The sequence below is a fragment of the Nocardioides sp. NPDC047086 genome (assembly GCF_040643685.1).
In the GTDB taxonomy this organism is placed as follows: domain Bacteria; phylum Actinomycetota; class Actinomycetes; order Propionibacteriales; family Nocardioidaceae; genus Nocardioides.
The window spans coordinates 1-225,017 of sequence record NZ_JBEYUV010000004.1 but is presented as its reverse complement, the minus strand read 5'-3'; the positions used below and the strand labels follow the sequence as shown (position 1 = coordinate 225,017).

At 69.8% G+C, this 225,017-nt stretch carries 218 protein-coding genes, 2 pseudogenes and 1 riboswitch; of the genes and pseudogenes, 108 read left to right on the top strand and 112 right to left on the bottom strand.

Features of this window, described 5'->3' with window-relative positions:
- Positions 1-124: 124 nt before the first annotated feature.
- The 3 genes from ABZ796_RS05430 to ABZ796_RS05420 all read right to left on the bottom strand — a co-directional run bounded on the left by ABZ796_RS05430 (position 125) and on the right by ABZ796_RS05420 (position 3,334).
- Positions 125-1,393: an ABC transporter permease gene (locus ABZ796_RS05430; protein ID WP_357335222.1), complete on the bottom strand. Its 1,269-nt coding sequence runs from the start codon at positions 1,391-1,393 to the stop codon at positions 125-127.
- Positions 1,394-1,469: 76 nt separating this feature from the next.
- Positions 1,470-2,219, bottom strand: coding sequence for an ATP-binding cassette domain-containing protein (locus ABZ796_RS05425; RefSeq protein WP_357335221.1), 750 nt, complete (start codon positions 2,217-2,219; stop codon positions 1,470-1,472).
- Positions 2,216-3,334 carry a substrate-binding domain-containing protein gene (locus tag ABZ796_RS05420; RefSeq protein ID WP_357335219.1) on the bottom strand — a complete coding sequence of 373 codons (1,119 nt, stop codon included), beginning with the start codon at positions 3,332-3,334 and terminating at the stop codon, positions 2,216-2,218. Before ABZ796_RS05420 ends, ABZ796_RS05425 begins: the two co-directional genes overlap by 4 nt.
- 191 nt (positions 3,335-3,525) lie before the next feature.
- Here ABZ796_RS05420 and ABZ796_RS05415 point away from each other — a divergent pair, with 191 nt between their 5' ends.
- Entirely contained in the window at positions 3,526-5,700 is a 2,175-nt protein-coding gene (locus ABZ796_RS05415) for an acyltransferase family protein (RefSeq protein WP_357335218.1), read from the top strand.
- On the opposite strand, the gene ABZ796_RS05410 is transcribed toward ABZ796_RS05415, so the two are convergent.
- Genes ABZ796_RS05410 through ABZ796_RS05400 form a run of 3 tightly spaced genes read right to left on the bottom strand, consistent with a single transcriptional unit; the run spans position 5,697 to position 7,905 of the window.
- On the bottom strand, positions 5,697-6,101 hold the full coding sequence (locus tag ABZ796_RS05410) for a RidA family protein (RefSeq protein WP_357335216.1): 405 nt from the start codon (positions 6,099-6,101) through the stop codon (positions 5,697-5,699). The genes ABZ796_RS05415 and ABZ796_RS05410 overlap by 4 nt on opposite strands.
- Positions 6,102-6,130: 29 nt before the next feature.
- The gene (locus ABZ796_RS05405) at positions 6,131-6,880 is read right to left on the bottom strand and encodes an IclR family transcriptional regulator (RefSeq protein ID WP_357335214.1); all 750 of its coding nucleotides are present in this window, start codon (positions 6,878-6,880) and stop codon (positions 6,131-6,133) included.
- Complete coding sequence (locus ABZ796_RS05400) at positions 6,877-7,905, bottom strand: sugar kinase (protein ID WP_357335212.1); 1,029 nt, start codon at positions 7,903-7,905, stop codon at positions 6,877-6,879. The genes ABZ796_RS05405 and ABZ796_RS05400 overlap by 4 nt, the downstream gene beginning before the upstream one ends.
- 125 nt (positions 7,906-8,030) lie before the next feature.
- Here ABZ796_RS05400 and ABZ796_RS05395 point away from each other — a divergent pair, with 125 nt between their 5' ends.
- The 4 genes from ABZ796_RS05395 to ABZ796_RS05380 are packed head-to-tail and all read left to right on the top strand — an operon-like array spanning position 8,031 to position 13,056.
- Entirely contained in the window at positions 8,031-9,362 is a 1,332-nt protein-coding gene (locus tag ABZ796_RS05395) for an amino acid deaminase (protein ID WP_357335210.1), read from the top strand.
- An 11-nt stretch (positions 9,363-9,373) separates the two neighbouring features.
- Positions 9,374-10,987, top strand: coding sequence for a D-aminoacylase (locus ABZ796_RS05390; RefSeq protein ID WP_357335208.1), 1,614 nt, complete (start codon positions 9,374-9,376; stop codon positions 10,985-10,987).
- On the top strand, positions 10,984-11,634 hold the full coding sequence (locus ABZ796_RS05385) for a bifunctional 4-hydroxy-2-oxoglutarate aldolase/2-dehydro-3-deoxy-phosphogluconate aldolase (RefSeq protein ID WP_357335206.1): 651 nt from the start codon (positions 10,984-10,986) through the stop codon (positions 11,632-11,634). The genes ABZ796_RS05390 and ABZ796_RS05385 overlap by 4 nt, the downstream gene beginning before the upstream one ends.
- A gap of 33 nt (positions 11,635-11,667) precedes the next feature.
- Positions 11,668-13,056, top strand: coding sequence for a gluconate:H+ symporter (locus tag ABZ796_RS05380; RefSeq protein WP_357335204.1), 1,389 nt, complete (start codon positions 11,668-11,670; stop codon positions 13,054-13,056).
- Positions 13,057-13,068: 12 nt separating this feature from the next.
- Here ABZ796_RS05380 and ABZ796_RS05375 read toward each other — a convergent pair whose 3' ends face one another.
- Genes ABZ796_RS05375 through ABZ796_RS05360 form a run of 4 tightly spaced genes read right to left on the bottom strand, consistent with a single transcriptional unit; the run spans position 13,069 to position 16,724 of the window.
- On the bottom strand, positions 13,069-13,611 hold the full coding sequence (locus ABZ796_RS05375) for an HIT domain-containing protein (RefSeq protein ID WP_357335235.1): 543 nt from the start codon (positions 13,609-13,611) through the stop codon (positions 13,069-13,071).
- 40 nt (positions 13,612-13,651) lie between these two features.
- Entirely contained in the window at positions 13,652-14,971 is a 1,320-nt protein-coding gene (locus tag ABZ796_RS05370; protein WP_357335203.1) for an MFS transporter, read from the bottom strand.
- Positions 14,968-15,615 carry a polysaccharide deacetylase family protein gene (locus tag ABZ796_RS05365; RefSeq protein WP_357335201.1) on the bottom strand — a complete coding sequence of 216 codons (648 nt, stop codon included), beginning with the start codon at positions 15,613-15,615 and terminating at the stop codon, positions 14,968-14,970. Before ABZ796_RS05365 ends, ABZ796_RS05370 begins: the two co-directional genes overlap by 4 nt.
- A complete protein-coding gene (locus ABZ796_RS05360) occupies positions 15,612-16,724 on the bottom strand; it encodes a glycosyltransferase (protein WP_357335197.1) in 1,113 nt (370 codons plus the stop codon). Before ABZ796_RS05360 ends, ABZ796_RS05365 begins: the two co-directional genes overlap by 4 nt.
- Before the next feature lie 91 nt (positions 16,725-16,815).
- Between ABZ796_RS05360 and ABZ796_RS05355 the strand changes: the two genes are divergently transcribed.
- The 4 genes from ABZ796_RS05355 to ABZ796_RS05340 are packed head-to-tail and all read left to right on the top strand — an operon-like array spanning position 16,816 to position 21,261.
- Entirely contained in the window at positions 16,816-18,339 is a 1,524-nt protein-coding gene (locus ABZ796_RS05355; RefSeq protein WP_357335195.1) for a hypothetical protein, read from the top strand.
- Complete coding sequence (locus tag ABZ796_RS05350; RefSeq protein WP_357335194.1) at positions 18,336-19,022, top strand: response regulator transcription factor; 687 nt, start codon at positions 18,336-18,338, stop codon at positions 19,020-19,022. The genes ABZ796_RS05355 and ABZ796_RS05350 overlap by 4 nt, the downstream gene beginning before the upstream one ends.
- Entirely contained in the window at positions 19,019-20,458 is a 1,440-nt protein-coding gene (locus ABZ796_RS05345) for an ATP-binding protein (RefSeq protein ID WP_357335192.1), read from the top strand. Before ABZ796_RS05350 ends, ABZ796_RS05345 begins: the two co-directional genes overlap by 4 nt.
- Before the next feature lie 35 nt (positions 20,459-20,493).
- Positions 20,494-21,261: a polyprenol monophosphomannose synthase gene (locus tag ABZ796_RS05340; RefSeq protein ID WP_357335190.1), complete on the top strand. Its 768-nt coding sequence runs from the start codon at positions 20,494-20,496 to the stop codon at positions 21,259-21,261.
- Here ABZ796_RS05340 and ABZ796_RS05335 read toward each other — a convergent pair.
- From ABZ796_RS05335 to ABZ796_RS05315, 5 genes are all read right to left on the bottom strand, one after another.
- A complete protein-coding gene (locus ABZ796_RS05335) occupies positions 21,251-22,312 on the bottom strand; it encodes a M36 family metallopeptidase (RefSeq protein WP_357335189.1) in 1,062 nt (353 codons plus the stop codon). The genes ABZ796_RS05340 and ABZ796_RS05335 overlap by 11 nt on opposite strands.
- Before the next feature lie 48 nt (positions 22,313-22,360).
- Positions 22,361-23,068 (bottom strand): TetR/AcrR family transcriptional regulator, encoded by a 708-nt coding sequence (locus ABZ796_RS05330; RefSeq protein WP_357335188.1) that lies wholly within the window; start codon positions 23,066-23,068, stop codon positions 22,361-22,363.
- 55 nt (positions 23,069-23,123) lie between these two features.
- Complete coding sequence (locus ABZ796_RS05325; protein WP_357335186.1) at positions 23,124-24,806, bottom strand: FAD-dependent oxidoreductase; 1,683 nt, start codon at positions 24,804-24,806, stop codon at positions 23,124-23,126.
- Between the two features lie 36 nt (positions 24,807-24,842).
- Positions 24,843-25,838, bottom strand: a complete 996-nt coding sequence (locus tag ABZ796_RS05320) for a diiron oxygenase (protein WP_357335185.1) — start codon at positions 25,836-25,838, stop codon at positions 24,843-24,845.
- A 126-nt stretch (positions 25,839-25,964) separates the two neighbouring features.
- Positions 25,965-26,711, bottom strand: coding sequence for an IclR family transcriptional regulator C-terminal domain-containing protein (locus ABZ796_RS05315; protein ID WP_357335183.1), 747 nt, complete (start codon positions 26,709-26,711; stop codon positions 25,965-25,967).
- Between the two features lie 113 nt (positions 26,712-26,824).
- Between ABZ796_RS05315 and ABZ796_RS05310 the strand changes: the two genes are divergently transcribed.
- The 5 genes from ABZ796_RS05310 to ABZ796_RS05290 are packed head-to-tail and all read left to right on the top strand — an operon-like array spanning position 26,825 to position 31,921.
- Positions 26,825-28,087 carry an aromatic ring-hydroxylating dioxygenase subunit alpha gene (locus ABZ796_RS05310; RefSeq protein ID WP_357335181.1) on the top strand — a complete coding sequence of 421 codons (1,263 nt, stop codon included), beginning with the start codon at positions 26,825-26,827 and terminating at the stop codon, positions 28,085-28,087.
- Complete coding sequence (locus tag ABZ796_RS05305; RefSeq protein ID WP_357335180.1) at positions 28,087-28,551, top strand: nuclear transport factor 2 family protein; 465 nt, start codon at positions 28,087-28,089, stop codon at positions 28,549-28,551. The genes ABZ796_RS05310 and ABZ796_RS05305 overlap by 1 nt, the downstream gene beginning before the upstream one ends.
- Before the next feature lie 2 nt (positions 28,552-28,553).
- Positions 28,554-29,513, top strand: coding sequence for a 4-hydroxythreonine-4-phosphate dehydrogenase PdxA (locus ABZ796_RS05300; RefSeq protein ID WP_357335178.1), 960 nt, complete (start codon positions 28,554-28,556; stop codon positions 29,511-29,513).
- The gene (locus ABZ796_RS05295; protein ID WP_357335177.1) at positions 29,513-30,517 is read left to right on the top strand and encodes a 2Fe-2S iron-sulfur cluster-binding protein; all 1,005 of its coding nucleotides are present in this window, start codon (positions 29,513-29,515) and stop codon (positions 30,515-30,517) included. Before ABZ796_RS05300 ends, ABZ796_RS05295 begins: the two co-directional genes overlap by 1 nt.
- A 27-nt stretch (positions 30,518-30,544) precedes the next feature.
- Entirely contained in the window at positions 30,545-31,921 is a 1,377-nt protein-coding gene (locus ABZ796_RS05290) for an MFS transporter (RefSeq protein ID WP_357335175.1), read from the top strand.
- A gap of 71 nt (positions 31,922-31,992) precedes the next feature.
- On the opposite strand, the gene thrS is transcribed toward ABZ796_RS05290, so the two are convergent.
- The gene (gene thrS / locus ABZ796_RS05285; RefSeq protein WP_357335174.1) at positions 31,993-33,981 is read right to left on the bottom strand and encodes a threonine--tRNA ligase; all 1,989 of its coding nucleotides are present in this window, start codon (positions 33,979-33,981) and stop codon (positions 31,993-31,995) included.
- A 214-nt stretch (positions 33,982-34,195) separates the two neighbouring features.
- Here thrS and ABZ796_RS05280 point away from each other — a divergent pair, with 214 nt between their 5' ends.
- The 8 genes from ABZ796_RS05280 (at position 34,196) to ABZ796_RS05245 (ending at position 43,123) form a co-directional block, all read left to right on the top strand.
- Positions 34,196-35,194: a hypothetical protein gene (locus ABZ796_RS05280; protein ID WP_357335172.1), complete on the top strand. Its 999-nt coding sequence runs from the start codon at positions 34,196-34,198 to the stop codon at positions 35,192-35,194.
- A 26-nt stretch (positions 35,195-35,220) separates the two neighbouring features.
- Positions 35,221-36,375 carry a zinc-binding dehydrogenase gene (locus ABZ796_RS05275; RefSeq protein WP_357335170.1) on the top strand — a complete coding sequence of 385 codons (1,155 nt, stop codon included), beginning with the start codon at positions 35,221-35,223 and terminating at the stop codon, positions 36,373-36,375.
- Between the two features lie 157 nt (positions 36,376-36,532).
- Entirely contained in the window at positions 36,533-37,831 is a 1,299-nt protein-coding gene (locus ABZ796_RS05270; protein WP_357335169.1) for a DEAD/DEAH box helicase, read from the top strand.
- An 86-nt stretch (positions 37,832-37,917) separates the two neighbouring features.
- A complete protein-coding gene (locus tag ABZ796_RS05265; protein WP_357335167.1) occupies positions 37,918-39,285 on the top strand; it encodes a sensor histidine kinase in 1,368 nt (455 codons plus the stop codon).
- Positions 39,282-39,953, top strand: coding sequence for a response regulator transcription factor (locus ABZ796_RS05260; RefSeq protein WP_357335166.1), 672 nt, complete (start codon positions 39,282-39,284; stop codon positions 39,951-39,953). Before ABZ796_RS05265 ends, ABZ796_RS05260 begins: the two co-directional genes overlap by 4 nt.
- Positions 39,954-40,039: 86 nt before the next feature.
- Entirely contained in the window at positions 40,040-40,921 is an 882-nt protein-coding gene (locus ABZ796_RS05255) for an ATP-binding cassette domain-containing protein (RefSeq protein ID WP_357335164.1), read from the top strand.
- Positions 40,918-42,093 (top strand): ABC transporter permease, encoded by a 1,176-nt coding sequence (locus ABZ796_RS05250; protein ID WP_357335163.1) that lies wholly within the window; start codon positions 40,918-40,920, stop codon positions 42,091-42,093. Before ABZ796_RS05255 ends, ABZ796_RS05250 begins: the two co-directional genes overlap by 4 nt.
- Positions 42,094-42,229: 136 nt before the next feature.
- Positions 42,230-43,123: an SMP-30/gluconolactonase/LRE family protein gene (locus tag ABZ796_RS05245; RefSeq protein WP_357335161.1), complete on the top strand. Its 894-nt coding sequence runs from the start codon at positions 42,230-42,232 to the stop codon at positions 43,121-43,123.
- Positions 43,124-43,141: 18 nt separating this feature from the next.
- Here ABZ796_RS05245 and ABZ796_RS05240 read toward each other — a convergent pair whose 3' ends face one another.
- The 3 genes from ABZ796_RS05240 to ABZ796_RS05230 form a co-directional block, all read right to left on the bottom strand.
- On the bottom strand, positions 43,142-44,101 hold the full coding sequence (locus ABZ796_RS05240) for a lipid kinase (RefSeq protein WP_357335234.1): 960 nt from the start codon (positions 44,099-44,101) through the stop codon (positions 43,142-43,144).
- 72 nt (positions 44,102-44,173) lie between these two features.
- The gene (locus ABZ796_RS05235) at positions 44,174-44,935 is read right to left on the bottom strand and encodes an MOSC domain-containing protein (protein ID WP_357335159.1); all 762 of its coding nucleotides are present in this window, start codon (positions 44,933-44,935) and stop codon (positions 44,174-44,176) included.
- Between the two features lie 8 nt (positions 44,936-44,943).
- Positions 44,944-45,735, bottom strand: a complete 792-nt coding sequence (locus tag ABZ796_RS05230) for an isocitrate lyase/phosphoenolpyruvate mutase family protein (protein ID WP_357335157.1) — start codon at positions 45,733-45,735, stop codon at positions 44,944-44,946.
- A gap of 58 nt (positions 45,736-45,793) precedes the next feature.
- On the opposite strand from ABZ796_RS05230, the gene ABZ796_RS05225 reads away from it, so the two are divergent.
- Positions 45,794-46,705 (top strand): cation diffusion facilitator family transporter, encoded by a 912-nt coding sequence (locus ABZ796_RS05225; RefSeq protein ID WP_357335232.1) that lies wholly within the window; start codon positions 45,794-45,796, stop codon positions 46,703-46,705.
- Positions 46,706-46,721: 16 nt separating this feature from the next.
- Here ABZ796_RS05225 and ABZ796_RS05220 read toward each other — a convergent pair whose 3' ends face one another.
- Together ABZ796_RS05220 and ABZ796_RS05215 are read right to left on the bottom strand one after the other, a co-directional pair.
- Positions 46,722-47,405 carry a helix-turn-helix domain-containing protein gene (locus tag ABZ796_RS05220; RefSeq protein WP_357335156.1) on the bottom strand — a complete coding sequence of 228 codons (684 nt, stop codon included), beginning with the start codon at positions 47,403-47,405 and terminating at the stop codon, positions 46,722-46,724.
- Positions 47,406-47,530: 125 nt separating this feature from the next.
- Entirely contained in the window at positions 47,531-47,845 is a 315-nt protein-coding gene (locus ABZ796_RS05215) for a multidrug efflux SMR transporter (protein ID WP_357335154.1), read from the bottom strand.
- 11 nt (positions 47,846-47,856) lie between these two features.
- Positions 47,857-47,920, bottom strand: a riboswitch (guanidine-III (ykkC-III) riboswitch).
- A gap of 104 nt (positions 47,921-48,024) precedes the next feature.
- Here ABZ796_RS05215 and ABZ796_RS05210 point away from each other — a divergent pair.
- Both ABZ796_RS05210 and galK read left to right on the top strand, forming a co-directional pair.
- On the top strand, positions 48,025-48,615 hold the full coding sequence (locus ABZ796_RS05210; protein WP_357335152.1) for a LysR family substrate-binding domain-containing protein: 591 nt from the start codon (positions 48,025-48,027) through the stop codon (positions 48,613-48,615).
- 35 nt (positions 48,616-48,650) lie between these two features.
- Positions 48,651-49,820 carry a galactokinase gene (gene galK, locus ABZ796_RS05205; protein WP_357335151.1) on the top strand — a complete coding sequence of 390 codons (1,170 nt, stop codon included), beginning with the start codon at positions 48,651-48,653 and terminating at the stop codon, positions 49,818-49,820.
- A 1-nt stretch (position 49,821) separates the two neighbouring features.
- On the opposite strand, the gene ABZ796_RS05200 is transcribed toward galK, so the two are convergent.
- The 4 genes from ABZ796_RS05200 to ABZ796_RS05185 form a co-directional block, all read right to left on the bottom strand.
- Positions 49,822-50,760 (bottom strand): patatin-like phospholipase family protein, encoded by a 939-nt coding sequence (locus ABZ796_RS05200; protein ID WP_357335149.1) that lies wholly within the window; start codon positions 50,758-50,760, stop codon positions 49,822-49,824.
- Positions 50,761-50,834: 74 nt separating this feature from the next.
- Positions 50,835-51,356: a nucleosidase gene (locus ABZ796_RS05195; protein WP_357335148.1), complete on the bottom strand. Its 522-nt coding sequence runs from the start codon at positions 51,354-51,356 to the stop codon at positions 50,835-50,837.
- Positions 51,357-51,478: 122 nt separating this feature from the next.
- The gene (locus ABZ796_RS05190; protein WP_160022764.1) at positions 51,479-52,693 is read right to left on the bottom strand and encodes an acyl-CoA dehydrogenase family protein; all 1,215 of its coding nucleotides are present in this window, start codon (positions 52,691-52,693) and stop codon (positions 51,479-51,481) included.
- Complete coding sequence (locus tag ABZ796_RS05185) at positions 52,693-54,072, bottom strand: acyl-CoA dehydrogenase family protein (RefSeq protein WP_357335146.1); 1,380 nt, start codon at positions 54,070-54,072, stop codon at positions 52,693-52,695. The genes ABZ796_RS05190 and ABZ796_RS05185 overlap by 1 nt, the downstream gene beginning before the upstream one ends.
- Positions 54,073-54,167: 95 nt before the next feature.
- On the opposite strand from ABZ796_RS05185, the gene def reads away from it, so the two are divergent.
- Entirely contained in the window at positions 54,168-54,785 is a 618-nt protein-coding gene (gene def / locus ABZ796_RS05180) for a peptide deformylase (RefSeq protein ID WP_357335145.1), read from the top strand.
- On the opposite strand, the gene lhgO is transcribed toward def, so the two are convergent.
- The 3 genes from lhgO to ABZ796_RS05165 form a co-directional block, all read right to left on the bottom strand.
- Positions 54,782-55,966: an L-2-hydroxyglutarate oxidase gene (gene lhgO, locus ABZ796_RS05175; RefSeq protein ID WP_357335143.1), complete on the bottom strand. Its 1,185-nt coding sequence runs from the start codon at positions 55,964-55,966 to the stop codon at positions 54,782-54,784. The genes def and lhgO overlap by 4 nt on opposite strands.
- Positions 55,963-56,310: a YciI family protein gene (locus ABZ796_RS05170; protein WP_357335142.1), complete on the bottom strand. Its 348-nt coding sequence runs from the start codon at positions 56,308-56,310 to the stop codon at positions 55,963-55,965. Before ABZ796_RS05170 ends, lhgO begins: the two co-directional genes overlap by 4 nt.
- A 122-nt stretch (positions 56,311-56,432) precedes the next feature.
- The gene (locus ABZ796_RS05165) at positions 56,433-57,332 is read right to left on the bottom strand and encodes a patatin-like phospholipase family protein (protein ID WP_357335140.1); all 900 of its coding nucleotides are present in this window, start codon (positions 57,330-57,332) and stop codon (positions 56,433-56,435) included.
- 228 nt (positions 57,333-57,560) lie between these two features.
- Here ABZ796_RS05165 and ABZ796_RS05160 point away from each other — a divergent pair, with 228 nt between their 5' ends.
- Positions 57,561-58,247 (top strand): Pr6Pr family membrane protein, encoded by a 687-nt coding sequence (locus tag ABZ796_RS05160; RefSeq protein ID WP_357335139.1) that lies wholly within the window; start codon positions 57,561-57,563, stop codon positions 58,245-58,247.
- Here ABZ796_RS05160 and ABZ796_RS05155 read toward each other — a convergent pair.
- Positions 58,244-59,215 (bottom strand): GNAT family N-acetyltransferase, encoded by a 972-nt coding sequence (locus ABZ796_RS05155; protein WP_357335137.1) that lies wholly within the window; start codon positions 59,213-59,215, stop codon positions 58,244-58,246. The two genes, ABZ796_RS05160 and ABZ796_RS05155, sit on opposite strands and share 4 nt — an antisense overlap.
- A gap of 41 nt (positions 59,216-59,256) precedes the next feature.
- Complete coding sequence (locus tag ABZ796_RS05150) at positions 59,257-60,300, bottom strand: LacI family DNA-binding transcriptional regulator (RefSeq protein ID WP_357335136.1); 1,044 nt, start codon at positions 60,298-60,300, stop codon at positions 59,257-59,259.
- A gap of 154 nt (positions 60,301-60,454) precedes the next feature.
- Between ABZ796_RS05150 and ABZ796_RS05145 the strand changes: the two genes are divergently transcribed.
- The 5 genes from ABZ796_RS05145 (at position 60,455) to ABZ796_RS05125 (ending at position 65,826) form a co-directional block, all read left to right on the top strand.
- Complete coding sequence (locus tag ABZ796_RS05145; RefSeq protein WP_357335134.1) at positions 60,455-61,723, top strand: extracellular solute-binding protein; 1,269 nt, start codon at positions 60,455-60,457, stop codon at positions 61,721-61,723.
- A 33-nt stretch (positions 61,724-61,756) separates the two neighbouring features.
- A complete protein-coding gene (locus ABZ796_RS05140; protein ID WP_357335133.1) occupies positions 61,757-62,755 on the top strand; it encodes a sugar ABC transporter permease in 999 nt (332 codons plus the stop codon).
- The gene (locus tag ABZ796_RS05135) at positions 62,739-63,602 is read left to right on the top strand and encodes an ABC transporter permease subunit (RefSeq protein WP_357335132.1); all 864 of its coding nucleotides are present in this window, start codon (positions 62,739-62,741) and stop codon (positions 63,600-63,602) included. Before ABZ796_RS05140 ends, ABZ796_RS05135 begins: the two co-directional genes overlap by 17 nt.
- Before the next feature lie 28 nt (positions 63,603-63,630).
- On the top strand, positions 63,631-65,241 hold the full coding sequence (locus ABZ796_RS05130) for a glycoside hydrolase family 13 protein (RefSeq protein WP_357335130.1): 1,611 nt from the start codon (positions 63,631-63,633) through the stop codon (positions 65,239-65,241).
- A 204-nt stretch (positions 65,242-65,445) separates the two neighbouring features.
- Entirely contained in the window at positions 65,446-65,826 is a 381-nt protein-coding gene (locus ABZ796_RS05125; RefSeq protein ID WP_357335129.1) for a hypothetical protein, read from the top strand.
- A gap of 16 nt (positions 65,827-65,842) precedes the next feature.
- Here the strand turns inward: ABZ796_RS05125 and ABZ796_RS05120 are convergent, their stop codons facing one another.
- Positions 65,843-66,646 (bottom strand): RNA methyltransferase, encoded by an 804-nt coding sequence (locus ABZ796_RS05120; RefSeq protein ID WP_357335127.1) that lies wholly within the window; start codon positions 66,644-66,646, stop codon positions 65,843-65,845.
- A 75-nt stretch (positions 66,647-66,721) separates the two neighbouring features.
- Positions 66,722-67,948, bottom strand: a complete 1,227-nt coding sequence (gene cobA, locus ABZ796_RS05115) for a uroporphyrinogen-III C-methyltransferase (RefSeq protein ID WP_357335125.1) — start codon at positions 67,946-67,948, stop codon at positions 66,722-66,724.
- Between the two features lie 82 nt (positions 67,949-68,030).
- Here cobA and ABZ796_RS05110 point away from each other — a divergent pair, with 82 nt between their 5' ends.
- The gene (locus tag ABZ796_RS05110) at positions 68,031-68,558 is read left to right on the top strand and encodes a YbhB/YbcL family Raf kinase inhibitor-like protein (RefSeq protein ID WP_357335123.1); all 528 of its coding nucleotides are present in this window, start codon (positions 68,031-68,033) and stop codon (positions 68,556-68,558) included.
- Between the two features lie 35 nt (positions 68,559-68,593).
- On the opposite strand, the gene ABZ796_RS05105 is transcribed toward ABZ796_RS05110, so the two are convergent.
- The 3 genes from ABZ796_RS05105 to ABZ796_RS05095 all read right to left on the bottom strand — a co-directional run bounded on the left by ABZ796_RS05105 (position 68,594) and on the right by ABZ796_RS05095 (position 71,155).
- Positions 68,594-69,256 (bottom strand): response regulator transcription factor, encoded by a 663-nt coding sequence (locus ABZ796_RS05105; RefSeq protein ID WP_357335122.1) that lies wholly within the window; start codon positions 69,254-69,256, stop codon positions 68,594-68,596.
- A gap of 82 nt (positions 69,257-69,338) precedes the next feature.
- Positions 69,339-69,983, bottom strand: a complete 645-nt coding sequence (locus ABZ796_RS05100; protein ID WP_357335120.1) for an FMN reductase — start codon at positions 69,981-69,983, stop codon at positions 69,339-69,341.
- The gene (locus ABZ796_RS05095; RefSeq protein WP_357335230.1) at positions 69,980-71,155 is read right to left on the bottom strand and encodes an LLM class flavin-dependent oxidoreductase; all 1,176 of its coding nucleotides are present in this window, start codon (positions 71,153-71,155) and stop codon (positions 69,980-69,982) included. Before ABZ796_RS05095 ends, ABZ796_RS05100 begins: the two co-directional genes overlap by 4 nt.
- A 163-nt stretch (positions 71,156-71,318) precedes the next feature.
- Between ABZ796_RS05095 and ABZ796_RS05090 the strand changes: the two genes are divergently transcribed.
- From ABZ796_RS05090 to ABZ796_RS05080, 3 genes are read left to right on the top strand one after another with little or no spacing between them, the layout of a single operon-like run.
- The gene (locus ABZ796_RS05090) at positions 71,319-72,116 is read left to right on the top strand and encodes an ABC-2 family transporter protein (protein ID WP_357335118.1); all 798 of its coding nucleotides are present in this window, start codon (positions 71,319-71,321) and stop codon (positions 72,114-72,116) included.
- Complete coding sequence (locus ABZ796_RS05085) at positions 72,109-72,936, top strand: ABC-2 family transporter protein (RefSeq protein WP_357335116.1); 828 nt, start codon at positions 72,109-72,111, stop codon at positions 72,934-72,936. Before ABZ796_RS05090 ends, ABZ796_RS05085 begins: the two co-directional genes overlap by 8 nt.
- 1 nt (position 72,937) lies before the next feature.
- Complete coding sequence (locus ABZ796_RS05080; RefSeq protein ID WP_357335114.1) at positions 72,938-73,885, top strand: ATP-binding cassette domain-containing protein; 948 nt, start codon at positions 72,938-72,940, stop codon at positions 73,883-73,885.
- 102 nt (positions 73,886-73,987) lie between these two features.
- On the opposite strand, the gene ABZ796_RS05075 is transcribed toward ABZ796_RS05080, so the two are convergent.
- The 3 genes from ABZ796_RS05075 to ABZ796_RS05065 are packed head-to-tail and all read right to left on the bottom strand — an operon-like array spanning position 73,988 to position 78,193.
- Positions 73,988-75,367, bottom strand: a complete 1,380-nt coding sequence (locus ABZ796_RS05075) for a condensation domain-containing protein (RefSeq protein WP_357335113.1) — start codon at positions 75,365-75,367, stop codon at positions 73,988-73,990.
- Positions 75,348-76,808, bottom strand: coding sequence for a condensation domain-containing protein (locus tag ABZ796_RS05070; RefSeq protein ID WP_357335112.1), 1,461 nt, complete (start codon positions 76,806-76,808; stop codon positions 75,348-75,350). The genes ABZ796_RS05075 and ABZ796_RS05070 overlap by 20 nt, the downstream gene beginning before the upstream one ends.
- Positions 76,805-78,193 (bottom strand): condensation domain-containing protein, encoded by a 1,389-nt coding sequence (locus ABZ796_RS05065; RefSeq protein WP_357335110.1) that lies wholly within the window; start codon positions 78,191-78,193, stop codon positions 76,805-76,807. The genes ABZ796_RS05070 and ABZ796_RS05065 overlap by 4 nt, the downstream gene beginning before the upstream one ends.
- A gap of 306 nt (positions 78,194-78,499) precedes the next feature.
- Here ABZ796_RS05065 and ABZ796_RS05060 point away from each other — a divergent pair, with 306 nt between their 5' ends.
- Genes ABZ796_RS05060 through ABZ796_RS05050 form a run of 3 tightly spaced genes read left to right on the top strand, consistent with a single transcriptional unit; the run spans position 78,500 to position 82,223 of the window.
- The gene (locus tag ABZ796_RS05060; RefSeq protein WP_357335109.1) at positions 78,500-79,852 is read left to right on the top strand and encodes a hypothetical protein; all 1,353 of its coding nucleotides are present in this window, start codon (positions 78,500-78,502) and stop codon (positions 79,850-79,852) included.
- Position 79,853: 1 nt separating this feature from the next.
- Entirely contained in the window at positions 79,854-81,269 is a 1,416-nt protein-coding gene (locus ABZ796_RS05055) for a hypothetical protein (protein WP_357335107.1), read from the top strand.
- Between the two features lie 12 nt (positions 81,270-81,281).
- Complete coding sequence (locus ABZ796_RS05050; RefSeq protein WP_357335106.1) at positions 81,282-82,223, top strand: alpha/beta hydrolase; 942 nt, start codon at positions 81,282-81,284, stop codon at positions 82,221-82,223.
- A 7-nt stretch (positions 82,224-82,230) separates the two neighbouring features.
- On the opposite strand, the gene ABZ796_RS05045 is transcribed toward ABZ796_RS05050, so the two are convergent.
- The 3 genes and pseudogenes from ABZ796_RS05045 to eutB (ABZ796_RS05035) form a co-directional block, all read right to left on the bottom strand.
- Positions 82,231-83,058, bottom strand: coding sequence for an amino acid permease (locus tag ABZ796_RS05045; RefSeq protein ID WP_357335229.1), 828 nt, complete (start codon positions 83,056-83,058; stop codon positions 82,231-82,233).
- Between the two features lie 7 nt (positions 83,059-83,065).
- A pseudogene (gene eutB, locus ABZ796_RS05040) lies at positions 83,066-83,191 on the bottom strand (ethanolamine ammonia-lyase subunit EutB); the annotation flags it as partial.
- Positions 83,192-83,220: 29 nt separating this feature from the next.
- On the bottom strand, positions 83,221-83,556 hold the full coding sequence (gene eutB / locus ABZ796_RS05035) for an ethanolamine ammonia-lyase subunit EutB (RefSeq protein WP_357335104.1): 336 nt from the start codon (positions 83,554-83,556) through the stop codon (positions 83,221-83,223).
- Positions 83,557-83,671: 115 nt separating this feature from the next.
- Between eutB (ABZ796_RS05035) and ABZ796_RS05030 the strand changes: the two genes are divergently transcribed.
- The 3 genes from ABZ796_RS05030 (at position 83,672) to ABZ796_RS05020 (ending at position 87,360) form a co-directional block, all read left to right on the top strand.
- Positions 83,672-84,229 carry a type 1 glutamine amidotransferase domain-containing protein gene (locus tag ABZ796_RS05030; RefSeq protein ID WP_357335102.1) on the top strand — a complete coding sequence of 186 codons (558 nt, stop codon included), beginning with the start codon at positions 83,672-83,674 and terminating at the stop codon, positions 84,227-84,229.
- A complete protein-coding gene (locus tag ABZ796_RS05025; RefSeq protein ID WP_357335100.1) occupies positions 84,226-85,329 on the top strand; it encodes an FAD-dependent oxidoreductase in 1,104 nt (367 codons plus the stop codon). Before ABZ796_RS05030 ends, ABZ796_RS05025 begins: the two co-directional genes overlap by 4 nt.
- A 240-nt stretch (positions 85,330-85,569) precedes the next feature.
- Positions 85,570-87,360: a BCCT family transporter gene (locus ABZ796_RS05020; RefSeq protein ID WP_357335098.1), complete on the top strand. Its 1,791-nt coding sequence runs from the start codon at positions 85,570-85,572 to the stop codon at positions 87,358-87,360.
- Positions 87,361-87,406: 46 nt separating this feature from the next.
- Here the strand turns inward: ABZ796_RS05020 and ABZ796_RS05015 are convergent, their stop codons facing one another.
- From ABZ796_RS05015 to ABZ796_RS04995, 5 genes are all read right to left on the bottom strand, one after another.
- Positions 87,407-88,075, bottom strand: a complete 669-nt coding sequence (locus tag ABZ796_RS05015) for a nitroreductase family protein (protein WP_357335096.1) — start codon at positions 88,073-88,075, stop codon at positions 87,407-87,409.
- 18 nt (positions 88,076-88,093) lie between these two features.
- Entirely contained in the window at positions 88,094-88,855 is a 762-nt protein-coding gene (locus tag ABZ796_RS05010; protein ID WP_357335094.1) for a sulfite exporter TauE/SafE family protein, read from the bottom strand.
- On the bottom strand, positions 88,856-89,935 hold the full coding sequence (locus ABZ796_RS05005) for an SPFH domain-containing protein (protein WP_355021366.1): 1,080 nt from the start codon (positions 89,933-89,935) through the stop codon (positions 88,856-88,858).
- Positions 89,936-89,973: 38 nt separating this feature from the next.
- On the bottom strand, positions 89,974-90,435 hold the full coding sequence (locus tag ABZ796_RS05000) for an NfeD family protein (RefSeq protein WP_357335092.1): 462 nt from the start codon (positions 90,433-90,435) through the stop codon (positions 89,974-89,976).
- Positions 90,436-90,503: 68 nt separating this feature from the next.
- On the bottom strand, positions 90,504-91,301 hold the full coding sequence (locus ABZ796_RS04995; protein WP_357335090.1) for an ABC transporter ATP-binding protein: 798 nt from the start codon (positions 91,299-91,301) through the stop codon (positions 90,504-90,506).
- A gap of 53 nt (positions 91,302-91,354) precedes the next feature.
- Here ABZ796_RS04995 and ABZ796_RS04990 point away from each other — a divergent pair, with 53 nt between their 5' ends.
- Both ABZ796_RS04990 and serB read left to right on the top strand, forming a co-directional pair.
- Positions 91,355-92,143 carry a hypothetical protein gene (locus ABZ796_RS04990; RefSeq protein WP_357335088.1) on the top strand — a complete coding sequence of 263 codons (789 nt, stop codon included), beginning with the start codon at positions 91,355-91,357 and terminating at the stop codon, positions 92,141-92,143.
- 34 nt (positions 92,144-92,177) lie between these two features.
- Positions 92,178-93,422 (top strand): phosphoserine phosphatase SerB, encoded by a 1,245-nt coding sequence (gene serB, locus ABZ796_RS04985; protein ID WP_357335086.1) that lies wholly within the window; start codon positions 92,178-92,180, stop codon positions 93,420-93,422.
- Between the two features lie 202 nt (positions 93,423-93,624).
- Here serB and ABZ796_RS04980 read toward each other — a convergent pair whose 3' ends face one another.
- From ABZ796_RS04980 to fabG, 3 genes are read right to left on the bottom strand one after another with little or no spacing between them, the layout of a single operon-like run.
- Positions 93,625-94,131, bottom strand: a complete 507-nt coding sequence (locus ABZ796_RS04980; RefSeq protein WP_357335084.1) for a histidine phosphatase family protein — start codon at positions 94,129-94,131, stop codon at positions 93,625-93,627.
- Positions 94,132-94,148: 17 nt separating this feature from the next.
- Positions 94,149-94,922, bottom strand: a complete 774-nt coding sequence (fabI, locus tag ABZ796_RS04975; protein WP_357335083.1) for an enoyl-ACP reductase FabI — start codon at positions 94,920-94,922, stop codon at positions 94,149-94,151.
- 2 nt (positions 94,923-94,924) lie between these two features.
- Entirely contained in the window at positions 94,925-95,665 is a 741-nt protein-coding gene (fabG, locus tag ABZ796_RS04970; protein ID WP_357335081.1) for a 3-oxoacyl-ACP reductase FabG, read from the bottom strand.
- A 140-nt stretch (positions 95,666-95,805) separates the two neighbouring features.
- On the opposite strand from fabG, the gene ABZ796_RS04965 reads away from it, so the two are divergent.
- The 3 genes from ABZ796_RS04965 to ABZ796_RS04955 are packed head-to-tail and all read left to right on the top strand — an operon-like array spanning position 95,806 to position 97,287.
- Complete coding sequence (locus ABZ796_RS04965) at positions 95,806-96,129, top strand: DUF3099 domain-containing protein (RefSeq protein ID WP_357335079.1); 324 nt, start codon at positions 95,806-95,808, stop codon at positions 96,127-96,129.
- Entirely contained in the window at positions 96,129-96,323 is a 195-nt protein-coding gene (locus ABZ796_RS04960) for an acetone carboxylase (protein ID WP_336737371.1), read from the top strand. The genes ABZ796_RS04965 and ABZ796_RS04960 overlap by 1 nt, the downstream gene beginning before the upstream one ends.
- A 25-nt stretch (positions 96,324-96,348) precedes the next feature.
- Complete coding sequence (locus ABZ796_RS04955) at positions 96,349-97,287, top strand: nucleoside hydrolase (RefSeq protein WP_357335077.1); 939 nt, start codon at positions 96,349-96,351, stop codon at positions 97,285-97,287.
- Between the two features lie 103 nt (positions 97,288-97,390).
- Here the strand turns inward: ABZ796_RS04955 and moaA are convergent, their stop codons facing one another.
- Entirely contained in the window at positions 97,391-98,410 is a 1,020-nt protein-coding gene (gene moaA / locus ABZ796_RS04950) for a GTP 3',8-cyclase MoaA (protein ID WP_357335076.1), read from the bottom strand.
- Between the two features lie 66 nt (positions 98,411-98,476).
- Between moaA and ABZ796_RS04945 the strand changes: the two genes are divergently transcribed.
- On the top strand, positions 98,477-99,364 hold the full coding sequence (locus ABZ796_RS04945; protein WP_357335074.1) for an SURF1 family protein: 888 nt from the start codon (positions 98,477-98,479) through the stop codon (positions 99,362-99,364).
- 4 nt (positions 99,365-99,368) lie between these two features.
- Here the strand turns inward: ABZ796_RS04945 and ABZ796_RS04940 are convergent, their stop codons facing one another.
- A complete protein-coding gene (locus ABZ796_RS04940; RefSeq protein WP_357335072.1) occupies positions 99,369-101,201 on the bottom strand; it encodes an ABC transporter ATP-binding protein in 1,833 nt (610 codons plus the stop codon).
- A gap of 679 nt (positions 101,202-101,880) precedes the next feature.
- Between ABZ796_RS04940 and ABZ796_RS04935 the strand changes: the two genes are divergently transcribed.
- From ABZ796_RS04935 to ABZ796_RS04915, 5 genes are read left to right on the top strand one after another with little or no spacing between them, the layout of a single operon-like run.
- A complete protein-coding gene (locus ABZ796_RS04935; RefSeq protein ID WP_357335071.1) occupies positions 101,881-102,975 on the top strand; it encodes an ATP-binding protein in 1,095 nt (364 codons plus the stop codon).
- A complete protein-coding gene (locus ABZ796_RS04930) occupies positions 102,965-103,351 on the top strand; it encodes a roadblock/LC7 domain-containing protein (protein WP_357335069.1) in 387 nt (128 codons plus the stop codon). Before ABZ796_RS04935 ends, ABZ796_RS04930 begins: the two co-directional genes overlap by 11 nt.
- Before the next feature lie 14 nt (positions 103,352-103,365).
- A complete protein-coding gene (locus ABZ796_RS04925) occupies positions 103,366-103,728 on the top strand; it encodes a DUF742 domain-containing protein (RefSeq protein ID WP_357335068.1) in 363 nt (120 codons plus the stop codon).
- Complete coding sequence (locus ABZ796_RS04920) at positions 103,709-104,323, top strand: ATP/GTP-binding protein (RefSeq protein ID WP_357335066.1); 615 nt, start codon at positions 103,709-103,711, stop codon at positions 104,321-104,323. Before ABZ796_RS04925 ends, ABZ796_RS04920 begins: the two co-directional genes overlap by 20 nt.
- A 33-nt stretch (positions 104,324-104,356) precedes the next feature.
- The gene (locus ABZ796_RS04915; protein WP_357335065.1) at positions 104,357-105,589 is read left to right on the top strand and encodes a hypothetical protein; all 1,233 of its coding nucleotides are present in this window, start codon (positions 104,357-104,359) and stop codon (positions 105,587-105,589) included.
- A gap of 121 nt (positions 105,590-105,710) precedes the next feature.
- Here ABZ796_RS04915 and ABZ796_RS04910 read toward each other — a convergent pair whose 3' ends face one another.
- On the bottom strand, positions 105,711-107,309 hold the full coding sequence (locus ABZ796_RS04910) for an ABC-F family ATP-binding cassette domain-containing protein (protein WP_091042352.1): 1,599 nt from the start codon (positions 107,307-107,309) through the stop codon (positions 105,711-105,713).
- Between the two features lie 63 nt (positions 107,310-107,372).
- On the opposite strand from ABZ796_RS04910, the gene ABZ796_RS04905 reads away from it, so the two are divergent.
- On the top strand, positions 107,373-108,329 hold the full coding sequence (locus ABZ796_RS04905) for a neutral zinc metallopeptidase (RefSeq protein WP_357335064.1): 957 nt from the start codon (positions 107,373-107,375) through the stop codon (positions 108,327-108,329).
- 17 nt (positions 108,330-108,346) lie between these two features.
- Here ABZ796_RS04905 and ABZ796_RS04900 read toward each other — a convergent pair whose 3' ends face one another.
- Complete coding sequence (locus tag ABZ796_RS04900) at positions 108,347-109,264, bottom strand: phosphotransferase (RefSeq protein ID WP_357335062.1); 918 nt, start codon at positions 109,262-109,264, stop codon at positions 108,347-108,349.
- Between the two features lie 102 nt (positions 109,265-109,366).
- Between ABZ796_RS04900 and ABZ796_RS04895 the strand changes: the two genes are divergently transcribed.
- Positions 109,367-109,795, top strand: coding sequence for a hypothetical protein (locus tag ABZ796_RS04895; protein ID WP_357335060.1), 429 nt, complete (start codon positions 109,367-109,369; stop codon positions 109,793-109,795).
- A gap of 10 nt (positions 109,796-109,805) precedes the next feature.
- On the opposite strand, the gene ABZ796_RS04890 is transcribed toward ABZ796_RS04895, so the two are convergent.
- Genes ABZ796_RS04890 through ABZ796_RS04870 form a run of 5 tightly spaced genes read right to left on the bottom strand, consistent with a single transcriptional unit; the run spans position 109,806 to position 112,567 of the window.
- Entirely contained in the window at positions 109,806-110,420 is a 615-nt protein-coding gene (locus tag ABZ796_RS04890; protein ID WP_357335058.1) for an acVLRF1 family peptidyl-tRNA hydrolase, read from the bottom strand.
- 9 nt (positions 110,421-110,429) lie between these two features.
- A complete protein-coding gene (locus ABZ796_RS04885) occupies positions 110,430-110,792 on the bottom strand; it encodes an MmcQ/YjbR family DNA-binding protein (protein WP_357335057.1) in 363 nt (120 codons plus the stop codon).
- Between the two features lie 23 nt (positions 110,793-110,815).
- The gene (locus tag ABZ796_RS04880; protein ID WP_357335055.1) at positions 110,816-111,349 is read right to left on the bottom strand and encodes an ASCH domain-containing protein; all 534 of its coding nucleotides are present in this window, start codon (positions 111,347-111,349) and stop codon (positions 110,816-110,818) included.
- 25 nt (positions 111,350-111,374) lie between these two features.
- Entirely contained in the window at positions 111,375-112,220 is an 846-nt protein-coding gene (locus ABZ796_RS04875) for a GNAT family N-acetyltransferase (RefSeq protein WP_357335053.1), read from the bottom strand.
- 20 nt (positions 112,221-112,240) lie between these two features.
- Positions 112,241-112,567 carry a hypothetical protein gene (locus tag ABZ796_RS04870; RefSeq protein WP_357335052.1) on the bottom strand — a complete coding sequence of 109 codons (327 nt, stop codon included), beginning with the start codon at positions 112,565-112,567 and terminating at the stop codon, positions 112,241-112,243.
- 356 nt (positions 112,568-112,923) lie between these two features.
- Between ABZ796_RS04870 and ABZ796_RS04865 the strand changes: the two genes are divergently transcribed.
- Positions 112,924-113,265 (top strand): WhiB family transcriptional regulator, encoded by a 342-nt coding sequence (locus ABZ796_RS04865; protein ID WP_357335050.1) that lies wholly within the window; start codon positions 112,924-112,926, stop codon positions 113,263-113,265.
- Positions 113,266-113,325: 60 nt separating this feature from the next.
- Here ABZ796_RS04865 and ABZ796_RS04860 read toward each other — a convergent pair whose 3' ends face one another.
- From ABZ796_RS04860 to ABZ796_RS04825, 8 genes are all read right to left on the bottom strand, one after another.
- The gene (locus ABZ796_RS04860) at positions 113,326-113,661 is read right to left on the bottom strand and encodes a metal-sulfur cluster assembly factor (RefSeq protein WP_160028798.1); all 336 of its coding nucleotides are present in this window, start codon (positions 113,659-113,661) and stop codon (positions 113,326-113,328) included.
- A 131-nt stretch (positions 113,662-113,792) separates the two neighbouring features.
- Positions 113,793-114,257, bottom strand: a complete 465-nt coding sequence (gene sufU, locus ABZ796_RS04855; protein WP_357335048.1) for a Fe-S cluster assembly sulfur transfer protein SufU — start codon at positions 114,255-114,257, stop codon at positions 113,793-113,795.
- Entirely contained in the window at positions 114,257-115,510 is a 1,254-nt protein-coding gene (locus ABZ796_RS04850; RefSeq protein ID WP_357335046.1) for a cysteine desulfurase, read from the bottom strand. The genes sufU and ABZ796_RS04850 overlap by 1 nt, the downstream gene beginning before the upstream one ends.
- Position 115,511: 1 nt before the next feature.
- The gene (gene sufC, locus ABZ796_RS04845) at positions 115,512-116,270 is read right to left on the bottom strand and encodes a Fe-S cluster assembly ATPase SufC (protein ID WP_357335044.1); all 759 of its coding nucleotides are present in this window, start codon (positions 116,268-116,270) and stop codon (positions 115,512-115,514) included.
- Positions 116,267-117,448, bottom strand: coding sequence for a Fe-S cluster assembly protein SufD (sufD, locus tag ABZ796_RS04840; RefSeq protein ID WP_357335042.1), 1,182 nt, complete (start codon positions 117,446-117,448; stop codon positions 116,267-116,269). Before sufD ends, sufC begins: the two co-directional genes overlap by 4 nt.
- On the bottom strand, positions 117,448-118,866 hold the full coding sequence (gene sufB / locus ABZ796_RS04835; protein WP_091041037.1) for a Fe-S cluster assembly protein SufB: 1,419 nt from the start codon (positions 118,864-118,866) through the stop codon (positions 117,448-117,450). Before sufB ends, sufD begins: the two co-directional genes overlap by 1 nt.
- A complete protein-coding gene (locus tag ABZ796_RS04830) occupies positions 118,863-119,606 on the bottom strand; it encodes a metalloregulator ArsR/SmtB family transcription factor (RefSeq protein ID WP_357335040.1) in 744 nt (247 codons plus the stop codon). The genes sufB and ABZ796_RS04830 overlap by 4 nt, the downstream gene beginning before the upstream one ends.
- Positions 119,607-119,724: 118 nt before the next feature.
- The gene (locus ABZ796_RS04825; protein WP_357335038.1) at positions 119,725-120,108 is read right to left on the bottom strand and encodes a hypothetical protein; all 384 of its coding nucleotides are present in this window, start codon (positions 120,106-120,108) and stop codon (positions 119,725-119,727) included.
- Positions 120,109-120,177: 69 nt separating this feature from the next.
- On the opposite strand from ABZ796_RS04825, the gene ABZ796_RS04820 reads away from it, so the two are divergent.
- Positions 120,178-120,774 (top strand): methyltransferase domain-containing protein, encoded by a 597-nt coding sequence (locus tag ABZ796_RS04820; protein WP_357335037.1) that lies wholly within the window; start codon positions 120,178-120,180, stop codon positions 120,772-120,774.
- Positions 120,775-120,823: 49 nt separating this feature from the next.
- Here ABZ796_RS04820 and ABZ796_RS04815 read toward each other — a convergent pair whose 3' ends face one another.
- Entirely contained in the window at positions 120,824-121,294 is a 471-nt protein-coding gene (locus tag ABZ796_RS04815; RefSeq protein WP_357335035.1) for a PPOX class F420-dependent oxidoreductase, read from the bottom strand.
- The gene (locus ABZ796_RS04810; protein ID WP_357335033.1) at positions 121,260-121,901 is read right to left on the bottom strand and encodes a glyoxalase; all 642 of its coding nucleotides are present in this window, start codon (positions 121,899-121,901) and stop codon (positions 121,260-121,262) included. Before ABZ796_RS04810 ends, ABZ796_RS04815 begins: the two co-directional genes overlap by 35 nt.
- Positions 121,902-122,196: 295 nt before the next feature.
- Between ABZ796_RS04810 and ABZ796_RS04805 the strand changes: the two genes are divergently transcribed.
- The 3 genes from ABZ796_RS04805 to ABZ796_RS04795 are packed head-to-tail and all read left to right on the top strand — an operon-like array spanning position 122,197 to position 124,791.
- Positions 122,197-123,111, top strand: a complete 915-nt coding sequence (locus ABZ796_RS04805; protein ID WP_357335227.1) for an ABC transporter ATP-binding protein — start codon at positions 122,197-122,199, stop codon at positions 123,109-123,111.
- Positions 123,104-123,895 (top strand): ABC transporter permease, encoded by a 792-nt coding sequence (locus tag ABZ796_RS04800; protein WP_357335031.1) that lies wholly within the window; start codon positions 123,104-123,106, stop codon positions 123,893-123,895. The genes ABZ796_RS04805 and ABZ796_RS04800 overlap by 8 nt, the downstream gene beginning before the upstream one ends.
- A complete protein-coding gene (locus tag ABZ796_RS04795; RefSeq protein ID WP_357335029.1) occupies positions 123,892-124,791 on the top strand; it encodes a COX15/CtaA family protein in 900 nt (299 codons plus the stop codon). The genes ABZ796_RS04800 and ABZ796_RS04795 overlap by 4 nt, the downstream gene beginning before the upstream one ends.
- A gap of 5 nt (positions 124,792-124,796) precedes the next feature.
- On the opposite strand, the gene ABZ796_RS04790 is transcribed toward ABZ796_RS04795, so the two are convergent.
- Positions 124,797-125,843, bottom strand: a complete 1,047-nt coding sequence (locus tag ABZ796_RS04790) for a helix-turn-helix domain-containing protein (protein ID WP_357335028.1) — start codon at positions 125,841-125,843, stop codon at positions 124,797-124,799.
- Between the two features lie 20 nt (positions 125,844-125,863).
- Positions 125,864-126,835, bottom strand: a complete 972-nt coding sequence (locus tag ABZ796_RS04785) for an alpha/beta hydrolase fold domain-containing protein (protein ID WP_357335026.1) — start codon at positions 126,833-126,835, stop codon at positions 125,864-125,866.
- Between the two features lie 175 nt (positions 126,836-127,010).
- On the opposite strand from ABZ796_RS04785, the gene ABZ796_RS04780 reads away from it, so the two are divergent.
- Positions 127,011-128,192 carry a serine hydrolase domain-containing protein gene (locus ABZ796_RS04780; RefSeq protein WP_357335024.1) on the top strand — a complete coding sequence of 394 codons (1,182 nt, stop codon included), beginning with the start codon at positions 127,011-127,013 and terminating at the stop codon, positions 128,190-128,192.
- 62 nt (positions 128,193-128,254) lie between these two features.
- On the opposite strand, the gene ABZ796_RS04775 is transcribed toward ABZ796_RS04780, so the two are convergent.
- Positions 128,255-129,193, bottom strand: coding sequence for a heme o synthase (locus ABZ796_RS04775; protein WP_357335023.1), 939 nt, complete (start codon positions 129,191-129,193; stop codon positions 128,255-128,257).
- Between the two features lie 170 nt (positions 129,194-129,363).
- Between ABZ796_RS04775 and tkt the strand changes: the two genes are divergently transcribed.
- From tkt to ABZ796_RS04745, 6 genes are all read left to right on the top strand, one after another.
- On the top strand, positions 129,364-131,475 hold the full coding sequence (tkt, locus tag ABZ796_RS04770; protein WP_357335021.1) for a transketolase: 2,112 nt from the start codon (positions 129,364-129,366) through the stop codon (positions 131,473-131,475).
- Between the two features lie 3 nt (positions 131,476-131,478).
- On the top strand, positions 131,479-132,585 hold the full coding sequence (tal, locus tag ABZ796_RS04765; protein ID WP_357335019.1) for a transaldolase: 1,107 nt from the start codon (positions 131,479-131,481) through the stop codon (positions 132,583-132,585).
- Positions 132,582-134,249 (top strand): glucose-6-phosphate isomerase, encoded by a 1,668-nt coding sequence (gene pgi, locus ABZ796_RS04760; RefSeq protein WP_357335018.1) that lies wholly within the window; start codon positions 132,582-132,584, stop codon positions 134,247-134,249. Before tal ends, pgi begins: the two co-directional genes overlap by 4 nt.
- The gene (pgl, locus tag ABZ796_RS04755; RefSeq protein ID WP_357335017.1) at positions 134,246-134,986 is read left to right on the top strand and encodes a 6-phosphogluconolactonase; all 741 of its coding nucleotides are present in this window, start codon (positions 134,246-134,248) and stop codon (positions 134,984-134,986) included. The genes pgi and pgl overlap by 4 nt, the downstream gene beginning before the upstream one ends.
- Before the next feature lie 148 nt (positions 134,987-135,134).
- Positions 135,135-136,325: an endonuclease gene (locus ABZ796_RS04750; protein ID WP_357335016.1), complete on the top strand. Its 1,191-nt coding sequence runs from the start codon at positions 135,135-135,137 to the stop codon at positions 136,323-136,325.
- Positions 136,326-136,460: 135 nt separating this feature from the next.
- On the top strand, positions 136,461-137,429 hold the full coding sequence (locus ABZ796_RS04745) for a type IV toxin-antitoxin system AbiEi family antitoxin domain-containing protein (RefSeq protein ID WP_357335015.1): 969 nt from the start codon (positions 136,461-136,463) through the stop codon (positions 137,427-137,429).
- A 106-nt stretch (positions 137,430-137,535) separates the two neighbouring features.
- Here ABZ796_RS04745 and ABZ796_RS04740 read toward each other — a convergent pair whose 3' ends face one another.
- From ABZ796_RS04740 to ABZ796_RS04685, 12 genes are all read right to left on the bottom strand, one after another.
- A complete protein-coding gene (locus ABZ796_RS04740) occupies positions 137,536-137,895 on the bottom strand; it encodes an RNA polymerase-binding protein RbpA (RefSeq protein WP_008357153.1) in 360 nt (119 codons plus the stop codon).
- Between the two features lie 132 nt (positions 137,896-138,027).
- Positions 138,028-138,258 carry a preprotein translocase subunit SecG gene (gene secG / locus ABZ796_RS04735; protein WP_008357155.1) on the bottom strand — a complete coding sequence of 77 codons (231 nt, stop codon included), beginning with the start codon at positions 138,256-138,258 and terminating at the stop codon, positions 138,028-138,030.
- Between the two features lie 30 nt (positions 138,259-138,288).
- Positions 138,289-139,098 carry a triose-phosphate isomerase gene (gene tpiA / locus ABZ796_RS04730; RefSeq protein ID WP_357335013.1) on the bottom strand — a complete coding sequence of 270 codons (810 nt, stop codon included), beginning with the start codon at positions 139,096-139,098 and terminating at the stop codon, positions 138,289-138,291.
- Positions 139,098-140,321, bottom strand: coding sequence for a phosphoglycerate kinase (locus tag ABZ796_RS04725; protein ID WP_357335011.1), 1,224 nt, complete (start codon positions 140,319-140,321; stop codon positions 139,098-139,100). Before ABZ796_RS04725 ends, tpiA begins: the two co-directional genes overlap by 1 nt.
- Positions 140,322-140,359: 38 nt before the next feature.
- Positions 140,360-141,358: a type I glyceraldehyde-3-phosphate dehydrogenase gene (gap, locus tag ABZ796_RS04720; protein ID WP_357335009.1), complete on the bottom strand. Its 999-nt coding sequence runs from the start codon at positions 141,356-141,358 to the stop codon at positions 140,360-140,362.
- Between the two features lie 185 nt (positions 141,359-141,543).
- The gene (whiA, locus tag ABZ796_RS04715; protein WP_045547796.1) at positions 141,544-142,530 is read right to left on the bottom strand and encodes a DNA-binding protein WhiA; all 987 of its coding nucleotides are present in this window, start codon (positions 142,528-142,530) and stop codon (positions 141,544-141,546) included.
- 129 nt (positions 142,531-142,659) lie between these two features.
- Positions 142,660-143,640, bottom strand: coding sequence for a uridine diphosphate-N-acetylglucosamine-binding protein YvcK (gene yvcK, locus ABZ796_RS04710; RefSeq protein WP_357335007.1), 981 nt, complete (start codon positions 143,638-143,640; stop codon positions 142,660-142,662).
- Between the two features lie 2 nt (positions 143,641-143,642).
- Positions 143,643-144,509: an RNase adapter RapZ gene (gene rapZ, locus ABZ796_RS04705; RefSeq protein WP_008357169.1), complete on the bottom strand. Its 867-nt coding sequence runs from the start codon at positions 144,507-144,509 to the stop codon at positions 143,643-143,645.
- A 3-nt stretch (positions 144,510-144,512) separates the two neighbouring features.
- Entirely contained in the window at positions 144,513-146,489 is a 1,977-nt protein-coding gene (gene uvrC / locus ABZ796_RS04700; protein WP_357335005.1) for an excinuclease ABC subunit UvrC, read from the bottom strand.
- Between the two features lie 57 nt (positions 146,490-146,546).
- A complete protein-coding gene (locus tag ABZ796_RS04695; protein ID WP_357335003.1) occupies positions 146,547-147,857 on the bottom strand; it encodes a reverse transcriptase family protein in 1,311 nt (436 codons plus the stop codon).
- Positions 147,854-148,060 carry a hypothetical protein gene (locus ABZ796_RS04690; RefSeq protein ID WP_357335002.1) on the bottom strand — a complete coding sequence of 69 codons (207 nt, stop codon included), beginning with the start codon at positions 148,058-148,060 and terminating at the stop codon, positions 147,854-147,856. Before ABZ796_RS04690 ends, ABZ796_RS04695 begins: the two co-directional genes overlap by 4 nt.
- A gap of 74 nt (positions 148,061-148,134) precedes the next feature.
- A complete protein-coding gene (locus ABZ796_RS04685; protein WP_357335000.1) occupies positions 148,135-152,061 on the bottom strand; it encodes a GH92 family glycosyl hydrolase in 3,927 nt (1,308 codons plus the stop codon).
- 232 nt (positions 152,062-152,293) lie between these two features.
- Here ABZ796_RS04685 and ABZ796_RS04680 point away from each other — a divergent pair, with 232 nt between their 5' ends.
- Positions 152,294-153,328 carry a LacI family DNA-binding transcriptional regulator gene (locus ABZ796_RS04680; RefSeq protein ID WP_357334999.1) on the top strand — a complete coding sequence of 345 codons (1,035 nt, stop codon included), beginning with the start codon at positions 152,294-152,296 and terminating at the stop codon, positions 153,326-153,328.
- A gap of 61 nt (positions 153,329-153,389) precedes the next feature.
- Positions 153,390-154,673 (top strand): pyridine nucleotide-disulfide oxidoreductase, encoded by a 1,284-nt coding sequence (locus ABZ796_RS04675; protein WP_357334997.1) that lies wholly within the window; start codon positions 153,390-153,392, stop codon positions 154,671-154,673.
- Between the two features lie 32 nt (positions 154,674-154,705).
- Here ABZ796_RS04675 and ABZ796_RS04670 read toward each other — a convergent pair whose 3' ends face one another.
- Positions 154,706-155,128, bottom strand: coding sequence for a Rieske (2Fe-2S) protein (locus tag ABZ796_RS04670; protein ID WP_357334996.1), 423 nt, complete (start codon positions 155,126-155,128; stop codon positions 154,706-154,708).
- A gap of 75 nt (positions 155,129-155,203) precedes the next feature.
- Positions 155,204-158,167, bottom strand: coding sequence for an excinuclease ABC subunit UvrA (uvrA, locus tag ABZ796_RS04665; protein ID WP_357334994.1), 2,964 nt, complete (start codon positions 158,165-158,167; stop codon positions 155,204-155,206).
- Between the two features lie 149 nt (positions 158,168-158,316).
- On the opposite strand from uvrA, the gene ABZ796_RS04660 reads away from it, so the two are divergent.
- Positions 158,317-159,000: an MBL fold metallo-hydrolase gene (locus ABZ796_RS04660; protein ID WP_357334993.1), complete on the top strand. Its 684-nt coding sequence runs from the start codon at positions 158,317-158,319 to the stop codon at positions 158,998-159,000.
- Here the strand turns inward: ABZ796_RS04660 and ABZ796_RS04655 are convergent, their stop codons facing one another.
- The gene (locus tag ABZ796_RS04655) at positions 159,001-159,480 is read right to left on the bottom strand and encodes a hypothetical protein (protein ID WP_357334991.1); all 480 of its coding nucleotides are present in this window, start codon (positions 159,478-159,480) and stop codon (positions 159,001-159,003) included.
- Positions 159,481-159,590: 110 nt separating this feature from the next.
- Positions 159,591-160,058: a hypothetical protein gene (locus tag ABZ796_RS04650; RefSeq protein ID WP_357334990.1), complete on the bottom strand. Its 468-nt coding sequence runs from the start codon at positions 160,056-160,058 to the stop codon at positions 159,591-159,593.
- A 263-nt stretch (positions 160,059-160,321) separates the two neighbouring features.
- On the opposite strand from ABZ796_RS04650, the gene ABZ796_RS04645 reads away from it, so the two are divergent.
- Positions 160,322-160,642 carry a helix-turn-helix transcriptional regulator gene (locus tag ABZ796_RS04645; protein ID WP_357334989.1) on the top strand — a complete coding sequence of 107 codons (321 nt, stop codon included), beginning with the start codon at positions 160,322-160,324 and terminating at the stop codon, positions 160,640-160,642.
- Positions 160,643-160,645: 3 nt separating this feature from the next.
- Here the strand turns inward: ABZ796_RS04645 and ABZ796_RS04640 are convergent, their stop codons facing one another.
- Positions 160,646-161,251, bottom strand: a complete 606-nt coding sequence (locus ABZ796_RS04640) for an ATP-dependent Clp protease proteolytic subunit (protein WP_357334988.1) — start codon at positions 161,249-161,251, stop codon at positions 160,646-160,648.
- Entirely contained in the window at positions 161,248-161,880 is a 633-nt protein-coding gene (locus ABZ796_RS04635) for an ATP-dependent Clp protease proteolytic subunit (protein WP_357334987.1), read from the bottom strand. Before ABZ796_RS04635 ends, ABZ796_RS04640 begins: the two co-directional genes overlap by 4 nt.
- Before the next feature lie 98 nt (positions 161,881-161,978).
- Between ABZ796_RS04635 and ABZ796_RS04630 the strand changes: the two genes are divergently transcribed.
- Entirely contained in the window at positions 161,979-162,923 is a 945-nt protein-coding gene (locus tag ABZ796_RS04630) for a D-2-hydroxyacid dehydrogenase family protein (protein ID WP_357334985.1), read from the top strand.
- Here ABZ796_RS04630 and ABZ796_RS04625 read toward each other — a convergent pair whose 3' ends face one another.
- Positions 162,924-163,694: a GNAT family N-acetyltransferase gene (locus tag ABZ796_RS04625; protein WP_357334983.1), complete on the bottom strand. Its 771-nt coding sequence runs from the start codon at positions 163,692-163,694 to the stop codon at positions 162,924-162,926.
- An 84-nt stretch (positions 163,695-163,778) separates the two neighbouring features.
- Here ABZ796_RS04625 and ABZ796_RS04620 point away from each other — a divergent pair, with 84 nt between their 5' ends.
- Genes ABZ796_RS04620 through map form a run of 3 tightly spaced genes read left to right on the top strand, consistent with a single transcriptional unit; the run spans position 163,779 to position 166,322 of the window.
- Entirely contained in the window at positions 163,779-164,252 is a 474-nt protein-coding gene (locus ABZ796_RS04620; protein ID WP_357334982.1) for a YciI family protein, read from the top strand.
- A complete protein-coding gene (locus ABZ796_RS04615) occupies positions 164,249-165,517 on the top strand; it encodes a sigma-70 family RNA polymerase sigma factor (RefSeq protein WP_357334981.1) in 1,269 nt (422 codons plus the stop codon). The genes ABZ796_RS04620 and ABZ796_RS04615 overlap by 4 nt, the downstream gene beginning before the upstream one ends.
- A gap of 37 nt (positions 165,518-165,554) precedes the next feature.
- Complete coding sequence (gene map / locus ABZ796_RS04610) at positions 165,555-166,322, top strand: type I methionyl aminopeptidase (RefSeq protein ID WP_350659017.1); 768 nt, start codon at positions 165,555-165,557, stop codon at positions 166,320-166,322.
- 66 nt (positions 166,323-166,388) lie between these two features.
- On the opposite strand, the gene ABZ796_RS04605 is transcribed toward map, so the two are convergent.
- The 6 genes from ABZ796_RS04605 to ABZ796_RS04580 form a co-directional block, all read right to left on the bottom strand.
- Positions 166,389-168,725 (bottom strand): M4 family metallopeptidase, encoded by a 2,337-nt coding sequence (locus ABZ796_RS04605; RefSeq protein WP_357334979.1) that lies wholly within the window; start codon positions 168,723-168,725, stop codon positions 166,389-166,391.
- Positions 168,726-169,099: 374 nt separating this feature from the next.
- Entirely contained in the window at positions 169,100-169,384 is a 285-nt protein-coding gene (locus ABZ796_RS04600; RefSeq protein WP_357334978.1) for a DUF3263 domain-containing protein, read from the bottom strand.
- Positions 169,385-169,596: 212 nt separating this feature from the next.
- On the bottom strand, positions 169,597-170,691 hold the full coding sequence (locus tag ABZ796_RS04595) for a potassium channel family protein (protein ID WP_357334976.1): 1,095 nt from the start codon (positions 170,689-170,691) through the stop codon (positions 169,597-169,599).
- Positions 170,692-170,832: 141 nt separating this feature from the next.
- Complete coding sequence (locus ABZ796_RS04590; RefSeq protein ID WP_357334975.1) at positions 170,833-171,672, bottom strand: carbohydrate ABC transporter permease; 840 nt, start codon at positions 171,670-171,672, stop codon at positions 170,833-170,835.
- Positions 171,672-172,667: a sugar ABC transporter permease gene (locus ABZ796_RS04585; RefSeq protein WP_357334973.1), complete on the bottom strand. Its 996-nt coding sequence runs from the start codon at positions 172,665-172,667 to the stop codon at positions 171,672-171,674. Before ABZ796_RS04585 ends, ABZ796_RS04590 begins: the two co-directional genes overlap by 1 nt.
- Positions 172,664-173,965: an extracellular solute-binding protein gene (locus ABZ796_RS04580; RefSeq protein ID WP_357334971.1), complete on the bottom strand. Its 1,302-nt coding sequence runs from the start codon at positions 173,963-173,965 to the stop codon at positions 172,664-172,666. The genes ABZ796_RS04585 and ABZ796_RS04580 overlap by 4 nt, the downstream gene beginning before the upstream one ends.
- A gap of 256 nt (positions 173,966-174,221) precedes the next feature.
- Here ABZ796_RS04580 and ABZ796_RS04575 point away from each other — a divergent pair, with 256 nt between their 5' ends.
- The gene (locus tag ABZ796_RS04575) at positions 174,222-174,566 is read left to right on the top strand and encodes a hypothetical protein (protein ID WP_357334970.1); all 345 of its coding nucleotides are present in this window, start codon (positions 174,222-174,224) and stop codon (positions 174,564-174,566) included.
- A 67-nt stretch (positions 174,567-174,633) separates the two neighbouring features.
- Here the strand turns inward: ABZ796_RS04575 and ABZ796_RS04570 are convergent, their stop codons facing one another.
- The gene (locus tag ABZ796_RS04570; RefSeq protein ID WP_357334968.1) at positions 174,634-175,983 is read right to left on the bottom strand and encodes a cation:dicarboxylase symporter family transporter; all 1,350 of its coding nucleotides are present in this window, start codon (positions 175,981-175,983) and stop codon (positions 174,634-174,636) included.
- Positions 175,984-176,106: 123 nt separating this feature from the next.
- On the opposite strand from ABZ796_RS04570, the gene ABZ796_RS04565 reads away from it, so the two are divergent.
- Genes ABZ796_RS04565 through ABZ796_RS04555 form a run of 3 tightly spaced genes read left to right on the top strand, consistent with a single transcriptional unit; the run spans position 176,107 to position 179,223 of the window.
- Positions 176,107-177,729: a sensor histidine kinase gene (locus ABZ796_RS04565; RefSeq protein WP_357334967.1), complete on the top strand. Its 1,623-nt coding sequence runs from the start codon at positions 176,107-176,109 to the stop codon at positions 177,727-177,729.
- The gene (locus tag ABZ796_RS04560; RefSeq protein ID WP_357334965.1) at positions 177,726-178,436 is read left to right on the top strand and encodes a response regulator; all 711 of its coding nucleotides are present in this window, start codon (positions 177,726-177,728) and stop codon (positions 178,434-178,436) included. The genes ABZ796_RS04565 and ABZ796_RS04560 overlap by 4 nt, the downstream gene beginning before the upstream one ends.
- 43 nt (positions 178,437-178,479) lie before the next feature.
- On the top strand, positions 178,480-179,223 hold the full coding sequence (locus ABZ796_RS04555) for a class I SAM-dependent methyltransferase (protein ID WP_357334964.1): 744 nt from the start codon (positions 178,480-178,482) through the stop codon (positions 179,221-179,223).
- Here ABZ796_RS04555 and ABZ796_RS04550 read toward each other — a convergent pair.
- Genes ABZ796_RS04550 through ABZ796_RS04530 form a run of 5 tightly spaced genes read right to left on the bottom strand, consistent with a single transcriptional unit; the run spans position 179,193 to position 182,201 of the window.
- Complete coding sequence (locus ABZ796_RS04550; RefSeq protein ID WP_357334962.1) at positions 179,193-179,507, bottom strand: hypothetical protein; 315 nt, start codon at positions 179,505-179,507, stop codon at positions 179,193-179,195. The two genes, ABZ796_RS04555 and ABZ796_RS04550, sit on opposite strands and share 31 nt — an antisense overlap.
- Positions 179,504-179,797, bottom strand: a complete 294-nt coding sequence (locus ABZ796_RS04545; protein WP_357334961.1) for a hypothetical protein — start codon at positions 179,795-179,797, stop codon at positions 179,504-179,506. Before ABZ796_RS04545 ends, ABZ796_RS04550 begins: the two co-directional genes overlap by 4 nt.
- Before the next feature lie 10 nt (positions 179,798-179,807).
- The gene (locus ABZ796_RS04540) at positions 179,808-180,197 is read right to left on the bottom strand and encodes a hypothetical protein (RefSeq protein WP_357334959.1); all 390 of its coding nucleotides are present in this window, start codon (positions 180,195-180,197) and stop codon (positions 179,808-179,810) included.
- 5 nt (positions 180,198-180,202) lie between these two features.
- On the bottom strand, positions 180,203-180,739 hold the full coding sequence (locus ABZ796_RS04535) for a GNAT family N-acetyltransferase (RefSeq protein ID WP_357334957.1): 537 nt from the start codon (positions 180,737-180,739) through the stop codon (positions 180,203-180,205).
- 4 nt (positions 180,740-180,743) lie between these two features.
- Positions 180,744-182,201: a glycine hydroxymethyltransferase gene (locus tag ABZ796_RS04530; protein WP_357334956.1), complete on the bottom strand. Its 1,458-nt coding sequence runs from the start codon at positions 182,199-182,201 to the stop codon at positions 180,744-180,746.
- 464 nt (positions 182,202-182,665) lie between these two features.
- Between ABZ796_RS04530 and ABZ796_RS04525 the strand changes: the two genes are divergently transcribed.
- The 12 genes from ABZ796_RS04525 (at position 182,666) to ABZ796_RS04470 (ending at position 195,706) form a co-directional block, all read left to right on the top strand.
- Positions 182,666-184,390 carry a nitrite/sulfite reductase gene (locus ABZ796_RS04525; protein ID WP_357334955.1) on the top strand — a complete coding sequence of 575 codons (1,725 nt, stop codon included), beginning with the start codon at positions 182,666-182,668 and terminating at the stop codon, positions 184,388-184,390.
- Positions 184,387-184,587 (top strand): hypothetical protein, encoded by a 201-nt coding sequence (locus ABZ796_RS04520; protein WP_357334953.1) that lies wholly within the window; start codon positions 184,387-184,389, stop codon positions 184,585-184,587. The genes ABZ796_RS04525 and ABZ796_RS04520 overlap by 4 nt, the downstream gene beginning before the upstream one ends.
- Positions 184,584-185,327 (top strand): phosphoadenylyl-sulfate reductase, encoded by a 744-nt coding sequence (locus tag ABZ796_RS04515; protein WP_357334952.1) that lies wholly within the window; start codon positions 184,584-184,586, stop codon positions 185,325-185,327. Before ABZ796_RS04520 ends, ABZ796_RS04515 begins: the two co-directional genes overlap by 4 nt.
- 62 nt (positions 185,328-185,389) lie before the next feature.
- Positions 185,390-186,133, top strand: a complete 744-nt coding sequence (locus ABZ796_RS04510; RefSeq protein WP_357334950.1) for a CbiX/SirB N-terminal domain-containing protein — start codon at positions 185,390-185,392, stop codon at positions 186,131-186,133.
- Between the two features lie 277 nt (positions 186,134-186,410).
- On the top strand, positions 186,411-188,270 hold the full coding sequence (gene dnaK / locus ABZ796_RS04505; protein ID WP_357334949.1) for a molecular chaperone DnaK: 1,860 nt from the start codon (positions 186,411-186,413) through the stop codon (positions 188,268-188,270).
- Positions 188,267-188,998, top strand: a complete 732-nt coding sequence (gene grpE, locus ABZ796_RS04500; protein WP_357334947.1) for a nucleotide exchange factor GrpE — start codon at positions 188,267-188,269, stop codon at positions 188,996-188,998. Before dnaK ends, grpE begins: the two co-directional genes overlap by 4 nt.
- A gap of 81 nt (positions 188,999-189,079) precedes the next feature.
- A complete protein-coding gene (locus ABZ796_RS04495) occupies positions 189,080-190,273 on the top strand; it encodes a DnaJ C-terminal domain-containing protein (protein ID WP_357334945.1) in 1,194 nt (397 codons plus the stop codon).
- On the top strand, positions 190,273-190,707 hold the full coding sequence (locus ABZ796_RS04490; protein ID WP_357334944.1) for a MerR family transcriptional regulator: 435 nt from the start codon (positions 190,273-190,275) through the stop codon (positions 190,705-190,707). The genes ABZ796_RS04495 and ABZ796_RS04490 overlap by 1 nt, the downstream gene beginning before the upstream one ends.
- Positions 190,708-191,088: 381 nt before the next feature.
- Positions 191,089-192,402: a hypothetical protein gene (locus tag ABZ796_RS04485; RefSeq protein WP_357334942.1), complete on the top strand. Its 1,314-nt coding sequence runs from the start codon at positions 191,089-191,091 to the stop codon at positions 192,400-192,402.
- On the top strand, positions 192,399-193,412 hold the full coding sequence (locus ABZ796_RS04480) for an Abi-alpha family protein (RefSeq protein WP_357334940.1): 1,014 nt from the start codon (positions 192,399-192,401) through the stop codon (positions 193,410-193,412). The genes ABZ796_RS04485 and ABZ796_RS04480 overlap by 4 nt, the downstream gene beginning before the upstream one ends.
- An 81-nt stretch (positions 193,413-193,493) precedes the next feature.
- A complete protein-coding gene (locus tag ABZ796_RS04475; RefSeq protein ID WP_357334939.1) occupies positions 193,494-194,816 on the top strand; it encodes a hypothetical protein in 1,323 nt (440 codons plus the stop codon).
- A complete protein-coding gene (locus tag ABZ796_RS04470) occupies positions 194,813-195,706 on the top strand; it encodes an Abi-alpha family protein (protein ID WP_357334937.1) in 894 nt (297 codons plus the stop codon). The genes ABZ796_RS04475 and ABZ796_RS04470 overlap by 4 nt, the downstream gene beginning before the upstream one ends.
- Here the strand turns inward: ABZ796_RS04470 and ABZ796_RS04465 are convergent.
- The gene (locus ABZ796_RS04465; protein ID WP_357334935.1) at positions 195,664-196,545 is read right to left on the bottom strand and encodes a DUF692 family multinuclear iron-containing protein; all 882 of its coding nucleotides are present in this window, start codon (positions 196,543-196,545) and stop codon (positions 195,664-195,666) included. The two genes, ABZ796_RS04470 and ABZ796_RS04465, sit on opposite strands and share 43 nt — an antisense overlap.
- 168 nt (positions 196,546-196,713) lie before the next feature.
- Here ABZ796_RS04465 and ABZ796_RS04460 point away from each other — a divergent pair, with 168 nt between their 5' ends.
- The gene (locus tag ABZ796_RS04460; protein WP_357334934.1) at positions 196,714-198,942 is read left to right on the top strand and encodes a transglycosylase domain-containing protein; all 2,229 of its coding nucleotides are present in this window, start codon (positions 196,714-196,716) and stop codon (positions 198,940-198,942) included.
- 194 nt (positions 198,943-199,136) lie between these two features.
- Here the strand turns inward: ABZ796_RS04460 and ABZ796_RS04455 are convergent, their stop codons facing one another.
- From ABZ796_RS04455 to ABZ796_RS04430, 6 genes are all read right to left on the bottom strand, one after another.
- Complete coding sequence (locus ABZ796_RS04455) at positions 199,137-199,988, bottom strand: GTP-binding protein LepA (RefSeq protein ID WP_357334933.1); 852 nt, start codon at positions 199,986-199,988, stop codon at positions 199,137-199,139.
- A 101-nt stretch (positions 199,989-200,089) separates the two neighbouring features.
- On the bottom strand, positions 200,090-201,280 hold the full coding sequence (locus ABZ796_RS04450; protein WP_357334931.1) for a lytic transglycosylase domain-containing protein: 1,191 nt from the start codon (positions 201,278-201,280) through the stop codon (positions 200,090-200,092).
- 114 nt (positions 201,281-201,394) lie between these two features.
- Positions 201,395-202,399 (bottom strand): HAD family hydrolase, encoded by a 1,005-nt coding sequence (locus tag ABZ796_RS04445; protein ID WP_357334930.1) that lies wholly within the window; start codon positions 202,397-202,399, stop codon positions 201,395-201,397.
- 25 nt (positions 202,400-202,424) lie between these two features.
- A complete protein-coding gene (locus ABZ796_RS04440; protein WP_357334929.1) occupies positions 202,425-203,642 on the bottom strand; it encodes a helix-turn-helix domain-containing protein in 1,218 nt (405 codons plus the stop codon).
- A gap of 181 nt (positions 203,643-203,823) precedes the next feature.
- The gene (locus ABZ796_RS04435) at positions 203,824-204,465 is read right to left on the bottom strand and encodes a hypothetical protein (protein WP_357334927.1); all 642 of its coding nucleotides are present in this window, start codon (positions 204,463-204,465) and stop codon (positions 203,824-203,826) included.
- Between the two features lie 80 nt (positions 204,466-204,545).
- Positions 204,546-205,190 (bottom strand): hypothetical protein, encoded by a 645-nt coding sequence (locus ABZ796_RS04430; RefSeq protein WP_357334926.1) that lies wholly within the window; start codon positions 205,188-205,190, stop codon positions 204,546-204,548.
- Between the two features lie 250 nt (positions 205,191-205,440).
- Between ABZ796_RS04430 and ABZ796_RS04425 the strand changes: the two genes are divergently transcribed.
- The 3 genes from ABZ796_RS04425 (at position 205,441) to ABZ796_RS04415 (ending at position 208,877) form a co-directional block, all read left to right on the top strand.
- A complete protein-coding gene (locus tag ABZ796_RS04425) occupies positions 205,441-206,442 on the top strand; it encodes a hypothetical protein (protein WP_357334924.1) in 1,002 nt (333 codons plus the stop codon).
- A 199-nt stretch (positions 206,443-206,641) separates the two neighbouring features.
- Positions 206,642-207,931 (top strand): helix-turn-helix domain-containing protein, encoded by a 1,290-nt coding sequence (locus ABZ796_RS04420; protein WP_357334923.1) that lies wholly within the window; start codon positions 206,642-206,644, stop codon positions 207,929-207,931.
- A gap of 43 nt (positions 207,932-207,974) precedes the next feature.
- Positions 207,975-208,877, top strand: a complete 903-nt coding sequence (locus tag ABZ796_RS04415; RefSeq protein WP_357334921.1) for a pyridoxal-phosphate dependent enzyme — start codon at positions 207,975-207,977, stop codon at positions 208,875-208,877.
- Positions 208,878-208,880: 3 nt separating this feature from the next.
- Here the strand turns inward: ABZ796_RS04415 and ABZ796_RS04410 are convergent, their stop codons facing one another.
- Positions 208,881-209,633, bottom strand: coding sequence for a hypothetical protein (locus ABZ796_RS04410; protein ID WP_357334920.1), 753 nt, complete (start codon positions 209,631-209,633; stop codon positions 208,881-208,883).
- A gap of 213 nt (positions 209,634-209,846) precedes the next feature.
- On the opposite strand from ABZ796_RS04410, the gene ABZ796_RS04405 reads away from it, so the two are divergent.
- The 12 genes and pseudogenes from ABZ796_RS04405 (at position 209,847) to ABZ796_RS04350 (ending at position 221,380) form a co-directional block, all read left to right on the top strand.
- Positions 209,847-210,560: a helix-turn-helix domain-containing protein gene (locus tag ABZ796_RS04405; protein ID WP_357335225.1), complete on the top strand. Its 714-nt coding sequence runs from the start codon at positions 209,847-209,849 to the stop codon at positions 210,558-210,560.
- A 195-nt stretch (positions 210,561-210,755) separates the two neighbouring features.
- Positions 210,756-211,244: pseudogene (locus ABZ796_RS04400) on the top strand (ATP-binding cassette domain-containing protein); the annotation flags it as partial.
- A 519-nt stretch (positions 211,245-211,763) separates the two neighbouring features.
- Positions 211,764-212,525 (top strand): ABC transporter permease, encoded by a 762-nt coding sequence (locus tag ABZ796_RS04395; protein WP_357335224.1) that lies wholly within the window; start codon positions 211,764-211,766, stop codon positions 212,523-212,525.
- Between the two features lies 1 nt (position 212,526).
- A complete protein-coding gene (locus tag ABZ796_RS04390; RefSeq protein ID WP_357334918.1) occupies positions 212,527-213,393 on the top strand; it encodes an ABC transporter permease in 867 nt (288 codons plus the stop codon).
- Complete coding sequence (locus ABZ796_RS04385; protein ID WP_357334916.1) at positions 213,390-214,670, top strand: MCE family protein; 1,281 nt, start codon at positions 213,390-213,392, stop codon at positions 214,668-214,670. The genes ABZ796_RS04390 and ABZ796_RS04385 overlap by 4 nt, the downstream gene beginning before the upstream one ends.
- Complete coding sequence (locus ABZ796_RS04380; RefSeq protein ID WP_357334914.1) at positions 214,667-215,698, top strand: MlaD family protein; 1,032 nt, start codon at positions 214,667-214,669, stop codon at positions 215,696-215,698. Before ABZ796_RS04385 ends, ABZ796_RS04380 begins: the two co-directional genes overlap by 4 nt.
- Entirely contained in the window at positions 215,698-216,711 is a 1,014-nt protein-coding gene (locus ABZ796_RS04375; protein ID WP_357334912.1) for an MCE family protein, read from the top strand. Before ABZ796_RS04380 ends, ABZ796_RS04375 begins: the two co-directional genes overlap by 1 nt.
- Entirely contained in the window at positions 216,708-217,754 is a 1,047-nt protein-coding gene (locus ABZ796_RS04370; RefSeq protein ID WP_357334910.1) for an MCE family protein, read from the top strand. Before ABZ796_RS04375 ends, ABZ796_RS04370 begins: the two co-directional genes overlap by 4 nt.
- Positions 217,754-219,130 carry an MCE family protein gene (locus ABZ796_RS04365; protein ID WP_357334908.1) on the top strand — a complete coding sequence of 459 codons (1,377 nt, stop codon included), beginning with the start codon at positions 217,754-217,756 and terminating at the stop codon, positions 219,128-219,130. Before ABZ796_RS04370 ends, ABZ796_RS04365 begins: the two co-directional genes overlap by 1 nt.
- The gene (locus ABZ796_RS04360; protein ID WP_357334906.1) at positions 219,130-220,275 is read left to right on the top strand and encodes an MlaD family protein; all 1,146 of its coding nucleotides are present in this window, start codon (positions 219,130-219,132) and stop codon (positions 220,273-220,275) included. Before ABZ796_RS04365 ends, ABZ796_RS04360 begins: the two co-directional genes overlap by 1 nt.
- A 56-nt stretch (positions 220,276-220,331) precedes the next feature.
- Positions 220,332-220,880, top strand: coding sequence for a hypothetical protein (locus ABZ796_RS04355; RefSeq protein WP_357334905.1), 549 nt, complete (start codon positions 220,332-220,334; stop codon positions 220,878-220,880).
- A complete protein-coding gene (locus tag ABZ796_RS04350) occupies positions 220,877-221,380 on the top strand; it encodes a hypothetical protein (protein ID WP_357334903.1) in 504 nt (167 codons plus the stop codon). Before ABZ796_RS04355 ends, ABZ796_RS04350 begins: the two co-directional genes overlap by 4 nt.
- A gap of 77 nt (positions 221,381-221,457) precedes the next feature.
- On the opposite strand, the gene ABZ796_RS04345 is transcribed toward ABZ796_RS04350, so the two are convergent.
- Positions 221,458-221,703, bottom strand: a complete 246-nt coding sequence (locus tag ABZ796_RS04345; RefSeq protein ID WP_357334902.1) for a hypothetical protein — start codon at positions 221,701-221,703, stop codon at positions 221,458-221,460.
- Positions 221,700-222,125 (bottom strand): hypothetical protein, encoded by a 426-nt coding sequence (locus tag ABZ796_RS04340; protein ID WP_357334900.1) that lies wholly within the window; start codon positions 222,123-222,125, stop codon positions 221,700-221,702. Before ABZ796_RS04340 ends, ABZ796_RS04345 begins: the two co-directional genes overlap by 4 nt.
- Before the next feature lie 254 nt (positions 222,126-222,379).
- Here ABZ796_RS04340 and clpB point away from each other — a divergent pair, with 254 nt between their 5' ends.
- Complete coding sequence (gene clpB / locus ABZ796_RS04335; protein ID WP_357334898.1) at positions 222,380-224,971, top strand: ATP-dependent chaperone ClpB; 2,592 nt, start codon at positions 222,380-222,382, stop codon at positions 224,969-224,971.
- The last annotated feature ends 46 nt before the right edge of the window (positions 224,972-225,017 follow it).

The following is a 225,017-nucleotide window of genomic DNA, read 5'->3' as shown; positions in this document are numbered from 1 at the left end:
TATGGGGTCGGGCCCCCCAGCTGGGCGGCGGCGCCTTTACTTTTTTGGGGGGGGGGCGAGTCCGCTGTGGGGGGGGTCTTCGGTGTGTTTCCGCCCCCCACTTCTGCAGTCTCGGCGAGGCGCTCTACACGTGCCCCGTGGCCGAGGCCCGGCGCCGGGAGAGCGCGTCGACGCTGGCCGCGACCAGGAGGACCAGGCCGGTGACCATCCAGACGGTGCCCTGGGGCTGGTCGAGCAGACCCATCCCGTTGTCGATGACCGCCACCACGGTGCCACCGATGACCGCGTCGATGACCCGGCCCTTGCCGCCGAAGAGCGAGGTGCCGCCGATGACGGCGGCCCCCACGGCGTACAGCAGGGTCGTCTCGCCGCCGGTGTTCGGGTTCACCGAATTGGTGCGGCTGGCGATCATGATGCCGGCCATGGCCGCCATCGTGGAGCAGAGGATGAAGCACGACAGGCGCACCCGGAACACGTTGATCCCGGCCCTGCGTGCGGCCTCGGCGTTGCCACCGACCGCGTAGACGTGCCGGCCCCACGCGGAGCGGGTCAGCAAGAAAGTGAGCACGATCAGCAGCCCGACGATCACGACCAGCGAGACCGGGACCCCCTTGAGCGAGGTCAGTGCCGGGTTGCGGCTGCGCTCGACGGAGAGATATCCGACCACGGCGAGCACCACGACCGCCAGCAGCCCGGACTTGAGCCCCCACAGCAGGATCGGCTGCACGGTGAGGTTCTTGGCGCGGCGACGCGCGTCGGTGATGTACGTCGAGCCCGCATAGCCCACGATGCAGACGACGCCGAGCACCCAGCCGAGCCAGACCGGCAGGTTGGAGTTGTTGAGGCCGTTGATGAAGTCGTTGCGGATGGGGATCGTCCCACCCTCGCCGATCATCGTCAGGAGCACACCCTGCAGCCCGAGGAACGCGGCCAGCGTGACCACGAACGACGGGATCCCGAGCCTGGCCACCAGCAGCCCGATGAGCAGGCCGATCAGTGCTCCGGTGAGGAGAGCCGCCAGCAGCGCCGGGACCAGTGGCCACTCCTGCCGGGTCAGGCACACCCCGAGCACCCCGGCGCAGGTCCCGCCCGCGAACCCGGCCGACAGGTCGATCTCGCCCAGCAGCAACACGAAGACCAGACCCATCGCGAGCACGGTCACGCCTGCTGACTGGCCGATCAGGTTGGCGAAGTTGAACGAGTTGGTGAACTGCTCCGGACGCAGAGCGGAGAAGACCACGACCAGCGCGATCAGACCCAGCACCGCCGGCAGCGAACCGACCTCGCCTCCCCTGAGCTTGGCCATGTAGGCCCGGAAGATCCCGGCAAGCGAGTTGTCGGGCTCCGGATCCGGTGCCGCGGCGATCGTCGGGTCATCGGTGTCGATACTCATGCCGCCACCTCCGTAGCGCAAGCGCCAGAATACGGACGCGGCGGCCTGAGGCCTACTGTCGCTCGCTGGCGCTCGCTCATGCCGCACCTCCCTCGGGAATGACGCCCGTGGTGATCGCCTGCACCACCCGCTCGCGCGTCGTGGAGGCGACATCGATCTGCCCGACCATGGCGCCCAGGTACAGGACGGCGATGTCGTCGGCGACCTCGAAGACGTCGTTGAGGTTGTGGCTGATCAGCAGGACGCCGAGACCCCGGTCGGCCAGGCGCCGCACGAGCCGGAGCACCTGCTCGGTCTGCGCCACGCCCAGAGCCGCGGTCGGCTCGTCGAGGATGACCAGCTTCGAGTTCCACAGCACGGCGCGGGCGATCGCCACGGTCTGGCGCTGGCCACCGGAGAGGGAGGCCACCGGCGTACGCACCGATTTCAGCGTACGCACCGAGAGACCGTCGAGGGTCTCGCGAGCACGCTGCTCCATGCTGTCCTCGTAGACCAGCCGGAGGCGTTTCATCTCGCGGCCGAGGAACATGTTGTGGACGACGTCGAGGTTGTCGCACAGCGCGAGGTCCTGGTAGACGACCTCGATCCCGAGCGCGGCGGCGTCCTTGGGGTTGGTCACCTTCACCGGCTCCCCCTCGAAGAGGTAGTCACCGGCGTCGAAGAGATGGATCCCGGCCATTCCCTTGACCAGGGTGCTCTTGCCGGCACCGTTGTCGCCGACGAGCGCGGTGACCCGGCCCGCCTGCACCGAGAGGTCCACTCCGCGCAGGACCTGCACGGCGCCGAAGGACTTCTCGACGCCGTGCAGCTCCAGCAGCGAACTCACTGAGGCACGCCGTTCTCGGTGCACAGGTCGGCGATCGCGCCGGCGCACACCTCCGCGGCGTCGGCCTGACCGTCCTCGATGACCGTCTTGACGCTCTCCTTGGTGACCCAGACGGGCTCGGCGAGCACCGAGGGCACGTCCTTGCCGGCCTCGGTGTCCTCCACGGTTCCGGTGGCCAGCGCCGAGGCGGCGTCCTCGTCGCCCTCGATCAGCGCGATCGCCAGGTCGGAGGCGGCCTTGGCCTCGAGCTCGGTGTTCTTGTAGACGGTGCCGCACTGGAAGCCCTGCAGGATGTTCTGCAGACCCTCGACCGAGGCGTCCTGGCCGGTCACCGGGATCTTGCCCTGCGCGTTGTTGGCCTTCAGCCGGGCGATGATGCCGCCGGCCATGGTGTCGTTGGCCGAGACCACGCCGTCGATCTTGCCGTTGTTGGCGGTGTACATCTGGTCGAAGACCTCTCCGGCCTTGGTGGCGTCCCACTCCCCCGACTGGTCGCCGACGAGCTTGTAGGTGCCGTCGGCGATCTTCGGCTCGAGCGCCTTCTCGTAGCCCGACTTGAACAGGGCCGCGTTGTTGTCGGTGGCCGCGCCGTTGACGTAGACGATGTTGCCGCCCTTCTTGCCCATCGCGGTGATGCACTCGTCCAGCCCGGTGCCCATCAGCTCGCCGACCTTCACGTTGTCGAAGGAGACGTAGTAGGAGGCGCCGCCGTTGAGCGTCAGCCGGTCGTAGTCGATGCTCGTCACGCCCGCGTCCGCGGCCTTCTTCAGGCAGGCCGCGCCCGACTCGGAGTCGAGGTTGGTGATGATGATGACCTTGACGTTCTCGTTGATCATGCTGTCGCAGAGCTGACCGAACTTGGCGGTGTCGCCCTGGGCGTTCTGGATCGTGGCCTCGAGGCCGGCATCGGCGAACGCCTTCTCGAGGTTGGGCCGGTCCTGGGACTCCCATCGGGGAGACGTGGTCGCGTCGGGCAGGATCACTCCGACGTCGGTGCCGCCCGAGTCTCCCGAGTCGCCACCGTCATCCGAGCCTCCACATGCCACGAGCGATGCGGTCGACAGGGTCGCCACCGCTGCGACCGCCATCAGGCGGCCGATCTTGTGCGTGTTCATCGTCGAACTCCTCAGTCCTGAGTGTGATCTATGTCACGTCGGGGTGCAACCTATCTCCTTCAGCGGCGATATGAAGCGGTTCTGAGGAGATCTCGACGGCGGATTGATAACGCCCGTACGCCTGCACGTCACCACTGCTCGTTACGGTGCGACGGCTCCCGCCCGTCAACGTCCACTAGAACAGCGATCACGTGACCGCCACCTCGGATTTCCGCACGCCCACGACCAGCCGGGCCGACAGCGAGCCCAACAGCCCCAAATCTGGGCACACCTCCGGACACATCAGCGAGATCCACGGCCTGCGCGGTATCGCCCTCGCGCTCGTCGTCGCCTTCCATCTCTTCGGCAACGGCCGGGTCTCCGGCGGGATCGACGTCTTCCTGGTGATCTCCGGCTTCCTCGCCACCCGGTCACTGGTCGGCAGAGCCGAACGCCACCAGGTCAGGCTCGGCGAGCACTACGGACGTACGTTCGCGCGGCTCGCCGCGCCGGCGCTGATCGTGCTGGCCGCGACGGCCGCGCTGATGGTGGTCCTCATCCCGCAGACCCTGTGGACCCAGACCACCCGCGAGATCGTCGCGGCCGCGACCTACACGCTCAACTGGGAGCTCATCGCCAGCCAGCTCTCCTACGGCGCCGCGGGGCCCTCCTCGACTCCGGTGCAGCACTTCTGGTCGCTCGCGGTGCAGGGACAGTTCTTCCTGGTGTGGCCGCTGGTCGTCGTCGGGCTCGCCCTCGTGCTCCGCATCGCGGCCCGCGGCCCGCTACGGGGGCGACTCACGCTCGCGCGGGTGCTGTTCGTGCTGACCGCGGCGGCGTTCGCAGTCTCCTTCGTCTATGCGATCAAGGTCTCCGGCTCCGACCAGGCGGCCGCGTACTTCAACTCCATCACCCGCTTCTGGGAGATCGCCGCCGGCGCCCTGGCCGCGCTCGCCCTGCGCCGCCTGAGCCTGCCCGAGAGGATCCGGCCGTACGCCGCATGGACCGGTCTCGCTCTCGTCGTGACCTGCGGTTTCGTGATGGACGGCGCGGACCACTTCCCCGGCCCCCTGGCCCTGTGGCCGGTCGCCGGGGCGCTGCTGGTGATGGTCGGCTCCACCCCGTCGCCACGCGGGCCGCGCCGCCTGCTGGAGACCCGGCCGCTGCGGTTCGTCGCCGACATCTCCTACGAGCTCTACCTGTGGCACTGGCCGCTGCTGATCGCCTGGCTCTACTACACCGGCGGGGACCGGCTCACCGTCGCCTCGCCCGCGGGCGTCCTGGTCGTCTCGACCCTGCTCGCCTGGGCGACCAACCGGCTCGTCACCCGCCAGGTCCAGACGTACGTCATCAGGCCCGGCGGCCCACGAGCCCTGGTCGCCACCCTGGCCGCTCTCGTGGTCGCCGTGGGCGCGGGCTGGAGCGGCCTGGTCGCGATCGACCATTCCGAGAACCGGGCGATTGCGACGGCGGCCCGGCTCGCCACCGCCGACCCCTTCACGACCGAGTGCCTCGGTGCGGCCTCGCTGGCGGCGAGCACCGCGGGAGGCTCGTGTCTCAACCCCGACCTGCACGGGGAGCTGATCCCGGCGGTGGCCGCGATCGGCGAGGACGACGACAACCGCGGACAGTGCTGGTCCTTCGAGGAGCGTCCGGTGCGCTTCAGCGCCTGCCCGAACGGTGTGACCGAGGGCTATGAGAAGCGGCTGCTGATGGTCGGCGACTCCCATGCCGTCGCCCCGGTCGGCGCCCTCGACCTGATCGGAGACCAGCGCAACTGGCGCATCGACGTCGCCGCCCGCGCCGCCTGCCACTGGAACACCCGGCCCCTCGGCCAGGACATCGCCGACAACCGCCCCGCGTGCGCGGAGTGGAACCGGCAGCTCGAGGCCTATCTGCGCGCTCCGGAGCAGAAGGACCTCGACGCGATCATCGTGACCCACTCGGCCCGCAAGACGACCCAGCCGCTGGGCGGCGAGACGCCGTACGAGTCCACGGTCGAGGGTCTGGTCGAGGCCTGGAGCCACCGGCCCTCGAAGAGCGTCCCGGTGATCGCGCTCGTCGACAACCCGATGTTCGAGCCCGACAACGCCGCCTATCTCCGCACCACGCTGGGCTGCATCCAACGACACTCCCCCGAGACCGCCGGTGAGGCGTGCGGGCGGCCGCGCACCGACGTACTCGTCAAGGATCCGCACCGCGACGCGGTCCCTCGCGATCCCAACGCGCACCTGATCGACCTGACCCGCCTGTTCTGCGGGGACGAGGTCTGCCCGGCGGTGATCGGCAACGTCATCGTCTACCGCGACGGCAACCACATCACCTCGCGCTACGCCCGCACCCTGGCGCCCTACCTCAGCCGGGAGCTCGCCCGGGTCATCGACTAACGGGCCACGGCGAGCGCGTCGATCTCGACGAGCATCTCCTCACGCGGCAAGCCGGTCATCACCGTGGTGCGGCACGGGAGGATGCCGCCCTCGGCGACCCGCGAGCCGATGAACTCGCCGTAGGCCTCGTTCATCGCAGCGAAGTCGTCCCGCGTCGTCAGGTAGACCCGGAGCATCAGTACGTCCTCGAAGCCCGCACCGGCAGCGGCGAGGATCGCCTCCACGTTCTGCAGGGTGCGTACGGTCTGCGCCTTCACGTCGCCGGGGAACAGGTACTCGTTCGTGGCGGGGTCGACCGGGCCCTGACCGGAGACCTGGATCAGGCCGCCACGGACCACGCCCTGGGAGAAGGTGTGCGCGGGCGCCGGCGCCTGGTCGGTGGAGATGCGGATGTCGGTCATGGGGTGGGTTTCCTCTCGGGGTGTTCTTCTCATGAGCTCCGGCCGGCCCAGTCGGCGGAGATCGCTTCGGTGGCGGCGAGGAGCTGCGGCACCAGGGCACGCACCCCCTCGCGGGGCAGGATGACGTCGGGTACGGAGACGGAGACCGCGGCGACGACGCGCCCGGTCTCGTCGCGTACGGGCGCCCCGACACAGTTGATGAAGTCCTCGTGCTCGGCGGCGTCCTCGGCCCAGCCCTGCTCGCGGGTGCGGGCGAGCACCTCGCGGTAGCCCGCCGCGTCGGCGATGGTGCGGCTCGTGAAGGGCCGGAAGTCGATGCCCGAGATCACGGCCTCGCGCTCCCCCGGTGGCAGGTCGGCGACGAGCACCTTGCCGACGGCGGTCGCGTGCAGCGCGGCGGGCAGGCCCACGCGGGAGTACATCCGCACCGCGTGGGTGCTCTCCACCTTGGCGAGGTAGATGGCCGCGCCGTTCTCGTAGCCGGCGAGGTGGACGGCCTGACCGCCCGTCTCGGCCGCGAGCCGAGTCAGATGCGGTTGGGCGACGTCGCGGATCGCGTGCTGGGCGAGCGCGGCGCCTCCGAGGGCGAACAGCCGGGAGCCGAGGTGGTAGCGCTGGCGGTCGTCGCGGCGTACGAACCGGTCGGCCTCCAAGGTGTGCAGCAGCCGCATCGCGGTGGTCTTGTGGACCTCCAGACTCGCGGCCACCTGGTCGAGGGATCGCTCGCCCTCGCCGAGCTCGATGAGGATCTGCAGCGCGCGGGAGAGACTCTGGCTCATCGAGCCACCTCCGTACGGGTCCAGAGCGCCGGGGAGTCGATGCCGGCGGCGCTCACTCGGGTCGCCGCCCAGGCGTCCTCGGCGCACTCGAGCAGCCGGACGCGTACGTCGGCGGCCGGCGGGGCCGCGTGGTCGCCCGTCGCTGCCAGCACGCCCGCGGCGACCAGATGGCCCTGGCGCAGCCGGCCGACCGGGCCGACCCCGTCGACAAGGGCGGCGAGATAGCCCGCCGCGAACCCGTCGCCCGCCCCCACCGGCTCCACGACGTCGACCCGGAGCGCGGGGACCTGCGTGGCGCTCCCGTCCGCGTCGTACTCACCGGCGGCGTGGGAGTCGGTCTTGATCACCAGCCGCGGACGCTCACCCAGCAGCTCACGGAGACCCTCCGCGGTGTCCGCGCCGAGCGCGGCGCGTGCTTCGTCGGCCCCGAGCAGGACGATGTCGGCCGCGCGGAGCAGATCGAGCAGCGGCGCGGTGCTGCGCCCGGCCCACAGGGCAGGTCGCCAGTTGAGGTCGACGCTGAGCCGGAAGCCGAGCTCGTCGCGCAGCGCCAGCAGGCGGGCGACGAGCGCCGATCCCTCCTCGAGGATGCCCGCGGTGATGCCGGAGGTGTGCACGACCTCGGCCGAGGCCAGCGCCTCGGCCACCCCGGGCCCGTCGAGAAGATCGGCGTCCATCGCGGCCGCCGCGGAACCGGCGCGGTAGTAGTGCATCCGGCTGCCGTCGGGGGCGGGCTCCTTGATGTAGAGCCCCGTCGGCCGCTCGGGGTCGCGCTCGGCCTCGACGTCCACGCCGCGGCCGATCAGGTCCGCGGTCACGACGTCGCCGAACGGGTCCTGGCCGAGCCGGGACACCCAGGCGGTCCGCAGGCCGAGGGCCGCCAGGGCTCCTGCCACGTTGGCTTCGGCACCGCCGACCGAACGACGCAGGGTCGTCGCCGCGGCCAGCGACTCCTCGCCCTCAGGACGCAGCACGATCATCGCCTCCCCGAGACAGACCGCTCGCACGTCTCCGCTAACCCCCACGAATGGAGCTCCTCCCCTGTTGGTCCCCCGCCGGGCCGTTGACGCCCGGTGTGGCCGATGCTACAACTAGCGAATCGAAATACGCAATCGCCGTTGCACAGTACGCAACGAAGGAAGGACGGGACATGGATCACCCCGCAGCCCACATCGACGCGGCCGCCGTCACGGCACTGCGCGAGGAGCGGGTCGACTGGCGCCACAAGGCGATCCCGCCCGCGCTGTGGGGACGTACGGTCGCCGAGGTGCTCGAGGCGGCACCCCGGCTCTCGCAGCTGCCCACGCCCGTGCTCTCCCTCTCCCGGGTCGCGATGACCCACAACCGTGACGTGCTCGCCGCCTGGTGCGCGGAGCGTGGCATCGCGCTGGCCCCGCACGGCAAGACCACGATGGCTCCGCAGCTGTGGGCCGAGCAGCTCGCCGCCGGCGCCTGGGCGATCACGGTGGCCAACCTTCCCCAGCTCGCCGTCGCCCGCGCCTTCGGTGTCTCCCGGGTGATCGTGGCCAACGCGATCGTCTCCCCGCTGACGCTGCGTTGGATCTCCGACCAGCTCACCGAGGACCCGGGTCTGGAGGTGCTGGTGTGGGCCGACTCGCCACGCACGGTGGCCCTGATGCACGACGCTCTCGCGGCCCACGCCGCCGAGGCCGGGCCGCGGCGTCCGCTCGGTGTCCTCGTCGAGCGGGGCGCCGCCGGCGGTCGCACCGGCGCGCGGGACGAGGAGACGGCCGTCGCGGTCGCCGAGGCGATCGCCGCCTCGCCCCATCTGGAGCTCGCCGGCGTCACCGGCTACGAGGGCGCCCTGGCGCACACGACCGACGAGGCCGCGCTCGGCGTCGTCCATGCGTACGTCGACAGCCTGGTCTCCCTGCACCGGCGGATCTCCGGTCTGCTACCCGCCGGCCGGATCCCGGTGGTGAGCGCCGGCGGTAGCGCCTACTTCGAGCAGGTGGCCGACGCGCTCGCGCCGCTCGTGGCCACCGACGAGGCCCGCGTGGTGCTGCGCAGCGGCGCGTACATCACCCACGACGACGGCTTCTACCGCGGCATCTCGCCCATGGGGAGCGCGCCCCGCACCACCAGCCCGGGACTGCGCAGCGCCCTCCACGGCTGGGTGCGGATCTCCTCCCAGCCCGAGCCGGGGCTGGCGCTGTTCGACGCGGGCAAGCGCGACCTGCCCTTCGACGAGGGTCTTCCCGAGGCCCAGCTGCTGCGGGCACGGACGACCGGTTCGCCCGCGACTCCGCTCACCGGTGTCGCCGTGACCGCGCTCAACGACCAGCACGGCTTCCTCCGCTGGGACCCCGCTACCGAGGCGCCTGTGCTGATCGGCGACGAGCTCCGCCTCGGGCTCTCGCACCCGTGCACCGCCTTCGACAAATGGGGCCTCATCCCGGTCCTCGACGACGCCGACGCCGACGACCCCGTCGTCGTCGACCTCGTGCGGACCTGGTTCTGAGAGGAATCGCCATGACCGATCTACTCATCCGCGACGCGACCGTCATCGACGGCACCGGCGCCCCGGCCTTCCACGCCCACGTCAGCATCGAGGCGGGCCGGATCTCGGGCATCCACACCGACGGCGCGACACCCGCCGCGCGGCGCACCGTCGACGCCGCCGGACGGGCGCTGACCCCCGGTTTCATCGACATGCACGCCCACTCGGACCTGCAGATCCTGGTCAACCCCGGCGGCCACACCGCCAAGGTCAGCCAGGGCGTCACGCTCGAGGTCGTCGGGCAGGACGGTCTCTCGTTCGCGCCCGCCGACCCGCCGACGCGGGCCCAGCTGCGCCGCCAGATCGCGGGGTGGAACGGCGAGCCGGACGACTTCGACTTCGACTGGGACACCGTCGCCGGCTATCTGGACCGGCTCGACCGCGGGATCGCGTGCAACGCGGCGTACCTCGTCCCGCAGGGGACCCTGCGGCTGATGGTCGTCGGCCCGGACAACCGGCCCGCGACCCCGACCGAGATCGCCGAGATGGCCCGGCTGCTACGGGTCGGTCTCGAGGAGGGCGCGGTGGGGATGAGCAGCGGCCTGACCTATCCGCCGAGCATGTTCGCCGACGACGAGGAGCTGGCCACGCTGTGCCGGGTCGTCGCCGAGGCCGGCGGCTACTACAGCCCGCACCACCGCTCCTACGGCGCCGGTGCGCTGGGGGCGTACGCCGAGATGATCGAGGTCGCCCGGGCCTCCGGGTGCGCCCTCCACCTCACCCACGCGACCATGAACTTCGAGCCCAACCGCGGGCGCGCCGGCGAGCTCGTCGACCTGATCGAGACCGGCCTCGCCGACGGCGTCGACATCACGCTCGACACCTACCCCTACCTCCCCGGCGCCACCACGCTCAGCGCCGTGCTGCCCAGCTGGTCGACCTCCGGCGGCCCGGACGCTCTGCTCGCGCGGATCGCCGACCCGGCCGACCGGGCCCGGATCGCGCACGAGCTCGACCACGTCGGCACCGACGGCTGCCACGGCTGCGTGACCGAGTGGGACACGATCCAGATCAGCGGCGTACGCAACCCCGAGCTGTCCGGCCACGTCGGCCGCACCGTGGCCGAGATCGCCGAGGAGTCCGGCCAGGTGCCCACGGAGGTCTTCTTCGACCTGCTCGTCCACGACCGGATGGCCACGACGATCCTCCAGCACGTCGGCCACGAGGAGAACGTGCAGACGATCATGCGGCACCGCACCCACTGCGGCGGCAGCGACGCGATCCTCGTCGGCGAGCGCCCGCACCCGCGCGCGTGGGGCACCTTCCCGCGCTACCTCGCCCGCTACGTACGCGAGCTCGGCGTGCTCGACCTGGTCGACTGCGTCCACCACCTCACCGGCCGCCCGGCGTCCCGGCTGCGGCTCGCCGATCGCGGCCTCGTCCGGGAGGGGTACGCCGCCGACCTCGTGCTCCTCGACCCCGACACCGTCGCGGACACCGCCACCTTCGAGCAGCCGCGGCAGCAGGCGCGCGGCATCGACTGGGTGCTGGTCAACGGCACCGCCGTCATCGAGGACGGTCACCGCACCGACGCTCTGCCCGGGCGGGCGCTGCGCCGCACCGACGAAGGAACCCGAGCCCGATGAACAGCCCCCTGATCGACACGCTCCGCGCCGACAAGGCGCTGGTCGTCGTACGCGCCTCCCGGCTCGACGACCCCGTCGCGCTCTGCCACGCGCTGGCCGCCGGCGGCATCCGGGCCGTCGAGCTGACCTTCACGACGCCGGGCCTCACCGACCTCCTCGCCCAGGTCAGCGGCCAGGTCAGTGCTCGGGCGGAGGACGACATCGTCGTCGGCGCCGGGACGGTGCTGAGCGCCGACCAGGCCCGCGCCGCGCTCGCGGCGGGTGCCCGGTTCCTGGTGACGCCGGGCCTGCCGCCGGAGGCGGCGGAGATCGTGGCCGAGGGTCACGCCGCGGGTGCGGCCGTCGTGCTCGGCGCGCTCACCCCGACCGAGGTCCTCACCGCGAACGCGCTGGGCGCCGACGCGGTCAAGATCTTCCCGGCGCGGGCCATGGGCCCGCGCTACTTCTCCGACCTGCGGGGGCCGTACCCCGAGGTCGCCCTGATCCCTTCCGGCGGAGTCGATGAAGACAACGCCGCGGAGTTCCTGCGGGCCGGCGCCATCGCCGTGACCGCCGGGACGTCGGTGGTCCAGCCCGCCGACGTCGACGAGGCCCGGTGGGAGCAGATCACCACCAACGCCGCCCGGTTCCGCGCAGCTCTGCGCTGAGACCGTCCCCCACCCGACACGGGAGAACCAACCATGCATTGGCTCCAGACAAGCACCACCGGCCTGCTGCTGCTCTGCGGCATAGCGATCGCCGTGCTCCTCTTCCTGATCATCAAGGTGAAGCTCGAACCCTTCATCGCGCTCTTCATCAGCGGCATCGGCCTGGCCGTCGCGGCCGGTCTGTCGGTCGAGCAGATGGTGGGCACCGCCCTGTCCTCGAAGGAGTCGCTCATCGAGACCGGCTTCGGCGGCGTACTGGGCCACATCGCGCTCATCATCGGTCTCGGCACCGTCCTCGGGTCGCTCCTGGAGCGGTCCGGCGGCGCCGATGTCCTCGCCGCGAGGCTGATCGGCATCTTCGGGGAGCGCGGCACCCCGGTCGCGATGGGCCTGGTCGGCCTGATCTTCGGCATCCCGGTCTTCTTCGACATCGGCATCTTCGTGCTCGCGCCGCTGGTCTACGTCGCCGCGCACCGCGGCGGTCGCTCGCTGGTCCTCTACGCCCTTCCCGTCCTCGCCGGGCTGTCGATGACGCACGCCTTCCTGCCTCCCCACCCCGGCCCGACCGCGCTGGGCGGTCTTCTCGGCGTCGACCTCGGCTGGCTGATCATTCTGGGCCTGCTGTGCGGCCTGCCCGCGTTCGCCGCGGCCGGCATCCTCTTCCCCGTGTGGATCGCCCCGCGCGTCCAGGTCTCGGTGCCCGAGGAGTTCCTGGCTGCGGAGACCGAGGCGGAGCAGGACACGACGCCCACCGCCCCCGTCTCGCTCGCCCTCGTCCTCGGGGTCATCGCGGTGCCGCTGATCCTGATCCTCGGCGCGACCTTCGGCACGATGCTGCTCGATCCGGGCCGGCTGCTCAGCGTGCTCACCTTCCTGGGCAACCCGGCGGTCGCGCTCACCATCGCCGTGCTCCTCGCCTTCTGGCTGCTCGGCATCCGGCGCGGGATGAGCATCGAGGAGATCTCGGAGTTCACCGGCGCCTCGCTGCGACCAGTCGGGATGATCCTGCTCGTCGTCGGCGCCGGTGCGTTCTTCGGCGCGGTGATCTCCGCGACCGGCGTGGGCGCCGCGCTCGCCGAGGTGCTCTCCGACGCGGGCCTGCCGATCCTGCTGCTGGCCTACGTCATCTCCTGCGCGCTCCGGATCGCCCAGGGCTCGGCGACCGTGGCGATCGTGACCACCGGCGGCATCATGGCCCCGACCCTCGGCACCGGCTACTCCCAGCCCGAGCTCGCCGTGATCGCCGTCGCGATCGCCGCCGGCTCGATCATCCTCAGCCATGTCAACGACGGCGGCTTCTGGATCGTGTCGCGCTACTTCAACATGAGCGTGAAGCAGACGCTGGCGACCTGGACGGTGCTCGAGACGGTGCTCTCGATCGTCGGCTTCGCGGCCGCCGCGGTCGCCTGGGCGATCGTCTGAGGCAGCTAGATGCTAGGCCGACGCCCACGCTTGCGCGAGCAGGTCGCGGGTGTCGGTCAGGAGCTGGGGCAGGGTCTTGGTGCGGCCGATGATCGGCATGAAGTTCTGGTCGCCGACCCAGCGGGGCACGATGTGCTGGTGCAGGTGGGCGGCGATGCCGGCGCCGCCCGCGGTGCCCTGGTTCATCCCGATGTTGAAGCCCTCGGCGCGCGAGACGCCGGCGAGGGTGCGTACGGCCTGCTTGGTCAGCACCGCCATCTCGGCGGCCTCCTCGTCGGTGGTCTCGACGTAGCCGGCGACGTGACGGTAGGGGCAGACCATCATGTGGCCCGGGGCGTACGGGTAGAGGTTGAGCACCACGAAGCACGTCTCGCCTCGGTGGACGACCAGGCCCTCGGCGTCATCGAGCGTCGGCACCCGGCAGAACGGGCACTTCGTCTCCGAGGGGTCGGTGGGCTTGTTCTCCCCGCGGATGTACGCCATCCGGTAAGGCGTCCACAGCCGCTCCAGACCGTCGCCCTCGCCGATGCCGTCCTGGGTGAGCACCCCGTCCATCTCTGTCACGCGGCAAACACTACTTAACCCCCTCACCGAGTCATTCGGCCGCTTCCCCGCCCGGTACCGCGCCCCGGCGACGGGTGACGTGAAGGAGCAGCGCGAAGGCGGCGACCTGCAGCCCGCCGATCACCCCGGCCAGGACCGGGACGTGACCGGTGACCAGGGCACCGGCGAGGCCACCGCCGACGAGCGCGCCGAGGCCCTGGACGGCGGCGAAGACCCCGTAGGCCGTGGCCCGGCGAGGCGCGGGGACGAGGTCGGCGACGTACGCCTTGACCGTCGAGTCCTGGATGCCGTAGGCCACGCCCCACACCACGACCCCGGCCAGCACCAGCCAGAGCTGGGAGGCGAAGACGCACAACGGCACCAGAGCGACGAGCACCGGGACGACCAGGAGCACCCGGCTGCCCCGGCGGTCGAAGAGATGGCCGGTGCCGAGCGCGGCGACGGCCTCGACCGCCATCGCCAGGGCGTAGACGAGGGGGACGGCGGCCGCGAGGAGAAGACCGTCCTCGACCATCCGGAAGGAGATGACGCCGAACGTCATCAGGCCGGCGGTCATCAGCGCGGCGGCCAGGGAGAAGAGGTGGAACGTACGCGGCAGGTCACTGCCCGTCACGGCCCGGCCGATCGCCGCGAGCGCGCTCGGCGAACGCCCTGCCGGGTCGGCACCTGTCGCGGTCTTGAGCTCGGTCTCGGTCTCGGGCTCGGGCTCGGGCTCGGTCACGATCGGCGCCCGGCGGCGCAGCTGGGCCAGCAGCAGGAGCGAGATCGCACCAGGGATGGCCAGCAGGGCGAAGCCCGGCCAGATCAGCCCGGTCGCGGCGGCGACCCCGGCGAGCAGGAGCGGGCCGGAGAAGGCCCCGACCTGGTCCAAGGCCTTGTGGACGGCGAACCCCTTGCCCCGGCCGGTGGAGGTGGCCATCCGCGCCAGCAGGGCCGACTTGGCCGGGCTCCGGACCGCCTTCCCGGTGCGCTCCAGCAGGATCAGGGTCGTGGCGACCGCGAGCCCGGCGCCGCCGAGGAACGGCGCGACCGCGAGCAGCGGGACGCAGACCGCCGTCATGGCGTAGCCGAGCACGGTCAGCCGCCAGTGGTTGTGGCTCCGGTCGGCCCATACGCCGGTCACCAGCCGCAGCACGAGCGCGATGCCCTCGCCGGCACCGGTGATCAGGCCGACGGTCAGCGCGGACGCGCCCAGGCTGCCGAGGAACGGCCCGGCCATCGCCCGCATGCCCTCGTAGACCATGTCGGCGCAGAGACTGACGAGGCCGAAGGCGAAGACCGTACGCCACGGGGTCCAGGTCCTGGGCCCGACGGCGGGTGCGGTGTCGTGGCCGGGCGATGTCTGCGTCACGTGGATCCATTCTCGCAGGGAACCTCGCGCCAGTGCTCACCCAGGGTGCCGACGTTCGCGGAGGCCAGCGGACCGGCCAGCAGCTGCTCGGTCGCGGCCAGCGTACGCCGCCAGTCACCGTGCGGCGCGTGGAGGTCGGTGTCGTGCAGCAGGATCGTTCCGCCGGGCCGCAGCGTACGCAGGACGGTCGCGACCACGGTGTCGGGTGAGGCCGCTCGCTCCCACTCGCGTCCCCAGGCCGTCCACAGCACGGGGGTCAGGCCGAGGGCCCGGCAGGCCAGGACGGCCTCGCCGCTGGGCACCCCGTACGGCGGCCGGTACCAGGTGACCTGCTCGCCGCTGATGTCCTCGACGACGTCGCGCGCCCGGCGGATCCCGCGGGTCAGCCTGGTGGGCGGCAGCGCCAGGGTGCAGCGGTGCGTCCAGCCGTGGATCGCCAGCTCGTGCCCTTCCCTGGTGATCCGCCGGATCAGCTCGGGGTGGTCGGCGGCCTGGGAGCCCAGGACGAAGAAGGTCGCCCTCCGGCCGTAGGCGGCGAGGAGGTCGAGGAACGCTGGTGTGCTGGCCGGGTCGGGCCCGTCGTCGAAGGTGAGCGCGATGTGGGATCCACCGCCGGCTCCCCGGGCGGCCGCGATCCGGCTCATGCCGCCACCTCCGTGGGGACGTGTCCGGTGAGCAGATCGAGGAGCTCGGGTGCGTCCACGGGCAGGAAGCTGCGCCGCGGAGCGAGCCCGGCGCCGGTGAGGAACCGCGCGAGATCCGCGGAGGTGCGGGCCCACGGGATCAGGCCGGCGGCCTCCAGGTTGGCCGAGTTGGCGACTCCGTGGCCCGGCAGGGGCCGGTAGGTGACCACCGGCGTACCGGAGGCCAGCGCCTCCAGCGAGGTGAACCCGCCGGCATTCTGCACGACGCAGTCGCAGGCGCTCATCAGCGCCGGGATGTCATCACGCCAGCCGAGCGCGACGACGCCCGGCATCCGGGACAGACGGCGACGCAGCCTGGTGTCGGTGCCGCACAGCACGACCGGCGTCATCCGACCGTCGGCGAGGAGGTCGCGCGCGGTGGCCTCCAGCCGTCCCATGCCCAGCGAGCCACCGGTGACCAGGGCCCAGGGTCCGGCGATGTCACCGGGCCTCGGCTCCTGGCGGGGAGCGCCCAGCACCGCCGGCAGCTCCGGGATGAGCGGCCGCACGACCTCCGTACGCCCGCCCCACCGTCGTGCCTCGGCCGCCGCGACCTCGTGGATCGCGAGGTTGAGATCGACGCCGGCGTGGATCCACAGCGGGTGGACGGAGGTGTCGGTGAGGTAGGTGACCACGGGAGCGGCGAGCGCGCCGGTCACGCGGGCGTGCCCGAGCGCCTGGGCACCGAACGGATGCGTGGTGAGGACCAGGTCGCAGCCACGCGTGGCCTCGACGATCCGGGCGGCGGTCGCGGCGAGGAGCCGGGTCACGATCCGGTACGCAGCGTGGTCCGGTTCGAGCAGCCGCAGGGTGGCCCCCCAGGAGCCGGGCCGGCGCCGGAGCTGGGCGTAGTAGACGCGCCGCAGGAGCGGGCCGAGCCGGAACGGTAGCAGGGTCACGACGTCGTGGATCTCGACGTCGCAGCCCGCGGCCGTCAGGACACGCGCGATCTCGCGAGCAGCGGAGTTGTGACCGGCGCCGTAGCTGCCGGTGATCACCGCGACCCGGGGCGTCCCCGGGGCGAGGGCGAGCAGCGGCACCGCCGCGATGGGCATGGTCTGAGTCGTCATGGCGGTGAGGATGGCTCCGTGCGGATGAAGGCTCGATGAAGCCCGATCCGCCTTCATCGAGCCTTCATGCAGGTCTTCCTAGCGTGCGAGTGTGACTCTTCCCGTCAGCTGGCCGACGGCACCCGCGACCCCGGCGACCGTCCCACCCGTACGCGCCCGGCGGTGGGCGACGGCCGGCGTCGTCCTCGCGATGCTGGTCGCGACGGCGGCGTGGCTGCCGTTCCTCGACCGGCCGTTGACGGCGGACGAGAGCGGGTTCCTGATGGTCGCGCAGCAGTGGCGGCCGGGGCACTCGTTGTACGGCGATCTCTGGGTCGACCGGCCGCCGCTGCTGCTCTGGCTGTTCACCGTGGCGGGGCACCTCGGCCCGAACGCTGCGACGACGACCGGGTTCGTCGCGCCGGGGGTCAAGGTCCTCGGCGCCCTGGCCGGCGGGCTCTCGGTGGGTCTGGCCGGTGTCCTGGCCGGCCAGGTCGCGCCCTCCGGCCGAGGCCGGCGTACGGCTGTCGTACTGGCCGTGGCGCTGTTGTGCAGTCCCCTGCTCGGGATGCCGGAGGTCGACGGCGAGCTGCTCGCGGTCCCGTTCGTCCTGGCCGGGCTGGTGTGCCTGATCGCGAGCCTGCGCGGAGGGTGGGGATGGCGCACGGGCGGCCTCGCGGCCACCGCCGGAGCGGCCGGGATGGCCGCGGCGCTGGTCAAGCAGAACGTCGTCGACGTCTTCGTGTTCGCCGCCGTCCTCGTGGTGGTCTCGTACGGGCGGGTCCCTTGGCTCGGGAGCCGCGTCGCCGCGGTCGCCGGCGGCGCGCTCACGGTGCTCGGCGCGGTGCTCGCCGGAGCCTGGAGGCAGGGCACCTCGGTCACCGGAGTGTGGGAGGCCGTCGTGCTCTTCCGCGGCCGGGCCGCCCAGGTGATCGACGCCTCGGCCTCCACCGCGACCCCGGTACGCGGGGCCGAGCTCGCCGCCGCAGCGGTCGCGTCCGGCGCGGCCGTGGTGCTCGTGGTAGCGGCAGCGGCGCTCGTGCAGAACCACAGCCGTCTCGCCTGGCCCGCGCTCGCCCTGGTTGCCTGGGAGGCGTTCGGGATCGTCGTCGGCGGCAGCTACTGGCTGCACTACCTGACCGGCATCGTCCCCGGTCTGGTGCTGCTGGTGGCCCTCGCCCGGCCATGGTCCGAGCGGGCACTGTCCCGGGCCGTGGCCTTCACCGTCGCGGCCACCGTCACCGTGTGGACCTACTGGGCGGTCGCCGCGGACCCGCCCTCGCCCGAGGCACAGGTCTCGACCTATCTGCGCGAGCACACGCACAGCCCCTCCGACGGCGTGGTGGTCGGGTTCGGGCATGCCGAGATCGTCGCGGCAAGCGGCCTGCACAGCCCCTATGAGAACCTGTGGAGCCTTCCGGTCCGGGTCCGCGACCCGCACCTGGCCCGGCTGCGCAGCGCGCTGGCCGGACCGTCGGCTCCCCGGTGGGTCGTCGTCGACGGCGGCAGCCTCGACACGTGGGGCCTGGACGCCGACAACGCGCAGCAGTACCTCATGCGGCACTACGTTGAACGGGTGGGCTACGACAACTGGCACATCTGGGAGCGCCGGAGCGGCGAGGTGACGAGGCGATGAGGATCCTGGTCGCCGAGGACGACGTCCGCCTGGCCGGCCTGCTCGAGCAGTCGCTGGCCGAGGCCGGCTGGCAGGTCGACGTCGCCCACAACGGGCGGGTCGCCTACGAGCGCCTGCTGAGCGACGCCGGCTACGACGTCGCCCTCCTGGACTGGATGCTGCCCGGCCTCGACGGCGTCACCGTCGCCCGGCGGCTGCGCGACCTCGGGCTGGCGACGCCGATCCTCATGCTCACCGCCCGCGGCGACGTACGCGACCGGATCAACGGCCTCGACGCCGGGGCCGACGACTACCTGCCCAAGCCCTTCGACCTCGACGAGCTCCTGGCCCGGCTGCGCGCGCTCTACCGGCGAGGCGGTTTCAGCGGCGAGGCACCCGCCCAGATCGGTGACCTGGTGGTCGATCCCGGCGCGCGCCGGGTCACCCGTGGCGGCGTCGAGATCACCCTGTCCACCCGGGAGTTCGACATCCTCTATCTGCTCGCCTCGCACGCCGGGCAGGTGGTCACCCGGCTGCGGATCCTCGATGAGGTCTGGGACGGCGAGACCGACCTGCGCAGCAACGTCATCGACGTCCACGTCGCCGCCATCCGCGGCAAGATCGACAAGCCGTTCGGCACCAACACGATCACCACCCTGCGCGGAGCCGGCTACCGCCTCGAGACCGCGCCGCCGAACCGATGAGCACGCTGACCGTACGCCTCTCCCGGCTGCCGCTGCGGGTACGCCTCGTCGCCGGCTTCTCCGCCGCGAGCCTCGTCGTCCTGGTCGCCGCCGGGATCTTCGTCTACTGGCGCGTCGACTACGCGCTGGACCGTGGCCTCGACACCGAGCTCACCCAGGCCCGCCACGCGCTCGAGCCGCTGGTCGGCGCCGACGGCCGGGTCCGCAGCCGGTCCGCGGCCGACGCCACCGGTGTTCCCTGGCAGGTGCTGGGCGCGGACGGCACCGTCATCGACCGCGGGGGCGCCGCGGGGACCACTCCCCTGGTGGCCGCATCCCGGCTGGACCGGGTGACCACGACGCCGCGCACCTTCAACGTCGGTGACTTCCTGCCCGTCTCGGCCGAGCCCTACCGGCTGCAGGTGGTCCGGCTCTCGACCTCGCCGCGGCGCTACCTGCTGGTCGGGGTGCGGCGCGACCACCGCGACGAGGCGCTGCGCGAGCTCCTCGTGCAGCTCACGCTCGCCGGGCTCGGCGCCCTGTGCATCACCGCGCTGGTCGGCGACCGGCTGGCCCGCGCCGCCCTGCGCCCGGTCGAGCGCTACCGGCGTCAGGCCGCCGCGATCACCGCCGGCAACACGAGTCTTCGGCTCGACGTGCCGCCCCAGCGCGACGACGAGATCACCCGCCTGGGCGACACCTTCAACGACATGCTCACCAGCCTCGAGGCCGCGCTGGACCGGGAGCGACAGTTCGTCACCGAGGCCAGCCACGAGCTGCGTACGCCGATCACGCTGCTGACCAGCCGGATCCAGCTGGCGCTGCGCCGTCCCCGCAGCGCGGTCGAGCACGAGCGCATCCTGACCGAGCTCATGGTGGACCTGGACCGGCTCGCCACGCTCTCGGAGCAGCTGCTCCAGATCGGTCGTGCCGAGGGCAGCCACGCGGCTGGGCACGCCGACCTGGTGACCGTCACGGTGCGTACGATCAACCAGCGCCGTCTCGCCGATCCCGACCACGCCGGCAGCCTCGCCGTGACGCTCCCCGAAGGACCCGTGCCCGTGCCCGTGCCGATGGCGGACTTCGAGCTGGAGCGGGTGCTCAGCAACCTGCTCGACAACGCCTCGACGCACGGCGCCCCACCCGTGCAGGTGAGCGTGGACGAGCCGGCCACGGGATGGGCGCGGCTGACGGTTGCGGACGCCGGCCACGGGATGCCACCCGCGCTGCTGACCACGGCGACGCAGCGTTTCGCCCGCGCCGAGGAGGCGCGCGCACGGCCCGGCTCGGGACTGGGCCTGTCCCTGGTCGGCACGCTCGTCGCTCGCGCCGGCGGTGAGCTGAGGCTGTGCCACGACGGGCGCCACGCCACGTACGGCTCCCCCGCTCCGCTCGCGTGCACCCACGGACCGGAGATGACGGTCACCGTGCTCCTGCCGACCGATCGCACCGGTTAATCCGTCCTTCACGTCCGGATCCGTACGGTCCACTCATGCGCTGCGTCATCATCGTGCCGACCTTCAACGAGGCGGCCACCCTCCCCACGCTGCTCTCGAGCCTCGAGACCGTCCGGGCCACCACCGGCCGGGCGAGTATCGACGTCCTGGTCGTCGACGACGACAGCCCGGACGGCACCGCGGCCCTGGTCGAGGCGCACGAGGGGTTCGGCGACTGGCTCGCCCTGCTCGGCCGTACGTCCAAGGACGGTCTGGGGGCGGCGTACCGGGCCGGTTTCGCCGCGGCCGTGGCCGGTGGCTACGACGCGATCGTCCAGATGGACGCCGACGGCTCCCACCCCGCGACGGAGATCCCGGCCATGCTCGCGCTGCTGCGCACCCACGACGTCGTCCTCGGGTCCCGGTACGTCCCGGGCGGCGCCACCGAGAACTGGCCGCTGCGCCGCCGGGCGCTGTCCTGGTGCGCCAACGCCTACGCCCGCCGCGTGCTGGGGCTGTCGACGCGCGACACGACCGCCGGGTTCCGCGCGTGGCGTATCGACGCGCTGGTCCGGGCCGGCGTCCTGCGGACGACGTCGACCGGCTACGGCTTCCAGGTGGAGAACACCTGGCGCTGCGAACGACTCGGGCTGCGGGTCGCCGAGCATCCGATCACGTTCACCGAGCGCACCGCCGGGGCGTCCAAGATGAGCGCCGAGGTGGCCCGCGAGGCCGCCGTCATGGTGGTGCGGTGGCGGCTCGCGGAGCTCACCTCGGCCCGGCCGCTCCCGGTGGGTGCGACCGGTGCGATGCTCAGAAGGTGATCCCCCGGGCGGCGAACCGGTCGCGGACCAGGTCTGCGGCGGCCTGGCCGTCGCGAGCTGCTGCGGCGGCGTACGTCTCGGCGGCCGCGGCCTGGAAGCTGGTGTCCGGCGCGTAGGAGAACTGCGAGTAGATCAGGGTGGTGTCCCAGTCGCGGGTGGAGAGACCGAGGGCCTGGTAGCCCTCGCGGATCTCCCACAGCGCCTGGCTCCAGATCTGGCCGTCGTAGTGCACCTGGTTGCGGCGGTCCTCGAGGGTCAGGTCGAGGTGGAAGCTGCGGATGCAGTGCGGGGCGTCGGTGTAGGAGGTCGAGTCCCAGTCCATCGGGCAGGACGGGTCGGCGGCGACCGGCCAGCCGTACTCCGAGGCGGCGTCGAGGCCGACCGTGACCGCGAGGTAGTCGCCGAACGACTCCCCGATCGCGCCGGCGTCCAGGCTGCTGCCGTAGCCGGGCACCTGGCTGGCGTGGACGGCGTGGCCGTACTCGTGGACGATCACCTCGGCGTCCTCGGCGTCGTCGACACCACCCTTGCCCAGCCGGATCCGGTAGGGCTTGTCGGTCTGGTAGGAGTTGTCGCCGCCGTACTGGTTGATCTTGACCGAGAACGGCTCGTTCAGGACGCCCGGGAGCTTCTCCCCGAAGCCGAGGGTGTGCAGGTAGGTCTGCGCGCGGGTGACCCAGAAGTAGCCCATGACCTGCTCGAACTGGTCCTGGTGGCGGTCGTAGGAGAAGCTGTTGGTGGTCGAGCGCGCGGGTGTGCCGGTGCTGGACTCGACGACCGCGTAGTCGCCGCGGAGGTAGCCCGAGCCGTCCAGGTGGGTCAGCGGCACCTCGGCGTAGGCGCTGTCCGGCACGGCGCTCGCGGCGTCCTTCTGGTCGGTCAGGTCCTGGTCGTTGCTGGACTGGACCGGGTTGACCATGAAGACGCGGGCGGTGCCCGCCGACGAGCCGCTGCCCGGGGCGGCGGTGGCCGGGATCAGCGGGACGGCGAGCCCGGCGGTGGCCGCCAGGCCGGCGGTGACGGCGATCGAGAGTCTGCGCAGGTGGGGCATGGTCTTCTCCTGGACTGAACGGCCGTACGGCCGGGTGATACCGGGAGGTTATACCGCGAGGATGTCCTTGGACAGGAGTTCTTCCAGAGGAAGGTCGGGGTCGAGCTCGATCCCGAACCCGCGCGCGTGGCCGTCGATGACGAACCAGATCGACTGGGCGGTGAGCCGCTCCAGCGTCTCGGCGGGCAGGCGCTCACCGGTGCGGGTCAGCCACCGGCGTACGGCACCGAAGACCGCGCCGACGAGACCGTAGATCAGCGGGTCCAGCGCCTCGGCCTCCTCCTCGGTGGGTTGACCCCCGAGGGCGATCACGGCGGTGCCGACGATCGCCGCGATCCGGCCGGCGAGCTGCTCCATCCCCTGCTGGAACGGGCCGTCGTCGCCGCCGTCGATGTCATGGTCGGCGGCGAGGTGGAGCGCCGGATGGGCCCGGGCCCAGCGGACGTAGGTGCCGATGATCCGCTCGATGATCTGCGGCACGGTGCCGTCGAGGGTGATCCCGGGCATGAGGCCGGACCAGAGCCCGTCGAGGATCGCCTGCTGCACGGCACGGTCGAGATCGGCGCGGTCCTCGAAGTGGCGGTAGATGACCGTGCGCGACAGCCCGGCGCGCGCCGCGATCTGCTGCACCTGGACGTCGGCGCCGGGCTCACCGGCCTCGATCACCGCGATGGCGGCATCGATGATCTGCTGGCGGCGCTGCTCGTTGTGCTTGCTCCACCGATCCTGCCGACCATCGCGCTTCTCTCCGGCCACCCGCGTCTCCCCCTGCTCCCGTGCTCCCCGAACTCAACCCGGTGTCGAGAGCGTCTCAGCGCTCCTTGCGACGCCCCAGAGCGTATCGGGGTTTCCGCGACTTCGCGGCGATGCCCCGCATCTCCTCGACATCGGTGATCTTCACCCGCGGGCGGCCGGACTCGGCGCCGCGCCGCTTCTCCTCACGGTCGATCGCCTGCCAGCCGGCCAGGTCGACCATGCCGGGCTGGCGGCTGCGTACGATCGCGGAGATCTCGCGGGCGTCGCCGACCGGGGCCGGGACCCGGTCCGCGTCGAGGTCGTCGAGCACCTGCTCGACCGTCTCCTCGGCGTCGGACTTGTTGGTGCCGATGAAACCGTTGGGACCGCGCTTGACCCAGCCTGCGACGTAGACGCCCGGGAGCACCCGGCCGCGCTCGTTGGGGACGGTGCCGGTGGCGGCGTCGTAGGGAAGGTCGGCCACGGGCAGGCCCCTGTAGCCGACCGCACGAAGCATCATCCCGGTCTCGAGGACCTCGGTCTCGCCGGTGGCGATCGCCCGGACGACACCGTTCTCGTCACGCTCGAGACGGTTGCGACCCACCTCGACCCCGGTCACCCGGTCCTCGCCCAGCACGCGCACCGGCGAGCTGAGGAAGCGGAGCACGATGGTACGCAGCTCCGGACGCACCTCACGGCCGGCGAGCTCGCGCAGCAGGCGGACGGTCGTCTCGCCCCCGGTCAGCGCCTCCTCGAGCGGGACGTCCCCGGTGTCCACCACGACGTTGACGCCGGTGTGACCCATCAGCCCGACCAGCTCGGGCACGGTGAAGGCCGCCTCCCCGGGCCCCCTGCGCCCGAGGACGACGACCTCCCGCACCGCGCTGTCACGCAGGACCGCCAGCGGCCCCTCGGCGATGTCGGTGCCGGCCAGCCGCTCGGGGTCCTCGGCGAGGATCCGGGCGCAGTCGAGCGCCACGTTGCCGTTGCCGACCAGGACGACCCGACCCGAGGGGATCGACTCGGCGTCGAGGTGGATGGGCAGGTCCTGCTTGTCCGGGTGGCCGTTGTACCAGCCGACGAAGTCGGTCGCGCTGAGCGAGCCGGGCAGGTCGTCGCCCTCGATCCCGAGCGGCCGGTCGCTGGCCGCACCGACGGTGTAGACCACCGCGTGGTAGCGCGCGGTCAGCTCGGCGTGGGAGACGTCCTTGCCGACCTCGACGCCCAGGAAGTAGCGGAACCCGGGCTGCGACTCGATCTGCGCGAAGAGCCGCTCGACCTGCTTGGTGTTCTGGTGGTCGGGCGCGACACCGGCCCGGACCAGGCCGTACGGCGTCGGCAGCCGGTCGAAGACGTCGACGCTGATCTCGGGGTGCTTGAGCAACTCGTCGGCGGCGTACATCCCGGCCGGCCCGGCGCCGACGACCGCGACCCGGAACGGTCCGGTGCGGGTCAGGCGGCGCTGGGGGTGGACCAGGGCGAGCGGGGTGCGATCGGAGTGCGGAAAGACCTCGAAGTACTCCGCGTTGATCGCCAGGAACGGCGTCTGAGCGGCGCTCAGGGTCGTGTGCGGGACGATCGCGTCGGCCGGGCAGGCCGTGACGCAGGCTCCGCAGTCGACGCAGCTCTTGGCATCGACGTAGAGCATCTCGGCCTCACCGAAGCCGGGCTCGCCCGGGGCGGGGTGGATGCAGTTGACCGGGCAGGCGACGACGCACGAGGCGTCGGCACAGCACGACTGGGTGACGACGTGAGGCACTGGTGACTACCGTTCTAGGGCAACGGGCTGAGGGGATCAGTAGGACGCCGCGCGCGGCTCGGCGCGGAAGCGCGAGGCGCGCCCGTCGATGCCGGTCAGCTTCCACAGCAGCTTGGCCGGTCCCTTGCGGATGCCGAGGTTGTCGGCCAGGAGGCGTACGTCACCGAAGAGGTCACGCAGCAGCTTCTCGGACTCCTCCGAGTTCCACCAGATCTCCTTGGCGACCTCGTCCGGGATGCCCATGTCGTAGCGGGCCTGCTTGCTCGGGACCATGATCACGTCGCAGAGCAGGCGCATGATGACCGGGAACAGATAGGCCAGCAGGGTCTTCTTCACCCGACCGAGCTCGGGCACGTGCTGCTCGAGGTACTGGTGGGCGAAGCCGATGTGGCGCGCCTCCTCGGCGATGTGGATCTGCATCACGCGGTTGGCCACCGGGTGGCTGCCGCCGGCGCGCATCGCGCCCTTCTGCAGGTGGTCGATCGGCTCCTCACCGGCGAGGATGCCGGTGAAGAACGCCTCCGGGAAGAACGCACCCGCTGAGGCCATGAAGGGCACCAGGACCTTGAAGTAGGTAGGCGCGCCCGCCACGTCGGGGTTCACCCGGTTGACGAGCTCCTGGAACATCTGGGTGTGGTGGGTCTCCTCGGTCACCTCGTGAGTCGCGTAGCGGAACTCCGGGTTGTTGTTCTTCGACCAGACCAGGTGGTTCATGACGCCGCCGATGAGCAGCTGCTCGAACTGCAGACCGACCTTGGCGACCTGCGCCCAGCGGTACATCCCGATCTCGATCTGGCGCTCCTTGGACAGCGCCTTGTACCAAGGGTGGGCACCGATCTCGTCGGCGTCGTTGAGGATCCAGCGCTCGTCGTCAGGCAGCACCGCGAGGTCGTCGGAGTCCCAGTCGATGTCCTTGAACGGGTCGAAGCGCACCTCTACCGAGGCCTCGGACAGCGTGCGAAGCGTGTCGAGGTAGTCCTGCTTGCCCTGGCGGACGTACCCAGTGGACTTCTCATCCTGAACGGCGGTCATGACGATCGCTCCTTCACCGTTGAGTTCTACGTTGAGCTACTGACGACGTGACCCACGTTACCCGGACACGCGTCCCGATAACAAGAGTACGCGCGACGGAGTGTCACATCTAAATGTGCGCCGGCGTCAGAGCTGCCGACCCAGCTGCTCGGCATGCCGGAGCAGGGCCTCGCCGCACCGGCTCCGGAACTCCACCACGTCCAGGCGCGCCACCGCCGCACTGACCGAGATCGACGCCACCGTGACCCCGCGCGCATCCTTGACCGGCACCGCCAGCGCGAACAGCCCGATCTCGAGCTCCTCGTCGCTGACCGCGACCCCCTCGCGCCGGACGTCCTCGATCCGCTCGCGCAACCGCGCGTGATCGAGGACCGTCCGAGACGTACGCGCCACCAGCTCGACCCGCTCGAGATAGGCGTCGAGGCCCTGATCGTCGAGACCGGCCAGCAGGGCATGTCCGGTCGCCGAGGCATACAGCGGCAGCCGCGCCCCGACCCGTACCCCGGCGTCGAAGACACGCGCCACCTCGCTACGAGCCACGAAGAGGGACTCGTCGCCCTCCATCACAGCGAGCGAGACCGACTCGTCCAACGCCTCTCGCAGGGCCGTGAGATGGGGTCGTGCCAACTGCGGGAGGGGCACCGCATCCGCGTAGATCGCTCCGAGCCGGAGCACCCGCGGGGTCGGGCTGAAGAACTTCTCGTCAAAGGTCAGATAGCCCGCCTCGACCAAGGTCATCAAGCAACGCCGAGCCGCCGCACGGCTGAGCCCTGTCGCCCGCGCGGCATCGCTGATCGTCAGCCTCGGCGACTCCCGGCCGAACGCCTCCAGCACCGCCAGGCCCTTGGCCAGCCCGGCCATTCCCTCGCTCATGACGTCGTCCCTTCTTGACACCTGTGACAAAAACCACTTTGGTATGTCATGTTCGGAAAACATACATGTGTTCGCTATCCGAACGCAAGCGAAATGTCTTAACAGGAGGACGGATGTCAGAGGCGACCACCACCATGGCCGCACGCGAGTGGCCCCAGGCGCTCAGCAAGGTTCCCTACTGGGTGTTCCAGGACGCGGATGTCTACCGCGCCGAGCAGCAGAACATCTTCCACGGCCCGTTCTGGAGCTACCTCTGCCTCGAGGCCGAGCTAGGTGAGCCCGGCGACTACTGCGCAACCTTCATCGGCGAACAGCCGGTGCTGGTGACCCGCGACTTCGACGGCGAGATCTACGCCTTCGAGAACCGCTGCGCACACCGTGGCTCCCTCATCGCGATGGACCACTACGGCCACGCCAAGGACTTCACCTGCGTTTACCACGCCTGGACCTACAACCTCCAGGGCGACCTGACCGGCGTCGCCTTCGAGGAGGGCATCAACGGCAAGGGCGGGATGGGCTCGGACTTCTGCAAGAAGGCGCACAGCCCCCGCAGGCTCCGGCTCGCCAACGTCCACGGCCTGATCTTCGGCAGCCTCGACAACGACGTCCCCGACATCGAGGACTACCTCGGCCAGGAGATCCTGGACCGCATCGAGCGTGTCCTCGGCGGCCGCAAGCCGGTGGTGCTGGGTCGCTTCACCCAGAACCTGCCGAACAACTGGAAGCTCTACATCGAGAACGTCAAGGACTCCTACCACGCGAGCATCCTGCACCTGTTCTTCACCACCTTCGGGCTCAACAAGCTGAACCAGAAGGGCGGCATCGTCGTCTCGGAGAGCGGCGCCCACCACGTCAGCTGGTCCGCGATCAACCGTGAGGCCGAGTCCGGCGAGCACTACAAGGACCAGAAGATCCGCTCCGACTCCGAGTACCAGCTCGAGGACCCCTCGCTGGTCGACAGCTTCAGCGAGGTCGGCGACGACATCACCCTGCAGATCCTCTCGGTCTACCCCGGCTTCGTGCTGCAGCAGATCCAGAACTCGATCGCTGTACGCCAGGTGCTGCCGACCGGCGTCGACACGACCGACCTCCACTGGACCTACCTCGGCTTCGAGGAGGACACCGAGGAGCAGCAGCTGGTCCGGATGAAGCAGTCCAACCTGGTCGGCCCGGCCGGGTACGTCTCGATGGAGGACGGCGCCATCGGCGGTTTCGTCCAGCGCGGCATCGCCGGCGCCAGCGGCGAGTTCGCCACCGTCCAGATGGGCGGCCAGGAAGCGGTCTCCAGCGAGAGCCGGGTCACCGAGGCCTCCATCCGGGGCTTCTGGAAGGTCTACCGCGAGGCCATGGGATTCAGCATCGAGGAGAGCAAGTGATGGACGCCTTCACCCTGATCAGTCGCGCCCAGGGCAGCTATGTCCGCTCGATCGACGACGGCCCCATCGAGGACTGGCCCGAGCACTTCACCGACGACACCTTCTACAAGGTGACCACCGCCGACAACCACCGTCGCGGCCTGCCGGCCGGTGTCATCTGGGCGAACAACAAGGCGATGCTCAAGGACCGCATCTCCGCGCTCAAGGAAGCCAACATCTACGAGCCGCACTCCTACCGCCACCTGCTCGGGCAGCCGGCGATCCTCGAAGAGAGCGAGGACGGGGCCACCAGCGAGACCTCCTTCCTGGTCGTCCGGATCACCGGCAGCGGCCCGACCGACGTCTTCGCCAGCGGCCGCTACCTCGACGAGCACGTCTTCGTCGACGGCAAGGCCCTGCTGAAGAAGCGCGTCGTGGTCTGCGACAGCACCCGCACCGACACTCTCCTGGTGCTGCCGCTGTGAGCGTGTCCCCCAGGCTCCTGCTCACCACCGGCGACCCGTTCGGGATCGGCCCGGAGATCGCGATGAAGGCGGTCGCCGAGCTCGGCTCCGCCGCACCGGTCGTCGTCGGCGACCGGTGCGCGCTCGAAGGGCCGGCCGCCGCGTACGGGATCGAGCTGCGTACGGCCGACCCCGGGCGCCTCCCCGAGGCCGGAGTGTGCGACCTAATCGACGTCGGCGCGCTGACCTCCGACCAGCTCAGGGTGGGCGAGGTACGTCCCGAGGCGGGTGCCGCCACGATCGCGTACGCGCACACCGCCGTGGGGCTGGCCACGGCGGGCGGCTACCGCGGGATCGTCGCCGGCCCGCACTCGGAGTCCGCGGTGCACGCGGCGGGGATCGGCTTCGCCGGCTACCCGCCGCTCGTCGCCGAGCTGACCGGCACCCCCGAGGACCAGGTCTTCCTGATGCTCGTCGGAGGCGGTCTGCGGATGGCCCATGTCACCTTGCACCTGTCCATGGCCGAGTCGCTCGAGCGGCTCAGCGTCGACCTGGTGGCCTCCGCCGGCCGGGCGCTCCACCGGGCACTGGAGTCGATGGGCACCCCCGCCCCTCGGCTGGGCATGTTCGGCATCAACTGTCATGCCGGCGAGGGCGGGCTCTTCGGTGAGAACGACCTGACGGTCTCCGGACCGGCGGCCGAGAAGCTGCGCGGCGAGGGCATCGACATCACCGACCCGACCGGGGCCGACGTACTTCTCGGCGACCCTCAGTGCGACGGCTACCTGGCGATGTACCACGACCAGGGACACATCCCGGTCAAGCTGCTCGCCGGCCGCACCGCCGCGGCGGTCACCATCGGCGCCGGTGTGCCGTTCTCCAGCGTCGGGCACGGCCCGGCATTCGACATCGCCGGACAGGGCGTCGCCGACCCCTCGGCCCTGCTGTCCGCGCTCAGCCTGTTCACCCCGAAGGAGGCGTGATGACGCACACGATCAGCGTCGCCGACACCGACATCTCGTTCACTGCCGAGGAGGGCCAGTCCATCCTCGACGCGGCAGAGACCGCCGGCTGGGCGATCCCCTACTCCTGCCGCAAAGGCGTCTGCGCGACCTGCGAGGGCACCCTCAACGCCGGCGCGCTGGACACCCCGAACCAGGGAGTGGTCTGCGGCCCGGCCGACAAGGTGCAGTTCTGCCGTGCCAAGCCGACCGGCGACGTCGAGATCACGCCCAGGCGGATCCAGGAGAGCACGCCACCGGTTCGCAAGAAGCTCACCACCGCCGTCTTCAAGATCAAGCCGGCAACCGACGGGATCACGATCCTGGACCTGCGCTACCCGATCGGACGGCGTACGCCGTTCAAGGCCGGCCAGTTCGTCAACATCATCCTGCCCGACGGAGACACCCGGCCCTACTCGATGGCCAACAGCCCGCAGCACAACGATGCGCTGCAGCTGCACATCCGGCACGAGCCGGGTGGTGCCTTCTCCGACAAGATCCTCTCCTACCTCGAGTTCCACGACGAGGTGGAGATCGAGGCCCCGTTCGGCGAGTTCCATGTCGCCGACGGGGACTCCCCCATCATCCTGCTCGCCACCGGCACCGGCTTCGCACCGATGCGGTCGATCATCCTCGACCACATCGCCCGACGCCTGAACCGCCCCATTCACCTCTACTGGGGTGGTCGCACCGCTGCTGACCTCTACGACGCCGACACGGTCCGCACGTTGACGCAGCGCTACGAGTGGCTCACCTTCACCCCCGTCGTCTCGCGCCCCGACTCCAGCTGGACGGGCGCGACGGGGTGGGTGCAGGACGCCCTGCTGGCCGACTACCCGGACCTGGACCAGCACGACGTGTACGCCTGCGGCAGCGAGGCCATGACCATCGCCGCCGTCAACGCACTGATCACGGAGCGCAGCTTCGATCCCGAGCGCTTCCACGCAGACGCATTCGTGTCCTCGGGCGCCGCGAACGCGTCCTGAACTCCTCCGAGCTTCCGAAGGGTCCACATGTCAGCAACAACAACCACGGGCGGGGGCGCCGTACGTCTCCCCGACTTCGTCGACTCCCGACGTACCGGCCGCTTTCAGGGAGGCACCGTCCTGCTCTGCGGTCTGGTGATGTTCCTCGACGGGTTCGACACCCAGGCGATCAACTACATGGCCCCGGCCATCAGCGCCGACTGGGGTCTGGAGAAGGCCGATCTCGGCCCGATCTTCTCGGCCGCCCTCGTCGGGCTGATGATCGGCTACCTGCTGGTCGCACCGCTCTCGGACAGGTTCGGCCACAAGCGGCTGGTGCTCGGCGGGGTCCTCCTCTTCGCGCTCACCACCCTCGGCTCGGTGTGGGTGCAGAACGAGGCCCAACTGCTGGTGATGCGCCTGATCACCGGCATCGGCCTCGGCGCGGCGACACCCAGCACGATCGCGCTCACCGCCGAGTTCAGCCCGAAGAAGGTGCGCGCCAGCTTCGTGCTCGCCATCTACTGCGGGTTCTCCCTCGGCTTCGTCGCGGCCAACTACGTCGCGGACTGGCTGATCCCGGCCCACGGCTGGCGCTCGGTCTTTCTCGTCGGCGCGCTCGCCCCGCTCCTGCTCACGGTCATCCTGGCCTGGCGGCTGCCCGAGTCGCTGACCTTCCTGGCCCGGCGTGAGCGCCACGCGGCGGCGTACGCGCTGTGCCGCAAGATCGACCGCGACCTTCCCGTGGTCAGCGCGCCGCGGGTGGAGAGCGAGTCGGAGGCGCAGGGCAAGCAGGTCAGGCTCCGTGAGGTCGTCGGCGGCGGACAGCTGCTCGGAACCGTCCTGCTCTGGCTGGTCTTCGCCCTGAACCTGGCCATGTTCTACGGCCTGCAGAGCTGGATGCCCACCATCTTGACCGAGCAGGGCTACTCCAGCTCGACCCTGGCCACCGCGGCCTCGATGACCACCATCGGCGGCATCGCGATCGCCTTCGTGGTCGGCCCGGCCATGGACCGGCTGGGGGCGTTCGGTGCGCTCAGCACGCTCTACTTCGTCGGCTGCGGGTTCCTGACGATCATGAGCCTCGCTCTCGGCGCCCCCGTGTGGGTGCTGCTGATCGCTATCTTCCTCACCGGCTGCTCGGTCAGCGGCGGGCAGAAGAGCGTGATCGCGCTCGCGGCAGTGTTCTACCCCGCCGAGGTCCGTTCCACCGGCGTCGGCTGGGCGCTCGGGATCGGTCGGGTCGGCGGCATCGTCGGCCCGATGATCGTCGGCGCCATGCTCGCCGGCGGCTGGAGCGCCGAGCAGTTCTTCCTCGCCATGGCGGTCCCCTCCGCGGTGTGCGGGGCCCTGGTCCTCTATCTGGGCGTACGCGCCAAGGCGAGGGCCAAGGCGCAGGTCTCTGCGGAGACAGCGGCGGCGTAGGCCTCCCCCGATGACGATCGGCCCCTGGTGCGGAGCACCAGGGGCCGATCGTCATCGAAGCGTCGCGCTGATCAGACCTGCTCGTGGGACTCCACGGCAGCGACGATCCGCTCGATGGCCTCCTCGACCGGGATGCCGTTCTCCTGGTGGCCGTCGCGGTAGCGGAAGCTGACCGCGCCCTTCTCGACGTCCTCGCCACCGGCGATCAGCATGAACGGGATCTTCTGGAGCTGGGCGTTGCGGATCTTCTTCTGGAAGCGGTCGTCGGACTCGTCGACCTCGACCCGGATGCCCTTGGCCTTCAGCTTGGCGGCGACCTCGTAGAGGTAGTCGTCGAACGCGTCGGCGACCGGGATGCCGACGACCTGGACCGGGGCGAGCCACGGCGGCATCGCACCGGCGTAGTGCTCGACCAGCACACCCAGGAACCGCTCGATCGAGCCGAACTTCGCCGAGTGGATCATCACCGGCTGCTGGCGGGTGCCGTCGGCGGCCTGGTACTCCAGGTTGAACCGGTCGGCGGCCGGCTGGTTGAAGTCGTACTGGACCGTGCCCATCTGCCAGGTCCGGCCGATCGCGTCCTTGGCCTGGACGGAGATCTTGGGTCCGTAGAACGCCGCGCCGCCCGGGTCGGGGACGAGGTCGAGACCGGTCTCGGACGCGACGTCCTCGAGGATCTTGGTGGCCTCGGCCCAGTCTTCGTCGCTGCCGACGAACTTGTCCTTGTTGGAGTCGTCGCGGGTCGACATCTCCAGGTAGAAGTCGTCGAGACCGAAGTCCTTGAGAACGGTCAGCATGAAGTCGAGCAGGTGCTTGACCTCGGCCGGTGCCTGCTCCTTGGTGCAGTAGGAGTGGGAGTCGTCCTGGGCGAAGCCGCGCACACGGGTGAGCCCGTGGATGACGCCCGACTTCTCGTTGCGGTAGACCGACCCGAACTCGAACAGGCGCAGCGGCAGCTCGCGGTAGGAGCGCCCGCGCGAACGGAAGATCAGGTTGTGCATCGGGCAGTTCATCGCCTTCAGGCGGTAGTCCTGGCCGTCCACGTCCAGCGCCGGGAACATGCCGTCGCCGTAGTAGGGCAGGTGACCCGAGGTGTGGAAGAGCTGCTCGCGCGCGATGTGCGGGGTGCCGACGTACTCGAAGCCGTGCTCGATGTGCTTGGCGCGTACGTAGTCCTCCATCTCCCGCTTGATGATCCCGCCCTTGGGGTGGAAGACCGGGAGGCCGGAGCCGATCTCGTCGGGGAAGGAGAACAGGTCGAGCTCGCGGCCGAGCTTGCGGTGGTCGCGGCGCTCGGCCTCCTCGATCCGGGCCAGGTGGGCGTCGAGCGCCTCCTTGGACTCCCAGGCGGTGCCGTAGATGCGCTGGAGCTGCTTGTTCTTCTCGTCGCCACGCCAGTACGCCGCGGCGCTGCGCATCAGCTTGAAGGCCGGGATCCGCTTGGTGGTGGGCAAATGCGGGCCGCGGCAGAGGTCCTTCCACGCGATCTCGCCGTTGCGGTCGAGGTTGTCGTAGATGGTCAGCTCGCCACCGCCGACCTCCGCGCTGGCCCCTTCGGCAGCGTCGGCAGCCGAGCCCTTGAGGCCGATCAGCTCGAGCTTGTAGGGCTCGTCGGCCAGCTCGACGCGGGCGTCGTCGTCGGTGGTGACCCGGCGGGAGAACTTCTGGTTGGCCTTGATGATCTTCTTCATCCGGGACTCGATCTTGGCGAGGTCCTCGGGCACGAACGGGGTCTCGACGTCGAAGTCGTAGTAGAACCCGTCGGTGACCGGCGGGCCGATGCCGAGCTTGGCCTCCGGGAAGAGCTCCTGCACCGCCTGCGCCATCACGTGCGCCGTCGAGTGGCGCAGGATGTCGTGGCCGTCCTTGGAGTCGATCAGGACACCCTCGACCTCGTCGCCGTCGACCAGCTCGTAGGAGAGGTCCTTGAGGTCCTCCCCGACCCGCGCGGCGATCACATCGGGGATGTCCGCGAAGAGCTCCCATGCCTTCGTGCCCGTAGTGACCGCCCGCTCCTCGCGCCCGTCGGGGGTGAGTACGGCGATCTTGATCTCGGACACGGATGCTCCTGTGGGTTCCAGTGATGTGTGGACCGCGGTGCTCGCGCGGCGTTCCGATCGTATCCGTCGCCGACGGCGTACTGCGAATGGGTGAACCCGTGTCAGATACGGTCGGCGAGCAGCCTCTTTCGTACGCCTCAGGGGTTCGCGGGAACCCGTGGGGGCATGCGACTAGACTTCCGGCACCCTCCCAGACTCTGATGTGAAAGGCCTCGTGCTCCCCACCACCGGCCCCAAGTCCCGTCTCATCGACCCGTCCCGCCGGGTCCTCAGGCTGAAGCGACGTACGTTCGTCGCGACCGTCCTGATCACCCTGGGCCTCGGCGCGCTGGCGATGCCGTTCCCGGCCACCGTCGTGGCGCAGCAGGCCGCCGACCGGTGGAACAGCGGGCAGTGGGCGGAGGTGAGCGTGGTGGAGCGGTGCGACTTCGACAGCGCCACCGGCGAGATCCTCTCCTGCCGGGGCCGATGGAGCGTCGACGGCGAGCGGGTCACCGGAAGCATCCACGGCACCCTGCGCGACATCGGCCGCGACCCCGACCCGTCGAAGGCGACCTTCCGGATGTGGGTGGTCGACTCCGACGCCTACGGAGAGCATGCGATCAACCCGTGGCCGGCCCGCATCCTCGGGATGGGTCGTGACCCGGTGCTCTGGGGCGGGATCGCGCTCATCGTGCTCGGGCTGGTCGTGCTGCCGCGGCGGCGGGCGTGGCTGCGTACGCCCGGCGAGGAGACGCTCACCGAGGACCTCGGGATCCGGCTGAGCACCCACCCCGCGCACGGACGGGCGTGGCTGGTGCCAGTCGGGCTGGTCCTCGGCCCGGCGCTCATCGCGCTCGGCGCCTGGATGGCCACCCGACCACACTGGCCGACGGTGCTCGTGGTGGCCGGGTGCCTGGTCGCGCTCACCGGGCTGATCCTCGGGTTCCGGCTGGCCTGGCTCGGACTGCAGCGCCCGGTCGCGGTGGACCTCGGGCTCTACGAGGGCGGTCTCGTCCTGGAGCATGCCCGACACACCGATGTCATCCTCTGGGAGGACGTGACCGGCATCGACACCGGTGTGGTCGACGAGCGCAGGGCCAACCCGCGCATCGACGTCACCCTGCACCTGATCACCGGCACCGCGCTGCGGCTGCCGCGCGTCGACCACGTGCACTCGCTCACCGCGCACCTGCACCGGATCACCTCCGCCGGATCGCTCCCGCCGGGGTGAGCCGGAGTGAGGTAGCGTCGGCGCCGATGACACAGATGCGCGCAACCGTGGTCCACAAGGGCGAGCTCTCGGTGCAGTCGGTGCCACGCCCGGAGCCCGGGCCGGGACAGCTGCTGATCAAGGTGCTGCGCGCCGGGATCTGCGGCTCCGACCTGCACGTGCGCGAGCACGCCGAGGAGCTCAACGAGGTCGTCACCGAGATCGGCTACACCACGGCGATGACGCCCGAGCAGGAGATCGTGCTGGGGCACGAGATCCTCGGCTCGGTGGTCGCCTACGGCCCCGAGACCCGCGGTCGCTGGGAGCCGGGCACCTCGGTGGCGGCGCTGCCGGTGCTGCGTACCGACGGCGCGATCCACATGGTCGGCTTCGACGTCGACTCCCCCGGCGGCTTCGCGGAGTACACCGTGGTCCAGGAGGCGTTCACCTTCCCCGTCCCCGACGACGTGGACCCCGACCGGGCGGTCTTCACCGAGCCCCTGGCGGTCGCCTTCCACGCCGTACGCCGCGGCGCGGTCTCCGCACGGCGCCCGGCCGTGGTGATCGGCTGCGGTCCGATCGGGCTCGCCGTCATCCTCATGCTCAAGGCGCAGGGGGTGAAGACGGTGGTCGCCTCCGACCTCTCCCCCGCGCGTCGCGCGCTCGCGGTGCAGTGCGGCGCCGACGTGGTCGTCGACCCGCGCGAGTCCTCGCCCTGGGACGCCTACAGGCAGCGCGGTCCGGTGGGCTCGCTGACCGACTACCTGGGCTTCGGGATCGACGCGATGCAGGTCGTGCGCCGCATCCCGCTGCTCCCCTGGGAGACGGTGCTGCTCAACGCCGACCGCCTCGGGCAGTCGCCGACCGGTCCGGTCGTCTTCGAGTGCGTCGGGGTGCCCGGGATGCTCGAGCAGATCATGACCGCGGCGCCGCTGCACACGCGCGTCGTGGTGGTCGGGGTGTGCATGGAGCCGGACACGATCCGGCCGGCGATCGCGATCCACAAGGAGATCGACCTGCGGTTCGTCTTCGGCTACGACCCGGCGGAGTTCGCGCGCACGCTGGAGCTGATCGCCGGCGGGAAGGTCGACCCCTCGCCACTGCACACCGGCACCGTCGGGCTCGACGGCGTCGCCCAGGCCTTCTCGGATCTGGCCGACCCGGAGACGCACGCAAAGATCCTCGTCGACCCCTGGGCGTGACGCGAGCCACAGTATCGAGGATGCTGGTGGACGGGTCACCTACCGGTAGTATCTGATCCATCAGCGGCCCGTTCCGGTCTTGCCCCCGGCCGCTCTCGCGGACCTATTGGCCCGGCAACTCAATATGGCGAGACACCTCGCTTGAAAAGTTGACTCCTTGTCTCAGCAGAGCTTCAGCGCGCTCGGCGTGCCCGCAGACCTCACCGCCGTTCTCGACCACCACGGCATCACCTCCCCCACCCCGATCCAGGCCGCGACCCTGCCGGACTCCCTCGCCGGGCGCGACGTGCTCGGCCGCGGGCGGACCGGGTCGGGCAAGACGTACGCCTTCCTGATCCCGCTCGTCGCCCGCCTCGCGGGTGGCGCCAGGGCGAAGTCGGGCAAGCCGCGGGCGCTCGTACTCGCCCCGACCCGTGAGCTGGTCCGCCAGATCGAGGAGTCGCTGCGTCCGCTCGCCGCGGAGGCCGGCCTGAGCGTGCAGACCGTCTTCGGTGGTGTCGGACAGAACCCCCAGGTCATCGGCCTGCGCAAGGGTGCCGACGTCGTGCTCGCCTGCCCCGGCCGGCTCGAGGACCTGATCGCGCAGCGTCACGCCGACCTGTCCTCGATCGAGGTCACCGTGCTGGACGAGGCCGACCACATGGCCGACCTCGGCTTCCTGCCCGCCGTGCGGCGCCTGCTCACGACGACGCCGAAGGGCAGCCAGCGCCTCCTGTTCAGCGCCACGCTCGACAAGGGCGTCAACGTGCTGGTCAAGCAGTTCCTCCAGGAGCCGGTCGTCCACGAGGCCGACTCCGCGCAGTCGCCGGTGGCCGAGATGGAGCACCACGTGCTCCACCTCTCCGCCCGCGAGCACCGCATCCCTGTGCTCGCCGACCTGGCCGCCGCTCCGGGCCGCACCGTCGTCTTCACCCGCACCAAGCACGGCGCCAAGGGCGTCGCCCGTCAGCTCGGCCGCGCCGGCATCCCGGCCGTCGAGCTCCACGGCGACCTCTCCCAGAACGCCCGCGTGCGCAACCTGGAGGCCTTCCACTCCGGCCGGGCGACCACCCTGGTGGCCACCGACATCGCGGCCCGCGGGATCCACGTCGACGACGTCACCCTCGTCGTCCACGCCGACCCGCCCGCCGAGCACAAGGCCTACCTGCACCGCTCCGGGCGGACGGCCCGCGCCGGTGCCTCCGGCACCGTGGTCACCCTGATGCTGCCCGACCAGGTCAAGGACGTCCGTACGCTGACCCGGGCCGCCGGGATCAAGCCGACCACCACCCGTCTCGACGGGCCCTCGCACCCGATCCTGGTCGAGCTGGCGCCCGGCGAGCGCAGCCGCCCGGGCCCGTTCGTGCCGGTCGTCACCCAGCCGCCGCGCCGCCCCGCCGGCGAGGGCACCGGCAACCGGAAGAGCCGCCCCGGCTCGCGCGCCCGCAAGCGCCAGCGCGCCGCCGGCTCCCGCTGAGTCTCCACCGCGGCTCGACCAGCGGTGGGTCGACCTCCGACTCGAGACTGAGGACCTGGTCCGTCGGCGGAACTAGGGTTGGGCGGGTGACTGTGCATGACACCGGCTCGCCCGGCCGGCTGGCGACCTTCTTCGCGACCGACGACGACTGGGAGCGGGAAGGCTCGATCACGCTCGGCGACTGGCTCGTCGGCGCCGTCGTGCTGGTCGCGAGCCTGGTCACCCTGGAGCTGATCCGGGGAGTCGGGACGCTCGACTCCAGCGACGCACCGACCTGGGTCGAGTGGACGGCAGTGCTCATCGGCGCGGCGCTGCTCGTCTTCAGGCGGCGCTTCCCGCTCACGGTCGCGCTCCTGGCCGGGCTCCACATGTTCGTCACCGGGGTGTGGCTCCCGATCGTGATGGGGCTGCTGCCCATGCAGATCATTTACTTCGTCGCCTTCTTCGCCGGGGCCGCGTGGGCGCGCCGGCGGCGGGACATGGTGGTCGTCATGGGGCTGATCACCCTGTTCATGTTCGCCTGGCTCTCCTGGCAGTTCGCGGTCGGCAGCGGGATCGACGAGATCCGCGAGTCGACCGCCGACGCGGAGGGCTCCTGGCTCATCGGCCCGGTGACCGCCTACGTGCTGCTCACCACGTTGATGAACCTGCTCTACTTCGCCGGCGCGATCGTGGGCGGCCAGGTCGCCTGGCGTGGCGCCCGGCAGAAGGCCGAGCTGGCCGAGCAGGCCGTGACCATCGCGGCCCAGTCCGGGCAGCTCCAGCGCCGTGCCGTGATCGACGAGCGGCTGCGGATCGCCCGCGAGCTGCACGACGTCGTCGCCCACCACGTCGCGGGCGTCGGGGTCCAGGCCGCCGCCGGCCGCAAGCTGCTCGAGCGCGGGCGTCCCGATGACATCGAGGGCGCCGCCGAGGCGCTCGGCAACGTCGAGGCCTCGGCCCGCGAGGGGGTCACCCAGATGCGCTCGTTGCTCGGCACGCTGCGCGACCCGGCCGGTGATGGCGACACGGAGGCCGAAGGCGTACGCCGCCCCGAGCCGCGGCTCGAGGACCTGCCCGCGCTCCTGGGCGAGGTGCGCGAGAGCGGCTTGCGGGTCGACTACGAGGCCGTCGGTCCGGTCTCGGACCTCCCTCTCCCCCTGGCCCACTCGGTCTACCGGATCGTCCAGGAGGCGCTGGCCAACGTACGCCGCCACTCCACCGCCGACCGCGCCCAGGTCGTCCTCCGCGTCGACCGGACGGCGGCCGCGCCGTACGCCGAGGTCGAGATCACCGACAACGGGCGGCCCCGCCACGGCACCTCCGGCAGCGGCCTGGGCCTGCTGGGCGTACGCGAACGGGCGGCCGTCCGGAAGGCGGAGGTCGACATCGGCCCGCGGGCCGTGCAGGGCTACCGGGTGCGGGTCCGGTTCCCCCTCGAGTCGCCTGTCGCGTCGATGGGAGCGGCGCGATGATCCGGGTGCTGCTCGCCGACGACCAGCAGCTGGTGCGCTCGGGTTTCCGTCTCATCCTCTCGATGGAGGACGACATCTCGGTGGTCGGTGAGGCCTCCGACGGCGCCGAGGCGATCGCCAAGGCTCGCGAGCTCCGGCCCGACGTGGTGCTGATGGACGTGCAGATGCCCGGCACCGACGGCATCGAGGCGACGCGTACGGTGGTCGCCGAGGGGCACGCCAAGGTGATCATCCTGACCACCTTCGACCGTGACGACTACCTCTTCGACGCGCTCGCCGCCGGCGCGAGCGGCTTCCTGCTCAAGAACGCCGACCCCGACTCGCTGGCCGAGGCGGTGCGCGCCGCCGCCGACGGGCACGCGCTGCTCGCTCCGGAGGTCACGATGCGCGTGATCGGCCGGGTGACCGGCGACAACGCTCCCTCGGCGGCGAGGCCGCAGCCACCCAAGGAGCTCGACCTGCTCACCGCCCGCGAGGGCGAGGTGCTCCTGCTCATCGGCGAGGGGCTGAGCAACAACGAGATCGCCCGCCGGCTGTTCCTGACCGAGGCGACCGTGAAGACCCACGTGTCGGCCTGCCTGGCCAAGCTCCAGCTGCGCGACCGGGTCCAGGCCGTGGTCTTCATCCACCGCCACGGCCTTCTCCCTGCCGGCCCGCCCAACGGGTGAGGCCGGGTTCATCCTCGCGACGGATCCGCCGGGCGCGGCGCTGAAATAGCGTGGGTCCCGTTCGTTTACGACGTAGAGGAGTTTCGATGCTCGAGGTCAGCGGGTTGACCCGTCGCTTCGGCGACATGGTCGCCGTCGACGAGGTGTCTTTCCCGGTCCCGTCCGGTGGGCTCACCGGGTTCGTGGGTGGCAACGGTGCCGGGAAGACCACCACCATGAGGATGATCATGGGGGTGCTGGCGGCACACGCCGGGACGGTGTCCTGGCAGGGGCACGAGGTCACCCGCGAGGACCGGCGCCGGTTCGGGTACATGCCCGAGGAGCGCGGCCTCTATCCGAAGCAGCCGATCCTGGACCAGCTGGTCTACCTGGCGCGGCTGCGCGGCATGGCCACCGCCGACGCGCGCCGGGAGATCACCGAGCTGCTGGAGCGCTTCGGGCTGGGTGGGCGCACCAAGGACCCGCTGGAGAAGCTGTCCCTGGGCAACCAGCAGCGGGTCCAGATCATCGCCGCCCTCGTCCCCGCGCCGATGGCGCTGATCCTCGACGAGCCCTTCTCCGGGCTCGATCCCGACGCCATCGACGCCATGGCGGACCTGCTGCGCGAGCATGCTCGCGACGGCGTACCCGTCGTCTTCTCCTCCCACCAGCTCGATCTCGTCGACCGGTTGTGCGACCGGCTCGTGGTGATGGCCCGCGGCCGCGTGGTCACCCAGGGCACGGGCGATGACCTGCGCGCCGACGCCGCGCTGCGCTACCGGCTCGTCCTCGACGGCGACGCCGGTTGGGTACGCGACCTGCCGGGGCTCCACGTCCGCGACGTCTCCGGCCCCGAGGCCGAGATCGAGGTCGTCTCCGCAGGTGCCGAGCAGAAGCTGCTCACCGAGGCCACCAGCCGCGGGAGCGTGCTCGACTTCCACCGCGTCGTACCCCGTCTGTCCGAGATCTACCGGGAGGTCACCGCATGAGCCGCCAGCAGCCGGTGTGGCAGATCGTCGCCCGCCGCGAGATCGCGGTCCGCGCCACCGACAAGTCGACGCTGATCGGCACCGCGGTGATGCTCGCGGTGATCGTGGGCGTGCTCGGCTTCACCGCGTGGAGCGAGAGCCGGGAGAAGACCTACGACCTCGCCTACTCCTCCACGGCCTCGCAGGCGATGGTCGAGGGCATCGCCGAGCGCGCCTCCGAGATCGACGAGAAGGTACGCATCGAGCCGGTCGCCGTCGATGACGCGGACGCCGCTCGGCACGCGCTCGAGGAGGAGCAGATCGACGCCTACCTGCGGCCGGCAGCGGAAGGCTGGACCCTGGTGACGCTCGACGATGCCGACTCTGAGCTGCGCGACGTGGTCAGCCAGACGGTCGAGGCGATCGTCCTGGCCGGCAACGCCGACGCGGCCGGCACCACCGCGGCCGAGCTGACCAAGGGCTCTGCGATCACGCTGGACCAGCTCGAGGGCGACAGCGAGCTGACCGCGATCCGCTACGTCGTCGGGTACGCGCTCGCGATCGTCTTCTACTTCGCCTCGATCATGTTCGGGATGACCCTCGCAAACAGCGTCGTGGAGGAGAAGCAGTCGCGGATCGTGGAGATGATCGCCGCCGCCGTACCGCTGCGGCAGCTCCTCGCCGGCAAGATCATCGGCAACGCCGTCATCGCCGTCGGCCAGATGCTCATCTATGTGGCCGTCGGACTGGTGGGGCTGAGCCTGACCGACTTCAGCTTCGCGCTACCGGCCCTGTCCGGCGCGATCGGCTGGTTCGTGGTCTTCTTCCTGATCGGCTTCGTGGTGCTCTCCACCCTGTGGGCGGTCGCGGGCGCGCTCGCCTCCCGCACCGAGGACCTGCAGTCCTCCTCCACCCCGATCACGATGCTGCTCATGGTGATGTTCTTCGGCGCCCTCTACCTCGACGGCGTCGGCGAGCAGATCGGATCGTACGTCCCTCCGCTCTCGGCCGTGCTGATGCCGATGCGTCTGGTCGAGGGCACCGCCGCCTGGTGGGAACCGATCATCGCCGTGGTCCTGCTCCTCGCCTTCGGCATCGCCCTCGTCCGCCTCGCCGAGCGCCTCTACAGCCGCGCCCTGCTCCAGACCGGCGGCCAGCTCTCCCTCAAGGTCGCCTGGCGACTCGAGGAATAGCCGAGGCGTCACCCCCGTCGGCCGAGGCGTCACCGCGGTGCCATCTCGGTTCGCGTAGGTGACTTCTCGCCCGACGGGGCCGACTTCTCGGCATGATGGGGCCAGCCGATCAGAGTCGATCAGAGGAGCATGTGGCGTGGCCCGAGAGATCAGCACCGTCGTGAAGGACCTGCACTTCCTGGAGTGCCCGCGCTGGCACGAGGACCGGATCTGGTTCGTGGACTTCTACTCCTACAAGGTCTACTCGGCCCGGGAGGACGGGTCGGACCTGAAGGTAGAGGCCGAGGTGCCGGGACAGCCCTCGGGGCTGGGCTGGCTGCCCGACGGCCATCTGCTGGTGGTATCGATGAACGACCGGCGGATCCTGCGCCGCGAGTCCGACGGGTCGCTGGTGACCCATGCCGACCTCAGCGGCCACGTCAGCCACCACCTCAACGACATGGTGGTCGACGAGCAGGGCCGGGCGTACGTCGGGAACTTCGGTTTCGACATCATGGCCGGCGCCGACGTGGCGCCGACGGTGCTGCTGCGGGTCGACCCGGACGGGAGGGTGACCGAGGTCGCCGACGACCTGTGGTTCCCCAACGGAAGCGTGATCACCGAGGACGGCACGCTCATCGTGGACGAGACCTGCGGGAACCGGATCAGCGCCTTCGACATCGCGGAGGACGGGTCGCTGACCAACCGGCGTACGTGGGCGAAGTTCGGCGAGCTCACCACCCACACCGCGTTCGCGGAGGCGATGGGCGATGCCGTGCTCGCGCCCGACGGCTGCTGCCTGGACGCCGAGGGCGCCGTGTGGACCGCCGACGCGGTCTTCGGCCGACTGGTCAGGGTCGCCGAGGGCGGCGAGATCCTGGAGCAGATCGAGCCGGGCGGCGGGGTCTTCGCGTGCATGCTGGGTGGCAGCGACGGGAAGACGCTGTACGCCTGCGCCGCGCCCGACTTCTTCGAGGAGCCGCGCAAGGCGAACGCCGAGGCCCGGCTGCTGGCGATCCGGGTCGACGTGCCGCGGGCGGGTCGCCCCTAGCCCCCGCTCAGCCCCCGCTCAGCTCTGGACGTCCGGCGGCGGGCCGTCGAGGCGGCCGGCGCGACTGCGGATCGGCACCGCGACGTGGAGCGCGTTGCTCTCGAGGGTGAAGTCGGTCGGCGTCTCGGTGACGATCTCGCCGTCGAGGTTGACCGGCATCGCCTCGTCGGTCGTGATCCGCACCGCCCGGGTGGTCACGTGGTGGACCTGCTCGTGCTCGATGAAGTGGCCGCTCCTGAGCAGCCGCGCGATGGAGACGTGGTCGCGCATACGACCACGGACGATGGCGTAGACGTCGAGGAGGTCGTCGTCCACCGAGGCGGTCGGCGAGACGGTGTTGCCACCGCCGTAGTGGCGGCCGTTGCCGACCGCGACCTGGAGCAGGTCGTCGAGCTCGAGCGTGTCGTGGTCGCCCTCGGGGAACTCCAGCCGCGCGGTGAAGGGCTTGTGGTGGCGGTAGGCCTGCAGGGTCGCCACCGGATAGGCCGCCGGCCCGATCAGCTTCTTCAGGCGAGGATTCAACGCCTCGGTCACCGCGACGGAGAGGCCGAAGGAGGCGACGTTGAGGTAGGTGTGGCCATTGGCCCGCCCGATGTCGACGTTGATGATCTTTCCCTCGAGCATCTGCCGGACCGCGGTCTGCGGGTCCAGATCCAGCTCGAGCGTGCGGGCGAAGTCGTTGGCGGTGCCGAGCGGCAGCACACCCAGCACGACGTCGCTGCCGGCGATCCGGGCCGCGGCGGCACCCACCGTGCCGTCGCCGCCGCCGATGACGAGCAGGTCAGGCTGGTCGGCAGCCACCTCGTCGAGCGTGGCCTCCAACTCCTCGCCCGAATGGACCGCGTAGGCGTGCAGGTCCACGATCCCGGCGGACCGCAGCATCTCGCCCGACGAGGCCAGCGCATCCTGTCCCCGGCGTGAGCCGGCGTTGACGACGAGGGCGACTTTCACGGAGTCGCGCGACAACAGCGATTGCATTTCCACATCAGGAGCGTACGCAGCCCACCTGAATCCGCGACGGCGCGTCCGGCTTCGCTGCCGGCGTTCCGGCTATCCGCCGACGGCCCCGGGCGTCACGACCTCGGCGAAGACCCCGAAGGCCGGCTCGCCGGCGCGGTTCAAAGGCCGGTGCGCGGCGAGCGTCTTCAGCAGCCGTACGTCCCGCTCCCCCGTCTCCGGCCGGATGTCGATCACGGCGCAGCGCGGGATGGGCACCCCGATGCGGAGCGTCGCCCCGCCCACCCGGATCTCCCGGCCCAGCCAGGAGTCCTCGGCGTAGGGCTCGTCGGTCTCGACCACCAGGCTCGGCCGGAACCGCGCCGCATCCAGGGCGTCCTGACCGACCTGGCGCGCGAGGTCGCGCAGCGACGCCGTGGTCACCATCGACACGGCCCCGGCGAAGACGACGTCACCGCGACGGGCACGGGCCAGCCGCACCGGCCGGTCGAGCCATCTCGAGAACAGTGCCGCGTGCGGGCCGTCGAGCAGCTCCAGCTCGACGTCGCGGCCCCAGTAGTCACAGGTTAGCCGCTCGCCCGTCGCGACCGGCTCCGCCGAGACGGCCTCCCCCTCGGGCAGGTCGACCTCCAGCCGGTCACCGGCCACCTCTGCCCGCACCGCGACCAGAGAGGGGTGCTGCACGGTCCGCAGCACCCGCCCGCGGGCCGGATCGGTCTCCTCGACCGAGACCAGCGCGAACCCACGGTCACCCACGACGCCCTGGCCGTCGAGCACCACGCGGTCCTGGGGCAGGTGCCTGGTCCCCTTGATCGGCGCGAACCCCGCCCGCACGACCTTCAGCTCATCGATCACGCCCCCAGTCAACCAGCGCTGCGAAAAGCCTTGGCACCCTCCGCCGCCAGCTCCGCGTATCCGGTCGTGCCGGCGCCGAGCAGCTCCTCCGCGGCCCGCTTGACGGCACCGAGAGCCGCGAAGGCGAAAGCGCCGCCGACCGAGATGCGCGCCGCGCCGGCCTCAGCCAGCTCCGCGACCGTCGGGCCACCCGGCAGCAGCAGGACGTTGACCGGGCGGTCGACGGCCTCGACCAGGCGGCGTACGTCCTCCACGGCGATCACGCCGGGCGCGAAGAGAACGTCGGCGCCGGCCTCCTGATAGGCCTGGAGACGGGCGATGGTGTCGTCCAGATCGTCGCGGCCGCGGATGTGGTTCTCGGCCCGGGCGGTGAGGATGAATCCGTCACCGGCGGCCCCGGCCGCGGCGGCGACCCGCTCGACCGCCTCCTCGAGGGAGTAGATGGTGTCCTTCTCGGTCCCGGTGTAGTCCTCGATGGACCCGCCCGCCAGACCGGTGGCCGCGGCGAGCCGGAACGTCTCCTCCACCTCGGTCGTGGTGTCCGCGAAGCCCGCCTCCAGGTCGGCCGAGACGGGCACCTCGACCGCCTCGACCAGCGCCGTGGCGTGGGCGATCACCTCGTCGCGGGTGACCTGGCCGTCGAGACGGCCCAGGGTCGCGGCGTACCCGCTGCTGGTCGTGGCCAGCGCCGAGAACCCCAGCGAGGCCAGGACCTTGGCCGAGCCCGCGTCCCAGGCGTTGGGCATGAGCAGCGGGCTTCCGGGCAGGTGCAGCGACAGGAAGTTCTCGACGAGCGACATGCCGATCACCCTGCCACGGGACGGCGCGGTCGAGAACCGGATCTCCGACCTAGGATCGATGATCATGGGCCACGATCACGAACACATCTCACCCTCGGCAGACCGGCGCTACCTGATCGCCGCGATGTCGCTCCTGGGTGTGTTCCTGATCGGTGAGGTGACGGTCGCGATCCTTGCCGACTCGCTCGCGCTGCTGGCCGACGCCGGCCACATGCTCACCGACATCGGGGCGATCGCGGCGGCGCTGTGGGCGATGCGGCTGGCCGCGCGCCCGGCGCACGGCCAGTGGACCTACGGCTGGAAGCGCGCCGAGATCCTCTCCGCGGCGCTCAACGGGATCACCCTGCTCGTCTTCGCCGCCGTCGTCGGCGTGGAAGCGATCCGGCGCCTGATCGATCCGCCCGACGCCGAGGGCTGGCCGATGTTCGTGGTCGCGCTCGTCGGGTGCGCCGTCAACATCCTCGCGGCCGCCCTGATGGCGCGCGCCAACCGCACCTCGCTCAACGTCGAGGGCGCCTACCAGCATGTCCTCTCCGACCTCTACGGCTTCATCGGCACCCTCGTCGCCGCGATCGTCATCCTGCTCACCGGCTGGACCCGCGCCGACCCGGTGGCCTCGCTCGTGGTCGTCGCCCTGATGACGTACGCCGGTGTCTGTCTGCTCCGTGACAGCGGCCGGATCCTGCTCGAAGGTGCGCCGACCGAGGTCGACGTCGAAGACCTGCGCCGGCACCTGCTCGAGGTCCACCATGTGGTCGAGGTGCACGACCTGCACGCCTGGACGGTCACCTCGGGCCTGCCTGCGGTCTCCGCCCACCTGACCCTGCTCCCGGAGTGCTTCCTCGACGGCAGCGCGCCGAGGGTCCTCGACCGGGTCCAGGCGTGTCTCGCCGGTCATTTCGACGTCGAGCACTCCACCTTTCAGCTGGAGCCGGAGACGCACCTGGCCCACGAGCCGGGGATGCACTGACCCTGACGGGTGAGGGTCAGGCTCGTGCGAGCGCGGTGAGTGCCGCCTCGCGCGCCTGCTCGATCGCGTCCTCGGCGACCCCGCACAGTCGCAGGCAGGCCGACGCGATCGTGGCGACGGTGGTGCTGCCGACCCGGTCCTCGCGGCGGAGGCTGACCACGCTCTCGACCATCTGCACGACGAGCTCGCCGAGCCCGGGCTCGGCGCTGCTGGCCGAGACCCGCTCCCCCGCGGCGCGCTGCGCGACCCGGCCGTAGCCGGCGACGAGGTCACCGCGGAGATGGCCGTAGCGGTCGTAGACGGGTGAGGCGATGACGTCTGGCAGGCGGTAGAGCATGCCGATGTTGTACGGCATGGCGACCAGCGCGCTCATGTCGCTGATGGCGAGGGCGTAGAGGCCCACGTCGGGCGTGACCGACCCCATCTCGGCCTCGATCTTCCCGGCCTGCTCGACCCGGTCCTGGACCGAGCGCTCGAGCAGCACCGCGAGGATCTCCTCCTTGCTGCCGAAGTGGTAGTAGATGGAGGCCTGCCTCAGCCCGGCGCCATCCGCGATCTCGCGGGTGGTGGTGCCGGCGTACCCGCGGCTCACGAAGAGCTCGGCGGCGGCAGCGAGGATCTGATCTCGGGGGTTCGCCGCGATCTTTCCGGGGAGCAGCCGTGGACGGCCGCGACCCGGGCGCGGCGAGATCTGTGACACCGTGGCATCGCCTTTTTCTGTCATGCGATAGATAACATCGGAGAGAGCAAGTTTCGCATTCATATCGAAAGAGTCAAGCGTCAGCGGACGTGTCCGCCGACGCAGGTTTGTCCGGCGCCTCGGCCTCAGTGCGTGAGCTTGAGCCCGACGACACAGCCGACGAGCGCGACGATCAGCACGACGCGTACGGGGCTGATCGCCTCGTCTCCCGCCATCATCGAGTAGCCGACGGTGAGCGCGGCGCCGATCCCGACCCAGACCGCGTAGGCGGTGCCGATCGGCAGGGTGCGCATGGCCATCGCCAGACCCACCAGGCTGCCGATCAGCGCAACACCGAAGACGATCGAGGGAACCAGCCGCGAGAACCCCTCGGTACGGCCGAGCGCGAGCGCCCACACGGCCTCGAGGACACCTGATACAACAAGAAAAAGCCAGGACATGACCCACTCCAGACGGCCGTCTTGTCGCGCTTCCGGGTACGGCTCCCTCGTCCGGCAGCCGGTCTCGGCTGACGTCGTCCACGTTAGCAAACCTGTCACACGATAGAAACTTCTCGGCAACATGGAACGCCATGTTCTTCAGCGCGGGATTCAGCGCCGAATGATGGGAGGATGCGCAGGTGACCTTCACCGTCGGCTTCGTCACCGGAGCCACCCCTGACAAGTGGGCCCGGACCTGGCGAGACCGCAGCCGCGAGCGGCTCGAGCTGGTCCCGGTCACCGAGGACGACCAGGAGCGGCTGCTTCGCGAGGGCGATCTCGACATGTGCCTCGTACGCCTCCCCGTGAACCGCGACGGCCTCCACTGCATCCCGCTCTACGAGGAGCAGCCGGTCGCGGTGATGGGCCACGAGCACCTGCTCTCCCTGCTCGAGGAGGTCACCCTCGACGAGCTGGCCGAGGAGCAGCTGGTCATCCCCGAGCGCGGGGGCTGGACGCCGAGCGCCGAGCAGTTGTCGTGGCCGGCGATGAGCGAGAAGGACGCCGTCGAGACGGTCGCGGCCGGCACCGGGATCGCGATCCTGCCGATGTCGATCGCCCGGCTCTATCACCGCAAGGACGCCGTCTTCCGGCCGGTGACCGGCATCGAGCCCTCCACCGTCGGCCTGGCCTGGCTGATCGACAACGACGACGAGCGGGTGCAGACCTTCATCGGCATCGTCCGCGGCCGCTCGCGGAACTCCTCTCGAGGCAGAGACACACCCGGATGAGCCCTACCGCGGAGCGACCGGGCAGACTTTGCACCATGCTCGAACCGACCGATCTCACCGCCCGCGCCGTCGAGGCGCTGCGCACCACCTTCGGCGCCGAGGCCACGGTGGTCGGGAGGGCGCCGGGACGGGTCAACCTGATCGGCGAGCACACCGACTACAACGCCGGGCTGGTGCTGCCGGTCGCACTCCCCCACGCCACCTACGCAGCGGCCGCGCCGCGCACCGACGGCGTGATCCGGATCGCCTCGGCCCAGGAGCCGGAGCCGTTCATCGGCCACGTCGACGAGCTCGGGCCACAGATCGAGGGGTGGGCCGCGTACGTCGCCGGGGTGCTCTGGACGCTGCGGGAGGCCGGCCTCGTGAGCGGTGGCGTGGACATGCACCTGGAGTCGTCGGTCCCGCTCGGTGCCGGGCTGTCCTCCTCGGCGTCGGTCGAGTGTGCCACCGCGGTGGCGGCCCTCGGCATCGCCGGCCGGGCTCTCGACGCGGACCTGCAGCGGGCGGTCGTCGCGGCCGGGATCCGTGCCGAGACCGAGGTCGCCAACGCGCCGACCGGCGGGATGGACCAGTCGGTCGCCGTCTTCGCCGAGGCCGGTGGCGCGTTGCTGATCGACTTCGACTCCGGCGAGCACCGCAACGTGCCGCTGGCGCTGGGTGAGCGCACGATCCTGGTCACCGACACCCGGGTCAAGCACCAGCTGACCGATGGCGGCTACGCCTCGCGGCGCGCCCAGTGCGAGAAGGCCGCCGCCGACCTCGGGCTGCGCTCGCTGCGCCGGGCCACCGCGGACCAGGTCGAGTCGCTCGGCGACGAGGTCGTACGCCGCCGGGCGCGCCACATCGTCACCGAGATCGCTCGCGTCGAGCCGACCGTGACCGCGCTGGGCGGCGGTGACTGGGCGGCGATCGGCGAGCTCTTCGCCGCCTCGCACGCCTCGATGCGCGACGACTTCGAGATCTCCGTCCCCGAGCTCGACCTGGCCGTCGCGACCGCGGTCGACGCCGGTGCCGACGGCGCCCGCATGACCGGTGGCGGCTTCGGGGGCTCGATCGTCTCGATCCTGCCCGCCGCCGCCGTCGAGTCGGTCAGCACGGGCATCGACAAGGCCCTCGCCGAGGCCGGCTACGGCGCCCCCGGGCACCTGATCGCCAGCCCGTCGGCGGGTGCGATGTTCACCGAGGCATCCCGCCCCGCCCGGTGACTCAGGCCAGACCCGCCGCCTCGAGCATGCGGGTCGCGGTGGCGGTCGCCGCCTCGCGGGCCACCCGCAGCAGGTGGATGTCGGTCTCGGTGCGCCCCGGGATCGGGTCGTCCACGGCGGGCGCGAACGTCAGCGTGCGCACGCCGGCGTAGCCGCCGGCCCTCATCTCGGCGACCGTGCTGCGGTAGCGCTCCGGTCGGCCCCGGTAAAGATCGCCGAGCTCGGGGTTGACCCGGCGCAGGTAGCGCTCGATGACCCGGTCCGCCGGGCCATAGGCAGGCGCCGTCCCGAACGGGCGGGTCACCAGCACGATCGCGTGCGTCGCCCCGAGCGCCGCCGCCGAGGCGACCGGCACCGCCTCGACCAGCCCGCCGTCGAGCCAGCGGCGACCGCGTACGGTCACCGGGAGGCCGCCGGCCAGAGGCAGCTGGCTCGAGGCGATCACCGAGTCGGCGAGGTCGGTGGCGTCGGTGAAGTCAGTGAGCGGGACAGCCTTCGCGGTGACCACGTCGGTGGCCACCGCCGCCAGCCTCGGCGCCCCTTCGCGCAGCGCGAGCGACCACTCGAACAGCTCCGCCGAACGTGCGGTGATCCCGCGCGTGTCCACCATCGACTTGCGTCGCAGCATCCGCCCGGCGCCGATGTACTCGGGCGAGGCGAACACCGAGGCGTACGACTCGCTGAAGGCGCCGATCGTCCCGGCCGCCACCGCGGTCGCGTTGGCGGCACCGGCAGAGGTGCCGACGACCAGGTCGACCGCGTCCACGAGGCCCCGGTCGGCGAGCACCGCGGCCATCGTCGCCGACAGCATCCCGCGCATCCCGCCACCCTCGATCACGAGGGCCAGGGTCGCCCCGTCATCTCTGTTCCCGCTGTTACCACTGCGCCCGCCGAGACGGGACCGGAGCAGCTCGGCCACTCCCGATTGCGATGCGTCCACACCTGCATTGTGTTGCTACCGATGAGTAGGACCCGGCATCGGGTCACGACGTCACGCCCGGACAGGGGCGCACGTCACACGTTCGCGGCGAGCCAGGCCCCCAGATCGCGCGCGGACCGGTCGACGACGGCGGTCCACTCGAGGGCGCTCTCGTCGGCGTTGTCGGAGACGTGCTTGACGATCCGCGCCGGGACGCCGGCTTCCCGGGAGGCCCAGGCGACGGCGAAGGCCTCCATGTCGACCAGGTGGGCGCGCCGGGCGAGCTCGGCGCGGACGACCGTGTCAGTGACGAAGAGGTCGCCGGTGGCGCACACGATGTCCGACTCCCCGACCTCCAGCGCGTCTTCGACCTGGTGACCCAGCGCCCGGATGGCCGCGCTCGAGAAGTCGTGGTTGAGCACGGTCCCGACCTCGTACACCCCGGTGTGGCCGTCGCGCAGCGCACCGCAGGAGCCGATGTTGACGACCTGCCGGATGGTCTTGTCCGCCGCCAGCACCCGCGAGACGGCCGAGGCGGACGCCACCTTCCCCATCCCGGTGATCACCACCTTGAGACCGGAAGGAACATGGGCCGCCTCGGCCCTGGTCGCAGACACCACGAGAACGCTCACGGCCGGTGACCCTATCGGCACCCGAGAACCAGACGCCGAGTCGGCGCGTTTTAACACGCCGACTCGGCATGGATTCCGGTCAGGATAGGCCGACTCGGCCCGGGGTTCTACTTGAGCTCTGCCGAGGAGAGCCCCAGGACCCGGCGGGCGACGATCAGCTGCTGGATCTGCTGGGTGCCCTCGAAGATGTCGAGGATCTTCGAGTCGCGGGCCCACTTCTCCAGCAGCTCACCCTCGGAGTAGCCGATGGTGCCGGCCAGCTCGACGCAGGACAGCGTCACGTCCGAGCCCATCCGGCCGGCCTTGGCCTTGGCCATCGAGGCCTCCTTGGAGTTGGGCTGACGGTTGTCGGCCATCCAGGCGGCCTGGAGCATGAGGAGATAGGCGCCCTCGTAGTCGGACTCGAGCTGGATGAACTTCGCCGCGGCCGCCGACTGCAGGTGGGCCGGCCGGTCGTAGTCGATCTCGACGCCGGCCTTCTCGAGCAGGTCGCGGGTGTAGTCGAGCGCCGCCCGGGCGCAGCCGACCGCCATCGAAGCCACCAGAGGACGGGTGTTGTCGAAGGTGGCCATCGCGCCGGCGAAGCCCTCCTTGACATTGATCTCGGGGCTGCCGAGGAGGTTCTCCGCGGGCACCCGGCAGTCGGTGAAGGTGATCGTGGCCGTGTCCGAGGCCTTGATACCGAGCTTGTGCTCCAGGCGCTCGACCTTCATCCCGGGCGTGCCCTTCTCGACCACGAACGACTTGATCGCGGCCTTGCCGAGCTCCTTGTCGAGGGTCGCCCACACCACGACCGCGTCGGAGCGGTCACCAGAGGTGACGAAGATCTTCTCGCCGTTGAGCACGTAGTGGTCACCGTCGAGCGTCGCGGTGGTCTTGATGTTGGCCGAGTCGGAGCCGGTGCCGGGCTCGGTGATCGCCATCGAGGCCCAGATGCCGTCGAAGCGCTCGTGCTGCTCGTCGTTGGCCACCGACGCGATGGCCGAGTTGCCCAGGCCCTGGCGCGGCATGGCCAGCGTGAGCCCGACGTCGCCCCAGCACATCTCCGAGACGGAGAGGACCGAGGACATGTTGGCGCCGTTCTTGACCTTGCCGTCGTCGGGCTTGGAGTCACGGCGTACGCCGGTGGCGCCCGCGCCCTCACCCTGACCGGACTCGGCCAGGCCGTCGGCCATGGCGGCGAGCATGTCGAGCTCGGTGGGGTACTCGTGCTCGGCCTTGTCGTACTTGCGCGAGATCGGTCGCAGCATGTTCATCGCGACCTGGTGGACCTGCTCGCGCAGCGGCTTGAGCTTCTTGGGGTCTTCCAGATTGATGGCCATCAGACCAGCACCGTGCCTTCCATGATCCCGATCGCACGCAGGTCGCGGTACCACCGCTCCACCGGGTGCTCCTTGACGAAGCCGTGACCACCGAGCAGCTGGACGCCGTCGAGGCCGATCTGCATGCCCTTGTCGGCACACAGCTTGCGAGCCAGCGCGATCTCGCGGGTCGCGTCGATGCCCTGGGCCACGCGGCTGGCGGCCTTGTAGGTCACCAGGCGCATCGCCTGCAGCTCGATCGCGATGTTGGCGACCATGAACGCCACCGACTGACGGTGGGCGATCGGCTCACCGAAGGCCTCGCGCTCCTTGACGTAGGGCGTCACGTAGTCGAGGACGGCCTGGCCGACGCCGATGGACAGCGCGCACCAGGCGAGGCGGGAGAGGCGTACTGCCTCGGTGTAGGTCGAGCCGTCGGTCTCGCCCAGGACGGCGGTCGCGGGGACCTTCACGTCACTCAGGGTGAGCTTGGTCAGCGAGGCGGCGCGGACGCCCATCGCGGGCTCGGACTCGATGCTCAGACCGTCGGTCGAGGACTCGATGAGGAACAGGACCGGCTTGCCCTCGAGGGCGGCGCCGACCACGAAGAGCTCGGCCTCGGCACCGCGGGCGACCAGCGACTTGGCACCGTTGATGGCGTAGCCGTCGGCGGTCTTCGTGGCCGTGGTCGACGGGGAGAGCACGTCGAAGAGAACCTTGTCCTCGTTGAGCGCGAACGCGGCGGCCGGCACGCTGGGCGCGCTTCCCTGGCCGTCGGTGAACGCCGGCAGGTAGGTCTGCTGCTGCTCGTCGGTGCCCCACAGGCCCAGCGCGGTCGCGACCGAGCCGGGCGCGAGGGCGGCGACGGCAAGGCCGAGGTCACCCTTGGCGAGCGCCTCGGCGACCAGCGTGCCGGCGACCGCGGAGCGGGTCTCGGAGATGCCACCGAGCGCCTCGGGGACACCCAGGATCGGCAGCCCGATCTCCAGGCTCGACTTGAGCAGCTCATCGGGGGCGGCGCAGGCCTCGTCGGCCTCGGCCGCCGCCGGACGTACGACCTCCGCGGCGAACTCGGTGACCACGTCGACGAGCATCTGCTCGTCCTCGGACGGGGTCAGGTCGAAGACACCCTTCGGGATGGCGTTGGGCACGCGTACGCCCGGGGCACCCCGCTTGCCCTTCTTCTTGAACGCACGACTGGTCGCCGCCATCGTCTTGAACCCGCCGCGGGTCACCGTGAAGACGACCTGCTCGGTCTGCTTGCGGACACCGAGCCGGTCGAGCGCAGGGCTCTGCGAGAGCTTGCGCAGACCGGCCACGGCGAACCCGATCGGATCGCGCGACTCGCCGGACGGGACGCCGTTCGCGATCCCGCCACGTAGGCCTTGGAGGATACTCATGAATAGAACTGTAACTGGGAGTTACAACGCGGTCTACAGCGGAGGGTGGTGATGGCGGTAACAAACGACGTACAGCTTCTTTATAGGGTTGGCGCATGGCCGACTCCTCGCTCGAATCCGCTGCCCCCCTCGCGCCGCACGGCGCCTTGCCCGAGGGCGGGAAGGTGCGGCCGATGACGCGCTGGGGCACGCCGATCATGCACCGGCCGAAGAAGCAGGTCGAGGTCTTCGACGACGCGCTGGCCGAGCTGGCCGCCGACATGGTCGCGACGATGTACGCCGCCGAGGGCGTGGGCCTGGCCGCCGACCAGATCGGCGAGGACGTCGCCATCTTCGTCTTCGACTGCCCCGACGCCACCGGGCAGCGCACCGTCGGCATCGTCTGCAACCCGGTCCTGACCCTGCCCGAGGGCGAGGATCGCCACCTCGACGTCGATCTGGAGGGCTGCCTCTCCTTCCCCGGCGCCTTCGTGGACTGCGCCCGCCCCGACTGGGCCGCGGTCGACGGTCTCGGCCTCGACGGGGAGCCCGTCCACTTCGAGGGGAACGGCCTGCTGGCCCGCTGCCTGCAGCACGAGACCGACCACACCAACGGCACCGTCTTCGGCGACCGCATCTCTGCCAAGGCCCGCAAGAAGCTCACCAAGGAGCACGACCGCCTGGCCAAGGACTACCCGGCCGAGTGGCCCGCCGGAGGCGACCCGGTCGACTAGCCCATCCGGTCGACGACGTACTCGGCGATGGCCAGGCTCGAGGTCGCCGCCGGGCTCGGCGCGTTGCGCACCGAGGTGATTCCGTCGGCATGGTGGATGACGAAGTCGTCGACCAGCGACCCGTCTCGCTCGACGGCTTGGGCCCGCAACCCGAGACCCGCGCGGGCGACGTCCTTCGCGCCGATCTCGGGCACGTAGCGTTGGGCCTCACGCATGTACGCCTCCTTGGACAGTACGCCGCGCAGCTCGGTGAAGCCGGTGCGCCAGTGCTCGGCGGCGAACCGCCAGAAACCTGGCCAGGCGAGCGTGTCGACGAGGTCACGCGGCGTCAGCGACGTCCGGCCGTAGCGGCGGCGACTGAGCGCCAGGAAGGCGTTCGGCCCGACCTCGAGACCACCGCTCACCCGGCGGGTGAAGTGCACGCCGAGGAACGGGTAGCGCGGGTCGGGAACCGGATAGACCATGCCCCGGACGAGATCCTGCTTCGCCTCGCTGACCTGCATGTACTCACCACGGAACGGGACGATCCGGGGCGCCTTCGGGCCGCCGGTCAGCTCACCGAGCCGGTCGGACTCCAGGCCACCGCAGACGACCAGGTGGTCGACCCGGGTCCGGCCGGCGAGCGTCTCCACCTCGATCCCGCCGGGGACTCGATGTATGCCGGTGACCTCCTGGCCGAGGCGTACCTCTCCCCCTGCCTCGGTGACGCTGCGGCCGAACGCCTCGGTCACGGCGACGTAGTCGGTGATCGCCGTCCGCGGCGAGTGCAGCGCGGCCAATCCGGCAGCGTACGGCTCGATCTCCTTCATCTCCTCGGGGCCGACCCGTCGCAGCCCCGGGACACCGTTGTCGGTGGCCGTCTTCTCCAGCGCGTCGAAACGGCCCAGCTCGGACTCCGCCACGGCGACGACGAGCTTGCCGCACTCCTCGAAGGGGATCCGGTGCTCGGCCGCGAAGTCCTTGAGCAGATCGCGGCCGCGCGTGCAGAGCCGGGCCTTGAGGCTGCCCGGCCGGTAGTAGATGCCGGCGTGGACCACACCGGAGTTGTGGCCGGTCTGATGAGCGCCGAGCCTGCTCTCCTTCTCGAAGACGATCATCGTCTCGGCACGACGGCGGCGCAGGATCTCCCGCGCCACCGCCAGTCCGAGGATCCCGCCGCCGACGACTCCGGTCGTGGTCAACGCGACTCGGCCCCGGGGAGGAGCTCACGCACCTGCATGGTGGCGCGGCACGCCGCGGCGCACTTCCGCGCCCACATCAGGGCCTCGTCGAGGGTGTCGACGTCGACGACGATGAAGCCGCCGAGGTGCTCCTTGCTCTCCGGGTAGGGGCCGTCGGTGACCACGCCGGCCTCGTCGACCGTCCAGGCGTCCTCGTGACCGCCCTTGATCCCGCCGCCGAAGACGAACGCGCCGGCGTCGATGGCCTCACGGGTCATCTCGGCGGCGGCCGCGGCGATGTCCGCCACGTCCTCCTCGCGGTAGTCCATCGCCTCGTCGCGGAACGAGATCAGATACCTGCTCATCTGCAACCTCCTGATTTCGGGCAGCGCTCATCGCCACCTCCACTCGCTCCACGAACGGGTCCGGCCGGTTTCGACCGCCCTCGTCGGTTTCCGGTGACAGGAAACGTACGCCGCGGCGGCCCTCATCGGGTCCAGAACCCAGCGATCTCCCCAGCAAGGCGTAGGCCCTGGCGATGGCCCGCCAGGGCCGCGGGCGGCCGGGTCGAGGGGTTCATCATGTTGTCGCCGAACGCCTCCAGCGAGGCTTCGTCGGGGAGAACGGTCTCGACAGTGCTCCCGCTCGCACGCAGCTCCTTGACCTGAGCGGCGAGGTCGCTGCGCCATCCGGCCGGGTGCCGGGTCCGGCCGCCCAGCGGCGAGAGCACGAGCACCCGTTCGTACCCAGCGGCCAGGTCGGCGTTCTCGCTCGAGCGCCGGTAGCCGCCGTCGATGTAATGGCGAGCACCGATCGCGTACGCCGGGCCGCCCGCGCAGCTGGCGGCGACCGCGTCGACCAGGTCGACGCCGCTGTCGCGGTCGAGCTCGACGGGTTCGCCGGTGTCGGCGTAGACCGCGGTGAGGAGGACCGCACGCTCCGGCCAGTGCGGGCTCGGCAGCCGCGCGGCGACGGTCCTCCGCCACCGCTCCTGGCCGGCCGGGCCCGACTCGGCGGCGAGCTCGATCGCGTCCACTCCGACCCGGCGCCGCATGTCGGCCAGGTCCGCCGAGGCCGCGATGATGGCGTTGGTCCGTTCGAGGTGGGTCGAGCTGATGGGGCTGAAACCGCGCTGGCTCACCGAGGGCTGGGGTGTCGGCGCCGAGAGGATGGCGACCAGCAGGTCGGCCGGGCTCGCGCCGCCGAGCTGAGCCGCGGCCGTCGCGCCGGCTGAGGTGCCGATGACCAGATCGGCCCCGGTCACGTCCAGCCCGCCTTCGTACAGGCCGGCGACGAGGCCGATCAGCCAGGCGTTGCCGGCCGATCCGCCGCCGCCGAGGACCAGTGCGCGCTCGCGGCCGGTGGGGATTCGTGAAGTCGTGTTCATGGGAGTCGCCTTTCGGAAGGTTTCCGCAGGCGCTCCCGGTGGCTCGGCCTGGGGGTCGGGCTCAGCCGCGCGATCGTGGAGGGCGGGGAGCACCCGCTGATGACGTTGCGTACACGGGTCTCACCTCCTGCCCTCGGATCACGATCGGGACGAAGCTAGCACGAGGACACGACGCGGCTCATCCCGATTACGACGCCGATCGACCCGTCTCGGCCTTGCCGTGAGTCCGTGACGAAGACCTGGTCCATCCTGCGCCTGGCCATGGCCGCGCTCATCCTCGCGGCCATCCTGACCGAGTTCCGCAACGCCATGCGTACGGTGCCCGCCGAGGGCTCCAGCACCGCGACGGTCCTGGTGAACTTCTTCAGCTACTTCACCATCGAGTCGAACCTCTTCGCCCTGGCCGCGCTCGTGGCCGGCGCGGGCTGGGCCCTGACCCGGAAAGGTCCGGAGCCGGTCTGGATCGCGGTGCTGCTCGCCGCGGCCACGACGTTCATGACCATCACCGGCCTCGTCTACAACCTGCTGCTGCGGGGGATCGCGCTCGCCACGACGCCGTGGGCGAACGAGGTGCTGCATCTGATCGGTCCGATCTTCTTGATCGTCGACCTGTTCTTCGCTCCCCCGCGCCGCCTGCCGTGGCGTACGGTCGCCGTGGTCATCTCGTGGCCGATCCTGTGGGTGGTCTACACCCTGTTGCGCGGCGAGCACGCCGTCTCCCCGCTGACCGGGGAGGGCTGGTGGTATCCCTACCCGTTCCTGAACCCGCACGTCCAGGACGGCTTTCTGGTCGTCGCGTTCTACGTCGCCGGCATCGCCGCGGCCTTCACCCTGGTCGCGTGGGGAGTCGTCAGCGTCGGCCGCCGCCGCGACATCGCCCCGGTCGAACCCTCCACCACGGAGGTCGCACCCTAGCGGGTGCGGATCATCCAGCGCTCGGGTGCGGGCAGCGGCTCCCAGCCGTACTTCGCGTAGAGCTCGTGGGCGTCCTCGGTGGCGAGCAGGGTCCGGCTGATGCGGTAGGGCTCAAGGTCGGCGACGACGCCCTCGATCAGCAGCTTGCCGGTTCCTTGGCCGCGTACGCCCGGGTCGACGATCACGTCGCACAGCCAGGCGAAGGTGGCGAGGTCGCTGACCACGCGGGCGAAGGCGACCTGGTTCCCGGCCGTGTCGTAGACGCCGTAGCAGCGCGAGGCCTTGTTGGCCGCGTCCTGCACCTCCCGCGTCCGGTCGCCGGCCCAGTAGGACTGCGCGAGCATCCGGTGCACCCAGTCGGCGTCGATCCGGCTCTGGTCGGCCGAGAAGGAGTACGCCGGGCCCTTCTCGCTCGCGGCCGGCTCCGCGCTCAGCAGGCCGAGCAGGTCGTCCGGCTCGGGCTCGGGTCGCGCGAGCTGCGGGGCGACGGCGGGCGCCTCGACGGCCCCCGCGTACCCCGGACCGGGGTCCGGCGTACGACCCTGCTGGTAGGCCAGGGCGGCGCCGTTCGCGAGCTTGTCGGCGGCCTCGTTGAGCGGGTGCCCGGAGTGGCCCTTGATCCACTCGAACCGGACGTCGCGGCCCTGCATCGCGGCGTCGAGATCCTTCATGATCTCGACGTTCAGGACGGGCTTGCCGTCGGCCTTCTTCCAGCCCTTGCGCTTCCAGCCGGCCATCCACTTGGTGACCGAGTTGATGACGTACTTGGAGTCGCAGTAGACCAGCAGCGGCTCGCCGGTGTGCGCCGTCTGGCGCAGCAGGTCCAGGACCGCGGTCAGCTCGCCCTGGTTGTTGGTCCCGTGCGGCCACCCGCCGCAGGCCCAGGCGGACTCGTCCACATACCAACCCCACCCCGCGGGCCCCGGGTTCCCGAGCGCCGAACCATCAGCAGCAGCCACAATCGTCACGCGCCCATCCTGCCAGCCGTACCCCGGCTCTCCTCGGGCGGTCAGGGGTTGACGCGCGGGCCGGACGCGGTGGAGCCGCGGACGACCAGCTCGGGGTGGAAGACGAACTCCGAGTGAGGCGTGCCGGTGCCGGCGATCTCGTCGAGGATCGCCCGGACCGCGGCCTGGCCCATCGCCTGGACGGGCTTGCGGACGGTGGTCAGCGGCGGGTCGGTGAAGGCGATGAGCTGGGAGTCGTCGTAGCCGACCACGGAGACGTCCTCGGGAACGCGCAGGCCGCGCGAGCGGGCGGCGCGGATGGCGCCCAGCGCCATCATGTCGCTCGCGCACACGATCGCGGTGAAGCCGTCGTCGAGGAGCTCGGAGGCCGCGGCCTGGCCGCCCTCGAGGGTGAACAGCGAGTCGCGGATGTGGCCCTTCTCGACCTCCTCGGCGCTGAGGCCGAAGCGGTCGGACATGGTCGCGACGAAGCCCTCGATCTTGCGCTGGACGGGGACGAAGCGGCGCGGGCCGACGGCGAGGCCGATCTTGGTGTGGCCGAGCGTGGCGAGGTGGGTGACCGCCAGCTGCATCGCCTCGCGGTCGTCGGGCGAGATGAACGGCGCCTTGATGTCGGGGGTGAAGCCGTCGAGGAGGACGTACGGCACGCCTTGGGCGCGCAGCTTCTCGTAGCGTGTCATGTCGGCGGTGGTGTCCGCGTGCAGACCGGAGACGAAGATGATCCCGGTGACGCCGCGGTCCACGAGCATCTCGGTGAGCTCGTCCTCGGTCGAGCCGCCGGGGGTCTGCGTGGCGAGCACCGGGGTGTAGCCCTGCCGGGTCAGTCCCTGCGCGATGACCTGCGCGAGCGCGGGGAAGATCGGGTTGTCGAGCTCGGGTGTGATCAGGCCGACCAGCCCCTCGCTGCGCTGGCGCAGCTTCACCGGGCGCTCGTACCCGTGGACGTCGATCGCCGCCAGCACCGCTTCCCGCGTGGCCGCGGCGACCCCGGGCTTGCCGTTGAGGACGCGACTGACCGTCGCCTCGCTCACGCCCGCATGGGCCGCGATATCAGCAAGGCGGGCGGAGGCTGGTGTTATGGGCACGGTCACATCATGCCCCCTCCCCACACGGCCTGCAAGAACTTTCTGCAAGTTTGCAACTTTTGCTGAAAGGCTCTTACATTCTCCCCGACGCGGGGTTACCTTCGTCACACCACCGGGCGGCTTCCTCGCCCGGCCCCATATCGAAGGAGAACTCATGCGACGTGGCATCGTGGCCACCGCAGTGGCGGCATCGCTCGCCCTCGCGGCAACGGCATGTGGCGGTAGCAGCGGCGACAGCAGCGACGGCCCGGTCACCATCACCTGGTGGGACACCTCGAACGCGACCAACGAGGCGCCGACGTACCAGGCCCTCGTCAAGGACTTCGAGAAGGCCAACCCGGACATCAAGGTCAAGTACGTCAACGTGCCCTTCGACCAGGCACAGAACAAGTTCGACACCGCCGCCGGCGCCAGCGGGGCTCCCGACGTGCTGCGCGCCGAGGTCGGCTGGACCCCTGCGTTCGCGCAGAAGGGCTATCTCGCTCCCCTCGACGAGACCGAGGCGCTCGAGGAGAAGGACGCCTTCCAGCCCAACCTGATCAAGCAGGCCGAGTTCGACGGCAAGACCTACGGCGTCCCGTTCGTCACCGACACCCTCGCGCTGGTCTACAACAAGGCGCTCTTCGAGAAGGCCGGGATCACCGAGGCCCCCGCCACCTGGGACGACCTCAAGAAGGACGCCGCGACGATCAAGTCCAAGACGGGTGTCGACGGCTACTGGGGCTCCACCTCGGCCTACTACGCGCAGCCGTTCCTCTACGGCGAGGGCACCGACACCGTCGACGCGGAGGCCAAGAAGATCACCATCACCTCCCCGGAGGCCAAGAAGGGCCTGACCACCTGGCAGGGTCTCTTCGACGGCGCGGGCCTGCACAAGGCGGACACCACCGCCGACGCGTACGCCCACATCCAGGACGCCTTCGTCAACGGCAAGGTCGCCGCGATCATCCAGGGCCCCTGGGAGATCACGAACTTCTACAAGGGCTCGGCGTTCCAGGACAAGAACAACCTCGGCATCGCCACCGTCCCGGCCGGCTCGACCGGCGAGGCCGGCGCCCCGACCGGCGGTCACAACCTGTCGATCTACGCCGGCTCGGACGAGGCGCACCAAGAGGCCTCGGCGGCGTTCGTGAAGTTCATGACCTCGGCCGGCACCCAGGCCCAGATCGCGCTGAAGAACTCCACGCTCCCGACCCGCGACGACGCCTACACCGACGAGGTCAAGGCCGACCCCGGCATCGCCGGCTTCCAGACCGTGCTCCCGGCCGCCCAGCCGCGACCTGAGCTGCCCGAGTACTCCTCGCTGTGGGGTCCGATGGACCAGGAGCTGCCGAAGGTCGCCTCCGGCGCCGAGACCCTCGACGAGGGCCTGGCCACGCTGGAGACGGCCTTCGCCGACCTGCTGCCCGACTTCTCCAAGTGACACCGTTTCAACTGACACCGTCTAAGTGAGCCGATGACTCTGACAGCACCAGCGCCCGCCGCCGAGACCCCGCGGTCTCGGCGGCGGGCGCCCCGCCCCGTCCAGCGCGTGCGCGACTCCTACCGCCGCTACTGGTACGCCTATGCGATGGTCGCGCCCGTCGTGATCGTCCTCGGCGTGCTGGTCGGTTACCCGCTCCTGCGCGGCTTCTACCTGACCCTGACCGACGCCAACAGCCTCAACTCGGCGCGCACCATCGGCGTCAACACGATCGACGCGACGTACAAGTTCGTCGGTCTGGACAACTACGCCGAGATCCTGTGGGGCCCGGCGGCCTACGACCGGTTCTGGTCCCACTTCGTGTGGACCATCGTCTGGACCGTCACCTGCGTCGTCCTGCACTACGCGATCGGCCTCGGCCTGGCGATGCTGCTCAACCAGCGGCTGCGCGGGCGCGTGGCGTACCGGCTGCTGCTGATCCTGCCCTGGGCGGTGCCGACGTTCGTCACCGTCTTCGCCTGGCGGATCATGCTCGCCGACGCGGGCGTCATCAACACGATGCTGGGCACGATCGGTCTCGCCGAGCCGAGCTGGCTCGAAGACCCGACCTGGCAGCGTACGGCCGCGATCATGGTCAACACCTGGTGCGGCGTGCCGTTCATGATGCTCTCCCTTCTCGGCGGGCTGCAGTCGATCGACGAGAACCTCTACGAGGCCGCCGAGATCGACGGCGCCAGCGCCTGGCAGCGGTTCCGCCACGTCACCCTGCCGGGACTGTCCTCGGTGAGCTCGACCGTCGTCCTGCTCGGTGTGATCTGGACCTTCAACCAGTTCGCGATCATCTTCCTGCTCTTCGGCAACACCGCGCCGGACGCGCAGATCCTGGTCACCTGGGCCTATCGACTCGGCTTCGGGCAGCAGCCTCGCGACTTCGCCATGTCGGCGGCGTACGGCGTGCTCCTGCTCGCGATCCTGATCGTCTTCACGTCCTTCTACTACCGGTGGTTGAAACGCAATGACCAGCTCGCCTAGTACCAAGCAGCGCCGCCGCGGTGAACTCGGCCCGGTCGCGAAGGTGAGCACGCACCTCACCCTCACGGTGGCCTCGCTGATCGCGCTGTTCCCCATCGTCTGGCTCGTCTACCTGTCCCTGGGACCGGACAAGGACGACTACCTCCACCCCGGCGGGATCTTCGCGAAGGCGACGTTGGACAACTACTCGTTCGTGCTGACCAACACCGCCTTCTTCAACTGGCTGTGGTCGACGCTGGTGGTCGCCGGGGGCACGACGCTGTTCGGCGTGATGTCGGCGGCGACGACCGGCTATGCGGTCTCGCGAATGCGGTTCCCGGGCCACCGGCCGCTGATGTGGGTCCTGCTGCTGACGCAGGCGTTCCCGATCGCGGTGCTGATCGTGCCGATGTACGAGATCTTCTCCCAGCTGCGCCTGGTCGACTCGCACCTGGGCCTGATCCTGGTCAACTGCACCACGATCGTCCCCTACTGCTCCTGGCTGCTGAAGGGCTACTTCGACACCATCCCGATCGAGCTCGACGAGGCCGGCATGATCGACGGCCTCACCCCGTTCGGTACGTTCTGGCGACTGATCCTGCCCCTGGCTCGCCCGGGGCTCGCGGTGGCCGCGTTCTACGCCTTCATCACCGCCTTCGCCGAGGTCGCGTTCGCCTCGACGTTCCTGCTCGACGACTCGAAGTACACCTTCGCGGTCGGGCTGCAGAGCTTCGTCAGCGAGCACGACGCCCAGTGGAACCTGATGGCCGCCACCGCGGTCCTCATCGCCATCCCCGTGACCGTCTTCTTCTATCTCGTCCAACGACACGTCGTCACCGGCCTGACCGCCGGCGGCGTCAAGGGCTGAAAGGCTTCCCAGAAATATGAACAGCCTCATGAGCACCGACTGGTGGCGCGACGCCGTCATCTACCAGGTCTACCCACGCAGCTTCGCCGACAGCGACGGCGACGGCACCGGCGATCTTCCCGGGATTCGGTCCCGACTCCCCTACCTCCGCTCGCTGGGGGTCGATGCCGTCTGGCTGAGCCCGTTCTACGCCTCGCCGCAGGCCGACGGGGGCTACGACGTCTCCGACTACCGCGCGGTCGACCCGCGCTACGGGACGCTGGACGACGCTCGCGCGCTGATCTCTGCTGCCCACGACCTGGGGCTCAAGGTCATCGCCGACATCGTCCCCAACCACTCCTCCGACCAGCACGCGTGGTTCCAGCAGGCCCTGGCCGAGGGCCCCGGGTCGCCGATGCGCTCGCGCTACCACTTCCTGCCCGGTCTGGGCGAGAACGGCGAGGAGCCGCCCAACGACTGGGACTCGATCTTCGGCGGTCCCGCCTGGACCCGGGTGCCCGACGGCGAGTGGTATCTCCACCTCTTCGCCCCCGAGCAGCCCGACTTCAACTGGAACTCCCCCGAGGTCGCCGCGGAGTTCCTGGACATCCTGCGATTCTGGCTCGACCTCGGCATCGACGGCTTCCGCATCGACGTCGCCCATGGTTTGGTCAAGGCCGAGGGCCTCCCCTCCATCGGCCACGCGGACCAGCTCCACCTGCTCGGCAACGACGTGATGCCCTTCTTCGACCAGGACGGCGTCCACGAGATCTACCGGTCGTGGCGGAAGGTACTCGAGGACTACCCGGGCCGGATCTTCGTCGCCGAGGCGTGGACCCCGACGGTGGCACGGTCGGCCAACTACGTACGCCCCGACGAGCTGCACCAGGCCTTCAACTTCGAGTACCTCGACACCGCCTGGGACGCCGCCGCGCTGCGGAAGGTCATCGACAGCTCCCTGGACGCGATGCGTCCGGTCGGGGCTCCGGCGACCTGGGTGCTGTCCAACCACGACGTCACCCGGCACGCCACCCGGTTCGCCAACCCTCCGGGGTCGGGGACGCAGATCCGCACGGCCGGGGACCGCCCACTGGGGCTGCGCCGGGCGCGGGCGGCAACCCTGCTGATGCTCGCACTCCCGGGCTCGGCGTACGTCTACCAGGGCGAGGAGCTCGGCCTCCCCGACGTCACCGACCTGCCCGACGAGGTCCGCCAGGACCCGTCCTTCCACCGCGCCAACGGCCAGGACGGCTTCCGCGACGGCTGCCGGGTGCCGCTGCCCTGGACGCGGACCGGTTCGTCCTACGGCTTCGGCGACGGCGGCTCCTGGCTGCCGCAGCCGTCGTCCTGGGGTGAGCTGAGCGTCGAGGCTCAGACGGGTGTCGAGGGCTCGACCCTCGAGCTCTACCGCTCGGCGCTGAAGATCCGTCGCGAGGTCTCCGGCCTCGGCGCCGGCGACGCGGTCACGTGGCACGACGAGGCCCCCGCCGGGGTCCTGTGGTTCGAGCGCTCCGGTTTCGCGTGCACCGTCAACACCACCAAGGACCCCGTACGCATCGCCGCCCCCGGCGACGTACTCCTCTCCTCCACGGGCCCCGTGCCCGTCACCGACGGCTCCGCCGACCTCCCCGGCGACACCACCGTCTGGTGGCAGCTCTAGCCCAGACCACCCGCCGAGGCGTCACCCCCGTGGGCCGAGTTGGCACATTCGTGCCGGCTCGGCCGACGTACGTGACGCCTCGGCCGGCGCGGCTGACGCCTCGAACTGTGCAGTGTCCGTAGCCTGAGGTCTCGTCGAAACCCCTTCGTCGCACAGACCGAGAGCGAACTCGAGGCTAGGCGGCGACCATGAGGAGGAACGGCCGTGGGCCAGGCTGACGAGCAGACACAGACACCTGGGATCAGCTGTCTCACGATGCTGTTCCTGGCGCCGGTCCCGTTCGTACTCGTTGGCCTCGTCGTGGCATTCGTATGGTTCGTCGTGATCCCAAAGAACCGCGACCTCACGGACTACACGGGACGAACCGAGGGCGTCGTGGCCAAGGCGGTGAAGACCGGTGCCAGTAAGAAGCTCATCACCTATACCTACGAGGTCGACGGTCGCACATACAAGGACACCTTGGGTGTCTACGAGCACGCCTACGTCGGCGACCAGCTCGAGATCTGCTACGTACCGCATGATCCCGCGAAGGATCATGTCGTCGACTTCTCCGACCTTGTCTGCGGCCGCGACAATCCACGATGACCGCCCACGTCGCGCTTCAACGGCGGGCGGTGACGTAGCAGGCGACCGCGGTGGCGGCGGCCACGTTGAGGGAGTCGATGCCGGCGGACATCGGGATGATGGCGCGGCGGTCGGCGGCCTGCTGCCAGCGCGAAGAGAGGCCGTGGCCCTCCGAGCCGAGGACGAGAGCGACCTTGTCGACGCCTTCGACGGCCTTCTCGATGTCGACGGCGTCGTCGGCCAGGGTCAGGGCGACGGTGGTGAAGCCGGCAGCGGAGAGGGTCGGGAGGGCTTCGTACCAGTCCGGGAGACGGGTCCACGGCAGCGCGAAGACCGCGCCCATCGCGACCTTGATCGAGCGGCGGTAGAGCGGGTCGGCGCAACGCGGCGCCAGCAGCACGGCATCGAACCCCAGCGCGGCCCCGGACCGGAAGATCGCGCCGACGTTGGTGTGATCGACGATGTCCTCCAGCACCAGGACCGAGCGCGCACCCTCCAGCACCGACTCCACCGACGACAACGGCCGCCGCTTCAAGGAAGCCAACGCGCCGCGGTGCACATGGAACCCGGTCACCTCCTCGGCGGCTTTCTCGCTCATCACGTAGCACGGCGCATCCGTCGTGGCGAGCACGTCGGAGAGCCCGTCAAGCCACTTCGGCGCCATCAGGAACGAGCGCGGCTCGAAGCCGCCGGTCACGGCGCGGCGTACGACCTTCTCGCCCTCGGCCAGGAACAGTCCCTCCGAGGACTCCAACGACTTCCGCAGCTCGACGTCGCGCAGGTCGCGGTAATCAGCGAGCCGGGGATCGGCGGAGTCGGAGATCTCGATGAGTTCAGCCATGAGGGGTCCAGCGTAGGCGCGTACGAGATTGCCCCACACATCCGTACGTTCCCAGCGGTGGGAACCAGCTGGCGCCTAGAAGAAGTCCGGGTGGGCGACGCGGACCACCTCGCCGACGACGATGATCGCCGGGGGCTGGACGTTCTCGTCGGCCAGGGTCTTCTCGAGGGTCTCGAGGGTCGCCAGGACCGTACGCTCTGTAGGCATCGTGCCGTCACAGATGACCGCGACGGGGGTGCCGGGATCGCGGCCGCCATCGAGAAGAGCCGTCGCGATCGCGGGGGCGTTCTGGACGGCCATGAGGAGGACCAGAGTGCCACCGAGCTGAGCGACGGCAGGCCAGTTGGTGAGCGAGGTGGGATCGCCCGGCGGGACGTGGCCGGAGATGACGGTGAACTCGTGCGCGACGCCGCGATGGGTCACCGGGATCCCGGCGACACCGGGCACCGTCACCGGCGAGGTCAGGCCGGGGATGACGTGCACCGGCACGCCGGCCTCACGACAGGCCAGCACCTCCTCGAAGCCACGGCCGAAGATGAAGTTGTCGCCGCCCTTGAAGCGCGCGACCGCCTTGCCCGCCTGAGCCGCCTCGACGATGATCCGGTTGATCTCCTCCTGCTGGGCCGAGCGGCCACGGGGAAGCTTGGCGACATCGACCAGCTCGACGTCGGCGGGCAGCTCGGAGAGCAGCTCGCGCGGTGCCAGCCGGTCGGCGACGACGATGTCGGCCTCCATCAGGGCCTTGCGGCCGGCGACCGAGATCAACCCGGGGTCACCCGGGCCGCCGCCGATCAGGGTCACTCCGGGCACGCGCTGACGCTCGTGCGGCGCGATCAGGTCGCCGGAGCGCAGCCCGTCGAGGATCCGGTCGCGCACGCCCGCGGAGCGCCGCGGGTCACGGTTGGCGAGCACGGCGACGGTCAGGTCGCCGTCGTGCCCGGTCGCCGGGGTCCAGGCGGTGGCCTGCCTGCCGTCGTCGGAGCGTACACAGAAGATCCGGCGCTCCTCGGCGGCGACCGAGACCTCCTCGTTGACCTCGGCGTTCTGGGTGGCGGCGATGACGTACCAGGCGCCGTCGAGCACCTCGGCCGAGAAGCGGGCCTGGTGCCAGGTGATCTCGCCCGAGCCGAGCAGCCCCTCCAGGGCCGGGGTCAGCGAGGGCGAGACGACCTCGACCTGCGCACCTGCCGCGATCAGCGCCGGCACGCGCCGCTGCGCCACGCGGCCACCACCGACGACGACCACCCGACGACCCTCGAGGATGAGGCCGGCGGGATAGGGAACGGCATGCTCAGAACTCATGGGTACATCCTCGCCCAACACCCGGCCGCTGCCGGACAACGGGTCGATTCGCGGACTACGTCGGTGAGCTACGTTGGTAGGCATGGCTCTCGATCGTCCGGTGAAGCCGGATCCCTACTCGCTCATGCCCGCCCTCCCCACCTTCACATTGACCAGCGCGGATGTCACCGACGGACAGCCGCTGAAGCAGGACCAGGTCTACGCCGACGGCAACACGTCCCCGCAGCTCAGCTGGAGCGGTGCACCGGAGGGGACGAAGTCCTACGTCATCACCTGCTTCGACCCCGACGCGCCCACGCCCAGCGGCTTCTGGCACTGGGCCCTGGTCGACGTCCCCGCCGACGTGACCGAGCTCCCGGCCGGTGCCGGGGCCGCGGACGCCGAGCTTCCTGGCAAGGCGTTCCACGTCGCGTCCGACTTCGGCACCAAGGACTTCGGCGGCGCCGCGCCCCCGGCCGGTGACCAGGTCCACCGCTACTACTTCGTCGTCCATGCGGTCGGCGAGGAGACCCTGGGCGTGGACGACGGGGTCACCCCGGCGGTGGTCTCCTTCAACCTGGCCTTCAAGGCCCTGGCCCGCGCCGTGGTGATGGGCACCTACCAGCACTGAGACGTGGGGGTCCCGGGGCGACCCGGGACCCACCCTCAGCCGGAGGCGAGGTGGGTCAGCGGCATCGGCGTACGCCGGTGCTCGACGTCGCGGGACAGACCGAACGCGAGGAACATCTCGCTCAGACACCGCTCGAACTGCCGCCGGCCGCTGAAGAACCTGCTGATGATCGCGCGGTCGGGGAATCCGGCGTGGATCAGGCCCAGCACCTCGCTCTGACGCATCGTCAGCCTCGCGATCGCCTCGGGGTCGGCGTCGGGAGAGGCCTCGACCATCCGAGAGATGACCTCGGGGTCGACGACGACCTCACCCGAGGCCACCCGACCGACGACGTCGAGGAAGTGCGGGATGGTGCGTACGCGGGACTTGCGCAGGTAGCCCAGACCGCCGGTGCCGGTGCTGGCGAAGACCGACGCCGCGTACGCCGTCTCGACCGTGTCCCCGAGCACGACGATGCCCATCTCCGGCACCTTCTCGTGCAGCCGGACCGCAGCCCTGATCCCCTCGTCGACCGGTCCCAGGCGGGCGTCGGTGACCGCCAGCGTGGGCAGCGTGTCGGTGGCAGCCTGGATGAGGGCCTCGGCATCACCCGCGTCCGCGACCACCTGATAGCCGCCGCGCGCGAGCAGGTCCGTGAGCCCAGCACGAAGAAGAGGCGACGCGTCGGCAACGACGACGCTCGGCTCATAGCTGGACACAACGGCTCCGCTCGGTCTTGGGGGTAGCGGTCGAGACGCATTCTGTCGCAGAAGACCGCAAACCCCGGGATCCCGCGCCGGATCAGAACTCCGGCGGCCCCTCGGAGGCTCGCTTGAGCAGCGTCTCGAAGGACGTCGGGTTGGCGAACTCGTCCTCCACCAGCGTCCGATGCGGCGCCGGAGCCGGCGCGCCGCCGCCCAGGGCCAGCAGGGCGGCCAGCTCGGCGGCGGCACGGTCGACCCGCTTGGGCAGCTCCGGGCCACCGGCGAAGTCCTCGGTCGCGGCGAAGACCCCGGTCGGGACGACCACGGCGTGCAGGTAGGCGAAGAGCGGCCGGAGCGCGTGCTCGAGCACCAGCGAGTGCCGGGCAGTGCCGGCAGTGGCAGCGATCAGGACCGGCTTCGCGTCCAGGACACCCTGCTCGAGGACGTCGAAGAACGTCTTGAACAGGCCCGAGTAGGACGCGGAGAAGACCGGGGTCACCGCGATGACGGCGTCGGCGCGACGTACCTGGTCGATGGCCGCCTGGAGCGCCGGCTTGGCGAAACCGGTGAGCAGGTTGTCGGTCAGCTCGTGCGCCAGGCCGCGCAGCTCGATGTGCTCGACCTGGACCTCCGCGCCCCGGGCCTGCACGGCCCGGGTCGTGGCGTCACCGAGCATGTCGGCGAGCAGCTTGGTCGAGGACGGGACCGAGAGCCCCGCGGAGACCACGACGATCCGGGTCACAGCTCCCCCTCCAGAACCTTGGCGACCTCGGGGTCGGCCAGGTCGCGGTCGGACGAGCCGGTGGCGGAGTCGCCCTCGGCGTAGACGGTCGAGTCCTTCGCGCCGCCGGCCTTCTCCACCAGGGAAGCGTGGGTCGGGGCGTCGGGGACACCGGGCTTGCGCAGCTTCTCGAACTCCGCGCGCAGGGTCGGCAGGATCTCGCCGTAGAGGTCGAGCTGCTCCAGCACCGTCTTCAGCGGCAGCCCGGCGTGGTCGAGCAGGAAGAGCTGGCGCTGGTAGTCGCCGACGTACTCGTGGAACGAGAGCGTGCGCTCGATGACCTGCTGCGGCGAGCCGACGGTCAACGGGGTGGCCTCGGTGAAGTCCTCCAGCGACGGACCGTGGCCATAGACCGGGGCGTTGTCGAAGTAGGGCCGGAACTCGTCGATCGCGTCCTGGGAGTTGGGCCGCATGAAGAACTGCCCTCCCAGCCCGACGATCGCCTGGTCGGCGGTGCCGTGGCCGTAGTGCTCGAAGCGCTGCCGGTAGAGCTGCACCATCTGCTTGGTGTGCGAGGCCGGCCAGAAGATGTGGTTGTGGAAGAAGCCGTCGCCGTAGTACGCAGCCTGCTCGGCGATCTCGGGCGAGCGGATCGAGCCGTGCCAGACGAACGGCGCGACGCCGTCCAGCGGCCGCGGCGTCGAGGTGTAGCCCTGCAGCGGCGTACGGAACCGGCCGGACCAGTCGACGACGTCCTCGCTCCACAGCCGGCGCAGCAGGGCGTAGTTCTCGATCGCCAGGTTGATGCCCTGGCGGATGTCCTTGCCGAACCAGGGGTAGACCGGGCCGGTGTTGCCGCGGCCCATCATCAGGTCGACGCGACCGTCGGTGAGGTGCTGGAGCTTGGCGTAGTCCTCCGCGATCAGCACGGGGTCGGTGGTGGTGATCAGGGTGGTCGCGGTGCTCAGGATGATGTTCTCGGTCTTGGCACCGATGTAGGCGAGCGTCGCGGTCGGGTTGGAGGCGATGAACGGCGGGTTGTGGTGCTCACCGGTCGCGAAGACGTCCAGGCCCACCTCCTCGGCGTGCTTGGCGATCTCGACGGTGGCCTTGATCCGCTCGTGCTCCGTCGGGGTCCTACCGGTCGTCGGGTCCATCGTGACGTCACCGACGGTGAAGATGCCGAACTGCATACCCATGGTTCCCTGCCCCTTTCGTGGACTCTCGCCACGATAGTTGAAATCCGAACTACTCGGCAAACAGTTGCTGCATCAACGTTATTCCACGAAACCCCTTGGCGTCGGCAGGCCCTGTTGTGCCAACGTACGTCAGGTGTCCGGGGCGCTGCATTCACAGATGAGCCTCTACGCCGCGATCGCGTCCAGATCCTTCCGCCGCTACTCCACCTACACCGCGGCCACGCTCGCCGGGATCTTCACCAACTCGGTCTTCGGGATCATCCTCAGCTTCGCCTACCTGGCGCTGTGGGAGCAGAACCCGTCGGCCGGTGGCTACCAGGCCGACCAGGCGGTCACCTTCGTCTGGATCGGGCAGGCGCTGCTGATGACGATCGCGCTGTGGAGCGGCGGATCGACCGACGACCTCGCCGAGCGGATCCGCAACGGCGACATCGCCGTCGATCTCTACCGTCCGGTCAGCGTCCTGGGCTGGTATCTCGCCGCCGACCTCGGCCGGGGGCTCTACCACTTCGCGACCCGCGGCGTGGCGCCGACGATCATCGGAGCGCTGCTCTTCGGGCTGGTCGTGCCCTCCCCCGCCGGGGCCGTGGGGTTCCTGGTCAGCGTGTTCCTCGCCGTCGTGGTCAGCTTCGCGGTCCGGTTCCTCTTCGCGGCCAGCGCGTTCTGGCTCCTGGACGGGACCGGGCCGCGCGTGCTGCTGAGCGTGCTCGCCACCTTCTTCAGTGGGCTGACGCTGCCGCTCAACCTCTTCCCCGACGGCCTGCGCCAGCTCGCGCTGGCGCTGCCGTTCGCCTCCTACATCCAGACCCCGGCCGACATCTGGCTGGGCCGCCGCACCGGCCTCGAGATGCTCGCCGCGATCGGGCTGCAGGTGCTGTGGGCGGTCGTCCTCCTGGGGACCTGCGCGCTCGTGCTGCGCGCCGCGACCCGCAAGGTGGTGGTCCAGGGTGGTTGAATCTCGACAGGATCGATCACCCGCGACAGATGCGGTCCGCTCCTACTGGCTCATCGCGCTGCTGTGGATCCGGGCGTCGATGGCCTATCCGGCCTCGTTCTGGACGATGACGGTCGGTGGCGTGCTGATCACCTTCCTCGACTTCGTCGCGATCTGGCTGATGTTCAGTCACCTCGACACCTACGGCGGCTTCACGCTGCGCGAGATCGCCCTGCTCTACGGGGTCACCTCGATCGCGTTCCGGGTCGCCGACATGCTGGTCGGCAGCGTGGAGAAGATCGGACAGAAGGTACGCACCGGGGACCTCGACGCGATGATGACCAAGCCGGTCCCGGTGCTGGTGCAGCTGTGCGCCGACCGGTTCGAACTGCGCCGGCTCGGCCAGATCGCCCAGGGAGTCGCGGTGTTCGCGTGGGCCGCGCCGATCGTGGAGTGGACCCCGCAGCGCCTGCTGGTGCTGGTGGTGGCCCTCGTCTCGGGTGTGGTCATCTACTTCTGCGTGTTCGTGATCTTCTCGACGATCCAGTTCTGGACCACGGACGCCTCCGAGTTCGCCAACGCCTTCACCTACGGCGGCAACACGATCATGCAGTACCCGATGACGATCTTCCCGCGCGAGGTTGTCCGCTCGCTGACCTATCTGCTGCCCCTGGCCTTCGTGAACTGGTATCCGTGCCTGTTCCTGCTCGGCCTCCACGACCCGTTCGGCGCACCGGACTGGTTCCGCTTCGCCTCGCCCCTGGCCGCGCTGGTGCTGGTCGGCCTGACCACCCTCGTGTGGCGTCAGGGGCTTCGTCATTACCGATCCACGGGGAGCTGACATGGCACTGATCGAGGTGCGGGACCTGTCTCGCGAGTTCACCATCCGGAAGCGGGCGGGTGGGTTCCGGCGTACGTCGGTGGTGAAGCAGGCCGTCCACGACCTATCCTTCGAGGTCGACGCGGGCGAGATGGTCGGCTACATCGGGCCCAACGGAGCGGGGAAGTCGACCACGATCAAGATGCTCACCGGCATCCTGGTGCCCTCCGGCGGGTCGGCACGGGTGGCGGGCCTGGAGCCGTCCCGCCAGCGCCGGGAGCTGGCCCGGCGGATCGGGGTGGTCTTCGGGCAGCGTACGTCGCTGTGGTGGGACCTGCCGCTGCGCGACTCCTTCGAGCTGCTGCGACGGATCTACCGGATCGGTGACAAGACCTTCCGCCGCAACCTCGAGGACCATGTCGCGCTGCTCGACCTCGGCGACCTGATGGACACCCCGGTGCGGCAGCTGAGCCTGGGCCAACGGATGCGCGGTGACATCGCCGCGGCGCTGCTCCACGACCCCGAGATCCTCTATCTCGACGAGCCGACCATCGGCCTCGACGTCATCTCCAAGGGGCGGCTGCGGGAGTTCCTGCGAGCCCTCAACCACGAGCGCGGCACGACCCTGATGCTCACCACGCACGACCTGCAGGACATCGAGGCGCTCTGCGACCGTGTCATCGTCATCGACCACGGCACTGCTGTCTTCGACGGCCCGCTGCCCTCCCTGCGAGCCAACGGCGACGCCTCCCGCACCCTCGTCGTCGACCTCGTCGACGAGGCCTCCCCGATCGCCATCGGGGGCGCCCGGGTCGTGAAGGTCGAAGGCCCTCGCCAGTGGCTCGCCTTCCCCGCCGGCGCCTCCGCCGCTCCCCTGGTCGCACAGGTCGCGGCCGCCTATGACGTCGCCGACCTCTCCATCCACGAGCCAGACATCGAGGACGTCATCCGGCAGCTCTACTCCCGCTGAGTCGGCTCATCTTGACCAAGATCCCCGCCGAGTCGGCTCATCTTGACCGAGATCCCCGCCGAGTCGGCTCGTCATGACGAGCCGACTCGGCGATCTGGTTGGTCAGTTCGTGCCGACTCGGTACGGCTGAGCCGGCAGCGAGGCCGATGTCCCGAGGCCGGCGAGATTGTGCTCCAGGCGGTCCAGGAGCAGGCTGACCGACGCCGAGGCGACCGCGGTGTCGGGGTGGCGTACGCGGACGGCGAGGCCGGTGTGGGTGCGAGAGAACCAGATCTGGAGGTCGTCGGCCAGCGTCGAGGCGGAGATGTGCTGGGCGGCGCGGTCGAGGTGGGCCGAGCCGCCGGGGACGTGGCGGTAGTCGACCCAGGAGACGACGAAGACGTCGCTGCGGGTCTGCACCAGCGGCTCGGCGAGGGAGCCGAGGACCTGGTCGAGCGGCACCGACCCGAGGCGTACGCCATGTCGGACCGCGTCGCCGGCCTCGGCCAGACCCAGATCGGTGAGCGAGGCGGGCACGGTGAGCGGGACGGTGGTGGTGTACCAGCCGAGCGAGCGGGTCACCGGTCCCGCGGAGCGGGTGGAGACCGGAGCCATCGTCTCCAGCCGGTCACCGCCGCCGAGGTCGCAGATGGCGGTGGCGAGGGCCGCCAGGACGGCAGCGTACGTCGAGGCTCCACTGTTGCGGGCGCGGGCGCCGATCCGGTCCATCAGGTCGGCGTCGGCCAGCGGAGCCACCGCGGTGGCCTGGGCGGCCCGCTCCCCCGGCTCGAGACCGAGCGGCAGCGGGAAGGTCGGCAGGCGGTGGCCGCGGCCGCCGAGGAACTCGCCCCAGCCGCGGAGCAGCGGGTCGTCGTCGGAGACCCTGGCGGGGCCGTCGGAACCCTGCGAGACGGCCTCGAGGAACGAGGTCACCGGCGGCAGCGACGGCTCCTCGCCGCCCTCGGTGAAGGCGGCGTAGAGGTGGGCGAGCTCCTCGACCGCGACGGCGACCGAGTGGGCGTCGCAGTGCAGGTGGTCCATGCCGAGGACGATCGTGGAGCGGTCGGGGCGGGAGATCGCCGCCGGCAGGAAGGCCGGGTAGGCGAAGGGGCCACACCGCTCGTCGAGGGCGCCGTGCAGCGCAGCCCGGGTCTCCTCGACGGTGCTGGTGTGACCGACGGTGGTCACCGACCAGGTCAGCGTGCCGGGGTGGTGCCGGCGCGCCTGGAGCCCTTCGGGTCCGGCGAGGACCTCGAGCTGCAGGCTGCCGTGGCGGGCGAGGAAGGCCCGCCAGGTGCGCGAGAGCGCGACCGGCTCGATGGGACCGTCGACGTCGAACGCGGCCGCCAGCCAGACGGTCGGCGCTCCGGCCATCGCACCGGCGAGGTGGTTGCGCTGGTTGAGCGAGAGCTCGGCGGGCGCACCGTGGGCCGGGGCGGAGAGGTCCCAGCACAGCAGCGTGCCCGGCCGGGGCTCCCACAGGTCAGCGGTCGTGACCAGCATGTCCGGTCCCGATGATCTGCTCGCCGGTCTGCTCGATCGACACATCCACCGGGCGCACCGGCAGGCCGAGGTCGGCGAGCACGTCATGGAGCGCCTCGAAGAAGGTCGCCACCGCCCGTCCGCCCTGCTCGGTGTCGGGGCTCTGGGTGGCCAGCTCGAAGCGGTCGGCGAACCGGTTGACCCACAGGCTCGCGTTGGCGGTGCGGCCCTCGCCGGTGAAGTGCAGCCCGGTCTCGAACGGGGTGGTCCCGGCACCGGGGAACTTGCGTACGTCGAGGTAGGAGACCATCTGCGGGCTGGCCAGCTCGGTCGGCGCGAGCACGCCGCGGGCGACCATCGCACCCAGCGCCACGTGGACCGGGGTGCGGGCCAGCTCGCGGGCGGTGCCGAACGCCTTCTCCGCCGCGAGCACGGTCTCGGGGAAGGTCTCCCCCAGCGGCATCGAGACGGGCGCGAAGTTGCAGAACCAGCCGTGCGACATCGCGGTCTGCTGCGTCCGGGTGCCCAGCACGGTGATCCCGAGATAGTCCGAGCTGCCGGTCAGACGCTGCTCGGCGTGGGCAAGGAGCGCGAAGACGCCGCTGGTGAACCGGCCACCGGCGGTACGGCACAACGACTCGAGCGCGTCCACCGCCTCGCCCTCCAAGGCGGTCCACCGCCGGATCCGGACCGGCACCGTCTCTCCCTCGGCCAGCCCCAGCGAGACCGGGAACCGCGGCAGCCGCCCGTGGTGACGCGAGACGATGTCGGCCCACTCGCGCACCGCCGGTGTCTCGGCGTCGCACCCGGCGGCGAGCTGCCGCTCGGCGGCGGCGTACGTCACGAAGCTGTCGGCCTCCGGCAGGTCCGGCGCTGCAGCCCCCAGAGCTTCGGCGTAGGCGGCACCGAGCTCGGCGGGGACCATCAGCTGCGAGGCGCCGTCGGTGAAGGCGTGGTCGCAGCCCCAGAAGTAGGTGAAGCCCTCCTCACGCACGATCGCGCCGAGAAGGAACGGCGTCCAGGAGTCGGGGCGGCACTGCTCGTCCCACAGGCCGACGAGGAGGTCCTGCCAGCCACCGGACCAGTCGGCCGGCGCCTCGACCTCGACCGCCTCGAAGGCGATCGCGTCGGCAGGCACGAGGTGTCGCACCGGCTCCGCGCCGGAGAGGTCGAACCAGGTGCGCAGCCCCTCGTGTCGGCCGACGAACGAGGTCAGCGCCTCGAGGTAGGCCGCCTCGTCGAAGGCCACGTCGAACTCGCCGCAGGTCCCGGTCCAGGCCCGGTGCACGCCGCCGGAGGCGACCTTGGCCCGGTAGGCGCCGAGATGGTCGGCCTGCAGGAAGGACGGGGCTCCAGGAGAGACCGGTGCGGCCTCGGCCGCCGCCCGGGACTCCGCCGTCGGACGCAGCACGACCACCCGGCCGGGTGCCGGAGCCAGCTCCGCGAGCGCCCCGATCCTCATCCGGTTCCCTCCAGCCCAGCGGTCTCGGGCTGCGCGATCTCCTCCAGGAGCGCGCTCATCCCGCCGATCAGGTCGCGCACGACCCGTTCGGCGGCGACGGTCTCCGGGTAGCGCGTGGAGACGTTGAGCCCGTCCCGGTCACGCACGAGCCACAGGTAGACCTCGTCGTCGGCACGGACGGGGGCCCGCAGCGTACGGGCGTCCCAGTCGTTCCAGTGCTCAGCCCCGGGGATGAAGCGGGTGTCGACGAAGGTGACCACGAAGTGCGGAGCGTCGTCGACGCCGAGCAGGTCGGCGACCCGCGCGAACGGCTGCGGCACCAGCGGCTTCGCCGCGCCGAGGGCGGTCTGGACACGGGCGGCGACCTCTGGCAGCGTCTGCGCGCCGGTGATGTCGAGGGTGATCGGGACGAGGCCGACGTACCAGCCGACCGCGGCGGCGTGCTCGGCGGTGTAGCGGGTGTGCATGGGGGCCACGAAGCGCATCCGCTCGACACCGTGCCGGGCCCGCAGGACGTACGCCATCGCGCCCATCATCCCGGCCTGGAAGGAGACGCCGGCGCTCTTGCACAGCTCGCCCAGGACGCGGGCCTGGCGGGGGCCGCCGAGCCACTGCGACAGGCTGGCCTGCGGCAGCGGCTCCACGCTCGTCGTGGGTAGGTCGGTGATGCCCGGGACCGGGAAGTCGGCGAAGCGCAGGGTGCCCTCAGGAGTGGTCAGCCAGTCGCGCCAGACCCGCACCGACTCGCTCTCCAGCGACATCGCCTCGCCGGTGACCCGCTCCTCGGCAGCGTGGTCGAGGTGGCTGCCGGTGGTGGCCGAGGCCAGCTCCGTGAACGGCTCGCCGGCCAGCGCCTTCTCGTAGAGCGAGGCGATCTCCTCGAACCAGAGCAGCTGGGAGTAAGCGTCCATGACGCCGTGGTCGGCGCCGAAGACCAGGGTGAAGCCGTCGGCGTCGGCCACCGTCGCGAAGACCACGTAGGGCCAGGCCGAGGGGTCGATGTGATCGGCGAGGAAGTCCGAGAGGCGGCCCCGGGCGGCCCCGCCGTCGAAACGGCCGAGCGCGGTGGTGGTCACCGACACGTCCTCGGGAGCGACCGCACGACGCCGCCGGCCGCCCGGGGTCTCCTCGACGGTCCCGCGCAGCGCCTCGTGGCGTCCGATCCAGGCCCTGAGCGCGAGACCGAGCGCGGTCGCGTCGAGCTGCCCGCTCAACCGCATGATCGAGCCGATCCAGGATCCTGCCTCGGCGGTGTCGAGGTGCAGCTCGTGGTTGTGGGACAGTCGGCGGTCGTCGTCGACCCAGGTGCCCGGCTCCGCGGTGGGGATCCACGCGGTCACCTCGCCCGGGGGTACGTCGTACGCGGACAGCTCGGTGTACTCCATCGGAGGTGGAGTTCCTCTCTGAGGTGGGGGGCTCATTGCGGCAAAACGTCATCTCGGGGACCCCGAACGAACCTCAAGAACGCCGTAGCCCGAGAAGGCGACCCGCCTGGGGACGACAGCGATGTCGTCCCGTGTCGCGGCCTATTGTGCACACAGGTCCGCAACCGAATTCGACCGCCCCCGGACGTGGGAATCGCCACACTTCTTAACTGCCCCCGGGGGTTTACATGCCGTATCAACTCCGATTGACTCCTCCCCCTGCGCGCGCTCTTCACACGCTTCTGCCCTATCTCGGAGGACTCCCCCATGCCCGCCGCCACTCGTGCACCGATCGACAACTCCGGCCGTCTGCAGTTCGCCGACGACCTCTTCGCCCGGCGCCATCGCGGTCTCGGAAGTCCGATCGCCAACCAGTGGATCTGGCGGCTCAACAGTCCTTACGACGCCGACCGGCTGCGCTACATCGCGGCCGGGCTTGCCGAGGGCGGGCTGTCGCGGAAGCTGCACCGGGCGAAGTTCCCCGGAGCCCGCGACCTGTGGACCAACGCCGACCGCGAGCCGTCGCTCGAGCTCTACGAGGACATCCTCCCCGTCACCGAGATCACCGGCTGGCTCCAGGAGCGTCACAGCGACCACCTCGACCCGCACGAGGGCCTGACCTACCGGCTCACCGCGATCAACCTCGACGACGGCACCTCGGTCGTCTCGATGCTGCTCGCCCACGCCGTCGGCGACGGTGGCTCCGTTCTCGATGCGGTGTCCCGCGCCTCCCGCGGCGAGCCGCTGCGGCTGCCGCCCGCGCCCGCGAAGGGATGGCAGCGCCTCCGTGCCGAGGCCGCCGACAGCCGCGGGCAGTGGCGTGCCGTCCGCGACTGGACCAGGGCCCGGCGGCAGGCGAAGAAGGACGGCACCGCGGCCCTGGCCACCAAGGCGCCCCGCATCTACCCGGAGGCCACCCCGAACCCGTCGCCGGAGACCTGGCGGATGCCGCGGATGCTCACCGAGTTCGACACCGAGACGATGACGAAGATCGCGGCCGAGCACGGCGGCTCGACCAACGCCTGGTTCATCAACGTGGTCGCCGACCTGCTCGTCCGCATCGACCACGTGCCGGTCGACCGGGGCGACGTCCCGGTCTCCCTGCCGATGAGCGACTTCCAGCCCGGGGACGTACGCTCCAACTCGACCCGCGTGGCCATGGTCGAGGTGCCGCGCGACGTGCTCGACCGTCGTGATCTCGCCGAGATCAAGAAGCTCTCCAAGGCGGCCTACATCCGGCTCGGCCAGGCCGGCCCGGGGCTGGTCCCGGTGCCGCTGGCGATGATGCAGATGCTGCCCGACGCCGTGCTCGACAGGCTCCCGCAGCCGCCGGCCGCCGCGTGCATGGCCTCCAACCTGCCTCAGCTCCCCGACGACTACCGCTACGCGATGGGCGAGGACGTACGCCTCGTGGCCGGGCTCGCGGGCTACCAGAACGCGACCGCCCAGGATGCCTACGACGTCGGCGGCGGGATCATCTCCTGGCTGATCCAGTCGGGACCGCGGACGACGCTCAACCTGGTCGCCGCCGAGCCCGACCGCGTCCCCGATCTGGACGTCCTGAAGAACCTGGTCGTCGAGGAGCTCGGCTCGTGGGGTCTGAGCGTCGAGGTGTGGTGACGTGCCCGAGCCTGTGATGCTGCCCTCGCTGCCGCCCGCGAGCCTCGGCGCCCGCTCGGCACCGTCCGCTCCCGAGCGCACCAACCGGCTGACGTACGACGACGAGGTCTTCCTCCGCTCCGCGACCGTGATCGGCGTCCCGGTCGTGGGCCAGACCGCCTGGCGGTTCCCCACCGAGATCCCGGCCGAGGCGGTCCAGGGCGTCGTCGACGAGCTTGCCCGGGGACCGCTCAACCGCCTCGTCGTACGTCCCACGGCGCTGGGTGCCCGCTCCCGCTGGGTGCCGGCGACGAGCGCCGAGCCGGTGCGCCTGCGCCCCGGCCGGCTCGCGCCGGACCAAGTGATGGCCTGGCTCGACAGCACCGCCGATCAGGTGCCGTTCGACCCGGTGCGGGGCCCGCTGTGGGCGTTCTTCGTGGCCCGCACCACCGACGGTGGCACGGTCGTGGCCTACAACGCCTCGCACGTCGTCGCCGACGGCGGGATGAAGCTCGGAGCCGTGATCGCGGCCGTACGCCGCCAGCCCCTGCCCCGGCTCCCGCTCGACGAGGTGGAGCCCGAGGTCACCCGGCGCGTCGACCGGCGCGATGCCCGGACGATGGCCCGTGCCGCCGCCCGCGGCCTCCGGGCGGCCCGGAGGGCCGGGAAGCCTCCGGTCCTCGAGGCGCAGTCCTCCGAGAGGCGGCCGGTGCCCGGCCCGCGGCCCGATGACGACGTGGTTCACGAGGTCGCCTTCGCCGGCGCCGACTGCCCGGTCGCGGAGTGGAACGCGGCCGTCGAGCGGGCCGGTGGCACCTCCAACGCGCTGCAGGTCGCGATCTCGGTCGAGGTGCTGCTCGAGGCCGGCATCGTCCGCCCGGGTGAACCCGTGAAGATGTCGCTCCCCGTCTCGCTGCGCGGCGAGGGCGACCTGCGCTCCAACGCCACCTCGGGCGTCTCGATCGCGGTCGAGACCGAGCTGCGCGACGGTGTCGGCCGGGTCACCGACCTCGCCCACATCCGGGAGCGGTCGAAGCAGGAGTTCTCCGCGTTGTTCAAGGGCACCCGTCCCGATCCGATCGCCCACATCGCGCCGCTGGCGCAGATGATCCCCGACCGCGTCGCGAAGTCGCTGCTCAAGAACGTCGTCACCCCGCTCGGCCTCGCCTCCAACCTGGGCCGTCCCGACCCCGACTTCGTCGCGCCGTTCGGGGTGGCCGCCGACTCGATCGTCTTCCGCGGCCTGGCGCTCGGGGCGACCCGCGGCGAGCTGCGGCGGATGCGCGGCGGGGTGACCTCGTGGTGGTCCGAGGTCGGCGAGACCTGCAACCTCGGCATCCGAGCGCTCGACCCCGACGCGATCCCCGACTCCGAGCGGCTGAAGGAGATCGTGACCGACGTCTACGGACGTTGGGGCCTGGTTCCTTCCTTCTGGTGAGAGGATGCGGTCATGACGATCGACGTACTCGGTGAGCCCTACACCGCGGAAACCATCGAGCTCGCGGACGACTTCGAGGGCACGGTTGTGGCCACGCTGGTCAAGCGGCCGGCAGACGGCGACGCCAAGGGCGCCGTGCTCTACGTCCACGGCTTCTCCGACTACTTCTTCCAGAAGGAGTACGCCGAGTGGTGGACCGCGCGCGGCTACGACTTCTACGGCCTCGACCTGCGCAAGTACGGTCGCTCGCTGCGTGAGCACCAGTCGGGGACGTACGTCGGTGATCTCGTCGAGTACTTCGACGAGATCGATGCCGCCTGGGAGCGGATCACCGAGCGCGACGGCCATTCGCGCATCATGCTCAGCGCCCACTCCACCGGTGGGCTGACTGTCTCGCTGTGGGCCGATGACCGCCAGCCCGACGCGTTGGCCGGGATGGTGCTCAACTCCCCGTGGCTCGACCTGCAGGGCTCGTTCCTGCTGCGCGAGGTCGCCACCCCGGTGGTGCGCCGGATCGGCCACCGGGCCCCGATGCGCGAGCTCGGCCGCGACGTGAGCGGCTTCTACACCATGTCGCTCCACGTCGAGCACGACGGCGAGTGGGAGTTCGACCTCGGTCTCAAGCCGGTCGGCTCCTACCCGATCCGGCTCGGCTGGCTCAAGGCGATCCGAGACGGCCACTCCCGCCTCCACCGCGGCCTGGACGTGAAGGCGCCCGTGCTGGTGCTCTCCTCCGACCGCTCCAGCAAGCCGAAGGCGATGGGCGAGCTCGTCCACTCGACCGACATCGTGCTCGACGTGCGCCAGATCCGCCGCTGGTCGACCGCGATCGGCAGCCATGTCACCTACGTCGCGGTCCCCGGCGCGAAGCACGACGTGATCCTGTCCCGCCCTGAGGTCCGCAAGCAGGCCTACGCCGAGATCGAGCGCTGGCTGGCCGCCTACGGCGTCTGAGCCCGCGTCACTCGAGGGTGGCCTTCGGTCCCGTGAACCAGGTCCGGGCCGAGACCGCCCACCAGATCGCGAGGACGACCAGCGAGCCGACGGTGAGGATCGGTGCGCAGTCGACCGACTCCCAGGAGAAGTCGTCGCTGGTGATCCAGCCGGAGGGTACGAACGGCAGGATGAAGTAGACCGAGATGACCGCCATCTCGGCGACGGCGACCAGGTTGAGCCACTTGTAGTGCGGGCCGAGGTTCCACTCCCCGGTCTCGAAGGAGTCGCCTGCCCTCCAGCGCAGGAAGATCGGGGTCGCGAAGGCGAGGTAGAGGCCGATCACGGCGACCGAGGTGATCGCGTAGAAGGCCAGCGGGATGCCACCGACGCCCCACAGCGCGGGGAGGGTGATGACCGCGCCGACGACCGCGACCAGCAGCACCGCGTTGATCGGGACCTTCCGGGTCTGGTCGACCTTCGCCCAGAGCGAGGAGCCCGGCACTGCGCCGTCGCGGGAGAAGGCGTACGTCATCCGGGAGGCGCTGGTCAGGCAGGCGGTGGTGCAGAAGAGCTGCCCGGCGGTCGAGATCAGCAGCACCACGAAGTGCCAGGAGGTGGGCAGCGCCTGGCCGAAGATCACGTCGACCGCGCCACCGCCCTCGCTCACGCCCTCGGGATCCTGCACGGCGAAGACGAACGCCAGCAGCAGGACGTACCCGCCGACGGCGGAGTAGAAGATCGAGCGCCAGATCCCCTTGGCCGCGCCGTCGGCGGCACCCTGGGTCTCCTCGGAGAGGTGTGCGGAGCCCGTCCAGGATCGAGGTCGCGACGGCGGCCGGGCCGTCGGTGGGATGGTTCGGCTGCAGCCGGGTCGACAACCGTCCCCGCAGGCCCATCGTGGTGCGGAACCGGGTCACCACCTCGGTCGCCGCGGCCACCGCGATCAGGTCCTGGTTGCGCATGATCTTCGAGACGGCCGCCACCATCTCCGGCGTCAGACCGGGCGCGACGGCGGTCAGCGCCGCGGTGTCACGGCGCTGACCACGTCGAGCAGCCACTCTCTGAGGCCACCCACGCTCAGGCCGCTGACCTGCGCGAACGCGTCCTCGTCGTGCGTCTCCAGGATCAGCCGGGTGACGTCGTCCGACTCGGCGGGCACCACCTGCTCCTCGAGGAAGGTGCTCAGCGGCAGATCGGCCAGGACCACCTGCGCCGCGACCCGCTCGGTGTCGGACCGTGCCGCGCACCCGGCGAGGACGTCGCCGGAGCGCAGCGGCGTCGCCCGTGCCATCACCTCCACCAGGCCGTCGAACTCGAAGCCGTGCCCGTGGAGACTCTGTCGGTAGCGCATGAGATCAACGGTAGAGCCGCAATATTTCCGCGATGTGGCTCTGGAGCATGAACACCGTGGGCCCGGGTACCAGGGTCGGCGGAGGAGATCAGACCGTATCGATCTGGAGGTTCTCATGACCCAGGCACTGCACGGCAAGAAGGTCGCCATCCTCGCCGCGGACGGCGTGGAACGCGTCGAGCTCGAGCAACCCCGCGAGGCCCTGAACGCTTCCGGCGCCCAGACCACGCTGCTGTCGGTCCACGATGAGGAGATCCAGGCCCGTGAGAGCGATCTGAACCCGGCAGGCACCTTCCCCGTCGACGGCCTGGTGGCCGACGCCACCGTGGCCGCCTACGACGCGTTGCTGCTCCCCGGCGGCACGGTGAACCCGGACCAGCTGCGGGTGGACCCTGACGCCGTCGCCTTCGTGCGTGACTTCGTGGACAGCGGAAAGCCGGTCGCCGCCATCTGCCACGGGCCCTGGACGTTGATCGAGGCCGGCGTGGTCAAGGGTCGGACCCTGACGTCCTACCCGAGCATCCGTACCGACCTGCGCAATGCCGGCGCAGAGGTCGTCGATCAGGAGGTGGTGGTCGACGGCAACGTGATCACCAGCCGTTCACCCGATGACCTGCCCGCGTTCTGCGACGCGCTCGTGGCCGAGCTCGGGGCAGCACGCGCGGCCCGATGACGGGTTCGCCTGAGGTTGCGGTGATCGGGGGCGGCATCGTCGGCCTCTCGACGGCTCACGCGCTACGTGAGCAGGGCGTCGGAGTGCGGCTGTACGAGACCGGTCTGCCCGGTCACGGCCAGTCCGCGGGCGAGTCGCGGATCTTCCGGCACGCGCACGACGACCCGCGGCTCGTCGCGTTCGCGCGCGAGAGCCGCGGCGTGTGGGCCGAGTGGGCCGAACGGTTCGGCGTCGAGCTGGTCTCCTCAGACGGGGTGGTGGCGATCGGTGAGAACGCGCTCGCCCGGCTTCGTGTGCTCGACCGTGTCGGCGGCGTAGCCGCGCGTGCGATCGACTCGGACGAGCTCGCCGAGCGGATGCCGCTGCTCGCCGGGTACTCCGGCCCGGCGGTCCTCGACGAGGCGGGCGGCGCGATTCGTACGCGCGCCGCCATCAAGGCGCTCACGGATCAGCTCGGGGACGCCGTGGTGACCGGCGAGGTGATCGCGATCGAGCCCCGCGACAACGGAACGGTCGAGGTGCGCAGCGTCAACGACCGCGCGGCCTACTCGAAGGTGGTCGTGTGCGCCGGGCGCGAGACCGCCCGCCTGGCGCGGAGCGTCGGCCTCTCCCTCCCTGTCCGCCTCGCCGCCCACGTACGACTGACTTTCGCCGTGAAGGGCGCCGCCCCGGAGCGGGTGGCCTGCCTGCAGGACGGCAGCGGCGACTTCGGCGAGGTCGGCGTCTACGCGACGCCGCTGCCGGGCAACGGCCGCTATGCGCTCGGGCTCAGTGAGACTGTCGGCGTCCGCGACGACGGGACGTTCATCGACCCGGCGGCAGTCCGATCCCTGGACGAACGCGCACGCGAGTACGTGGCACGGGCGCTGCCTCGCCTCGACCCCGAGCCGCAGGAGTTCGTCCACTGCTGGGTGACCGACCTCCCCTGGAGCGAGGACGGCATAGCCGTCTGGGAGGCGGATCAAGTCCTCTTCGTCGCCGGTCACAACCTCTTCAAGCAGGCACCGGCGCTGGGTCGTGCCCTCGCCAGGGCCGCGACCGGCGACGGTCTCGCCTCCGACCTCAGGCCGGAGGCGCATCTCGGCCAACCCCAGCAGTAGCTCGCGGGTGGCTCTCCCGGCACCGCAATGGTCACGGTAGAGCCACAATATGTCTGCCGTAGGAGGGTCGGAGGGGCGGCGTACCACGGCCACAAAGGCGGAACAACACGCGCACCGACCGGACACAGTACGGCCAGGAGTCACCCTCGGCGGGTCGGCCGAGGTCCCCCGGCGAACGGAAAGCAAAGACGGCGCGCGTTAGGGTGCTGTGGTCCCGAACCCAACCGGAAGGACAACAGTGTGACTTCTGAGAAGAAGACAGACAGTCCGAAACATTCCGACCATCACAGTTCCTCAGCCCTCATCAAGTCGCCCACGGGCGAGGTCGTCCCCCACCCCGCGCTGGACCTGCCGATCTCGAGCGAACAGGAACAACGCAAGGGAATCGACTGGGTCGTCTTCGGCATCGCGGCGGCCATCGCCATCGCGTTCATGGCGTGGGGTTTCATCAACACCGACGGCATGGGCAAGATCGCCGGCGACGCGCTCGCCTGGGTGCTGGACAAGGCCGGCTGGTTCTTCGTCCTCACCGCCAGCGGCTTCGTCATCTACATCGTCTGGCTGGCCGTCAGTAAATACGGAAACATCCCCTTGGGTCGTGACGACGAGAAGCCGGAGTTCAACACGGCGTCCTGGATCGCGATGATGTTCAGCGCCGGTATGGGCATCGGTCTGATGTTCTACGGCGTCAGCGAGCCCATCTCGCACTTCGTCACTCCGCCGCCAGGCACCGGCGAAGCCGGCAACCCCGAGGCCATCCAGCACGCGATGGCGACCACGATGTTCCACTGGACGCTGCACCCGTGGGCGATCTATGCGGTCGTGGGCCTGGCGATCGGCTACGGCGCCTACCGCAAGGGCCGCGTCAGCCTGATCTCCTCGGCCTTCACGCCGCTGCTCGGCAAGAAGACCGTCGAGGGCCCGACAGGCAAGGCGATCGACATCTTCGCGATCTTCGCGACGCTGTTCGGCTCGGCCACCTCCCTCGGCACCGGCGCGATCCAGATCGAGTCCGGCCTGCAGATCGTCGCCGGGCTCGGCGAGGTCGGCAACAACGTGCTCATCGGGATCATCGCGGTCCTGACGGTCTGCTTCGTGATCTCCGCCGTCTCGGGCGTGGCCAAGGGCATCCAGTGGCTCTCCAACATCAACATGGTGCTGGCGTTCCTGCTGGCGCTGTTCCTGTTCGTGGTCGGCCCGACGGTCTTCATCCTCGACCTGATCCCGACCTCGCTCGGCACCTACATCGGCGACCTCGCCCAGATGTCGGCCCGCACCGGCGTCGGCGGCGAGGAGACCTCCGCCTGGCTCGGCTCCTGGACCGTCTTCTACTGGGCCTGGTGGATCTCGTGGACGCCGTTCGTCGGCATGTTCATCGCGCGGATCTCGCGCGGGCGCACCATCCGGCAGTTCGTCGCCGGCGTGCTCCTGGTGCCCAGCGTCGTCAGCATCATCTGGTTCTGCATCATGGGTGGCACCGCCATCGACCTGCAGCGTGACGGCACCGTCGACATCGCCGGTCTCGGCGGCGTCGAGTCGCAGCTGTTCACCACCCTCGACCAGTTCCCGCTGGCCACGGTGATGAGCATCCTGGTCATGGTGCTGGTGGCGATCTTCTTCGTCTCCGGCGCCGACGCGGCCTCGATCGTGATGGGCACCCTCTCCGAGCACGGCTCGGAGGAGCCGAGCCGCTCGACGGTCGTGTTCTGGGGTGTCGCGACCGGTGTCGTGGCCATCCTGGGCCTGATCGCCGGTGGCGCGGACGCGCTGTCCGGTCTGCAGACGATCACGATCGTGGCGGCGCTGCCGTTCACGGTGATCATGGTCGGGCTGGCGGTCTCGCTGCAGCGGGACCTGGCCCATGACCCGTTGATCGTGCGTGGTCAGTACGCCGCGGACGCGGTCGAGCAGGCCGTGATCACCGGTGTCACCGAGCACGGCGACGACTTCGCGCTCGCGGTCGTCGAGGACGACCACAGCAACGGCACCACGCCGGCGTCTTCCGTCGTCGCCGCCGACGACAAGGCCTGATCCTCGGGTCCTGAACCTGATGGCGGGGTCCTCCGGGACCCCGCCATCAGTCGTCTGTCAGCGGTGCTCCGGAGAAGGTCTCCAGGGTGACGAACTCCTCCACCGCCTGCCTCCGCAGCTTGGTGAGCTGCTTGACCGGCTTGCCCATCGGGACGACCGCGGCGACGGCGTACCCCTCAGGGGCGCCGAGCAGCTCGAGGACCGCCGGCTCCTCGGCGACCGCCATGGTGGTCATCACCCCACCGAAGCCCTCGTTGCGCGCGGCGAGGAGCGTGTTCCACACCAGCGGGTAGACCGAGCCGCCGGAGACGACACCCACCCGGTCCAGCTCGGAGTCGATAGAGGCGACCGCGCCGAGGTCGACGAGGAAGACGAGCACGACCGGGGCCGTGAGCAGCGGCTCGGTCATCGAGCGTGGCACCCGGGTGCCGGCGATCTGCTCCTCGCTCACCGCCGTCGGGTGCACCGTGTTCCACGGCATCTCCCCCGCCTTGTGCTGCGCGATGTACCTGCGGGCCCCCGTCGCGGTCAGCTCGACCAGACGCTCGCGGGTCGCCTGGCTGCGTACGACCACGACATGACCGCCCTGCCGGTTGCCGCCGGAGGGCGCGAACCGGGCGTTGTCGAGGATCCTGGCGAGGATCTCGTCGGGCAGCGGGTCGTCGGTGAAGTCGCGTACGGCATGGGTGGTCCGCATCGCGTCGTAGAGCTCCATGGGACCATCCCATCAGACTCAGCCGACCAGGAAGGCCACCAGGGCGGTGATCCCGACGACCACGATCACGCCGCGGAGCACGTTGGGCGGCAGCCGGCGGCCGATCCTCGCGCCCAGCAGACCACCGATCGTCGCGCCGACGGCGATCAGGGCGGCGATCTGCCAGTCGACGTCGGCCACGAGGGCGAAGATGAGCCCGGAGATGCCGTTGGTGGTCGCGACCAGGATGTTCTTGAGCGCGTTGAGGCGCTGCAGCGACTCGGCGACGCCGATGCCGATGATCGCGATCATCAGCACGCCCTGAGCGGCGCCGAAGTAGCCGCCGTAGACGCCGAGCATCGCGACCGCCGGCCAGACCCACCAGCGCTGGCCGCCATCGTCGGGCAGGTCGCCGTGCCGTTCGGCGACCCAGCGAGAGATGCGCGGACCGGTGATCACCAGGACCACCCCGAGCCCGATCAGCACCGGGACGATCGCCTCGAAAGCTCCCGCGGGCAGCACCAGCAGCAGGATCCCGCCGACCGCGCCGCCGATGAGTGCGGCGACCCCGAGCCGGAGGATCCGGCCGCGCTGCCCGGCGAGCTCGCGACGGTAGCCCCAGGCGCCGGCCAGTGAGCCCGGCACCAGGCCGATCGTGTTGGACACGTTGGCGACGACCGGAGGTACGCCGAAGGCCAGCAACGTCGGGAAGGTGATCAGCGTCCCGGAACCGACGGCGGCATTGATGGTGCCCGCCCCCACCCCGGCGATCAGGATGAGGGCGGACTGGAGAGGATCCACCTAGGCGGTCGGCTCGGCGGGGGGCTTCGGCCGGTTGGGGGCCTCTGCCTGCTTGGCCTCGGCGAGCGCCTCCTGGACGGCGGCGGCCGCGGAGGACTGCTCGAGGTCGACCGTCGGCTCGGCCGAACCCATGTCGACGCGCTTGACGGGGCCCTCGACCTCGTCCGGGATGCCCTGGAGGCTGTTCATCGTCGAGCCGAGGCCCTCGAGGGCCTTGCCGATCTCGCTCGGGACGATCCACACCTTGTTGGCGTCGCCCTCGGCGATCTTCGGCATCATCTGCAGGTACTGGTAGGCCAGCAGCGACTGGTCGGGGCGGCCGTCGTGGATCGCCTGGAAGACGGTCTGGATGGCCTGGCCCTCACCCTGGGCCCGCAGGATCGCGGCCTCACGGTCGGCCTGCGCCGCGAGGATCTGCGACTCGCGCTGACCCTCGGCGTTGAGGATCGCGGACTGCTTGTTTCCCTCCGCGGAGAGGATCGCGGACTGGCGCTGACCCTCGGCAGTGAGGATCGCGGCGCGCTTGTCACGGTCGGCGCGCATCTGCTTCTCCATCGCGTCCTTGATGGACATGGGCGGGTCGATCGACTTGATCTCGACGCGCTTGACCTTGATGCCCCAGCGACCGGTGGCCTCGTCGAGGACGATCGAGAGGCCGGAGTTGATCTGCTCACGGCTGGTCAGCGTCTCCTCCAGGGTCATGCCACCGACGATGTTGCGCAGGGTGGTCATGGTGAGCTGCTCGACGGCCTGGATGTAGTTGGCGATCTCGTACGTCGCCGCCACCGGGTCGTTGACCTGGAAGTAGATGACCGTGTCGATCGAGACGGTCAGGTTGTCCTCGGTGATCACCGGCTGCGGTGCGAACGCGACGACCTGCTCACGCATGTCGATCATGTAGCGCACCTTGTCGACGAACGGGATCACCGCGTTCAGGCCGGGGTCACGCTTCGACTGGAACTTGCCGAAGCGCTCCACGATGCCGACCCGCGCCTGCGGGATGATCTTGATCGTCTTGGCCAGCGTGGTGATCACCAGCACCGCCAAGATGACCAGAAGGGCCAGGATGATGCCACCCATTGCCAATCAGTCCTTGTCTAGATGTAGTTGCCCGGGAACTACGGAGTCCCGAGCTCCGGAAGAGGATGGACGTACGCCGTCGCACCCCTGATCTCGAGCACCTCGACCAGCGTGCCGGCCGCGATCACGAGCGTCTCGTCATAGGGCTGAGCGGTCCAGAGCTCGCCCTCGAGCTTGAGCTGTCCAGGCTTGTGGGCGCTGATCTCGACGGTCGAGACGGCCTGGACACCGATCAGCTTCTGCGCGCCGATCTGGATCTCCGGGCCGTTGTGGAGCCGCCTGGCCAGCCCCGGACGTACGACCGCGAGCATGGAGACCGAGACCGCCAGCGCGACGATCGCCTGGATCACGAAGCTGTCGGTGAACGCGCCGGTCAACGCACCTGCGAAGGCACCGGTGGCGAGCATCAGCAGGATCAGGTCGAGGCTGAAGAGCTCTCCGACGACGAGCAGAGCTCCCAGTGCCGTCCAGAGGGCCCAGTCCCAGTCCTGCCAGTCCATGGGCGTCACCCTATCCAGACGCGCCACACGTTGTGGGGAGGTTCGGGTACCGACTTCTTAACGTTGCGCTACCGGGTGTGGCGGGCGCGACGCTTGGCCCAGTAACGGCCCTCGCTCGCCTCGAGCTCGAGCGGCATGCCGAAGGTCTTGGAGAGGTTCGCCGCGGTCAGCGTGTCCTCGATGAGCCCCTGGGCGGTGATCCGGCCCGAGCGCATCATCAGGACGTGGCTGAAGCCCGGCGGGATCTCCTCCACGTGGTGGGAGACGAGCACGGTGGCCGGGCTGTCGGGGTCGTAGGCGAGCGTCGACAGCGTGGAGACGAGGTCCTCACGACCGCCCAGATCGAGCCCGGCGGCGGGCTCGTCGAGGAGCAGCATCTCGGGGTCGACCATCAGCGCACGCGCGAGCTGGACGCGCTTGCGCTCGCCCTCGGACAGGGTCCCGAAGCTCCGCTCACCGAGGTGTTTGATGCCGACCTCGATCAGCAGTTGCTGGGCACGGTCGTGGTCGAGGTCGTCGTAGCGCTCACGCCAGCGCCCGACCACGCCGTAGGAGGCGCTCACCACGACGTCACGGACGAGCTCGTGGCGCGGGATCCGGTCGGCGAGCGCGGCGGAGGTGAGACCGATGCGCGGACGCAGCTCGAAGACGTCGACGCGGCCGATCTGCTCGCCGAGGATCTTCACGACGCCCGAGGTCGGGTGGAGCTGGGCCGCGGCGGCCTGGAGCAGCGTGGTCTTGCCGGCGCCGTTGTGGCCCAGGATGACCCAGCGTTCATCCTCCTCGACCACCCAGCTCACAGAGTCGAGAAGGGCGTTGCCCCCGCGGCGTACGGTGACGTCGGTGAACTCAAGCACGGCTGCCATGGCGGCAAATCTATCGGCAGGGGTCGACGGGCTCCGGGATAGGGTGGGCGGCTGTGAGTGTCGAGGAATCAGAGTCGGTCGAGACCACCCCCGAGGCGCTGCGCCTGGCGTGGTGGGTGACCGCGTGGCTGCGCGGTGAGGCGGTCACCGACCTGGTGCTCGACGCGGTGATCGGGCCCGACGCGACCCACACCGTCAGCGGGCTCGCCGGGCTCGGGCTCGGTGGCGCCGAGGGGGTCGCGGACACCTTGGTGAGCGGGATGGGGCGATTGCGTACGGAGGGGGCGACCGCCGTCGGGGTGGCCTTCCCGGCCGAGGGCGACCCGGTCGGGCTGGGCGGGCCCCGGGACTTCAACGCGGCCGCGATGGAGGCCGGTGAGGCGGTGGTGGTCTCGACAAGCTCGACCACCGGGATCTGGATCGGGCTCGTACCGGTCCGTGTCGGCGCGGTCATCGAGTGGCAGGCGTACGCCGCCCAGCGCCGGCAGCTGCCCGATGTCGGTGAGGCCGACCGGGCCCTGCGGCTCGCCCTGACCGAGTCCGCGACCGCGCTCGCCGAGCTCGACGTCGCCCGGTGGCGCCCGGAGGTCGCCGACCGGCTGATGAACCTCCGCCACCGGCCCTCGCTGGCCGGGGCTCCCGGGGTGCCGGCGCGGTGCGTGGAGCTCGCGGCCCGTGGCGTACAGGCCCGGGAGATCGTCGCGGTGGCGCTGGAGGACGAGGGCGGTGCCGTCTCCGCCTCGGAGATGTTCCGCCGGCGAGAGGCGCTCGTCGGCCTCGACCGCGCCGCTCGGCGGGCGCTCACCGCGGCGGGTTCGCCCGAGGTGTGGCCGCCGAACTGAGACGCAGGCCCCCGCTCCACTATCCTTTGCAGCGATGACCGAGGAATTCGACGCGCTCGAGCGCCGTCCCGACACTCTGCTGATCACCCTCGCCGGAAACGACCGACCCGGGCTGACCTCGGCCACCTTGGCGACGCTCGCGTTGGCCGGGGTCGACGTGGTCGACCTGGAGCAGATCGTGCTGCGGGCGCGGCTCGTGCTCGGGCTCCTGGTGACCGCACCGGCCGACGCCGCGAGCACCGACGCGCTCAAGCACGCGATCGAGGAGACCGCCCACGCTCTCGACATGACCGTCGAGATCGAAGAGGGTGTCGGCGACACTCCGCGGGAGCCCGCCGACCGCGCCCGGGTGACGGTGCTGGGGCTACCGCTGAAGGCGGCCGCGCTCGCGTCGGTGACCCGCACGATCGCCTCGGCCGGCGGCAACATCGACCGGATCATCCGGTTGGCCCGCTACCCGGTCACCGCCTTCGATCTGCACGTCTCCGGCGCCGCTCCCGACGAGCTGCGCGTGACGCTGGCTGCCGAGGCCGCCGCCCAGGGTGTCGACATCGCGGTACAGCCCGCCAACCTGGCCCGACGCGGCATGCGTCTGATCGTGATGGACGTCGACTCGACGCTGATCGATGGCGAGGTGATCGAGATGATCGCCGCCCACGCGGGCTACGAGAAGGAGGTCGCCTCGGTCACCGAGGCGGCCATGCGCGGCGAGCTCGACTTCGAGGAGTCGCTCCGCGGGCGGGTGAAGTACCTCAAGGGCGTACCCGCCACCGCCTTGGACGAGGTCTATGCCGGGCTTCAGCTGAACCCCGGCGCGCGGACGATGGTCCGCACCCTGCGTCGTCTCGGCTACCGCTTCGCCATCGTCTCGGGTGGGTTCTCGCAGATCACCGACCGGCTGGCCGCCGACCTCGGCATCCACTACGCCCGTGCCAACGAGCTCGAGATCGTCGACGGGGTACTGACCGGCGAGGTCGTCGGCGAGGTCGTCGACCGGGCCGGCAAGGCCCGCGCGCTTCGCGAGTTCGCCGCCGAGATCGGCATCCCCGAGGCCGCCACCGTCGCCATCGGCGACGGCGCCAACGACCTCGACATGCTCGCCGCCGCCGGCCTCGGCATCGCCTACAACGCCAAGCCCGCGGTCCGCTCCGCCGCCGGGACCGCCATCAATGTTCCCTACCTCGACACGATCATGTATCTCCTCGGGATCTCCCGCGAGGAGATCGAGGCCGCCGACGCCGAAGCCGGCATCGTCACCCCCGCCCCTCCGCTCATCTGAGCGAGTCCATCCCAGCCGATTCGGTAGAAACGGCAGGCGAGTCTTCAGATGTGGCGTGCCGAAGCTGCAGTTGTGGCGTGCCGAAGCTGCAGTTGTGGCGGCCGGATCGGTAGTTGTGGCGATCGAGATCTCGGTACGCCACAACTACAGTCTCGGCACGCCACTTCTACGGTTTCGGCACGTCGGAGGCTTCGGCGGGTGGTCAGGGGCGGGCTACGTGGAAGGCGGTGACGGAGGCCTCGGCCTCGTCGAGCTCGGACCAGTCGCCGTCGTAGGTGAGTACGGCGACGGCGGCGGTGGGGAAGCCCAGGGCGAGCTCGTTGCCGGCCTCGTCGTCGCCCTCGCCGTCGTCGAGGAGCTGCACCAGCGAGAACACGGTGGGGTTGTGGCCGATCACCACGACCGTGGAGTGGCCGTCATCGACGGCACGGATCAGGTCCAGGGCGGTGGAGGTGCCGGCGGCGTACAGACCCTGGTCGTACTCCGCCGTCGTCAGGTCCCACGACGCCCCCACCGCGACGTCCTCCCAGGTCTGGGTGGTGCGGTCGGCCGCCGAGACCAGGGCGTAGTCCGGGACGACGCCCTGCTCGGCCAGCCACTCCCCCGCAGCGACGGCGTCGGCATGGCCGCGTTCGGTCAGCTGGCGCTCGTAGTCGGTGGGTGCCGACGACTCGGCCTTGGCGTGCCGCATGATGACAAGGGTCCGCATGCGGCAACCCTATGACCTCACGCACCCAGCGAGTGATAGCCCCCGTCGACGTGGACGATCTCACCGGTGGTCGCCGGGAAGAAGTCCGAGATCAGCGCGCAGACGGCCTTCGCGGTCGGTCCCTGGTCGGTGTTGTCCCAGCCGAGCGGAGCCCGGCTGCCCCAGCCCTCGTCGAGCTCCTCGAAGCCCGGGATCGCCTTGGCGGCGAGCGTCTTGAGCGGCCCCGCGGAGACGAGGTTGCAGCGGATCCCGTCGGGACCGAGATCGCGGGCGAGGTAGCGCGAGGTCGACTCGAGCGCGGCCTTGGCGACACCCATCCAGTCGTACGCCGGCCAGGCGACCGTCGCATCGAAGGTCAGACCGACGATCGAGGAGCCGGGAGCCAGGAGCGGCCGGGTCGCCATCGCGAGCGACTTCAGCGAGTAGGCGCTGACCTGGACCGCCTGCGAGACGTCGTCCCAGGGACCGTCGAGGAACTTGCCGCCGAGGAGCGTCTCGGGGTTGCCGTACGCGATCGAGTGCACCACCCCGTCGAGCCGCTCGACACCCTCGGCGCGGAGCGCGTCGGCGAGGCCGTCGAGGTGCTCCTGGTTGGTCACGTCGAGGTCGAGCACCGGCGGCTCCTCGGGGAGCCGCTTCGCGATCCGCTTGGTGATCGACAGCGCGCGGCCGAAGTTGGAGATCAGGACGCGGGCGCCCTGCTCCTGGGCCACCTTGGCCACCGCGAAGCCGATCGAGGAGTCCATCGTGACTCCCGCGACGAGAACAGTCTTGCCGTCCAACAAACCCATGATCAGTGCCCCATTCCAAGTCCGCCGTCGACCGGGATGACGGCCCCGGTCACATAACCCGCATCTGCCAACCACGTCACGGCCGAGGCCACCTCGTCCGGTGACGCGTAGCGCCCCAACGGCACCCGGTCCGTGATCGCCTTCTGCTGCTCATCGGTGAGCACAGCGGTCATCTCGGTCTCCACGAAGCCCGGAGCGACCACGTTGGCGGTGATCCCCCGCGAGCCCAGCTCACGCGCGAGCGAGCGAGCCATCCCGACCAGCCCGGCCTTCGACGCCGCGTAGTTGACCTGACCCGGGTTGCCCATCAGGCCCACGACCGAGGAGATGAAGATGATCCGCCCGCGGCGCAGCCGCAGCATGCCCTTCGAGGCACGCTTGGCGAGCCGGAAGGACGCAGTCAGGTTGGTGTCGATCACAGAGGCGAAGTCGTCCTCCGACATCCGGAGCACGAGGGTGTCCTTCGTGATCCCGGCATTGGCGACGAGGACCTCGACGGGTCCGTGGGCGGCCTCGGCGGCGGCGTACGCCTCCTCGACGGCGGCCGGGTCGGTGATGTCGCACACCAGGTCCAGAGCCCCGTCGGGAGCCCCGCCCTTGCGGGAGGTCACGGCCACGTTGTCACCGTTGGCCACGAAGGCCTCGGCGATCGCCCGGCCGATGCCGCGGCTGCCGCCGGTGACGAGCACCGAGCGAGGCGCAGGCGATGGACTCTGCCTTGTGGGGTTTTCACTGTCAGTCACAGGCGCGACGGTAGCGATTACTTCGGCGTACGACCAATGCCTTGGATTTGCTTGTGAGAACCATCCAAAGTCCTTCGGGGCGCCCCTGTTGGGACCACACCATTGACCGGGTGCCATCGGCCACGACCTAGACTGGCGGTATGTCCAAGGCACAACCGATCAGGATCACCACCGCGGGCCGTAGCCGTGCCGAGGACATCGCCATGCGCCAGAAGCGCTACGCCATCTCGATGTCGATCCGCTCGCTGTGCTTCATCGGTGCCGTGATCGCCGGTCTGGCCGGCATCGGCTGGCTGTGGCCGATCCTGATCGCGGCGGCCCTGATCCTGCCCTACGTCGCGGTCGTCATGGCCAACGCGACCAACACCAAGAGCGACGAGATGAACCTGATGGACTCTCCTTACGGCCCGCGCCAGCTCGAAAGCGGACGTGAGCAGCAGCTCCACGAGAAGGGCGAGCTCTGATGGGCGCGCTGGACTCGGACCTGTGCTCGGCCAAGGGCTGCCAGGACTCCGGTTCGTGGGAGCTGCAGTGGAACAATCCGAAGATCCACACCCCCGATCGGCGTAAGATCTGGCTCGCGTGCGAGGCGCACAAGGAGTCGCTCAGCGACTTCCTGGGCGCGCGCGGGTTCCTCAAGGACGTCGTCCCTCACTAGCTGTTTCACCCGGAGAGGTCGTGCGATGAACCCGATCCCCGTGCTCCTCGACTGCGACCCCGGCCACGACGACGCCATCGCGATCCTGCTGGCCCTGGGCAGCCCTCGCATCGACCTGCTCGGAATCACCACCACGTTCGGCAACTGCCGGGTGGAGAAGGCGACCTACAACGCCCAGCGGATCCTCGCGCTGGCGAAGCGGCCCGATGTCCCGGTCGCGGCCGGAGCCGCCGGACCGTTGGCCGGCGAGGCCCACATCGGCGACTTCATCCATGGCGCGACCGGGATCGACGGGCCCGACCTTCCCGAGCCGCTCGCGGCACCGGTCTCGACGGGGGCGGTCGAGTTCCTGCGTACGTCCCTGATGGCCGCCCCGGACCCCGTCACCGTCGTCGCCACCGGACCGATCACCAACGTCGCGCTGCTGCTGCGCGACCATCCCGAGGTCGGCCCTCGCATTGCCGAGATCGTGTTCATGGGCGGCTCGACCGAGCGCGGCAACACCACCCCGGCCGCGGAGTTCAACGCGTACGCGGATCCCGAGGCGCTCGACCTCGTCCTCGGCAGCGGCCTCCCGATCCGGATGGTCGGGCTCAACCTCTCCCACCAGGCGCTGGCCACCCCCGAGGTCGTCGCGCGGATGCGGGCGATGGATCATCCGGTCGGCCGGGCGTGCGCCGACCTGATGGGTTTCTTCGGCGGCACCTACTCCGACGTCTTCGACTTCGCCGCTCCCCCGGTCCACGACCCCTGCACCATCGCGGCCCTCATCGACCCAGGACTGATCAGCTGGCACAAGTCGTTCGTGGCCGCCGAGACCGAGGGCCGCTGGACCCGCGGCGCCACCGTCGTCGACGTCCATGACCGCCTCGGGGAGCCGCCCAACGCCCAGGTCGCGATCACCCTCGACGTACAGGCCTACTGGGACCTCGTCCTCGACGCTCTCGACCGCGTCGGCTCCTGACCCTGCCGAGGCGTCAGGTACGTCGGCCGAGGCGTCGCTCCGGACGGCCGAGAGGGCACCGCGGTGACGCCTCGGCCGACGCGGGTGACGCCTCGGCTGGTGGTCAGCCGCCGATGGCGGACATCGGACGGTCGGGCTGGAGGAAGCCGAGGTCGTCGATGCCGTGACCGGCGCGCTTGCCGGCCATGGCGGTGACCCAGCGGGCGGCGAGATCGGCGTCGGAGGCGCCGGCACGAAGCGGCGTACGCAGGTCGGACTCGGAGCGCGCGAACAGGCAGTCGCGCACCTGCCCGTCGGCGGTGAGGCGCACCCGGTCGCAGTCGCCGCAGAACGGTCGGGTGACGGAGGCGATGATGCCGACCTTGGCCGGGCCGCCGTCGACGTGGAAGAGCTCGGCGGGGGCGCTGCCACGGGGCTCTTCCGCGGGGGTCAGCTCGAAGGCGGCCGAGAGCGACGCGAGGGTCTCGTCGGCGGTCACCATCTTCTCGCGCGACCACCCGTGCTGGGCGTCGAGAGGCATCTGCTCGATGAACCGCAGCTCGTAGCCACGCTCGACCGACCAGCCGAGCAGCTCGGCGGCCTGGTCGTCGTTGACGCCCCGGAGCAGGACCGCGTTGATCTTGATCGGGCCCAGACCGGCGTCGGCCGCTGCCTCCAGCCCGGCGACCACGTCGGCCAGCCGGTCGCGGCGGGTGATCTGCGCGAAGGTCTCGGGCCGGATCGAGTCCAGCGACACGTTGACCCGGTCGAGGCCGGCCTCGGCGAGGGCGCCGGCCGTCTTGGCCAGCCCCAGCGCGTTCGTGGTGATCGAGAGCTCTGCGTCGGGAGCGACCTCGCGGGTGCGCGCGACGATCGGGACCAGCCCGCGCCGGACCAGCGGCTCGCCACCGGTGAACCGCACCTCGCGGACCCCGAGCTGCCCGGTGGCGACGCCGATCAGCCGCACCACCTCGTCGTCGGTGAGCACCTCGTCGCCCGGCAGCCAGTCGAGCCCTTCGGCCGGCATGCAGTAGGTGCATCGCAGGTTGCAACGATCGGTCAGAGAGACCCGCAGATCGGTCGCGACCCGGCCGAACCGGTCGACGAGCCTCTGCTCGGTCTGATCTGTCGGGGAGGTCGTCATCACACCAGTCTAGGCTGGCGCGACCCGGATCGTGAGTGAGGACCGCATGCCAGTTAGTCTCATCCGGTGAGTTCGTTCCGTTTCCTGCTCAGCCGTCGCTGGGCCGGTTTCACGGTGTTCGTGCTGATCCTGGCCTACGGCACCTGGTGGCTCGGCGAGTGGCAGTTCGACCGTCTCGAGGACCGCAAGGCCAGCAACCAGATCGTCCGGGTCAACGAGCACGCCGACCCCGTGCCGGTCGGGGATGTCCTGGCCACCGGGGACGAGGTGGCCGAGAAGGACGAGTGGCGGCGGGTGACCGCGACCGGGACGTACGCGGTCGACGACACGATCATCTGGCGCTACCGCACCCCCGACGACGCCAAGGGTGTCGACATCGTCGTCCCGTTGGTGCTCGCCGACGGGAGCGCGGTGCTCGTCGACCGCGGCTGGCTCCAGACCGAGTCGCAGGACGAGTTCGACGACCTCCCGGCACCCCCGTCGGGTGAGGTCACGATCACCGGCTGGGTCCGCGCCGACGGGACCGGCGACTCCACCGACGTCGCCCAGGTCGACGGCTACCACGCCACCCGCGCGCTCTCCTCGACCCAGGTCGCCGAGGTGGTCGACGAGCCGCTGTTGACCGGCTGGCTGCACCTCGACACCGAGTCGCCCGAGCCCGCTGTCCAGCTTCGCCAGGCCGACCTCCCCGAGCTCGACAACGGCCCCCACTTCTTCTACGGGCTGCAGTGGTGGTTCTTCGGCATCCTCGCGATCGCCGGCTTCTTCTACCTGATGTACGACGAGCGGCGTACGCAGAGCCGGGACGAGCCTGCACAAGACGATGACACCCCGGCCGACGACGAGAAGACCGACGAGCGCGCCCGCAAGAAGGCCGCCAAGCTCGCCCAGAAGCAGGCGGTGAAGGCGGCCTACCAGGCTGCGTACGAAAAGGAGCGCAGCGGGAAGAGCTGACCGCCTAACGGCGGAACTGCGTCTCGTAGAGCTCCGCGTAGAGCCCGCCCGCGGCGAGCAGCGACTCGTGGGTGCCCGACTCCACGACCCGACCGTCCTCGACGACCAGGATGCGGTCGGCGGCACGGATGGTGGAGAGCCGGTGGGCGATGACGATGGACGTACGTCCCTCCAGGGCGGCGTCCAGAGCGGCCTGCACCGCCGCCTCGGACTCGGAGTCGAGGTGGGCGGTGGCCTCGTCGAGCACCACGATGTGGGGCGCCTTCAGCAGCAGCCGGGCGATCGCGAGCCGCTGGCGCTCACCACCGGAGAGGCGGTAGCCGCGGTCGCCGACGACGGTGTCGAGACCGTCCGGGAGGCCCTTGATGACGCCGGCGACCTGGGCTGCTTCCAGGGTGGCCCAGATCTCGTCGTCGGAGGCGCCCGGGCGGGCGTAGAGCAGGTTGCCGCGCACGGTGTCGTGGAACATGTGGGCGTCCTGGGTCACGTAGCCGACCGCGGCCTCGAGCGACTCCAGGGTCACGTCCCGTACGTCGAGGCCGCCGACCTCGACCGACCCGGAGCGTACGTCGTAGAGCCGTGCGATCAGGTGGGTGATCGTCGACTTCCCGGCACCGGAGGGTCCGACGAGGGCGACCATCTCCCCCGGTTCGGCCGCGAAGTCGATGTCGGACAGCACCTCGCGCACCTCCCGGCTCTCCGGGCGCGCGATCGTCTCCAGGGAGGCGAGCGAGACCTCGTCGGCACGCGGGTAGGTGAAGGCGACGTGGCGGAACCGCACCGACGCGGCATCCCGCGGCACCTCGACCGCGTCCGGCTTCTCCTTGATCAGCGAAGGCAGGTCGAGCACCTCGAAGACGCGGTCGAAGCTGACCAGCGCGGTCATCACGTCGATGCGTACGTTGGAGAGGGCCTGCAACGGCCCCAGCAGCCTCACCAGCAGCAGACCGAGTGCGGTCAGGGTGCCGAGCGTGACGTCGCCCTGGATCACCATCCAGCCACCGACGCCGTAGACCAGCGCGGTCGCCAGCGCCGGCACCACCTGCATCGTCGCACCGAACAGGCGGGTCAGCAGCGCGATCCGGATCCCCAGGCGGCGTACGACATCCGCGCGCTGGGCGAAGGCGGCATCCTCCTCCTCGCGGCGTCCGAAGAGCTTGAGCAGGAGAGCCCCGCCGACGTTGAACCGCTCCGTCATCGTCGTCGCCAGCGCCGCGTTGCCGTCCATCTGCTCGCGGGTCAGGCCGGCCAGGCGGCGACCGACCCAGCGCGAGGTCAGGAACAGGATCGGGAACAGCGCGACGCACATCAGCGTCACCTGCCATGACAGCACCAGCATCGCCGCGCCGACCACGACGAGGGAGATCAGGTTGGAGACGCTGTTGGACAGGGTCGAGGTGAAGGCCCGCTGCGCGCCGAGCACGTCGGTGTTCAGGCGGCTGACCAGCGCGCCGGTCTGCGCCCGGGTGAAGAACGCCAGCGACTGGCGCTGGACGTGGCCGAAGACCTGGGTGCGCAGGTCGAAGATGAGTCCCTCACCGATGCGGGTCGAGAGCCAGCCCGAGATGATCCCGAAGCCCATGTCGACCACGGCCACCAGCGCCATCGCCACGGCCAGCCAGATGACCAGCGAGACGTTCTGCTCGAGCACGCCGTCGTCGATGAGTCGCTGGGTCAGCAGCGGGGTCACCACGACGAGCGCGGCGTCGAAGACCGTGAAGACCAGGAACGCGCTGATCAGGGCCCGGTGGGGCCTGGCGTAGGAGATGACGCGCTTCAGGGTGCCCTTCGGCAGCCCGCGCTGGAGGACCGTCCGATCGGCTCGCAGGTTGCGCATGATTCCGCCGCCGCCCATCGCTCCGCCGCTCGCACCGAAGCCTGGACCCATTTGTGACACTCCGTCACCTTAGTCGCCCGGCCGCGTTCGGCCTCACCGGGACGCTTCGTCGAAATATGGTCAAAATCACCTCGAGGAGGTGACCAAGCGCTCTGTTGGTGGTATGAAGTGGAGCGCGTGCGTGCGCCGGTCTCCGGGGGCTGGATCAGGATTCGTCCAGACTGCCCCGAACCCGCGGGTCCATGCCCTGACTGCTCACCCCCACCCCAGGTGCCCTGACATGACCCGACCACTCCTGGACCGACTCCACCGAGCCGGTCCTTGGTTCTGCAGTACCGCGATCCTCCTCTTCGTCGCGCTCTCCCCCGTCATCTTCATCACCGCCTCCGGTGACCATTGGTTCTGGCCCTGGATCCTCGCCGGCGTACCCGTCGTCGCGCTCACCTTGTGGCTCACCGCCATGGCCTACGAAACCGCCCCCGCCGAGACTGTAGAAACGGTGGCCGAATCCGCAGAAGTGGAGCCCGAATCTGTAGAACCGGAGCCCGAATCTGCAGAAATGGACGACGAAAGTGTCGTCTCGTCCCCCATAAGGTCAGATTCGCCTGCCACAACTGAAGACTCGGCGCCCACAGGTGAGGATTCGGCGGGGTCGAACGGGCGGGGCGGGGATGCCGGGATGCGCGTCGCGGTGCTGTCGCTGTCTCGCAAGGTGCAGGCCTCGGCGCACCGGATCCAGGAGGAGTCGACGCGGATGGTGGCCAAGTTCCCGGCCGAGCCGGACGTGCTCGAGGCGGGGATGCGGGTCGACCATGCGGCGGCGCAGCAGGCGCGCCTGGCGCAGAGCATCGCCACGCTGTGCGGGGAGCAGCCCGGGCAGCACTGGCGCGACCCGCTCGCGATCGCGGACGTCGTCCGCGGCGCTGCGGGACGGATCACCGCCTACCGCCGGGTCCGGGTGGAGGGCGACCCGCCGGTCGCTGTCCAGGGTGCGTACGTCGAGCCGCTGATCCACCTCGTCGCCGAGCTCCTCGCCAACGCGACCCAGTCCTCGCCGCCGGCGACGGAGGTGCTGGTCACGATCCGTTCCGTACGCCGCGGGGCGGCCCTCGAGATCGACGACGCGGGCGTCGGCATGGACGAGACCAACCTGGCCTGGATGCGCGAGATCGCCTCCGGCACCCGGCAGGTACGCCTGCACGACCTCGGCGAGATCCCCCAGACCGGCCTGGCGGTGGTGGGCACCTACGTACGCCGCCACGGGTTCCGCGTCGACCTGACCGAGTCCGTCCACGGCGGTCTGCGGGTCGCCGTGCTGGTCCCCGAGGCGATGACCGCGCCACTGGGACCGATCGTCCCTGAGCAGGTCGCACCACGTACGCCGATCTCGACCCCCGTTCCCACCTCCCTCCTAGCGAGCGCACCGAAGGCACCGCCCGCCTCGACGACCCCTGCCTGGCCGGTCCACGGCACCGCGAAGGCACCCGATCCCCTCCCCGACCACGAACAGCGCGAGCCGTCGCTTTTCACCTCCGACGGCCTGCCGCAGCGGCGCTCGAAGCGCGGCCAGCGCCTGCTCACCGGGCAGCAGCCCGCCACGCACCAGGAGGCACCGCCAGAGCCGACCGCGGAGCAGGCCGGCGCCTGGATGAGCAGCTTCCTCAGCACCCCGTCAACCCCTGCTGCCGGCACGCCGATCCCACACCAGAGCGACCGCATCACCGCGGAGACCGAATCCGCACCCGAGAATCACTGGAGGAACCATGACCGATGACAACAGCTGGATGCTGGAGCTGGTCGCGGGAGTACGCGGGGTACGCCATGTCGTGGTCCTCTCGGCCGACGGGCTCGTCCGGGTCCGCACGAGCCACACCCCGCGCGAGGAGGCCGACAAGCTGGCCGCGGCGTGCGCCGGCCTGACCTCGCTCGGCCACGGGATCAGCCGCCAGTTCGGCGCCGACGCCCACCCCCGTCAGGTGATGGTCGAGTTCAACGGCGGTTTCCTGTTCATCCGTGGCGCCGGCGACGGCTCCCGCCTCGCGGTGGTCACCGAGATGAGCATCGACCCGGCGCTGGTCGCCCAGCAGATGCAGGCGACCGTGCTGATGCTCGGGGAGCGCGCGATGAGCACCCCGAGACGCTCGATCTGAGCCGAACAGAGCCGATGCCCGACGCCCGCGACGACGACTACGTCGACCACCCGATCCGGTCCTACGTACGGACAGGTGGCCGCGCCCGCCCGACCCACCTACTGACGCCGGCGACGCTCCTGATCGGCCACACCAGCCCGGCGGCGACGCCGGCATCGGTGGGCCGCCAGGAGCGCGAGGTCCTCTCCCAGTGCCTCGGTGTGATCTCCATGGCCGAGATGGCCGTCCATCTCGGCCAGCCTGTCAGCGTCTTGGCGGTGATCGCCTCGGACATGATCGATGCCGGCCTGATCGGCGTACGCCCCGACGGCGACGCCGCCACCGGCCCCTCCCGCGAAACCCTCCAGAAGGTCCTGCATGCTCTCAACCACCTCTGACAGCCACGGCCCAGACGGAGCCCGAGGCGATCAGCACTATCTGCCGTCGACGGTCGTCGAGTCGGTCAAGATCCTGGTGGTCGGCTCCTTCGGGGTCGGCAAGACGACGTTGATCGGCTCGGTGAGCGAGATCGATCCGCTGCGCACCGAGGAGTCGATCACCCAGGCCAGCGAGGGGATCGACGAGGTCGCGGCGACCCCGGAGAAGACGACGACCACCGTCGCGATGGACTTCGGCCGGATCACCCTGACCGACGAGATCGCTCTCTACCTGTTCGGCACGCCCGGGCAGCGCCGCTTCTGGGACCTGTGGTCCGGCCTCGCCGAGGGCGCCGCCGGGGCCCTGGTCCTGGTCGACACCCGGCGCCTCGAGGACTCCTTCGAGGTGCTGGACCAGCTCGAGACGCGTACGTCCCTGCCGTTCGTCGTCGCGATCAACCAGTTCCCCGGCGCGCCGAACTACGAGCCCGACCAGATCCGCACGGCGCTCGACCTCGATGACGAGACCCCGATCGTGATGTGCAACGCCAAGAACCGCAACGCCTGCGCCCGAGCGCTCGCCGCGCTCGTGCGCCACGCCCTGAAGACCCACTGACCCGCACCGAACCAGCGAACAGGCCCTCCGCGAATGACTCCCACCCGCACCGTACGTCTCGCCGATCTCACCGACCTCGTCCAGGCACCCGAGACCGTCGGCCCGCGGGCACGGGAGGTGCACGAACGGCTCCGGGCCGAGTGGGGACCGGTCGCCCCCGGTGAGCTCTCCCCCGGCGTACGCCTCTGGTTCGCGATGGGCTATGCCGAGTTCAGCGAGGTCATCCGCAACGAGGAGGTCTTCTCCCGCAACGGTGACAACTGGAGCGCGGTGCAGGAGGGCAAGATCCTGCCCGACATGCCGATCTACCCCTTCGTGACCACCCGGCAGAACTCCTTCCACAACGACGGCGAGCTCCGCCGGCGGCTGCGCTCACCCGTTGACCGGGCGCTCTCGCGGGTGGACGAGCACGGCTACGCCGCGCAGGTACGCAGCATCTGCAACGACCTCGTCGACGACATGCTCGAGCGCGGCGAGGCCGACCTGGTCCAGGACTACGCCGTCCTGATCCCGCTGCTCTCGGTCGCCGCGATGTTCGGCATGGGCCACGAGGTCGGCGACTCGATGCGCAAGGCCGCCCACAAGGTCCTCGGTGGCGGCCAGCTCGCCCAGGAGGGGGTCATCGAGCTGGCCGTGGAGATCGTCGACCACATCGCCAAGCGCCGCAGGGACCCCCAGGACGACCTCACCTCCCACCTGCTCGACGACCCCGGCCTGTGGGACGACAACGAGGTCATGGAGGCGATGATCGTGATGATCATCGCCGGCAACGAGCTGACCATCGCAACCATCACCCAGACCCTGCTGCTGATGCTCTCCGACGAGCGTTTCGCCGGCCGCCTGCGCGGCGGCCGCCTCGACGTCGACCAGGCGATCGAGGAGGTCATGTGGCGGGACCCGCCCTGCTACAACATCACCCCGCGGTTCGCGCTGCGCGACGTCGAGCTCGGCGGCCAGCTGATCCGCAAGGGCGACGCCGTGGTGCCGTGCATCGCGGCCGCCAACGTCGACCCGCTGATGGCCGGCGGCGACCCGTGGCTGGAGATCGGCAACCGCGCCCACATGTCGTGGAGCGCCGGCCCCCACTCCTGCCCCGCCCAGCGGCCGGGCACGATCATCGTCCAGGCGGCCGTACGCACCGTCCTGGAGCGCCTCCCCGAGGTCTCCCTCGCGGTGCCCGCCGACAAGGTCGAGCGCAACACCGATTCGCTCTCCTACCGCTACCCGACCTCGATGCCGGTGACGTTCGTCCGCACCCTCACCTGATCGCCGAGCCGGCTCATCTTGACCGAAATCCCCGCCGAGTCGGCTCGTCATAACGCGCCGACTCGGCATCGGATCCCGTGAAAACGCGCCGACTCGGCGGGGAGCTCGTGGCTCCAGCGGGTCAGGCGAGCGAGACCAGGTCGGCGTACTCCTCGTTCCACAGGTCCTCGACACCGTCCGGGAGTATGAGCACCTTGTCGGGCTCCAGCGCGTGCACAGCGCCCTCGTCGTGGGTGACCAGCACGATCGCGCCCTCGTAGCGGCGGATCGCGTTGAGCACCTCCTCGCGGGAGGCCGGGTCGAGGTTGTTGGTGGGCTCGTCCAGCAGGAGCACGTTGGCCTTGGAGACGACCAGGGAGGCCAGCGCCAGCCGGGTCTTCTCGCCACCGGAGAGCACCCCGGCGGGCTTGTGCACGTCGTCGCCGGAGAAGAGGAACGCACCCAGCACGGTGCGGGCCTCGGTGTCGGTCAGCTGCGGTGCCGAGGACTGCATGTTCTCCAGCACCGACCGCTTGGTGTCGAGGGTCTCGTGCTCCTGGGCGTAGTAGCCGATCTTGAGCCCGTGTCCCGGCACGACCTCGCCGGTGTCGGAGGCGTCGACGCCGGCCAGGATGCGCAGCATCGTGGTCTTCCCGGCGCCGTTGAGGCCGAGGATGACCACGCGGGTCCCCTTGTCGATGGCCAGGTCGACCGCGGTGAAGACCTCCAGGCCGCCGTACGACTTCGAGAGGTCGTGGGCGGTCAGCGGAGTCTTGCCGGAGGGCGCGGGCGAGGGGAACTTGATCGCGGCGACCTTCTCCTGCTGCCGCTCGCCCTCGACGCCCGCCATGATCTTCTCGGCACGCTTGAGCATGCTCTGCGCGGCCGTCGCCTTGGTGGCCTTGGCGCGCATCTTGTTGGCCTGGTCGGTGAGCGTCTTGGCCTTGTTCTGCGCGTTCATCAGCTCGCGCTTGCGGCGGGCCTCGTCGGTCTCACGCTGGGTCAGGTACTGCTTCCACGGCATGTTGTAGATGTCGATCACCTCGCGGTTGCCGTCGAGGTGGAAGACCTTGTTGACCGTCTGGGCGAGCAGGTCGTTGTCGTGGGAGATCACGATGAAGCCGCCCTTGTAGGACTTCATCCAGTCGCGTAGCCAGATGATCGAGTCGGCGTCGAGGTGGTTGGTCGGCTCGTCGAGGATCAGCACCTCGGCGCTGGAGAAGAGGATGCGCGCCAGCTCCACCCGGCGGCGCTGTCCACCGGACAGCGTCTTGAGCGGCTGGGTCATGATCCGGTCCGGGATGCCGAGCGACTGGGCGATCTGCAGGGCCTCGGTCTCGGCCGCGTAGCCGCCGCCCGCATCGAGCTCGTCGTGAGCGCGCTGGTAGCGCTTCATCGCCTTCTCACGCACGTTCGGATCCTCGGAGCCCATCTCCTCCTCCGCGATCCGCATGCGGCGTACGGCATCGTCGAGGCCACGCGCGGACAGGATCCGGTCCTTGGCGATCACCTCGGGATCACCGACCCGCGGGTCCTGGGGCAGATAGCCGATCTCACCGGTGTTGGACACCGTTCCGGAGGCAGGCAGGTGGTCGCCGGCGAGCACCTTCGTCAGAGTCGTCTTCCCCGCGCCGTTACGGCCTACGAGCCCGACCTTGTCGCCGGGTCCGACTCGGAAAGTGACGTTCTCCATCAAAAGTCTGGCGCCGACGCGGACTTCTAGGTCATGGGCAGTGATCATCTCCGTCACTAGTGTATGGGCGGGGCACTCGGCCCCACACATCACCACCTCTAGGGGGACAAGATGCGGTTCAACCCGAAGGCCAGACTCGACACCAGCCGGACCTCCGGTGGGGGTGGCGGTGGCGGGTTCGGTGGTGGGAGCGGCGCCCGGATCCCGATCCCCGGCGGCAAGGCCGGCGGTGGCATCGGCACCGTCATCGTGCTGCTGATCTTCTTCCTCGTCACCCAGTGCACCGGCGTCGGCCCGCAGGTCCTCGGCGACAGCGGTGGCTCCACGTCGGTCGGCACCGGCACCTTCGGGGGCCTACAGGCGGCCGACGGCGGCGAGACCGGCGACTTCGGGTCGTGCCAGACCGGCGAGGACGCCAACAACGACGAGAACTGTGCCTTCGTCGCCCTCGAGAACTCGATGACCGGCTACTGGGACTCCCAGCCCGACCTCTCCGGCCGGTTCCAGCCCGAGCAGGCGGTCGTGATCTTCGCCGACCAGGTCCAGACCGGCGGCTGCGGCTCGGCGTCGAGCTCCGTGGGCCCGTTCTACTGCCCGGCCGACCAGACGATCTACCTCGACCCGACGTTCTTCGACTCGATCTTCGAGCAGCTCGGTGGGCAGGACACCACCTTCGTGCGCGCCTACGTGCTCGCTCACGAGTACGGCCACCACATCCAGAACCTGCTCGGTACCATGGGCCAGGTCCGCACCCAGCAGGGTCCCGAGTCCGACGCCGTACGCCTGGAGCTGCAGGCCGACTGCTACGCCGGCATGTGGACCGCGGCCGCCGAGGGCGACGGGTTCATCGTCGACATCTCCGACCAGGACATCGAGGAAGGCATCAGCGCCGCCAAGACCGTCGGCGACGACCACATCCAGTCCCGGACCACCGGCCGCGTGGACACCTCGCAATATACCCACGGCTCCTCCGAGCAGCGGATCGCCTGGTTCCGGAAGGGCCTGACCACCCCCGACTCGATCGCCGGCTGCGACACCTTCAAGGCGCGGGACCTCGACAACCCGTAACTCTCTCTCGCCGGAGGTCACATCTCGAGCAGCGCCTCCACCAGCGGTGCCTGCTTCTGCAGGGTCCGCAGGTGGGGCGCGACCGCGGGATGGCGGAACTTCGCGAGCAGCGGGCCCTCCCCCGGCGTGACCCGGCTCAGCGCCCACTCGGCGCGACTGAGCGCGGTGTAGACCGCGCTGATCTGGGCACCGAGCGTCACCTCCTCGCGGGTCGCGATGCCGGAGGGCAGCCCCAGGACGTACGCCTCCAGCAGCGGTTCGAACGACTCCCGGGCGTACAGCAGGTGGAGCCCGAGATCCCCGCCGACCGGGCCACGACCGAGGCTCGACCAGTCGATCGCGACCAGCCGCTCGCCGTCCTCGGTGCGGCCGAGGAGGTTCTGCGGCGCGGGGTCGCCGTGCTGGGCGACCTGGGGGAGCTCGTCGAGGAGATCGGTGAAGCGACCGCGCCGCTCCCAGAGGGTGTGGGCGATGTCCGCGGCGGTCGTACGCATCAGGGTCGGCCAGCCGCCGTTGTACTCCACCCGGGCCATCCGGTCACGGAACTGGTCACGCGCCAGCCAGCGCACCTCGCCGAGGTCAGCGCCGGCGAAACGGCCCATCGAGAGCGCCGCGAAGAGGCCGGAGTTGGCGGCGTCCTCGACCCATTCGGTGGTCAGGGTGATGCCCTCGTCGTCCTCAGCGACGCTGGTTCGGGCGCCGATCATGCCAGGGGTGTCATCGACGAGCCCCGAGGTGGCGACGTCGGCCGCCCGCCGCCAGTAGGCGAAGTGTCGCCAGCGGCTCAGCTCGGCCGGATCGTACGTCCCCGGCGGCCCGAGCCGCTTGACCACGACCGCGTCCTGTTCCTCGCCCACGGCGGTGCGCCAGACCCCCAGCGTGGAGGGTCCGGTGCCGCCGGGGAGGACGAGCCACCCTGGGTCGGGCTGCCACATGCTTGCCAAAGTAGCGCATCCTCGCAGGTCGCGACGGCACTCACCGCCGCGATGCGACGACGGGATGCTGAGTTTGGTCCCGGGGCCGATATGGTTGAGCCGATGTCCGAGACCGACTACTGCGAGCTGTGCGACCTGCCGCTGTCACAGTGCATCCATGGGCGGCCCCCGGCCCCGCCCGCTCCGGCTCCAGTGAAGAAGCCGACAACCCGGGTCCGCAAGACCACGTCGAGCACGACGGCCGCCGCACCGAAGGTCGTCACCAAGTCCGCTCCTCGCAAGTGGACCCCGCCGGCCGCCTTCGCGCCGCTCATCCTCGAGATCCTCGAGACCGCCGGCGGCTCGATGTCCGCCGACGACGTCCTCGACGAGCTCGAGAGCCAGCTGGCCGACAGCCTGCTCCAGGGCGACTTCGAGACCACCCCGGAAGGCGAGCTCCGCTGGCGATACGCCGCGCGACGCGCCCGCCAGACGCTCCTGAGCGACGGCCTGATGGTCAAGGGATCGCCGGGAGTCTGGCAGCTCCCCTGACGCCGAGGCGTCAGGCGTCGGCGTTGAGGACCTCGATCCGCACCTTCTGGGCGTCCTCGATGGCCTGATCCAGCACCGCGCGGTTGGGATCCTGCACTGGCAGCCACGGTCCGGTCACGGTGAGCGGCTGCAGCCGCCGGTCCTCGAGCACGTCGTCGATGCCACCGTGGTCGCCGCCGGTGACGAGCGGCCCACGCAGCCCGTCGAGGATCCGGGCGGCATGGTCGGCTGCGGCTTCGTACGCGGCGCTGGCCTGGTTGGCGCGGCGCCGGGCGAAGCGCTGCTGGCTCCAGCCACCCGCCTTGGTCTTCCCCTGGACGTGGCGCCGTCCGATCTTGTGCTCGGCGATCTCGCCGCCGCTCATCCGGGCGATCGCGAAGCCGCCCTTGCGCACCAGCAGCAGGCCCCACTCCCGAGGGGCCGCGGAGGCGGCGACGAACGCCTCGACCTCGGCCGGCCCGGCGTACGTCTTCTCGAACGGCAGCGCCGCGATGAACGCCGAGCCGTCGGCCGCGGCGCCGGTCAGCGCGCCGGAGTCGATCGCGAGCCGGGTCTCGCCGTGGCGGGCGGCGAAGTTGTCGACCCAACGCTGGATCCGAGCGACCGGGACGGCGACGTTGGGCATGTCCGTACGCTACCGGTCCAGGCCGCTCAGCAGCCGAGGCGGCGCGATCTGCCGATACGCGTCCTCGCAGATCTCGGCGACCTCGGCCCAGTCGACGTCACCGTCGAGCCGCATGCCGACCCAGCCGCGGCCACCGACGTAGGGCGGCACGAAGAAGCGCTCGGGATCATCACCCACGACCTCGGCCTGCACCCCCGCCGCGGCGGCCGCCCACAAGTGCGGCTCGTCTCGCCCGTGATGTCCCTGCGGCCACAGCATCACGAACTGCTTCTTCACGAAGAAGCCGGGCGCCCCATGGGTGGCCCGCTCGGCACTCTCCGGGAACCCGAGGCAGATCCCGCGCACCCGCTCGGTCAGCTCAGTCGGTGTCATCGCCCAGCATCCGAGCTCTCGGGTCAGTCCGGCTTAGGCCAGACGAGCTCGAACTGTTCCATCACGACCGGCATGTCCTCGCTGAACTCGTGATCGGGACCGGCGAACTCGGTGAAGAAGCGTTCGTGGACCTCGCGCCAGTATTCGAGCGACAGGTCGCCCTCGCCCTCGAGCCGGGCGAACTCCTCAGGGACCTCCCGGAACGGGGCGACGTCGACCTGAGTGGTGGCGATCAGTGCCCGCGGATGACCGGACCCGTCGAGGATGATGCTCATGCCGCCCACGGTCGGGAACGGCTCCTCGCCGCTCTCGAAGTCCCACTCCGCCGTGGCCGTCGCCGTCTTCACGCCCTCGAGGACGAGCTCGAGCAGCCCGTCTGCCTCGTCCGGCGTCCCGCCGAACGCCCACGCCGGCGGCTGCAACGCTTCCAGCGGGGACGCGCCGAAGTAGCCCGGAGCGGCGCTCAGGTGGGCGTGATGCTTCACGTCCTCCCAGAACGCAGCAACCTCTGTCTCTTGCTCAGGGTTGTCGGGGGCCATGACAGCGTCGTCGCTCATAGGCGACACTCAATCACAGTTCGCGCTAGCCGTGCTGGGACTCGACGGAGGTGTGCGGCGCGGGTGATCGCGCGGTCACCAGGCGGGCCTCGGCGCGCCAGCCGAGGCCGGCGTAGAGCGGTTCTCCCATCTCGCTCGCGACCAGGAGGCCGTGGCCCGCACCGGCCTCGCGGGCGGCCGCAACGAGCAGACTCATCACCGCGCCGCCGAGCCCGCGGCGCCGATGGTCGGGGTCGGTCCGGATGCGGTCGGCGACGGCGTCGGTGCCGATGACGGCGATCGTCCCGGCCGCGGCTGCAGCCTCACCCGAGCGCACCGTCACCGTGATGACACCGCCGTCCCTCTCCATCTCGGCGCGGTAGCCCTCCGGAAGCTCGCGCGACGCGTGGTCGGCCAGATCGATCGACATCAGGGCCTCCTCGGCGTCGCTCGCCACCAGCCCGCCCTCGACGAACCAGGGACGTACGCCGGCGGGCGAGTCGGTGACCACCGACAGCCACGCCTCGGGCGTGGCCCGAACGGTGTCGACGAGCCCGGCGAGCGTGTCCGCGGCGTCGGTCGCCACCCACTCGACCCGGCGGCCGGGCTCCCCCACCTCGACGCGTACGCCTCCGGGGACCGCGGCGGGGCGCGGGAAGCCCCGTGCGTAGGCCCAGCCCCGGGCCCATCGGGAGACGAGCTCCGCAAGGCCGCCGGCCCCTGCGGCGGCGGCGAGGGTGGCCTGGCGACCGCGGTACCACTCCCCCAGCACCGTCGCGACCAGCACGGCGAAGGCCAGGCCGAACGCGAGCGGGTCCAGGGTGATCAGCCCGATCACCGCGATCCCCACCGCGGCGATGTATCCGAACCAGATCCGACCAGGAGCATCCACGTCCGCGGAGCCTACCCGGGTCAACCGACTCGCTTCCGCAAGGTCTCCACCCCGGGTCCGTCGAGATCCACCAGCGCGACCGTCCGGCCGGAGAGCGCCATCGCCAGGGCCTCGCTGGGACCGGCGACCTCCTCGCCGAGCCGTCGAGCGCAGTCCAGGACCAGTCCTGGTCTGTCGCGCAGCGCGAGCCCGTCGAGTCGTCCGGCAGGGACCACCCCGAGCGAGGCCTGCCTGGTCGGCAACCAGTCGAGCACCGCGCGCCAGGCCTCGAGCGGGACGTCGGTGTCGAGCCCGAGCGGCCGGGCGCAGTCATGCAGATGGGTGCAGTGGTCGGTGAACTGCCCCAACGGACCTCCCTCACCGACCAGGCCGAGCAGAGGCTCCGGGTCTCCAGCTGGGACTCGTCGAGGCCGTCGAAGAAGTCGGCGAGCAGGCGGCGGTTGACTGCGGTGTGGGCGGCTACGTCCATGCCGACACCTTCCCAAACAAACCAGTGGCCGCGCAGGGATCCCGGTCAGTAGCGTTGAGGACATGCGCGAATGCATCACCACCTACGACATCCTGGGCCGACCGGTCCAGGGCGTGAATTTTGCGCGCATGGAGCCGCATCAGGAGTAGGTGCTCACCGCACCCACCAGGGCCGCTCCGATCGACGGGAGCGGCCTTTTCTCATGTCCAGCAGCATCACCAGGAGGTGAACGAGATGGAGATCATCACACTCTTCGGAGAGGGATTCAGCACCAAGACCTACGAGCTGACGCTGAAGCACCCGACTCCCCGGACCGACGAGTGGGCCTGCGTGGGCGAGGACCCGGAGCTCTTTCACCCCGAGGACCTCACCCAGCTCGCCGAGGCACAGCAGGTCTGCGCCGACTGCCCGATGCGGCAGACCTGCCTCGAGCTCGGCACCGCGCGGCGGGAGTGGGGAGTCTGGGGCGGCGTGCTCATGGAGAGCGGCAAGCCCCGCACCGAGCCCAGAACTCCCGGACGAAAGCCCTACAAGCGCAGCCAGGAAGCGATCGCGAGGGCCGGAAGAGTTGCTTGAAATGACGTGGGAGTCCTGAGGTCACCGAGTGACTACAGGACTCCCACGTCGGGCGAACCCTCAGACGTTGAACCCGAGAGCGCGCAGCATCTCGCGGCCGTCGGGGGTGATCTTGTCCGGGCCCCACGGCGGCATCCAGACCCAGTTGATGTGCACGTCGTTGACCATGCCCTCCAAGGCCTGCGAGGTCTGGTCCTGGATGACGTCGGTCAGCGGGCAGGCCGCCGAGGTCAGCGTCATGTCGATGACCACGTTGGAGTGGTCCTCGATGTGCAGGCCGTAGATCAGGCCCAGGTCGACGACGTTGATGCCGAGCTCGGGGTCGACGACATCCTTCATCGCCTCCTCGACGTCCTCGATCTTCAGGCTCGCGCCTTCGACCGTGGACGTACGCATCCCCTGCCACTCCGGGGCCTCGTGACCGTGGCCATGACCGTGGTCGTGGCCTGCGTGGTCATGACCGGAGTGGTCGTGACCGGAGTGGTCGTGACCCGCGTGGTCGTGTGTGCTGTGGTCGGTCTCAGTCATCATCTCTCCTCAGCGAGCGCCTGCACGTTGGCCTGTGCGGTGGCGTCTTTCCAGGCCATCCACGACAGCAGCGCGCACTTGATCCGGGCGGGGAACTTGGCGACACCGGCGAAGGCGATGCCGTCCTCCAGAATGTCCTCGTCGGGTTCCACCTGGCCCTTGCCCTGCATCAGGCGAAGGAACTCCTCGTGGACGACCATCGCCTCATCCACCGTCTTGCCGACGACCAGGTCGTTGAGCACGGAGGCAGATGCCTGCGAGATGGAGCAGCCGAGGGCGTCGTAGGAGATGTCCTCGATCTTGCCGCCGTCGACATGCACCCGGAGGGTGATCTCGTCACCACAGGTCGGGTTGACGTGGTGAACCTCCGCCTCGAACGGGTCGCGAAGACCCTTCCCGTGCGGGTTCTTGTAATGGTCCAGGATGATCTCCTGGTACATCGCTTCGAGATTGGCAGCAGTCATCACTGGTCCAACTTGAAGAACGTGCGTACGTATTCCAGCCCCTCGACCAGCGCGTCGATCTCGGCGGGCGTGGTGTAGAGGTAGGACGACATCCGGTTGGAGGCCTGTACGCCGAACCGCTGGTGGGCCGGCTTGGCGCAGTGGTGCCCGGCACGGATGGCGACGCCCTTGGAGTCGAGCACCTGGGCCACGTCGTGCGGGTGGACCCCGTCGAGCTCGAAGGCGATCGCACCGCCGCGCTTGGCCGCATCGGCCGGGCCGAGCACGCTCACGCCCGGGACGGTCGCGAGGCGCTCCAGCGCATAGGCCGTGATCGCCTGCTCGTGGGCGTGGACGTTCTCCATCCCGACGTGCATGAGGTATTCCAGCGCCGCACCGAGGCCCACGGCCTCCGCGATCGGCGGGGTGCCGGCCTCGAACTTGTGCGGGATCGGTGCGTAGGTCGACTTCTCCATCGTCACCGTCGCGATCATCTCGCCGCCACCGAGGAACGGCGGCAGCGCCTCGAGCGCGGCCCGCCGGCCCCACAGGACGCCGATGCCGGTCGGGCCGACGACCTTGTGGCCGGTGAAGACGAGGAAGTCGGGACGCTCCTCCTCGGCCATCGAGGCCAGGTCGATCGGCAGCACCGGGGCGGCCTGCGCAGCGTCGACGACGACCAGCGCGCCGACCTCGTGGGCCTTGCGGGCGATCTGGGCGACCGGGTTGATCGTGCCGAGCATGTTGGAGACCCAGGTCAGCGCGACGATCTTGGTCGCCGGCGTGATCAGCTCGTCGATGTTCGACAGATCGAGCTCACCGGAGTCGGTGAGTCCGAACCACTTCAACGTCGCACCCGCACGCTGCGTGGCGAGCTGCCACGGAACGATGTTGGAGTGGTGCTCCATCTCGGTGGTCACGACCACGTCGCCCGCGGCCAGCGGCACGGTGTTGGCGACCAGGTTGAGCGCCTCGGAGGCGTTCTTGGTGAAGATCACCTCGTCGCGCTCGGGCGCGCCGAGGAAGCGCGCGACGGTGTCGCGCGCCCCCTCGAAGGCTTCGGTGGCCTCGGCACCCAGGTGGTGCATCGCCCGGGCGATGTTGGCGTTGTGCCGCTCCAGGTGGTCGACCATGGTGTCGATCACGATCTGCGGCTTCTGCGAGGTGTTGGCGCTGTCGAGGTAGACCAGCGGGGTCTCGCCACCGTCGAAGGTGCGCTCCAGGATCGGAAAGTCCTTGCGGACCAGATCCAGGTCGGGCAGCAGACCCTTCATGTCAGACCCCTGCCGAGACGTACTTCTCGTAGCCGTTGGCCTCCAGCTCCTCGGCCAGGTCCGGGCCACCCGACTCCGCGATCCGGCCGGCCACGAAGACGTGCACGTGGTCAGGCTTGATGTAGCGCAGGATGCGGGTGTAGTGGGTGATCAGCAGGACCGACTTGCCATCGCGGGCGCGGAAGTCGTTGATCCCCTCGGAGACGACCTTGAGCGCGTCGATGTCGAGACCGGAGTCGATCTCGTCGAGCAGCGCGAAGGCCGGGTCGAGGATGTCGAGCTGGGCGATCTCGTGGCGCTTCTTCTCGCCACCGGAGAAGCCCTCGTTGACCGAGCGCTGGGAGAAGGTCGGGTCCAGGTGCATCTTGTTCATCGCACCGTTGACGTCCTTGACCCACGTACGCAGCTTGGGGGCCTCGCCGGTCAGCGCGGTCTTCGCGGTGCGCAGGAAGTTGGCCACACTCACGCCGGGGACCTCGACGGGGTACTGCATCGCCAGGAAGAGACCGGCCTTGGCGCGCTCGTCGACGGACATCTCCAGGACGTCCTCACCGTCGAGGGTGACGGTGCCACCGGTGATGGTGTACTTCGGGTGGCCGGCGATCGAGTAGGCAAGGGTCGACTTGCCCGAGCCGTTGGGGCCCATGATCGCGTGGGTCTCGCCGGAGTTGATCGTCAGGGTCACGCCCTTGAGGATCTCCTTGGCACCGTCCTCGGTGTCGACCGAGACCGTGAGGTCCTTGATCTCAAGCGTGCTCATGCGTTGTCCTTCGTGATCAGAGTGTTGATGTTCTTGGCGAGCTCGGCCTCGACCGTGCCGGTCAGCTTCTCCTCGAGCTCGGGGACGCCGATCTGACGGATCAGGTCGTTGAAGAAGCCGTGCACGACCAGGCGCTTGGCCTCGGTCTCGGAGACGCCGCGGCTCTGCAGGTAGAAGAGCTGCTCGTCGTCGAACCGGCCGATCGCCGACGCGTGACCCGCGCCCTCGATCTCGCCGGTCTCGATCTCCAGGTTGGGCACGGAGTCGGCCCAGGCACCGTCGGTGAGGATGAGGTTGCGGTTCTCCTCGTACGTCTCGATGCCCTCGGCCTCCTTGCGGATCAGCACGTTGCCGATCCAGACCGCGTGGGCCTTCTCGCCCTGCAGCGCACCCTTGTAGACCACGTTGGACTTGGTCTTCGGGGCGGTGTGGTCGACGAAGAGACGGTGCTCGATGTGCTGGCCGGCGTCGGCGAAGTAGAGGCCGAGCGACTCCACCGAGCCACCGGGTCCGGCGTACTCGGCCGAGAAGTCGTGGCGCACCACGTCGCCGCCGAAGCTCACCGAGACGTGCTTGAGGTTGGCGTCGCGGCCGACCTTGGCGTGCTGGGTGGAGAGGTGGACGGCGTCGTCGGCCCAGTCCTGGACGGAGACGACGGTGAGGTCGGCACCGTCCTCGACGACGATCTCGATGTTGTCGGCGACGACGGCGGAGCCGTCGAAGACCAGCACGACGGTCGCCTTGGCGAACTTCTCCGCGACGATCACCGCGTGACCGGCGCCGGCGGTCTCCGAGCCGGTGCCGTGGTGGCGGATCACGGTCGCGCCCTCGACGACGGTGTCGGTCGGGATCCGTACGACGGTCGCCCCGGTGCTGGCCGCCCAGGCCCGCGCCGAGACGCGGTCGGTCGGGACCAGGCCCGAGGACCCACGTACGTCATCGTCGGCCGCCACGGTCTCCACGGTCACACCGGAGGCCGCCTCGACCTCCACCTTGGTCGCACCGTCGGCGAACGGCGCCGAGTCGTGGATGCCCTTGAGCCGCTTGAGCGGGGTGAACCGCCAGATCTCCTCGCGACCCTTCGGCACCTCGTGCGCCTCGACGTCGAAAGAGCCTTCGGGGTGGAGGTGGGACTCGACCTTGTCGAGCTCCAGGGCCTCCTGCACAGCTGCGGTCATCAGCCGACCGCTCCTTCCATCTGCAGTTCGATCAGGCGGTTGAGCTCGAGGGCGTACTCCATCGGGAGCTCCTTGGCGATCGGCTCGACGAAGCCGCGCACGATCATCGCCATCGCCTCGTCCTCGGCCATGCCGCGGGACATCAGGTAGAACAGCTGGTCGTCGGAGACCTTCGAGACCGAGGCCTCGTGACCCATCGAGACGTCGTCCTCGCGGATGTCGACGTAGGGGTAGGTGTCCGAGCGGGAGATCTGGTCGACCAGGAGCGCGTCGCAGAGCACGTTGGACTTCGAGCCGTGGGCGCCCTCGTTGATCTGGATCAGGCCGCGGTAGGAGGTGCGGCCACCGCCGCGGGCCACCGACTTCGACAGGATCGAGCTGGAGGTGTTCGGGGCGGCGTGCACCATCTTGGCGCCCGCGTCCTGGTGCTGGCCCTCGCCGGCGAAGGCGATCGAGAGCGTCTCGCCCTTGGCGTGCTCACCCATCAGGTAGACCGCCGGGTACTTCATGGTCACCTTGGAGCCGATGTTGCCGTCGACCCACTCCATGGTCGCGCCCTCTTCGCAGACGGCGCGCTTGGTGACCAGGTTGTAGACGTTGTTCGACCAGTTCTGGATGGTCGTGTAGCGAACGCGGGCGTTCTTCTTCACGATGATCTCGACGACCGCGGAGTGCAGCGAGTCGGACTGGTAGATCGGCGCGGTGCAGCCCTCGACGTAGTGAACGTAGGAGCCCTCGTCGGCGATGATCAGGGTGCGCTCGAACTGGCCCATGTTCTCGGTGTTGATCCGGAAGTAGGCCTGCAGCGGGATGTCGACGTGGACACCCTTGGGCACGTAGATGAAGGAGCCACCCGACCACACCGCGGTGTTCAGCGCGGCGAACTTGTTGTCGCCGACCGGGATCACCGTGCCGAAGTACTCCTGGAAGATCTCCGGGTGCTCCTTGAGCGCGGTGTCGGTGTCGAGGAAGAGCACGCCCTGGGCCTCGAGGTCCTCGCGGATCGAGTGGTAGACGACCTCCGACTCGTACTGCGCGGCGACACCGGCGACGAGGCGCTGCTTCTCCGCCTCCGGGATGCCGAGGCGGTCGTAGGTGTTCTTGATGTCCTCGGGCAGGTCCTCCCACGAGGTGGCCTGCTTCTCCGACGAGCGCACGAAGTACTTGATGTTGTCGAAGTCGATGTCCGAGAGGTCGGAGCCCCAGGTGGGCATCGGCTTGCGGCCGAAGAGCTTGAGGCCCTTCAGGCGCAGGTCGAGCATCCACTGCGGCTCGGACTTCTTGCCGGAGATGTCGCGGACGATGGCGTCGTTGAGACCGCGCTGTGCCGCGGCACCGGCGACGTCCGAGTCGGACCAGCCGAACTCGTACTTGCCGATGCCCTTCAGCTCGGGGTTGAGCTCCTCGATGGAGGTCATGTCGTGACCTGCTCCTTCTTCTTCGAAACTTCGCCGGGACCGGAGGATCCAGGAGGGATGTGCGTCGTGCAGACCCCGTCGCCGTGGGCGATGGTGGCCAAGCGTTGTACGTGGGTGCCGAGCAGCTTCGCGATCGCCTCTGTCTCCGCCTCGCAGAGCTCGGGGAACTCCTGGGCGACATGGGCGACCGGGCAGTGCTGCTGGCACAGCTGCTCGCCTGCGTCATGGCCGTTGATCAGCGGGAGCTCCCTGACGGAGGCCGCATAGCCGTTGGCCGTGAACACGTTCGCGAGCACCTGCGCGGGGCTGAGGTCCGTCTCGCCGGCGGCGATCCGGTCCAGTCCCTGCTTGATGAACGCCGCGCGGCGCTCCGCGAATTCCCGCACGGCCTCCTCGCCGGCCACCTCGGAGAGGAACCGCAGCGCCTCGACCGCCAGGTCGTCGTACTTCTTCTCGAAGCCGTCGCGACCCTGGTCGGTGAGCGCGAAGAGCTTGGCCGGGCGGCCCCGCCCCCGCGTGGACGCGGTGCGCGGCTCACGCTGCTCCACCGCCTCCTCCTCGGCCAGGGCGTCCAGGTGGCGCCTGACCGCGGCCGGGGTGAGATCGAGCCGCTTGGCCAGCGTCGCGGCCGTCTGCGGACCGTCGACGAGCAGCGCCCGAGCGACCCGCTGGCGGGTGCTCTCCTCGCTGGTCTCTGCGCTGTGCCCGTTGGGCGGCAGAGTGCTCTCGTCGAATTTCACAACACCATTGTGACGTTATTCCCCCAGCCGATTCAACGAAGGTCACCCTTACTTGCTCATCGAGCAGGCACACCGTGTCGTACGTCACCACCGCATCCCGCTCAGCAGCGACCACCGATCAGCCCGTCGGCATCCCGTCGAGGGTCGGAGAGGCGAGGGCGGCGACGCCGACGTAGACGGCGTCGGGCGGCAGCCAGCGGGTGCCGCGGTCGGAGCGCAGCACCGCGCGACCGCGCTCGAGGTCGAAGATGCCCACCCGGATGCGGCCGCCGGACCGCACGACCGCCACCTCACCGCGCTGAGGCCGGCGAGGGTTGATCATCAGGTCGGATCCGGGCGGCAGGCCGCGGGAGGTGAGGTGGGCGCCGACGAGACGGTGGACCTGCGCTCCGTCTTCCGGCACGGGCGCCGGTGATCGCTTCGCGGGCGCCGTCACCGCATCGGGAGCGACGTCGAACGGCAGCGGTACGTCCCATCGGGATCCTCCGCCAGTCGATCTCATGTTCGAAAGCGTACCGGTCGGCGACGGCCCGCGGAACCGTCTGGGCGCGGGTCGGAGAGACTGTGGCCCATGACCGTCAACGACCCCACAGACTGGGAGAGCGCGTACGTCCGCGGCACGACCGGCTGGGACCTCGGCGCTCCCGTGGCCTACATCGAAGAGGACGCGGCGCTCTTCGGTGAGCCCGGCACCGCCTTCGCGCCCGGCGCCGGCCGAGGGCACGACGCGGCGGGGTTGGCGGCAGCCGGATGGCGTACGACAGTCGTCGACCTCTCGCCCACAGCGGCCGCCCACGCAGCAGAGCACTACCCGAACCTCACCTACGTGGTCGGCGACGCGCTCGACATCGACGTCGTCCTGGGCGCGACCGGCAGGCCGGTCGACCTGATGTGGGACCACACCTTCTTCTGCGCACTGCCGCCTGCCTGGCGCGGCCGCGTCGGCGACCTGGCCCGCGCGGTCGTACGCCCGGGCGGGCGAGTCGCCTCGGGTGTCTTCCCCATCGACCGTCCGAGCGAGGAGGCGGGCCCGCCGTGGACGTACCTCCCCGAGGACATGACCCGCGCCCTCGGCTCCGACTTCGACCTGGTCCACCTCTCCGAGCCGCGCCGGCTGAACCCGCGGCTGCCCTGGAGCCACCGCCTCGGGATCTGGCAGCGCCGTTGAACCCGTCCGACTACGGCACCGGCTCACGGCACCGCCTCACAGCACAGGCTCAGGCGAGGCGCGCCGGGAAGCCGCCGGTGGCGATCGGGCCCCAGCGCTTCGGGGTGATCCGGAGGAGGGACTTGCCCTGGTCGACCATGGCCTGGCGGTACTCGTCCCAGTCGGAGTGCTCGCCGGAGATGTTGCGGAAGTAGGTGACGAAGGCGTCCAGGGCCTCTTCGCCCGCGGCCGCGTCGAGGACCTCGGCCTCGCCGTCGACCTGGACCCAGGCACCGTTCCACTCCTCGGAGAGGACCATCACGCTGACCTGCGGACGCCTGCGGGCGTTGCGGGTCTTGGCCCGCTCGGGGTAGGTCGCGATCACGATCCGCCCCTCGTCGTCGACGCCGCCGGTGACCGGCGAGAGCTGCGGGGAACCGTCGGCTCGGCCGGTCACCAGGATCATCTGGTGGCGGGGACGTACGAACTCCAGGAGCCCCTCGAGATCAACGGTCGTGTTCGTCGCGATCGTGCGTGCCATGGTCCCCAGCCTGCCAGGTGAACCCGTCCGGGTCGGTGAAGGCCTCGCTGCCGCCACCCAGCACGATCCCGTACGCAGCAGCGGGGTCGAGCGCGACGCCGGTCTCCTTCTCCAGGGCGCGCCGGGGATAGATCGCGAGCTGGACGGCTCCGGGAGCGGCCTCGAACTCGGCGTACTTGCCGCCGAAGCTCCGCTTCACGCCGAGCCCGCGCTCGGCGTAGAACCGCTTGCTCGCCTTGACGTCGGCGACGCCGAGGAGCAGGACGATGTCGTCGATCTCCCGGGTGGCGGGACCGTGGTCCTTCTTCGCCGAGGTCGCGAGCTTCCAGACCGAGCCGTCGGGGGCCTGGACGATGCCGCCGTAGCCCCAGAACGACTTCTCCACGGGCTTGAGCGAGGTGGCGCCGGCCTCGAGCGCCGAGTCGACGAGGCTGTCGACCGTCGAGGGCTGACCGACGACCAGGGAGAGCGTGAACGGGCGGCCGGTGCCGGTGCCCGGGCCCTGGCGTACGGAGATCTGGTCGGTGAGCCCGAAGGCCTTCTCGTAGAACGCCCGGGCGTCCGCCGGGTCGGTTGCGTCGAGGGTGATGGTCTCAAGTGTGAACATGTCTCGACCTTAGGAATCCGGAGGCCGCCGGGGCTTCTCGATTCCTGACCGGCTTTCTTGTTGGTCTCCTGAGCAGAAATTGTGTCTGAGACACCGCGTCATGGCCCTGGGGGCATCCCGTCTCATCCCCGCGTTGGCCGTCCTTCGGTGGGAGTTGGGCGGCCAACGTCCTTATAGACAGCTAAGAATCCACAGGATCGCACCCACGCGATTGGGCCGGTGGCGTACGCCTTCTTAGACTGCCGCCGTGGAATCTTCCGTCGCCAGGCCCGCTGTCGAGGTACGCGACCTGCGCATGACCTATGGCGACAAGACGGCCGTCGACGGACTCACCCTGAGCGTCGCGGAGGGCTCGATCACGGCCGTGCTCGGCCCGAACGGCGCCGGCAAGACGACCACCCTGGAGACGTGCGAGGGCTATCGCAAGCCCCAACAGGGGACGGTGCGCGTGCTCGGGCTCGACCCGATCGCCGACCGCAAGCAGCTGCTCCCCCGGATCGGGGTGATGCTGCAGGGACAGGGCGCCTGGAGCGGCGTACGCGCCATGGAGATGCTCAAGCACATCTCCCGACTTCACGCGCATCCGCTCGACGTCGACTACCTGGCCGAGCGGCTCGGGCTGGGCGAGTGCGGTCGCACCCCCTACCGGCGCCTCTCCGGCGGGCAGCAGCAGCGGCTCGGGCTGGCGATGGCGCTGGTCGGCCGTCCGGAGCTGGTGTTCGTGGACGAGCCGACGGCGGGGATGGACCCGCAGGGGCGGCGTACGACCTGGGAGCTGCTGCGCGAGCTGCGCGCCGACGGCGTCACCGTCGTGCTGACCACCCACTACCTGGAGGAGGCCGAGGAGCTGGCCGACCAGGTGCACATCATCGACCGCGGGCGAATGATCGCCTCGGGCACTCCGCTCGAGCTCACCAGAGGTGGCGCGACCGCCACCGTGAGGCTGGTCGTCACCAAGCCGTTCCCGCCCGGTGCCCGCGAGTCGCTACGCAAGGCGCTCGGCGAGGACACCGAGGTCACCCTGCTGGATGAGCGTTCGATGCGGGTCACCGGCAAGGCCGACCCGACCACGCTCGCCAAGGTGAGCCGCTGGTGCGAGGAGAACGACGTCCTCCCGGAGTCGCTGACCCTGGGCCGCAGGAGCCTCGAGGATGTCTTCCTCGATCTCACCGGAGGGCTCCATCTCACCGAGGGGATCGAGCATGTCTGAGGTGGCCACGGGGACCTTCACCCCGAAGCCCGGCGGCGCCCCGATCACCCGGCAGGTGGTCGCCCAGGCGCTGATGGAGGCCAAGCTGATGCTGCGCAACGGCGAGCAGCTCCTCCTCGCCGTCGTGATCCCGGTGATGGTCCTGATCGGCGGCGTCACCGCGGGCAACGCGATCGACCTCGACCTCGGCACCGACCGGCCCCTGGTCGACCTCCTCACCCCGGGCGTCCTCGCCCTGGCGATCATGTCGACCTCGTTCACGAGCCTCGCGATCGCGACCGGGTTCGAGCGGCGCTACGGCGTGATCAAGCGCTTGGGTGCCTCTCCCCTCCCCCGGATCGGCCTGCTCGCCGGCAAGGTGCTCGCGCTCGGCTGCGTACAGCTCGTGCAGCTGTTCGTCATCGGCGGCGTCGGCCAGATCCTCGGCTGGACCCCCGCAGCAGGGTTCGGCACCGTCCTCGCCTTCTTCCTCGCCATCGCGATGGGCACGCTGGCCTTCGCCTCGCTCGGGCTCTTCGTCGCCGGCGTGCTGCGCGCCGAGGCGACGCTGGCCGCGGCCAACCTCATCTACCTGCTCCTCCTCGCCGGTGGCGCCGTGGTGCTGCCGCTGACGGCCTACGGCGCTTACGGCGACGTCGCCCGCTGGCTGCCCTCGGGCGCGCTGGGCGAGGCGGTACGCACCGCCTTCCTCGACGGCGTGCCCGCCTGGCGCGATCTCGGCGTGCTCCTGATCTGGGCCGTTCTCGGCTCCACCCTCACAGCTAGGACCTTCAAGTGGGAATGACGTCCACCGAACCCTCCACCGGCCCGGCTCCCTCGGCCAAGGACAAGGTCCTCGCCTGGCTCCGCGCGCACGCGTTCGGCCTGGCCATCGCCAACCTCGTCGCCAACATCGGGATCGTCGTCACCGGCGGGGTCGTCCGGTTGACCGGCTCCGGCCTCGGCTGCCCCACCTGGCCCAAGTGCACCGAGGAGTCCTACGTCGCTCATGAGGCGCTCGGGATCAACGGCGTCATCGAGTTCGGCAACCGGCTGCTGACCTACGTCCTGGCCGCCATCGCGATCGCGGTCGTCTTCGCGGTGTGGAACCGCCGCGACGTCATCCGCAACCTGGCGGTCGTCGTCGCCTTCGGTATCCCGCTCCAGGGGATCCTCGGCGGCATCACGGTGCTCACCCAGCTCAACCCCTACGTCGTCGCGCTCCACCTGCTCGCCTCGATGGCGATGGTCGGCCTGTGCGTCTGGATGCTCGACGAGCTCCGCTCACCCAAGCGCGAGGCCGCGCCACGCAGCGTACGGATCGCCGCCGTGGTCACCCTCGTCGTCGGCTGGCTCTCGCTCTGGCTCGGCACCGTCGTGACCGGCTCCGGCCCACACTCCGGCGACCTCGACTCCCGCCGCACCGGCCTCGACCCGGCCCTGATGTCCCACATCCACGCCTACGCCGTCTACGCGCTCATCGCCGCCACCCTGGTCACGCTGTGGCTGGGCCGGAAGAACGCCTACGTCCGCAGCGTCACCATCGTCCTGCTCGTCGTCGAGCTCGCCCAGGGTCTGATCGGCTGGGTGCAGTACCTCACCGACCTCCCCGTGCTCCTGGTCGGCTTCCACATGCTCGGCGCCGCCCTGATCTCCGCCGGCCTCGCCCGCGTCGTGGTCTCCACCCGCGCGCGCGGCTGACCCGCTCAGCGCATCGACGGCGCTGGTAGGTCCAGCACCGTCGACCGGCGCATCCGGTGTTGGAGGTAGGCGATCCCGAGGCGTGACCTGCCGAACCCCGCGATCGGGTTGAACCCAAGCGTGGCGGCGATCGTGTCGAGGCGAGACTGCATCGTGGAATGGTGGATGCCGAGCATGCGTGCCGCCTCGCGCACGGACTGCGTCATGACGAGCGCGTCGACGGTCTCCATGCCCCACGCGTGGCGGGCAACCGCATCAAGGCACTCGGCGTCATGATGCCAGGCGTCGTCACCGGCCTCGGCCAGCAACTCGACGAGACCGCCGTAGGTGTCCGCGAGCACCTGCGGCTCGGCTGGGGGCAGTGAGAGCCGTAGCGCCACCAGAGCGGTCCTGAAGGAATGGTGGAGACCGACGACCGTCGTCGCCGCGCCGATGCCGGACGGGGAGGCGTCGAAGGCGTCGTAGGTCTCCGGGATGACGAGCGCATGGATCGGGCCGTAGCGGGTGCCGATCACGTCCTCAGGTCCGCTCGGACGTCCGGACCACACCGCGAACAGGGGCGCCGCCACCACGCGGTAACGGTGGGAGGCGACCAGGCCGATCGCGCCGGCCGCGGCGAGACGCTCCTCATCGGACGCCTCACGGTCGGTCAGAATCCCAAGATGTCGCCGGTTGTCGACTTCGCGCGGGCCACGACCGTGCCGGATGCGTACGGCCAGCGCCAGGCGCTCGAGGATGATCGCGTCGTTGGCGAGCGCGGCACCCTCACGCTCCAGCCACACCACCATGCCCTCCGCGATCGGGGCCGACGCCTCCGCGGCCGGAGCCGGCCGCTGTCCAGGCAGTAGCTCGCCCTTAGGCCCCACGCGGATCACCCGGGCCGGGTCGCTCTGGCCGAACCCCGCCGCACAACCGGCCAGCGACGCGGCCGCGGCGAGCAGCGCACGGGTGTTGACGTTGCCGACGATCAGCTCGTCGAAGCATGCGATGACCCGCAACCCGAGGCTCGCACTCGGGTCCAGCCGGGCGATGCGTCCCAGCAGATCCTGCATCTCAGCTCTCCTCTCGCGGCTCAGTCGGCAAGGATCTTCTCCACCCATCTGTTGCGGGTGCTGATCATCGAGCGCCCTACGCTGGTGTGGGGAGCGAAGATGTCGCACGCGTGGAAGGCACCTGACCACACATGCAGCTCGGCATCGCCTCCAGCACCCCAGATGCCGTTGGCGTAGGCAATCGCCTCGTCGCGGAAGATCTCAGCGGCTCCGACGTCAATGAAGGCAGGCGGAAGCCCGGACAGTTCGCTCGCGCGAGCCGGGGCGATGAAGGGCGACACCTCTGGTCCACCCCGTCGGTCGCCGAGGACCGCCTGCCACCCGGTCTCGTTGCTGACCCGGTCCCACACACCGACGCCGTCGAACTGATCGGTGGAGGGAGTGGTGCCACGGTCATCCAGCATCGGGTAGTCGAGCACCTGTCCGCACAGCCTGGGTCCGCCTCGATCCCGAGCGGCCAGGGCCAGACCCGCCGCGAGTCCACCTCCGGCACTCGCGCCGGCAACGAGCAGCCGGTCGCCGCGTACGCCCAGGTCATCGGTGTTCTGCGCGAGCCACTCGAGCGCGGCGTACATGTCCTCGCGGGCGTACGGATCCGGGTGCTCGGGAGCGAGGCGGTAGTCGACGGTGACGAGGACGACTCCGAGATCGGTGACCCAGTCAAGGCACAGGTCGAGGCCACTGAACTTGTCGCCGAACATGAGGCCACCGGAGTGCGCGTAGAGGACCGCCGGGCGAGGGCCGTCGGCATCGGCCGAGCGGAGCACTGCGGCGCTGATCTCGTCGCCGCCGTGACCAGGGAAGCTCACCTCACGCACATCGATCCGACGGGCGGCGAACACGTCGCCCATCGGTGGGGCGGCGTAGCTGGCCCGCATGAACTCGACCAGCTCAGGCGTGACGGTGGGCGGGAACATGCCCCCGACCACGGCGAGCCCGGCCTTCAGCTCCGGGTCGAAGCCCGGGCGTGGCAACACATGCTCAGTCGGCACTGACTTCCCCTCGCATCTTGGCTAGGACAACTCTACGGCGGAGCGGCGCCATCCGTACCCGCCATCTGTCGGCTCGCCGGGGGCACGATTGCGCCGTTCCGGCGGTTCCGGACCGCTGGCCCGTCAGACCAGGCTGTGACCTACGACACATCTCATCGTGAGAGGAACATTCCACATGTCCGATGTAAAGAAGGCCATCGAGGCCGCGAGCGGCGTCATCCAGGACTGCGTCGCGAACGGCGCGGTCCCCGGCGTCGTCGCTGGTCTGACGAACGCCGAGGGGACGCTGTTGGTCGAAGCAGCCGGGTCCCGTGCGCTCGGCGGAGACCAGCCGATGACCGAGGACACCGTCTTCAGCATCTTCTCGACGACGAAGGCCTTGACCGGCACCGTCGCGCTCCAACTCGTCGAGAGCGGGCAGCTCGACCTCGACGCCCCGGCGAAGGAGTACGCACCGGGAATCGGCGAGCTCCAGGTGATCGAAGGGTTCACCAGTGACGGCACCCCCATTCTCCGGCCACCCGCGTCCGACGTGACCACCAGGCAACTGCTGCTCCACACGGCTGGATTCGGCTATGACTTCTTCAACGAGACGTACAAACGCCTGGCGACCGACCACGGGCAGCCGAGCGTGGTCACCGCGTCGCGGGCGGCGTTGCAGACGCCGCTGCTGTTCGACCCAGGGACGCGGTGGGAGTACGGCTCCAACATCGACTGGGCCGGTCAGGTGATCGAGGGCGTCACCGGGACCACGCTCGGCCAGGCCCTGAAGGAGCGCGTGCTGGACCCGCTCGGCCTGACCTCGACGTCGTTCGTCCTGACCGACGAGCTGCGCTCGCGGCTGGCCACAATGCACCAACGAGAGGAGTCGGGCATCGTCGCGACCGACTTCGTCCTTCCTGCCGAGCCGGAGGTGCACTTCGGCGGTCATGGTCTGTTCTCCACGGTCGGTGACTACCTCACTTTCATCCGGATGTGGCTCAACGACGGCGCAGCCGACGATGGCACCACCATCCTGAAGCCGGAAACCGTGGAGTGGGCGACCAGGAACGACTTGGGAGACCTCGCGGTCACGATGCTCCCGGGCGTGATCCCGTCGCTGTCGAACGACGCCGAGTTCTTCCCCGGCGATCCCAAGGGGTGGGCCTACACCTTCATGACCAACGAGAACGTCGCGCCGACGGGGCGGCCCGCCGGCGCGCTCGGGTGGGCGGGCCTTGCGAACCTCTATTACTGGATCGACCGGGAGAACAAGATCGGTGGCTACTGGGCCACCCAGATCCTCCCGTTCGCCGAACCCGGATCGGTGGGCGGCTTCCTCGACATGGAGAAGGCCGTCTACGACGCGCTCGGGTGAGCACCGACAACTGGGAGGGCTGAAGCCACAGGTGGCTTCAGCCCTCCCGGTTGTTCGGGGGCTCAGCGCAGGAGCGGGTCGACCGCGAGGGCGACGAAGAGCAGGCTCAGGTAGAGGTTGCTCGAGTGGAAGAGCTGCATCGGACGGATCCGGGTGAGGTCCTCGGTGCCCTTGGCACGCGCGTGCAGCTGGTGGGCCTGGACGAGGAAGACGGCGCCGAGGCCGACGGCGGCGACCGGGTAGAGCCAGCCGGTGGAGGCGATGGGCCACAGCAGCAGCGAGGTGGCGACCATGATCCAGGAGTACGCCACGATCTGGCCGCCCACGTGGCGGGCGGACTTGACCACCGGCAGCATCGGCACGTCGACCTGGGCGTAGTCCTCGCGGTAGCGCAGCGCCAGGGCCCAGGTGTGCGGCGGGGTCCAGAAGAAGACGACCATGAACAGGATCAGCGGCTCCCAGGAGACCTGGTTGGTGACCGCGGTCCAGCCGATCAGGGTCGGGAAACAGCCCGCGATGCCGCCCCAGACGATGTTCTGCGTGGTGCGCCGCTTGAGCAGCATCGTGTAGACGAAGACGTAGAACGCGTTCGCGGCTAGCGACAGGCCCGCGGAGAGCCAGTTGACGAAGAACCCGAGCACCAGCACCGACAGCACGGCCAGCACCGAGCCGAAGACCAGGGCAGCCCGCGGGGTGACCACGTGCCGCGGCAGAGCCCGGCGTCGCGTACGCCGCATCTGCTCGTCGATGTCGCGGTCGTAGACGCAGTTGAAGACCGAGGCCGAACCGGCCGAGAAGATCCCGCCGACGACGGTGGCCGCGACCAGGCCGACACCAGGGACACCCTGGGCGGCGAAGAACATCACCGGAACGGTGGTCAGCAGCAGCAGCTCGATCACGCGGGGCTTCGTCAGAGAGACGTACGCCGAGATGACATCGCGCATTGACGCGCGGTCGCTACGCTGGTCGAGGTCGGGGACCGGCTGTTCGACGTGCGTCACTGAGAAGATCCTTCTCGTTCGGGTTGAGTCGTCACATGCGGCTCATACAAGCAGTTCACAGCATGCGGCTCGCAGTCTAACCCGGGGCGTGAGTAGGCTCGGATTCGGCAGCCCCCACGGCCAGCCCAAGAACTTTCCAAGTGGACTCTACGAATTTGAAAAGGCACCTCGTGAGCACCAAACCTGTACTCGAGTGGACCGATCTGGACAGCAAGGCCGTGGACACCGTCCGCGTTCTGGCCATGGACTCCGTGCAGAAGGTCGGCAACGGCCACCCTGGCACCGCGATGAGCCTGGCCCCGGCCGCCTACCTGCTCTTCCAGAAGGTGATGAAGCACAACCCCGCCGACACCGACTGGCTCGGTCGCGACCGGTTCGTGCTGTCGGTCGGCCATTCCTCCATCACTCACTACATCCAGCTCTACCTCGGCGGCTTCGGCCTCGAGATCGGTGACCTGGAGTCCCTGCGCCAGTGGCAGTCGCTGACCCCGGGCCACCCCGAGCGCGGCCACACCAGGGGCATCGAGGTGACAACCGGCCCGCTCGGCCAGGGTGTCGCCAACGCGGTCGGCATCGCCATGGCGCAGCGCCGCCTGCGCGGTCTGCTCGACCCGGACACCCCGGCCGACCAGCCGAGCCCGTTCGACCACAAGACCTACGTGCTGGCCAGCGACGGCGACCTCCAGGAGGGGGTCAGCGCCGAGGCCAGCTCGATCGCCGGCACCCAGAAGCTCGGCAACCTCACGATGATCTACGACGCCAACCGGATCTCGATCGAGGGTGACACCAACATCGCCTTCACCGAGGACGTCGGCGCTCGCTACGAGGCCTACGGCTGGCACGTCCAGGAGGTCGACTGGACCAACGGCGGCAAGGGCTACAAGGAGGACGTGCCCGAGCTGTTCGACGCGATCAACGCCGCGGCCGAGGTCACCGACAAGCCGTCGCTGATCGTGCTGCGCACGGTCATCGCCTGGCCCGCCCCCAACGCCCAGAACACCGGTGCCGCCCATGGCTCCGCCCTCGGTGAGGAAGAGGTGGCGGCCACCAAGGAGGTACTGGGCTTCGACCCGGCCAAGACCTTCGAGGTCGACCCCGAGGTGCTCGCCCACACCCGCAAGCTCATCGAGCGCGGCGAGGAGGCCGAGAAGGCCTGGCGCGCCGAGGAGGCCACGTGGGCAGCGGCCAACCCGGAGGGCGCCCAGCTGCTGGAGCGTCTCCAGGCCGGCAAGCTCCCCGACGGCATCGACGACGCGCTGCCGGTGTTCGAGGCCGACAAGAAGGGCATCGCCACCCGTGCCGCCTCCGGCAAGGTGATCAACGCCCTCGCGCCGGTGCTGCCCGAGCTGTGGGGCGGCTCGGCCGACCTCGCCGGGTCCAACAACACCACCATCTCCGACGCCCCGAGCTTCGCGCCGGAGGAGCGTTCCACCGGCGAGTGGAAGGCCGACCCCTACGCCGGCCGCGTGCTCCACTTCGGCATCCGCGAGCACGGCATGGGTGCGATCCTCAACGGCATCGCCGCCCACTCGCCGACCCGGGTCTTCGGTGGCACCTTCTTCCAGTTCTCCGACTACATGCGCGGTGCCGTACGCGTCGGGGCGCTCTCCGAGCTGCCGGTGATCCACGTCTGGACCCACGACTCCATCGGTCTGGGCGAGGACGGCCCGACCCACCAGCCGGTCGAGCACCTCGCGGCGGTCCGGGCGATGCCCAACCTCGACGTGGTCCGGCCTGCCGACGCCAACGAGACCGCCGCGGCCTGGCTCGAGGTGCTCAAGCACCACGACCGCCCCTCGGCGCTCATCCTGACCCGTCAGGCGGTGCCGACCTTCCCGCGCGGCGAGGACGGTTTCGCCACCACCGAGGGCGTGGCCAAGGGTGGCTACGTACTCCTCGACTCCCCCACCGGGACCGTGGACGTCGTGCTGCTCGGCACCGGCTCCGAGGTGCAGTACGCCGTCGCCGCCCGCGAGGAGCTGGCGAAGGAGGGCATCGGTGCCCGGGTCGTCTCGCTGCCCTGCCTGGAGTGGTTCGACGCCCAGGACCAGGACTACCGCGACTCGGTGATCCCGCCCAGCGTCAAGGCGCGCGTCAGCGTCGAGGCCGGCGTGAAGCAGGGCTGGCGGGAGTACGTCGGCGACGCCGGCCGGATCGTCTCGCTCGAGCACTTCGGCGCCTCGGCGTCCGGAGCGCTGCTGTTCAAGGAGTACGGCTTCACCCCCGAGGCAGTCGTCACGGCCGCCAAGGAGAGCCTCGCCGCCATCAACAAGGGAGCATGAAATATGTCTGACCGTCTCAAGGCGCTGGCCGAGGCCGGCGTATCCATCTGGCTCGACGACCTCTCCCGCGAGCGCATCGAGACCGGAAACCTCGCCGATCTCGTCAAGGAGAAGTCCGTCGTCGGGGTGACCACCAACCCGACCATCTTCGCCGCCGCGATCGCCAACGGTGAGCGCTACGACGAGCAGCTGCGGTCGCTGGTCGCCGACGGCAAGAACGTCGACGAGGTCATCTTCGGCCTCACCACCGAGGACGTACGCAACGCCTGCGACATCCTCGCGCCGGTCGCCGAGGCGACCAAGGACGACGGCCGGGTCTCGATCGAGGTCGAGCCCACGTTGGCCAACGACACCGACGCGACCATCGCCTCCGCGAAGGCGCTGTGGGCCGCGGTCGACCGCCCCAACGCGCTGATCAAGATCCCGGCGACCCTGGAGGGGCTGCCTGCGATCACCGCCGCGATCGCCGAGGGCATCTCGGTCAACGTGACCCTGATCTTCTCAGTGGAGCGCTACCGGGCGGTGATGGACGCCTACCTGACCGGTCTGGAGCAGGCCAAGGCTGCCGGCAAGGACCTGTCCACGATCCGCAGCGTGGCGTCGTTCTTCGTCTCCCGTGTCGACACCGAGATCGACAAGCGGCTCGAGGCGATCGGCACCCCCGAGGCCACCGCGCTGCGCGGCAAGGCCGCGGTGGCCAACGCCGTCGCCGCCTACGCCGCCTTCGAGGAGGTCCACGCCGGCGAGCGCTGGACCGCGCTGGCCGCTGAGGGCGCCAACGCCCAGCGCCCGCTGTGGGCCTCGACCGGGGTCAAGAACCCGGACTACCCCGACACCCTCTACGTCACCGAGCTGGTCGTCGCCGACACGGTCAACACCATGCCGGAGAAGACCCTGGAGGCCTTCGCCGACCACGGCGAGGTCAAGGGCGACGTCGTCAGCGGCAAGGGCGCCGAGGCAGCGGCGGTCTTCGAGTCGCTGCGCTCGGTCGGGGTCGACCTCGACGACGTCTTCTTGGTGCTGGAGACCGAGGGTGTCGACAAGTTCAAGGGCTCCTGGACCGAGCTCGTCGACACCGTCGTCGGCCAGATCGAGGCGGTCAAGCAGTGAGCGATGGCCCGGTCGACGTGACCACGACGGACGCTTGGAAGGCACTCACCGAGCTGCGGGCCGGCTTCGAGCCCGACCTGCGCTCGTGGTTCGCCGATGATCCCGGCCGGGCCTCACGCTTCACCTTCGAGGCGGCCGATCTTCACGTCGACCTCTCCAAGAACCTCCTCACCGACGACCTCCTGGCCACTCTGCTCGCGCTCGCCGAGCAGGTCGGCCTGGAGGCGCGACGCGACGCGATGTTTACAGGTGAGCACATCAACGTCACCGAGGACCGTGCGGTGCTCCACACCGCTCTGCGCCTCCCGTCCGACGCCTCGCTCGATGTCGACGGCACCGACGTCGTGCCCGCCGTCCACGAGACCTTGGCGAAGATGTACGCCTTCGCCGAACGAGTCCGTTCCGGCGAGTGGAAGGGCGTCACCGGAGAGCGGATCCACACCGTCGTCAACATCGGCATCGGCGGCTCCGACCTGGGCCCGATGATGGCGTACGAGGCGCTGGAGCCGTTCCGTCACCCGGAGATCGAGTGCCGCTTCATCTCCAACATCGATCCGACCGACGCCGCCCAGAAGCTGAAGGGACTCGACCCCGCCACCACCCTGTTCGTCGTCTCCTCGAAGACCTTCTCGACCCTGGAGACGTTGACCAACGCCCGGCTGGCGCGCGCCTGGCTCCTCGACGCGCTCGGTGACGACGTGGACGCTGCCGACGCGGTGAAGAAGCACTTCGTCGCGGTCTCGACGGCCCTGGACAAGGTCGCGAACTTCGGGATCGACCCGGAGAACGCCTTCGGCTTCTGGGACTGGGTCGGTGGCCGCTACTCGGTCGACTCCGCCATCGGCACCTCCCTGGCGATCGCCGTCGGCCCCGAGGCCTTCGCCGAGTTCCTCGGTGGCTTCCACGCGATCGATGAGCACTTCCGCACCACCCCGCTCGACCGGAACGTCCCGGCGCTGATGGGTCTCCTCAATGTCTGGTACGTCAACTTCTTCGACGCCCAGACCCACGCCGTGCTGCCCTACGCCCAGCTGCTGCACCGGTTCCCCGCCTACCTTCAGCAGCTGACCATGGAGTCCAACGGCAAGTCGGTTCGCTGGGACGGCACCGCGGTGACCACCGACACCGGCGAGGTGTTCTGGGGCGAGCCCGGCACCAACGGTCAGCACGCGTTCTACCAGCTGATCCATCAGGGCACCCGGGTGATCCCGGCCGACTTCATCGCGTTCGCCAACCCCGCCTACCCCCTCGTGGACGCCAGTGATGGGCAGAGCACCGACGTGCACGAGCTGTTCCTGGCCAACTTCTTCGCCCAGACCCAGGCCCTGGCCTTCGGCAAGTCCGCCGAGCAGGTGCGGGCCGAGGGCACCGCGGAGAACATCGTCAACGCCCGGGTCTTCTCCGGCAACCGGCCGACCACCTCGATCATGGCGCCGGCTCTGACCCCACACGTGCTGGGTCAGCTGATCGCGCTCTACGAGCACATCACCTTCACCCAGGGTGTGGTGTGGGGCATCGACTCCTTCGACCAGTGGGGCGTCGAGCTCGGCAAGCAGCTCGCCCTGCAGATCAGCCCAGCGGTCTCCGGTGATGCGGAGACCGCCGAGCAGCAGGACACCTCCACCCAGTCCCTCATCGCCTACTACAGAGAGAAGCGCACGTGACCAGCGACGGTCATCCCGAGTCACTTATCGAGGTCCACGAGACCGCCGAGGCCCTGGCCTCGGCCGTTGCCGGAGAGTTCCTCAGCCGCCTCGCCGACCTGCAGGCTGCCGGCGACGTCCCCACCATCGGACTCACCGGTGGCACCATCGCCGAAGCGATCCATCGCGAGATCGCGCGCCTCGCGCCCGAGTCGGGTGTCGACTGGGGCGCGGTGGAGTTCTTCTTCGGCGACGAGCGCTACGTCGCCGCCGACTCCCCCGACCGCAACGCCGGCCAGGCCCGTGCCGCCTTCCTGACCGAGGTCGGGGTCCCGGACCACCGCATCCACGAGATGCCCGCCACCGACTCCGGCCTCAGCGTCGATGAGGCCGCGGCGCAGTTCTCCGAGGAGGTACGCAGCCACGGCGCCGGCGGCTTCGACATCCTCATGCTCGGCGTCGGTCCCGACGGCCACATCGCCTCCCTCTTCCCCGGCTTCCCGCAGCTCGAGGCGAAGGACGCGATCGCCGTCGGCGTCACCGGCTCCCCCAAGCCACCGCCCGAGCGCATCACCTTCACGTTCGAGGCGCTGCGCCGCTCCACGACCGTCTGGTTCCTGGTCAGCGGCGAGGGCAAGGCCGAAGCGGTGGCCAAGGCCCACTCCGGCGCCCCGATCACCGAGATCCCTGCCGGCGGCGTCACCGGCACCAACGAGACGACCTGGTTCCTGGACCGGGCCGCCGCCTCGAAGCTCTGACCCCCTCCCGACTCGGCGCGACTGTCCCACCTAGAAGCGCCGAGTCGGCGCAAATGTCTCGGGAACTCCGTTACCCAGGTTGCTAACGCCAGGTAAATCTTTCCCGCATCGGGTTCCGCGCGCACCTGCCGACTGCCACCATCCGAGCATGTCCTTCAGCGCCTCTCGGCGGCTGCGCCTCATCCTGGCCAGCCTCGTTGCCCTCGCCCTGGCGAGCTTCATGGCGGTCGTCACCACGACCGCCCCGGCCCAGGCGGCCACGATCACCGTATCCACGGCGATCACCACCCAGAACGGCTCGACGGCGACGGTGCGCGGCTACGTCGTCGGCCAGCCCACCGCGACCAGCACCGTCGTGACCAGCAACTATCCCAACGACTACGCGCTCGCGATCGCCGACTCGGCCTCGGAGACCAGTACGTCGAGGATGCTCTACGTGCAGATCCCCGACGCCTTCCGCAGCTCGTGGGGCCTGCGCACCAACCCGAGCCTGAAGGGGCGTCAGATCGATGTGACCGGCACCCTGGCGGCGTACTTCTCCCATCCCGGACACAAGAACGCCACCGCCTTCGCGTTCGCCGGCTCCACGCCGACGCCGACCCCGACCCCCACCCCGACCGCGAGCCCCACCCCGGACCCGAACGTCCCGGCGGGCTACTACGACTCGGCCGCAGGACTGTCCGGCTCGGCGCTGAAGTCGGCGCTGCACAACATCATCGACGGCCACAGCACCCTGACCTACAGCGCGGTCTGGGAGGCGCTGAAGGTCCTCGACCAGGACCCGAACAACTCCTCGAACGTAATCGAGTTCTACTCCGGGGTCTCCACACCGAAGACCAACAACGGCGGCGACGCCAACAACTGGAACCGCGAGCACACCTGGCCCCAGAGCCACGGAGACTTCGGCACGAGCAACGGCCCCGGCACCGACGTACACCACCTGAGGCCCGAGGACGTCACCGTCAACTCCACCCGCGGCAACAAGGACTTCGACCTCGGCGGGTCGGCCGTCTCGGAGTGCAGCGACTGCTGGAGCGACGCCGACTCCTTCGAGCCGCGCGACAGCGTCAAGGGCGACCTCGCCCGCGGCATCCTCTACATGGCCGTGCGCTACAACGGCGACGACGGCTTCGCCGACCTGGAGCTCAACAACTCCGTCAACGGCTCGACCAACTACCTGGGCAAGGTCTGCGTCCTGCTCGGCTGGCACAGCGCCGACCCCGTCAACGCAGCCGAGCGCACCCGCAACAACACGATCTACTCGACCTACCAGCACAACCGGAACCCGTTCATCGACCACCCGGAGTACGCCGAGTCCATCTTCGGCGCCACCTGCTAACCCCCCGCCGAGTCGGCTCATCTTGACCGGATTCTGCGTCGAGTCGGCGCATCTTGACCAAAAACACCGCCGAGTCGGCTCGTCATGACGAGCCGACTCGACGTAAATGTCGGTGGTCCCGCTCATGCTGGGCGCATGGATATCGAACAGATGCGATTCACCCGTACGCTCGGCTCCGACTTCCCGCTGGCCGCGACCCTGCCATTCACCACGAAGATGGCGCTCGCATCGGGTGTGACCCACCGACAACTGCGCGAACTCGTACACCTCGGACTCATCCGGCGGTTGATCAAAGGCGTCTATCTGGCCACGGAAGCTGGCGACTCGCTCGAGCTGCGGGTAGCGGGGCTCAAGCTCGTCGTTCCCGAGGACGCCGTGGTGGTCGACCGGCATGCTGGTTGGCTCCTCGGCGCCGACATGATGCTCGCACCGGGCGAGCACCTCGACCTGCAGCCTCTCTCGGTCTTCCTTCCCGCCGGCCGCGGTCGTCTGCGCAACGACCTCGCCGCCAGCGGCGAGCGCACCTTCGGTGACGACGACATCCTGGAGATCGACGGTCTGCTGGTGACCAGCGCGCTCCGCACCGCCTGGGACGTCGGCCGGGTGCGCTGGCCGGAGCGGGCGATCGCCGCGATCGACCAGATGCACCGGCTCGATCACTACGATTGTGAGGAGTTCCTCGCCGGCATCAACAGGTTCCGTGGGCAGCGATACGTCACCACGCTGAGAGCGGTCGGACCGCTCGCCGACGGTCGAGCGGAGTCACCTCCGGAGTCGATCCTCCGGATCTGGTCGAAAGAGGTGAGAGGCCTCGATCTCGTACCTCAGCTCGAGGTCCGTCGAGGACGCCGGTTCCTCGGACGCCTCGACCTCGGCAACGACCACCTGAAGATCGGCGTCGAGTACGACGGGGCCGAGTGGCACAGCACCCCCGAGCAACTGGCACATGACCGGAGCCGGCGAGCCGACATGATCGATGACGGCTGGCTCATCGAGGTCTTCACCAAGGACGACACGTTCAGCAGACTCGCCGACCCCGGCGTACGCCTGCGGCGGCTGCGCGATCGCGCCTACCAGTGCCTCGATCACGCGACGGCCGCCTGAAATCGCCGAGTCGGCTCGTCCTGACCACATCCGGTGCCGAGTCGGCTCGTCATAACGAGCCGACTCGGCACCGATTCATGTCAGAACGAGCCGACTCGGCGGGGGTTCAGAAGATGATCTCGCCGGACTTGCGGCGGGAGCGGAGCAGGGCGATTGCCTCCTCCAGGATGTCCTCGGCCTCGGCGTCGGAGCGGCGCTCCTTCACGTAGGCGAGGTGGGTCTTGTAAGGCTCGATCTTCGGCGCCGGGGGCGCGTTCTCCTCGTCCAGGCCCGCGGGGAGCCCACACTTGGGGCAGTCCCAGGAGTCCGGTGGCGTCGCCTCGACGGCGAAGGTGATGACCGAGCGATGTGCGTTGGCGCAGAAGTAGGTGACGGCCTTTCGCGGGGCAGCTTCGCCACGCTCCGCCTCACCCATCGGCCCAGCACCGACTCGGGAGCCCCGAATCGCGTTCCCTCCACCTGCCATGGTGCTGCGGTGTCCTCTCTCAACTTAAAGTTCGCAGCCCCGAGAGGCCACTTTGGGGGAATCGGACGGCAAAATCTCCGTCCAGCGTCGATGAGTTTAGACTCTATCGCGCGTGCGCTGAAGGGGAATGTGTCAGTAGGCCATCAGCAGGCCGAGCGCGATCACACAGGCGAACCAGATGACACCGATGCCGATGGTGAGCCGGTCGAGGTTGCGCTCGACGACCGAGGATCCCCCCAGCGAGCTCGAGACACCGCCACCGAACATGTCGGAGAGTCCGCCACCGCGGCCCTTGTGAAGCAGCACGAGCAGGATCATCAGCGCGCTCGCGATGACCAGGATGATGGTGAAGAGAAGTTCCACGTCTGAAATCCTATCTGGAGAGCGGCAAACCTACAGCACCGGTAGGTCGTAGTAGCGGGAGATCGCCGCGAAGTCCTCCACGGAGAGGCTCGCACCGCCGACCAGGGCGCCGTCGACGTCGCCTTCCTGCATCAGCGCCGCCACGTTGTTCGGCTTCACGGAGCCGCCGTAGAGAATGCGTACGCCACCGGCGATCTCTGCCCCGTAGAGCTTCTCCAGGCGCTCCCGGATGCCGGCGCAGACCTCCTGGGCGTCCTGCGCCGTCGCGGTCTCCCCCGTGCCGATCGCCCAGACCGGCTCGTAGGCGATCACGACCTGCGCGACCTCCGCATCGGTGAGCCCGGCCAGCGATGCCTCGGCCTGAGCGGTGCAGTGCTCGAGGTGGTTGCCGGCCTGGCGAACCTCGAGGCCCTCGCCGACGCAGACGATCGGCACGATGGTGTGCTTGAGCGCGATCTTCGCCTTCTGCGCGACGATCTCGTCGGTCTCGCCGAAGTGCTCACGACGCTCGGAGTGACCCACGATCACGTAGGAGCAGCCAAGTTTGGCCAGCATGGACGCCGCGATCTCGCCGGTGAAGGCGCCGGACTCATGGTTCGAGACGTTCTGGGCACCGTAGGTGATGCGCATCTTGTCGCCGTCGACCAGTGTCTGCACCGAGCGGATGTCGGTGAAGGGCGGGAAGACCGCGACCTCCACGGCAGCGAAGTCGTGCCGCTTGTCGGAGAGCGTCCAGGCGAGCTTCTGGACCAGCACCACCGCTTCTTGGTGGTTGAGGTTCATCTTCCAGTTGCCGGCGATGAGCGGGGTGCGCCCCGCGGCCGCCTTCTTGGCCGCCATCAGCCCAGTCCTCCGGCCAGGGTCGACTCCTCGAGCACGGCGATGCCCGGAAGGGTCTTGCCCTCCAGGTATTCGAGCGAGGCGCCGCCGCCGGTCGAGATGTGACCGAACTGGTCATCGGAGAACCCGAGCTTACGGATCGCCGCGGCGGAGTCACCGCCGCCGACGACCGAGAGGCCGTCGATCGTGGTGAGCGCCTGGGCGACCGCGCGGGTGCCTTCGGCGAAGGCAGCCTGCTCGAAGACGCCCATCGGTCCGTTCCAGAAGACCGTCTTCGCGCCCTCGAGCGCGGCGGCGTAGGTCTGCGCGGACTCCGGACCGATGTCGAGACCGAGCGACTCCGGTGGGATCGCGTTGGCCGCCACCACCCGGGCGGAGGCCTCGTCGCCGAAGGAGTCGGCGACCACGACGTCGGTCGGCAGCAGGATCTCGACGCCGATCTCCTCGGCGCGCTCGAGGTAGCCGAGCACGGTGAGGATCTGGTCCTCCTCGAGCAGCGACTGGCCGACCTCGTAGCCCTGAGCCTTGAGGAAGGTGAAGACCATGCCGCCCCCGATGAGCAGCTTGTCCGCCTTGCCGAGCAGGTTGTCGATCACGCCCAGCTTGTCGGAGACCTTCGATCCGCCGAGGACGACCACATAGGGGCGCTCGGGGGTCTCGGTCAGCCGCTTGAGCACCTCGATCTCGGTGGCCACCAGGTCGCCCTGCGCGCTCGGGAGCAGCTTGGCGACGTCGTAGACCGAGGCCTGCTTGCGGTGGACCACACCGAAGCCGTCGGAGACGAAGGCGTCGGCCAGAGCGGCGAGCTCGGCGGCGAAGGCGGCCCGCTCGATGTCGTCCTTGCTGGTCTCACCGGCGTTGAAGCGTACGTTCTCCAGCAGCGCGACCTGGCCGTCGGCGAGGCTGCCGACGACCGCGCTGGCGGAGTCGCCGACGGTGTCGGTCGCGAAGGCGACCTCGGCACCGAGCAGCTCACCGAGGCGGACGGCCACGGGCGCCAGCGAGTAGGCCGGGTCCGGCTCGCCCTTCGGGCGACCGAGGTGGGCGACCACCACGACCTTGGCGCCGGCGTCGGCCAGCGCCTTGATCGTCGGCACCGAGGCACGGATCCGACCGTCGTCGGTGATCGTGGTGCCTTCCAGCGGGACGTTGAGGTCGGAGCGCACGAGAACTCGCTTGCCCGCGACTCCCTGCTCGATGAGCTGCGTGAGATTCAGAGACATAACGGGCTAGACACTAACCTGTGAGGAAGGTCGCTGGGTCACAGGCTCGCGCCAACGTACGCAACCAGGTCACCGAGCCGGTTGGAGTAGCCCCACTCGTTGTCGTACCACGCCGCGACCTTGACCTGGTTGCCGATCACCTTGGTGAGCGGAGCGTCGAAGATCGAGGACGCCGGGTTGGTCACGATGTCGGAAGAGACGATCGGGTCGGTCGAGTAGACGAGGTACTTCCCGTCGGCGGCCTTCTCCATGATCGAGTTGATCTCCTCGACCGAGGTCTCGCGCGAGGCCTCGAAGGAGAGGTCGACGATCGAGCCGGTCGGGGTGGGCACGCGCAGCGCGTAACCGTCGAGCTTGCCCTTCAGCTCCGGCAGCACCAGGCCGATCGCCTTGGCGGCACCGGTCGAGGTCGGCACCACGTTGATCGCGGCGGCACGGGCGCGGCGCAGGTCCTTGTGGATGTTGTCCTGCAGGTTCTGGTCGGCGGTGTAGGCGTGGACCGTGGTCATCAGGCCCTGGTTGATGCCGATGCCCTCGTGCAGCGCCTTCGCCAGCGGCGCCAGGCAGTTGGTGGTGCACGAGGCGTTGGAGATGACCGTGTGGGCCTCCGGGTCGTAGACGTCCTCGTTGACCCCGAGGACGATGGTGGCGTCCTCGTTCTTCGCCGGGGCGGAGATGATGACCTTCTTCGCGCCGCCGTTGTCGACGTGGGCGCGGGCCTTGGTCGCGTCGGTGAAGAAGCCGGTGGACTCGATCACGACATCGACGCCGAGATCGGCCCACTTGAGGTTGGCCGGGTCACGCTCTGCGTACGCCTTGATCTCCTTGCCGTCGACGACGATCGCGTCCTCGGTGGCGGACACGTCGGCGTCGAGGGGGCCGAGGATCGAGTCGAACTTCAGCAGCGTCGCGAGGGTGGCGTTGTCACTGAGGTCGTTGACCCCGACGATCTCGATGTCGAGGTCGGAGGCGCGCACCGCGCGGAAGAAGTTGCGGCCGATCCGGCCGAATCCGTTGATGCCTACTCGAACTGTCACGTGGACTCCTGGTTCGCGTCGAAAAGATTGTGCGCGGGATCACCCGCTGACGCCGACACTACCCAGCCCCTCTGAACTGCGGGAGACTGGGTTGGATCGTTCCAAAAGACGGACGAGTAGCAAACGGCCCGAGCCCCTCGCATACACGAGGGGCTCGGGCCGGTTCGAAGATGTGAAGGGGTTTCCTAGGCGTCCTCGGCGAGCATCTCCGCGGTCAGCGACGCCTCGGTGTCGGGGATGCCGAGCTCCTCGGCCCGCTTGTCGGCCATCGCCAGCAGGCGACGGATACGGCCCGCGATGGCGTCCTTGGTCAGCACCGGGTCGTGGAGCTGGCCGAGCTCCTCGAGGGAGGCCTGCTTGTGCTCCAGCCGGAGCTTGCCGGCCTGGCGAAGGTGGTCGGGGATGTCCTCCCCGAGGATCTCCAGGGCACGCTCGACGCGGGCACCGGCGGCAACGGCCGCACGGGCCGAGCGGCGCAGGTTGGCGTCGTCGAAGTTGGCCAGACGGTTGGCGGTGGCGCGGACCTCGCGGCGCATCCGGCGCTCCTCCCAGGCCATCAGCGACTCGTGGGCGCCCAAGCGGGTCAGCAGCTGGCCGATCGCGTCACCGTCACGGATGACGACGCGGTCCACGCCGCGTACCTCACGGGGCTTGGCGGAGATGCCGATCCGGCGAGCAACACCGACCAGCGCCAGCGCCGACTCCGAGCCCGGGCAGGTCACCTCCATCGAGGACGACCGGCCCGGCTCGGTGAGCGAGCCGTGGGCCAGGAAAGCACCGCGCCAGGCGGCCACGGCGTCGCAGGCCCCGCCCGAGACGACGGCAGGCGGAAGACCCCGCACCGGCCGGCCGCGCTGGTCGAGAAGGCCGGTCTGGCGCGCGAGCGCCTCACCGTCCTTGACCACGCGCACGATGTAGCGGCTGCCCTTACGAAGCCCGCTCGCCTGGATGAGAGCCACCTCTGCCTCGTGGCCGAAGACGTCGGCGATGTCTCGCTTCAGTCTCCTGGCGGCCAGACCGGTGTCGAGCTCAGCCTCGACCACGATCCTGCCGGCCACGATGTGGATCCCCCCAGCGAACCTCAACGTCGAGGCAACCTCTGCCTTGCGGCAGCATGTCTTGGTGATCTGAGTGGAGGCAAGCTCTGCCTTCACCTGTCCCGTCATCGCCATGTCGGAGAGTCTTTCATTGTTGTCAACGACCCTCGAATCGGTTCCATCTCAGAGCACTTCCGGGTGGGGCCGGAGCGAGGCTTGCGGTGGATGGGACGGCGTAGGTCCGGGCTCATGACGCCGATGTGGTCAGCCTGCCCCGATCACCCTTGCGTACGCCGCGGCGAGCCGCTCCGGGTCGTGGCGAGGGGTCCCGTCGCCGACGGCGACGTCGGCGACCTCGACCTGCGCACCGCACTTCTCGGCCACCCGCGACAGGTCGTCGAGACCGTCGAGGGAGGAGTCGACGAGGACGGTGTGGATGCGGAGGTCGGGGGCGTGGTCCAGGAGGACCGAGAGGTGCTCGGCAGGCCCGAAGCCGGTGGTCTCCCCCGGCTGCTCGCCCAGGTTGAGCACGACGACGATCTTCGCGGAGGTCGCCACCAGGGCCTCGCGCAGGGCGCGGACCATCAGGTGCGGCAGGACCGAGGTGAACCAGGAGCCCGGCCCCAGGAACACCCACTCGGCCTCGCAGATCGCCTTGACGGCGTCGGGGGCGGCCGGCGGGTTGTCGGGGACCAGCTGGATCGACTCGATCCGGCCGTCGGTGGTGGCGACCTCGACCTGACCGCTGATCTCCAGCCTGGCCTCCGGGTCGCCGGGAACGAGGCCGCTGACCTCGGCGACGATGTCCATCGGGACCAGCGCCATCGGCAGGACCCGGCCCTTGGCGCCCAGCAGGCGGCCAACCCAGTCGAGGGCCTCGACGTGGTCGCCGAGCTGCTCCCACAGGCCCACGATCAGCAGGTTGCCGAGGTTGTGGCCGCGCATCTCGCCCTCGCCGGCGAAGCGGTGCTGCAGCACCTGCGCCCAGGTGTCGTCCCAGCGGTCCGCGCCGCACAGCGCGGCGAGCGCCATCCGCAGGTCGCCCGGCGGGAGCACGCCGAACTCCCGTCGGAGCCGGCCGCTCGAGCCACCGTTGTCGGCGACCGTGACGATCGCGGTGAGCTGGTCGACGGTCAGGTCGTCGACGAGCAGACGCAGCGCGCTCAACGAGGCGTGCAGTCCGTGCCCTCCCCCCAGGGCGACGACGGCCTGGGCTTCTGCCCCGGGTCGGTCGGCCCCGGCCACTCTCACTCCCGCCCGAGGTCTCGGTGGATCGCCTTCGCATCCAGGCCGGCATCTCGCAGCCGCCTGGAGATCTCCTCCGCCATCGCCACGCTGCGGTGCTTGCCGCCCGTGCACCCGATCGCCACGCGCATGAACCTCTTTCCTTCGTGGAGATAGCCCTTGGTCACTCCGATGAGCACCGGAACATACCCGCTCAGGAACTCCTCCGCACCAGGACGCGAGTAGACATAGGCGGCGACGTCGGGGTTGTCACGTCCGTTGCCGTCCTTCAGCTCCGGCACCCAGTGCGGGTTGGGCAGGAAACGCATGTCGGCCATGAAGTCGGCGTCGACCGGGATCCCGTACTTGAACCCGAAGCTCACCACCGACACCTTCAGGGTCGTCCGCTCGGGAGTGCCGAACGCCTCGGCGATCCTCGCGGTGAGCTGGTGCACGTTGAGCTGGGTGGTGTCGATGACCAGGTCGGCGGCACCGCGCAGGCTGGCCAGCACCACCCGCTCCCGCTCGAGCGCGTCCAGCAGCCGCTCGTTGCCCCGCTGCATCGGGTGCGGCCGTCGCGCGGCCTCCTGCCGGCGGACCAGCGTGTCGTCGGCGGCGTCGAGGAAGACCAGCGTCGTACGCCGCCCGGTGGCCTTCTTCGCCACGATCTCCTCGAGCTCGGCGAAGAAGGAGCCGGAACGTACGTCGGTCACGACCGCCACCGGCTGCTCCGGGCCCCGGGCCGCGTCGACCCGCTCGACCACCTGCGGGAGCAGGCTCGGCGGCAGGTTGTCGACGACGTAGTAGCCGAGATCCTCCAGCTCCTTGGCGGCGGTGCTCCGCCCGGCACCGGTCATGCCGGTGATGACGACGACCTCCCCCTTGTGCATGACCTACTCCTCGATGATCTCGCCGGTGGTGACGTTGATGGCGCTAACCTTGCCATTCTTCGCCGTCTGCTCCACAGCGGTCTTGATCGCGGTCGCGGTGCCGGGCCCGATGCCGGGCACCTGGGCGATCTCCTCGACGGTCGCCGCGCGGAGCTTCTTGAGCGAGCCGAAGTGCTTCATCAGGGTCTTGCGGCGCACCTCGCCGAGGCCGGGTACGTCGTCGAGCAGGCTCTCCACCATCGACTTCGACCGGCGGCCGCGGTGATGGGTGATCGCGAACCGGTGCGCCTCGTCGCGGACCCGCTGCAGCAGGTAGAGACCCTCGGAGCTGCGCGGCAGGATGACCGGGTCCTCCTCGCCGGGCACCCAGACCTCCTCCAGGCGCTTGGCCAGCCCGACGACCGGGATGTCGTCGATGCCCAGCTCGGCCAGGGCTCGCTGGGCGGCGGCCACCTGGGGCGCGCCGCCGTCGACGACGACCAGACCCGGTGCGTAGGCGAACTTCCGCGGCCTCCCGGTCTCCGGGTCGACCAGCATCGGGCCGTTGGCCCCCTCGACCTCCGTCGACACGATCGAGGTCGACTGCTCGTCGAGGAGCCGCTTGAACCGGCGGGTGATCACCTCGTGCATCGCCCGGACGTCGTCGGAGCCGTCCTGGCCCTTGATGATGAACCGGCGATACTCCGACTTGCGGGCCAGGCCGTCCTCGAAGACCACCATGCTGGCCACGATCTCGGTGCCCTGCAGGTGGGAGATGTCGTAGCACTCGATCCGCAGCGGCACCTCGTCGAGCTCCAGCGCCTCCTGGATCTCCTCCAGCGCCCGGTTGCGCGTCGTCAGGTCGCTGGCGCGCTTGGTCTTGTGGAGCGCCAGGGCCTGCTCGGCGTTCTTCGCCACGGTCTCCTGGAGCGTCTTCTTGTCGCCGCGCTGCGGCACCCGGATCCGCACCTTCGCCTTGCGTACGTCGGAGAGGAGCTCCTCGAGCGTCTCGTGGTCGGGCGGCAGCGCCGGGACCAGGATCTCGCGCGGGATCGCCTCAGCGTCCTCGCCGGCGTAGAGCTGCAGCAGGAAGTGCTCGACCAGGCCCGCGGTGTCGGCGTCGTCCATCCGGTCGGCCACCCAGCCGCGCTGGCCCTTGATCCGGCCGCCCCGTACGTAGAAGATCTGCACGCCGACCTCGAGCGGGTCCTCGGCCAGGGCGATGACGTCGGCGTCGGCACCGTCGCCGAGCACCACGGCCTGCTTCTCCAGGGCACGCTGCATCGCGCCGAGGTCGTCACGCAGCCGCGCGGCCTTCTCGAAGTCCAGGGCCTCGGACGCGGCGTACATCTCCTTCTCGATCCGCTTGATGAAGGTCGTGGTGTGGCCGGCCATGAAGTCGCAGAAGTCGTCGACGATCTCGCGGTGCTCCTCGGCGGAGATGTTGCCCACGCACGGGGCGGTGCACTTGTCGATGTAGCCGAGCAGACAGGGACGGCCGATCTGCTGCGAGCGCTTGAAGACGCCGTTGCTGCACGAGCGCATCGGGAAGACGCGCAGCAGGATGTCGACGGTCTCGCGGATCGCCCAGGCGTGACCGTAGGGGCCGAAGTATCTGGTGCCCTTGCGTTTGGCCCCACGTCCGACCATGACCCGGGGGAACTCCTCGGAGACGGTCACCGCGAGCCACGGGTAGGACTTGTCGTCGCGGTACTTGACGTTGAACCGCGGGTCGAACTCCTTGATCCAGGTGTACTCGAGCTGGAGCGCCTCGATGTCGTTGTTGACCGTCGTCCACTCGACGCTGGCGGCGGTGGTGACCATCGTCGCCGTACGCGGGTGGAGGCTGGGGATCGGCTGGAAGTAGTTCGCGAGCCGCTGGCGCAGGTTGATCGCCTTGCCGACGTAGATCACCCGCCCCTTGGGATCACGGAACCGGTAGACCCCGGGCTGGGTGGGGATGTCTCCAGCTCTGGGGCGATAGCTCTGCGGATCGGGCACGTCCGCCAGCCTATCGGCGAGGACCGACAGCCGGACCGTGCCCGACGGGCTGACCTGTCAGCGGCTCCAGTCGATCGCGTCGAGCTCGGCCAGCAGCCGAGCGCCACGTACGGGATCGTGGTGGGCCACCCAGGAGACCCGGCCGCGCAGATGCTCCTCGAACGCCGGGACCTCGTCGCGATTCTGTGTGCTCGGGCCATGGCGGCGGCAGTTGTGGAGGATCGCGCGGAGCAGGTCGACCTCCTCGCGGGGCACGCGGGGTCGCTCGTTGACGACCAGTCCCGCCAGCCGCTGGCGGCCACCGCGCGGCATCACGCCGGTCTTGCGCGGGTTGAGCCGAAAACCCTCGTCCCGCACGATCTCCTCGATCGCGTCGAGCAACCGTGAGGTGCCGTGCCCCCAGCCGACCTCGCCCGAGAACGCCAGGTCGTCGGCGTACCGGGTGTAGCGGCCGCCCCATGAGCGGGCGAGAGCGGTGAGCCGGACATCGAGGCCGTACGCGGTGAAGTTGGCGAGCGCGGGCGACGTCGGCGCGCCCTGAGGCAGATGGGGCGCGGCCAGTCGGCGCCCGAGCCGCCAGTGGGCATCGAGGAGCTCTTCCGCGCCGGGGCGTGGCACCGCCCTCCAAGCCGCACGCGGCAGTACGCAGGTGCTCAGTCCGGCCAGGCAGTGCGCGACCGGTTCGGGGTAGCCCGCCGTGCGCCAGATGCCGTAGACCCGGGAGACGCTCACGCTGGCGAAGAACGCCTCCAGATCCAGGCGCAGGACGATCGGCCGGCCGGCGTGCGGTACGGCGTACGACCTCACCGAGCCGCCCGGCCGGAAGCCACGAGCTGCATCATGCGGCGGGATCCGTGAGACGACCTGGTCCAGGAGGCGCCGCTGGATGGCCCGCAGCCGGGGCTTGGGTGCCTCGAGGACGCGGATCGCGCCGCTCGGAGCGGTCCGATGGCTGACCCGATAGTGCTGGAGCCGGGGCTCGTCGGCGGCTCTGGCCCAGCGCCGCAGGTCGGCGAACCAGTCCAGCTCAGCTGCGGTCACGTCGAGGAAGGCAGCGACCGAAGCCAGGTCGTCGAGCTCCGGCAGGCGCCACCGGTTGGTGACCATGCGGGTCGCTGCCACCGGCTGGGTGACCGGCCCGACGGCCACCGCCTTGTCGGCTGCCGGCAGCCTGCGCAGAACCATCGCGAGCTCGCGCGGCCGGTCGTGGGGCGGCCGGGGATAGAGCTCGAGCGTCTGCGTCGCCAAGGAGCGCAGCCAGGCCAGGCGTCGCCCGAGCACGACCGCCCCGCTCGCGACCAGGCCGTCGCGGCTCCACTCCCCCGCCAGGAAGCCCGCCGCCAACGCTCGTGCCGTGTCGGCTCTCAACGCGGCAGCCAGGGGACGCGAGCACCGCTGGAGTGCGGCAGCGCCGCTCGACCCGTCTCGTCGTGCGCGCGGCGACCTGCAGCGGAGCGCAGCCTGTCGCGCGCGGTGCCGTGCCCGGACGTACCGGTGGCCCCCGGGGTAGCCCCGGGGAGGCTGACCGGTGTCACGCACCGGATCGCCGTCTCGAGATGACGCTGCCGCACGTCAGCACGATAACGTCCCCGAGGGCGAGCTGATGCCCGACCGGCGCAGGCCGGGCATCAACTCACCCGACGGATCAGCCGAGCAGCTCCACCTCCGAGAGCGTGATCGGCTCAGCGGCCGGCCCGGTGAACTCGATCCGGATCCGGCTGAACCTCGACTCCGACTCGAGCTTGAACGGCCGGGTGGCCTGCTGCCAGTCGAACTTCTCCCCCGAGCGCCGGTCGAGGACCTTCCAGTCGGTGCCGTCGTTGGACCCCTTGACGACCCAACCGCTCGGCGAGCCGCCGTCGGCACCGTTGGTGAGGGTGTAGAACGACACCGGCACCCTGGTCCCGGAGAACCGGTACTCGACCCAGCCGTCGCCGGCCACGGTCGCCTGCGTCCCGGAGTCGTTGTCGACGAGCGTCTCGCCATCGCTGCCGCTGGCCGACACCGTGCCCTTGCCGGCGCCGGACCTGTCGGCCAGCGGCGTGGCGGGCTGCGAGCCGTCGGTCAGCGACGGCGGGACAGCGCTGGGCGAGGTGCCCCAGCGCGACGTCCTCGAGCCCATGTCGAACTCGATGGTGCCGCCGTCGGCGAGCTCCTGGTGGGAGACGTACGTCTTGTCCCACCGCTTGCCGTCGATCTTGACGCCCTGGACGTAGATGTTCTTGTTGCTGTTCTTCGGAGCCTTGATCACCAGGTCCTTGCCGCCCTCGAGGTGGAGGGTGGCCTTGGTGAACAGCGGCGAGCCGAGCACGAGGTTCTCGCTGCCCATCTGGAGCGGGTAGAGGCCGAGCGAGGAGAAGAGGTACCACGCCGAGGTCTCGCCGTTGTCCTCGTCACCGGCGTAGCCCTGCCCGATCTCGGAGCCGGTGTACATCCGGCGCAGCGTCTCGCGCACGATCTCCTGCGTCTTCCAGGGCTGACCGGTGTAGCTGTACATCCACGGGATGTGGTGGCTGACCTGGTTGGAGAAGCCCCACTGCCCCATGCGTACGTCCCGGGCCTCACGGATCTCGTGGATGATGCCGCCGTAGGAGCCGGGGTACTCGCCCGTCTCCGGAGTCGAGAAGAAGGTGTCCAGCTTCGTCGCGAGCGCGCCACGACCGCCGTAGAGGTTGGCCAGGCCCTGGCCGTCCTGCGGGGTGTGGAACGCGAAGTTCCAGCCGTTGGTCTCGGTGTAGTCGTGATCGCTGCCCCACACCAGCGGGTTGTAGGCCGCCGGTGACTTCTTGAAGGTGCCGTCGGCGTTGCGGCCCTGGAAGAAGCCCACCTTGTCGTCGAAGGTGTTGACGTAGTTGCGAGCCCGGCTGAGGAAGTACTCCGACTCCTCCCGCAGCCGCTTCTTCTCGGCCTTCGAGATCCCGTCTCGCCGGGCGAGCTTCGCGGCCATGTTCCCGATGCCGTAGTCGTTGATGTAGCCCTCGAGACCCCAGGAGACGCCCTCGCTCACGGCCGCGGGCGTGTAGCCGAGGAACACCGAGGTCTGCATCCCCTTGCGGCCGACGTTGGAGTTGGTCGCGGAGCCCGGGGGCCGGACGGTGGCGTTCTTCACCGCGGCCGCATAGGCGGCCTCGGCGTCGATCCCCTTCACGCCCTTGACGTACGCGTCGGCGAACGAGACGTCCGAGCTGGTGCCGGTCATCAGGTTGGCGTAGCCCGGCGAGGACCAGCGCGAGATCCAGCCGTTGTCCTTGTACTGCTGCACGAACCCGTTGACCATCTCGGCCGCCTGGCTCGGCTCCAGGAGCGAGTAGGCCGCCCAGGTGGTGCGGTAGGTGTCCCAGAAGCCGTTGTTCACATAGACCTTGCCGTCCTTGATCTCGGCCCCGGTGTGGGTGGGCGTGGTGCCCGGCGGGTTCGCGTCGTCAGAGGTCGACTGGACGGCGTGCTTCCAGACCGGCTCGTCCTCGGTGCCGGTGTTCTCGTGGCCCGAGTTCGGGTAGAGGAAGAGCCGGGCGAGGTTGGAGTAGACGGTCGTCTTCTGGTCCTTGGTCGCGCCCTGGATGTCGAGGACGTCGAGCTTGTCCTGCCACAGCGCCTTCGCCTTCTCCTTGACCGTGTCGAAGGAGTCCTCGGCGACCTCGAGCTCGAGGTTGCGCTTGGCCTGGTCGATGCCGATCAGGCTCGTGGCGATCCGCATCGTCACGGTCCGGTCCGCACCGGCGTCGAACGCGAGATGGCCCTGTACGTCCGGGCGCTCGCCGGTGGCGTACTTGCCGCCGCCGGTGACGGGCTGGTCGAACGTCGCGTAGACGTACATCCGGGTGGCGCCGTTGGACAGGCCGCTGCGGGTGTCGGTGAAGCCCTGCAGGGTTCCCGCGGCCGGGTCGAGGGTCAGCCCGCCGTCGTTGTCGACGTTGTCGAACACCAGCCGCGCGGAGTCACCGGGATAGGTGAACCGGAACACGGCCGCATGGTCGGTCGGTGCGATCTCGGCGCTCTGCCCGTTGTCGAAGCCGACCTTGTAGTAGTAGGGCCGGGCGATCTCGTTCTCGTGCTCGAAGGTGAGCTCGCGCGCGTTGCGGCCCGGGTCGGGGGTGCCCTCGGCCGCGGACGGCATCACCTGGAAGGTCTGCCGGTCACCCATCCACGGGCTGGTCTCGTGGCTCAGCGTCAGCGCCTGCAAGCCGGTCCGGTTCTGGGCGTCATTGTCCTGGTGGTAGCGGTAGAACCACGACAGCGAGCCGGCGTTGGTCATCGGCGCCCAGAAGTTGAAGCCGTGCGGGACGGCGGTCGCCGGGATGTTGTTGCCCCGCGAGAAGCTCCCGCTCGACTGGGTGCCGCGGGTGGTGACGGCGTAGTCGACGCGGCTGGTCACCTGCGGTGTCTTCGGGGACGCGGCGATCTCGATGTCGTCGTACCAGCCACGGAACTTCGTCGGGCCGCTCGGCGCGTCGACGGCGACCAGGATCCGGTCGATCGTCTTGCCCGCGGCGACCTCGCCGATGACGGAGGTCTTCTTGTTCCACTGGTTGGTGTAGAGCGACTTCGACTCGCCCTGGCCCTTCGGGGACAGTACGTAGCCCTGCGCGTCGAGCGCGTCCAGCTCGGAGAGCAGGGTGCCGTCGGTGAAGGCCAGGTCGACGGCCGTATAGGTGCTCGGGTAGCTCAGGTCGCCCTCGATGAACTCCGGGAAGACCAGATAGGACAGCTCGGTCTCCCTGCCGACCGGGATGTCGACGTCGAAGACGCGGTTGTAGGAGTGACCCTTGTCCTCGGTGATCTTGCCTGCGTACTCGAAGGCGTGGGTGCCGGTGAAGCCGACCTTCGACTTCGCGGCGTACGCCAAGGCGGGGCCGTCGTCGGGGTGGCTGGTCATGTTCTTCAGCGGCGGCGGGGGCTCGGAGCCGTCGGAGAGCTGCCACTCGGCGAGCTGGATGATGCCTCCGCTCTGGTTCGCGGAGATGTCGATGCGGTAGTGGGAGTACGCCTGCGGGGAGGCGAGCTCGAACTCTCGGGTCTGGAAGCGCTCGTCCCAGGACTGGCCGGTGCGGGTGTCGACGGTCGTCCAGCTCTGGCCGTCGGTGGAGCCCTGGATCACCCAGTCCTTGGGGTCGCGTTCGGCGGCGTCGTTGGCCGAGGTGAGGGCGTACTTCACGACGCTGACGGGCTGGTCGAGCTCGATCTGCACCCAGCCGGTGATCGCGAAGGTGAGCCACTTGGTGTTGATGTCGCCGTCGACGAGCTCTGCCGCGCCTTCGCCCGAGCCGGTGTTCTCCCCGCTGGCGGTGACGCCGGTGATGTGCTCGGAGATGTCGCCGGGGATGCCGAAGGGGTCGGGTCCGGTGACGCCCGCGCTGCGGGGGTCGCCGTCCTCGTCGGTGTCGACGAGATCGGCCCAGCTGGGCTGGGGGTCGTCCTCCTCGAAAGAGGTCTCCCAGTCTCCGCCTTCGGCGGCCTGCTGCGGGTCGGCGGTGTCGGACCTCGGGGCGGTCGGGTCAGGTGCGTCCGGGGTCGCGAGCGCGGGTGCGGTGGCGCTCATCGCGACCATCAGCGTCGCCGTCGCGGCGATCATCGCGGCCAGGCGGGCCCGGCCTCTCGTTCTGTGTGGTGCGTCCCAACGGTGCATCGGTGTGATCTCCTTCACATGGGGGCCATCCCAGATGGAACCGTTGGATGACAACGTTGTCAACGAAGTTTGCGAAGGATTTACGCGGGCACTCTTGGAACGAGAAGGGATTTGTGCCGACACACGGGAAGAATCGAGACATCGTTGTCGCGCTCGGATCGACGTCTACGCTGAGCACGTGGCATCACCCTCGTCCGAGCAGACCCGTCAGCAGCGCCGCCCGACCATGAAGGACGTCGCGGCGTCGGCCGGGGTGAGCCTGAAGACCGTCTCACGGGTGGTCAACGGCGAGTCCAACGTCAACGACGACCTGCGCGCGGCGGTGCTCGAGTCGATCGCCCAGCTCGGGTTCCGGCCCAACGCTGGTGCGCGCGGACTGCGACAGGGACGGTCTGGCACCGTCGGACTGCTGCTCGAGGACGTCGCCGACCCGTTCTACTCGATCCTGTCGCGCGCGGTCGAGGAGGTCGCTCGGGAGCGCGGGACGATGGTCTTCGCCGGCTCCTCAGCGGAGGACGCGGACCGGGAGCGCGAGCTCGCCCTCGCGTTCTGCGAGCGGCGCGTCGACGGCCTCATCGTCGTGCCGGCCGGCACCAGCCACTCCTACCTCCTACCCGAGATGCGAGCCGGCATCCCGGTCGTGTTCGTCGACCGCCCGCCCGGCGACATCGAGGCCGACATGATCCTCACCGACAACCGCGGCGGCAGCCGGCGCGGCGTGGAGCATCTGCTCTCCCACGGACATCGCCGCATCGGTTTCATCGGCGACGCACCGGAGATCTACACCGCCGGCGAGCGCCTGCGCGGCTATCGCGAGGCGCTCGAGGCGGCCGGGATCCCCTTCACCGACGACCTCGTCACCCAGGCGCGCCCGTCCTCCGCATCGAGCGCTGATGCACTCGACCGACTGCTCGACGGACCGTCACCGGCGACCGCGCTGCTGTGCGGCAACAGCCGCACCACCGTCAGCGTTCTGCGCGAGCTCGCCCGGCGCTCCGCACGACTGGCCCTGGTCGGCTTCGACGACGTCGAGCTCGGCGATCTCCTCCAACCGGGGCTCACCGTCGTCGCCCAGGATCCCGGTGCCATGGGCGCGGCCGCCGCGCGGCTCCTGTTCCAGCGCATCGCCGGCGACACCGCGGGCCCGCCCCAGACGGTCACCATCGGCGCTCGCCTGATTCCCCGAGGCTCCGGGGAGCTCCCGGCTCCCTGAGTCTGGGGAAATCGGCCGCGCCGGACCTGGGTTTTAAAGTCTAGTGGTCTAGTATGGTTATGTGCCTTGTCGTGACCGCTACGGATACGCGCTGACCACCAGTGACGAAGCTGCCCTGGCCTACTCCCAGGGGCTGCTCGATGTGCTTCGCCTACGGGATGGCGCCCTCGCCTCCTTCGCGGCCTCGATCGTCCTCGACCCGACGTTCGCGCTCGGACATGCGGCGCTGGCGCTGCTCGGACACGAGATGTGCGCTCCCGTCGACGTCGACGCGCGCCTGCGGCAGGCCCGGCTCCACGCCCAGCGGGCGACCGAACGGGAGCGCAGCCACGTCCACGCGGTCGATGCCCACATCGGCGGCAACCCGCGGCCGCTGATCGACCATCTGGCGGCCTTCCCGCGAGACGCGCTGCTGCTCTCGACCGCGGTGCCGACGATCGCCTTCGCCGGGGCGACCGAGGTGCCCGAGGAGGCCTGGGCGATCGTCGAACGCGCCGCGCCCGCCTACGGTGACGACTGGTGGTTCGCCGGCCTACTCGCCTTCGTACGACAGGAGCAGCGCCGCTTCGATGACGCGATGTCGCTCTCCTGCGCCTCCCTGGCGGTGGAGCCCGGGGCCGGCCACTCCGCCCACGCCCGCGCGCACGCCCACTACGAGACCGGCGACCACCAGGCGGGTCTCGCGTGGATGTCGACGTGGGTGCTCGGCGACGGCGCCCAGATCGACTCGCTCTCCCACTTCTCCTGGCACGCCGCGCTCCATGAGCTCTCGCTCGGCGACCTCGATGCCGTACGTCGCCGCTACCTGACCCAGCTCCAGCCCGGCCACGCGCTGGGCTGCCGGGCGCTGGTCGACTCCGGCTCGCTGCTCTTCCGCTGGGCGCTGACGCCGGGTGCTCGTGACGTACCCGACATCGCCGAGGTCGTACGCGTCACCGGCCGCGAGACGATGACCCGGCCCGCCACGCCGTTCCTGGCGATGCACACCGCGGTCACCCATCTGGCCACCGGCGACGCCGGTGCGCTCGACGAGCTGAGGTCGTGGGCCGCCGGGCACGTACACCCGACCATGGCCACCGTCGTCTCCCCGCTCGCCGAGGCCCTCGGGCTGATGGCCCGCGACGAGAACTCCACCGCCGCCGACCGGCTCGCCGCGCTCGCCCCGTCGATCCGCCGCCTCGGCGGCTCCGACGCGCAGCGGGAGATCATCGAGGAGGCCCGCATCGCCGCCCTGCTCCGCGCCGACCGCTGGGACGAGGCCCGGGTGCTGCTCGACGCCCGTCTCGACCGGCGTCGCTCCCCGCGCGACGAGCTGTGGCGGGCACAGGCGCTCGCGCGCACCTGAGCCTCCCGAGGAGCCTCCGCGCGGGCGACCTCTCAGCTGGGGACGATCTCTCCGTCGGTCACCTCGAAGGCGACCTCCTCCAGCGGACTCGTCGCCGGGCCCTGGGTCACCGAGCCGTCCTCGATCGAGAACCGGCTGCCGTGGCACGGGCAGTCGATGGTGCCGCCGGCGACCTTCGTGACCGGGCAGCTGCGGTGGGTGCAGATCGCGGAGAAGACCTTGAACGTGCCCTCGGTCGGCTGGGTGGCCACCAGGTTGCGGTCGGCGACGATCACTCCGCCGCCGACCGGGATCTCGCTCGTCGCGACGAGCGGGCCGTCACCCGTCGACCCGGAGTCACCGCCACCGGTCCCGCCGGAATCGCTGCCGCCGCACGCCGCGAGGAGCGGGACACCGACGACCGTGACCGCGGCCCCGCCTACGACCTTCCGGCGGGTGATTCGAGATTCACTCATGCCGCCCAGAATAGGCGCGCCGACCTCGCACGTCGCCCGCCGAGCGCAAACCTTCAGGCAAATCTCGATCTCGGGTCAGGAGGTGCTGACCTTCTTCCGCGCCGCGGTCTTCTTCGCTGCGGTCTTCTTCGCCGTCGTCTTGGTCGGAGCGGCCTTCGCCTTCACCGGCTTGTCCGGCGGCTGCTCGGCGGCCTTGCCGTCGAGCAGCGGGGCGAGGAAGCCACCGGTGTGGCTGCCGGGGGTCGCCGCGACGGTCTCGGGAGTGCCCTCCGCGATCACCGTGCCACCGCGGTTGCCACCCTCCGGGCCCATGTCGATGAGCCAGTCGGCGGTCTTGATCACATCGAGGTTGTGCTCGATCACGAGCACGGTGTTGCCCTTGTCGACCAGTGAGGACAGCACGCCGATGAGCTTGCGGATGTCTTCGAAGTGGAGGCCGGTGGTGGGCTCGTCGAGGACGTAGAGGGTCTTGCCGGTCGAGCGCTTCTGCAGCTCGGCGGAGAGCTTGACCCGCTGCGCCTCACCGCCCGACAGGGTGGTCGCGGGCTGGCCCAGCCGCACGTAGCCCAGGCCGACCTCGACCAGGGTCTTCATGTGGCGCGCGATCGCTGGGACCGCGGCGAAGAACTCGACCGCCTCCTCGATCGGCATGTCGAGCACCTCGGCGATCGACTTGCCCTTGTAGTGGACCTCGAGCGTCTCGCGGTTGTAGCGCGCGCCGTGGCAGACCTCGCACGGGACGTACACGTCCGGCAGGAAGTTCATCTCGATCTTGATCGTGCCGTCGCCGGAGCAGGCCTCGCAGCGGCCACCCTTGACGTTGAACGAGAACCGGCCCTGCAGGTAGCCCCGCATCTTGGCCTCCGGGGTGGAGGCGAAGAGCTTGCGGATGTGGTCGAAGACGCCGGTGTAGGTGGCCGGGTTGGACCGCGGCGTACGCCCGATCGGGGACTGGTCGACGTGGATCACCTTGTCGACGTTGTCCAGGCCGGAGATCTTGGTGTGCCGGCCCGGAACGGTGCGAGCGCGGTAGAACTCCTTGGCCAGCGCGGTGTAGAGGATGTCGTTGACGAGCGTCGACTTGCCCGAGCCGGAGACGCCGGTGACCGCGAGGAAGAGCCCCAGCGGGAAGGTGACGTCGATGTCCTTGAGGTTGTTCTCCTTGGCACCGTGGACCGTCAGTTCGCGCCCGGCGGTGCGGGGGCGGCGAACGGCCGGGACAGCGATCTCGCGGCGACCCGCCAGATACTGACCGGTCACCGACTGCTCGTTGGCGAGCAGCTCCTCGACCGTGCCGGAGTGGATCACCTGGCCGCCGTGCTCGCCGGCGCCGGGGCCGATGTCGACGACCCAGTCGGCGACCTTGATGGTGTCCTCGTCGTGCTCGACGACGATCAGGGTGTTGCCGAGCCGCTTGAGCCGCTCGAGGGTCTCGATCAACCGGTGGTTGTCGCGCTGGTGGAGGCCGATGGACGGCTCGTCCAGCACGTAGAGGACGCCGACCAGACCGGACCCGATCTGGGTGGCCAGCCGGATCCGCTGGGCCTCACCGCCGGAGAGCGAGCCCGAGGGCCGCTCCAGGGAGAGATAGTCGAGGCCGACGTCGAGCAGGAAGCGCAGCCGCGCCTGGATCTCCTTGAGCACCTGCTCGGCGATCTGCCGCTCCCGGCCGCTGAGCTCGACCGTGTCGAGCCACTCGGCGGCCTCGTTGATCGGCAGCGCGCACAGCTCGGCGATGTTGAGGCCGCCCTCGCTCCGCTCCCCCAGCGTCACCGAGGTGGAGACGGGCTTGAGCCGGGTGCCCTTGCAGGTCGGGCACGGCACCTGCCGCATGTAGCCCTCGAAGCGCTCCCGGGTGGTGTCGGACTCGGCTTCCTTGTGGCGTCGCTCCACCCACCGGCGTACGCCCTCGAACTCCGCGTCGTAGGAACGGCGGCGGCCGTAGCGGTTGACCGAGACCACGTGCACCTTGCGTCCGTGACCGTCGAGGATCGCCTTCTGCCCGGCGGCCGGGATGTCTTCCCAGGGCGTGTCCAGGTCGAAGCCGAGCTCACCGCCGAGCGCCTCCAGGAGGCGCAGGAAGTATTCGGCGACGTGGGCCTGGGACCAGGGCTGCAGCGCGCCCTCGGCGAGCGTGGCCTTCGGGTTGGGGACGACCAGCTCCGGGTCGACCTCCATCCGGGTGCCGAGGCCCGTGCAGGCCGGGCAGGCACCGAAGGGCGAGTTGAACGAGAACGACCGCGGCTCGAGCTCGTCGGTGTCGAGCAGGTGGTCGTTGGGGCACGACATCCGCTCGGAGAACTTCATCTGCTCGCCACTGTCGACGAAGTCGAAGACGACCAGACCGCCGGCCAGCTCCAGCGCGGTCTCGACCGAGTCGGTCAGCCGCCGCTTGGAGGACTCTTTGACCGCGAGCCGGTCGATGACCACCTCGATGGTGTGCTTCTTCTGCTTCTCCAGCTTCGGCGGCGCGTCGAGCTGGTAGGTCTCGCCGTCCACCCGCACCCGGGAGTACCCCTGCTGCTGCAGCTGGCTGAAGAGCTCGACGTACTCCCCCTTGCGGGCCCGGATCACCGGGCTCAGCACCTGGAAGCGGCGACCCTCCTCCAGCGCGAGCACGTGGTCGACGATCTGCTGCGGCGTCTGGCGCTCGATCGGCGCGCCACAGGTCGGGCAGTGCGGACGCCCGGCGCGGGCGTAGAGCAGACGCAGGTAGTCGTAGACCTCGGTGATGGTGCCCACCGTCGAGCGCGGGTTCTTCGAGGTCGACTTCTGGTCGATCGACACCGCCGGGGAGAGCCCCTCGATGAAGTCGACGTCGGGCTTGTCCATCTGACCGAGGAACTGTCGAGCGTACGCCGAGAGCGACTCGACATAGCGACGCTGGCCCTCCGCGAAGATGGTGTCGAACGCCAGGCTCGACTTACCACTTCCGGACAGGCCGGTGAACACGATCATCGAGTCCCGAGGCAGGTCGAGGGAGACGTCCTTCAGGTTGTGCTCCCGGGCTCCCCGGATGATCAGCTGCTGCTCCGCCACGTTCTTTCCTCGTCCAGTGCTATCGCATCGCGCTACCGCGTCGAACAGATGTTCGCATCATACGACGCCGGGAAGACTCCCAGATGGCACCCTCTCACGGAGCACCGACAATTTACTTCCAGCCGTGTCCGACGTGCTTGCATAGACGCATGAGCGATGCCCCTACCACTTATACAGGCGCGGTGAAACCGGGCGGCCCGGCCGACGTGCGCGAGCTCGGCCGGCTGACCGTCACGAAGGTCGCCGTCGACGCCCAGATGTCCAACAACTCCTACCTGCTGCGCTGCCGATCGACCGGCGAGCAGCTCCTCATCGACGCCGCGGCCGAGCCGGAGACCCTGCTTCCCCTCGTCGGCGAGAACCTGGCCACCGTCGTCACCACCCACCAGCACTGGGACCACCACCGAGCTCTGGCCGACATCACCGCCGCGACCGGCGCCACCACTCTCGCCGGCGAGCCCGACGCCGCCGCGATCACGGAGGCTACCGGCGTACCCGTCTCCCGCACCCTCTCCCACGGAGACACCGTCGCCGTCGGCGACTGCACCCTCGAGGTGATCGCGCTGCGCGGGCACACCCCCGGATCGGTCGCTCTCGTCTACCGCGACCCCGAGGGCACGCCTCACCTGTGGACCGGCGACAGCCTGTTCCCCGGCGGCGTCGGAAACACCCAGCAGGATCCCGTACGTTTCACCCAGCTGCTCGACGACGTGGAGGAGCGGATCTTCGCCACCCTCCCCGACGAGACCTGGTTCTACCCGGGCCACGGCGACGACTCCACGCTCGGCGCCGAGCGTCCCCACCTGGCCGAGTGGCGCGAGCGGGGCTGGTGACTACGGCTCCGTAGGCGGGGTCGCGGTCTCCGTAGGCGTCGGGTCCGTGGTCGGATCGACGGACTCGGTCGGCTCGGCGGTCGGCTCCGGGTCCGCCGTAAGCGTGGGCCCGGAGGTGGGCGTCGAGCCACCGGTCTCGGCGGGCTCCTCCGGCTCACGCGACGCCCTCGGCCGGTCCTGGCCGCCGGCCGTCGTGGGCTCGGTCTCCCCCGGCTCGTACGTCGTTCCGTCTCGATAGGGCCCCGGGCCGTGCGGACGCACGGTCGAGCCGGCGGAGGGCTCCTTCGACGGCCTCGCGGCGGGCAGGGGCGGCAGCGGATCCACATCGGGATAGGCGTTCCCGATGTCCTCGACACCCGTGCCCGGGTCGCGATCGGGTCGCTCGGCCTGCGCCAGGCCGGCGAGAAGGACCACCACCCCGAGTCCGGTCATGACCGCGCCGGTCAGGATGCCTGCCACGGCGACCTGCTTGCTCTGCAACTCGACTCCCTGTACCCGCCCCGCGCCTGGTGTGGCGCACAGCGTAGGGCAGCGAGGCCTCGAGCGTTACCCTCCCCGGGGCATCGAGTTCGGCCCTCGCGGAGCCCGGGTCAGTCGGTCGGGCTCTCGCTCGGCGACTCGCTGGGCTCGCTCGGCGACTCGGTCGGCTCGCTCGGCGACTCACTGGGCTCGCTCGGCGACTCGCTCGGGTCGCTGGGGCTCTCGCTCGGCGACTCGCTGGGCTCGCTCGGCGAGGCCGTCGGCCTACCCGACGGCCGCTGCTCCGACGGCACCTGCGTGGGTCGCGCCGGGACCGGAGAAACCGATCCAGCGGCCGACTCCTCGACCGAGCGCGGGCTCGCCGGGACCGGTTCGGCGACCTCGGGATCCTGGCTCTCGGGACCCATCTGGCTGGGCGGACCGGCCTGCGACGGCGTCGAGGACGACTTCTCCAGCGGCGCCACCGGCGAGACCGGTGAGATCAGGCTGATCCCGGACTCGTCCGTGGCGTAGCTGTGCCCCGGCTCCTCCGCCCCGGCGTTGCCGACGATCAGGCCACCGATCCCGATGCTCGTCATGGCCAGCCCCGTTGCCATTCCAGCCAAGGCGATCTGCTTGCGATGCAACACGATTCCCCCGTGATACCAACGACTCGACAAGTTCTCTGATCGTGCACAGTAGACCCACAAAGATCGAAACTGTGCGACCACTATCGGGGTGTCGGGGCCCGCTGGCAAGTCCCCATCATCTATCGTTCGACCGATATAACCCCTGGTAAGGGGTCTGTTCGCCGGGCGCGAACGCCCGGTCCGGGCCTCGTGTGGAGCGCTAGTGTGTTGGCATGGGCGAAGTGATCAGGTTTCCCGGCCATCCGTTGCCGGACCGCGACAGACCGGCGCCGCTGTGGCGTGAGGCCGCCGGCCAGGCGATCCGCGAGGAGCGGTCCCGCCAGGAGCGCACGCTTGCCGATGTCGCCGGTGATGCCGGTGTCTCGACGCAATATCTCTCCGAGATCGAGCGCGGCCGCAAGGAGCCCAGCTCCGAGGTGCTCGAGGCGGTCGGCGGCGCGCTCGGCCTCGGCCTCGGCGACCTCACCGAGCGGGTCACCCGCACGCTGCGCGCGGGCGCCCGCCCCTCCGGCCCCCTGGCCCTCGCCGCCTGAGCCTCAGACCGAGGTGAGCTTGCGGCTCTCCAGGACCGCGTCCACCAGCCCGTACGCCACCGCCTCCTCGGCTCCGAGGACGAGGTCCCGCTCGGTGTCGGCATGGATCTGGTCGGTGCCGTGACCGGTGTGGCGTGCCAGCAGCGCGTCCATCTCGGCCCGCACCCGGCCGATCTCCTTCGCCGCGACCTGCAGGTCGGTGACATCGCCCCGCTGACCGTCCTGGCCCGGCTGCTGCAGCACGACCCGCGCGTGCGGCAGGACCGTACGCCGCCCCGGGTCCCCGGCGGCCAGCAGCACCGCCGCGGAGCCCGCCGCCTGGCCCACGCAGGTGGTCGCGACCGGTGAGCGCAGGAACTGCATCGTGTCGTATATGCCGAACATCGCGGTCGGGTCGCCGCCCGGAGAGTTGAGATAGAGCTCGATCTGCGTGTCGGGCGCGTCCGACTCCAGGTGGATCAGCTGCGCGATCACCACGTTGGCGACACCGTCGTCGATCGGCGTACCGAGATAGACGATCCGGTCGGAGAGCAGGCGACTGTAGACATCGAGCGCCCGCTCGCCGCGCGGGGTCTTCTCGACGACCGAGGGAATCGTGTACGAGCTCATCGGGTCGCCCCCGCCGAGGAGAGACCGAAGGCGGCGCTGCGCTGCTGGACCGGCGTCACCGACTGCACGTCGTTGAGCACCTCGTCCACAAACCCGTACTCGCGCGCCTCCTCGGCGTTGAACCACCGGTCGCGCAGCGAGTCGTGGTCGATCTGCTCGGGGCTCTGACCGGTGTGTGCCGCGGTGATCCGCAGCATCTGCTCGGTCATCCGCGCCAGCCGCGCGGCCTGCACCTCGATGTCGGCCGCGGAGCCACCGATCCCCGCGGATCCCTTGTGCAGCAGCACCTCGGTGTGCGGCAGGACGTAGCGCTTGCCCGGGGTGCCCGCGGTGAGCAGGAACTGCCCCATGCTGGCCGCCATCCCCATCCCCAGCGTGGAGACGTCGTTCGGGATCAGGTGCATCACGTCGTAGATCGCCATCCCGGCCGTCACCGAACCGCCGGGCGAGTTGACGTAGAGGGAGATATCGCGGTGCGGGTCCTCGGCACTGAGCAGGAGCAGCTGTGCGCAGATCCGGTTGGCGATCGCGTCGTCCACCTCCTGGCCGAGCACGATGATCCTCTGGTTCTGCAGTCGCGCCGTGAGCTGCTCGTCGAGCGGCCCGGCCGTGATGGGTGTCTGGGTCATGCCTTCGACTCTGAAGGACTCCCCCACGGCGTACCAGCGAATCTGCCGCAGGCAGATCTGCCCAGAGCAGAAGCACACCGACCCGATAGGTTGCCGTCGTGCGCTGCGTGATTCTCGACGACTATCAGGACGTGGCCCGGAAGTACGCCGCGTGGGACTCCCTAGAAGGCGTCGAGGTGACCTCGCTGACCGAGCACCTCGCGCCGGACGCCCTCGTCCGCGCGCTGAAGCGTGCCGAGATCGTGGTGGCGATGCGGGAGCGTACGCCGTTCCCGGCGGCTCTCCTGGAACGACTGCCGGACCTGAAGCTGCTGGTCACGACCGGGATGCGCAACGCCTCGATCGACCTCGAGGCAGCGGCCCGGCTGGGGGTCACCGTGTGCGGCACCCCGTCGAGCCCGCACCCTCCGGTCGAGCTGACCTGGGCGCTGATCCACGCGCTCACCCGCCACATCGTCACCGAGGCGACCGGCCACACCTGGCAGCGGACCGTCGGGAGCGATCTCCACGGCCGGACCCTGGGCCTGCTCGGTCTCGGCAAGATCGGCGCCCGGGTCGCGGCCGTCGGGCAGGCGTTCGGGATGGACGTGATCGCTTGGAGCCCCCACCTCACCGCCGAGCGCGCCGAGCCGCTCGGGGTGCGCGCGGTCGACAGGGCCACCCTGTTCGGGACCAGCGACATCGTCTCGATCCATCTCGTCCTGTCCGAGACCACGCGCCACCTCGTCGGACATGCCGACCTGGCCTCGATGAAGCCGACCGCCCACCTGGTCAACACCTCGCGCGCCGGGCTGGTCGACACCGAGGCGCTCGTCGCGCACCTCGGCTCCGGCACGATCGCCGGAGCAGGGCTGGACGTCTTCGACGTCGAGCCGCTTCCCGCCGACGACGTGCTTCGCCACCTCCCCAACGTGGTCGCGACCCCGCACCTCGGCTACGTCACCGAGGACAACTACCGCCGCTTCTACGGTGGCGCCGTCGAGGACATCGCCGCCTGGCTGGCCGGCGACCCGATCCGCTTGCTGGCGGCCACGGGCGACTGATCAGTCGAAGCGGCGGACGTACGGCGTGGTGGTGCCGACCTTGATCAGCCCCGAACGCTCCAGGATCGGCCGGGAGAACTCGGTCGAGTCGCTGTGGATGTAGCGCTTGCCGAGCGCGATGGCGGTGCGGGCCCGGGCGGCGGTCAGGGCGCGGTAGATGCCTCGGCCTCGCCAGCTCGCCAACGTCGCTCCGCCCCAGATGCCGGCGAACTCCGTGCCCGCGACCGGGTCGAGACGGCCGGCGCTGACGATCTCGCCGTCCGCCTCGGCCACCCACATCTCGCTCTCCCCCGCCGCGAGCCGGCGCACCAGGTCCTCCAGCCGTCCCTCCGAGGTCGGTGAGCCGAAGACGCCGTCCTGCATGATGCCCGCGGCGCGTACGTCCTCCGCGCTGGTGATCGAGCGCAGGCCGACCCCGTCGGGCAGCGGGACGTCGACGGCGAGGAGGCGGGCCTCGCCGACCATGATCGACTCGGGATCCTCCGGCGCGAAGCCGTGCCGCACCAAGATCTCGTGCAGCCCCGGAGCGACATCGTGGCCGCGGGTCTTCCACTCGACCTCCTCGATCGCGGGGTCGGCATCGAAGTGCGCCACCGCCGCCGCGACCAGCGCCTCGATCCCGGCCTCGTCGGCCCCATCGAGGTCCTGGTAGGAGATGAAGCCCCGCCCACCGTCGAAGGTGATCAGCCGCAGCGGCCCGTGCCGGGACACCGACACCGCCCCGGGAGTCTCGGCATCGGTTCGCAGCTGCTCGTCATAGGCCTTCAGCACGGCGAGAAACCTACGCCGAACTCTGTCGCGAAAGCATGTAGTTATCCGGCGACCGGCTCCGTTCCCCTCATGAATGGCGCTCACATGGGGCGCCCGAAGTGGAAGGGTGAGGACATGCCTCGCTACCTGATGATCCTCGACTACCAAGGCGGCAACGACGAGACTCCCGGCGGGATGGCCGGGTGGAAGCCGGAGGAGGTGCAGGGTCACATGAGCTACTACGAAGCGCTCAACAAGGCCCTGACCGAGTCCGGCGAGCTGGTGCACGTCGAGGCGCTGACACCGCCGGACCAGGCGTTCGTGGTGACCTCGGACGGCACCGACAAGACCGTCACCGACGGGCCGTTCCAGGAGTTCAAGGAGTGGGTCGCCGGCTACATGATCATCGACGCAGAGACCCGGGAGCGCGCGCTGGAGATCGCCGGGCTCTACTCCGCCGCCCCCGGCCCGGGCGGCCGGCCGATCGAGCAGCCGATCCAGGTGCGTCGGATGTACCACGGCACCGACGGCTCCTCGGTCGATGACACCATCGCCTTCGGCGAGGCGAGCATCGAGTGACCACGGCGATGCCCGACGACCTGCTGCGTGACCTCACGCCGCAGGTCGTCGCCGTCGTCACCCGGCGCAGCGGCGACTTCGACACCGCCGAGGACGCGGTCCAGGAGGCGCTGGTCGAGGCCGCACGCACCTGGCCGGAGCGCGGCGTCCCGGAGAACCCCCGCGGCTGGCTGATCGCGACCGCGATGCACCGCCTGGTCGACGCCAAGCGCAGCGAGTCGCGGCGTCGTGACCGCGAACGGGCCGACCATCTCGCCGAGCCCGAGGGTCAGGAGGCGTACGCAGCGGACCCGACCGCTTCGGGCTCCGCCTCCACGGACGACTCCCTCGACGTACTCCTGCTCTGCTGCCATCCCAGCCTCACCCCGGCCTCGGCGGTGGCGCTGACCCTGCGGGCGGTCGGCGGGCTCACCACCCGGGAGATCGCGCACGCCTATCTCGTCCCGGAGAAGACGATGGCGCAGCGGATCTCCCGGGCCAAGGCGACGATCAAGGGACGCTCGCTCGGGATCGACGGCGCCGCCGACCTCGCCGCGCGGATCCCGGCGATGATGAAGGTGTTCTACCTGCTCTTCAACGAGGGGTACGTCGCGACCGAGGGCGATCACCTGCAGCGGGTCGACCTGTGTGCCGAGGCGATCCGGCTGACCCGCCTGGCCCGCACCGCGCTCGCCCGGATGACGGGGAGCGCCCACGGCGAGCTCGGTGGACTGCTGGCGCTGATGCTGCTGCTCGACGCCCGCCGGCCCGCCCGGGTCGACGCCCATGGGGCGGTGGTGCCTCTGGCCGACCAGGACCGGAGCCGGTGGCGCCGCGAGGCCACCCGGGAGGGCGTCGCGCTGGTCGACACCGTCATCGGCACCGGCCGTCCCGGCCCCTACCAGATCCAGGCGGCCATCGCCGCGCTCCACAATCGCGCGGCCTCCGCGGAGGAGACCGACTGGCTGCAGATCACCGCGCTCTACGGACTGCTGGAGAAGGTCGCACCCGGGCCGATCGTGACGCTCAACAAGGCCGTCGCGGTCGGGTACGCCGACGGCCCGGGACCCGCGCTCGCCCTGCTCGACCAGCTCGTGCGCGAGACGGGCGACGGCTTCGGCGACCATCCTCGGGTGCCTGCCGTGCGGGCTCATCTGCACGAGCTCGCCGGTGATCTGGAGGGTGCGGCTGCGGCGTACGACCTCGCCTCGGCGCGGGCGACGAACCTCGCCGAGCGGCGTTTCCTGACCTCGAAGGCGGCGGCGCTGCGGGATGCTCGCTCCTGAGTTCTACTGAGAACGGTTCTCAGGATAGTCTGTGCCTGTGATCGAACTGCGCACGCCGACCCAGATCGAGCAGATGAAGCCCGCCGGCCGATTCGTGGCCGATGTCCTGACCGCACTCCGCGAGCACGCCGCCGTGGGTGTGAACCTGCTCGAGCTCGACGAGCTGGCGCACAAGATGATCAAGGACCGCGGCGCGGAGTCCTGCTACATCGACTACCACCCGAGCTTCGGCGCGATGCCGTTCGGCAAGGTGCTCTGCACCTCGGTCAACGACGGCGTGCTGCACGGCCTGCCCTTCGACTACAAGCTCCAGGACGGCGACCTGCTCAGCGTCGACTTCGCGGCCAGCGTCGACGGCTGGGTCTCCGACTCGGCCCTCTCCGTGGTCGTCGGCACGCCCCGCCAGGAGGACCTCGACCTGATCGAGACCACCACCCAGGCGCTCGCCGCCGGCATCGACGCCGCGCGCGTCGGCAACAAGGTCGGCGACATCTCCCACGCGATCGCGGGCGTCGCGCGTGCGAAGGGTCTCAAGATCAACACCCAGTTCGGTGGCCATGGCGTCGGCCGCACCATGCACGGCGACCCGCACATCGCCAACGACGGTCGTCCCGGCCGCGGCTTCAAGCTGCAGCCCGGTCTGGTCATCGCGATCGAGCCGTGGTTCCTGCACACCACCGACGAGATCTTCACCGACCCCGACGGCTGGACCCTGCGCAGCGCCGACGGTTCCCGCGGGGCCCACATGGAGCACACCGTCGCGATCACCGAGGACGGGCCCCTCATCCTCACCGCGCGCGACTGACGTACGAACGAACGACGGCGGCGCCCCCGCTCCCACGAAGGGAGCGGGGGCGCCGCTCTGCTCGACCTACGACAGGTTCACTGCCGTGTCATCGATCAGGAAGCTCGTCCCGAGGGAGGAGTCCTCCGTACCGGTGAAGGTGAGGGTGAGCGTCGAGCCCGCCTGACCGCTGAGGCTGATCGACTTCTGGACGTAGCCCGAACCCTTGTCGAGGTTCGAGTAGGTGGCCAGGGTGGTGGACCCGGCCTTGACCGTCAGCTTGTCGTACGCCGAGGTCGTGGTCGTCTCATCGGAGTCGACGTAGAGCCAGAACGTCAGCGTCGCCGCACATCCCGACGGGATGGTGACCGACTGCGACAGCGTGTCGGTGTGGGTGCTGCCGTAGCCGTTCAGCCAGGCCTTGTACGACCCGGAGTGCGCCGGAGCGCTGGTCGAGCTGTCGATCACGCCCGAAGAGGCGGTCCAGCCGGTCGCACCGGACTCGAAGCCCGGGTTGGTCAGCTTCTGGCCCGAGCAGGTGCCACCACCGGTGCCGGAGACGGTGAAGGTGAACTGCACCGAGCCGGTCACGCCGGCCGAGTCCGTCGCGGTGACGGTCGGGGTGAAGGTGCCGGCCGTGGTCGGCGTACCCGAGACGGTGCCCGAGGTCGAGATCGAGATCCCGGCCGGCAGGCCGGTGGCCGTGTAGGTGTAGGGCGAGGTGCCACCGGAGGCCGTGACCGCGAAGGACGAGATCGCGGTGCCGACCGTGCCGGACCTGGAGCCCGGCGAGGCCACCGTGACGGGGCTGCTGCCGCCGCCCGGGGTGCAGGTCGGGTCGCCGGTCTGGGCCGGGACCGAGACGGCGTTCCAGGCGGCCTTGACCGCGTTGAACTCGGTGCAGGTCGTGGTGCCGTACAGGTTCTTGGCCGCGGTGAGCGTCCAGGTGCGGTACTTCAGGTACGACGACGACGAGGTCTTCAGCAGCATCGCGTTGTACATGATCTTCATCGCCTTCTGGATCCCGACACCGGCGACGGCGGAGGAATTGCAGGTCGGCGAGGTCGGCTGGCCGTTCGTCGGGTTGGAGCCCTCGGCGAGCAGGTAGAACCAGTGGTTGCCCGGTCCGGCGGCGGCGTGGACCTCGTCGCCCGGCGTCGAGGACGAGTAGCAGTTGTCGTCGCCGACCAGCGAGGGGTTGTACATGTTGCGGATCGGTCCGGCGCCCACCAGGTCGACCTCCTCACCGACGGTGTAGTCGGGGGTGTCGTTGGCGCTCTGGTTGTCGTACCACTCGGTCGCCGCGCCGAAGGTGTCGGCGACGAACTCCTGGGTGTTGCCACCCGAGATCCCACCTGGGGTGTGGTCGTCGATGCCGTGCCCGAACTCGTGGGCGACGACGTCGAGCGAGCCGATCCAGCGCGACCCGGACTGCGAGTGGCCGATCTGCACCTGGGTGCCGTCGTAGTAGGCGTTCACGTCGTTGAGACCGACGCGGACCGGGAGCCAGCCGCCCGAGCCGTCCATGCCCGAGCGACCCAGCCACGAGGTCAGCATCCCCTTCTCCTGCTGGGCGGCGTAGAACGCGTCGACGCAGCCGGTCTCCCGGTTGGTCGGGTCGCCGTTGCCCCAGGAGTCGTCGGTGCCGGTGTAGGTCACGTTGCCGGTCGCGTTCTGGCACTTCAGGGTGGTGGCCGACGGATCCGTCAGCGAGTACGTGGAGCCGGAGAGCTGCGTCGAGATCGACACGGTCCCGGAGTAGCCCGAGCTGCCGGTGCCCTCGACGACGTGCTCCTCGGTGGAGAGCACCTTGCCGGTGGCGGCGTCGACGAAGACCGAGAGTCGCGAGGGCTTGCCCGCGCGGGTGCCGGTCACGATCGTCTCGTACGCCAGGTCCGACCCGGCCTCGCCCTGAACGATGACCAGCTCGGTCGACTCGACGGCAGGCCCCCTCACCTTGCCCTTGGCGACCGTCCGTGCTCGCGCCTCGGTGATCGCGGGCTTCGTGGTCGACACCTTGACCGGTGCGTCCTGGGCGACCGAGGTGCCCAGCAGGTTGCCCTCGGCGTCGGCCGCGACGACGAAGTCACCGCCGACGACGCGCAAGCCACGGTGGGTGCGGTCGTAGGAGACGTACTGCAGCCCGGAGGACTGGTACGTCCTCAGCCTGACCGCCTCGTCGGCGGCGCCGAGCTTCAGCGCCGCAGGGTCGGCAGCGACGAATGCCGCGGCCGACCTCTCCGCCTTGGTCCTGGCCTGTTTGCCGCTGACGACCGCGCGGCCGTCGTCGGTCTCCTGGGATGCCACGGTGCCCTTGCCGGGCTTGGGGTCGGTGGCCGCCTGCACGCCTGTGGGCATGCTGATGGCGGCCACTGCCGCGATGAGGGCCATGGTCAGGCCCTGCGCTACGCGTCTGTTGTTCACGCAGACTCTCCTTGAGCCGGCCCCGCCGAGGCGGAGCAGCCGATGCTGACTCATGGACAGTGGCGATCGGGCTCGGAGTCGGTCAATCAGGTTAGTGATTCATAACCGTGCAGTGCATCGAGTCGCTTTTACGACAACATATGAATACCCACGGGCACATACCGGATGCGTCAGTTTCGCATGTCGAGCCGGAGGCGTTCGCCTGCCACGGCCGGCCCGGGAAGAGGCCGTAAATAGAAGTCAGCCGCTGGCGTCTCGGGTCACCAGCGGCTGACAAGAAGAACGTTAGCCGACAGATCCACTTCTATGCAAGCACCTGCAATGCAAATGTGTGCAAATGGTTCCGACGGACCATGGAAACTGGCCCGACAAGGCTACTGACGCGGGTTCTTCGCGCGCTGCGTACGCCGCGCGTCGCGCTGTCGCCGCAGCCGGCGCACCAGGACGCCGTCGTAGGCGAGCGCCTCGGGCTTGTCGATCAGGTCGTTGACGGCACGGTGGTACTCGGCCGCGCTCATCCCGAGCTGCTCCCGGACCGCGTCGTCGCGGCCGGTGCCGGCCGACCACCAGGAGCGCTCGAAGTCGAGCAGTCGCTTCTCGTTCTCGGAAAGTCCCGGCTGCCCGTCGGCAGACCCGGGGCTGTGGGGCGCCTCGGTCATGCGTACATCATCCCAGGCGCGACGGGCGCCCTCGAATCCGCCACGCACCACCGTCTCGAACTACCGGGCATGGCCCGTTCGGGCTATCTTCATAAAAGTGCAGATCAACTCTTTGAAGCTCGCCGGAGCGTCCGCTAATCTCTTCCATGTCAGCCGCTGGTGACCCGAGACGCCAGCGGCTGACTTCTATTTTCGGCGGGTGTTTCAGCCGGCTAGGCGTCAGCGGTCTCCTCGCCGTGCGTCCCCGGCCGCGGCGCCCAGGGCAGCTCCCTCGCCGCTCGCACGACGACCAGCCGGTCCCCGCGCGACAGGGTGCCGACGACCGGGTCGAAGTAGCGGAAGACCTTCTCGTCGCGTACGACCGCGATCACCTGGTCGGCCAGCTGCTGCGGCTGCTTGCCGACCTCGTTGACCAGCAGGTCGCGCTCGGCGACCTCGAGGCCGATGCCGGAGTTGAGCAGGTCCTCCATGACCGAGCCCAGGGTCGGCGAGATGGTGGAGAGGCCCATCAGCCGGCCGACCGCGTCCGCGGAGGTGATCACCGAGTCGGCTCCGGACTGCTTCATCAACGGCGCGTTCTCGCGCTCCCGGGCCGCGGCGACGATCCACGCCTCGGGGTTGATCTGCCGCACCGTCAGGATCGTGAGCACGTTGGAGTCGTCACGGTTGGTGGTGATGATGACCTGCTCCGCGTCCTTGACGCCCGCGCGCATCAGCACCTCGCGCCGGGTCGCGTCGCCGGTGACGACCGCGATCCCGTCGGAGTGGGCATCCGAGCGTGCCACCGGATCGGGGTCGACGACGACGAACTCCTCGGGGTCGGCACCGTTGCTGAGCAGCGTCTCCACAGCGCTGCGGCCCTTGGTGCCGTAGCCCACGACGACGATGTGCTGGGACATCTTCTTCCTCCAGCGAGCGACTCGGATGAGGTCACGGCCCTGCTTGGTGAGGACCTCGAGAGTGGTGCCGATCAGCAGCACCAGGAAGGCGATGCGGGCCGGCGTGATGATGAACGCGTTGATCATCCGCGCATGTGCCTCGACCGGGGCGATGTCGCCGTAGCCGGTCGTGCTCAGGGTCACCGTCGTGTAGTAGATCGCGTCGATCAGGCTGATCTGACCCGTGGGATCGTTGTTGTCGGCGTACGCATCGCGGTCGATGTAGACCAGCAGGACGGTGCCGACCAGGATCGCCAGCGCGGCCAGCAGCCGCCGCCCGAGCTGCCACCACGGCGACCGCACCGTCTCAGGAAGAGCGATCTGCTCGACACCGGCCCACCTCGGGGCATATGCAGATGTCTCGGACACATCTCCGACCCTATCCGCCGTCCTCCACGGTCCGCCGCATGAGTGCCTCCGACATCCGCCGTGTCACCGACCGACACCGGGAAACACGAACGGGCGTCATGCCTGCAAGGAGACATGACGCCCGCCGTGTGCGGACGGAGCTCAGCCCTTGACGGACCCAGCGGTCAGTCCACGGACGAAGTAGCGCTGCAGCGAGAAGAACACCAGCAGCGGCACCGTCATCGTGATGAACGCACCGGCGGTGAGCAGGTGCCACTCCTGACCCTTGTCGCCGATCAGGTCGCGCAACGTGATCGTGACGACCTCGTTGTCACCCGCCCCGAGGAAGATGAGCGCGACCAGGAGGTCGTTCCAGACCCAGAGGAACTGGAAGATCGCGAACGCTGCCAGCGCGGGCACCGACATCGGCACGATCAGCCTCCAGAAGGTCTGGAAGTGGGAGGCCCCGTCGATCTCGGCCGACTCGATGATCTCGTGCGGCAGGGTCGCCATGTAGTTGCGCAGGATGAAGACCGCCAACGGCATCCCGAACGCCGTGTGGGCCAGCCACACGGCGAGGAAGGTGCCGTTGAGGTCGTAGCTCCCGAACAGGTTGAGCAGCGGCACGAACGCCACCTGCAGCGGGACCACCAGCAGCCCGACGATCAGCATGAACAGCACGTTGCGCCCCGGGAACCGCATGAACGTGAACGCGTACGCAGCGAACGCGGCGATCATGATCGGCAGCACCGTCGCGGGGACGGAGACGACGATCGAGTTCACGAAGGCGTTGGCCATCCCACTCTCGAGGACCTGGGAGTAGCTGTCCAGCGTCCACTGGGAGAACGGGTCGGTGATGACCGTCCACCACCCCGAGGACTTCACGTCGGCCTCGTTGCGGAACGAGGAGACCAGCAGTCCCAGCGTCGGGATGAACCAGAGCACGCACAGCAGGAAGATGCCCACACGGACAGCGACACTGCCGAGGGTGAAGCTCCTCATCAGCGGGCCTCCTGCTTCTTGAACTGACGCATCTGGTAGATCATCACCGGGATCACGGCGACCATCAGGACCACGACCACCGCGGCCGCGCGACCGGCGTCACCGAACTCGAAGAGCTCGAGGACGAAGGTATTGGCCAGCACCGAGGTGCCGGACCGGCCACCGGTCATCACGTAGACGATGTCGAAGACCTTCATCACCAGGATGAGGATGGTCACGAAGACCACGATCACCGTCGGCCAGATCTGCGGCACGACGACCTTGAAGAAGATCTGGACCTCGCTGGCCCCGTCGATGCGCGCCGCCTCCACGGTGTCGTCGGGGACACCCTTGATCGCCGAGGAGAGCAGCACCATCGCGAACCCGGCCTGCAACCAGATCATGATGACGATCAGGAGCAGGTCGTTGAGGTTTCCGGTCTGGATGCGCAGCCAGGCGACCGGCTCGAAGCCGAGGCTCGTCGAGATCGCCGAGAGGAGACCGATCTGCTTGTCCCCCTGCGCGAACCTGGTCGCGTAGACGAAGCCCCAGATCGTGCTCGCCCCGACGAAGCTGATCGCCATCGGCATGAAGATGACCGACTTCGCGACCCGCTCCGGGAACGCCTTGAGCTGGTCGGCCAGCACCGCCACGAGCAGGCCGACGATGACGCTGCCGACCGGGACGATGAGGATCCAGAGCAGGTTGTTGACCAGCGTGCCGATGAACTCGTCGTCTCGGAAGAGCGAGGTGTAGTTCTCGAACCCGACCCAGTTGATGCTGTTGGCATCGGCGAAGCTGTAGATCACCGTCATCACGGCCGGGTAGACCAGGAACACGGTGACCACCACGATGGCCGGGCCGATGAAGACGTACGGCTTGACCCGCCTCTCCCACTTGCCGGGCAGCAGGCCCGAGAGGAAGTTGAGCACCCAGTAGAGAGCTGCGGTGCCACCTACCCCCAGGACGATCGCGAGCAGGCCGTTGACGATCTTCAGAAACGGATCATCGCTCATCCGCGCCAGCTCTCCTCGATCGCGTCGGCTGCCTCCTGAGCGCTCTTCTCACCTCCGACGTAGGCGTTCATCTCGCTCCAGAACGTGCCGGCGCCCACCTGTGCCGGCATCAGGTCCGAACCGTCGAAGCGGAAGGTGTCCGCGTCCTGCAGCAGGGTCGCGATCTCGCCGAACATCGGGTCGGCGTAGTTGGAGTTGTCGAACTCCGTGCTCGGCGAGAGCCAGCCGCCGGCCTTGGCCCACTCGGCACCGAAGTCGGGAGAAGCGAAGAACTCCATCAGCTCCACCACGTCGGTGTCGTTGGTGAAGGCGGTCGCCATGTCACCGCCGCCGAGCACCGGGTTGCCCTCGAAGCCGCCCTCCATGTTGCCCGGCAGCGCGAAGACGCCGACGTTGCCGGCCAGGTCCTGCTGGACGTTCTTCGGGAAGAAGGTGGTGATGAAGTTGGCCTGGCGGTGCATCTCGCAGCCCGGCTTCGCGTCGAACAGCGGGAGCGGGGAGTCGCCGAAGGGCTCGCTCAGGGTGCCGTCGGCCCCGCCGCGTACGTTCTTCGGCTTGTTGATGATGTCGCCCATGGTCTCGATCGCCTGGACGATCTTCGGGTCGTTGAAGGGGACCTTGTGGTCGACCCAGTCGTCGTAGAACTCCGGGCCTTCCTGGCGCAGGACGATCTCCTCGACCCAGTCGGTGAAGACCCACCCGGTGTCGGCACCGGCCTCGGCGCCGAGGCACCACGGGGTCTGGCCCTTGGCGATGATCTGGTCCTGGAGCGTCATCAGCTCGTCCCACGTCGTGGGCGCCTTGTAGCCGGACTGCTCGAAGTTCTTCGGGGTCCAGACCAGCGACTTCATCGAGACGCGGATCGGGACGCCGTAGGTCTTGTCGTCGATCTCGACCGAGTCCATCAGGCCCGGGATCATCGTGTCGTCGAGCTTGTCGACGTCGATGAGATCGTCCAGCGGGAGCGTGTCACCCGACTCGGTCAGGTCCCCGACCAGGCCCGGCTGCGGGAAGAGCGCGATGTCTGGCGCATCGTTTCCGTTGACCTTGGTGCGGATCTCTGTGGTGAAGTCCGTGGACGGGGTGTAGGTGACCTTGATCCCGGTCTCGTCGGTGAACGTCTTGAGAGCCGCGTTCAGGCCGACCGCCTCACCCTCCGGGATGGCGCCGAGGATCTGCAGGCTGCCATCGCCCTTCTCGGTGTCCCCCGCGTCATTGCTGCCACCGCCACCGGGAACACCACAGCCGGTCACGGCGAGCAGACCTACGGCCACTGCTCCGATTTGCCACTTTCGCACGTGCATCTGTTTGCACCCTCCATCGTCGTTTGATCCACGGAGTCGTGCCACGCAGGCCGCGTCGGGTCCACGAGGCAGCGCCTCGTTATGTGATCTACGTAACATTAGTCGCTACGGTCCATCGATGTCCCGGGGAAATTGTCGAACACTCACCCGAGAACGCGCAGGAGGATACCTCTCAGGCACTCCGGCACCAGGACGACCCGCCAGCCCGGTGTGGCTCCGGCGGCGGAGTTAGGCCAGAATCAGGGCCCAAATGAACTATCCGCACCCTCCCCATCAAGGCCCCGGTCACGGGTCCCACCACCAGCCTCGCGACCCCCTGGCCGTGGCCGGCCGGCTGGCGGCTGTCATCTGCTCCATCCTCTTCTGGCTGATCGGGGCGATCGCCGTGGTCGCCGCCGCCATCGGTATCTTCCGGGCTTTCGGCGGCGACGTGGCCTGGCGCACGGTCGGCATCTGGGCCGTCGCCGGTCTCGGCTGCTTCGCGTTCTCGTGGATCGTCGCCGCGCTCGGCCGGATCGGGCTCGACGACGAGCCGATCGGTTCGTGGCGCGTCGCCCCGTTCGAGCTGGCTCGGATCCTCTACCGCAACCGCTGACAGGTCGCACGACAACGGGCCGTACGTCGCGCGAGCCCGCGCGGCGTACGGCCCGTTGTCATGGGGTCTAGACGGGCGTCTTCTCCGTCGCGGCCGCGGGCGGCGCGGCGTGGTCGTCGACCATGGTCGTCTCGTCGAACGGGTCCTGACCGTCCAGGACACGGTCGAGCTGGCTGTGGTCGATGGTCTTGGTCCAGTGGCCGACCAGGACGGTGGCGACCGAGTTTCCGGCGAAGTTCGTCAGCGCACGGGCCTCGGACATGAACCGGTCGATACCAACGATGAGCCCGACCCCGTCGACCATCTCCGGGCGGTGGGACTGGAGCCCGCCGGCCAGGGTCGCCAGGCCCGCACCGGTCACCCCGGCGGCGCCCTTGGAGGCGATCATCATGAACAGCAGCAGGCCGATCTGCTCGCCGATGCTCAGCGGGTCGCCCATCGCGTCCGCGATGAAGATCGAGGCCATCGTCAGGTAGATCGCGGTGCCGTCGAGGTTGAAGGAGTAGCCCGTGGGGACCACGACACCGACGGTCGCCTTCTCGACACCGGCGTGCTCCATCTTCGCGATCAGGCGCGGCAGCGCGGACTCGGACGAGCTGGTGGAGAGGATAAGCAGGAACTCGCGGGCGAGGTACTTCAGCAGCTTGAAGAGGTTGACGCCGGTGGCCAGCTTGAGGATCGCGCCCAGGATGCCGAAGACGAAGATCGCGCAGGTGACGTAGAAGGCGATCATGATGACCGCGAGGCTCTTCAGGGCGTCGATGCCGGTCTCCCCCACGACACCGGCGATGGCACCGAAGGCGCCGACCGGGGCGGCCCACATGATCATCGCGAGCACGCGGAAGATGAGGTTCTGGATCGCGGTGATCGCGGTGAGGATCGGCTTACCCGACTCCCCCATCCGCTGCAGCGCGAAGCCGACCAGCAGTGCCACTAGCAGGGTCTGCAGCACGATGCCGGAGGTCAGCGCCGAGAAGAGCGAGGTCGGGATGATACTGAGCAGGAAGTCGGTCGTGCTCGCGTGCCCCTCCGAGGCAGCCTCCTGGCCCGCACTGGACGCGTCCGAGCTGATCTGGAGGCCGGTGCCCGGGTCGATGATGTTGCCGACGATGACACCGACCGCCAGGGCGACGGTGGACATCACGATGAAGTAGATCAGCGCCAGGCCACCGACCTTGCCGACCTTGGCCGCGTTGGCGACCGAGCCGACGCCGATGACCAGGGTGCAGAAGATGATCGGCTGGATCATCATCTTGATCAGGTTCACGAACGCCGTGCCGATCGGCTTCAGCTCCACCGCGAACGAGGGGGCGATCAACCCGACCAGGATGCCAAGGACCACCGCGGCTATCACCGCGATGTAGAGATAGTGTGTCCGGTCCTTCTTGGGTCTTGTCTCAGTGGTGGTCGTAGTCATCGATCCTCCTGGTCCGCTGTGTCCTGCCCTCTGGGCAACTCGGGCAACTCTCCGGCAGAACGTGATGACCGTCACTGTTGTGTTCGTTGTGTTCGTGGCCGCCATCGCAACGAGGCGACCGCGGTGGGTGAGAATGAGGTCGTGACCCGCGTCCACCCGTTCCGCCCCCGCGTTCTCCGCGATCGGCCGGTGGCGCAGCAGGTTCTGCTCCTCCAGTTCGGCACGGTGCTGCTGCTCGTCGTCACCGGCATCCTGATGGCCTCCTACGACGCCCAGCGCGACTCCTACAGCCGCGCCACCCAGCGCGCGGTGGCCGTCGCCCAGACCGTCGCCGACTCCCCTACCGTCCGCACGGCGCTGCGCAGCGGGCACCCGACGGCGACCCTGCAGCCCTGGACCGAGGAGGTACGCAGCGACACCGACACCGACTTCGTCGTGGTGATGGACCTGGACCGCACCCGCTACACCCACACCGATCCGCGACAGATCGGCGGAAAGTTCGTCGGCGACCTCGGCGGCGCGCCCGAGGGCAAGGTCTTCACCCAGCAGTACACCGGGACGCTCGGCCCCTCGGTCCGGTCGGTGGTGCCGGTCGAGGCCGGCGACGACGTCGTCGCGCTCGTGTCGGTCGGCATCACGGTCAGCGACATCAACCGCGGGCTCAAGCGCGACGTCGCGATCGTGCTGCTGTGCGGCGGGCTCGTGCTGGCCGCCGGGCTGATCGGCGCCTGGCTGCTGAGCCGGCGCCTGCACCGGTTGACCCATGGCATGGGCGAGCGCGAGCTGGCCCGGATGTACGAGTACTACTCCGCCGTCCTCCACTCGGTCCGCGAGGGTCTGCTCCTGCTCGACGGGGAGGGGCGAGTGCAGCTGGTCAACGACGAGGCGCGGCGTCTGCTGGCACTGCCGGACGACGTCATCAGCACCCCGATCGAGGACCTCGGCCTCGCGCCCGGGCTGGTCGCCGCCGCCCGCGGCCGCACCGCCGAGTCCGACGACCTCTACCTCGCCGGCGAACGGATCCTCGTCGTCTCCTCGGCCCCGGCTCTGTGGGACGGCCGCGAGGTCGGCGCCGTGGTGACGCTGCGCGACCACACCGAGCTGCGCTCGGTGACCGGCGAGCTCGAGGTCGTACGCCGCCTGACCGAGTCGCTCCGGTCGCAGAACCACGAGGCGGCGAACCGGCTCCACACGGTGGTGTCGCTCATCGAGATCGGCCGGGAGCAGGACGCGGTCGAGTTCGCCACCGAGGAGCTCCAGGTCGCCCAGCTCCTCACCGACCGGGTCGTCGGCGCGGTGGAGGACCCGGTCGTCGCCGCCCTCCTGCTCGGCAAGTCGGCCGAGGCGGCCGAGCAGGGCATCGAGTTCCGCATCGTCGGCGACGTGCCACCGGGCACCGGCATCCCGCCCCGCGACCTGGTGACGGTGCTGGGCAACCTCGTCGACAACGCCTTCGATGCCGTCTCCGGCTTCGAGTCCCGCCAGGTCGAGGTCCACCTCACCGGCGACGACGACGCTCTCACCGTCCGCGTGGGCGACAGCGGCCCAGGCCTGGACGACGCCGACGCGGCGCGCGTCCTCGACCGCGGCTGGACGACGAAGGCCGAGCCCGGCACCGGCCGCGGCCTGGGCCTCGCGCTGGTCGGCCAGATCGCCCGACGTCATGGTGGCGAGGTCACCATCGGCCGCTCGCACCTCGGCGGTGCCGAGTTCACCGTCACGCTCGGGACGGAGGCGGTCGCATGAACGTGAAGGTGCTGGTCGTCGAGGACGAGGCGCTGGCAGCCGAGGCCCATGCGGCGTACGTGGGGCGGGTCTCGGGCTTCGCCCTGGCCGGGATCGCACGGTCGGCGCGCGAGGCGGTCCGCGCGCTCGACGCGGCACGCGACGCGGGCAACCCGGTGGACCTGATCCTGCTCGACATGAACCTGCCCGACGGGCACGGCCTGGGGCTGCTCAGCAGGCTGCGTGCCGCCGGCCACCTCTGCGACGTGATCGCGGTGACGGCGGCGCGCGACACGAAGGTGGTGCGGCAGGCCGTCGTGCAGGGGGTCGTGCTCTACCTGCTCAAGCCGTTCACGTTCGCGACCTTCCGGGACAAGCTCGAGCAGTACGCCGACTACCGGGCCCGGCTGGACGCCGCCCCCGAGGAGGTCGTCCAGGACGAGGTCGACCAGCTCCTGGGGTCGCTGCGGCCCACCGGAAGCACCCCGCTGCCCAAGGGCATGAGCGCGGAGACGCTGCGGGCCGTGACGGCCGCGCTGCGCGAGGCCTCTGGTGACCTATCGGCGAGCGAGGTCGCCGCGGTGGTCGGCTCCTCGCGGGTGACCGCACGGCGCTACCTCGAGCACCTCGCCGACAAGGGCCTGGCCGGGCGCGGGGTCCGCTATGGCCCCAGCGGCGGCCGGCCCGAGGTCGGCTACTCCTGGCTCGGAACCGGACGACAGGCCTAAATGGTTCGCGCCCGGGGTGTGCCGCCGGGCAGAGTCGACGTCCATGACCAGCAGCGATCTGTGGACCCGCGAAGACGCCGAGCGCTACGACGACCCCGACGGCTGGGTCAACTCCGCCGAGGTGACCGGGCCGGTGGCCCGCTTCCTCGCCGAGCTCGCTGACGGTGGCCCCGCCCTCGAGCTCGCCATCGGGACGGGCCGGATCGGCGTGCCGCTGCGGGAGCTGGGCGTGCCGGTCACCGGCATCGAGCTGTCCGAGCCCATGGTCGACGTCCTGCGGCGCAAGGTCACCGCGGAGGAGATCCCGGCTGTGGTCGGCGACATGGCCTCTGCCGAGGCACCCGGGGTGGGGACGTACTCGTTGGTCTATCTGGTCTTCAACACGATCGGGAACCTGCGTACGCAGGAGGAGCAGGTCGCCTGCTTCGCCAATGCCGCTCGTCATCTAGCGCCGGGCGGGCGCTTTCTGGTCGAGGTCGGCGTGCCAGGGCTGCGGCGACTTCCTCCGGGGAGCCCGGCGATCCCGTTCGACGTCTCCCCCGGACACCTCGGGTTCGACACCTACGACCTGGTGACCCAGCAGGCGATCTCGCACCACTTCACCCGAGAGGCCGACGGCCGCTTCCGCTACGGACAGCACAACTTCCGGTTCGTGTGGCCCTCAGAGCTCGATCTGATGGCACGGCTGGCCGGGATGACGCTGGACGCGAGGTACGCCGGCTGGGACCGCGCCGCGTTCGGCAGCGACTCGACGAGTCACGTGTCGCTCTGGCGCAAGCCGGAGTAGCGCTGGAACTCCCAGGCGAGCCGGATCGCCTCACGGACGGCTTCAGGCGCGGCGCGGTCGAGGTAGGCCTCGATCTTGTGGTGTGCCTCCAACCTCGGCGGGAGCCCGAAGGCGTCGGGCCAGCGGTCGATCAGCTCCTCGCGCCGATCGATCGGCACCCGGACCAGCAGCGTGGTCGCGTCGAGGTGCCGCGCGACCAGGCGATCGTGGACGTACCAGCCGCGCGGCTTGAGGCGGCAGCCGTCCAGGGTCGCCACATAGGCGTCGACCTCGTCCGGAGTCATGCCTCCGGAGCGTACGCCGCCCGCCACCGCTCCGCAGCCACCTGCGCGGCCTCGCCGATCAGCGCGGCCAGCTCGGGGCGGTCCGGGACCGGGAACGAGGTGTAGGCGCTGCGGCCGCCGTCGACCGGACGGCCGTAGGCCTTGGCCGCGAGACGCCCGTCGGGCAGGAGACGTACGTTGAGGGTGCTGAGCCGGAAGACCACGTCACGGCGGGTGTCCGTCCACTGGAGAGCCTCGGGCACGGCGACATTGATCGCCAACGCGCTGACTTCGACCTCGTCACTCGTCACGGGGCAGAGTCTAGGGCTGCCACAGCCCGATCTCCGCCGCGAAGCGGGCGGCGATGAGCTCGATCACGCCACCGGTGCCGAGGAGCGTCCTGACCTCCTCGGCGGACCCGCCGCCGCTGTCGCACAGGGTCCGGAGCCTGACCAGCTCGGGTGCCAGGGCCGGTTCGATCTCGCTCCAGCGGGTGAGCGCCGCGAGCCGGTCGGTGGTCCAGGTGCCGTCGGAGGTGGGCACCGTGGCCGTGCCGTTGGCCACCGAGCCGTAGACGTGGACCGGCACCTCCGGCGGGATCCGGCTCAGGACGTACGCGAGGACCGGCTCGTACGCCGGCGGCACCCGGTCGCGGCGCGCTCCCGTGACGATCAGCCCCTCGGAGGTCACACCCTCGCGCGGGTCGGCCATCGCGGTCAGGTGAGGCGGAGCGCCATCTTGGACTCCGTGCGCGGGTCACCCTCGGGGAAGGGCTGCGTCTCACCGGTGAGCTCGAAGCCGAGGCGTTCGTAGAGGCGGCGCCCGGACTCGTTGCCGTCGACTACCCACAGGGTCAGCACGGAGGCGCCGTCACGACGCGCCCAGCCGGCAACCGCCAGGATGAGCCCCTCGGCGAGGCCGTGGCCACGCGCTTCGGGGGCGAGCCACATGTTGATCAGGTGGTGCTCGTCGTCATGGATGATCCCGGCGGCGAGGCCTGAGGGATTCTCGCCGAGCCAGGCGATGTAGGCGGCACCGGAGGCCGCCCACAGCCGCCAACGCTCGTCGGGCCAGGTCACCACCTCGTCGTAGGAGGCCCAGAACGCACGAGGAGTGTCCTGGAGAGCCGCGAGGCGCACCTTCTTGAGCGCCGGCCACTCGTCCTCGACGACGACACGCACCTCCGCCGTCGGGACCACCTTCTCAGGGGCCCCGACGCCGGGGATCGAGCTGGGTCGCTTCGGAGCAGGCACGAGCTCAGGCGAGGTCGAGACCGGGGTACAGAGGGAACTTCGCGAGCAGCTCCGCCGCAGCGGCCTTGGTGTTGTCGGCGACGGAGTCCTCGATGGCGTAGGAGGCCTTGGACGGGCCGCCGGCCTTGGTGGTTCCCGGCGTCGTCTTGGAGAGCACGTCGACGATGAGCTCGGCGACGCGGTCGAACTCGGCGGCACCGAAGCCGCGGGTGGTCAGCGCCGGGGTGCCGAGGCGGATGCCCGAGGTGTACCAGGCGCCGTTGGGATCGGAGGGGACCGAGTTGCGGTTGGTGACCACGCCGGAGTCGAGCAGAGCCGACTCGGCCTGGCGGCCGGTGAGGCCGAAGCTGGTCACGTCGAGCAGGACGAGGTGGTTGTCGGTGCCGCCGGTGACGAGCTTGGCGCCGCGCTTGAGGAAGCCCTCGGCGAGCGACTTGGCGTTGTCGGCAACCTCCTGGGCGTAGACCTGGAAGCTCTCCTGCTTCGCCTCGGCGAAGGCGACTGCCTTCGCGGCCATGACGTGGCTCAGCGGACCGCCGAGCACCATCGGGCAGCCGCGGTCCACGCTCGGGGCGTACTCCTCGGTGGCCAGGATGAAGCCGCCACGCGGGCCGCGCAGGGACTTGTGGGAGGTCGAGGTGACGACGTCGGCGTAGGGAACCGGGTTCTCCTCGCCCTGGAAGACCTTGCCGGCGACGAGGCCGGCGAAGTGGGCCATGTCCACCATCAGGGTGGCGCCGACCTCGTCGGCGATGTCGCGCATCTTGGCGAAGTTCACCCGGCGCGGGTAGGCGGAGTAGCCGGCCACGATGATGAGCGGCTGGAACTCCTTGGCCTTGGCACGCAGCGCGTCGTAGTCGAGCAGCCCGGTCTCCGGGTCGGTGCCGTACTGGTTCTGGTGGAACATCTTGCCGGAGATGTTCGGGCGGAAGCCGTGGGTGAGGTGGCCACCGGCGTCGAGCGACATGCCCAGCAGGCGCTGGTTGCCGAGCTCGGCGCGCAGCGTCTCCCAGTCGGCCTCGGAGAGCTCGTTCATGTTCTTGACGGCCATCTTCTCCAGCCACGGGCCCTCGACCCGGTGGGCGAGGATGGCCCAGTACGCCGTCAGGTTGGCGTCGATGCCGGAGTGCGGCTGGACATAGGCGTACTCGGCACCGAAGAGCTCGCGAGCATGCTCGGCGGCGATCGACTCGACGGTGTCGACGTTCTGACAGCCCGCGTAGAAGCGGTGACCGACGGTGCCCTCGGCGTACTTGTCGGAGAACCAGGTGCCCATCGTCATCAGCGTGGCGGGGCTCGCATAGTTCTCGCTCGCGATCAGCTTGAGGCTGGCCCGCTGGTCGGCGAGCTCCTGCTTGGTCGCCTCGGCGATGCGGGGCTCCACGGAGGCGATGACCTCGAGGGCTTGGTTGTAGGCAGAACTCACAGTGCCTGAATTCACCGGGGCAGACAGATCGCTCATGGGTCACAGCCTAGTCAGCCGCGCGGACGAGAGCAGCATCGTGGTCACCCGGTGCGTTGCGTACGTCCTCTATCACCGTCCGCGGGAATGAGTGACTGCTCAACCCGGTTAAGAGACCGTGACCAGATGGTGACCTCGGCCACACCGCCCGCGTGAACAAGCGGGAACGTCCCACATAACGGACCGATGTCTCATATATCGGGATTCCAGATTGCGTGAGGGCCGTCCGCTACCTGAGACTCCTTGACATGGTCACTGCTGCAACACATGCGCACCTCGTGGTTCGACGCCACGTGGACTATTGCCGCATCCGCAGCTCGATCTGTTGGCGCCACTGACGCCCAGCGCTCCGCATCCCACCGCGTCGAGCCGCTGGCCCGCCGCCCGACAGACATCCCGGGCGCCCGCCGCGAGCACGTCCCTGCTCCGCCGTGCGTCCACGACCGACGCAAAGGTTCTCTGACATGAGCGACAACCGGTTTCAGGCCAAGCGCGCCACCCGAACCGAGATCCCCCGGCCCAAGAAGGGCGAGGGTCAGTGGGCCCTCGGCTACACCGAGCCCCTGAACAAGAACGAGGAGTCGAAGAAGAACGACGACCCGCTCAACGTTCGTGACCGGATCCTCTACACCTACTCCAAGCGCGGGTTCGACTCGATCGACCCGGCCGACATGCGCGGCCGCTTCCGCTGGTTCGGTCTCTACACCCAGCGCAAGCCCGGGATCGACGGCGGCAAGACCGCCATCCTCGAGGAAGAGGAGCTCGACGACCGCTACTTCATGATGCGGGTCCGCTCCGACGGCAAGCTCCTCTCCCCGGCCGCGGTGCGCACGCTGGGTCAGATCGGCGTCGACTTCGCCCGGGACACCGCGGACATCACCGACCGCGAGAACATCCAGTACCACTGGATCGAGATCGAGAACGTCCCGGAGATCTGGTCGCGCCTGGAGGAGGTCGGGCTGCACTCGACCGAGGCCTGCGGTGACTCGCCGCGTCCGTTCCTCGGCTCGCCGGTCGCCGGCGTCGCCGCCGACGAGATCATCGACGGCACCTCGGCACTGCGCGAGATCGAGTCCCGCTACCTCGGCGACCCCGCGTTCTCGAACTTCCCGCGCAAGTTCAAGACCGCGCTGACCGGCCACCCCTCCCACGACGTGGCGCCCGAGATCAACGACATCGCCTTCGTCGGCACCGTCCACCCCGAGCACGGCCCGGGCTTCGACGTCTGGGTCGGCGGCGGTCTGTCCACCAACCCGCGCCTGGCCGAGAAGCTCGGCGTGTGGGTGCCGATCGACGAGGTCGCCGACGTGTGGGCCGGTGTGGCGGGCATCTTCCGTGACTACGGCTACCGCCGGCTCCGCTCGCGGGCCCGGCTGAAGTTCCTGGTCGCCGACTGGGGCAAGGACAAGTTCCGCGAGGTCCTCGAGAACGAGTACCTCGACCGTCAGCTCGTCTCCAACCCCTCCCCCGAGTCGCCTCTCGGCCACCGCGACCACGTCGGCATCCACGACCAGAAGGACGGCAAGAAGTACGTCGGCCTGGCACCGATCGCCGGGCGCATCTCCGGCACCCACCTGGTCGAGCTCGCCGGCGTCATGGAGAAGTTCGCCGTCGAGGGCGCTCGGCTCACTCCGTACCAGAAGATCGTGCTGATCGGTGTCGACCCGGCGGTCGTCGAGGACCTGATCGCCGACCTGGACGCGATCGGGTTCTCCGCCCGGCCCTCCAACTGGCGCCAGAACACGATGGCCTGCACCGGGATCGAGTTCTGCAAGCTCGCGATCGTGGACACCAAGGACCGCGCCCGCGACCTGATCGCCTCGCTCGAGTCGCGCTTCCCCGAGCTGGACGCCTCGATCACCGTCAACGTCAACGGCTGCCCCAACGCCTGCGCGCGGACCCAGGTCGCCGACATCGGCCTCAAGGGCCAGCTGGTCCTCGACGAGGACGGCAACCAGGTCGAGGGCTTCCAGGTGCACCTGGGCGGCGCGACCGGACTCACCGCCAACTTCGGCCGCAAGCTACGCGCGCACAAGGTCACCTCGACCGGGCTCGACGACTACATCTCGGCGCTGGTGGTCAACTACCTGGCCGACCGCACCGAGGGCGAGACGTTCGCGGCCTGGACCGCACGGGCAGACGAGGTGCTGCTGCGCGGCGAGAAGACCTTGAGCGAGGTGCCCGCATGAGCGAGCGAGCCGGCACCCCGTTCCACTGCCCCTTCTGCGGTGAGACCGACCTCTGGCCGCACGAGGCCACGCGCGGGTCCTGGGAGTGCCACGCCTGCCTGCGGGCCTTCCAGCTGAAGTCGCTGGGCCAGATCGCCCGGCCCGAAAACTCTCGTCCTGAAATCTCTCGGAACGTCACGAAGGAGGCGCACGCATGAGCATCAGCACTGCAGCCGCCCGCGCCAACCGCGCAGTGGACACCGAAGGACGTACGCCCGAGGAGCTGCGCGAGATCGTCTCCCACTGGGGGGCCGAGCTCGAGCTCGCCCCGGCCGAGACGATCATCGAGTGGGCCGCCGCCACCTTCGGCGAACGCTTCGCGATCACCTCCTCGATGGGTGACGCGGTCCTGGCCCATCTCGCCTCCAAAGTCGTACCCGGGATCGACGTGGTCTTCCTCGACACCGGCTACCACTTCATCGAGACGATCGGCACCCGCGACGCCGTCGAGGCGACGATGCCGGTCAACCTGCTGACGATCACGCCGGTGCAGACCGTGGCCGAGCAGGACGCGGCGTACGGCAAGGACCTCTACCGCACCGACCCCGACCTGTGCTGCGCTCTGCGCAAGGTCAAGCCGCTCGCCGACTCGCTCGCCTCCTACGACGCCTGGGCCACCGGCCTTCGGCGCGCGGAGACGAAGAACCGGGTCATCGCCCCGGTCATCGGCTGGGACGCCAAGCGCCAGAAGGTCAAGGTCTCGCCGATGGCGCGATGGTCCGACGAGCAGGTCGAGCGATATATCGAGGACAACGGAGTGCTCGTGAACCCGCTCGTCTATGACGGGTATCCCTCGATCGGCTGCGCGCCGTGCACCCGCCGGGTAGGCCCCGGTGAGGACCCGCGCAGCGGGCGATGGGCCGGCACCGGCAAGACCGAGTGCGGCATCCACGCCTGACGGCCACTCCACCACACACAGACTTTCCGACCTTTCCCCGCAACACCCGAAGGATGAAGACAATGGCAGCTCCCGCTCTGGTAGCCCTGGCTCACGGCAGCCGCGATCCGCAGTCCGCCGCGACCATCAACGCCCTCGTTGCCGAGGTACGCGCCCTGCGCCCCGACCTCCGCATCGAAGCCGCCTTCCTCGACCACTCCCGGCCGCGTTTCCAGGCCGTCGTCGACAAGCTGGTCAAGGCCGGCCACGACGAGATCGTCGTCGTACCGCTCCTGCTGACCGAGGCGTTCCACGCCCGCGTCGACGTCCCCTCGGTGATCGCCGAGGCCACCGCGCGCCACTCCGGCCTGCGCATCCACACCAGCGAGATCCTCGGCCTCGAGAGCGTCTTCCTACAGGTGCTCGACGAGCGCCTGCGGGCCTCCCTGAAGGACGCGCGAGTGCGTGAGCTCGACGCCCTCGTCCTGGCCGCCGCCGGCTCCTCGGACTCGCTGGCCAACCAGTCGGTGGCCCGCCTGGCCCGGATCTGGGGTGCCCACCACAAGCTGCCGGTCGTGGCTGCGTACGCCTCGGCTGCTCCGCCGGCCACCGGCGAGGCCGTCCGTGCCTTCCGTGCCGAGGGCCGCCGCCACATCGCCGTCGGCATGCTCTTCCTGGCGCCCGGGCAGCTGCCCGACCGCGCCAAGGAGCTCGCCCTCGAGGCCGGCGCCGTCGCGGTCAGCGACCCGATGGGCGCCCACCCCGAGGTCGCCCGCACCATCCTGGCCCGCTACGCCGTCGGCGCCGTCGAGCTCGTCCCGGTCTGACCCACCCCGCGCCGAGTCGGCGCATCTTGACATCAACCTCCGCCGAGTCGGCTCGTCATGACGAGCCGACTCGGCGGGTTTGTGGCCGGGGCTGGAATAGGGCGCGTAGGGTCTTCGTTGTGGACAGTGAACGAAGTTGAGTTGATTCGACTCAACTTGTTTGCAACACTCGGCGGCGGCAGTCGCTGGGCGGCAGACCAACCAGTCTTCCGGGGCTCCCCGCCCCAGATGCACCACAGTCACATACACACAGCTTCAACAAGCGGAGGTAGCAAAGATGGCACGTGCCGTCGGTATCGACCTCGGGACCACCAACTCGGTCGTCTCGGTTCTGGAGGGTGGCGAGGCCACCGTCATCGCGAACGCCGAAGGCGCCCGTACGACGCCTTCCGTGGTCGCGTTCAGCAAGTCCGGTGAGGTTCTGGTCGGTGAGGTCGCCAAGCGCCAGGCCGTCACCAACGTGGACCGCACGATCAAGTCGGTCAAGCGACACATGGGCACCGACTGGAAGGTGTCCATCGACGACAAGGACTTCACGCCGCAGCAGATCAGCGCGTTCGTCCTGCAGAAGCTCAAGCGCGACGCCGAGGCCTACCTCGGTGAGACGGTGACCGACGCGGTCATCACCGTCCCGGCCTACTTCTCCGACGCCCAGCGCCAGGCCACCAAGGAGGCCGGTGAGATCGCGGGCCTCAACGTCTCGCGCATCGTCAACGAGCCCACCGCCGCCGCGCTGGCCTACGGCCTCGACAAGGGCGACGACCAGACCATCCTCGTCTTCGACCTCGGTGGCGGCACGTTCGACGTGTCCCTGCTCGAGATCGGTGAGGGTGTCGTCGAGGTCAAGGCGACCTCCGGTGACAACCACCTCGGTGGTGACGACTGGGACAACGCGATCGTCAAGTGGATGGTCGAGAAGTTCAAGGCCGCCAACGGTGTCGACCTGGCCGCAGACAAGATCGCCGCGCAGCGCCTCCAGGAGGCCGCCGAGAAGGCGAAGATCGAGCTCTCCTCGTCGCAGAACACCAGCATCCACCTGCCCTACATCACCCACGGTGAGTCCGGCCCCCTCCACTTCGAGGAGACCCTGACCCGGGCGGAGTTCCAGAAGATCACCGCCGACCTGCTCGACCGCACCAAGAAGCCGTTCGAGTCGGTCCTCAAGGACGCCGGTGTCGCCCTCAAGGACATCGACCACGTCGTCCTGGTCGGCGGTTCGACCCGGATGCCGGCCGTGACCGACCTGGTCAAGAGCCTGCTCGGTGGCAAGGAGCCCAACAAGGGCGTCAACCCGGACGAGGTCGTCGCCGTCGGTGCCGCGCTGCAGGCCGGCGTGCTGAAGGGCGAGGTCAAGGACGTACTGCTCCTCGACGTCACCCCGCTGAGCCTCGGCATCGAGACCAAGGGCGGTGTCTTCACCACCCTGATCGAGCGCAACACCACCATCCCGACCAAGCGCTCCGAGATCTTCACCACGGCTGACGACAACCAGCCGAGCGTCGAGATCAAGGTCGCCCAGGGCGAGCGCCCGATGTGGTCGGAGAACCAGCCGCTGGGCAACTTCGAGCTCACCGGGCTCCCGCCGGCGCCGCGTGGCGTGCCGAAGATCGAGGTCACCTTCGACATCGACGCCAACGGCATCGTGCACGTCTCCGCCAAGGACCAGGCCTCGGGCCGCGAGCAGTCCATGACGATCTCCGGCGGCTCCGCGCTGTCGAAGGACGACATCGACCGCATGGTCAAGGAGGCGGAGCAGTACGCCGAGGAGGACGCCAAGCGTCGCGAGTCCATCGAGATCCGCAACCAGGGTGACAGCCTCGTCTACACCACCGAGAAGTTCATCACCGACTCCGGCGACAAGGTCCCGGACGACGTGAAGACAGAGGTGCAGGCCGACCTGGACGCCCTGAAGAAGGTTCTCGAGGACACCGAGGCCGACAAGGACGCCATCCAGACCGCGATCACCAAGCTCGGTGAGTCCTCGCAGAAGATGGGTGCGGCCATGTACGCCGCCGCCGAGGCCGAGCAGTCCGCTGCCGGCGGTGCCACCGGTGCGACCGGCGAGGCCGACGACGACGTCGTCGACGCCGAGATCGTCGACGAGCCCGTCGAGGGTGAAGAGGGCGACAAGAAGTGACGAAGCGCCGCCCCGGCGGGGCGGAGGAGGCCGTCGAGGAGACGACCTCCAAGGCCCCGCCGCCCGAGACCGACCCTGAGACAGAGGCTGGCGAGGAGTCGACCGAGGGCTCCGAGGTGGACGCTCCTGAGGGCGACGCCTCGGACTCGGACGACGCCGCCGAGGCCGGATCCGACGAGCCTGACTCCGCCGAGGACGCCGAGGTTGCCGAGGACGAGGCGGACGAGGCCGACGACGAGGAAGACGACGAGGAGGACGTGATCGAGGACGACAGCGAGGTGGACTTCATGGGCGATGCCGCCGACGAGGTCGACAAGCGGGTCGCCGAGCTGACCACGGACCTGCAGCGTCTCCAGGCCGAGTACGTCAACTACAAGAGGCGGGTCGACCGTGACCGCGAGCTGGTCTCGCAGAACGCGACCTACAAGGTGCTCACTCCGATCGTCGAGGTGCTCGACACCATCGACCGTGCCCGTGAGCACGGCGAGGTCGACGGCGGCTTCAAGGCCGTCGCCGACCAGCTCGAGAAGATCGTGACCAACCTGGGTCTGAAGAAGTTCGGTGAGCCGGGCGACGTCTTCGACCCCAACCGTCACGAGGCGCTCAGCCACATGGGCACCGACCCGGAGGTCGAGGAGACCTCGGTCAAGCTGGTCGCCAAGGCCGGCTACATGATCGGTGACCGGGTGGTCAGGGCCGCGCAGGTCCTGGTCGTCGACCCGGAGTGACCAGGAGTGACAACGATGGGTGGCCGAGGCTGTCGGGACACCGACGGCCTCGGCCGCCGAGAAGAAGGGAGGAGGGGCTAGGTGGCTGAGAACGACGGGATCCGGCCGGACTGGATCAACAAGGACTACTACGCCGAGCTGGGTGTCAAGAAGGACGCTTCGGGCGACGACATCAAGAAGGCCTATCGCAAACTCGCGCGGGCCAACCACCCCGACTCCAACCCGGGCGACGACGCCAAGCACGAGAAGTTCAAGAAGGTCGCCGAGGCCTACGACGTCGTCGGCGATGCCGAGAAGCGCAAGAAGTACGACGAGGTGCGCACCCTCGGCGCCTCGGGCGGGTTCCCGGGTGGCTTCGGCGGCACGGGCGGTGGCCGCGGCTACAACTTCGACGACCTCTTCGGCGGTGGAGGCGCCCAGGGCGGCGGCCTCGGCGACATGTTCGGTGACCTCTTCGGTGGTGCCGGTGGCGCCGGCGGCGGCTTCGGTGGGCGGCGTACGGCTCCGAGGGCTCGGCCGATCAAGGGCGCCGACGTCGAGACGAGCGCCACGATCGGGTTCACCGACGCGCTCGAGGGTGTCACCATCTCGCTGCGGCTGACCTCGGACGCCGCCTGTCCCGACTGCAACGGCACCGGCGGCAAGCCCGGCACGAAGCCGCGGGTCTGCCCCGAGTGCGAGGGCGCCGGCTACGTCGTCAACTCCGTCGGCGGCGCGTTCTCGATGAACGAGACCTGCCCGCGCTGCGGTGGTCGCCAGCTGATCTACGATGAGGCCTGCCCGACCTGCCACGGCTCCGGCCGCGGCACCTCCGCGCGCACCATCCAGGCGCGCATCCCTGCCGGCGTCAAAGACCGCCAGCGGATCCGGCTCAAGGGCAAGGGTGCCGCCGGCGAGAACGGCGGCCCGGCCGGTGACCTCTACGTCACCGTGCACGTCACGCCCCACCGCGTCTTCGGCCGCAAGGACGACAACCTCACCATCGACGTGCCGGTCGGGTTCGACGAGCTGGCTCTCGGTGCCGAGGCCAAGCTGCCGACGCTCTCCGGCTCGCCGGTGACGCTGCGGATCCCCGCAGGCACCCCCAACGGGCGTACGTTCCGGGTCCGGGGCAAGGGGTTCCGGCGCTCGGACGGCACCGTGGGTGACCTGCTCGCGACCGTCGAGGTACAGATCCCGGCCGTGCTCGATGCCGACGCGAAGGCCGCCGTCGAGGCCTACCGGGCCGCGATGGCCGGCAAGCCCCTGCGTACGTCTCTTCTCGAGGAGTCATGATGAGCGACGGATTCGGCAGTCCGGCTCCGGATGCCGCGGTCTACGTGATCAGCGTCGCCGCGGAGCTGACCGGGCTGCACCCGCAGACGCTGCGTACCTATGAGCGGATGGGTCTGATCACCCCCGGTCGCACCGGGGGCGGCGGGCGGCGCTACTCCTTCCACGACATCGAGCTGCTGCGCTCGATCGCGGACCTGACCGCGGCCGGCATCGGCATCGAGGGTGTGCGTCGCATCCTCGCCCTCGAGCAGCACGTCGACGCCCTGCGTCGGCGCAACGAGGAGCTGCTGCACGAGCTGGCCGCGACCCGCGAGGCGCTCGCCCAGGCGAGGGCGGCGGCACCCGAACCGAAGGGGCCGGCCAGCAGGCTTCCTGCGGTTCGCCAGGCGCCGCCCGGACAGGCGATCGTGGTCTGGCGGCGTCAGCAGGGCTAGCACGGTTCCCTACTGATCGCTCGACAGATTTGTTGGCGAGTTGTGGGTTTCGGTTATAACCGATGTTGGTGCAATACCCGCATACTCATGAGTAAGCCGCGAGTGTCGGACCAACCCCCATATGGTCGGGGCACGCGCGGCGGACCCGGTGGAGCCGACCCGAGACGGACCCACCGGGTCCTTCCAATTTCGGTGGATGGTCGGAAGTGGTGCCCGGGGCGAGCGTCGCCCTGGACCAAGCCGGGGTGATCGGGCAGGATCTGAAGTGACGCCCGCGCCCGGCGCAGGCGATCTCTCCCGGGACTGGTGACTCGCGGCGCGTCTCGGCGCCGGTCGGTGTGTTTCCGGAGGAGTTTCACCGACGGAAGTTCAAGGGGTCCCGTGTCTAGCGTCGTCGACGTGCTCTCCGGGTGGGAGATCGACTGGTTCGCGTTCTGGTCGATCCCCGTCTTCACCGCCGTGATCGGTTGGCTCATCAACTGGTCCGGGCTGTGGATGCTCTTCTCCCCGATCCACTTCCACGGGATCACCGTGCCGGGGCTCAAGCAGATCGCCGGCTCGCTGCCGCGCAAGGTCCAGGAGATCCCGGGCATCCTGCGTGGCGGGCTCGGCTGGCAGGGGATCGTGCCGGCGCGGGCCGCGAAGATGGGTTCGATCGCCGTCGACCGGGCGCTGTCGCAGATGGCGACGGCCCGCGACTTCTACGAGCAGCTCGAGCCGGACAAGATCGCCGCCCACATCGTCGACGTCTTCCGTCCCGAGATCCCGTTCCTGGTCGACGAGATCATGTGGCGCGAGCACCCGCGGTTCTGGCGCGACCTGCCGCGGCCGTTGCGAGCGGTCGTGATCGAGCGGGTCCAGGACCGGCTGCCCGAGGTCGTCGGCGACGTGACGGTCGAGATCGGCAACCACATCGACCAGCTCTTCGACCCGAAGCTCATGGTGATCGAGAACTTCGAGAAGGACCCCTCGATCATCGTGCGGATCTTCAAGGACTTCGGTGCCCGCGAGCTGCGGATGATGGTGATCTTCGGGGCGGTCTTCGGGTTCCTGCTCGGCATCCCGGTCGCCGTCGTCGATCAGGCCTTCCACATCTGGTGGCTGCTGCCGATCCTCGGCGTGCTCGTCGGCTGGACGACCAACCTGCTCGGCATGCTGCTCATCTTCGAGCCCGCCGAGCCCATGCGGATCGGTCCGGTCAGGATCCAGGCGCTCTTCGCCCGGCGGCAGTGGCAGGCCTCCGACGTCTACGGCAAGCACATAGCCAAGGACGTGATCACCCTCGAGCACATCGGTGACCATCTCCTCAACGGGCCGTCCGGCGACCGCACCCGACAGATGCTGGCCGCGGCCCTCGAGCCGGCGGTCGACGCCGCCGTCGGACCGGCCTACGGCGCGGTCCGGGTCGCGGTCGGGACCCGGAGGTTCGACGCGATCCGGTCCTCGGTCGCCGAGCAGGCCGTCGACTACACCCTCACCCCGCTGCGCGACGCCGCCTTCAGCCAGCAGCAGTCGTGCAACATCCGCCGGCTGATCGCCGACCGGTGCCGCGCGCTGCCGCCGAGGACCTTCGTTGAGATGATGAGAGCCGCGATCAAGGAGGACGAGTGGCTGCTCTACGCCCATGGGGCGATCATGGGGCTGGCGGGCGGGTTTCTGCACGTCGCAGTCTTCGAATGGTGGAACGTGCTGTGAGCGCCCTCCACATCAACCCTGAGCCGACGGCCCGGCGGCCACGTCCGAACGAGCCGGCCGGCGAGCTCGTCGAGGGTCGTGAGGGGATGCACCGCATGCCGACACCGGCCCCGAGCGGCGGTCTGGTCGAGGACGCGGTGGAGGTCCTCCCGGGCCTGCTCAGGATCTCCGCGGTCACGGTCGCCCACACCGCGGGCTGGGGGCTGAGGACGTACGCCCGGGGGATGGGGCGGGTCGCGAAGGCGGTCGTCGACCCCGACGAGGCGGTCCGGCTCACCGAGGACGTCGCGGCCAACGCCCGCCAGGTGACCGCCCTCGCGAAGCGGGTCGCCACGGGCAACCCGGTCACCGGCCTGCTGGAACGGTTCGCGCTGCCGGCCGCCGAGGGTGCGAGGGCGGCGATGGAGGGTCGTGCCGCGCGGGTCAACGGAGTCACTCCGGGCACGGAGCCCGACCGGTTGCGACGGACCGGTGAAGAGCTGCTGCGCCGCTCACGCGACGTGTGGGACGAGAACGAGCGCCACCCGGCCTTCGTCGGCATCCTCGACGAGCTGGCCCCCGACGAGGCGCGCATCCTGGTGCTGATGCTCAAGGGCGGCCCGCAGCCGGCCGTCGACGTGGTCGAAGGTGGACTGCTCGGCCAGCTGCGCGGCGCGCGGATGGTCGCCCGGGGTCTGACCATGATCGGAGCGCATGCCAGCGTGCGCTACCCGTCGCTGGTGCCGCAGTACCTCAACAATCTGACCCGGCTCGGTCTGGTCTGGCAGTCCGAGGACCCGGTCGGCGAGCTGGTCCGCTACCAGGTGGTCGAGGCGCAGCCCGACGTGCTCGCGGCGCTCCACACCAAGGGTGGTGGCCGAATCAAGCGACGCTCGATCCATCTGACTCCGTTCGGGCAGGACTTCGCCCGGGCCTGCTTCGCCGACGTCGAGGATCTCGACCAGCTGCCGGGCCATGAGGTTCCGCCCGGTGCGGCGACCGAGGCCCCAACCGATAGTCCAGCCGAATAGCAGACGCTTCAGGGTGTTTGCGTTCGCCTGTGGGTAGGGTACGCATACTGACGGTCTGGAACTCTGGCGGAAGGAGCTCGGATGTCGCCGGAGTGGCAGGACTCGCTGGTCAGCTGGTTCGAGGACTGGGCTGCCCACGTCCACTGGCTCTCGCTGATCACCATCCCGATCTTCACCGGTGTGATCGGCTGGCTGATCAACTGGTCGGGCCTCTACATGCTCTTCTCCCCGCTCTCCTTCAAGGGGTTCCAGGTCCCCGGGCTGCGCGAGCTGACCAGGGTGCTGCCGCACAAGCTGCAGGAGGTCCCGGGCTTCGCCCAGGGCGGGCTCGGCTGGCAGGGCATCATCCCCGCCCGCGCCGCGAAGATGGGCTCGATCGCCGTCGACAAGGCGATCGCCAAGCTCGGCACACCCAGCGACTTCTACCAGCAGCTCGGCCCCTCGGAGATCGCCACGCACATCGTGGAGACCTTCCGCCCGGAGGTGCCCGAGCTGGTCGACCAGATCATGATGCGCGAGCACCCGCGGCTATGGCGCGACCTGCCGCGGGCGGTCAAGGACGCGATCGTGACCCGGGTCCAGGCGCAGCTGCCGACCATCGTGCACAAGGTCACCGACGACATCGGCGTCCACATCGACCAGCTGCTCGACCCGAAGCTGATGGTCATCGACCACTTCCGCAAGAACCCCGCCCTGGTGGTCCGGATCTTCCGTGACTTCGGGCAGCGCGAGCTCAACCTGATGGTCGCCTTCGGGTTCATCTTCGGCTTCCTGCTCGGCATCCCGGTCGCGCTGATCGACCAGACCTTCCACCAGTGGTGGCTGCTTCCCGTGCTCGGCGTGGTCGTCGGCTGGGTCACCAACCTGCTCGGCATGTGGCTGATCTTCGAGCCCGCCGAGCCGCGCCGCATCCTGGGGATCAAGGTGCAGGGCCTCTTCCCGCGCCGTCAGGAGCAGGCCGCGGAGGTCTACGCCGACATCATCGCGACCGACGTGATCACGCTCGAGCGCATCGGCGACTTCCTGCTCGACGGCCCCCGCGGCGACGCCACCCGCAAGCTGCTGATCAACGCGCTGATGCCCGCGGTGGACAGGGCGGCCGGGCCCTACCGGGGCGCGGTGCGGATAGCGCTCGGGTCGGAGCGGTTCGACCGGATCAGCACCTCGGTCGCCAACGAGGCGGCCGACCGTACGCTGGTGCCGTTCCGCGACCCCGGCTTCAGCCGTCACCAGGCGGACAAGATCCGTGACCTGGTCGCACGGAGGACCAAGGAGCTTCCGCCGGGCGACTTCGTGGACATGATGAGGTCAGCGATCAAGGAGGACGAATGGATGCTCTACGCCCACGGCGCGATCATGGGACTCGCGGGCGGCTTCCTTCACCTTCTAATCTTTCCGACATGAGTCTCCTGGGCAAGGTCCTCCCGACCGCCTCCGCCGTGGCCGGCACCGCTCCCGGCCTGGCGCGGGTGGCGGCGGGTGCTGCTTGGCACACCGCCGGGTGGGGGCTGCGCACCTCGAGCCGCGCCGGCATCCGGGTCGCCCGGGCGATGGTCGACCAGGACGTACGCGTGGGGTTGGCGCGGGAGACGGCCGAGGTCGTGGGCATCGTCGCCGGCACCGCGGCCCGGATCATCCTGCCCGGTGCGAACCAGGTGATGGAGCTCTCCGATGCCGACTACGAGGCCGCCGGTCGCGATGTCGTGCTCGCCCGTACGCGGGAGGCCGAGGAGTCCCAGGACTCCTTGCCCGTGCTGCGCCGGCGAGGGGCCGAGCTGCTCGACCGGTCCCGCGACGTCTGGGCCGATGAGCAGGGGCACCCGGCGTACGGCCGGATCCTCGACGAGCTCGCGCCCGACGAGGCGCGGATGCTGCTCTACCTGCTCCAGGCCGGGCCGCAGCCCTCGGTGGATATTCGCACCGGTGGGCCGGCGGGCCTCGTCGGCAGCACCATGATCGCGCCCGGACTCAACATGATCGCGGGGCGCAGCGGCGTGCGCTACCCGGACCGGGTGCCGGCCTATCTCAACAATCTGTTCCGGCTCGGGCTGGTGTGGTTCTCCAAGGAGCCGCTGCCCGACCCGTTGGAATACCAGGTCCTCGAGGCCCAGCCCGACGTGCTCGAGGCGCTGCACTCGGTGAAGTTCGCCAAGATCGTGCGCCGCTCGGTGCACCTGACGCCGTTCGGGGAGGCCTTCTGCCGCACCACGCTGGTCGACGAGGCCTCGGCCGAGTCGGTCTTCCCGGAGCATCAGGCTCCGGTGACCGGCGGGGCCGACCTGCCCAAGGCCTGACGGCCGGACATCGCCTCGCTCAGCCTGGTGAACTCCGGGTCGACGGTCTGCGCTGACACCTCGGCGTCGCGCTCGAGCATGATCCCGGGGAGCCGCCGCCCGGCGTACGCCTCGACCGCGGTCGCGAGCAACGACAGCACCGGCGCCGGCATCGGGTGGGCGTGAGTGTCGATGTAGAGGCCCTCGCGCTCGATGCCGCCGGCGACGTGCACGTAGGCGACCGCGTCGAGCGGGAAGCGGGCCAGGTCGGCGACGGGGTCGGAGCCGCGGGCGACCGCGGAGGCGTAGAGGTTGGCGACGTCGAGGACGAGGCCTACGCCGGTGCGCTCGACGAGCTCGGTGAGGAAGTCGGGCTCGCTGATGGTGTCCTCGGGCCAGGTGAAGGTGGCGGCGATGTTCTCGACCGCGAGCGGCACCGGCAGCCGGTCCTGCGCGATCCGGACGTTGTCGACCAGCACGTCGAGCGAGTCCTTCGTGCGCGGCGGCGGCAGCAGGTGGCCTGCTTCCAGGACGTCGCCGTGCAGCGGGTCGGGGGAGTCGCTCGCCCGCACGAACGCGACGTGCTCGGAGACGAACGGGCTGTCGAGGACCTCGGCGAGCTCGGCCAGCCGGGTGAGGCGGTCCGCCGCGGGGCGGTCGGCGCCGGCCAGGCCGAGCGTGACGCCGTGGGCGATGACCGGGACGCCGAGATCCCGGACGGCCTGCGGAACCTGCGCCGGCTCGGTGTTCTCCGCGACCACCTCGGTGAACCCGAGACGGCCGGAGGCGGCGTACGTCTGGAGGAGCTCGGCGATCGCGGGACGCCAGGCCACGGCGATGCCGGAGATCGAGGGACTCACAGGGTGAAGTGTGGCGGATCGATCGGGGCCGGCGTGGGCCCTTCCGGTATTCTGAACACCTGTTCTCGATCGTTCAGCAACCCTCGCCGGTCCTGGCTCGAGGCCCGGGTAGGAGCCCCCATCTTGGCGCGCAAAGTCGTTCGTTCCCTGCCGTTTCATCGCGTCGTGATGCGGTTCGCGGCTCTCATCGGCGTCGCCGCGGTGACGGGTCTGGTCGCCTCCGGCCTGGCGCTCCCGTTCGTCCACCTGACCGGGGTCGCGGCGAAGTCGGGAGTCGAGGCGATGGACGAGCTGCCGCTCGACATCGACATGGGCGAGCTGTCGCAGACGACGCGCATCCTGGACGTTCACGGCAAGGTGATCACCACCCTCTTCGACCAGAACCGGTCCTACAAGGCGCTCGACCAGATCTCGCCCAACATGCCGAAGGCCCTGCTCGCGATCGAGGACAGCCGCTTCTACGAGCACGGCGCGATGGACCTCAAGGGCACGTTGCGGGCGCTGCTGCGCAACTCGGCCTCCGAGTCGGGGTCGGTGCAGGGTGGCTCGTCGATCACCCAGCAGCTGGTCAAGACGACTCTCGTCTACGGGGCCGACACGGACGAGGAGCGGGCCGCCGCGACCGAGAAGTCCACGGCCCGCAAGATCCGTGAGCTTCGCTACGCCATCTGGCTGGAGGAGAACCACGACAAGGACTGGATCCTCGAGCGCTACCTCAATGCGGCCTACTTCGGTGACTCCGCCTACGGGGTCCAGGCGGCCGCGAAGCACTACTTCAACGTCGACGCCGCCGACCTGACCTGGGGTCAGGCCTCGATGCTGGCCGGGATGGTGAAGAACCCGACCGGCTACGACCCGACCGACTATCCCGACGCCACGGTGGCCCGCCGCAACCTGGTGCTCGAGCGGCTGGTGCAGGTCGGCGACCTGCCGCGGGCCGATGCCGAGAAGGTCAAGGAGAGCTCGCTCGGGCTCAACGTCCAGAACAGCCGGAACGGCTGCTTCGGGTCGTCGGCGGAGTTCTTCTGCGACTACGCGCTGCGGTGGCTGCTCGCCGACAAGTCGCTGGGCGAGACCGAGGCCGAGCGCTGGCGGCTGCTGCAGACCGGCGGCCTGACGATCCGGACGACCCTGGACTCCAGCTTCCAGAAGGCGGCACAGAAGTCGGTGAGCGGACGGGTCTCGCCGACGGATAACGCCGTCGGTGCCCTGGCGATGGTCGAGCCCGGCACCGGCAGGGTCAAGGCGCTCGCCCAGTCGCGGCCGATGGGGGAGAACCGCAAGAAGGGCGAGTCCTACCTCAACTACCTGGTGCCGAAGGAGTACGGCGACGCCAACGGCTTCCAGGCCGGCTCGACCTTCAAGGTCTTCGTCGGCGCCGCGGCGATCGAGAAGGGCTTCCCGCTCCGGCAGGAGATCAAGTCGCCGGAGAAGAAGACGTTCAACCAGGCCTCCTTCGCCAACTGTCCGGGCGCGGGCCGGTTCAGCCCCAACCCCTATCCGGTCGGCAACTCGACCACCTCGGGCAACAAGAACCTCTACACCGGCACCCGGGAGTCGGTGAACACCTTCTACGTCCAGCTCGAGCAGTTCACCGGCGTCTGCGCTCCCTACTCACTCGCGAAGAAGATGGGCGTCAGCCTGACCGACCCCACGCACGAGCGTTTCCCGTCCTTCACCCTCGGGCCCATCGACGTCAGCCCGCTGGAGATGGCCGAGGCGTACGCGACGTTCGGCGCCCGCGGCAAGCACTGCGACTCGCGGCCGGTGACCGAGATCGTCGGCCCGGACGGGAAGACGCTGAAGGAGTACGCGGCCTCGTGCGAGCAGGTGATGCGTACGGGCACCGCGGACGCGATGAACGACATCCTCCGCGGCGTGCTGCAGCCGGGTGGGTTCGGGCAGAAGCTCGCGCTCAGTGTGCCGTCCGCAGGCAAGACCGGCACCACCAACAGCAATCGCGCGGTGTGGTTCAACGGCTACACGCCCAAGCTGGCGACCGCCTCGATGATCGCCGGCGCCGACTACGAGGGCCACTGGGTCTCCCTCAACGGGCAGCGCCTCCGCGGCGGGTACGTCGCCTCGGCATCGGGCTCGACCGTCGCCGGCCCGATGTGGGCCGACGCGATGCGGGCGGTCGACGGCAAGCTGGGCTCCGCGAGCTTCGTACGTCCCGGCGCCGGCGTCGTCAACGGCAAGGGCGTCAAGATCCCGAAGGTCGAGGGCCTCTCGGTCGCCAAGGCCACCGCCCGGCTCAAGGCCGCTGGGTTCAAGCCGGCCGTCGGCAAGCGGGTGAAGTCGCGCTGGAAGGCCGGCACCGTCGTCGGGACGGTTCCCGGCAGCCGTGCGATCAAGGGGGCGAGGGTCGAGATGCTCGTGTCGAAGTGGCGCGGGTAGAGGTCTCGCGGAGGGGACCGTGTTGGTCTCGACACGCTCGCTGGCGCTCGCGGCTCGACCAACGGAGGTGCCCTTTGGTCGAGCCGCCGGAGCCGCTGGGCGGAGGCGTGTCGAGACCAACACATGGCGGAGGTGCCCTGTTGGTCGAGCCGCCGGAGCCGCTGGGCGGAGGCGTGTCGAGACCAACACATCCGCTATGCGCCTGACCGCGCCTGAGCTGCCTCGACGGCCTCACGGAAGGCGCGGGTGACGTAGTCGGGGACGGGGAGGCCGCGGTCGCGGGCCCAGAGGAGCTCCTGCTCGACGCGGGCCACATCGGCGGCGAGATCGCGTCCTTCGTGATCGACGCCCAGGGTCTCCATGACGTCGCCGAAGTCGGCCAGCTGGCTCACGTTGTTGACCCCGACGGGGGCGAAGGAGATCCGGCGCATGCGTCTGACCAGCCACTTCTGCCAGGCAGCGAGCGTGGCCCAGTGGGCCCGGGCGGAGAGCTGGTAGAAGGCGTAGTGTCCCGGCTCCTGGCGCTTGATCGGCGCGATGACGGTCTCGGCGACGGCCTGCTCACCGGTCTCGATGACCCCGTCGTGGAGCAGGTTGTAGGCGATCACCGCCGAGCGCTCGGTGGCCATCCCGGTCAGGTAGTAGAGCATCCGGCAGACGTCCTGGAACGGCTCCAGGTGAGCCAGCAGCCCGAGCACCTTCAGCTTCAGGCCGACGTGGTCGAGGTCGGTGGTCGCGGGCGGGCGCCCGAGGACCTGCTGGAGCCGGTCGAGGATCAGTCCGTGCTGGATCTCCTGCGGCTGCCACACCTCGGCGTAGAACTGCTTGTCGACCTCGGGTGGGTTGGGAAGCATGGTGGAGATCTCGAGTACGTTGCGGTCGACCTCGAGCTCGACCCGCGCCATGTAGTCGAGCACATGGCCGAAGCGGGCACCGAAGCCGGCGGGGTCGTGCACGGTGAAGTCGACCGAGTCCATCGGGATCGGTGGATGCTCCTCACCGAGGCGCGAGACATGGGCAACGAGGCGGTCGGTATCGGTTGGCATCGAGACGGCTCCCGGTGGGGTGTCAGCAGCGCCTCCAGTGTGCCCGCACTGCGTGGGGTTGTAACGCGATTTTACCCAACCGAGGCCAACCCGGCTGGGTCTCAGGATGCGCTTGGGGAAGTCTCCGTCAGCGGGGTCTCCGACGCAGCCTCGGTCGGGGTCTCGGTCGGCGTCGGGTCCTCGGTGGGTGATTCGGTGGGTGTCTCCGTGGGTGTTTCAGTCGGGGTCTCCGTCGGCGTCTCGGTGGGCGTATCGGTCGGGGACTCCGTGGGTGAGCCGCTCGGATCCGGGTCCGAGGTGGGCGAAGGGACGACGGACCCGTCGTCGCCGGATGAGTCCGACGGCGAGGGCGAGGAGGGCGTGGTCGAGCCGCCGCTGGGCGTACCGGTGTCCTTGCCTCCCGGAGAGGAGCCGGCCCGGGGCCGCTGGGCGCTGGGTGAGGCGCCGGAGAGCGGCTCGAGATCGGAGGCGGAGGTGACCGGGATCTGCGCGGCCGGCAGGACGACGCCGGTCGGTGTCTCGAAGGTCCCGAGCCGATAGCCCTCGGCGATCTGCAGGACCGCCGAGACGTACGCCTCGCTGTGGTTGTAGCGCAGCACCGCCGAGCGCTGCCCGGCCTCGGTGGACAGGTCGGCGGGGCCGGAGCACAGGTAGACCGCGGCGGCGAGCGCGGCGTCGTCGACGTCCTGCGGGTCACGGCGCCCGTCGCCGTCGGCGTCGACCCCGACGTCGGACCAGGTCGACGGGATGAACTGCATCGGCCCGACCGCCCGGTCGTAGACGAGGTCGCGGTCGTAGGTGCCGCCGTCGGTGTCGAGGATCCGCGCGGTCCCGCCCGCCCCGGTCAGAGGTACGCCGAAGATCCCGGGCGTCGCGACCCCGGCGGCCGACAGCGTGTTACCCCCGGCCCTGCCGTGGTCGGACTCGACCCGCCCGATGGCGGCGATCAGCGACCAGTCGAGATGACAGCCCGGGTCGGCGTCGGCCAGCACGGTCGCGGCGCGCTGGTAGGCGGAGAGCGCGGTCTCGGGGATGACGCCGGCGGCCGCCTCGGCGGCGAACCCGGCCGGCTTCGCCGCGAGGGTGGGGCCGATCTTGGGGACCGGTTTGACCGCGGAGACGCTCACCGGCGGCAGCAGCTCCTGGGCCGGCACCTCGACCGGCACCTGGCGCACGTCGGCCGTGACGTCGACCGGCCGGCCCTCCTGGATCGCATGGATCGTCCAGGCGGCGGTTGCGGCGGCCACGGGCAGCGCCGCTGCCTTGAGCAGCAGACCGGGTCGCGGGTTCATCCTCGGTCACATCCTCGGGTCGGGCTGGGTGGGTCGACGTCACCGATCCAGCCATCATGTGAACTCCGCCACAACGAGCTGAGCGCGATCCGGGCCGAGAATCCCCCAAACTACTCACGTACGTGACAAGTTTCCCGGCCTCGCCACGGGGATCGCGCCGGCCACGGCCGCCGTCACCAGGCAGAGCAGCGCGAGCCCGGACGCCAGCACGGTCGAGCCGGCGTCGAGCAGCGTCGGCACCGCGCCGGCCACGGCCGGAACCACCGCGACCGGCCCGGCCCAGCGGGAACCCACGACGGCCCTGCGCGCGAGCGAGACCAGCTCGGCGACGCGCCGCACGTCGAGGTCCGCCAGACGTACGCCGGAGCTCCCGCCCACGGCCAGGTCGGCCCTCGCCTGGGCCTCGGCGTCCTCGGGGCGAGCGCTCACGAAGGCCACCACGCGCCCCTGCTCCTGCAGCTCGGTGACGAGCCGCTCCCGCTTCTCGGGGGCGATCTGGGGATGCCATCGCTCGATCCCGCAGGCCTCGGCCAGGTGCTCGGTCTCGCGGTCGGTGTCGTCGGAGACCAGCACCGGCGTCACCCCCGCGGCAAGCAGCCGGGACACCGACGCGCCCGCGTCCGCACGGGGCTCGTCGCGGACCACGAGATAGCCCAGCGGCCGTCCGTCGAGCTCGACGCCGAGGACGGTGCCGCGGTCGGTGCGATCGGCCATGCCGACCCACGGCGGCCGCCCGACGCGTACGGGATGCCGGTCGACCGACCCCCGTACCCCCGAGCCCGGGACGACCGCGAAGTCGGTGACCTTTCCCCGCGGCGAGAGCCGCGCGACGGCACGGGCGAGCGGGCCCTCGGCCTCGTGCTCCAACGCCCCCGCGAACCAGCGCAGGTTGCGCAGATGATCGGGGTCGAGCGGGTCGACCGTGGCCACCACGAGACGCCCCGTGGTCACCGTCCCCCAGCGGTCGAGCACCACGGTGTCGACCCGGGCGGCGACCGCCCAGGCGGACCGGGGCACCGACTCGATCCCGTGCCGGCGCCCGGCCCAGCCGGCGACGACGTGCGGAAACACCGACCCCAGGACGTACGCGGCGACAGCACCGGCCACGAGAACGATCACTTCCACCACCATGAGCGGCTCCGGGTCAGCCGGTCTGCTGCTGATAGCGGTCGAAGTCGCTCTGGTCGCCGGCGACCCACAGCGGCACGCTCGCCTTCAGCAGCAGCAGGAGCTGGGTCACGAACTCGGGGTCGCGCAGGGACTCCCCGAAGAGCTCGTTGATCCGCTTCCAGCGGTAGCGGATCGTCTGCGGGTGTACGCCGAGGACCGCCGCGATCGCCGGGGCGCTCTCCCGGGTCTCGAGCCAGACCAGCAGCGTCTCGGTGAGGATCTCGCGGGAGTTGGCCGACTCGGCCAGCAGCGGCTCGAGCAGCTCCTGGGCGAGCTGGCGGCGCATCACCGGCTCGGCGTGCAGCCAGATCTCGGTGCGGTAGGCGAGGCAGTTGATCACCGGCTTGGCCGGGATCACCCGCGCGTTGACGAGCGCCAACGCGCGGTTGGCCCAGCGCCAGGCGGCCGGCACGTCGGCCGGCGGCACCGGCCAGCAGATCGAGACCCGGGCCTTCGGCGCGGCCGCGCGGACCTCCTTGGTGACCGTGGTGGTGGCGCTCGGTGGACAGATCACGACCTGGGTCGGCCGGCGCCGCCGGGTGAGCGCGAGGGCCGAGAGCGCGTCCGCGGAGATGTGGTCGGCATCGAGCAGCTCGACCGCCATCACCGTCACCTTCTCCGGCAGCGGCCACTCGCCGAGCGCCGCCTGCATCTCGATCTCGTCGTGCGAGGCGCCCGACAGCATCCGGTCGATCAGCCGCGCCCGGGCGACGTCGTTGTCCTGGTCGCGGGCCTCGGTCCCGGCCTCGAAGCCGGTGCTGACCTGCGAGGTCAGGTGCTCGACGTACGACGTCATCATCTCGTTGAGCGCGTTCAGCGCTGCCGCGGAGAGCTCGTTCTCGACCGCCCGGCGGCGCAGCTCGTCCCAGAGCTCGCCGGTCGCCATGCCGATGCCCTGGTCGACGATGGCCCGGTCCTGGCCCAGCGCGGCGACCCTGAAGCCGACCTTGCGGAAGTGGTCGTCGATCGCGATGTAGGGCGCCGAACGCCCGAGGCCCAGATCGATGAAGTGCGACATCGCGCCGTGCACGGCGGTGAAGATGAGCTCCTCGAAGCCCTCGGTCTCGGCCGGCAGCCCGTCGCGCAGGTGGCGGGTGATCTTGCGCGCGATCGGCCGCACCTCGCTCTCGAGGCTCTTCAGCATCCACACGGCGGACCCGGGTAGCCCGGGGGACTGATGGGTCTGCGTCATCTCGTGCTCCGTCGCACGTCAAACTCCTTCGTCCAACATGCCCGAGAAGGTATCGACCACCATGGCACGTCTTTGCTTGGCGTGCCCCCGAAATTCGGTACGCCCGTGCCGCTGCGTGGCCCGGATGGGAAAAGCCCGCCGGGGGCCGTTCGGCCACCCGGCGGACTCGGGGAGGGAGAGCTCAGCCGCGACGCGGGTTGGTGAGGTCGAGCTCGATGGTGTTCCCGTCGCCGGGGACGAGAGCGTTGACCAGCCAGGTGTTCAGGCCGCAGTTCTGGAAGTCGCCGATCGAGTACGTCCCGGTGAGCCGGCCGCCGGTGAAGACCCCGAACCGCTCACCCTCGGGCGTGGCCACGGGGATGGCCACCGGCTCGACGGTGCGGCAGAACGGGCCGGAGAAGGTCGGGAAGCCGACGACCTTGATGTTGGTGAGACGTACGTTGTAGTAGGAGGTGGCCTCGACATAGCTGCCGCCGCCCTCGGGATGGGGCTTGAGCGAGCCGGTCGTGGGAGCGGCCTCCTCGAAGGCGACGTCGGCGCTCATCGGGATGAACCCCGCCGCCTTGAACTCGGTGCTGGCACCGGGAAGCGAGAGCGATCCGGTGAACGCGCCGGTCGTGGTCTCCAGCGTCGTGTCCAGGACGGCCGGGCCGAGCGGGATCTGCGAGCCGGTCGAGGCGACGAGGGTGGTGCCGTTGGCGTCGTAGAGGATGTCGAGCGGTGCGGCGTGGGCGGGTGCGGCCGTGGCGACGGCGAGCAGCCCTGCCGCCGCAGGAACGGCGAGCAGGCCGAGCCGGCGCTTCATGAGTGTGGAGAGAGACATGACGGGCTCCTTCAAGATGGTGGAACAGGGAGACGCGACAGCGGTGCGCCGCTCGGGCGCACCGCTCTCGCTTGCCGGCCTCAGCTGACGTTGACGGCGCCGTCGGGGACGGAGACGTTGTAGGTGCCGTTGAACGAAGCGGGATCGCCGACGGAGACCGAGCCGAGGCAGTCGGAGACGACCGTGGTCACCGTCAGGGACCCGTCGCCCGTCTCGTCGACGACCAGCCGCTGCGTCGCCTCGTCGAAGTGGCCGTCGGCGGAGCCGGTGACGGTGAAGTCGCAGAGCCCGGTCGAGTCGGTGACGTGGGCGCTGATGTGGTCGATCCAGCCTTCGACCTGGTCGGTCGCGGCTGAGGTCACGGAGGTGTCGTTGGTCGCCAGATGCCACTGACCACCGTGGGTGACCGTCAGGGGCGTGCCGAACTGCTCGGTGCAGCCACTCCAAGTGCTCGAGCTGATGGTTGCCAGCGGATTGGGGTCGACGCCGCTCTTCCCGGTGCCGCTGTGGATGGAACCGCCGGCACCGGCAGAGGTGCAGGTCATCGTGTTCAGCGGGACGGCGAAGGTGATGCTGCCGACGGCGGCCGCGGTGAAGGCGTGGTTGCCGGCGGCCGTGCTGCCACCGACGGCGACGTTGTAGGGCGGGGCGGCGCTGGCCATCGCGGGAGTGGCGAGGGTGAGGGCGGCTGCGGCCGCACCCACAAGGAGAAGCTTCTTCTTCATCGAAGGTCGTCCTTTCGTGGCGATGGAGACTGGTTGTCTCCGTCGGGCCCATTCATCCGTCCGGTGGATCCGGCTGTCGACGGGCATCTCCCCGAAAGCGCGAAATGGGGCGCCACGATGTCGCCTGCGCGACATCGGACGCGGCCGCCGGCCCGAGACTTGTCATGGGCATGACAAGTCCGGGCACCGGTTCCGACGTATCCGAGCCGACCTTGTTGCGTCCCCATATCCGCGATGCCACGTTGGCGACATGCGACACACTCTGCAGCGCGCTACGGCGCTGGCCGTCCTCGCCGGATCCGCCTTCGCGGCGTTCGGCCTCGGGGCGGGCCAGGCGGACGAGGGCCCTTACCCGGGGCTGCCCGCCGCAGAGCAACAGGAGCTGCCGCTCCGACACGCCTCCTGGACCGGGTCGGCCTCCGCCTCGCTCGCCGACGTCGAGCGGGCGCGTCAATGGATGCGTACGCCCCTCATGACGGCGGCCGCGGACTTCTACCAGGGACGCGTCGATGTACCGGACCCGGTCCAGTACACGCAGTGCACCAAGGCAGGGGCGAACATCTACTTCGTCGCTCAATCGGGCTCCGACCACAACTACGGCCAGACGCCCGAGATCGTCGTTCGCACGGTCACCTTCGGTGCGGTGCCGGTCGAGGCGACCGTACGTCTGGAGCAGGAGAGGTCCGAAGGTCTCCCGGTGCCCATCAAGCTCGAGACGTTGTCGTGCGCACTGAGATCGGGCAGGAGAGAGGTTCCGGACACTCCGGTCCAGGGCAGGCTCTCGACGCGGGTGATGTCGCTGCGGGTCGACGGCGTGTCGCTGCCCTTCCGGGGGGAGTGTCGGACCCGTGAGCCAGGGGACGTCCGGCTCACCGGCAAGGGATACTTCTATGCCTGGGACGGGACCCAGAACGTGCCTGCCCCGGTGCAGCCCGAGCTGTGGGACAACGGCCTCTTCAACCTCAGTCCGGGAGGTCTCCTCGCCGGCACCATCGACGTGCCTCCGTTCTCGGGGTGCGTGACCACGACCGGTGACGACGTCTCCAGACTGTTGACGGCCGCCGTCTCGGGTGAGGGATACCCGTTGCGTACGTATCAGGGCGGCGTCCTCGGGTGCACGGTGCCGAACCCCGGCGGGCCCAACCTGCCGCCGGCCCCGGGGGCCTCGACCCCTGAGGCGGTCCCGTGTCGCATGGACGTGCTGCCTCCCCAGGTCCCCTCGCTGCCCGAGATTCCCACGGGTGACCGGTGACGATGTCGCTCAGGAGAGTTCCGCGGGAGCAAAAGTTGTCACGCGCGTGACAAGTCGGCTGCCTCTGCGCCCGGTTGGGGACCTCTTCCACTGGCCGATCAGCCCGATCTCCTCTGTGATGAGCGTCACTGAGTGACGCCGGCCTGACGAAGCACAGTGCTCCCGCGGGCCGGGGACCGAGGGGAGAAGTCGTAGATCCATGAGTCCGACGCAGAGCCAGATGACGACCACCGGAACGGGTGTCCCGCACCCACGACTGCCACGCCGAAGCGCCTCGCGGCAGCTCGCCGAGAAGATCCATGCCCCTCGCGTCTCGCCCACGGAGTGTGCGGTCATCCGTAGGGTCGGCCGCGGGCTGGTCCCACAGATCGCCGACGAGATCCTGCGCCAGGTCGCCGCCTACTCCCGGCACCCCACCCAGCGGCGCCGGGACCTGATCACGAAGGCCGCCGCCAGCGCCGTGGAGCTCTATGCCGACGTGGTCGAGAACATCCCGTCGGACCCGGAGACGGTGTCGGCGATGTACTTCGCGATGGGCAGGGGAGAAGCGCTGGCCGAGCGGAGCCTCGACGGGTTCCGGGCGGCCGTCGACCTGGCCACCCACCGGGCGGCCGAGGCGATCCGGCACGAGGCCGAAGGGCTGGTCGCCGACGACGTACGCGGGACGCTGTGCGGCTCCCTCCTCGCCTACATGGGCATCCTGCTCGACGACGTCGCCCGCGGGTACGCCGCCGGGGTCCGGGACCGCGAGGCGGACCCGTGCTGGATCCGGCGCCGGGTGGTCCGGGGTCTCGCCGGCGAGGCGGACGCCGAGGTGATCGGCGGTCTCGCCGTGCGCGTCGGCTGGCAGCTGCCGGCAGCGGTGGTGGTCTGCGCGGTCGACACCATCATTCCGCTGGACTCGGCCGAGCAGCCCGTCGAGCTGCCCGAGAACTGCGTGTGGGACACCGCCGGTCGACGCGCCCTGGTGGTCACCGACCCGGCCGAGGTCGACGCCGTCGGCGCGGTGATGCGCGGGTGGCCGCGTACCGGCCCCGTCTTCGTGACCGTGCCGGTGCCGCTGGCCGATGTGCCGGCCGCGATCCGCTGGACCGAGCGCGCCCGCGAGCTCGTCGAGTCCGGGGTGATCCCCGCGGACCCGGTCGTGCGCTGCGCCGACCACCACGTCGCCCTGCTGCTCAACGCCGACCCCACCCTCTCGCGCTGGGAGGCGAGCGAGGCCCTCGCGCCGCTGGAGGCGTTCAAGGACGAGCACCGGCGCGCGGTGCTGCGTACGCTGCGGCTCTGGTTGCTCACCGGAGCGAACGCCTCGGCGCTCGCCGCGGAGCTCGGCATCCATGAGCACACCGTCCGCAACCACAAGCTCCGCCTTCGGGCAGCCTTCGGCAGCCGGCTGCAGGACCCCGAGTTCGTCACCCTGCTCCTCTTCGCCCTCGGCGCCGGTGACGGCTCCGCCGCCGACTGGGTCGAGCTCGAGCGCTGCGGCTGAGTGGTCGGCCGGTACCGATCCGCGGGCCTGTCATGCTGGTCAGGTGAAGGATCGGCTGATCGCAGAGCTTCGGCTGCCGTCGCCGGTGGTCGAGATCGACGACGCCAGGTTCGCTAAGGCGGGCGTGCGTGTGTTGATCAAGCGCGATGATCTGATCCATCCGGAGATCCCTGGCAACAAGTGGCGGAAGCTGAAGTACAACATCGCGACTGCTCGGGAGTTGGAGTTCGAGACCCTGCTGACGTTCGGTGGGGCGTACTCCAATCACATCAGGGCAACTGCAGCGGTGGGCGCCTACTTCGGGTTCAGATCGATCGGGGTCATCCGAGGTGAGGAGCATCTGCCCTTGAACCCCTCGCTCAAGTACGCGGTTTCGCGCGGAATGCAGCTGGCGTATCTCGATCGCGCGACCTACCGGGCGAAGACGTCTGACGCGGTGATCGGGGCGTTGCATCGGGAGTTCGGTGACTTCTATCTGGTCCCAGAAGGGGGCAGCAACACCGAGGCCGTACGCGGTTGCGCCGAGCTTTCCAAGGAGCTCGATGAGGCTGTCGACGTCGTGTTCTGCGCGGTGGGAACCGGCGGGACACTCGCCGGCGTGGCTGCCGGCGCTGCGCAAGGGCAAGTGACAGTGGGGGTTCCCGTTCTGAAGGGCGGTGCGTTCCTCGAAGACGACATCGTGAGGCTGCAGGAGCAGGTGTACGGCGCTCGCAGCGGTTCGTGGCGACTGGAGTGCGACTATCACTTCGGTGGCTATGCGAAGCGCACCCCGGAACTGGATGACTTCATCGATGACTTCGAGCAGCGGCACGGCTTGCGACTGGACTGGGTATACGAGGCGAAGATGATGTACGCGCTGATCGATCAGGTGGTTCGAGGCACGTTCCCTCGCGGGACCACGGTCCTGGCACTGATCAGCAGTTCGGGTGAGGTCTCGGAGGGCTGAGGCTCAGTCTTCGAGCCACTCGAGATACCAGTCTCCTGAGTTGACGAGGAAGTCCTTCCCGAATCCGAGCCAGCGGCCGCCCATCGAGCGAGAGTGCGGACCGATGACTAGCTGGATTGTGCCGTGGTAGTCGGCACCCCGGTAGTAGCCGGTAGCTGTCGTTCGCTCCGTCCAGGTGCCGGTGGCGATGGCGCCCTTGACGCTCAGATCGAGAGTGAGCCGTGATTCGCTGGCGGGATCGGTGGTGGCATGAAGCCGACTTCCGGTGTGGTGGGCCCGGACCGTGTGCTCGCTGTCCAGGTCCGCGTCCCGGCCGTCAGAGAAGTAGTTGTAACGGGAGAGCCAGAGTCCCGAAAGGTTGCCACTAGTGGCGCGGGCAGTGTCCAAATCGGAGTGGTCGGCCAGGTCGACAACCAGATCGGCCACAGCACACTGGTACATCTCGGCCATCCGGGAGAGGACAATGAGCGAGGGGGCGTAACCTGTCGAGCCGGGCCATTGCTCCCAGTAGGAGAAGTTCTTGAAGGTCTTAGGGTCGTCGGGCCAGCGCTGGTTCCACTGATCCGCGGCGTCGCGTTGGCTCCAATCGCGGGCGAGGCGGAATGCAACTCGCGGGTTCACCGCGTATCTGTCGGCGAACGCATCCGCAACCTCGACCCAGGTCGATCCCTGCGCACGTAGTTCAGCAGACCACTCTCGTCGCTCCCGGCGTTGACTGGCTGCTTTCGGAAGACGCGCTTCGGCGCCGATACTCATACGCTCATAGTTTCACAACCTCCCTGTCACACAGGGAGATCTTGATCGAATGATCACTGGTTCTCCCGGTGGTTCCTACTCGTCATGAGCGGCAGATTGGTGGCACGGCCGGGGCGGCGGGAGCACCGTGTCCACCGGGTGGGTGTGGCCCTCGTGCCTCGCCGCCTTGGCCGATCCAGTGACTTTCGATCGGAGGAGCGGAGAGTGGATGTGATGCGACGGACGAGCCCGGGACGTCCACGGCATGTGGTCAGCACGAGCGCGGCGTCGCCACGTGATCAGGTGCTCGACGCCGCGGCAGAACTGTTCGTGACCAGGGGTTTCGCGGCGACGTCGACGCGAGAGATCGCTGAGAAGGTCGGGATCCAGCAGGCCAGTCTCTACTACCACTTCGCTGGGAAGGACGAGATCCTCGCCGAGCTGCTGCAGCGCTCCGTACGCCCCACGATGGACAACGTCGCGAAGATCGAGGCACTCGTGCCGCCCGATACCGACGCAACCGCTCTCTACCTGCTAGCGCTGATCGACATACGTACGCTGGCAGAGGCGTCTCACAACGTCGGCATCCTCTACGGCCAATCCGATGTGGCCGACAGTGAGATCTACGCCGAGTTCCACCACGCACGCGGTCAGCTTGTCGAGTCATACGGACGTTTCGGGCTTCGGGCCGCTTCTCGCGATCTCGCCTCTGACATCGACACCCGCGAGCTCGGGGAGATGCTGACACACTCCGTCGAAGTGGTGACCACCCTCCGTCAAGTCGGGCTGGCGGTTACCCCTAAGCGAGCGAACCGCATCGCGGCAGCGGCACTGAGGATGTGCGAGGTGCCCCAAGCAACCATCTCCATCGCCGCTTCGGCGGCAGGTGACCTCCTTGCGGGCCTGGTGACGATCGACCAGACAGCTGGCGCGCTGGCGGCACAGTAGCCGGGCGCGGGCGAACGAACTTTCGTTCGCCCGCCGGGCCGCCCTGCTGTCGGGGGCGGCCGATTTGTCATGCGCGTGACAAATCCCGGCCTGCATTCTCCGGGCGGCTCGATTTCCCCTGCCGCTGTGACCTGAGCCACACGTACTGTCCGGTCGGAAGCACACCCCACAACGGCAGATCAGGGAGGTCCCGCGATGGGCGGAACCGTGGAGGTCACCGGGCTCACCAAGAGCTTCGGGTCTCAGAACATCTGGAGCGACGTGACCCTCACGCTGCCCCAGGGGGAGATCACCGCGCTGCTCGGGCCCTCGGGAACCGGGAAGTCGGTGTTCCTGAAGTCGCTGATGGGGCTGCTGCGGCCCGAGGCCGGGATCTGCCTGGTCGACGGGGTCGACATGGTCAAGGCGCGGGAGTCGCAGCGGCAGGAGCTGCGCAAGCGGTTCGGGGTGCTCTTCCAGGACGGTGCGCTCTTCGGCTCGATGAGCGTCTTCGACAACGTCGCCTTCCCGCTGCGCGCCCACACCAAGAAGCGCGAGTCGGAGATCCGGGCGATCACCAACGACAAGCTCGACCTGGTCGGGCTGCTGGGGCAGGAGCACAAGCTGCCCGGGGAGATCTCCGGCGGGATGCGCAAGCGCGCCGGCCTGGCCCGCTCGCTGGTCACCGAGCCCTCGATCATCCTGTGCGACGAGCCCGACTCGGGGCTCGACCCGGTGCGTACGGCCAACCTCGCCCAGCTCCTCGTCGACGTCAACGCGGCCACCGACGCCACGATGCTGGTGGTCACCCACAACATCGAGCTGGCACGTACGCTGCCGGACAACCTCGGCATGCTCTACCGCCGCCGGCTGGTGATGTACGGCCCGCGCGAGGAGTTCCTGCTCACCGACCACCCGGTCGTGTCCCAGTTCATGAGCGGCGACCCGATCGGGCCGATCGGGATGAGCGAGGAGACCGACCACGGGGTCAACGACGACTACGTCGAGGGTGAGACCTACTACCCGTCCGGGGGAGTGGCGACCGTACGCGCCGGAGCCCGCGCCATCGAGGTGCTGCCGCGCCAGCTCGCCCCGGCCAGCGGCGCGCCCCGGGAGGGTGCCGCGCGGCACGCGGACCGGGTCTCGAGCGGCGCGGCGGCCCTCTACACCGCCGATGACGACGACGTTGACCGAGCGCCGCCGGCGGTCCGGACCAAGGACCCGATCAGCCGAGGGCTCGACCAGGTCGGGGCGCTCTTCGCGCTGGGTCTGGACACGTTCCGGGCGGCGTTCCGCAGGCCGTTCGCGGCCCGCGAGCTGCTCGATCAGTTCTGGTTCGTCACCTCGGTCTCCTGGATCCCGGCGATGCTGGTCGCGATCCCGTTCGGCGCGGTGATCGCGCTGCAGCTCGGCACCTTGACGGTGCAGATCGGGGCGCAGTCGTTCACCGGTGCCGCCTCGGTGCTCGCCGTGGTCCAGCAGGCGGCCCCGATCGTGACGTCGCTGGTGATCGCGGGAGCGGGCGGCGCGGCGATCTGCGCCGACCTGGGATCGCGGACCATCCGTGACGAGATCGACGCGATGCGGGTGATCGCGGTCGATCCGATCCAGGCGCTCGTGGTGCCGCGCGTGCTCGCCTGCGTGCTCGCGGCGGTGCTGCTCAACGGCCTCGTCAGCGTCGTCGGCGTCCTCGGCGGCTACTTCTTCAACGTCATCATCCAGGGCGGGACGCCCGGGGCGTACCTCTCCTCCTTCACCGCCCTCGCTCAGCTCTCCGACCTGTGGGTGGGCGAGCTCAAGGCGGTGCTCTTCGGGCTCATCGCCGGCCTCGTCGCCGCGTTCCGCGGGCTCAACACCAAGCCGGGGCCGAAAGGTGTGGGGGAGGCGGTCAACCAGTCGGTCGTGGTCACCTTCCTGCTCCTCTTCTTCGTCAACTTCGTGATCACCACGCTCTATCTCGAGCTCGTCCCCGGGAAGGGAGCCTGAGATGGCTGTGCTGACCAAGAGCGGAACGTCGACAGGCTCCACCAGGAAACCGGCGGGCCGGGGCTGGCGGGCGCTGGACGGGCTGGTGCAGACCGGCAAGGACATCCGGTTCTACGGGAAGGTGCTGGTCGGCATCCCGACCGCGATCCGGCACTATCCGCGCGAGATCCTGCGGATCCTCTCCGAGGTCTCCTTCGGCACCGGCGCGCTCGCGGTCATCGGCGGCACGATCGGCGTGATGACGGGGATGAGCATCTTCGTCGGCACGGTCGTCGGCATGCAGGGGTACGCAGCGCTCGACCAGATCGGCACCTCGACGCTCAACGGGTTCATCTCCGCCTACTTCAACACCCGCGAGATCGCGCCGCTGGTGGCGGCCCTGGCGATGTCGGCGACCGTCGGCGCCGGGTTCACCGCCCAGCTCGGCGCGATGCGGATCAACGAGGAGATCGACGCGGTCAAGGTGATGGGGCTGGGCACGATCCCCTACCTGGTCTCGACCCGGGTGGTCGCCGGCTTCGTGGCGATCATCCCGCTCTACGTGGTCGGGCTGCTGACCTCCTATGCGGGCTCGCGGATCGTGACGGTCTACTTCCACGGGCAGTCGGCCGGGACGTACGACCACTACTTCCAGCTCTTCCTGCCGCCGATCGACATCCTGCTGAGCTTCGGGAAGGTGCTGATCTTCTCGATCCTGATCATCCTGATCCATTGCCGGCTGGGCTTCTACGCCAGCGGCGGGCCGTCCGGGGTCGGGATCGCGGTCGGTCGCTCGGTGCGGCGGACCATCGTGGTCGTCGCGCTGCTCGACCTGGCCCTCTCGATGGCGATGTGGGGCGCCACCACGACGGTGAGGATCGCGGGATGACCCTCGGCAGACTTCGCGACGCCTTCCTCGGCCTGTGCTACCTGGCCGTGGTCGCGGCGGTGGCGCTCGGCGCCTGGCTCGCCTATGACCAGACCTTCGTCGACCGCTCCGAGGTGCGGCTGACCACCGGCACCCTCGGCAACGCGCTCCAGGTGGGCTCCGACGTCAAGCTGCGCGGGGTGCCCGTCGGCACCGTCCGCACGGTCTCGGCCCGCGAGGGCGGCGCCGAGCTGACCCTCGCGCTGGAGCCGGACGTCCTCTCCGACCTCTCGGCCGACACCACCGCGCGGCTGCTGCCCAAGACACTCTTCGGGGAGCGGTACGTGGCTCTGCAGCCGACCGCGAGCGGGTCGGAGCTGTCCGCCGGCGACACCATCGAGCAGGACCGCTCCGACGAGGCGGTCGAGCTGGAGCAGGTGCTCGACGAGCTGCTCCCGGTGCTCAAGGCGATCCAGCCCCACAAGCTCAACGCGACGCTGAGCGAGCTGGCCACGATGCTGCGCGACAACGGCGACGACATCGGCCAGGCCTTCTCGGCCTGGGCGGACTACCTGAGGAAGCTCAACCCGCTGGTCCCGCAGATGGCCGACGACCTCGCCGCCCTCGGCCGGGTCGCGGGCCACTACGAGGAGGCCGCGCCGGACCTGCTGGACGCGCTGGACACCATGACGGTGACCGCCGCGACCCTCGTCGACCAGCAGCGACAGATCGCGGACACGTTCCGGTCGGTGACCACGACGGCGGCCGACACCGACCGCTGGCTCGAGCGCAACCGGGAGACGATCGTGGTGCTCGCCGACACCTCGCGCGACGCGCTCCGCGCGGTGAGCCCGTACGCCGCGTCCTTCCCGTGCCTGTTCAGTGCCCTGCGCGACTTCGCGCCGGTGATGGCGAAGAACCTCGGCAAGGGCACCGACGAGCCCGGCATCCATGCGCTGGTCAGCGTCTCCGACATCCGGCAGCCCTACCCCTCCGGCTACGTCCCGAAGCTGCGTACCGGCGGCCCACGGTGCCCGTACGTCACCGGCCAGACCGGCAGCCAGCCGGCCGTCACCGGCACGGCCGACACTATCGAGCGGATCGAGGCACCACCGACGGACCGGGTGCGCACCTTCGGCGCGACCAGGGGCCTCGGCGAGCAGAACTCCCCGGGCGAGAACCAGCTGATCGCCGAGGTGATGGCACCAGCGGAAGGTCTGGCACCTGATGAGTATCCGACCTGGTCGAGTCTGCTGCTCGGCCCGACCCTGCGAGGCACGGAGGTGATCGTGCGATGAGGACCGGTAATGGCGGCTCGGTGACGGTGACGCTCACCAAGTCGGTGGTCTTCGCGCTGGTGACGGTCCTCGCCATGGCGGCGCTGGCGACGACGATCTCCAACGGATCGACCTCGTCGGGGCGTACGTTCACGGCGCTCTTCACCGACGTGACCAGCCTCAACAAGGGCGACGACGTGCGGATGGCGGGGGTGAAGATCGGCACCGTCCAATCCATCGGGCTGCGCCACAACGACACCGCTGAGGTCGTCTTCACCGCGGCCGAGACGGCGCCGATGGTCGAGGGGACCCGGGCGGAGCTGCGGTTCCGCAACCTGATCGGGCAGCGCTACATCGCCCTCGAGCCAGGTTCTCCCGGCGGGGACCCGTTGCGCGCCGGCTACACGTTCTCCCTCGACGAGACCCAGCCGGCGCTGGACCTGACGATGCTGTTCAACGGCTTCCAGCCGCTCTTCAAGTTCCTGAACCCCGAGGACGTCAACAACCTCAGCGCCCAGATCATCGCGGTCTTCCAGGGCGAGGGGGCGACGGTCGAGTCGCTGCTCTCCTCGACGGCCTCGCTGACCTCGACCCTCGCCGACCGCGACCAGGTGATCGGGGACCTGATCACCAACCTCAACTCGGTCCTCGAGGTGGTCAGCCAGCGCACCGGCCTGCTCGACACGACCCTGGTGACGCTGCAGCGGCTGGTCTCCGGGCTCGCCGCCGACCGGAAGACGATCGGCTCGACCATCGAGGGGATGGGCGAGCTCTCCCAGAGCGTCACCGGACTGCTGCAGGAGGGCCGGGAGCCGCTGCGTGACTCGATCGACTCCCTCGGCGACGTCTCGGAGAACCTCGCCGAGAACGACGAGGCGCTGACGAAGTTCCTGACCACGATGCCCCAGAAGACCGACCAGATCGGCCGGATGGCCTCCTACGGAGGCTGGCTCAACTTCTACATCTGCTCCATCGACGGGCGGATCCCGAAACCCGAGGGCTACTACGGCGACCTCGGCGTGGACTCGCCGGCAGGAAGGTGCCGATGATGGCCCGCTATCCGAAGTCGTTCGCCGAGCGCAACAAGGTCGTGATCGCCGTGGTCGGGATCCTCGCCATGACCGGCGTCTTCTTCGCCACGTTCTATGCCGAGGAGCTCCCGGTCATCGGCGGTGGCGACACCTACGAGGCCTACTTCGCCGAGGCCGCCGGGATCCGCCCCGGCGATGAGGCGAGGGTCGCCGGGGTGAAGGTCGGCGAGGTCTCCTCGCTCGAGCTCGACGGCGACAAGGTGCTGATCAGGTTCCGCGCCAAGGACGTCTCGCTCGGCTCGCAGACCACCGCCTCGATCAAGATGAAGACGCTGCTCGGACGCAAGTTCCTCGCCCTGGACCCGGGCGGCCCGGGACGTCTCCGCGAGCCGATCCCGGTCGCCCGGACGACGACCCCCTACGACGTCAACGCCGCCTTCTCCGACCTCTCCACCACCGTCGGGGAGATCGACATGGCCCAGGTCGAGCAGTCGATGGACGCTCTCTCGGAGGTCTTCGAGGACACCCCCGAGGACGTACGCGGCATGGTCTCCGGTCTCACCCGGCTCTCCCGCACGATCTCCTCCCGCGACCAGGAGCTGGCCGAGCTGCTGCGGACGACGACCGACGTCACCGACACCCTCGCCGAGCGCAACGACGAGATCGGCCTCCTGATCGAGGACGGCGACAAGCTGCTCGAGGAGCTCGCCGCCCGGCGCCGGGCGATCCATCAGATGCTGACCTATACCGACGACCTCGCCGAGCAGGTCACCGGACTGGTCCAGGACAACCAGAAGCGGCTCCAGCCGGCGTTGAAGAAGCTCGACCAGGTCTCCGAGATCCTGCAGCGCAACCAGGACCACCTCGACAAGGCGCTGTCGCAGATCGGCGCCTACTACCGGGTGGTCGGCGCCTCGATGAGCAACGGGCCCTGGATCGACGTCTACGGCTGCGGCCTCTTCGACGAGAACAACGCGCCGGTGCTCGACAACGACGTCGAACGTGACTGCCGCCCGGGAGGGACGAGATGAGACTTCGCCGCGTCATCGCAGGGTTCCTCGTGGTCGCCGCCGTCGGCGCGGTCGGGTGGGGTGCTGCGTACGGGATCCGGGAGGGGGGTCGGGGGACCACCTTCTCGGCCCTCTTCGAGGCCTCGATCGGCCTCTATCCAGGTTCCGACGTGCAGATCCTCGGGGTGCCGGTCGGCGAGGTGACCTCGGTGACCCCGGCCGGCGAGCACGTGAAGGTCGCGATGACTCTCGGCCCCGGCCAGACCGCCGCGGCCGACACCTCGGCGGTGATCGTGGCGCCGACGCTGGTCTCGGACCGCTTCGTCCAGCTCACCGAGCCGTACGTCGACGGACCCGAGCTCCGCGACGGCACCGTCATCGAGGAGACCGCCGTCCCGGTCGAGATCGACGACCTCTACGCCTCGCTGACCGAGGCCGGCAAGCAGCTCGGCCCCGACGGCACCAACCGGAACGGCGCGCTGTCGCGGTTCCTGGAGGTGGTGGCGGCCAACCTCGACGGGCAGGGCGCCGACATCAACCAGGTGATCCGGGAAGGAGCCGACGCGTCGGCGACCCTGGCCGACGTCGACCAGGACTTCTTCGCCACCGTCGAGAACCTCGACACCTTCAACAAGACCCTGCTCGAGCACGACGACGGGGTCGAGGACGCCAACCGCCGGTTCGCGCAGGTCACCGAGTATCTCGCCGAGGACCGCGACGACCTGGCCGCCGCGGTCGGCAACCTGGGCGAGGCGCTCGCGCTGCTGGAGTCCTTCATCAAGGACAACCGCGGCGAGATGCGTACGAGCGTCGAGAACCTGCAGGGGCCGACCCAGGTCCTCGTCGACCAGAACGAGTCGCTGGAGGAGGCGGTCGCCACGATCCCGCTGGTGCTGCAGAAGTACATCAACGCCTACGACCCGGCGACCAACAGCCTCGTCGGCCGCACCAACCTGAACGAGCTGAGCGTCTGGTCCGGCGACGGCCTCACCGGCCAGACCTCCGAGGACGCGCCACCGGTCCTGCTTCCGGGTGTCGGGTCCGGTGTCGGAGAGGAGCAGTGATGGCGTACCTGTCCAGGCCTCTCGTGGCCGTGCTGGCCGCGGCCACCCTCACCCTCACCCTCACCCTCTCCGGCTGCGGTCTCGGTGCCGTCAGCGGCGGCGTCTACGAGGCGCCCTTGCCCGGTGGCGCCGACGTGGGGAAGGACCCGATCACGCTGAGCGCCGAGTTCGGCGACGTACTCGATCTGGTTCCTCAGTCGAGCGTCAAGATCGACAACGTCGCGGTCGGCCGGGTCGCCAAGATCCGGCTGACCGAGGACGGCCGCAGCGCGCGGGTGTCGCTGGTGGTCAGGGACGACGTCTCGCTCCCCGCCGGCACCACGGCGCGACTGCAGCAGACCTCGCTGCTCGGGGAGAAGTACGTCGCGCTGATCCGCCCCGCCACCCCGGTCGCGGGCTCGCCCTTGGGCGATGGCGCGGTCCTCGGGAGGGGCGACACCGAGGCGGCCGCGCAGGTCGAGGAGGTGCTCGGCGCCCTGTCGATGGTGCTCAACAGCGGCGGGATCGCGCAGTTCCAGGAGATCTCCCGCGAGATGCAGCAGATCTCCGACGGACGGCCCGAGGAGATCAAGGCCTTCCTGACGGAGATGGACCGGTTCGTCTCGGTCCTCGACTCGCGCTCGGCCTCGATCACGTCCGCGATCGAGTCGCTCAACGAGCTCGCGGTCACGCTGGAGAAGGACAAGGCCAAGATCGCAGGAGCGCTGGAGGGACTCTCCCCGGGGATGCAGGTGCTCGTCGACCAGCGTCCGCAGCTGGTCGCGATGCTGGAGGCGCTCGACAAGCTCTCCAAGGTCACGATCAGCACCCTGGACGATGCCCAGGACGACATCGTCGCCGACCTGAAGCTGCTCGACCCGATCCTCGACCAGCTCGCCAAGGCCGGCTCCGACCTGCCCTACGCGCTCGAGATCCTCTTCACCTACCCGTTCCCCGACGAGGTGCTCAACGCGATCCGCGGCGACTACCTGAACTTGTTCATGGTCACGAACTTCCGCACTCCTGCCGGCTGCCGGTCGAAGGGGTGCGAGTGGCTGCAGCCGGCGGTCGAAGGCGGGTCCGGCGGCTCGGTCTCCTCCCAGTCCGGGTCGCCGGGCGCACCGCCGGGACTGCTGCCCTCGACCACCTCGCCGGTGCCGGGCTCGTCCTCGCCGTCGATCCCGGGGGAGTCGATCCTGCCCTCCGACCCCGGCTCGACCTCGTCCTCCTCGGACCCGTCGCCCTCCGAGCCCGGGTCGTCCTCGTCGTCCCCGACCGATCCTTCCGGGTCGCCGTCGGAATCGCCGTCCGATCCTGCCGGGTCGGGGTCGGCGACCTCCGAGACCTCGCCGGAAGGCGGAGCCGGCGACCCCGGCTCCGTGGAAGGGAGCGAATGATGCAACGGCTCACCGGAGGCGTACGCGTCAAGCTCGGGCTCTTCGTCGCCCTGGCCCTCGTGGGCACGAGCTATGTCGGGGCCCGCTACGTCGGCCTCGACCTGCTCGACGAGCCCTACCGCGTCGACGTCTCGCTGCCCGAGGGCGGCGGGCTCTTCGTCAACTCGGAGGTGACCTACCGCGGGGTGCCCGTGGGTGAGGTGACGTCCCTGGAAGCAGGCTCCGAAGGCGTACGCGCGGTGCTGGAGATCGAGGGCGACGCACCCGCCATCCCCGAGGACGTCACCGTGAAGGTCGCCAACCGGTCGGCGATCGGCGAGCAGTATCTGGACCTCCGTGGCGGCGCGGTGGGATCCGACCGGCTCTCCGCCGGCGACCGGCTCTCCGCCGGCGAGGAGGCGTTGCCGTACGACGCCTCCCAGGTCATCGAGACCGGCCGCGACTTCGTCGCCTCGGTGCCCGAGGAGGCGCTGGTGACGACGATCGACGAGTCCTACCTGCTGTCCCGGGGAGCCGGGTCCGACCTGCGGAAGCTGGTCGACACCTCGCTCTCGTTCCAGCAGGAGGCCGACCGCAGCTTCCTCGTCTCCGCGAGCCTGATCCGCAACTCCGACCAGGTGCTCGAGACCCAGGAGGAGTCGGCGACCAGCATCAAGGCCTGGAGCAACGACCTCGCGCTCTTCTCCTCCACCCTTGCTGATTCCGACAAGGACCTGCGCGACCTGATCGGGGCCGCGCCCGGCACGGCCACCGAGATCTCGCTGCTGGTCAAGGAGGTCGGGCAGCCGCTCGGGATCCTGATGAGCAACCTGGTCACGCCCGCGACGCTCTTCGGGACGAACGCGGCCGCGCTCGAGTCGACCTTCGTGACCGTGCCCGAGGCGGTCAGCATCGGGTGGGCGATCAACACCTCCAACGGGCCCCGGCTGAGCCTGATGCCGTCGTTCTTCAACCCGCCCGCCTGCGTCTCCGGCTACGAGGGCACCGATCTGCGCGCCGGCACCGACGTGAGCAAGGGCAAGCCGTTCAACACCGCGGCGGGCTGTGCTGCCGTACCCGAACCGAAAACCACGAAGACCGAGACAGCCGAGCCGGGGACGTTTAGCGTCCCCACCACGCTCGCCGGGCTGATGGGGGAGCGATGAGCACCACGACGGAGAATCGAGCAGAGACTCGAACAGGGACTCGGACGGAGGCCTCGGTGGTCGAGAAGGACGCACCCGAGCCGCCGTCGAGGCGCGACCGCGTGCTCGCCTGGGCCCTCCCGCTGGTGGCGTTGTGCGTGCTGGTCGCCGGTGGGCTGACCTGGTGGCGCGCGAGCGGTCACGACCAGGAGATGGTCGACGAGGCCGCCGTGCGGGACCGGGTGCTGATCGTCGCGACCAGCCACATCGAGACCCTCAACTCGCTCGACCACCGGAAGGTGGACGAGTGGCTGAAGGGGTGGGCCGCGGTCACCACCGGCACCCTGCACGACCAGCTGACCAGCGTCTCCGAGGAGGACCGCACGGTCCTCGCCGAGCAGGAGAAGATCTCGACCGGCTCGGTGATGGCCGCCGCCGTGACCGAGCTCGACGACGACAGCGCGACCGTGATCGCGGCGGTCGAGATCACGGTCCGCGACGGGTCGGCCTCCGGCGAGGACGCCGAGCCGACGGTCAAGCGCAACAGGTTCGCGGCCGACCTGGTCAAGGTCGGCGACGACTGGCTCCTGGAGAGCCTCGAGCAGGTAGCGGTGAACATGTCATGAGCCTTCTCGTACGCCGTTGGGTGCCCTTCCTCGCCGCGCTCGCCCTGATCCTCGGGCTGGGAGCGTTCTGGCAGGCCGACCGGGAACGCCGCACCGACCACGTCGGCAACCGTGCCGTCGTCGACGCCGAGGCGACCGCCGAGGTGCAGTCGGCCGTCTCCACCGGCCTGCTCCAGGTCTTCTCCTACGACTTCTCCGACCCCTCACCGACCGCTGCCGCCGCTGACGAGTTCCTCGCCGGCGACGCCCGCAAGGAGTACGACCTCCTCTTCAAGCAGCTCCAGGAGAAGGCACCCGGTCAGAAGCTCGTGCTCAGCGCCGAGGTCCAGGTCGCCGCGGTCAAGTCCCTCGACGCCGACTCCGCTTCGCTGCTGGTCTTCCTCGACCAGGCCTCCCAGCGCTCCACCGACAAGGAGTCCTCCATCTCCGCCGCCCAGATCGCCGTCGAGGCCGCCAAGGTCGACGGCCAGTGGAAGGTCACCGCCCTCGACCTCTTCTGATGCCGAGTCGGCTCGTTATCACGAGCCGACTCGGCACGGATCTCGGTCAAGATGAGCCGACTCGGCATCCGAGGGGGTCAGTCGCCGCCGCCTCCGCCGCCGCAGCTCGAGCCGCACGAGGAGCTGTTGCAGGAGGAGCTGTTGCACGAGCTGGTGTGGTGGTCGCCGGAGCTGTAGGTGGAGCCGCAGGAGCTCGAGCTGCCGCTGCTGCCGCCGCGTCGGTGGGGCCCTCGGCGTCGGCTGCCGCGGCCGGCACTGACCGCGGCCTTGGTCAGCGCATAGATGACCAGGCCGAGGATCACGATGATGATCAGGGTCTTCACGGGGAGCTCCGTTTCCAGGTGCGGCGGGTGAGGTGCCAGATCTGTGGGCCGAGACCGACGGTGAGCACCCGGTGCCCGGCGATCCGGGTGATCGCCCAATGCCGCCGGCCCTCATGGACCTCGTGCAGGCGGAGCCAGTCGGCGCCGACGGTGGTCAGGAAGTCGCGTACGTCATCGTGGGCGCAGCCCTGCTGCGGATGCTCGGCGGCCCAGGCGTGGAAGCGGGCGCGCCAGTCCGGGAGGAGGTCGAGCTCGGGGGCGGCGTCGTGCGCGGCCGAGGAGCGCTTGTGGTGCAGCACCCGCGTCGTCGCGGTCGTCCCGGCGGCGTCGAACCCCGGCGGCGTACGTCCGGCCAGCAGGTCGTCGAGGACCTCGCGCTGCCGCGCGGCGAGTTGCTCGCGCACGGCGTCTCGGGAGTCCACGGGAGGAGTGTGCCCGATCGGCTGGGCGGCCGGCCACGCCAAACTGACGTAGGTCTCGACCCGCTTCGCGGGTTCGCAAGCTCACCCGCTGCGCTCGCTCGACCTTCTCGCGTTACGACCCCGCTCGTTCCTCGCAGGGGCGTAGGCTCGAAACTTGAGTGGAATAGACTCAACTTTGGTTGTGTTGAGATAGATGCGGGTGACAGGCACTCGCGACAGACTTGAGCGCGTCCCCAGGAGGAGTGCAGAGACAGATGAGCCAGTTTTCGGCAGACAAGTTCACCACCAAGGCGCGCGAGGCCATCGAAGCCGCGCAGCTCTCCGCCACGACGGCGGGCAACACCACGACCGAGCCGATCCACCTGCTCGTCGCGCTGCTGCAGCAGGACGAGGGCACCGCGACGTCGATGGTCACCAAGTCCGGCGTGGACGCCGAGGAGCTGTCGCGAGCCGCGGCCGCCGACCTCGCCGGGCTCCCGCGCGCGAGCGGGTCCACGGTGCAGCAGCCCGCTGCCTCGGGCGCGCTCACCCGAGTCCTGGCCGGGGCGATCACGCTGGCCACGTCCTTGAAGGACGACTACGCCGCCACCGAGCACCTACTGATCTCGTTGGCCACGGTCGAGTCGTCGGCGCAGAAGGTGCTCAAGCGTGTCGGGCTCACCGAGAAGGGGCTGCGCGAGTCGCTGAAGGCGGTGCGCGGCAACCGCCGGGTGACGAGCCAGGACGCCGAGGACTCCTACGAGGCGCTCGAGAAGTACTCCCAGGACCTCACCGAGGCCGCCGAGAAGGGCAAGCTCGACCCGGTCATCGGCCGTGACTCCGAGATCCGCCGGGTCATCCAGGTGCTGTCGCGGCGTACGAAGAACAACCCGGTCCTCATCGGCGAGCCGGGCGTCGGCAAGACCGCCGTCGTCGAAGGGCTCGCCCAGCGGATCATCGCCGGCGACGTACCCGACTCGCTGAAGGGCCGTCGCGTGCTCAGCCTCGACCTGGCGGCGATGGTCGCCGGTGCGCAGTACCGCGGTCAGTTCGAGGAGCGGCTCAAGGCCGTCCTGGAGGAGATCAAGGCCGCCGAGGGCCAGGTCATCACCTTCATCGACGAGCTCCACACCGTCGTCGGCGCGGGTGCCGGTGGCGACTCCGCGATGGATGCCGGCAACATGCTCAAGCCGATGCTCGCGCGCGGGGAGCTGCACATGATCGGTGCCACCACGCTCGACGAGTACCGCGAGCGCATCGAGAAGGACCCCGCTCTGGAGCGCCGCTTCCAGCAGGTCTTCGTCGGCGAGCCGTCGGTGGAGGACACCGTGCAGATCCTGCGCGGCATCCAGGAGAAGTACGAGGCGCACCACGGTGTCCGCATCACCGACGCCGCTCTGGTGGCCGCCGCGAGCCTGTCTGACCGCTACATCACCGGCCGCCAGCTGCCCGACAAGGCGATCGACCTCATCGACGAGGCCGCGTCCCGGCTGCGGATGGAGATCGAGTCGTCCCCCGAGGAGATCGACCAGCTCCGGCGTGCCGTCGACCGGCTGAAGATGGAGGAGTTCGCGCTCTCGAAGGAGTCCGACGACGCCTCGCTGGAGCGCCACGCGGCGCTGCGCAAGGAGCTCGCCGACAAGGAGGAGGAGCTGCGCGGGCTCGAGGCACGCTGGGAGCGAGAGAAGGCCTCTCTCGAGGGCGAAGGTGCCCTGCGCAAGCAGCTCGACGCGCTGCGCAGCGAGGCCGAGCGGCTTCAGCGCGAGGGTTCGCTGGGGGAGGCCTCGGAGATCCTCTACGGGAAGATCCCTGCGCTCGAGCAGCAGATCGCCGAGGCGGCCTCGGAGTCCGAGGAGGAGAAAGTCACCGACCGGCTGGTCGGTGAGGAGGTCGCTGCCCAGCAGATCGCCGAGGTGGTCGAGGCCTGGACCGGCATCCCGACCGGCAAGATGCTCCAGGGCGAGCAGGCCAAGCTGCTCGAGATGGAGACCGAGATCGGTCGCCGGCTGATCGGCCAGAAGTCCGCGGTGACCGCCGTCGCCGACGCGGTGCGCCGCTCGCGCGCCGGCGTCGCCGACCCCAACCGCCCCACCGGCTCGTTCCTGTTCCTGGGCCCGACCGGCACCGGTAAGACCGAGCTCGCCAAGTCGCTGGCCGACTTCCTCTTCGACGACGAGCGCGCGATCGTACGCATCGACATGTCCGAGTATGCCGAGAAGCACTCGGTCGCCCGGCTGGTCGGAGCGCCTCCGGGCTACGTCGGCTACGACGAGGGTGGTCAGCTGACCGAGGCGGTGCGCCGCCGCCCCTACTCGGTGGTGCTGCTCGACGAGGTCGAGAAGGCTCACCCCGAGGTCTTCGACATCCTGCTGCAGGTGCTCGACGACGGGCGGCTGACCGACGGTCAGGGCCGCACGGTCGACTTCCGCAACACGCTCCTCATCCTCACCTCCAACCTGGGCTCGGCCTTCCTGGTCGACCCGGTCATGGACGAGCACGAGAAGCGCGAGTCGGTCATGGCCGTGGTCCGGGCGTCGTTCAAGCCCGAGTTCCTCAACCGCCTCGACGAGATCGTCATGTTCGACGCCCTCACGCTCGCCGATCTCACCAAGATCGTCGACATCCAGCTGGGGCTGCTCGAGAAGCGCCTGGCCGCTCGTCGTATCTCGATCTCCGTCACCCCCGAGGCCCGGGAGTGGCTGGCCGAGACCGGCTACGACCCGGCGTACGGCGCCCGTCCCCTCCGCCGCCTCATCCAGTCCGCCATCGGCGACCCCCTCGCCCGGAAGCTCATCGGCGGCGAGGTCTCCGACGGTGGCCAGGTCACCGTCGACCGCGACGGCGACGGGCTCGTCCTGAAGTCCTGAGCCGAGGCGTCACCCCGGTCGGCCGAGTGGGCACGCAGGTGCCCAC

Bases quoted from the DNA above. Each gene is read 5' to 3' on its own strand.
- ABZ796_RS05430 (WP_357335222.1), bottom strand. From the start codon at position 1,393: ATGAGTATCGACACCGATGACCCGACGATCGCCGCGGCACCGGATCCG.
- ABZ796_RS05420 (WP_357335219.1), bottom strand. From the start codon at position 3,334: ATGAACACGCACAAGATCGGCCGCCTGATGGCGGTCGCAGCGGTGGCG.
- ABZ796_RS05410 (WP_357335216.1), bottom strand. From the start codon at position 6,101: ATGACCGACATCCGCATCTCCACCGACCAGGCGCCGGCGCCCGCGCAC.
- ABZ796_RS05405 (WP_357335214.1), bottom strand. From the start codon at position 6,880: ATGAGCCAGAGTCTCTCCCGCGCGCTGCAGATCCTCATCGAGCTCGGC.
- ABZ796_RS05395 (WP_357335210.1), top strand. From the start codon at position 8,031: ATGGATCACCCCGCAGCCCACATCGACGCGGCCGCCGTCACGGCACTG.
- ABZ796_RS05390 (WP_357335208.1), top strand. From the start codon at position 9,374: ATGACCGATCTACTCATCCGCGACGCGACCGTCATCGACGGCACCGGC.
- ABZ796_RS05385 (WP_357335206.1), top strand. From the start codon at position 10,984: ATGAACAGCCCCCTGATCGACACGCTCCGCGCCGACAAGGCGCTGGTC.
- ABZ796_RS05380 (WP_357335204.1), top strand. From the start codon at position 11,668: ATGCATTGGCTCCAGACAAGCACCACCGGCCTGCTGCTGCTCTGCGGC.
- ABZ796_RS05375 (WP_357335235.1), bottom strand. From the start codon at position 13,611: ATGGACGGGGTGCTCACCCAGGACGGCATCGGCGAGGGCGACGGTCTG.
- ABZ796_RS05365 (WP_357335201.1), bottom strand. From the start codon at position 15,615: ATGAGCCGGATCGCGGCCGCCCGGGGAGCCGGCGGTGGATCCCACATC.
- ABZ796_RS05360 (WP_357335197.1), bottom strand. From the start codon at position 16,724: ATGACGACTCAGACCATGCCCATCGCGGCGGTGCCGCTGCTCGCCCTC.
- ABZ796_RS05350 (WP_357335194.1), top strand. From the start codon at position 18,336: ATGAGGATCCTGGTCGCCGAGGACGACGTCCGCCTGGCCGGCCTGCTC.
- ABZ796_RS05345 (WP_357335192.1), top strand. From the start codon at position 19,019: ATGAGCACGCTGACCGTACGCCTCTCCCGGCTGCCGCTGCGGGTACGC.
- ABZ796_RS05340 (WP_357335190.1), top strand. From the start codon at position 20,494: ATGCGCTGCGTCATCATCGTGCCGACCTTCAACGAGGCGGCCACCCTC.
- ABZ796_RS05335 (WP_357335189.1), bottom strand. From the start codon at position 22,312: ATGCCCCACCTGCGCAGACTCTCGATCGCCGTCACCGCCGGCCTGGCG.
- ABZ796_RS05320 (WP_357335185.1), bottom strand. From the start codon at position 25,838: ATGACCGCCGTTCAGGATGAGAAGTCCACTGGGTACGTCCGCCAGGGC.
- ABZ796_RS05315 (WP_357335183.1), bottom strand. From the start codon at position 26,711: ATGAGCGAGGGAATGGCCGGGCTGGCCAAGGGCCTGGCGGTGCTGGAG.
- ABZ796_RS05310 (WP_357335181.1), top strand. From the start codon at position 26,825: ATGTCAGAGGCGACCACCACCATGGCCGCACGCGAGTGGCCCCAGGCG.
- ABZ796_RS05305 (WP_357335180.1), top strand. From the start codon at position 28,087: ATGGACGCCTTCACCCTGATCAGTCGCGCCCAGGGCAGCTATGTCCGC.
- ABZ796_RS05295 (WP_357335177.1), top strand. From the start codon at position 29,513: ATGACGCACACGATCAGCGTCGCCGACACCGACATCTCGTTCACTGCC.
- ABZ796_RS05290 (WP_357335175.1), top strand. From the start codon at position 30,545: ATGTCAGCAACAACAACCACGGGCGGGGGCGCCGTACGTCTCCCCGAC.
- ABZ796_RS05275 (WP_357335170.1), top strand. From the start codon at position 35,221: ATGACACAGATGCGCGCAACCGTGGTCCACAAGGGCGAGCTCTCGGTG.
- ABZ796_RS05260 (WP_357335166.1), top strand. From the start codon at position 39,282: ATGATCCGGGTGCTGCTCGCCGACGACCAGCAGCTGGTGCGCTCGGGT.
- ABZ796_RS05255 (WP_357335164.1), top strand. From the start codon at position 40,040: ATGCTCGAGGTCAGCGGGTTGACCCGTCGCTTCGGCGACATGGTCGCC.
- ABZ796_RS05250 (WP_357335163.1), top strand. From the start codon at position 40,918: ATGAGCCGCCAGCAGCCGGTGTGGCAGATCGTCGCCCGCCGCGAGATC.
- ABZ796_RS05240 (WP_357335234.1), bottom strand. From the start codon at position 44,101: ATGCAATCGCTGTTGTCGCGCGACTCCGTGAAAGTCGCCCTCGTCGTC.
- ABZ796_RS05230 (WP_357335157.1), bottom strand. From the start codon at position 45,735: ATGTCGCTCGTCGAGAACTTCCTGTCGCTGCACCTGCCCGGAAGCCCG.
- ABZ796_RS05225 (WP_357335232.1), top strand. From the start codon at position 45,794: ATGATCATGGGCCACGATCACGAACACATCTCACCCTCGGCAGACCGG.
- ABZ796_RS05215 (WP_357335154.1), bottom strand. From the start codon at position 47,845: ATGTCCTGGCTTTTTCTTGTTGTATCAGGTGTCCTCGAGGCCGTGTGG.
- galK (WP_357335151.1), top strand. From the start codon at position 48,651: ATGCTCGAACCGACCGATCTCACCGCCCGCGCCGTCGAGGCGCTGCGC.
- ABZ796_RS05190 (WP_160022764.1), bottom strand. From the start codon at position 52,693: ATGGCCATCAATCTGGAAGACCCCAAGAAGCTCAAGCCGCTGCGCGAG.
- ABZ796_RS05185 (WP_357335146.1), bottom strand. From the start codon at position 54,072: ATGAGTATCCTCCAAGGCCTACGTGGCGGGATCGCGAACGGCGTCCCG.
- def (WP_357335145.1), top strand. From the start codon at position 54,168: ATGGCCGACTCCTCGCTCGAATCCGCTGCCCCCCTCGCGCCGCACGGC.
- ABZ796_RS05170 (WP_357335142.1), bottom strand. From the start codon at position 56,310: ATGAGCAGGTATCTGATCTCGTTCCGCGACGAGGCGATGGACTACCGC.
- ABZ796_RS05165 (WP_357335140.1), bottom strand. From the start codon at position 57,332: ATGAACACGACTTCACGAATCCCCACCGGCCGCGAGCGCGCACTGGTC.
- ABZ796_RS05145 (WP_357335134.1), top strand. From the start codon at position 60,455: ATGCGACGTGGCATCGTGGCCACCGCAGTGGCGGCATCGCTCGCCCTC.
- ABZ796_RS05140 (WP_357335133.1), top strand. From the start codon at position 61,757: ATGACTCTGACAGCACCAGCGCCCGCCGCCGAGACCCCGCGGTCTCGG.
- ABZ796_RS05135 (WP_357335132.1), top strand. From the start codon at position 62,739: ATGACCAGCTCGCCTAGTACCAAGCAGCGCCGCCGCGGTGAACTCGGC.
- ABZ796_RS05130 (WP_357335130.1), top strand. From the start codon at position 63,631: ATGAGCACCGACTGGTGGCGCGACGCCGTCATCTACCAGGTCTACCCA.
- ABZ796_RS05120 (WP_357335127.1), bottom strand. From the start codon at position 66,646: ATGGCTGAACTCATCGAGATCTCCGACTCCGCCGATCCCCGGCTCGCT.
- cobA (WP_357335125.1), bottom strand. From the start codon at position 67,948: ATGAGTTCTGAGCATGCCGTTCCCTATCCCGCCGGCCTCATCCTCGAG.
- ABZ796_RS05110 (WP_357335123.1), top strand. From the start codon at position 68,031: ATGGCTCTCGATCGTCCGGTGAAGCCGGATCCCTACTCGCTCATGCCC.
- ABZ796_RS05095 (WP_357335230.1), bottom strand. From the start codon at position 71,155: ATGCAGTTCGGCATCTTCACCGTCGGTGACGTCACGATGGACCCGACG.
- ABZ796_RS05090 (WP_357335118.1), top strand. From the start codon at position 71,319: ATGAGCCTCTACGCCGCGATCGCGTCCAGATCCTTCCGCCGCTACTCC.
- ABZ796_RS05080 (WP_357335114.1), top strand. From the start codon at position 72,938: ATGGCACTGATCGAGGTGCGGGACCTGTCTCGCGAGTTCACCATCCGG.
- ABZ796_RS05075 (WP_357335113.1), bottom strand. From the start codon at position 75,367: ATGCTGGTCACGACCGCTGACCTGTGGGAGCCCCGGCCGGGCACGCTG.
- ABZ796_RS05070 (WP_357335112.1), bottom strand. From the start codon at position 76,808: ATGAGGATCGGGGCGCTCGCGGAGCTGGCTCCGGCACCCGGCCGGGTG.
- ABZ796_RS05065 (WP_357335110.1), bottom strand. From the start codon at position 78,193: ATGGAGTACACCGAGCTGTCCGCGTACGACGTACCCCCGGGCGAGGTG.
- ABZ796_RS05060 (WP_357335109.1), top strand. From the start codon at position 78,500: ATGCCCGCCGCCACTCGTGCACCGATCGACAACTCCGGCCGTCTGCAG.
- ABZ796_RS05050 (WP_357335106.1), top strand. From the start codon at position 81,282: ATGACGATCGACGTACTCGGTGAGCCCTACACCGCGGAAACCATCGAG.
- eutB (WP_357335104.1), bottom strand. From the start codon at position 83,556: ATGCGCTACCGACAGAGTCTCCACGGGCACGGCTTCGAGTTCGACGGC.
- ABZ796_RS05030 (WP_357335102.1), top strand. From the start codon at position 83,672: ATGACCCAGGCACTGCACGGCAAGAAGGTCGCCATCCTCGCCGCGGAC.
- ABZ796_RS05025 (WP_357335100.1), top strand. From the start codon at position 84,226: ATGACGGGTTCGCCTGAGGTTGCGGTGATCGGGGGCGGCATCGTCGGC.
- ABZ796_RS05015 (WP_357335096.1), bottom strand. From the start codon at position 88,075: ATGGAGCTCTACGACGCGATGCGGACCACCCATGCCGTACGCGACTTC.
- ABZ796_RS05005 (WP_355021366.1), bottom strand. From the start codon at position 89,935: ATGGGTGGCATCATCCTGGCCCTTCTGGTCATCTTGGCGGTGCTGGTG.
- ABZ796_RS05000 (WP_357335092.1), bottom strand. From the start codon at position 90,435: ATGGACTGGCAGGACTGGGACTGGGCCCTCTGGACGGCACTGGGAGCT.
- ABZ796_RS04995 (WP_357335090.1), bottom strand. From the start codon at position 91,301: ATGGCAGCCGTGCTTGAGTTCACCGACGTCACCGTACGCCGCGGGGGC.
- serB (WP_357335086.1), top strand. From the start codon at position 92,178: ATGACCGAGGAATTCGACGCGCTCGAGCGCCGTCCCGACACTCTGCTG.
- ABZ796_RS04980 (WP_357335084.1), bottom strand. From the start codon at position 94,131: ATGCGGACCCTTGTCATCATGCGGCACGCCAAGGCCGAGTCGTCGGCA.
- fabI (WP_357335083.1), bottom strand. From the start codon at position 94,922: ATGGGTTTGTTGGACGGCAAGACTGTTCTCGTCGCGGGAGTCACGATG.
- ABZ796_RS04965 (WP_357335079.1), top strand. From the start codon at position 95,806: ATGTCCAAGGCACAACCGATCAGGATCACCACCGCGGGCCGTAGCCGT.
- ABZ796_RS04960 (WP_336737371.1), top strand. From the start codon at position 96,129: ATGGGCGCGCTGGACTCGGACCTGTGCTCGGCCAAGGGCTGCCAGGAC.
- ABZ796_RS04955 (WP_357335077.1), top strand. From the start codon at position 96,349: ATGAACCCGATCCCCGTGCTCCTCGACTGCGACCCCGGCCACGACGAC.
- moaA (WP_357335076.1), bottom strand. From the start codon at position 98,410: ATGACGACCTCCCCGACAGATCAGACCGAGCAGAGGCTCGTCGACCGG.
- ABZ796_RS04940 (WP_357335072.1), bottom strand. From the start codon at position 101,201: ATGCGCAACCTGCGAGCCGATCGGACGGTCCTCCAGCGCGGGCTGCCG.
- ABZ796_RS04935 (WP_357335071.1), top strand. From the start codon at position 101,881: ATGCGCGTCGCGGTGCTGTCGCTGTCTCGCAAGGTGCAGGCCTCGGCG.
- ABZ796_RS04930 (WP_357335069.1), top strand. From the start codon at position 102,965: ATGACCGATGACAACAGCTGGATGCTGGAGCTGGTCGCGGGAGTACGC.
- ABZ796_RS04925 (WP_357335068.1), top strand. From the start codon at position 103,366: ATGCCCGACGCCCGCGACGACGACTACGTCGACCACCCGATCCGGTCC.
- ABZ796_RS04920 (WP_357335066.1), top strand. From the start codon at position 103,709: ATGCTCTCAACCACCTCTGACAGCCACGGCCCAGACGGAGCCCGAGGC.
- ABZ796_RS04915 (WP_357335065.1), top strand. From the start codon at position 104,357: ATGACTCCCACCCGCACCGTACGTCTCGCCGATCTCACCGACCTCGTC.
- ABZ796_RS04910 (WP_091042352.1), bottom strand. From the start codon at position 107,309: ATGATCACTGCCCATGACCTAGAAGTCCGCGTCGGCGCCAGACTTTTG.
- ABZ796_RS04905 (WP_357335064.1), top strand. From the start codon at position 107,373: ATGCGGTTCAACCCGAAGGCCAGACTCGACACCAGCCGGACCTCCGGT.
- ABZ796_RS04900 (WP_357335062.1), bottom strand. From the start codon at position 109,264: ATGTGGCAGCCCGACCCAGGGTGGCTCGTCCTCCCCGGCGGCACCGGA.
- ABZ796_RS04895 (WP_357335060.1), top strand. From the start codon at position 109,367: ATGTCCGAGACCGACTACTGCGAGCTGTGCGACCTGCCGCTGTCACAG.
- ABZ796_RS04890 (WP_357335058.1), bottom strand. From the start codon at position 110,420: ATGCCCAACGTCGCCGTCCCGGTCGCTCGGATCCAGCGTTGGGTCGAC.
- ABZ796_RS04885 (WP_357335057.1), bottom strand. From the start codon at position 110,792: ATGACACCGACTGAGCTGACCGAGCGGGTGCGCGGGATCTGCCTCGGG.
- ABZ796_RS04880 (WP_357335055.1), bottom strand. From the start codon at position 111,349: ATGAGCGACGACGCTGTCATGGCCCCCGACAACCCTGAGCAAGAGACA.
- ABZ796_RS04865 (WP_357335050.1), top strand. From the start codon at position 112,924: ATGGAGATCATCACACTCTTCGGAGAGGGATTCAGCACCAAGACCTAC.
- ABZ796_RS04860 (WP_160028798.1), bottom strand. From the start codon at position 113,661: ATGCGTACGTCCACGGTCGAAGGCGCGAGCCTGAAGATCGAGGACGTC.
- sufU (WP_357335048.1), bottom strand. From the start codon at position 114,257: ATGACTGCTGCCAATCTCGAAGCGATGTACCAGGAGATCATCCTGGAC.
- ABZ796_RS04850 (WP_357335046.1), bottom strand. From the start codon at position 115,510: ATGAAGGGTCTGCTGCCCGACCTGGATCTGGTCCGCAAGGACTTTCCG.
- sufC (WP_357335044.1), bottom strand. From the start codon at position 116,270: ATGAGCACGCTTGAGATCAAGGACCTCACGGTCTCGGTCGACACCGAG.
- sufD (WP_357335042.1), bottom strand. From the start codon at position 117,448: ATGACCGCAGCTGTGCAGGAGGCCCTGGAGCTCGACAAGGTCGAGTCC.
- sufB (WP_091041037.1), bottom strand. From the start codon at position 118,866: ATGACCTCCATCGAGGAGCTCAACCCCGAGCTGAAGGGCATCGGCAAG.
- ABZ796_RS04825 (WP_357335038.1), bottom strand. From the start codon at position 120,108: ATGAGATCGACTGGCGGAGGATCCCGATGGGACGTACCGCTGCCGTTC.
- ABZ796_RS04820 (WP_357335037.1), top strand. From the start codon at position 120,178: ATGACCGTCAACGACCCCACAGACTGGGAGAGCGCGTACGTCCGCGGC.
- ABZ796_RS04815 (WP_357335035.1), bottom strand. From the start codon at position 121,294: ATGGCACGCACGATCGCGACGAACACGACCGTTGATCTCGAGGGGCTC.
- ABZ796_RS04810 (WP_357335033.1), bottom strand. From the start codon at position 121,901: ATGTTCACACTTGAGACCATCACCCTCGACGCAACCGACCCGGCGGAC.
- ABZ796_RS04805 (WP_357335227.1), top strand. From the start codon at position 122,197: ATGACCTATGGCGACAAGACGGCCGTCGACGGACTCACCCTGAGCGTC.
- ABZ796_RS04800 (WP_357335031.1), top strand. From the start codon at position 123,104: ATGTCTGAGGTGGCCACGGGGACCTTCACCCCGAAGCCCGGCGGCGCC.
- ABZ796_RS04795 (WP_357335029.1), top strand. From the start codon at position 123,892: ATGACGTCCACCGAACCCTCCACCGGCCCGGCTCCCTCGGCCAAGGAC.
- ABZ796_RS04790 (WP_357335028.1), bottom strand. From the start codon at position 125,843: ATGCAGGATCTGCTGGGACGCATCGCCCGGCTGGACCCGAGTGCGAGC.
- ABZ796_RS04780 (WP_357335024.1), top strand. From the start codon at position 127,011: ATGTCCGATGTAAAGAAGGCCATCGAGGCCGCGAGCGGCGTCATCCAG.
- tal (WP_357335019.1), top strand. From the start codon at position 131,479: ATGTCTGACCGTCTCAAGGCGCTGGCCGAGGCCGGCGTATCCATCTGG.
- ABZ796_RS04750 (WP_357335016.1), top strand. From the start codon at position 135,135: ATGTCCTTCAGCGCCTCTCGGCGGCTGCGCCTCATCCTGGCCAGCCTC.
- ABZ796_RS04745 (WP_357335015.1), top strand. From the start codon at position 136,461: ATGGATATCGAACAGATGCGATTCACCCGTACGCTCGGCTCCGACTTC.
- ABZ796_RS04740 (WP_008357153.1), bottom strand. From the start codon at position 137,895: ATGGCAGGTGGAGGGAACGCGATTCGGGGCTCCCGAGTCGGTGCTGGG.
- tpiA (WP_357335013.1), bottom strand. From the start codon at position 139,098: ATGGCGGCCAAGAAGGCGGCCGCGGGGCGCACCCCGCTCATCGCCGGC.
- ABZ796_RS04725 (WP_357335011.1), bottom strand. From the start codon at position 140,321: ATGTCTCTGAATCTCACGCAGCTCATCGAGCAGGGAGTCGCGGGCAAG.
- whiA (WP_045547796.1), bottom strand. From the start codon at position 142,530: ATGGCGATGACGGGACAGGTGAAGGCAGAGCTTGCCTCCACTCAGATC.
- rapZ (WP_008357169.1), bottom strand. From the start codon at position 144,509: ATGCACAAGGGGGAGGTCGTCGTCATCACCGGCATGACCGGTGCCGGG.
- ABZ796_RS04685 (WP_357335000.1), bottom strand. From the start codon at position 152,061: ATGATCGCCGCGACGGCGACGCTGATGGTCGCGATGAGCGCCACCGCA.
- ABZ796_RS04670 (WP_357334996.1), bottom strand. From the start codon at position 155,128: ATGAGTGAATCTCGAATCACCCGCCGGAAGGTCGTAGGCGGGGCCGCG.
- ABZ796_RS04660 (WP_357334993.1), top strand. From the start codon at position 158,317: ATGAGCGATGCCCCTACCACTTATACAGGCGCGGTGAAACCGGGCGGC.
- ABZ796_RS04650 (WP_357334990.1), bottom strand. From the start codon at position 160,058: ATGACGAGCATCGGGATCGGTGGCCTGATCGTCGGCAACGCCGGGGCG.
- ABZ796_RS04645 (WP_357334989.1), top strand. From the start codon at position 160,322: ATGGGCGAAGTGATCAGGTTTCCCGGCCATCCGTTGCCGGACCGCGAC.
- ABZ796_RS04640 (WP_357334988.1), bottom strand. From the start codon at position 161,251: ATGAGCTCGTACACGATTCCCTCGGTCGTCGAGAAGACCCCGCGCGGC.
- ABZ796_RS04635 (WP_357334987.1), bottom strand. From the start codon at position 161,880: ATGACCCAGACACCCATCACGGCCGGGCCGCTCGACGAGCAGCTCACG.
- ABZ796_RS04620 (WP_357334982.1), top strand. From the start codon at position 163,779: ATGGGGCGCCCGAAGTGGAAGGGTGAGGACATGCCTCGCTACCTGATG.
- ABZ796_RS04600 (WP_357334978.1), bottom strand. From the start codon at position 169,384: ATGACCGAGGCGCCCCACAGCCCCGGGTCTGCCGACGGGCAGCCGGGA.
- ABZ796_RS04590 (WP_357334975.1), bottom strand. From the start codon at position 171,672: ATGAGGAGCTTCACCCTCGGCAGTGTCGCTGTCCGTGTGGGCATCTTC.
- ABZ796_RS04585 (WP_357334973.1), bottom strand. From the start codon at position 172,667: ATGAGCGATGATCCGTTTCTGAAGATCGTCAACGGCCTGCTCGCGATC.
- ABZ796_RS04575 (WP_357334970.1), top strand. From the start codon at position 174,222: ATGAACTATCCGCACCCTCCCCATCAAGGCCCCGGTCACGGGTCCCAC.
- ABZ796_RS04570 (WP_357334968.1), bottom strand. From the start codon at position 175,983: ATGACTACGACCACCACTGAGACAAGACCCAAGAAGGACCGGACACAC.
- ABZ796_RS04560 (WP_357334965.1), top strand. From the start codon at position 177,726: ATGAACGTGAAGGTGCTGGTCGTCGAGGACGAGGCGCTGGCAGCCGAG.
- ABZ796_RS04555 (WP_357334964.1), top strand. From the start codon at position 178,480: ATGACCAGCAGCGATCTGTGGACCCGCGAAGACGCCGAGCGCTACGAC.
- ABZ796_RS04550 (WP_357334962.1), bottom strand. From the start codon at position 179,507: ATGACTCCGGACGAGGTCGACGCCTATGTGGCGACCCTGGACGGCTGC.
- ABZ796_RS04540 (WP_357334959.1), bottom strand. From the start codon at position 180,197: ATGGCCGACCCGCGCGAGGGTGTGACCTCCGAGGGGCTGATCGTCACG.
- ABZ796_RS04530 (WP_357334956.1), bottom strand. From the start codon at position 182,201: ATGAGCGATCTGTCTGCCCCGGTGAATTCAGGCACTGTGAGTTCTGCC.
- ABZ796_RS04525 (WP_357334955.1), top strand. From the start codon at position 182,666: ATGAGCGACAACCGGTTTCAGGCCAAGCGCGCCACCCGAACCGAGATC.
- ABZ796_RS04520 (WP_357334953.1), top strand. From the start codon at position 184,387: ATGAGCGAGCGAGCCGGCACCCCGTTCCACTGCCCCTTCTGCGGTGAG.
- ABZ796_RS04515 (WP_357334952.1), top strand. From the start codon at position 184,584: ATGAGCATCAGCACTGCAGCCGCCCGCGCCAACCGCGCAGTGGACACC.
- ABZ796_RS04510 (WP_357334950.1), top strand. From the start codon at position 185,390: ATGGCAGCTCCCGCTCTGGTAGCCCTGGCTCACGGCAGCCGCGATCCG.
- dnaK (WP_357334949.1), top strand. From the start codon at position 186,411: ATGGCACGTGCCGTCGGTATCGACCTCGGGACCACCAACTCGGTCGTC.
- ABZ796_RS04490 (WP_357334944.1), top strand. From the start codon at position 190,273: ATGAGCGACGGATTCGGCAGTCCGGCTCCGGATGCCGCGGTCTACGTG.
- ABZ796_RS04475 (WP_357334939.1), top strand. From the start codon at position 193,494: ATGTCGCCGGAGTGGCAGGACTCGCTGGTCAGCTGGTTCGAGGACTGG.
- ABZ796_RS04470 (WP_357334937.1), top strand. From the start codon at position 194,813: ATGAGTCTCCTGGGCAAGGTCCTCCCGACCGCCTCCGCCGTGGCCGGC.
- ABZ796_RS04460 (WP_357334934.1), top strand. From the start codon at position 196,714: ATGCGGTTCGCGGCTCTCATCGGCGTCGCCGCGGTGACGGGTCTGGTC.
- ABZ796_RS04455 (WP_357334933.1), bottom strand. From the start codon at position 199,988: ATGCCAACCGATACCGACCGCCTCGTTGCCCATGTCTCGCGCCTCGGT.
- ABZ796_RS04450 (WP_357334931.1), bottom strand. From the start codon at position 201,280: ATGAACCCGCGACCCGGTCTGCTGCTCAAGGCAGCGGCGCTGCCCGTG.
- ABZ796_RS04440 (WP_357334929.1), bottom strand. From the start codon at position 203,642: ATGACGCAGACCCATCAGTCCCCCGGGCTACCCGGGTCCGCCGTGTGG.
- ABZ796_RS04435 (WP_357334927.1), bottom strand. From the start codon at position 204,465: ATGTCTCTCTCCACACTCATGAAGCGCCGGCTCGGCCTGCTCGCCGTT.
- ABZ796_RS04430 (WP_357334926.1), bottom strand. From the start codon at position 205,190: ATGAAGAAGAAGCTTCTCCTTGTGGGTGCGGCCGCAGCCGCCCTCACC.
- ABZ796_RS04425 (WP_357334924.1), top strand. From the start codon at position 205,441: ATGCGACACACTCTGCAGCGCGCTACGGCGCTGGCCGTCCTCGCCGGA.
- ABZ796_RS04420 (WP_357334923.1), top strand. From the start codon at position 206,642: ATGAGTCCGACGCAGAGCCAGATGACGACCACCGGAACGGGTGTCCCG.
- ABZ796_RS04410 (WP_357334920.1), bottom strand. From the start codon at position 209,633: ATGAGTATCGGCGCCGAAGCGCGTCTTCCGAAAGCAGCCAGTCAACGC.
- ABZ796_RS04405 (WP_357335225.1), top strand. From the start codon at position 209,847: ATGCGACGGACGAGCCCGGGACGTCCACGGCATGTGGTCAGCACGAGC.
- ABZ796_RS04390 (WP_357334918.1), top strand. From the start codon at position 212,527: ATGGCTGTGCTGACCAAGAGCGGAACGTCGACAGGCTCCACCAGGAAA.
- ABZ796_RS04385 (WP_357334916.1), top strand. From the start codon at position 213,390: ATGACCCTCGGCAGACTTCGCGACGCCTTCCTCGGCCTGTGCTACCTG.
- ABZ796_RS04380 (WP_357334914.1), top strand. From the start codon at position 214,667: ATGAGGACCGGTAATGGCGGCTCGGTGACGGTGACGCTCACCAAGTCG.
- ABZ796_RS04375 (WP_357334912.1), top strand. From the start codon at position 215,698: ATGGCCCGCTATCCGAAGTCGTTCGCCGAGCGCAACAAGGTCGTGATC.
- ABZ796_RS04370 (WP_357334910.1), top strand. From the start codon at position 216,708: ATGAGACTTCGCCGCGTCATCGCAGGGTTCCTCGTGGTCGCCGCCGTC.
- ABZ796_RS04365 (WP_357334908.1), top strand. From the start codon at position 217,754: ATGGCGTACCTGTCCAGGCCTCTCGTGGCCGTGCTGGCCGCGGCCACC.
- ABZ796_RS04360 (WP_357334906.1), top strand. From the start codon at position 219,130: ATGCAACGGCTCACCGGAGGCGTACGCGTCAAGCTCGGGCTCTTCGTC.
- ABZ796_RS04350 (WP_357334903.1), top strand. From the start codon at position 220,877: ATGAGCCTTCTCGTACGCCGTTGGGTGCCCTTCCTCGCCGCGCTCGCC.
- clpB (WP_357334898.1), top strand. From the start codon at position 222,380: ATGAGCCAGTTTTCGGCAGACAAGTTCACCACCAAGGCGCGCGAGGCC.